At 48.4% G+C, this 216,264-nt stretch carries 207 protein-coding genes (1 of these 207 running past the window's edge); 129 read left to right on the top strand and 78 right to left on the bottom strand.

The window, feature by feature from the left end; translation table 11 throughout:
• Nucleotides 1-504: 504 nt before the first annotated feature.
• Both FJ444_RS09595 and FJ444_RS09590 read left to right on the top strand, forming a co-directional pair.
• On the top strand, nt 505-1,191 hold the full coding sequence (locus FJ444_RS09595) for a sulfotransferase family 2 domain-containing protein (protein ID WP_140958022.1): 687 nt from the start codon (nt 505-507) through the stop codon (nt 1,189-1,191).
• Between the two features lie 3 nt (nt 1,192-1,194).
• The gene (locus FJ444_RS09590) at nt 1,195-1,740 is read left to right on the top strand and encodes a gamma carbonic anhydrase family protein (protein ID WP_140958021.1); all 546 of its coding nucleotides are present in this window, start codon (nt 1,195-1,197) and stop codon (nt 1,738-1,740) included.
• A 19-nt stretch (nt 1,741-1,759) separates the two neighbouring features.
• On the opposite strand, the gene aroE is transcribed toward FJ444_RS09590, so the two are convergent.
• On the bottom strand, nt 1,760-2,578 hold the full coding sequence (gene aroE / locus FJ444_RS09585) for a shikimate dehydrogenase (RefSeq protein WP_140958020.1): 819 nt from the start codon (nt 2,576-2,578) through the stop codon (nt 1,760-1,762).
• On the opposite strand from aroE, the gene FJ444_RS09580 reads away from it, so the two are divergent.
• Nucleotides 2,577-3,014 (top strand): group II truncated hemoglobin, encoded by a 438-nt coding sequence (locus tag FJ444_RS09580; protein ID WP_140958018.1) that lies wholly within the window; start codon nt 2,577-2,579, stop codon nt 3,012-3,014. The two genes, aroE and FJ444_RS09580, sit on opposite strands and share 2 nt — an antisense overlap.
• Before the next feature lie 67 nt (nt 3,015-3,081).
• Here the strand turns inward: FJ444_RS09580 and FJ444_RS09575 are convergent, their stop codons facing one another.
• The 7 genes from FJ444_RS09575 to FJ444_RS09545 all read right to left on the bottom strand — a co-directional run bounded on the left by FJ444_RS09575 (nt 3,082) and on the right by FJ444_RS09545 (nt 8,943).
• On the bottom strand, nt 3,082-3,756 hold the full coding sequence (locus FJ444_RS09575) for an OmpW family outer membrane protein (RefSeq protein WP_140958016.1): 675 nt from the start codon (nt 3,754-3,756) through the stop codon (nt 3,082-3,084).
• A 150-nt stretch (nt 3,757-3,906) separates the two neighbouring features.
• On the bottom strand, nt 3,907-4,827 hold the full coding sequence (gene hemF, locus FJ444_RS09570; protein ID WP_140958015.1) for an oxygen-dependent coproporphyrinogen oxidase: 921 nt from the start codon (nt 4,825-4,827) through the stop codon (nt 3,907-3,909).
• Nucleotides 4,827-5,393: a Sua5/YciO/YrdC/YwlC family protein gene (locus tag FJ444_RS09565; RefSeq protein ID WP_140958013.1), complete on the bottom strand. Its 567-nt coding sequence runs from the start codon at nt 5,391-5,393 to the stop codon at nt 4,827-4,829. Before FJ444_RS09565 ends, hemF begins: the two co-directional genes overlap by 1 nt.
• A gap of 10 nt (nt 5,394-5,403) precedes the next feature.
• Nucleotides 5,404-5,958: a type I DNA topoisomerase gene (locus tag FJ444_RS09560; RefSeq protein ID WP_140958012.1), complete on the bottom strand. Its 555-nt coding sequence runs from the start codon at nt 5,956-5,958 to the stop codon at nt 5,404-5,406.
• Between the two features lie 30 nt (nt 5,959-5,988).
• Nucleotides 5,989-6,465, bottom strand: a complete 477-nt coding sequence (locus FJ444_RS09555) for a DUF494 family protein (RefSeq protein WP_140958010.1) — start codon at nt 6,463-6,465, stop codon at nt 5,989-5,991.
• Nucleotides 6,466-6,730: 265 nt separating this feature from the next.
• Complete coding sequence (gene dprA / locus FJ444_RS09550; protein WP_140958009.1) at nt 6,731-7,834, bottom strand: DNA-processing protein DprA; 1,104 nt, start codon at nt 7,832-7,834, stop codon at nt 6,731-6,733.
• A 35-nt stretch (nt 7,835-7,869) separates the two neighbouring features.
• Nucleotides 7,870-8,943: a LysM peptidoglycan-binding domain-containing protein gene (locus FJ444_RS09545; RefSeq protein WP_140958008.1), complete on the bottom strand. Its 1,074-nt coding sequence runs from the start codon at nt 8,941-8,943 to the stop codon at nt 7,870-7,872.
• 200 nt (nt 8,944-9,143) lie between these two features.
• On the opposite strand from FJ444_RS09545, the gene def reads away from it, so the two are divergent.
• From def to trkA, 4 genes are read left to right on the top strand one after another with little or no spacing between them, the layout of a single operon-like run.
• Complete coding sequence (def, locus tag FJ444_RS09540) at nt 9,144-9,653, top strand: peptide deformylase (protein WP_140958006.1); 510 nt, start codon at nt 9,144-9,146, stop codon at nt 9,651-9,653.
• Between the two features lie 11 nt (nt 9,654-9,664).
• The gene (gene fmt / locus FJ444_RS09535; protein WP_140958070.1) at nt 9,665-10,621 is read left to right on the top strand and encodes a methionyl-tRNA formyltransferase; all 957 of its coding nucleotides are present in this window, start codon (nt 9,665-9,667) and stop codon (nt 10,619-10,621) included.
• A 5-nt stretch (nt 10,622-10,626) separates the two neighbouring features.
• Nucleotides 10,627-11,934: a 16S rRNA (cytosine(967)-C(5))-methyltransferase RsmB gene (gene rsmB, locus FJ444_RS09530; RefSeq protein ID WP_140958005.1), complete on the top strand. Its 1,308-nt coding sequence runs from the start codon at nt 10,627-10,629 to the stop codon at nt 11,932-11,934.
• A gap of 31 nt (nt 11,935-11,965) precedes the next feature.
• Complete coding sequence (gene trkA / locus FJ444_RS09525; RefSeq protein ID WP_140958003.1) at nt 11,966-13,345, top strand: Trk system potassium transporter TrkA; 1,380 nt, start codon at nt 11,966-11,968, stop codon at nt 13,343-13,345.
• Nucleotides 13,346-13,454: 109 nt separating this feature from the next.
• On the opposite strand, the gene FJ444_RS09520 is transcribed toward trkA, so the two are convergent.
• Complete coding sequence (locus FJ444_RS09520) at nt 13,455-14,906, bottom strand: TrkH family potassium uptake protein (RefSeq protein ID WP_140958001.1); 1,452 nt, start codon at nt 14,904-14,906, stop codon at nt 13,455-13,457.
• A gap of 75 nt (nt 14,907-14,981) precedes the next feature.
• Entirely contained in the window at nt 14,982-15,635 is a 654-nt protein-coding gene (gene elbB, locus FJ444_RS09515) for an isoprenoid biosynthesis glyoxalase ElbB (RefSeq protein WP_140958000.1), read from the bottom strand.
• 394 nt (nt 15,636-16,029) lie between these two features.
• On the opposite strand from elbB, the gene polA reads away from it, so the two are divergent.
• Complete coding sequence (gene polA, locus FJ444_RS09510; RefSeq protein ID WP_140957999.1) at nt 16,030-18,816, top strand: DNA polymerase I; 2,787 nt, start codon at nt 16,030-16,032, stop codon at nt 18,814-18,816.
• 600 nt (nt 18,817-19,416) lie between these two features.
• On the opposite strand, the gene yihA is transcribed toward polA, so the two are convergent.
• Entirely contained in the window at nt 19,417-20,037 is a 621-nt protein-coding gene (gene yihA / locus FJ444_RS09505) for a ribosome biogenesis GTP-binding protein YihA/YsxC (RefSeq protein WP_140958068.1), read from the bottom strand.
• A gap of 171 nt (nt 20,038-20,208) precedes the next feature.
• Here yihA and FJ444_RS09500 point away from each other — a divergent pair, with 171 nt between their 5' ends.
• The 4 genes from FJ444_RS09500 (at nt 20,209) to FJ444_RS09485 (ending at nt 22,813) form a co-directional block, all read left to right on the top strand.
• Nucleotides 20,209-20,832: a cytochrome c gene (locus tag FJ444_RS09500; protein ID WP_140957997.1), complete on the top strand. Its 624-nt coding sequence runs from the start codon at nt 20,209-20,211 to the stop codon at nt 20,830-20,832.
• A 316-nt stretch (nt 20,833-21,148) separates the two neighbouring features.
• Nucleotides 21,149-21,787, top strand: a complete 639-nt coding sequence (locus tag FJ444_RS09495) for a class I SAM-dependent methyltransferase (RefSeq protein WP_140957995.1) — start codon at nt 21,149-21,151, stop codon at nt 21,785-21,787.
• Between the two features lie 49 nt (nt 21,788-21,836).
• Nucleotides 21,837-22,322: a Der GTPase-activating protein YihI gene (gene yihI / locus FJ444_RS09490; protein ID WP_140957994.1), complete on the top strand. Its 486-nt coding sequence runs from the start codon at nt 21,837-21,839 to the stop codon at nt 22,320-22,322.
• A gap of 8 nt (nt 22,323-22,330) precedes the next feature.
• Nucleotides 22,331-22,813: a DUF2489 domain-containing protein gene (locus tag FJ444_RS09485; RefSeq protein WP_140957993.1), complete on the top strand. Its 483-nt coding sequence runs from the start codon at nt 22,331-22,333 to the stop codon at nt 22,811-22,813.
• On the opposite strand, the gene FJ444_RS09480 is transcribed toward FJ444_RS09485, so the two are convergent.
• Nucleotides 22,777-23,358 (bottom strand): DNA-3-methyladenine glycosylase I, encoded by a 582-nt coding sequence (locus tag FJ444_RS09480; protein ID WP_140957991.1) that lies wholly within the window; start codon nt 23,356-23,358, stop codon nt 22,777-22,779. The two genes, FJ444_RS09485 and FJ444_RS09480, sit on opposite strands and share 37 nt — an antisense overlap.
• A 187-nt stretch (nt 23,359-23,545) precedes the next feature.
• On the opposite strand from FJ444_RS09480, the gene glyQ reads away from it, so the two are divergent.
• The 3 genes from glyQ (at nt 23,546) to FJ444_RS09465 (ending at nt 27,044) form a co-directional block, all read left to right on the top strand.
• Nucleotides 23,546-24,451: a glycine--tRNA ligase subunit alpha gene (glyQ, locus tag FJ444_RS09475; protein ID WP_140957990.1), complete on the top strand. Its 906-nt coding sequence runs from the start codon at nt 23,546-23,548 to the stop codon at nt 24,449-24,451.
• A gap of 2 nt (nt 24,452-24,453) precedes the next feature.
• On the top strand, nt 24,454-26,523 hold the full coding sequence (gene glyS / locus FJ444_RS09470) for a glycine--tRNA ligase subunit beta (protein WP_140957988.1): 2,070 nt from the start codon (nt 24,454-24,456) through the stop codon (nt 26,521-26,523).
• Between the two features lie 77 nt (nt 26,524-26,600).
• A complete protein-coding gene (locus FJ444_RS09465) occupies nt 26,601-27,044 on the top strand; it encodes a hypothetical protein (RefSeq protein ID WP_140957987.1) in 444 nt (147 codons plus the stop codon).
• 76 nt (nt 27,045-27,120) lie between these two features.
• On the opposite strand, the gene FJ444_RS09460 is transcribed toward FJ444_RS09465, so the two are convergent.
• From FJ444_RS09460 to dnaA, 5 genes are all read right to left on the bottom strand, one after another.
• A complete protein-coding gene (locus FJ444_RS09460) occupies nt 27,121-29,841 on the bottom strand; it encodes a M14 family zinc carboxypeptidase (RefSeq protein WP_140957985.1) in 2,721 nt (906 codons plus the stop codon).
• Between the two features lie 162 nt (nt 29,842-30,003).
• Nucleotides 30,004-32,424: a DNA topoisomerase (ATP-hydrolyzing) subunit B gene (gene gyrB, locus FJ444_RS09455; RefSeq protein WP_140957983.1), complete on the bottom strand. Its 2,421-nt coding sequence runs from the start codon at nt 32,422-32,424 to the stop codon at nt 30,004-30,006.
• A 7-nt stretch (nt 32,425-32,431) separates the two neighbouring features.
• Complete coding sequence (recF, locus tag FJ444_RS09450) at nt 32,432-33,526, bottom strand: DNA replication/repair protein RecF (protein ID WP_140957982.1); 1,095 nt, start codon at nt 33,524-33,526, stop codon at nt 32,432-32,434.
• A gap of 118 nt (nt 33,527-33,644) precedes the next feature.
• Complete coding sequence (gene dnaN, locus FJ444_RS09445; RefSeq protein WP_140957980.1) at nt 33,645-34,748, bottom strand: DNA polymerase III subunit beta; 1,104 nt, start codon at nt 34,746-34,748, stop codon at nt 33,645-33,647.
• Between the two features lie 33 nt (nt 34,749-34,781).
• Entirely contained in the window at nt 34,782-36,263 is a 1,482-nt protein-coding gene (dnaA, locus tag FJ444_RS09440; RefSeq protein WP_140957979.1) for a chromosomal replication initiator protein DnaA, read from the bottom strand.
• Between the two features lie 558 nt (nt 36,264-36,821).
• Between dnaA and rpmH the strand changes: the two genes are divergently transcribed.
• The 26 genes from rpmH to FJ444_RS09310 all read left to right on the top strand — a co-directional run bounded on the left by rpmH (nt 36,822) and on the right by FJ444_RS09310 (nt 58,422).
• Nucleotides 36,822-36,956: a 50S ribosomal protein L34 gene (rpmH, locus tag FJ444_RS09435; protein ID WP_014290886.1), complete on the top strand. Its 135-nt coding sequence runs from the start codon at nt 36,822-36,824 to the stop codon at nt 36,954-36,956.
• 15 nt (nt 36,957-36,971) lie between these two features.
• Nucleotides 36,972-37,331, top strand: coding sequence for a ribonuclease P protein component (gene rnpA / locus FJ444_RS09430; protein ID WP_140957978.1), 360 nt, complete (start codon nt 36,972-36,974; stop codon nt 37,329-37,331).
• Nucleotides 37,316-37,564 (top strand): membrane protein insertion efficiency factor YidD, encoded by a 249-nt coding sequence (gene yidD / locus FJ444_RS09425; RefSeq protein WP_217653449.1) that lies wholly within the window; start codon nt 37,316-37,318, stop codon nt 37,562-37,564. The genes rnpA and yidD overlap by 16 nt, the downstream gene beginning before the upstream one ends.
• A 10-nt stretch (nt 37,565-37,574) precedes the next feature.
• Entirely contained in the window at nt 37,575-39,239 is a 1,665-nt protein-coding gene (gene yidC / locus FJ444_RS09420) for a membrane protein insertase YidC (RefSeq protein WP_140957975.1), read from the top strand.
• 95 nt (nt 39,240-39,334) lie between these two features.
• Nucleotides 39,335-39,817: a YajQ family cyclic di-GMP-binding protein gene (locus tag FJ444_RS09415; protein ID WP_140957973.1), complete on the top strand. Its 483-nt coding sequence runs from the start codon at nt 39,335-39,337 to the stop codon at nt 39,815-39,817.
• A 6-nt stretch (nt 39,818-39,823) separates the two neighbouring features.
• Nucleotides 39,824-41,206, top strand: a complete 1,383-nt coding sequence (gene mnmE / locus FJ444_RS09410) for a tRNA uridine-5-carboxymethylaminomethyl(34) synthesis GTPase MnmE (RefSeq protein ID WP_219993885.1) — start codon at nt 39,824-39,826, stop codon at nt 41,204-41,206.
• 93 nt (nt 41,207-41,299) lie between these two features.
• Entirely contained in the window at nt 41,300-41,740 is a 441-nt protein-coding gene (gene mioC, locus FJ444_RS09405) for an FMN-binding protein MioC (RefSeq protein ID WP_140957972.1), read from the top strand.
• The gene (locus FJ444_RS09400) at nt 41,740-42,399 is read left to right on the top strand and encodes a DnaT-like ssDNA-binding domain-containing protein (protein ID WP_140957971.1); all 660 of its coding nucleotides are present in this window, start codon (nt 41,740-41,742) and stop codon (nt 42,397-42,399) included. Before mioC ends, FJ444_RS09400 begins: the two co-directional genes overlap by 1 nt.
• Before the next feature lie 5 nt (nt 42,400-42,404).
• The gene (locus FJ444_RS09395) at nt 42,405-43,223 is read left to right on the top strand and encodes an ATP-binding protein (RefSeq protein ID WP_140957969.1); all 819 of its coding nucleotides are present in this window, start codon (nt 42,405-42,407) and stop codon (nt 43,221-43,223) included.
• Between the two features lie 1,062 nt (nt 43,224-44,285).
• Nucleotides 44,286-46,187, top strand: a complete 1,902-nt coding sequence (gene mnmG / locus FJ444_RS09390; RefSeq protein WP_140957968.1) for a tRNA uridine-5-carboxymethylaminomethyl(34) synthesis enzyme MnmG — start codon at nt 44,286-44,288, stop codon at nt 46,185-46,187.
• Nucleotides 46,188-46,826 (top strand): 16S rRNA (guanine(527)-N(7))-methyltransferase RsmG, encoded by a 639-nt coding sequence (gene rsmG / locus FJ444_RS09385; protein WP_140957966.1) that lies wholly within the window; start codon nt 46,188-46,190, stop codon nt 46,824-46,826. It abuts the gene before it with no gap.
• A gap of 12 nt (nt 46,827-46,838) precedes the next feature.
• A complete protein-coding gene (locus tag FJ444_RS09380) occupies nt 46,839-47,633 on the top strand; it encodes a ParA family protein (RefSeq protein WP_140957965.1) in 795 nt (264 codons plus the stop codon).
• 29 nt (nt 47,634-47,662) lie between these two features.
• A complete protein-coding gene (locus tag FJ444_RS09375) occupies nt 47,663-48,535 on the top strand; it encodes a ParB/RepB/Spo0J family partition protein (protein ID WP_140957959.1) in 873 nt (290 codons plus the stop codon).
• Between the two features lie 179 nt (nt 48,536-48,714).
• Nucleotides 48,715-49,104, top strand: coding sequence for an ATP synthase subunit I (locus FJ444_RS09370; RefSeq protein WP_140957958.1), 390 nt, complete (start codon nt 48,715-48,717; stop codon nt 49,102-49,104).
• Nucleotides 49,105-49,216: 112 nt separating this feature from the next.
• Nucleotides 49,217-50,017, top strand: a complete 801-nt coding sequence (gene atpB, locus FJ444_RS09365; RefSeq protein ID WP_140957957.1) for a F0F1 ATP synthase subunit A — start codon at nt 49,217-49,219, stop codon at nt 50,015-50,017.
• Nucleotides 50,018-50,073: 56 nt separating this feature from the next.
• The gene (gene atpE, locus FJ444_RS09360; RefSeq protein WP_073318383.1) at nt 50,074-50,322 is read left to right on the top strand and encodes a F0F1 ATP synthase subunit C; all 249 of its coding nucleotides are present in this window, start codon (nt 50,074-50,076) and stop codon (nt 50,320-50,322) included.
• 41 nt (nt 50,323-50,363) lie between these two features.
• A complete protein-coding gene (atpF, locus tag FJ444_RS09355; protein ID WP_140957956.1) occupies nt 50,364-50,834 on the top strand; it encodes a F0F1 ATP synthase subunit B in 471 nt (156 codons plus the stop codon).
• Nucleotides 50,835-50,849: 15 nt separating this feature from the next.
• A complete protein-coding gene (gene atpH / locus FJ444_RS09350; protein WP_140957955.1) occupies nt 50,850-51,383 on the top strand; it encodes a F0F1 ATP synthase subunit delta in 534 nt (177 codons plus the stop codon).
• 13 nt (nt 51,384-51,396) lie between these two features.
• On the top strand, nt 51,397-52,938 hold the full coding sequence (atpA, locus tag FJ444_RS09345) for a F0F1 ATP synthase subunit alpha (protein ID WP_140957954.1): 1,542 nt from the start codon (nt 51,397-51,399) through the stop codon (nt 52,936-52,938).
• A 56-nt stretch (nt 52,939-52,994) separates the two neighbouring features.
• Nucleotides 52,995-53,855, top strand: coding sequence for a F0F1 ATP synthase subunit gamma (gene atpG / locus FJ444_RS09340; RefSeq protein ID WP_140957953.1), 861 nt, complete (start codon nt 52,995-52,997; stop codon nt 53,853-53,855).
• Between the two features lie 33 nt (nt 53,856-53,888).
• Nucleotides 53,889-55,277: a F0F1 ATP synthase subunit beta gene (gene atpD / locus FJ444_RS09335; protein ID WP_140957952.1), complete on the top strand. Its 1,389-nt coding sequence runs from the start codon at nt 53,889-53,891 to the stop codon at nt 55,275-55,277.
• A 58-nt stretch (nt 55,278-55,335) separates the two neighbouring features.
• Nucleotides 55,336-55,752 (top strand): F0F1 ATP synthase subunit epsilon, encoded by a 417-nt coding sequence (locus FJ444_RS09330; protein WP_140957951.1) that lies wholly within the window; start codon nt 55,336-55,338, stop codon nt 55,750-55,752.
• A 204-nt stretch (nt 55,753-55,956) separates the two neighbouring features.
• Entirely contained in the window at nt 55,957-56,382 is a 426-nt protein-coding gene (locus FJ444_RS09325; protein WP_140957950.1) for a GFA family protein, read from the top strand.
• Nucleotides 56,379-56,732, top strand: coding sequence for a VOC family protein (locus tag FJ444_RS09320; protein WP_140957949.1), 354 nt, complete (start codon nt 56,379-56,381; stop codon nt 56,730-56,732). The genes FJ444_RS09325 and FJ444_RS09320 overlap by 4 nt, the downstream gene beginning before the upstream one ends.
• A gap of 201 nt (nt 56,733-56,933) precedes the next feature.
• Nucleotides 56,934-57,806 (top strand): hypothetical protein, encoded by an 873-nt coding sequence (locus FJ444_RS09315; RefSeq protein WP_140957948.1) that lies wholly within the window; start codon nt 56,934-56,936, stop codon nt 57,804-57,806.
• 10 nt (nt 57,807-57,816) lie between these two features.
• Nucleotides 57,817-58,422, top strand: coding sequence for a glutathione S-transferase family protein (locus FJ444_RS09310; RefSeq protein ID WP_140957947.1), 606 nt, complete (start codon nt 57,817-57,819; stop codon nt 58,420-58,422).
• 12 nt (nt 58,423-58,434) lie between these two features.
• On the opposite strand, the gene FJ444_RS09305 is transcribed toward FJ444_RS09310, so the two are convergent.
• Complete coding sequence (locus FJ444_RS09305; RefSeq protein ID WP_181405119.1) at nt 58,435-59,013, bottom strand: tRNA-uridine aminocarboxypropyltransferase; 579 nt, start codon at nt 59,011-59,013, stop codon at nt 58,435-58,437.
• A 22-nt stretch (nt 59,014-59,035) separates the two neighbouring features.
• Between FJ444_RS09305 and FJ444_RS09300 the strand changes: the two genes are divergently transcribed.
• The 3 genes from FJ444_RS09300 (at nt 59,036) to FJ444_RS09290 (ending at nt 61,620) form a co-directional block, all read left to right on the top strand.
• Complete coding sequence (locus FJ444_RS09300) at nt 59,036-59,380, top strand: MGMT family protein (protein WP_140957945.1); 345 nt, start codon at nt 59,036-59,038, stop codon at nt 59,378-59,380.
• 134 nt (nt 59,381-59,514) lie between these two features.
• Nucleotides 59,515-60,693 (top strand): HD-GYP domain-containing protein, encoded by a 1,179-nt coding sequence (locus FJ444_RS09295; protein ID WP_140957944.1) that lies wholly within the window; start codon nt 59,515-59,517, stop codon nt 60,691-60,693.
• A 297-nt stretch (nt 60,694-60,990) separates the two neighbouring features.
• On the top strand, nt 60,991-61,620 hold the full coding sequence (locus tag FJ444_RS09290; protein WP_140957943.1) for an OmpA family protein: 630 nt from the start codon (nt 60,991-60,993) through the stop codon (nt 61,618-61,620).
• On the opposite strand, the gene FJ444_RS09285 is transcribed toward FJ444_RS09290, so the two are convergent.
• Nucleotides 61,617-62,090, bottom strand: coding sequence for a nuclear transport factor 2 family protein (locus tag FJ444_RS09285; RefSeq protein WP_140957942.1), 474 nt, complete (start codon nt 62,088-62,090; stop codon nt 61,617-61,619). The genes FJ444_RS09290 and FJ444_RS09285 overlap by 4 nt on opposite strands.
• A gap of 243 nt (nt 62,091-62,333) precedes the next feature.
• Between FJ444_RS09285 and FJ444_RS09280 the strand changes: the two genes are divergently transcribed.
• The 3 genes from FJ444_RS09280 to FJ444_RS09270 all read left to right on the top strand — a co-directional run bounded on the left by FJ444_RS09280 (nt 62,334) and on the right by FJ444_RS09270 (nt 65,589).
• Nucleotides 62,334-63,953: a methyl-accepting chemotaxis protein gene (locus FJ444_RS09280; RefSeq protein WP_140957941.1), complete on the top strand. Its 1,620-nt coding sequence runs from the start codon at nt 62,334-62,336 to the stop codon at nt 63,951-63,953.
• Between the two features lie 97 nt (nt 63,954-64,050).
• Nucleotides 64,051-65,169, top strand: coding sequence for a hypothetical protein (locus tag FJ444_RS09275; protein ID WP_140957940.1), 1,119 nt, complete (start codon nt 64,051-64,053; stop codon nt 65,167-65,169).
• A 9-nt stretch (nt 65,170-65,178) separates the two neighbouring features.
• Nucleotides 65,179-65,589, top strand: a complete 411-nt coding sequence (locus FJ444_RS09270; protein WP_140957939.1) for a phosphate ABC transporter substrate-binding protein — start codon at nt 65,179-65,181, stop codon at nt 65,587-65,589.
• 61 nt (nt 65,590-65,650) lie between these two features.
• On the opposite strand, the gene FJ444_RS09265 is transcribed toward FJ444_RS09270, so the two are convergent.
• The 3 genes from FJ444_RS09265 to FJ444_RS09255 all read right to left on the bottom strand — a co-directional run bounded on the left by FJ444_RS09265 (nt 65,651) and on the right by FJ444_RS09255 (nt 69,664).
• A complete protein-coding gene (locus FJ444_RS09265; RefSeq protein WP_140957938.1) occupies nt 65,651-66,652 on the bottom strand; it encodes a LacI family DNA-binding transcriptional regulator in 1,002 nt (333 codons plus the stop codon).
• A 101-nt stretch (nt 66,653-66,753) separates the two neighbouring features.
• The gene (locus FJ444_RS09260) at nt 66,754-68,313 is read right to left on the bottom strand and encodes an MFS transporter (protein ID WP_140957937.1); all 1,560 of its coding nucleotides are present in this window, start codon (nt 68,311-68,313) and stop codon (nt 66,754-66,756) included.
• A gap of 13 nt (nt 68,314-68,326) precedes the next feature.
• Nucleotides 68,327-69,664: a GH1 family beta-glucosidase gene (locus tag FJ444_RS09255; protein ID WP_140957936.1), complete on the bottom strand. Its 1,338-nt coding sequence runs from the start codon at nt 69,662-69,664 to the stop codon at nt 68,327-68,329.
• 456 nt (nt 69,665-70,120) lie between these two features.
• Between FJ444_RS09255 and FJ444_RS09250 the strand changes: the two genes are divergently transcribed.
• From FJ444_RS09250 to FJ444_RS09235, 4 genes are all read left to right on the top strand, one after another.
• A complete protein-coding gene (locus tag FJ444_RS09250) occupies nt 70,121-73,120 on the top strand; it encodes a TonB-dependent receptor (RefSeq protein ID WP_255439094.1) in 3,000 nt (999 codons plus the stop codon).
• 113 nt (nt 73,121-73,233) lie between these two features.
• On the top strand, nt 73,234-74,811 hold the full coding sequence (locus FJ444_RS09245; RefSeq protein WP_140957935.1) for a tryptophan halogenase family protein: 1,578 nt from the start codon (nt 73,234-73,236) through the stop codon (nt 74,809-74,811).
• Nucleotides 74,808-76,304 (top strand): tryptophan halogenase family protein, encoded by a 1,497-nt coding sequence (locus FJ444_RS09240; protein WP_140957934.1) that lies wholly within the window; start codon nt 74,808-74,810, stop codon nt 76,302-76,304. The genes FJ444_RS09245 and FJ444_RS09240 overlap by 4 nt, the downstream gene beginning before the upstream one ends.
• Nucleotides 76,305-76,382: 78 nt before the next feature.
• Complete coding sequence (locus tag FJ444_RS09235; protein WP_140957933.1) at nt 76,383-76,859, top strand: GNAT family N-acetyltransferase; 477 nt, start codon at nt 76,383-76,385, stop codon at nt 76,857-76,859.
• Between the two features lie 35 nt (nt 76,860-76,894).
• Here FJ444_RS09235 and FJ444_RS09230 read toward each other — a convergent pair whose 3' ends face one another.
• From FJ444_RS09230 to FJ444_RS09215, 4 genes are all read right to left on the bottom strand, one after another.
• Nucleotides 76,895-79,525, bottom strand: a complete 2,631-nt coding sequence (locus FJ444_RS09230; protein WP_140957932.1) for a DUF2339 domain-containing protein — start codon at nt 79,523-79,525, stop codon at nt 76,895-76,897.
• Between the two features lie 267 nt (nt 79,526-79,792).
• The gene (locus FJ444_RS09225; RefSeq protein WP_140957931.1) at nt 79,793-79,996 is read right to left on the bottom strand and encodes a helix-turn-helix domain-containing protein; all 204 of its coding nucleotides are present in this window, start codon (nt 79,994-79,996) and stop codon (nt 79,793-79,795) included.
• A gap of 24 nt (nt 79,997-80,020) precedes the next feature.
• Nucleotides 80,021-81,334, bottom strand: coding sequence for an ATP-binding protein (locus FJ444_RS09220; RefSeq protein ID WP_140957930.1), 1,314 nt, complete (start codon nt 81,332-81,334; stop codon nt 80,021-80,023).
• A gap of 318 nt (nt 81,335-81,652) precedes the next feature.
• Entirely contained in the window at nt 81,653-82,516 is an 864-nt protein-coding gene (locus tag FJ444_RS09215) for a YicC/YloC family endoribonuclease (RefSeq protein WP_140957929.1), read from the bottom strand.
• Between the two features lie 200 nt (nt 82,517-82,716).
• Here FJ444_RS09215 and rph point away from each other — a divergent pair, with 200 nt between their 5' ends.
• From rph to tusA, 3 genes are read left to right on the top strand one after another with little or no spacing between them, the layout of a single operon-like run.
• On the top strand, nt 82,717-83,430 hold the full coding sequence (rph, locus tag FJ444_RS09210) for a ribonuclease PH (RefSeq protein WP_140957928.1): 714 nt from the start codon (nt 82,717-82,719) through the stop codon (nt 83,428-83,430).
• A gap of 14 nt (nt 83,431-83,444) precedes the next feature.
• Nucleotides 83,445-84,086 carry an orotate phosphoribosyltransferase gene (gene pyrE / locus FJ444_RS09205; protein WP_140957927.1) on the top strand — a complete coding sequence of 214 codons (642 nt, stop codon included), beginning with the start codon at nt 83,445-83,447 and terminating at the stop codon, nt 84,084-84,086.
• Nucleotides 84,076-84,327 carry a sulfurtransferase TusA gene (gene tusA / locus FJ444_RS09200; protein ID WP_140957926.1) on the top strand — a complete coding sequence of 84 codons (252 nt, stop codon included), beginning with the start codon at nt 84,076-84,078 and terminating at the stop codon, nt 84,325-84,327. Before pyrE ends, tusA begins: the two co-directional genes overlap by 11 nt.
• Before the next feature lie 3 nt (nt 84,328-84,330).
• On the opposite strand, the gene FJ444_RS21370 is transcribed toward tusA, so the two are convergent.
• The 5 genes from FJ444_RS21370 to FJ444_RS09180 all read right to left on the bottom strand — a co-directional run bounded on the left by FJ444_RS21370 (nt 84,331) and on the right by FJ444_RS09180 (nt 88,322).
• On the bottom strand, nt 84,331-84,498 hold the full coding sequence (locus tag FJ444_RS21370) for a hypothetical protein (protein WP_181405118.1): 168 nt from the start codon (nt 84,496-84,498) through the stop codon (nt 84,331-84,333).
• A gap of 23 nt (nt 84,499-84,521) precedes the next feature.
• A complete protein-coding gene (locus FJ444_RS09195; protein ID WP_140957925.1) occupies nt 84,522-84,983 on the bottom strand; it encodes a hypothetical protein in 462 nt (153 codons plus the stop codon).
• A gap of 154 nt (nt 84,984-85,137) precedes the next feature.
• Nucleotides 85,138-85,677 (bottom strand): YqaA family protein, encoded by a 540-nt coding sequence (locus FJ444_RS09190; protein ID WP_140958063.1) that lies wholly within the window; start codon nt 85,675-85,677, stop codon nt 85,138-85,140.
• Nucleotides 85,678-85,733: 56 nt separating this feature from the next.
• Entirely contained in the window at nt 85,734-87,023 is a 1,290-nt protein-coding gene (locus tag FJ444_RS09185) for an amidohydrolase family protein (protein ID WP_140957924.1), read from the bottom strand.
• A 453-nt stretch (nt 87,024-87,476) separates the two neighbouring features.
• Nucleotides 87,477-88,322: a DUF3014 domain-containing protein gene (locus FJ444_RS09180; protein ID WP_140957923.1), complete on the bottom strand. Its 846-nt coding sequence runs from the start codon at nt 88,320-88,322 to the stop codon at nt 87,477-87,479.
• A gap of 243 nt (nt 88,323-88,565) precedes the next feature.
• On the opposite strand from FJ444_RS09180, the gene FJ444_RS09175 reads away from it, so the two are divergent.
• The gene (locus FJ444_RS09175; protein WP_140957922.1) at nt 88,566-88,874 is read left to right on the top strand and encodes a DUF6482 family protein; all 309 of its coding nucleotides are present in this window, start codon (nt 88,566-88,568) and stop codon (nt 88,872-88,874) included.
• A gap of 1 nt (nt 88,875) precedes the next feature.
• On the opposite strand, the gene FJ444_RS09170 is transcribed toward FJ444_RS09175, so the two are convergent.
• The 4 genes from FJ444_RS09170 to FJ444_RS09155 all read right to left on the bottom strand — a co-directional run bounded on the left by FJ444_RS09170 (nt 88,876) and on the right by FJ444_RS09155 (nt 93,616).
• On the bottom strand, nt 88,876-90,189 hold the full coding sequence (locus tag FJ444_RS09170) for an AarF/ABC1/UbiB kinase family protein (RefSeq protein WP_140957921.1): 1,314 nt from the start codon (nt 90,187-90,189) through the stop codon (nt 88,876-88,878).
• A gap of 6 nt (nt 90,190-90,195) precedes the next feature.
• On the bottom strand, nt 90,196-90,474 hold the full coding sequence (locus FJ444_RS09165; protein WP_140957920.1) for a hypothetical protein: 279 nt from the start codon (nt 90,472-90,474) through the stop codon (nt 90,196-90,198).
• A gap of 156 nt (nt 90,475-90,630) precedes the next feature.
• Nucleotides 90,631-91,152 carry a DUF6702 family protein gene (locus FJ444_RS09160; RefSeq protein WP_181405117.1) on the bottom strand — a complete coding sequence of 174 codons (522 nt, stop codon included), beginning with the start codon at nt 91,150-91,152 and terminating at the stop codon, nt 90,631-90,633.
• Entirely contained in the window at nt 91,142-93,616 is a 2,475-nt protein-coding gene (locus tag FJ444_RS09155; protein WP_140958060.1) for a M1 family metallopeptidase, read from the bottom strand. The genes FJ444_RS09160 and FJ444_RS09155 overlap by 11 nt, the downstream gene beginning before the upstream one ends.
• 222 nt (nt 93,617-93,838) lie before the next feature.
• Here FJ444_RS09155 and proB point away from each other — a divergent pair, with 222 nt between their 5' ends.
• From proB to FJ444_RS09135, 4 genes are all read left to right on the top strand, one after another.
• Entirely contained in the window at nt 93,839-94,939 is a 1,101-nt protein-coding gene (gene proB / locus FJ444_RS09150; RefSeq protein WP_140957919.1) for a glutamate 5-kinase, read from the top strand.
• Nucleotides 94,940-94,949: 10 nt separating this feature from the next.
• Nucleotides 94,950-96,200 (top strand): glutamate-5-semialdehyde dehydrogenase, encoded by a 1,251-nt coding sequence (locus tag FJ444_RS09145; RefSeq protein WP_140957918.1) that lies wholly within the window; start codon nt 94,950-94,952, stop codon nt 96,198-96,200.
• 78 nt (nt 96,201-96,278) lie between these two features.
• Nucleotides 96,279-96,716, top strand: coding sequence for a thioesterase family protein (locus FJ444_RS09140; protein WP_140957917.1), 438 nt, complete (start codon nt 96,279-96,281; stop codon nt 96,714-96,716).
• A complete protein-coding gene (locus FJ444_RS09135) occupies nt 96,716-97,660 on the top strand; it encodes a D-2-hydroxyacid dehydrogenase (protein WP_140957916.1) in 945 nt (314 codons plus the stop codon). The genes FJ444_RS09140 and FJ444_RS09135 overlap by 1 nt, the downstream gene beginning before the upstream one ends.
• Nucleotides 97,661-97,689: 29 nt before the next feature.
• Here FJ444_RS09135 and FJ444_RS09130 read toward each other — a convergent pair whose 3' ends face one another.
• Nucleotides 97,690-97,968 carry a hypothetical protein gene (locus FJ444_RS09130; protein ID WP_140957915.1) on the bottom strand — a complete coding sequence of 93 codons (279 nt, stop codon included), beginning with the start codon at nt 97,966-97,968 and terminating at the stop codon, nt 97,690-97,692.
• Between the two features lie 134 nt (nt 97,969-98,102).
• Between FJ444_RS09130 and FJ444_RS09125 the strand changes: the two genes are divergently transcribed.
• From FJ444_RS09125 to can, 3 genes are read left to right on the top strand one after another with little or no spacing between them, the layout of a single operon-like run.
• Nucleotides 98,103-98,606: an RNA polymerase sigma factor gene (locus tag FJ444_RS09125; RefSeq protein WP_140957914.1), complete on the top strand. Its 504-nt coding sequence runs from the start codon at nt 98,103-98,105 to the stop codon at nt 98,604-98,606.
• Nucleotides 98,599-99,165: a hypothetical protein gene (locus tag FJ444_RS09120; protein WP_140957913.1), complete on the top strand. Its 567-nt coding sequence runs from the start codon at nt 98,599-98,601 to the stop codon at nt 99,163-99,165. Before FJ444_RS09125 ends, FJ444_RS09120 begins: the two co-directional genes overlap by 8 nt.
• A gap of 53 nt (nt 99,166-99,218) precedes the next feature.
• Nucleotides 99,219-99,806, top strand: coding sequence for a carbonate dehydratase (gene can / locus FJ444_RS09115; protein ID WP_140957912.1), 588 nt, complete (start codon nt 99,219-99,221; stop codon nt 99,804-99,806).
• 11 nt (nt 99,807-99,817) lie between these two features.
• Here the strand turns inward: can and FJ444_RS09110 are convergent, their stop codons facing one another.
• Both FJ444_RS09110 and FJ444_RS09105 read right to left on the bottom strand, forming a co-directional pair.
• Complete coding sequence (locus tag FJ444_RS09110) at nt 99,818-103,504, bottom strand: translocation/assembly module TamB domain-containing protein (RefSeq protein WP_140957911.1); 3,687 nt, start codon at nt 103,502-103,504, stop codon at nt 99,818-99,820.
• Nucleotides 103,501-105,207 (bottom strand): autotransporter assembly complex family protein, encoded by a 1,707-nt coding sequence (locus FJ444_RS09105; protein WP_181405115.1) that lies wholly within the window; start codon nt 105,205-105,207, stop codon nt 103,501-103,503. The genes FJ444_RS09110 and FJ444_RS09105 overlap by 4 nt, the downstream gene beginning before the upstream one ends.
• A 281-nt stretch (nt 105,208-105,488) precedes the next feature.
• On the opposite strand from FJ444_RS09105, the gene FJ444_RS09100 reads away from it, so the two are divergent.
• From FJ444_RS09100 to FJ444_RS09090, 4 genes are all read left to right on the top strand, one after another.
• Entirely contained in the window at nt 105,489-107,447 is a 1,959-nt protein-coding gene (locus FJ444_RS09100) for a S9 family peptidase (protein WP_140957909.1), read from the top strand.
• A 105-nt stretch (nt 107,448-107,552) separates the two neighbouring features.
• Nucleotides 107,553-108,509, top strand: coding sequence for a polyphosphate kinase 2 (gene ppk2 / locus FJ444_RS09095; RefSeq protein WP_140957908.1), 957 nt, complete (start codon nt 107,553-107,555; stop codon nt 108,507-108,509).
• Nucleotides 108,510-108,789: 280 nt separating this feature from the next.
• Nucleotides 108,790-108,951 (top strand): hypothetical protein, encoded by a 162-nt coding sequence (locus FJ444_RS21365; RefSeq protein WP_181405114.1) that lies wholly within the window; start codon nt 108,790-108,792, stop codon nt 108,949-108,951.
• A gap of 36 nt (nt 108,952-108,987) precedes the next feature.
• Nucleotides 108,988-109,323: a YtxH domain-containing protein gene (locus FJ444_RS09090; protein WP_140957907.1), complete on the top strand. Its 336-nt coding sequence runs from the start codon at nt 108,988-108,990 to the stop codon at nt 109,321-109,323.
• Between the two features lie 68 nt (nt 109,324-109,391).
• On the opposite strand, the gene FJ444_RS09085 is transcribed toward FJ444_RS09090, so the two are convergent.
• A complete protein-coding gene (locus FJ444_RS09085; RefSeq protein ID WP_140957906.1) occupies nt 109,392-110,960 on the bottom strand; it encodes a glycoside hydrolase family 43 protein in 1,569 nt (522 codons plus the stop codon).
• Between the two features lie 361 nt (nt 110,961-111,321).
• Between FJ444_RS09085 and FJ444_RS09080 the strand changes: the two genes are divergently transcribed.
• Nucleotides 111,322-112,548, top strand: a complete 1,227-nt coding sequence (locus FJ444_RS09080) for a multidrug effflux MFS transporter (RefSeq protein WP_140957905.1) — start codon at nt 111,322-111,324, stop codon at nt 112,546-112,548.
• A 51-nt stretch (nt 112,549-112,599) separates the two neighbouring features.
• Here the strand turns inward: FJ444_RS09080 and FJ444_RS09075 are convergent, their stop codons facing one another.
• Nucleotides 112,600-112,938, bottom strand: coding sequence for a hypothetical protein (locus FJ444_RS09075; RefSeq protein WP_140957904.1), 339 nt, complete (start codon nt 112,936-112,938; stop codon nt 112,600-112,602).
• An 830-nt stretch (nt 112,939-113,768) separates the two neighbouring features.
• Here FJ444_RS09075 and FJ444_RS09070 point away from each other — a divergent pair.
• Together FJ444_RS09070 and FJ444_RS09065 are read left to right on the top strand one after the other, a co-directional pair.
• Nucleotides 113,769-114,074, top strand: coding sequence for a hypothetical protein (locus FJ444_RS09070; RefSeq protein WP_140957903.1), 306 nt, complete (start codon nt 113,769-113,771; stop codon nt 114,072-114,074).
• A 110-nt stretch (nt 114,075-114,184) separates the two neighbouring features.
• Nucleotides 114,185-114,565: a hypothetical protein gene (locus tag FJ444_RS09065; protein ID WP_140957902.1), complete on the top strand. Its 381-nt coding sequence runs from the start codon at nt 114,185-114,187 to the stop codon at nt 114,563-114,565.
• Nucleotides 114,566-114,790: 225 nt separating this feature from the next.
• On the opposite strand, the gene ilvC is transcribed toward FJ444_RS09065, so the two are convergent.
• Complete coding sequence (gene ilvC, locus FJ444_RS09060) at nt 114,791-116,272, bottom strand: ketol-acid reductoisomerase (RefSeq protein WP_140957901.1); 1,482 nt, start codon at nt 116,270-116,272, stop codon at nt 114,791-114,793.
• Between the two features lie 156 nt (nt 116,273-116,428).
• Here ilvC and ilvY point away from each other — a divergent pair, with 156 nt between their 5' ends.
• Complete coding sequence (ilvY, locus tag FJ444_RS09055; RefSeq protein WP_140957900.1) at nt 116,429-117,292, top strand: HTH-type transcriptional activator IlvY; 864 nt, start codon at nt 116,429-116,431, stop codon at nt 117,290-117,292.
• Here the strand turns inward: ilvY and FJ444_RS09050 are convergent.
• A complete protein-coding gene (locus FJ444_RS09050; RefSeq protein WP_140957899.1) occupies nt 117,274-118,785 on the bottom strand; it encodes a YifB family Mg chelatase-like AAA ATPase in 1,512 nt (503 codons plus the stop codon). The two genes, ilvY and FJ444_RS09050, sit on opposite strands and share 19 nt — an antisense overlap.
• 550 nt (nt 118,786-119,335) lie before the next feature.
• Here FJ444_RS09050 and FJ444_RS09045 point away from each other — a divergent pair.
• From FJ444_RS09045 to FJ444_RS08995, 11 genes are all read left to right on the top strand, one after another.
• Nucleotides 119,336-120,268, top strand: coding sequence for a branched-chain amino acid transaminase (locus FJ444_RS09045; protein ID WP_140957898.1), 933 nt, complete (start codon nt 119,336-119,338; stop codon nt 120,266-120,268).
• 23 nt (nt 120,269-120,291) lie between these two features.
• The gene (ilvD, locus tag FJ444_RS09040; protein ID WP_140957897.1) at nt 120,292-122,142 is read left to right on the top strand and encodes a dihydroxy-acid dehydratase; all 1,851 of its coding nucleotides are present in this window, start codon (nt 120,292-120,294) and stop codon (nt 122,140-122,142) included.
• Nucleotides 122,139-123,683 (top strand): threonine ammonia-lyase, biosynthetic, encoded by a 1,545-nt coding sequence (gene ilvA / locus FJ444_RS09035; protein WP_140957896.1) that lies wholly within the window; start codon nt 122,139-122,141, stop codon nt 123,681-123,683. The genes ilvD and ilvA overlap by 4 nt, the downstream gene beginning before the upstream one ends.
• Nucleotides 123,684-123,926: 243 nt before the next feature.
• Complete coding sequence (locus FJ444_RS09030) at nt 123,927-124,904, top strand: glycoside hydrolase family 43 protein (protein ID WP_140957895.1); 978 nt, start codon at nt 123,927-123,929, stop codon at nt 124,902-124,904.
• Between the two features lie 132 nt (nt 124,905-125,036).
• Complete coding sequence (locus FJ444_RS09025; RefSeq protein WP_140957894.1) at nt 125,037-126,137, top strand: GDSL-type esterase/lipase family protein; 1,101 nt, start codon at nt 125,037-125,039, stop codon at nt 126,135-126,137.
• 28 nt (nt 126,138-126,165) lie between these two features.
• A complete protein-coding gene (locus tag FJ444_RS09020; RefSeq protein WP_140957893.1) occupies nt 126,166-127,737 on the top strand; it encodes a rhamnogalacturonan acetylesterase in 1,572 nt (523 codons plus the stop codon).
• Entirely contained in the window at nt 127,734-128,588 is an 855-nt protein-coding gene (locus FJ444_RS09015; RefSeq protein WP_140957892.1) for a sugar phosphate isomerase/epimerase, read from the top strand. Before FJ444_RS09020 ends, FJ444_RS09015 begins: the two co-directional genes overlap by 4 nt.
• Before the next feature lie 381 nt (nt 128,589-128,969).
• Complete coding sequence (locus tag FJ444_RS09010; RefSeq protein ID WP_140957891.1) at nt 128,970-131,972, top strand: TonB-dependent receptor; 3,003 nt, start codon at nt 128,970-128,972, stop codon at nt 131,970-131,972.
• Between the two features lie 91 nt (nt 131,973-132,063).
• Nucleotides 132,064-134,199 carry a beta-galactosidase gene (locus FJ444_RS09005; RefSeq protein ID WP_140957890.1) on the top strand — a complete coding sequence of 712 codons (2,136 nt, stop codon included), beginning with the start codon at nt 132,064-132,066 and terminating at the stop codon, nt 134,197-134,199.
• Nucleotides 134,200-134,201: 2 nt separating this feature from the next.
• Nucleotides 134,202-134,516, top strand: a complete 315-nt coding sequence (gene rhaM / locus FJ444_RS09000; RefSeq protein ID WP_140957889.1) for an L-rhamnose mutarotase — start codon at nt 134,202-134,204, stop codon at nt 134,514-134,516.
• Between the two features lie 162 nt (nt 134,517-134,678).
• On the top strand, nt 134,679-134,993 hold the full coding sequence (locus FJ444_RS08995) for a hypothetical protein (protein WP_140957888.1): 315 nt from the start codon (nt 134,679-134,681) through the stop codon (nt 134,991-134,993).
• Here the strand turns inward: FJ444_RS08995 and FJ444_RS08990 are convergent.
• Entirely contained in the window at nt 134,980-135,747 is a 768-nt protein-coding gene (locus FJ444_RS08990; protein ID WP_140957887.1) for a DUF1961 family protein, read from the bottom strand. The genes FJ444_RS08995 and FJ444_RS08990 overlap by 14 nt on opposite strands.
• 223 nt (nt 135,748-135,970) lie before the next feature.
• On the opposite strand from FJ444_RS08990, the gene FJ444_RS08985 reads away from it, so the two are divergent.
• The 8 genes from FJ444_RS08985 (at nt 135,971) to FJ444_RS08950 (ending at nt 146,591) form a co-directional block, all read left to right on the top strand.
• A complete protein-coding gene (locus FJ444_RS08985; RefSeq protein ID WP_181405113.1) occupies nt 135,971-138,691 on the top strand; it encodes a Tat pathway signal sequence domain protein in 2,721 nt (906 codons plus the stop codon).
• A 315-nt stretch (nt 138,692-139,006) separates the two neighbouring features.
• Nucleotides 139,007-140,113 carry a glycoside hydrolase family 105 protein gene (locus FJ444_RS08980; RefSeq protein ID WP_140957886.1) on the top strand — a complete coding sequence of 369 codons (1,107 nt, stop codon included), beginning with the start codon at nt 139,007-139,009 and terminating at the stop codon, nt 140,111-140,113.
• Nucleotides 140,114-140,136: 23 nt separating this feature from the next.
• A complete protein-coding gene (locus FJ444_RS08975; RefSeq protein ID WP_140957885.1) occupies nt 140,137-141,633 on the top strand; it encodes an MFS transporter in 1,497 nt (498 codons plus the stop codon).
• 1 nt (nt 141,634) lies between these two features.
• Nucleotides 141,635-143,035 (top strand): oligogalacturonate lyase family protein, encoded by a 1,401-nt coding sequence (locus FJ444_RS08970; protein WP_219993884.1) that lies wholly within the window; start codon nt 141,635-141,637, stop codon nt 143,033-143,035.
• Between the two features lie 122 nt (nt 143,036-143,157).
• Entirely contained in the window at nt 143,158-143,922 is a 765-nt protein-coding gene (gene kduD / locus FJ444_RS08965) for a 2-dehydro-3-deoxy-D-gluconate 5-dehydrogenase KduD (RefSeq protein ID WP_140957884.1), read from the top strand.
• 21 nt (nt 143,923-143,943) lie between these two features.
• The gene (gene kduI / locus FJ444_RS08960; RefSeq protein ID WP_140957883.1) at nt 143,944-144,792 is read left to right on the top strand and encodes a 5-dehydro-4-deoxy-D-glucuronate isomerase; all 849 of its coding nucleotides are present in this window, start codon (nt 143,944-143,946) and stop codon (nt 144,790-144,792) included.
• A 56-nt stretch (nt 144,793-144,848) separates the two neighbouring features.
• Nucleotides 144,849-145,625: an IclR family transcriptional regulator gene (locus FJ444_RS08955; protein ID WP_140957882.1), complete on the top strand. Its 777-nt coding sequence runs from the start codon at nt 144,849-144,851 to the stop codon at nt 145,623-145,625.
• A gap of 12 nt (nt 145,626-145,637) precedes the next feature.
• Nucleotides 145,638-146,591 (top strand): sugar kinase, encoded by a 954-nt coding sequence (locus FJ444_RS08950; RefSeq protein WP_140957881.1) that lies wholly within the window; start codon nt 145,638-145,640, stop codon nt 146,589-146,591.
• 8 nt (nt 146,592-146,599) lie between these two features.
• Here the strand turns inward: FJ444_RS08950 and FJ444_RS08945 are convergent, their stop codons facing one another.
• The 3 genes from FJ444_RS08945 to FJ444_RS08935 all read right to left on the bottom strand — a co-directional run bounded on the left by FJ444_RS08945 (nt 146,600) and on the right by FJ444_RS08935 (nt 150,068).
• Nucleotides 146,600-147,097, bottom strand: coding sequence for a WbuC family cupin fold metalloprotein (locus FJ444_RS08945; protein ID WP_140957880.1), 498 nt, complete (start codon nt 147,095-147,097; stop codon nt 146,600-146,602).
• Nucleotides 147,078-149,561 (bottom strand): glycerol-3-phosphate 1-O-acyltransferase PlsB, encoded by a 2,484-nt coding sequence (gene plsB, locus FJ444_RS08940; RefSeq protein ID WP_140957879.1) that lies wholly within the window; start codon nt 149,559-149,561, stop codon nt 147,078-147,080. The genes FJ444_RS08945 and plsB overlap by 20 nt, the downstream gene beginning before the upstream one ends.
• A 96-nt stretch (nt 149,562-149,657) precedes the next feature.
• The gene (locus tag FJ444_RS08935) at nt 149,658-150,068 is read right to left on the bottom strand and encodes a DUF2177 family protein (protein ID WP_140957878.1); all 411 of its coding nucleotides are present in this window, start codon (nt 150,066-150,068) and stop codon (nt 149,658-149,660) included.
• 294 nt (nt 150,069-150,362) lie between these two features.
• Between FJ444_RS08935 and FJ444_RS08930 the strand changes: the two genes are divergently transcribed.
• The 11 genes from FJ444_RS08930 to FJ444_RS08880 all read left to right on the top strand — a co-directional run bounded on the left by FJ444_RS08930 (nt 150,363) and on the right by FJ444_RS08880 (nt 161,679).
• Nucleotides 150,363-150,911, top strand: coding sequence for a hypothetical protein (locus FJ444_RS08930; RefSeq protein ID WP_140957877.1), 549 nt, complete (start codon nt 150,363-150,365; stop codon nt 150,909-150,911).
• On the top strand, nt 150,904-152,322 hold the full coding sequence (locus FJ444_RS08925; protein WP_140957876.1) for a PepSY domain-containing protein: 1,419 nt from the start codon (nt 150,904-150,906) through the stop codon (nt 152,320-152,322). The genes FJ444_RS08930 and FJ444_RS08925 overlap by 8 nt, the downstream gene beginning before the upstream one ends.
• Before the next feature lie 177 nt (nt 152,323-152,499).
• Nucleotides 152,500-153,801, top strand: coding sequence for a GGDEF domain-containing protein (locus FJ444_RS08920; protein ID WP_140957875.1), 1,302 nt, complete (start codon nt 152,500-152,502; stop codon nt 153,799-153,801).
• A 154-nt stretch (nt 153,802-153,955) separates the two neighbouring features.
• Complete coding sequence (locus FJ444_RS08915) at nt 153,956-154,939, top strand: alpha/beta hydrolase (protein ID WP_140957874.1); 984 nt, start codon at nt 153,956-153,958, stop codon at nt 154,937-154,939.
• A gap of 102 nt (nt 154,940-155,041) precedes the next feature.
• Nucleotides 155,042-155,674 (top strand): thiopurine S-methyltransferase, encoded by a 633-nt coding sequence (tmpT, locus tag FJ444_RS08910; RefSeq protein WP_140957873.1) that lies wholly within the window; start codon nt 155,042-155,044, stop codon nt 155,672-155,674.
• 50 nt (nt 155,675-155,724) lie between these two features.
• Nucleotides 155,725-156,243 carry a YcxB family protein gene (locus FJ444_RS08905; protein ID WP_140957872.1) on the top strand — a complete coding sequence of 173 codons (519 nt, stop codon included), beginning with the start codon at nt 155,725-155,727 and terminating at the stop codon, nt 156,241-156,243.
• Between the two features lie 155 nt (nt 156,244-156,398).
• Nucleotides 156,399-157,022 (top strand): transcriptional repressor LexA, encoded by a 624-nt coding sequence (gene lexA, locus FJ444_RS08900; protein WP_140957871.1) that lies wholly within the window; start codon nt 156,399-156,401, stop codon nt 157,020-157,022.
• Between the two features lie 427 nt (nt 157,023-157,449).
• Complete coding sequence (gene coxB, locus FJ444_RS08895; RefSeq protein WP_255439105.1) at nt 157,450-158,571, top strand: cytochrome c oxidase subunit II; 1,122 nt, start codon at nt 157,450-157,452, stop codon at nt 158,569-158,571.
• A 9-nt stretch (nt 158,572-158,580) separates the two neighbouring features.
• The gene (gene ctaD / locus FJ444_RS08890) at nt 158,581-160,194 is read left to right on the top strand and encodes a cytochrome c oxidase subunit I (RefSeq protein WP_140957870.1); all 1,614 of its coding nucleotides are present in this window, start codon (nt 158,581-158,583) and stop codon (nt 160,192-160,194) included.
• A 10-nt stretch (nt 160,195-160,204) separates the two neighbouring features.
• The gene (locus FJ444_RS08885; protein WP_140957869.1) at nt 160,205-160,780 is read left to right on the top strand and encodes a cytochrome c oxidase assembly protein; all 576 of its coding nucleotides are present in this window, start codon (nt 160,205-160,207) and stop codon (nt 160,778-160,780) included.
• Between the two features lie 17 nt (nt 160,781-160,797).
• Nucleotides 160,798-161,679: a cytochrome c oxidase subunit 3 gene (locus FJ444_RS08880; RefSeq protein WP_140957868.1), complete on the top strand. Its 882-nt coding sequence runs from the start codon at nt 160,798-160,800 to the stop codon at nt 161,677-161,679.
• 3 nt (nt 161,680-161,682) lie between these two features.
• Here FJ444_RS08880 and FJ444_RS08875 read toward each other — a convergent pair whose 3' ends face one another.
• Nucleotides 161,683-161,892 carry a DUF2909 domain-containing protein gene (locus FJ444_RS08875; RefSeq protein WP_140957867.1) on the bottom strand — a complete coding sequence of 70 codons (210 nt, stop codon included), beginning with the start codon at nt 161,890-161,892 and terminating at the stop codon, nt 161,683-161,685.
• Here FJ444_RS08875 and FJ444_RS08870 point away from each other — a divergent pair.
• Genes FJ444_RS08870 through FJ444_RS08845 form a run of 6 tightly spaced genes read left to right on the top strand, consistent with a single transcriptional unit; the run spans nt 161,819 to nt 166,397 of the window.
• A complete protein-coding gene (locus tag FJ444_RS08870) occupies nt 161,819-162,670 on the top strand; it encodes an SURF1 family protein (protein ID WP_370298027.1) in 852 nt (283 codons plus the stop codon). The genes FJ444_RS08875 and FJ444_RS08870 overlap by 74 nt on opposite strands.
• Complete coding sequence (locus FJ444_RS08865) at nt 162,636-163,208, top strand: hypothetical protein (RefSeq protein ID WP_255439093.1); 573 nt, start codon at nt 162,636-162,638, stop codon at nt 163,206-163,208. Before FJ444_RS08870 ends, FJ444_RS08865 begins: the two co-directional genes overlap by 35 nt.
• 9 nt (nt 163,209-163,217) lie before the next feature.
• The gene (locus FJ444_RS08860; protein ID WP_140957865.1) at nt 163,218-164,195 is read left to right on the top strand and encodes a heme A synthase; all 978 of its coding nucleotides are present in this window, start codon (nt 163,218-163,220) and stop codon (nt 164,193-164,195) included.
• 9 nt (nt 164,196-164,204) lie between these two features.
• Entirely contained in the window at nt 164,205-165,134 is a 930-nt protein-coding gene (gene cyoE / locus FJ444_RS08855; RefSeq protein WP_140957864.1) for a heme o synthase, read from the top strand.
• Complete coding sequence (locus tag FJ444_RS08850; protein WP_140957863.1) at nt 165,131-165,784, top strand: SCO family protein; 654 nt, start codon at nt 165,131-165,133, stop codon at nt 165,782-165,784. Before cyoE ends, FJ444_RS08850 begins: the two co-directional genes overlap by 4 nt.
• A 4-nt stretch (nt 165,785-165,788) precedes the next feature.
• Nucleotides 165,789-166,397 (top strand): GNAT family N-acetyltransferase, encoded by a 609-nt coding sequence (locus FJ444_RS08845; RefSeq protein WP_140957862.1) that lies wholly within the window; start codon nt 165,789-165,791, stop codon nt 166,395-166,397.
• Between the two features lie 9 nt (nt 166,398-166,406).
• Here the strand turns inward: FJ444_RS08845 and FJ444_RS08840 are convergent, their stop codons facing one another.
• Nucleotides 166,407-167,492 (bottom strand): polysaccharide deacetylase family protein, encoded by a 1,086-nt coding sequence (locus tag FJ444_RS08840; RefSeq protein WP_140957861.1) that lies wholly within the window; start codon nt 167,490-167,492, stop codon nt 166,407-166,409.
• 96 nt (nt 167,493-167,588) lie between these two features.
• On the opposite strand from FJ444_RS08840, the gene FJ444_RS08835 reads away from it, so the two are divergent.
• Nucleotides 167,589-168,854 (top strand): MATE family efflux transporter, encoded by a 1,266-nt coding sequence (locus tag FJ444_RS08835; RefSeq protein ID WP_140958052.1) that lies wholly within the window; start codon nt 167,589-167,591, stop codon nt 168,852-168,854.
• On the opposite strand, the gene FJ444_RS08830 is transcribed toward FJ444_RS08835, so the two are convergent.
• Together FJ444_RS08830 and nfuA are read right to left on the bottom strand one after the other, a co-directional pair.
• Nucleotides 168,829-169,056, bottom strand: coding sequence for a hypothetical protein (locus tag FJ444_RS08830; RefSeq protein WP_140957860.1), 228 nt, complete (start codon nt 169,054-169,056; stop codon nt 168,829-168,831). The two genes, FJ444_RS08835 and FJ444_RS08830, sit on opposite strands and share 26 nt — an antisense overlap.
• Before the next feature lie 21 nt (nt 169,057-169,077).
• Nucleotides 169,078-169,656, bottom strand: a complete 579-nt coding sequence (nfuA, locus tag FJ444_RS08825) for a Fe-S biogenesis protein NfuA (RefSeq protein ID WP_140957859.1) — start codon at nt 169,654-169,656, stop codon at nt 169,078-169,080.
• Nucleotides 169,657-169,778: 122 nt separating this feature from the next.
• Here nfuA and FJ444_RS08820 point away from each other — a divergent pair, with 122 nt between their 5' ends.
• On the top strand, nt 169,779-172,445 hold the full coding sequence (locus FJ444_RS08820) for a M14 metallopeptidase family protein (protein ID WP_255439092.1): 2,667 nt from the start codon (nt 169,779-169,781) through the stop codon (nt 172,443-172,445).
• A gap of 55 nt (nt 172,446-172,500) precedes the next feature.
• On the opposite strand, the gene FJ444_RS08815 is transcribed toward FJ444_RS08820, so the two are convergent.
• The gene (locus FJ444_RS08815; RefSeq protein WP_140957858.1) at nt 172,501-173,115 is read right to left on the bottom strand and encodes a ComF family protein; all 615 of its coding nucleotides are present in this window, start codon (nt 173,113-173,115) and stop codon (nt 172,501-172,503) included.
• A gap of 195 nt (nt 173,116-173,310) precedes the next feature.
• Between FJ444_RS08815 and bioH the strand changes: the two genes are divergently transcribed.
• The 3 genes from bioH (at nt 173,311) to FJ444_RS08800 (ending at nt 175,527) form a co-directional block, all read left to right on the top strand.
• Complete coding sequence (gene bioH, locus FJ444_RS08810) at nt 173,311-174,126, top strand: pimeloyl-ACP methyl ester esterase BioH (protein ID WP_140957857.1); 816 nt, start codon at nt 173,311-173,313, stop codon at nt 174,124-174,126.
• Nucleotides 174,127-174,274: 148 nt separating this feature from the next.
• Nucleotides 174,275-174,607, top strand: a complete 333-nt coding sequence (locus FJ444_RS08805) for a hypothetical protein (protein WP_140957856.1) — start codon at nt 174,275-174,277, stop codon at nt 174,605-174,607.
• Nucleotides 174,608-174,612: 5 nt separating this feature from the next.
• Nucleotides 174,613-175,527, top strand: coding sequence for a putative metalloprotease CJM1_0395 family protein (locus FJ444_RS08800; RefSeq protein WP_140957855.1), 915 nt, complete (start codon nt 174,613-174,615; stop codon nt 175,525-175,527).
• A gap of 78 nt (nt 175,528-175,605) precedes the next feature.
• Here the strand turns inward: FJ444_RS08800 and FJ444_RS08795 are convergent, their stop codons facing one another.
• The 4 genes from FJ444_RS08795 to greB form a co-directional block, all read right to left on the bottom strand.
• Nucleotides 175,606-177,930: a Tex family protein gene (locus tag FJ444_RS08795; protein WP_140958049.1), complete on the bottom strand. Its 2,325-nt coding sequence runs from the start codon at nt 177,928-177,930 to the stop codon at nt 175,606-175,608.
• Nucleotides 177,931-178,183: 253 nt separating this feature from the next.
• Entirely contained in the window at nt 178,184-179,044 is an 861-nt protein-coding gene (locus FJ444_RS08790; RefSeq protein ID WP_140957854.1) for a hypothetical protein, read from the bottom strand.
• Nucleotides 179,045-179,163: 119 nt separating this feature from the next.
• On the bottom strand, nt 179,164-179,865 hold the full coding sequence (locus FJ444_RS08785) for a hypothetical protein (protein WP_140957853.1): 702 nt from the start codon (nt 179,863-179,865) through the stop codon (nt 179,164-179,166).
• 109 nt (nt 179,866-179,974) lie between these two features.
• Nucleotides 179,975-180,463 (bottom strand): transcription elongation factor GreB, encoded by a 489-nt coding sequence (greB, locus tag FJ444_RS08780; RefSeq protein ID WP_140957852.1) that lies wholly within the window; start codon nt 180,461-180,463, stop codon nt 179,975-179,977.
• A 239-nt stretch (nt 180,464-180,702) separates the two neighbouring features.
• Between greB and FJ444_RS08775 the strand changes: the two genes are divergently transcribed.
• Nucleotides 180,703-180,987 carry a hypothetical protein gene (locus FJ444_RS08775; RefSeq protein WP_140957851.1) on the top strand — a complete coding sequence of 95 codons (285 nt, stop codon included), beginning with the start codon at nt 180,703-180,705 and terminating at the stop codon, nt 180,985-180,987.
• Between the two features lie 300 nt (nt 180,988-181,287).
• On the opposite strand, the gene fkpA is transcribed toward FJ444_RS08775, so the two are convergent.
• Nucleotides 181,288-182,049, bottom strand: a complete 762-nt coding sequence (fkpA, locus tag FJ444_RS08770) for an FKBP-type peptidyl-prolyl cis-trans isomerase (protein ID WP_140957850.1) — start codon at nt 182,047-182,049, stop codon at nt 181,288-181,290.
• Between the two features lie 340 nt (nt 182,050-182,389).
• Here fkpA and FJ444_RS08765 point away from each other — a divergent pair, with 340 nt between their 5' ends.
• From FJ444_RS08765 to FJ444_RS08750, 4 genes are all read left to right on the top strand, one after another.
• Nucleotides 182,390-183,340, top strand: coding sequence for a WD40 repeat domain-containing protein (locus FJ444_RS08765; protein WP_255439104.1), 951 nt, complete (start codon nt 182,390-182,392; stop codon nt 183,338-183,340).
• Entirely contained in the window at nt 183,337-183,582 is a 246-nt protein-coding gene (locus tag FJ444_RS08760) for a SlyX family protein (protein WP_140957848.1), read from the top strand. Before FJ444_RS08765 ends, FJ444_RS08760 begins: the two co-directional genes overlap by 4 nt.
• Nucleotides 183,583-183,844: 262 nt before the next feature.
• Nucleotides 183,845-185,029 carry a serine protease gene (locus FJ444_RS08755; protein WP_140957847.1) on the top strand — a complete coding sequence of 395 codons (1,185 nt, stop codon included), beginning with the start codon at nt 183,845-183,847 and terminating at the stop codon, nt 185,027-185,029.
• A gap of 14 nt (nt 185,030-185,043) precedes the next feature.
• Nucleotides 185,044-185,616: a hypothetical protein gene (locus tag FJ444_RS08750; RefSeq protein ID WP_140957846.1), complete on the top strand. Its 573-nt coding sequence runs from the start codon at nt 185,044-185,046 to the stop codon at nt 185,614-185,616.
• Between the two features lie 83 nt (nt 185,617-185,699).
• On the opposite strand, the gene FJ444_RS21635 is transcribed toward FJ444_RS08750, so the two are convergent.
• On the bottom strand, nt 185,700-186,587 hold the full coding sequence (locus FJ444_RS21635) for a hypothetical protein (RefSeq protein WP_255439090.1): 888 nt from the start codon (nt 186,585-186,587) through the stop codon (nt 185,700-185,702).
• Between the two features lie 579 nt (nt 186,588-187,166).
• Between FJ444_RS21635 and FJ444_RS08740 the strand changes: the two genes are divergently transcribed.
• Both FJ444_RS08740 and FJ444_RS08735 read left to right on the top strand, forming a co-directional pair.
• Entirely contained in the window at nt 187,167-187,532 is a 366-nt protein-coding gene (locus FJ444_RS08740; protein WP_140957845.1) for a type II toxin-antitoxin system RelE/ParE family toxin, read from the top strand.
• Between the two features lies 1 nt (nt 187,533).
• Nucleotides 187,534-187,839 carry a DNA-binding transcriptional regulator gene (locus FJ444_RS08735; RefSeq protein WP_140957844.1) on the top strand — a complete coding sequence of 102 codons (306 nt, stop codon included), beginning with the start codon at nt 187,534-187,536 and terminating at the stop codon, nt 187,837-187,839.
• A 16-nt stretch (nt 187,840-187,855) separates the two neighbouring features.
• On the opposite strand, the gene FJ444_RS08730 is transcribed toward FJ444_RS08735, so the two are convergent.
• The 5 genes from FJ444_RS08730 to FJ444_RS08710 form a co-directional block, all read right to left on the bottom strand.
• Nucleotides 187,856-188,485, bottom strand: a complete 630-nt coding sequence (locus FJ444_RS08730; RefSeq protein ID WP_140957843.1) for a cold shock and DUF1294 domain-containing protein — start codon at nt 188,483-188,485, stop codon at nt 187,856-187,858.
• 18 nt (nt 188,486-188,503) lie between these two features.
• Complete coding sequence (locus tag FJ444_RS08725) at nt 188,504-190,264, bottom strand: flotillin family protein (protein WP_140957842.1); 1,761 nt, start codon at nt 190,262-190,264, stop codon at nt 188,504-188,506.
• 21 nt (nt 190,265-190,285) lie between these two features.
• Nucleotides 190,286-190,906, bottom strand: coding sequence for an OB-fold-containig protein (locus FJ444_RS08720; RefSeq protein WP_140957841.1), 621 nt, complete (start codon nt 190,904-190,906; stop codon nt 190,286-190,288).
• Nucleotides 190,907-190,977: 71 nt separating this feature from the next.
• Nucleotides 190,978-191,463 carry a YgjV family protein gene (locus FJ444_RS08715; protein WP_370298034.1) on the bottom strand — a complete coding sequence of 162 codons (486 nt, stop codon included), beginning with the start codon at nt 191,461-191,463 and terminating at the stop codon, nt 190,978-190,980.
• Between the two features lie 68 nt (nt 191,464-191,531).
• Nucleotides 191,532-191,738, bottom strand: a complete 207-nt coding sequence (locus tag FJ444_RS08710; RefSeq protein WP_140957839.1) for a YheV family putative zinc ribbon protein — start codon at nt 191,736-191,738, stop codon at nt 191,532-191,534.
• 116 nt (nt 191,739-191,854) lie between these two features.
• Between FJ444_RS08710 and FJ444_RS08705 the strand changes: the two genes are divergently transcribed.
• Genes FJ444_RS08705 through FJ444_RS08690 form a run of 4 tightly spaced genes read left to right on the top strand, consistent with a single transcriptional unit; the run spans nt 191,855 to nt 195,456 of the window.
• Entirely contained in the window at nt 191,855-193,753 is a 1,899-nt protein-coding gene (locus FJ444_RS08705; RefSeq protein ID WP_140957838.1) for an ATP-binding cassette domain-containing protein, read from the top strand.
• On the top strand, nt 193,737-194,219 hold the full coding sequence (locus FJ444_RS08700; protein WP_140957837.1) for a TIGR02444 family protein: 483 nt from the start codon (nt 193,737-193,739) through the stop codon (nt 194,217-194,219). The genes FJ444_RS08705 and FJ444_RS08700 overlap by 17 nt, the downstream gene beginning before the upstream one ends.
• Nucleotides 194,216-195,235: a hydrolase gene (locus FJ444_RS08695; RefSeq protein ID WP_140957836.1), complete on the top strand. Its 1,020-nt coding sequence runs from the start codon at nt 194,216-194,218 to the stop codon at nt 195,233-195,235. Before FJ444_RS08700 ends, FJ444_RS08695 begins: the two co-directional genes overlap by 4 nt.
• Nucleotides 195,232-195,456 carry a YheU family protein gene (locus tag FJ444_RS08690; RefSeq protein WP_140957835.1) on the top strand — a complete coding sequence of 75 codons (225 nt, stop codon included), beginning with the start codon at nt 195,232-195,234 and terminating at the stop codon, nt 195,454-195,456. The genes FJ444_RS08695 and FJ444_RS08690 overlap by 4 nt, the downstream gene beginning before the upstream one ends.
• A gap of 48 nt (nt 195,457-195,504) precedes the next feature.
• Here the strand turns inward: FJ444_RS08690 and FJ444_RS08685 are convergent, their stop codons facing one another.
• Nucleotides 195,505-196,056 carry an outer membrane beta-barrel protein gene (locus FJ444_RS08685; protein ID WP_255439089.1) on the bottom strand — a complete coding sequence of 184 codons (552 nt, stop codon included), beginning with the start codon at nt 196,054-196,056 and terminating at the stop codon, nt 195,505-195,507.
• A gap of 391 nt (nt 196,057-196,447) precedes the next feature.
• Here FJ444_RS08685 and FJ444_RS08680 point away from each other — a divergent pair, with 391 nt between their 5' ends.
• Together FJ444_RS08680 and mdoH are read left to right on the top strand one after the other, a co-directional pair.
• The gene (locus FJ444_RS08680) at nt 196,448-198,076 is read left to right on the top strand and encodes a glucan biosynthesis protein (protein WP_255439088.1); all 1,629 of its coding nucleotides are present in this window, start codon (nt 196,448-196,450) and stop codon (nt 198,074-198,076) included.
• Nucleotides 198,057-200,018, top strand: a complete 1,962-nt coding sequence (mdoH, locus tag FJ444_RS08675; protein ID WP_140957833.1) for a glucans biosynthesis glucosyltransferase MdoH — start codon at nt 198,057-198,059, stop codon at nt 200,016-200,018. Before FJ444_RS08680 ends, mdoH begins: the two co-directional genes overlap by 20 nt.
• A 101-nt stretch (nt 200,019-200,119) precedes the next feature.
• On the opposite strand, the gene FJ444_RS08670 is transcribed toward mdoH, so the two are convergent.
• The 3 genes from FJ444_RS08670 to nudE are packed head-to-tail and all read right to left on the bottom strand — an operon-like array spanning nt 200,120 to nt 202,084.
• Complete coding sequence (locus tag FJ444_RS08670; protein WP_140957832.1) at nt 200,120-200,689, bottom strand: YceI family protein; 570 nt, start codon at nt 200,687-200,689, stop codon at nt 200,120-200,122.
• Between the two features lie 11 nt (nt 200,690-200,700).
• Nucleotides 200,701-201,519 carry a 3'(2'),5'-bisphosphate nucleotidase CysQ gene (gene cysQ, locus FJ444_RS08665; protein WP_140957831.1) on the bottom strand — a complete coding sequence of 273 codons (819 nt, stop codon included), beginning with the start codon at nt 201,517-201,519 and terminating at the stop codon, nt 200,701-200,703.
• Complete coding sequence (gene nudE / locus FJ444_RS08660) at nt 201,512-202,084, bottom strand: ADP compounds hydrolase NudE (RefSeq protein ID WP_140957830.1); 573 nt, start codon at nt 202,082-202,084, stop codon at nt 201,512-201,514. The genes cysQ and nudE overlap by 8 nt, the downstream gene beginning before the upstream one ends.
• Nucleotides 202,085-202,152: 68 nt before the next feature.
• On the opposite strand from nudE, the gene yrfG reads away from it, so the two are divergent.
• The 4 genes from yrfG (at nt 202,153) to FJ444_RS08640 (ending at nt 204,528) form a co-directional block, all read left to right on the top strand.
• Nucleotides 202,153-202,836 (top strand): GMP/IMP nucleotidase, encoded by a 684-nt coding sequence (gene yrfG / locus FJ444_RS08655; protein WP_140957829.1) that lies wholly within the window; start codon nt 202,153-202,155, stop codon nt 202,834-202,836.
• A 13-nt stretch (nt 202,837-202,849) separates the two neighbouring features.
• Nucleotides 202,850-203,380, top strand: a complete 531-nt coding sequence (gene yjjX, locus FJ444_RS08650; protein ID WP_181405111.1) for an inosine/xanthosine triphosphatase — start codon at nt 202,850-202,852, stop codon at nt 203,378-203,380.
• Nucleotides 203,381-203,561: 181 nt separating this feature from the next.
• Nucleotides 203,562-204,122: a MalM family protein gene (locus FJ444_RS08645; protein WP_181405110.1), complete on the top strand. Its 561-nt coding sequence runs from the start codon at nt 203,562-203,564 to the stop codon at nt 204,120-204,122.
• Between the two features lie 10 nt (nt 204,123-204,132).
• A complete protein-coding gene (locus FJ444_RS08640; RefSeq protein ID WP_140957826.1) occupies nt 204,133-204,528 on the top strand; it encodes a hypothetical protein in 396 nt (131 codons plus the stop codon).
• A gap of 57 nt (nt 204,529-204,585) precedes the next feature.
• On the opposite strand, the gene FJ444_RS08635 is transcribed toward FJ444_RS08640, so the two are convergent.
• From FJ444_RS08635 to gspC, 12 genes are all read right to left on the bottom strand, one after another.
• Entirely contained in the window at nt 204,586-205,281 is a 696-nt protein-coding gene (locus tag FJ444_RS08635) for a type II secretion system protein N (RefSeq protein ID WP_181405109.1), read from the bottom strand.
• Between the two features lie 65 nt (nt 205,282-205,346).
• Nucleotides 205,347-205,823, bottom strand: coding sequence for a type II secretion system protein GspM (gene gspM / locus FJ444_RS08630; protein WP_140957824.1), 477 nt, complete (start codon nt 205,821-205,823; stop codon nt 205,347-205,349).
• Nucleotides 205,823-207,025: a type II secretion system protein GspL gene (gene gspL, locus FJ444_RS08625; RefSeq protein WP_140957823.1), complete on the bottom strand. Its 1,203-nt coding sequence runs from the start codon at nt 207,023-207,025 to the stop codon at nt 205,823-205,825. Before gspL ends, gspM begins: the two co-directional genes overlap by 1 nt.
• On the bottom strand, nt 207,025-208,011 hold the full coding sequence (gspK, locus tag FJ444_RS08620; RefSeq protein WP_140957822.1) for a type II secretion system minor pseudopilin GspK: 987 nt from the start codon (nt 208,009-208,011) through the stop codon (nt 207,025-207,027). Before gspK ends, gspL begins: the two co-directional genes overlap by 1 nt.
• Nucleotides 208,004-208,621 carry a type II secretion system minor pseudopilin GspJ gene (gspJ, locus tag FJ444_RS08615; RefSeq protein ID WP_140957821.1) on the bottom strand — a complete coding sequence of 206 codons (618 nt, stop codon included), beginning with the start codon at nt 208,619-208,621 and terminating at the stop codon, nt 208,004-208,006. Before gspJ ends, gspK begins: the two co-directional genes overlap by 8 nt.
• Complete coding sequence (gene gspI / locus FJ444_RS08610; RefSeq protein ID WP_255439086.1) at nt 208,618-209,007, bottom strand: type II secretion system minor pseudopilin GspI; 390 nt, start codon at nt 209,005-209,007, stop codon at nt 208,618-208,620. Before gspI ends, gspJ begins: the two co-directional genes overlap by 4 nt.
• Entirely contained in the window at nt 209,004-209,648 is a 645-nt protein-coding gene (gene gspH / locus FJ444_RS08605; protein WP_140957820.1) for a type II secretion system minor pseudopilin GspH, read from the bottom strand. The genes gspI and gspH overlap by 4 nt, the downstream gene beginning before the upstream one ends.
• A gap of 13 nt (nt 209,649-209,661) precedes the next feature.
• The gene (gspG, locus tag FJ444_RS08600; RefSeq protein ID WP_140957819.1) at nt 209,662-210,099 is read right to left on the bottom strand and encodes a type II secretion system major pseudopilin GspG; all 438 of its coding nucleotides are present in this window, start codon (nt 210,097-210,099) and stop codon (nt 209,662-209,664) included.
• A complete protein-coding gene (gene gspF, locus FJ444_RS08595; protein WP_140957818.1) occupies nt 210,099-211,322 on the bottom strand; it encodes a type II secretion system inner membrane protein GspF in 1,224 nt (407 codons plus the stop codon). The genes gspG and gspF overlap by 1 nt, the downstream gene beginning before the upstream one ends.
• Entirely contained in the window at nt 211,322-212,857 is a 1,536-nt protein-coding gene (gene gspE, locus FJ444_RS08590) for a type II secretion system ATPase GspE (protein ID WP_140957817.1), read from the bottom strand. The genes gspF and gspE overlap by 1 nt, the downstream gene beginning before the upstream one ends.
• Nucleotides 212,857-214,854, bottom strand: a complete 1,998-nt coding sequence (gene gspD / locus FJ444_RS08585) for a type II secretion system secretin GspD (RefSeq protein WP_370298033.1) — start codon at nt 214,852-214,854, stop codon at nt 212,857-212,859. Before gspD ends, gspE begins: the two co-directional genes overlap by 1 nt.
• A gap of 89 nt (nt 214,855-214,943) precedes the next feature.
• Nucleotides 214,944-215,876 (bottom strand): type II secretion system protein GspC, encoded by a 933-nt coding sequence (gspC, locus tag FJ444_RS08580; protein ID WP_140957815.1) that lies wholly within the window; start codon nt 215,874-215,876, stop codon nt 214,944-214,946.
• Nucleotides 215,877-216,005: 129 nt separating this feature from the next.
• Here gspC and hslR point away from each other — a divergent pair, with 129 nt between their 5' ends.
• Nucleotides 216,006-216,264: the 5' portion of a ribosome-associated heat shock protein Hsp15 gene (gene hslR / locus FJ444_RS08575; protein ID WP_140957814.1), read on the top strand. Its footprint extends 140 nt past the window's final position; 259 of the gene's 399 nt are visible here — the first part of the coding sequence; it begins with the start codon at nt 216,006-216,008; its stop codon lies off the right edge, out of view.

Below are 216,264 nucleotides of genomic sequence, written 5' to 3'. Positions count from 1 at the left end.
TGAATTGTCGTTGTTGACACTCTTAATGAGTGCCCACACAGATTGTCTTGTTATAAATTGTTAAAGAACAGTGCAAAGCATTGATTTAACTAAACTTTGCTGCTTCCGAACTTTCTGTTTCGTCCGAAGCGGGATGCGTATATTACGCTCTTCGTTTTTAGTGTCAACAACTTTTTGAAATTTTATTTCGAAGCGTTTTCACTTAAAACCACTTCAACTTTGTCTTTCAGACCTCGTTGAAGTGAGGCGCGCATTCTACGCTGTTTGTTTTCTTCGTCAACCTTTTTTTGAATTTATTTTCAAAGTCCGAATTGCTTGAAAACCGCTCCACACTTGGGCTTGAGGAGTTTTTAACCACTCTTCATTTTGCCTTTCATGCCGAAGTGGAGGCGCATTATAGAGAGATAAATTGCAACGTCAACAGCTTTTTTAAAATTATCTGTTTTTTGTTAGTTGTAGTACAGTGAGCGCTCAATGATGTATTAAGAAGTAGTTAGATACCCTATGATTTGTGCAGCTCAACAATGCGTTTTCATTCATGTTCCCAAAACCGGGGGACAAAGTGTTGAACAATTCTTTCTTGAATTAAATGGTCTGAATCTAAAGCAGAAGGATCAACTTTTAATTTCCCGTAATGATGATCCCAGTAAAGGGCCTTCTCGCCTGGCACACATGCGTGCTCATGAATATGTTGATTGTGGACACATGACTCAAGAAGACTACGACCGTTTCTTTACATTCGCATTTGTAAGAAATCCCTGGAGTAGGCTTGTCTCTGAATACTTACATAAGAAGCTTGATAACAAATACAGTTTTAAAGAGTGGGTAGCCAGCGCTATGCCAGAAGCGGATGACTTTAGTGATGCGTACCGGCATGTAATACCGCAATCAGATTACCTGGTTAATAAAGAAGGTAATTTGATTGTTGATTTCGTCGGGCGTTTCGAGAATTTGCAAAGCGACTTTAACAGTGTCTGCGAAAAACTGGGTATTGCTAACAGCGCACTGCCCCATGCTAACTCCACGTCGAGCTTCCGGCGCACACTGGAACGCAAGATTCGTCATTTGTTTATTAAGGAGAAGCGTATAAAGCAGCACTACACTGCCTATTATGACGCTGAAACCGCAGATAAGGTTGCCGCAATGTATGCCACCGACATTGCTATGTTTAACTATACGTTTGATGAGTAAGCTATGACTACACTATCTTCTTATAAGGGTATCCTGCCTAAACTTGGCAATAATGTATATGTGGCAGACTCTAGCCGCATGGTGGGAGACATTCGCATTGGTGATGACAGCAGTATCTGGCATATGGTTGCTGCGCGCGGCGACGTGAATCATATTGTTATCGGCGAGAGAACCAATGTTCAGGATGGTACTGTTTTGCATGTTACCCGAAAATCACCCGGCAACCCGCAAGGATATCCACTGCTAATAGGTGATGACGTAACAATCGGCCACAAGTGTATGTTACATGGATGTCAGCTGGGTAATCGTATTTTGGTAGGCATGGGCGCCATCATTATGGATGGTGCGGTAGTTCAGGATGATGTATTTATTGGTGCAGGCACACTTGTCCCGCCAAATAAAACATTAGAAAGCGGTTATCTTTATGTGGGCAACCCTATGGAAAAGAAACGTCCGCTGTCTGATAAAGAACGCGCTTTTCTGAAGCAGTCTGCCATTAACTATGTTGAACTGAAAGACGAATATTTACAGGAAGCCGGGGAAGTATAAATTCACCGGCTGTCATCCGTCAGGACGTCTGTTTTAATTCTCGTAAGTACTGTTCGACGTCATGAGTGAGTGGTTTCTCTCCGGTCCAAATGGTAAAAGCAGCAGCTGCTTGCTGAACCAGCATACCCAAACCATCTACCTCATGAACCGCTCCGTGATCTTTAGCATATTCCATAAACACGGTAGGTTTACTGCCATACACCATGTCGTAGGCCACTGTGCAATTTTGAAATACCTGGGCAGGTACGTCTGGCAATGTCCCCTGCAGGCTTGCAGACGTAGAGTTAATTACAACATCGTATGTTGCTGCCAGAGACTCCAAGGTTACCGCAACAACGCGCGCGCTTTCACTGTTGCTTGCTATTTCCTGGGCTTTGCTTAACGTTCGGTTAAAAATATGCAGAGTATTCACACCAGCTTCTAACAGCGGTTGAACCACGCCTTTTGCTGCGCCACCAGCCCCAAGTAGAAGGATGTTAGCACCTTGAAGACTTGCGCCTTTTGCATTCAGATCCGTCACCAGGCCAATGCCATCGGTATTGAACGCCAGTAGCCTGCCGTTTTCATCGCGCATCAGTGTATTGGCTGCCTTTGCTAATCTGGCAGCAGGATTACACTCATCAGCAAGTGCATAAGCCTGCTCTTTAAAAGGCAGAGTAACATTGCACCCTAGCCCCCCTGCGTTCCAAAAATCAGTTAACGCCCTTTCAAACCCATCGATTGGTGCAAGTACCTTGGTATACTCCAGTTCAACACCACAGGATTTTGCAAACATACTATGTATAGTTGGTGATAAACTCTGTGCTATTGGATTTCCAAAAACGGCGTACTTTTTCATGGGACTGTTATCTAAATTAGGCATGGGTAAAAAATCGACTCCCAACTCTACTGATGTTACCACCCCCTATCAAGCGATTGGTGGTGAAAAAGTTGCGCATGCAATTGCTAACCGGTTCTACGATATTATGGAAACCGATCCCATTGCTGCAGATTTACTGGCGATTCATCCACAACCATTAGACCGGATCAGAGAGGTATTTTACCTTTACCTTACCATGTGGCTTGGCGGTCCTAACGATTATGAACAACAACGCGGGCATCCGCGTTTGCGCGCTCGCCACCTGCCGTTTACGGTTACACCCACGTTGAAAGTGCAGTGGATGTACTGCATGAAGAAAGCCATATACGAAAATGTGCCCAACATAGCGCTGGCAGACCAATTACTGGCAGCATTGGATCAGTTGGCTAATCACATGATTAATTCAGACGCATAAAAAAGCCCTTCCGAAGAAGGGCAACAGGCAGTGCAAAAACACAAGGTGAATCTGATATTTTGTTTAATTAAAATTTGTAGCCCAAAGAAACAGTGTAGACATAAGGGTCAATTTGGATATCTTTAATTTCCCCTTTGGCTTCACCCACTTTAAACGTTGCAGAGGTATCGATGTCTATCCAGCGTGCAGACGCATTAACATGCCACTTCTCATCAATTGCATAGTCAAAGCCTAACTGTGCAGACAAACCAAAAGAATTGTCTAAAGACAGATCGCTCAGGCCGGCTTCTTTATTGGCAGATGTGAACTGTTCATCGAAGAAAATAGTGTAATTTACGCCAACTCCAGCGTATGGCTGAAATGCAGATGACGCATCGGCAAAATAGTAGTTAACGCTAACTGTTGGTGGCAAATGTGTTACTTCACCAACCTGATTACCTGTGCCCAGCGGATCAGCAACACCAAAATTTACATCGTGTGTGAACGGTGTAGCCGCTAATAGCTCAATATTGATATTGGGTGTAACAAAGTAAGCTACGTTCAAACCTAACTGCGTGTTGCTATCTACTGTTACGTTAACGCCCAGATCAGCACCACCAGCCAGAATATTTGAAGAAGAGTCATCAGGTGAAACTGATGTTAAACCGGCGCGAACCAGAATGTCGCCAGTTTCATAGGCAAACGCAGCAGGTGCTGTAACTAATGCAGCCAGGATGATTGTGGCTAAGGTTGATTTTTTCATTGTACTTTCTCACTTGTTTTAACTTGATGAGGCGTACTTTACGCTTCCTCAAATTCAAAATGTTGATCTAAAACAAGTTTGAAAATACGTTTTACTATCAGTGATTTCGAGTTGATCTGTATCAACCCGAATCACGGATCAGGGTTGATTTTACCACTCGATTGGTTTCAACCAGTCCTGTAGTTTTGCTTCAGGCGAGCCGGCCGGCGCCTCGTAGCAATATTCCCATCTGGCTAAAGGTGGCATCGACATGAGGATGGATTCTGTGCGCCCACCCGTTTGTAAGCCAAACAACGTGCCGCGATCGAATACCAGGTTAAATTCTACATAACGACCACGGCGATAAAGCTGGAACTGTCGCTCGCGCTCGCCAAATGCTATCGCTTTGCGCTTTTCAACAATCGGCACATAGGCATCGAGATAACCATTGCCAACAGCCTGCATAAAGGCAAAGCATTTGTCGAATTCCCAGTGATTAACATCATCAAAAAACAAACCGCCAACGCCGCGTGTCTCATTGCGATGCTTCAGGAAAAAGTAATCGTCACACCACTTTTTATATTCCTGGTACACGTTGTCGCCGAAGGGCTTACAAATGTTTTTCGCTACCTGATGCCAGTGTTGAACATCTTCTTTAAATGGATAAAAAGGTGTGAGATCGAAGCCGCCACCAAACCACCAGATTGGTTCTTCGCCTGGTTTATCTGCAATAAAGAACCGCACATTGGCGTGTGATGTGGGTACATAAGGGTTATGCGGATGAATAACCAGTGATACCCCCATCGCCTGAAAACTTCGGCCCGCCAGCTCAGGACGCGATGCCGTTGCAGAAGCAGGCATTTGCGTACCAAACACATGCGAGAAATTTACTCCACCCTGCTCAATCACCGCACCATTGCGCATCACGCGTGAGCGGCCACCACCACCTTCAGTACGTTCCCAGGCATCCTCAATGAAATGCCCTTTGCCATCGGCCAGTTCAAGGGTATGACAAATATTATCTTGCAGCGCGAGGAGAAATTGCTTTACCGACGCAATGGCAGATTCGGTATTAATGGCTTCATTTTGCATTAGGCATTCCGGATAATGGCGCCGGTAAGGGCGTCTTTGATCATTGAGGGTTGTGCAGCACCGCCCACTTCAGACGGAACATAATGAACGCTATCGCCAAAATAGTCCTTGGCTTGTGCAATGGTTCGCGCAGGCTCTTCACCGCTTGGGTTTGCACTGGTCGAGACTATAGGGCTGTTTATTTTGTTACAGAGGGTTCTGACACCTTCATGAGCAGAAACGCGTACCGCGATTTTATCGTGTTCACCGGTGATCCAGGCTGGTGCCGTTGCCGATTTTGGCAGCAACCAGGTTACTGGCCCAGGCCAGCAGGAAAAAATAGCAAAACGCCGGTCCTGTGGAATCGCGTTATCGTTCACAAAAGGCAATAATTGCGAGTAATTGCTGGCTACCAGGATCATGCCCTTTTCTACCGGCCGCTGTTTAATTGCCAGCAATTTGCGCACGGCAGCTTCATTATTTGGGTCGCAACCGATACCCATAACGGCTTCCGTTGCATAAATCAGTAACTCACCCTGTTCAAACGCTGCGATATCAGGATCCACTGGGGCCGACACCTGACTCATACCACCACCTCTATTGTTCGCGTTGTAACTTAAACCCGCACAGGGGCTGCGGACACACCAACTGTCCCTTTTTATCTACCATTATCGCCCAGCCACATTCCGGGCACGGCTCTGGTACGGGGGCGAAATTTACCACATATCGGCATTGAGGATAACGGTTGCAAGCAAAAAACCGCTTTCCGTATTTGTTGGTGCGGTCAATTAAATGGCCTTCTTTGCACTTTGGACAATTGACCAGCGTATCCTGCTGGCTTTTGGTGCCTTCGATGTGATGACACTCAGGGAAATTGGTACAGCCAATAAACATGCCATAACGGCCTTTTTTAATGGCCATATTCGAACCACACTCAGGGCAGTGACTGTCTTCGATAACTTTGAGGACCGTAGTTTGAGTGTCGTGCAGAGGCTTGGCGTAGTGGCATTCAGGATAGCCACTACAGCCTATAAACGGGCCGGTTTTGCTGTTTCGGATATGCAGATCTTTCCCGCAGTCCGGACACTGACCGTATTGATGCTCCAATGCATGCTCGTGTGCACTGAATAGCGAATGATCAATTTTCGACACTGTGTATCAACACTTAACCCTTACTCGGAATCAGTGCAGTATACCGTCATACTCTTCGAATAACAGATCTTCCATCTGCGCATAGGCATTTTCTTTGCCCGGCACATTAAACAGCACCATGAGGATTACCCATTTCAAATCTTCCAAACAGAATTCGGCGGAGTCGATTTCCATTACGCGGTCGATTACCATTTCACGGGTAGATGCATCAAGTACCCCCACCTGCTCAAGGAATAACAAAAATCCCTGACACTCGGTGTCTAAACGCATTTGCTCCTGATGGGTATAGATACGGCTTAAGCCACTGCTAATACCTTTACAGAAATAAGGGTTAATATCGGTTTCCTGTAGCGCAGCCAGTTTTTCAAGCCACGCCAGTGCTTTGTATATTTCATCATGATGGAATCCCGCCCGAATAAGCTCGTCGGTGAGTTCATCCTGATCGACGCGAATTTCGGTCTCACTATGAACGAAGTTCTCGAACAGATACATGAGGATATCGAACATTATATTTTCCCCCTCAAGTTGATGTAACAACCAGACAGTTGCTACGGTAACCTCGCAACTTATGATCACAGCATGGTCTGCTTAGCAAATAGACCAAAGTGTTGCGTTCGGCATTAACACTATTAAGCATAGTGCTTAATCTCAACTTATCGAAAAATCCTGTCGCTGCCAAGCATTCGGTGCGAAATATTTCATTTATTTGCTAACTGTTCTTACGCCCCAAGGGATTTGCTGATTTAACCAACAGATACCGCCTGAAATGCGCTCAATAGCTGCGGCGGTAACCTCCGGGCACAGCAACTACCTTGCCCGCTATTTCGAATTCCAGCATATCAGCCATCACCTGTGCCACCGGCATCCCGGATCGGGTTGAAATATCGTCTACACTGGTAAATTCGGTATCAACATGGGCCAGCAATCCTTGAAGTTGTTCCCAAAGTAAGTTGCTTTGAGCAGGGTCAGCGTCTCTGGATTGCGCAACATCCATTCCAAGCTCAAATAGGATGTCAGGCACGCACGTGGTAAGTGTTGCGCCTTGTTGTATTAAGTAGTGCGGCCCCGCGGTTAACGGGTGCTTTATATTGCCTGGTATTGCAAATACGTCCTTGCCCGCATCGGCAGCAAGGTTAGCCGTGATCATTGAGCCACTCTTAATTTTTGCCTCTATCACCAGCACAGCTTCCGACATAGCAGCAATAATGCGGTTTCTGCGTGGGAAGTGATACGGTTTTGGTATAACCCAAGGGGCAAACTCACTCACCATGCATCCCCCACCCGCTAGCATCTGCTGCGCCAGCTTTACGTGGCTTTTGGGGTGCATTTGTTCCAGCCCGCCCCCCATAACCGCAATCGTATTTCCACTGGTGCCGCATGCTCCCTTATGGGCCGCACCATCAATGCCCAGCGCCAGCCCGCTGGTTATAGTTAATCCCATCGCCCCCAATTCTGCCGCAAACTCCGTAGCAATAGATAAACCTTGCAAGGTAGCCCGCCGACTACCCACAATGGCAACTTGTCGTTGTGACAGCAATTGGGGATTACCCTCGCAGAACAATACCAGCGGTGGCGAGGTCAGCTCTTTTAATAACGCAGGATACAGGGGGTGATCGAAGTCGATAATGTAGCGATGTTGTGCATGAGCTTGCCAGGCTAAAGCCCTTTTAATGCTATCCCTTTGCAGATCAAAGGCGCTTGAATCTTCTTCTGTTAGTCCCGTCTCCAGTAACGCTGTATCAGATAAAGAGAATGCTTCAGTCAAACTCAATGAATGGTGGGCTAACCAGTTTTTCCAGAACGCAGGAGAACGCTTCTCGTACAGACTGAGTGACAGCCAACAATGTGCGGTGCTGGAGATATCTGCATTTGGCATAAAAGCTCCCAATGAATATTGGGAGCCTCGTACTCTTATGGTTGAGCGACGATATTCCCGGTTTTAACAACGTCGGCAGCACGAGTAATGATACCGTAACTGGCATGGGTAAACGTGCTGAAAATAACTAACTCTCCTACTTTTAAAGCAGGTTGTTCAACGGTTGAGCCGTCGTCAAATACGCTGACGACCACTTTACTTTCGCTCAGGTATTTAGGCTCATCACCATCAATGATGGTTGGCCCCTGCTGGTAAATCCCCATCACAGTGCCAGGTTGAATGTCACTTTCGCCCAGATCAACAATCACCACGTCGTACTTGCCGAGTAACTGATGCTGGTGAAGATTGCCAACAATAAAGCCCCGCTGCTCTTCCGTGGCGGCTTGAAGCGTCATATCACCTGCTATTTTCGGCTCACCGTATAACAGTTTGTCACCGCGTTTGGCTTCTGAATTGGTGCCTTCGATTTTTACCAACCACTCGCCGGCGGCGCGATCCTCCACCATTGTGGCATTGGCAATGTGGTGTACCTGTACCCCAAGCGTATTGCCGTCGAGGTCTTCGATCTTAGATTGTTTGCGAATAACGCGATACTGATCTCTGGCACGGCCGCTGCGTCGGCTCATCACCAAGTCATCATCAACAAAACGCATAGAAGCGTTCTTATCACCCAACAAATGGGGCAGAATTTTGTACTTTCCGGGATCCAGAATTTCATGATGCTGAATGTAGGGTTCGATTACCGACCACGGTAATAAACTGATTGGTGACGGTTTTGTTGTGCGCTCAACATCAGGCGACAGCGTAATACGAGGTTTATCTCTTACTACGTCCATGACAGGCTCGCCATCTACGTAACGCAATACCAGCACATCACCCGGGTAAATGAGATGTGGATTCATAATTTGCGTATTGTTGCGCCACAAATCCGGCCATAGCCAGGGTTTGTCTAAAAACAACCGGGCGATATCCCACAACGTATCGTTTTTCTTCACGGTGTACGTTGTTGGTGCGTCGTCTTTAATATCCAACGCAAGCGCTGCACAGTTAACACACCACAGCAAACCTGCGGTAATTATTGCGACCAGCGTTTTCGATTTATTTACCATTGTTCATCCTCGCCCTGCTTCGGGTGGCTGCACTACCTTGTATTATTAGATCATAATCCCCAATTATTCAGTAGTGTAATGATTATATACTGCATGAAAACCTGCTTTAGGCTAGAATAAAGGCAGTTAGCACCCTGTAAATAGTCCTATCGGACGGTGCGTATATTTCTTAATACAGAATAGAGTGTAAATAGCAACAGATGGCAATTTTAGACGTTTTACAATTCCCCGACGAGAGACTTCGCACCGTGGCTAAGCCGATTGCTGAGGTCAATTCTGAAGTTAAACAGTTAATCGCAGACATGTTCGACACCATGCGCGACGAAAAGGGCATTGGCTTGGCAGCAACACAGGTTGACCGTCACGTACGTTTGGTTGTTATGGATGTGTCGGAAGAACAGAATGAACCACGGGTATTTATCAACCCGGAGATCATTGCCAAAGAAGGCTCTACTATCAGTGAAGAAGGCTGTTTGTCGGTACCGGGAAACTACGCTAAGGTAGATCGCGCAGAAAAAGTGACGGTAAAAGCTCTCGATGGCGAAGGTAATGAATTTAAGTTAGAAGCTGATGGCTTGCTGGCGATTTGTATTCAACACGAATTAGACCACTTACAAGGAAAGTTGTTTGTCGATTATCTGTCGCCGCTCAAGCGCCAGCGTATTCGTAAAAAGCTGGAAAAAGACGCGCGTATGGCCACTAAGGCCTGAGCGCAACAATGATGACTACACCACTTCGAATTATTTTTGCAGGTACACCTGAATTCGCTGCCGATCATTTGGCTGCTTTGATAGCCAGCCACCACAACGTGATTGCCGTTTACACGCAACCCGATCGGCCTGCCGGGCGTGGGAAAAAGCTCATGCCCAGCGCCACCAAGCAACTGGCGCTGCAGCACGATGTTCCCGTATATCAACCTGAAAGCCTGAAAAGTGCGGATGCACAGCAGCAACTCGCCGATCTGGATGCCGATATTATGGTAGTGGTGGCATACGGGTTACTGCTACCCAAAGCCGTACTGGATACACCGAAACTGGGTTGTATTAACGTTCACGGCTCTATTCTGCCCCGTTGGCGCGGAGCAGCGCCTATTCAGCGCAGTATATGGGCTGGCGATAAAGAAACGGGTGTAACCATCATGCAGATGGATATTGGCCTGGATACGGGCAACATGCTGCACATTGAAACCCTGCCAATAGAAGCCGATGATACCAGTGCCAGTCTTTACACTAAGCTTGCCGGCGTTGGCCCTAAGGCATTGGTTTACACCTTGAACAACATTACTGAGTTGTCTGCCACCGTGCAGGATGACGCACTGGCGACCTATGCCAAAAAGTTATCCAAAGAAGAAGCCTTTATGGACTGGCAACAAAGTGCTGCGCAGTTAGCACGCAACATTCGAGCGTTCAATCCCTGGCCTGTATGCTGGACCATGCTTGGCGACAAGCAAATCAAGATTTGGCAGGGCCATGTTTCTCAGGACAGCACCAACAAGGCTGTACCTGGTACTCTGTTGCGTGCAGACAAACAAGGAATAGTGATTGCCACCAGCGAGGGGGCGCTTTGCCTCACGCAAATTCAAATCCCCGGCAAAAAGCCTATGGCCGTTCAGGACGTATTAAATGGACGTCAGGACTGGTTTGAAGTTGGCTCTGTTTTGCCAAGCCAGCCCGAGTAATAAAGATGAAATTACCTCCATACACCAACCTCAGAGCCGATACCGCCTGGGTGATTTACAGTGTGCTCGAGCTGGGAAAGTCATCCCGTGAATGTCTGGCAAAAGCTCAGGCCAGACACAACAAACAAGACAGCGCCTGGTTGCAAGAGATGGCTATGGGCGTATTTCGTCATGTACCACAGTTGCAGATATGGCTTCGCCAACTCCTCGACCAGCCACTCAAAGGCAATAAAAAGATCCTGGAGCATTTGTTATTGCTGGGTTTTTATCAACAGGCATATAGTCGCGTATCCGATCACGCAGCAGTATCGGCTACGGTAGATGCAGCAGATGTACTGGGCGGGATGCGACTTAAAGGCTTAATAAACGCCGTACTGCGGAATTTTCAGCGTCAGCAATTAGCTTCACAAACCAGTAGCGACCCTATTGTGGCATCGGGGTTACCCAAGTGGATGTACAAGCGCATCGCGGCAGCTTATCCGGAACAACTGGTTAATATTATTGATGCTATGAATCAACCCGCGCCCGTTTGGCTGCGGGTTAACACCCGTCAGTGTAGCCACCAGAAGTACTGTAAAGCACTGACTGAAGCGGGTATCAATTTTGAATTAAGTGACCTGCATCCGGATGCGGTCATTCTGCTTGATCGCCTGCCAATTACCACGCTACCCGGTTTCCCGCAGGGCTGGTTTAGCGTACAGGACGGCGCAGCCCAATTAGCCGCGCCCTTATTGTCACCTCAGCCTGGTGAACGGGTACTCGACTGCTGTGCCGCCCCGGGTGGAAAAACCGCGCATGTATTAGAAAAGCAGCCTGAACTGGCTGCCTGTGTCGCGCTTGACTCCGAGGCGTCGCGCCTGGAACGTTTGACTGAGAATTTGAACCGATTGCAGTTAGAAGCTGAAGTGATTTGTGCCGACGCAAGCACCCCTGACAGCTGGTGGGATGGCAATCAGTTTGACCGCATTTTGCTGGATGCCCCCTGCTCAGCAACCGGCGTGATCAGACGCCATCCCGATATTCGCTGGTTGCGAAAGCCCGCCGATATTGAAGCGCTGCAATCGTTACAACAACGCATACTTGATGCACTTTGGCCTACATTGAAACCGGGCGGCACATTGCTTTATGCAACCTGTTCTATTCTTCCCGAAGAAAATACCCTGCAAATACAGCAATTTTTGGCTCGTCAGCAGGACGCCACGTTACAACCGATGACGGATAGTGAATCAAATGACAAACCCGGCAGACAAATTTTGCCTGGCGAACAACAAATGGATGGTTTCTATTATGCGAGGCTGCTAAAGTCCGTATAACCAAGCATATAACAGCCTTTTAATAACGACGATGAAGATAATCATCCTTGGCGCCGGACAGGTAGGTGGTACCCTAGCCGAAAACCTGGTTGGCGAAAAAAATGAGATCACGGTAATCGACTCCGACCCCGTCATTTTGCGTGCATTGCAGGACAGGTTGGATTTACAAGTGGTTGCCGGGGTAGGCTCTCATCCCGATATTTTGAAAAAGGCAGGCGCCGAAGACGCTGACATGCTGATAGCCGTTACCAACAGTGACGAGAGCAACATGTTAGCGTGCCAGGTAGCGTACAGTTTGTTTAAAACGCCCACTAAAATAGCCCGCGTTCGCTCTGAACAATACATCATTTACCAAGAACAACTCTATAAACAACAGGATATTCCTGTTGACCATATAATTGCTCCCGAACAGTTGGTTACCCAGTCAATTAAGCGGCTGATCGATTACCCTGGTGCGCTTCAGGTAGTGGAGTTTGCCGATGGCAAAGCCAGCCTTGTTGCTGTAAAAGCGTATTATGGTGGTTTGCTAGTGGGCCATGCGCTTTCTGCTCTGAAAGAACACATGCCTAACGTTGAAACGCGGGTTGCTGCCATTTACCGTCGTGGCCGCCCTATCCGACCATTGGGCACCACAGTAATAGAAGCTGATGACGAGGTATTCTTTATAGCCGCAACCAAGCACATTCGCGCGGTAATGAGCGAGCTACAAAAACTCGAGTCCAGTTACAAGCGCATAATGATTGCGGGTGGTGGTTTAATTGGCGCAGGGCTGGCAAAACGGCTGGAGCACAATCACAACGTTAAGCTCATAGAGTACAGCCACGAGCGCGCTCAATACCTGTCTGCTCACCTGGATAAGACCATCGTATTTTGCGGTGACGCGTCAGATTCAGAGTTACTCAGCGAAGAAGGGGTTGATCAGGTTGACGCGTTTATTGCGGTAACCAACGACGATGAAGCGAATATCATGTCTGCTATGCTGGCCAAGCGTATGGGTGCACAAAAGGCCATGGTGCTGATTCAACGCAGTGCATATGTTGATTTGGTCCAGGGCGGCGAAATAGACATTGCGTTCTCACCTCAGCAAGCCACTATCTCGGCACTGCTTACCCATATCCGCCGGGGCGATATAGTTAATGTGTACTCACTTCGCCGTGGGGCCGCAGAAGCCATAGAGGCGATTGCTCACGGAGATCAAAACACCTCGAAAGTGGTGGGCAGGCAAATTGGCGATATTAAGCTTCCACCCGGCACAACCATTGGCGCTGTAGTGCGAGAAGATCAGGTGATCATTGCGCACAGCGACACAGTAATTGAAGCGAACGATCACGTGATCCTGTTTCTGGTAGATAAGAAATACATCAGTGACGTAGAGAAGCTATTCCAACCCAGCGCGTTTTTCTTCGGCTAACGTTGTCGGTTAACATTGTAATTTGGTTAACCGTTATTACCCGATATCATCGCAGGTTACTCTGCCACTTACCTGAATGATATGTGCAGATGTGTGCTATCTGACAGCGCTAGCCCCGCCAGAATGTGGGAGAAAACAACACCAGCAGAGAGAAGATTTCCAGCCGCCCAAACAGCATCGCGATAACCAGTAACCACTTTCCGCCATCACTCACATCGGCAAAAGTACCCGCAACCGAACCCAAGCCAGGACCCAGGTTGTTCAGCGTTGCTGCTGTGGCAGTAAACGCGCTGATGTTATCGAGTCCGGTGGCAATCAGGCCAATCATGATCACCACAAACACAATGGCATAGGCAGAAAAGAAGCCCCATACCGCTTCTACTACACGGTCAGGCATAGCACGCTCACCCAGTTTTACTGAGTAAACCGCTTTAGGGTGAATAAGCCTGTCTATTTCCCGCTTTCCCTGTAAAAACAGTAAATAAATGCGAATCACTTTTAACCCGCCGCCGGTAGATCCGGCACAGCCACCAATAAAGCTGGAAAAAATTAGCAAAATAGGCAGGAACGACGGCCAGTTAGCAAAGTCGGTTGTGGCAAAACCTGCAGTCGTACTTATAGAAACGGCTTGTATAACTGCCTGATCCAGTGCCTCTTCCGCAGTACTAAACTGATTGTGCATTACCAATACTATAAAGCACACGGTAATTAAGGCTGCCTGAATAAACAAAAATGCTTTTAATTCAGGATCCTGCCAATAGCCTTTCAGGTTTCGACCACTGGCGGCCGCATAGTGAAGCGAAAAGTTGAGCGCTGCTATCAGTAAGAAAACCGCACAAATTGCATTTACCATGGGACTGTCGAAGTATCCCAGGCTGGCATCATGGGTAGAAAATCCGCCAATCGCGATAGTTGAAAACGAATGACAAATAGCATCGAACCAGTTCATACCAGCCAGCCAGTACGCTACGGTACAGGCAATGGTAAGAGACAAGTAGATGTACCATAAGTGTTTTGCGGTATCGGCAATGCGCGGTGTCATTTTGGAATCTTTTACCGGTCCGGGTGTTTCTGCCCGGTATAGCTGCATGCCCCCTACGCCTAAGATTGGAAGAATGGCGACGGCCAGTACGATGATCCCCATACCACCCAGCCATTGTAGCTGCTGACGGTAAAACTGCACCGAGTGCGGCAAAAAGTCGATGCCCTCAATCACCGTGGCCCCAGTAGTAGTGAGGCCAGAAAAGGACTCGAAAAACGCGTCGGTTACACTCATCGACGGCTGTTCTAACAGGATAAACGGGATCGCACCAAAACTGGCCAGTACCGACCAGAACAACACAACGATCAAAAAGCCTTCTTTGGCTCTGAGGTCTTTTCTGTGTGCTCTGTTTGGATACCAGAAGGCACATCCGGTAAGAATACACAGGATAAACGCCAGGAAAAAAGGCAAACCACTACCGTCCTGATAGACCAGTGACACGATGGCAGGTGGGATCATGGTCACAGAAAACAGGGCAACTAACAGCCCCAGGATCCGAATGATAGCGCGGTAGTGCATTATTATCGCTTTTACAGAGTGGTTTATGATTGCTGCCTACACTATATAGCGAAAGCAACAATCAACCAAATTTTGCTACTTCAACGCCAATACAGACTGCACCATTTTGTCGAGTCCTATACTGACTTCCAGCATATTCTGACCCAGCATATAGGCAGGTGTTGTAACTAATTTCGCTTCCTGATCGATAATGACACTGTCTACCGCACAGTTCTGATGTTTAGCGCCAAAGGTTTCCAGGGCAGTAGCAGTACCGGCGTCATTTCCAATGGTCAGGTTGGTGTCATTGCCATATACTTTTGCCGCTAACGCCGGTGCGATACAGGCATAGGCGGCGGGTTTACCGGCTTTCGCAAAGCCCTTACACACCGTCAACACTTCGCTGTTAAACGCACAGTCTGGCCCGTCTATGGCAAACGTGCAGAGATTTTTCGCGGCGCCAAAACCACCGGGTAACACTAGTAAATCGAAGTCATCAACGTTGCACTCCGAAACGGGTTTAATATTGCCTCGTGCAATGCGCGCTGCTTCTGTTAACACGTTGCGTGATTCACCTTCCACTACTTCACCGGTTAAATGGTTTACAACGTGAAGCTGCTCCATATCGGGTGCAAAGCACTGATAGCTGGCGCCATGTTTCTCCAGACTCAGGAGTGTTAACACTGCTTCGTGGATCTCTGCACCATCGAATACGCCACATCCACTAAAAATCACCGCTGCCTTTTTCATCTACTCGTCTCCAGACCAGGCATTCACTGCCTTATGCTATTTACTTTTATAGATCTCTATTAACTAATAAAAATTTTATCAACCAATACTAGGAATTCTGCTTGAGTATGCTAGATTAGTCGGTGCCCTGCACATTGAGCATTTCTCGTACAGGCATGTTATCCACAATGATATATGGAAATAACAAAGCAGGGTAGCTTCCTATCTCCTTTTTATTTTTCCTTATTTTTCAATTAACTCTGCCATTTTCGCGCGTGGAGTTGCGATCGTGTTTTGCGATCTGAGATCACATTAGATCACAAAGTTATCCACAACTGGATCCAGACACACCCTAGCGCATTAGCCTGCTCTGTGGCATGCTTCCGTTCATTGCATAAATGAGAAGAAAATTGCCATGTCATCGTCTGAAAAACCACCATTTATTCTGGTAGATGGTTCATCCTATTTGTTTCGCGCCTTCCACGGTCTGCCTCCCCTAACCAATTCAAAAGGTCAGGATACCGGTGCCATTTATGGCGTGATCAATATGCTTAAGAGCCTGATCAAGCAATACCAGCCAACGCATATTGGTGTAGTGTTTGACGCCAAAGGTAAAACTTTCCGCGATGACATTTACCCGGAATACAAAGCAAATCGCCCGCCTATGCCGGAAGAACTGCGATCGCAAATCGAACCGCTGCACGCGATCATTCGCGCCATGGGATTACCCATTATTATTGAGGAAGGCGTAGAGGCCGATGATGTTATTGGTACCCTCGCCCGTCAGGCATCAGAGCAAGGTATTGATACCCTGATCAGCACTGGTGACAAAGACATGGCTCAGTTGGTTAACCAGCACGTTACCCTGATCAATACCATGACTAACCAGCTTATGGATGTTGAAGGCGTAAAGGAAAAGTTCGGTATTCCACCTGAACTGATTATTGATTTTCTGGCGTTGAAGGGCGACAAGGTAGATAACATTCCAGGTGTACCCGGTGTAGGCGATAAAAGTGCACAGGGCCTGTTAAATGGCATTGGCGGTATTGACGCTATTTACCAAAACCTCGACAGCATCGCCGGGTTGTCTTTTCGCGGCGCGAAAACGCTCGGTCAGAAAATGGCAGAATACGAAGAGCAGGCCCGACTATCTTATAAGCTGGCCACAATCGACGTAAACCTTAACCTCGATTACTCTCCAACTTCTCTTGCGCCTGTGCCGAGTGACAATGAGGCACTGGCTACACTGTTTAGCGAATATGAATTCAAGCGCTGGTACACGGAAGTGACGTCCGGGCAGGTAGCCAGCACGCTTGCATCAGCGGCTAACAAAGCTGAAGAACCTGAAGTAAAGCAGGAAGAAATCGCGCCACCAAGCAGTGACACCATCGACACAAACTATACCACCGTGCTGGATGAAGCCACTTTTGAGCAATGGCTAACCACGCTTCATAACGCATCGTTAGTGGCGTTTGATACCGAAACAACCAGTCTGGATTATATGGAAGCAGAGCTGGTGGGCGTGTCATTTTCGGTTGAGCCTGGTGTAGCAGCGTATGTTCCGGTTGCACACGATTATCCTGGAGCACCCGATCAACTGGATCGCAACTGGGTACTGGATAAACTGAAGCCCTGGCTGGAAAGCGCCGATCACAAAAAGGTGGGGCAGCATTTAAAGTACGACAAAAACGTGCTGGCAAATTATGGGATCACGCTTCGCGGCATCGCATTTGACACTATGCTGGAATCCTATGTATTAAACAGCACAGCAACACGCCATGACATGGATTCCCTTGCCCAAAATTATCTGGGTGTTCGCACGGTCCACTTCGAGGACATCGCAGGCAAAGGGGCTAAACAACTTACGTTTAATCAGATTGATCTGGACAAAGCCGCTTATTATGCGGCCGAGGACGCCGATATTACATTGCGCTTACATCAGGTGTTGTGGCCTAAACTACAAGCGGAACAGTCCCTCACTAGTATTCTCAGTGACATTGAAGTGCCGCTAGCGTCTGTATTGGCCCGAATGGAGCAATACGGAGTACTTATCGATTCTCAGCAGTTGTTACAGCAAAGCCAACAATTGGCGATCCGTATTGTTGAATTAGAAAAGTCGGTACACGACATGGCTGGTGAGGTGTTCAATTTAAGTTCAACCAAGCAACTTCAACAGATTTTGTTTGAAAAGCTGGAGTTACCAGCCATCAAGAAAACGCCCAAAGGCGCCCCTTCTACGTCTGAGGAAGTATTACAGGAACTTGCGCTGGATTATCCGTTACCGAAACTAATCATGGAGTATCGTGGATTAACCAAATTAAAGAGTACCTATACCGATAAACTACCCAAAATGACCAATCACCGTACGGGTCGGGTACATACGTCATATCATCAGGCCGTTGCAGCGACTGGCAGATTGTCATCTACTGATCCGAATCTGCAAAACATCCCTATCCGCACAGAGGAAGGTCGCCGGGTTCGCAAAGCGTTTATTGCACGTAAAGGCTATCAGATTGTGGCGGCGGATTACTCTCAAATTGAATTGCGCATTATGGCCCATTTGTCTGGCGACAAAGGCTTGCTGGATGCCTTTGCGCACGGCAAGGATATTCACCGGGCCACCGCGGCTGAAGTGTTCAACGTGCCAGAGTCAGAAGTGACTGACAATCAGCGCCGCAGTGCCAAAGCCATTAACTTTGGTTTGATTTACGGTATGTCGGCGTTTGGACTTGCCAGGCAGTTAAATGTGAGTCGTCAGGAAGCACAGGAATATATGAACCTGTACTTTACCCGTTACCCTGGTGTGCTGTCGTATATGGATACTACCCGGGAATTTGCCAAGGAACACGGATACGTAGAAACCGTATTTGGTCGCAGGCTTTACCTGCCAGACATTAAGGCTAGTAATGGCGCTCGTCGCAAAGGTGCTGAGCGTGCAGCGATTAATGCGCCTATGCAGGGAACAGCAGCCGACATTATAAAAATGGCAATGCTGCAGGTAGACGATTGGATTCAACAGAGCAACAGCGATGATGTCATCATGATCATGCAGGTTCACGATGAATTAGTGTTTGAAATTAAACACGAAAACATTGATGAGAATATTGCCAAGATCACAGCCTTAATGGAGCAGGCGGCTGCTCTCGCCGTGCCGCTGAAAGTAGAAGCAGGCAAAGGTGAAAACTGGGAAGAAGCCCACTAAAATTGGTAAATATATTACGGAAAAGCGCTTTCCATTTGTTAAAATTTGTTTAAATTCTGCCTTATTCGGTAATTTTATTACACTTTTGACTTGCATTTTCTTCAGTCTTCGGTACTCTTAGCTATGTAGGGTACAGAGGTGAGAAATCGTTTTTCAAACCTTTGATTTAAGCTCCAGCCATTGCTGGGGCTTTTTTTTGCCTGAAATTAGTCTGAATACTGAGATCGGCAGGTAATGGTAGTGAAGAGTGGGTACGCTCAGTTACGAGAAATTGCTGGAAAGATAGAGGCGTCAACAACCGAATTTAACGTGAAGTTTCGTGGTTAAAAAGACTTTAGTTCCTCGAACCGACATGAATTTTCAAAATAATTTAGAACACAACCATTTGTTTTAATTGAAGTTTTAAAAAAGTTTAAAAAAAGATACAAATAATCTGAACTTTCAGGTGAATTACGTACTCTTATTATCGGTTTTTTTATGTGTTTTCTCTCAGTCCTTAAACCCCATTCAGTGAATGGGGTTTTTTTTTGGAATCCTGTGATAGGAAGCATGCCAGCCACAACAAAGAGGCGGACTTTGCCTCTCTAATGCATGATGTAATTACACAGGTTCGGATTCGTCGCCCTTGTGTCTTTCCAGCCAGGTATCCAAAATCGATTCCAGCTCAGGCACCCCTTGTCTGCTCAGTGCAGAGAAAGTGTGTACGGTTACATCCCCCATAAATGCTAATACGGCTTCACGGGCCATTAACAGTTGTTCCTTGCGTTTACCGGATTTCAATTTATCCGCTTTCGTAAGCAAGGCCAGTACGGGTAATCCGGCATCAACCGCCCATTGAATCAAATCCTGATCGAGATCTTTGAACGGATGTCGTATGTCCATTAATACCACTAACCCTTTCAGGCTTTTGCGCTTTTGCAAATACTCACCCAAAGACCGTTGCCATTTTACCTTCATGGCCAAAGGCACTTTGGCATACCCGTAACCGGGTAAGTCCACTAACCGGCGATCAGGTTCCAGTTCAAATACGTTGATTAGCTGGGTACGACCCGGTGTTTTACTGGTCCGTGCCAGATTTTTCTGACGGGTAAGGGTATTCAAGGCGCTGGACTTACCCGCATTAGACCGCCCTGCAAAGGCGACTTCAATGCCGGTATCGTCTTTCAGATGCGAAATATCCGGTGCGCTGGTAAAAAATGTTGCTTTGCTGTAATAACTCATCGTGTTACTCAAAAGTCAGTTCATCTGCTACATTGGTCTTAGTTCAATAATAAACCGATGTAATTCCATAGTTTTAGCATGGAATAGGTTTTTCTGACGCGTTAAATGTGTAAAATACGCATGATATCACGTATATCAAGATGACCGTCGGATCCTTGTAAGAGAATTATTATGAAAAAACTGTGTTTGTTGGTTTGTTTAACCCTTGGGCTTACCGCTGCTGTACAGGCAGAAGGCACGCCTGAGGCTGGTAAAGCGAAATCAGCTGTCTGTGCTGCCTGTCACGGACCTGATGGAAACAGCATGATCGAACTCAATCCTAAGATTGCCGGACAACACGAAAATTATCTTGTTAAGCAGTTAACTGAATTCCGCCTGGCATCTGCTACTGGTGGTGCAGAAGGCCGTAACAACGCGGTAATGAACGGCATGGCTGCAGCACTGAGTGATCAGGATATTGCTGATTTAGCTGCATACTTTTCCAGCCAGGAAGCTCAACCAGGTGCCACACCGGAAAACTTTGTTGAACCAGGTCAGGCTTTATACCGTGGTGGCGATGCCTCTCGTGGTGTAACTGCATGTATCGCTTGTCACGGCCCACAAGGCAATGGCATGCAGTTAGCTGGTTTCCCTGATATCAGTGGTCAACATGCTTCATACACCGCAGCGCAGCTGAAAGCCTTCCGCGCTGGAGAGCGTCACAACGACATGAACGGTATGATGCGTGACATCGCGTCTAAGCTTACTGACGAAGACATCGAAATTCTGTCTAACTACGTTGCAGGTTTACACTAAGTTATTGATTAACGGCGAATGTTAATTTTTTGTAACACTCGCTGTTGTAATCTTATACAGATGGTGTATCCTAGTTGGCGTCGTGAAACCTGTTGTGAAACAGTCCGACTCTAATAACAACAATATTTATACAGGATGATCTATAAAGCGTCAGGAAGACCCAGAACAACAATTTGCTCTGTTAAAAAGAACAATAAGGGGAGCACTGCAGGACGCCAGCCGCACAGAGAAGTGCACTAACGGGAGAGGTGTCATCTGACACTCATTTATGAAGGTGATGGTGTGATACCATCGCCTTTTTTATTGGCTGTTGAATATGAAACTATCCTGCCCGCTGTGTAAAAGTCATCATATCTTTGCATTCCATGCCGACAAACAACGGAGTTACCACCGCTGCAAATCTTGTGCGTTAGTCTTTGTTGATCCACAACAGTTACCGGATAGCACTCAGGAACGCCGCGAGTACGAACTACACGAAAACTCACTTCAGGATAACGGCTATCTGGCTTACCTTGCCAGATTGTACGATTGCCTGGCCCCCCACTTGCGCAACAATATGACCATGCTGGATTATGGCTCGGGTCCCTGCCCGGCACTTGCGCACATTTTTGCAGAGGCAGGCTATGCTATGGATTGTTATGACCCCTTCTTTGGCCCCATGGAAATTGCAAAAAACCAGTATGATGTGATCACCGCAACGGAATCTATAGAGCACTTTCACGCGCCCATTAAGGAGTGGAAACACTGGATGACATTGTTAAAACCTGGCGGATGGCTGGGGATCATGACTAAACGCGTGTTAGATCAGCCGCGGTTTGCCAATTGGCATTACAAAAATGACCCTACGCATGTGAGCTTTTTCTCAGAGGACACTTTCAATTGGCTGGCAGCGCAATATCAGTTAAATGTCATTTTTCCGGCCAACGATATTGTATTGATGCAGAAGCCTGGCTGATTACAGGGTATAATGAAATAATTCACGCTTAATAACGAGTGTTCGGTAAATGACAAAGAAAAGAAAATCGCGCAAAGTAGGCTTAATCGGCGTTCGAAAGGATCCTGATTACGTACATGAAAAATCCTCTGGCCGCGTAAAGAAGCACAAAGGCAAGCCTCCTGGTAGTCGTCACAACGTTGAAACGAAAAAGCAGCAGGCATCGTCTGGCTCGGTATCGAAAGATCCTCGCCATGGTAGCAAGAAGCCTGTTCAGTTAGTTAAAAGCACGGTAAAACCAGCCCAGCGCAAGTTTGCTACGCCTGCACAGGAGCTGGCGGCGCTTGAAGCGGATGACCGCTTGTCGTCGCTACTCGATATGCTCGACGAAGGCGAGGCGCTTACCCAGGAACAACAAAAGTACGTTGACGAAAAGATGGCGCGCCACCGTATTTTATGTGATTTGATGGGTATCAGTTCAGACGATGATGAAGACGACGATTTAGATGATTTCGACAAGCTCGATGCCATCAAAATCGACGATTACACCAGGTAGTGTTAGCGATGTGGTGGTATTTGCTTGCCTCTGTTGGCTTAGTGATCATAGCGGTATTAGGAGTCTATGCTGGTAAGCTGATATTTCAGTTACAGGCTCAAACTCAAAAGCAACAGGCTGCACGTGCTCAACGGGTCGAAACCATACTTGAAAGTATTCATACGATTTCCAGAGCCATGCAGCAGCAACAATGCAATGTGTCGGAGGGCGCGATCCGTATTTGTCGGTTATTTGCCGCCCTGCCTGACACCACACCGGTGGATTACAAGGCGCAATTTCCGGCCATTCATGCATTGTTTGTGGATGTGAGTGGATTTTCGATTTTGACTGATCGCAAAGCGTTAACCAAGCAACAACGCTTTGCCGAAGACAAGGCGCGGGAAATTATTGAAGAACAACACGAATCCATTGTGCTTCGCGAATTACCCGCAATCATTGCGTATTGTGAGACCCGTCAGCCTTCTCTGGCTAATTCACAGGTAATTTTATAATAATGGCAATCGTTGGCGTGGTCGTTCACCATGCCAACTGCCTGCATAAATGCATAGCAAATTGTCTCCCCCACAAATTTGAAACCCGCCTTTTTTAACGCCTTCGCCATAGCCTTAGACTCTGGAGTCGAAGTAGGAGCAATACGGTAATCGCGCCAGGTATTCACGATGGTTTTGTGGTTGGTGAACTGCCAAATGAAATCGCTGAACGATTGTGTTTCCGTTAATTTAAGGTAAGCCCTGGCATTCTGAATAATCGCATTAATTTTTGCCCGGCTACGAATAATGCCTTTGTTCGTCATTAACCGTTCAACATCTTCGTCGGTCATGGCGGCTACTTTTACCGGATCAAACTGATAAAATGCTTCTTCAAATGCAGGCTGTTTTTTCAATATGGTTATCCAGCTCAGACCGGCCTGTTGACCGTCCAGACACAGTTTTGCAAACAGCTGCTGAGAATCATACTCAGGCCGGCCCCACACTTCGTCGTGGTACTGTTGATAAATAGGATCATCTGATACCCAACCGCAGCGCTTTATCGTCATCACATTCCCCTCAGGTTAAATCCGCAAGCAATTCGTCTTTTGCGGCCCAGAATAGCAAGCCAGTGCTAAAAAGCCCCGAAAATCCGCATTTGGGCCGATTAAATCACCCCTTAGGCCTACATTCACAGGCTTTCAGAATGTATACTAACCCACCTTTAAGTCATCAGTCAGTTACAGTCGTTAATGTATGCACAAGTACGATATTAAAACATTTCAGGGTTTGATCCTTGCCTTACAGGATTATTGGGCCAGACAAGGCTGCGTTATCATTCAACCACTGGATATGGAAGTGGGCGCAGGTACATTCCATCCCATGACATTTTTGCGCTCTTTAGGCCCGGAGCCGATTAGCAGTGCTTATGTACAACCTTGCAGACGTCCGACTGATGGCCGCTACGGCGAAAACCCAAACCGTTTACAACATTACTATCAGTTCCAGGTAATGTTAAAGCCGTCTCCAGATAATATTCAGGAGCTGTATCTTGGCTCATTGAAAGAGCTGGGATTTGACCCGCTGGTCCACGACATCCGGTTTGTTGAAGACAACTGGGAATCTCCTACCCTTGGCGCGTGGGGCCTGGGCTGGGAAGTCTGGCTAAACGGCATGGAAGTGACACAGTTTACTTATTTCCAACAAGTAGGTGGTCTTGAGTGTAAGCCGGTTACCGGCGAAATTACTTACGGTCTTGAGCGTCTGGCCATGTATATTCAGGGCGTAAACAGCATTTACGACCTGGTGTGGACCAACGGCCCAATGGGCACCGTTACTTACGGCGATGTATTCCACCAGAACGAAGTTGAGCAGTCAGCTTACAACTTTGAGCATGCTAATGTAGCAGCGCTGTTTAACACCTTTGACGAGTGTGAAGCTGCCAGCCAGTATCTGATTGAACAGAACCTGCCATTACCAGCCTACGAACAGGTAATGAAGGCGTCTCATGCATTTAACCTGTTAGACGCACGTCACGCTATCTCTGTAACAGAAAGACAGCGCTATATTTTAAGAGTAAGAACCCTGGCAAAAGCCTGCGCTGAGGCCTATTACCAGGCCCGCGAAGCGCTGGGATTCCCGCTTTGCCAGAAGGAGCAGTAACAGTGCGTACCGAGAATTTATTAGTTGAATTAGGCACAGAAGAACTGCCGCCAAAAGCACTGATGCAGTTGGGCAGCAGTTTTGCCAATAACGTTGAAGAAGCACTTAATCAGGCAGAGCTATCATTCAACAGTGTTACCTGGTATGCCGCGCCCCGTCGTTTAGCCGTTCGTGTGGAAGCACTGGTAGACAGCCAGCAGGATAAAGTGGTTGAGAAGCGTGGCCCTGCCGTAGCGGCAGCTTTTGACGCCAACGGCCAAGCTACAAAAGCCGCGTTGGGCTGGGCTAGCGGCAACGGCATTACCATCGATCAGGCCGAACGCCTGGTAACCGATAAAGGTGAATGGCTGATGTACAAGGCTTCCGTAAAGGGCCTGGGTATCAGCGAATTGCTCGAAGGTATTGTGAGTCAGGCAATATCAAAACTGCCTATTCCAAAGCCGATGCGTTGGGGTAACTACAACACGCAGTTCATTCGTCCGGTTCACACGTTGTGTGCCTTATATGGCGGCGACCTGATTGATATTTCCGTACTGGGACTTACCAGTGGCCGTACACTGCAAGGGCACCGTTTCCATGGTGAAGCGCGCTTTGAATTGGATCACGCAGACAACTACCTGTCTGCCATGCAAGCCCATTTTGTTGTGGCTGACTTTGCCACTCGTGCGACGACTATTGCACAGTCGTTGAATGAGCGCGCTCAGGCTTTGTCGTTAATTGCAGATTACAATGAAGATTTGCTCAACGAGATTGCCGCGCTGGTGGAATGGCCGGTGGTAATGCAAGCCAGTTTTGACGAAGCCTTCCTGCAAGTACCCAAAGAAGCGCTGATTTACACAATGAAGGACGATCAGAAATACGTTCCGCTTCTGCATAGTGATGGCAGTCTGTCGAATAAATTCCTGTTTGTTAGCAACATTGATAGTCAGGATCCAAGCCAGGTGATTGGTGGGAACGAGCGCGTTATCCGCCCTCGCCTTGCTGATGCAGAATTCTTTTTTAATACCGATAAGAAGCACAGTCTTGCGTCGCGTTTGGATTCCCTCGACACCGTGTTATTCCAGAAGCAACTCGGCACACTTAAAGACAAGTCTGACCGCATCGCTTCCTTGTCTGGTTATATTGCGTCAGTTATTGGTGCAGATGAGCAGCAAGCCAATCGCGCGGGTTTATTGTCTAAAACGGATCTGATGACCAATATGGTCAGCGAGTTTCCGGATGTACAAGGTGTAATGGGCAAGTACTATGCCCTTCACGACGGCGAATCTGAACTGGTCGCTAATGCACTGTATGAGCAATATTTGCCACGCTTTGCAGGAGACGTATTGCCCTCTTCATTGGAAAGCGCGGCGGTAGCACTTGCTGATAAATTTGACACACTGGTTGGCATTTTTGGTATTGGTCAGTTGCCGAAAGGCGATAAAGATCCTTTTGCACTGCGCCGTGCCGCAATTGGTGTGCTGAGAATAATCACTGAAAAATCCCTGGTTGTGGATTTAGAAGATGTTGTTGCCCGTGCAGTTGCTATCTATGGTGACAAGCTAACCAACCCAGACACCCAGCTCCAGGTGGTTGATTTTATTCTTGGTCGATTCAACGCATTGTTGCAAGACCAGAACATCGAGATCGACGTTATTCAGGCTGTTTCGGCCCGTCGCCCTACTCAGCCAACAGACTATCTTGCGCGCGTAAAAGCGGTAGCTGAATTCAAAACGAATGATGCGGCAGAAGCCCTCGCTGCTGCTAACAAGCGCGTTGCCAACATACTTGCCAAGAACAATGTTGAAGGCGATTCTATCGTTAACGAAGCGCTATTACACGAAGCCGCCGAACAGCAATTAGCCCGTGATATAAACGCTATTAGCGATAGCATTTACAAAGCGGCTGCCGAGCGTGACTACGGCCATGTATTGAGCACGCTTGCAACGTTGCGCCCCAGTATTGATGCATTCTTCGACAACGTAATGGTAATGGCTGACGACGACGCGGTAAGAACTAATCGCCTGGCGTTGTTGCTTGCCTTACGTGAGCAGTTCTTAACAACCGCAGATGTATCATTACTTGCAAAGTAAGGCGTTATTTAGATAACAGTGTGGCTTGCCTGGTTATGTTTTTGGCCAGGCTTAGCCCGCTGAGTGTTGGAGTTGTAATGCACAAATACAGGTTATTACTTGCCCCCATTGTCATGCTACTTACGGCATGTTCGCAAACGGCGCAGTACCCTATTTTTACCCCTCAAAAGCCTGAAATCGTGTTTAGTGATTGGTATTTAAGAGGCATTTTTAACTGGTGGGAAGCCCAACCTCGCTATCAGCTCATGTCGACTAAAGATGGTTGGTATGTTGATGTAGAGCTTATTGCTGACCAACAGCCCTACGACTTCAAGTTCTCTAACGCAACCTGGTCAACCGAGCAAACCTGTGGCAGTAGTTATAAAGGTTATGCTGTTTCTGTGAACTCAGACACCGTACTTACCTGCGGCGAGTATGCGGAGAATCTACAGTTCACGCCCATAAAAACAGGAGTTTATCGGTTTACGGTAAAAGGTAAGCGAGCGAGCGGCATAGTTCTAACTGTTACAAAAAAGCCCTAAACTATTGTATTTAAATAAAAAAGCAGGCTAACGCCTGCTTTTTTATTTTCCGAAATATCTATGTTATTTTAACAGCTTATCTTACCGGCTCCGCATGCGCTGCAGATCTAAAAATAGCGTTTAAGAACATAACGTTAAGTCCATCCAGATACGCCCGTGTTGTGGGCTCCTGAGTAAATGCGATTACCATTCCGCGACCTAGTGGCTGATGAATAAGAAACGGCTTGTAGGCCAGCTGCGCTTTGTTTTCTTCCCACAGGTATCCACTAGCCAATACATCCTCTTTCGACTTAAACCAGGCTACGTTTTCGCCACTTTCTAATTTTACCGGGGAATAGATGTCATTGCCGTATACCATTGCAATGACTTCTGGATTTACACCAGCTGTCAGCCAGTGTTCCTGATCGACTTCGACCTTAGCGAGAACACCTGCAACGCTATCTGGCATATCCGTATCATTTTCTATGGCAAGAATAAGGTCGGCTTTTGATTCGATGAGTTGGCCGTCAATCAAATCACTGTCTTTTGGTGATGACGAGCCGTCTTCACTGTAAGCAAGCTCACGCTTGGCATCCAACAAGCCAGCAGCTTCACTGGCAGCCCATTGCGTAGCATCAGACATGGTAATCAACACACCACCACGGCTTACCCAACCAGCCAGATTCTCAGCGCCCGATTTACCCAGGTCCCGACTGTAATTACCTGAAGGTAGGATCAACACTTGGTACTGACTCAAATCTGCACGTTGCAAACGATCAGCGCGAATAGCGGTTACCGGATAGTTAAACTGTTGCTCTATCACAAATCGCGTATTGCCTGCACTCAACGAACTGGTAGGTTCGTCCCACGCCATAGCAATTTTGGGTGCCGTCATATGGACAGTTTTTTCACTTCCAAAGCTTGGGCCTTTGGTAACCCAACTGGTATCCACACCCACTATCTTTGCGCCCGTTTGCTCTGAAAGTGTTTGCATTGTTTGTGGTAACGACGATGCGTTTGCATGGCGTTCAATCACCAGTGTGCCCGCGGGATAGTTTACGCCTTCCAACGTAAATGCTTCATCTGCGCTCTTCAGTGATATGCCAGCTTGCAGCGCCGCTGTGAGTAATCTTCCTGCCGCCATATCACCCCAAGGCACAAGATACGCTACCTTTGCATCTGCGTTTATAAATGGCTGAACAAGCTTGTCTGTTTCATCTACCAACCGACTTTTTACTTCTACGGCCTTACCACAACGCGCAGTATCGATATTGAACATCAAGGGTAATGACCATCCGGTTACGTCGTATATCTCGTCTCTGAGCTTTCTGGCTCGTCTGCGCTCCTGCTCATCAACGAATGCTTGAGGCATATCTACTTGTTCGGTAAATGTAGTTTTTACAAATCGCCCTCTTGGCTGTGCGGTGTCAATAATATAGGCACCAGCCTGGTATCGTTCACCACAGGCTTTAAAGTCTTCTGTTGCCTGCTTTACTATCACTCCATGTTTAGCCATTAATGTAGCCAGGCGATGTGTTCCTGCAACGTCCCGGGTATTTGGCAGAATAAAGCTGCGTTCTTTTTTATCGTTCTCACCCGCTTCGATGGCCTCTACCTGGTAGTCATAGAAGTCTGTGAGTATCTTCTTGCGGTTTTCTGCGGTTGCCTGTGCAGTGCTTAATGCGGCCACAAAATGGCGTTGTACCGTGTCGCGGTAATGTTTTATTTCACCTGTGCGTGTTTTGTATATTTCACCGCGGGTTGATGCTACTTCATAAGTGGCAGCAGAGGCGCCGTAAAACGTTGGCCAGCTGTCACCATACCCAGGATAAAAGCCATCAAATACCTCACGGGTAAAATAGCTAAAGCCAAAGTCATCGAAATGTCTGGCGTTATTCTTTCCAATAATGTCGTTGTTGGCTAATTGATCTGGCTGCATGTATGGATTAATGGGTTGTGCTGCGGGAACAAAGAAGTAGGTGTCATCTCCCCCCATTTCGTGTAGGTCAATCACTACCGTTGGCTTAAAGTGATTGATAGCTTTGATACGTCCAGCCGTTTCAGGTTGTGTTATTGCCAGCCAATCGCGATTCATATCGAACAGGTAGTGATTGCTTCGTCCTCTTGGCCATGGTTCATTGTGCTCAGCACTTAACCTGTCATCACTGTGCACCATCCCAACTGTTGCGTAGTAATGACTTATAAAACGGCTTCGCCCATCCGGGTTTTGCAGTGGATCAATAAATACCAGTGTATTACTCAATATTGTTTTATTTACCGGGTCTTCTGGTGCAGCCAGCAAATGATAGGCTGTTTGTATAGCTGCGTCAGTGCTGCTTATTTCGTTTCCATGTACCCCATGTTGCAACCAAACTGAACTGGGTAAAGACGCTATAATTTGATTGGCTTCGCCTTTGCCCAGACTTTTTGGGTCAGACAGCTTTTGCATATTGTTCGCAAACGCATCCAGATTAGCCAGATGTTCTGCGCTACCCACCACTGCATAAATGAGCGCTCTGCCTTCCCAGGTTTCGCCATATTTAACTAGCTTTATGTTATCAGGTGCGGCTGAAGCAAGGGCTTCAAAGTATTTTATCAGGTCGGCATGGCTGGTGATTCGCTCGCCCACCTTGTAGCCCAGGATACTTTCTGTAGTGGGAATATTGGCATTGTAATTCACACCTGGCCAATAGCTGAACTCGGTAGTTGGCATATCATTAAATGATTGTGCGAGTGCATTTCCCGTAAATGCGCTCGAAGTTAAGGCAACAATGCACGAAGCAATCATTGTTTTACTGATTGTATTGAGTTTTCCCATAGTTTTTCCAGTCGTATCTTTTTAGCTATTTTTTATTATTTAAGCATGCTTCAAGCGCTAACACTATGTAAGTTGCAGTAGGTTTTCGTGCTGTGGTCGAAAATAATAAGCCCGACTAAAAGTCGGGCTCGGTATTAACTATTTTATGTGGACTCTTTATTACTACACATCCAGGTTTTCTACGTTTAGCGCGTTTGCTTCGATGAATGCACGACGCGGTTCTACCTGATCACCCATTAATGTAGTAAACAGTTGGTCGCAACCGATAGCATCCTCAATGGTAACCTGAAGCATACGACGGCTGGCTGGGTCCATTGTGGTTTCCCAGAGCTGGTCAGGGTTCATTTCACCCAGACCTTTATAGCGCTGAATATACTGACCGCGCTTAGCTTCGCCCATCAACCAATCCAATGCTTGTTTAAATTGGCTCACAGGCTCTGTGCGCTCATTACGCTTAATATAGGCACCTTCTTCCATCATGTTATTGATGGCATCGTTCAGGTCGCGTATACGCTTATATTCAGCTGATTCTATAAAGTCTCGACCCAGATTGTACTCGTAGTCGATACCATGCATTCGCATAATAATTGAAATGTAGAATTCACTACGCTCTTGATCGCGTTTGATTTCAAACTTATACAAAGCGCCATCAGTTTCTTGTGTTTCAAGCGCTTCAGTAAATTCCTTAGCAAATGAAGTCAGCGCATCTTCATTATTCAAATCGCTAGTTGAGAGCGTTTTAGTGTAAATCAGTTTATACCAAAGACTTGGAGGCATTACACGATGCATTCTGGCAATCATTTTTTCAATTGCCTGATATTGATTCACCAGATTTTCTAATGCTACACCTTTAATCGCTGGCGCATTTTCTGAAGTGAAAAGTTCTGCACCATCTACCGCAATAGATGTAAGGTAGTTGGTTAATGCGTCATCATCCTTCAGATACTGCTCTTGCTTACCCTTTTTCACTTTATACAATGGTGGCTGTGCAATATACACATAACCGCGTTCAATAATTTCGGGCATTTGACGATAGAAGAATGTCAGCAACAAGGTACGAATGTGTGAACCATCCACGTCGGCGTCCGTCATGATAATTATGCTGTGATAGCGCAATTTGCCAGGATCATACTCATCTCTACCGATCCCACAACCCAGTGCAGTGATCAGCGTAGCCACTTCCTGAGAAGAAAGCATTTTGTCGAAACGCGCTTTTTCTACGTTAAGAATTTTACCTTTCAGAGGTAATATTGCCTGATTCTTACGATTACGACCCTGTTTGGCAGAACCACCTGCCGAGTCACCTTCCACTATATAGAGTTCGCTAAGTGCCGGGTCTTTTTCCTGACAATCTGCCAGCTTTCCTGGCAATCCAGCTAAGTCCAGTGCGCCTTTGCGGCGAGTCATTTCACGCGCTTTTCTCGCAGCTTCACGAGCTCGTGCAGCATCTATGATCTTACCCGCGATGATTCTACTTTCAGCAGGGTTTTCCAACAGGAATTCTGCCAGCTTTTCGTTCATGGCTGATTCTACTGCTGGACGTACTTCAGACGAAACCAACTTATCCTTTGTTTGAGACGAGAATTTAGGATCGGGTACTTTTACCGATACAACCGCAGTTAAGCCTTCACGGGCATCATCACCACTGGTGGTTGTCTTGGCCTTTTTGTTCATACCCTCGGTTTCCATATAGTTATTAAGCGTACGGGTAAGTGCGCCACGGAAACCTGCTAAGTGTGTTCCACCATCACGTTGTGGGATGTTATTGGTAAAGCAGTAGATGTTTTCCTGGAAGCCATCGTTCCACTGCATAGACACTTCTACTGAAATGCCATCTTCACGTTCACTAGAGAAGTGAAATACCTTCTGATGAATGGGTGTTTTATTTCTATTCAGATATTCAACAAACGCCTGGATACCGCCTTCATAATGGAAGTGATCCTCTTTACCATCACGCTCATCTCTTAGCTTAATGGATACACCTGAGTTAAGAAAAGACAGCTCACGTAGTCTTTTAGCCAGGATGTCATAGTGAAAAAGCGTGTCAGAGAAGGTATCACTGCTTGGCCAGAATCGAACGGCTGTACCGGTTTTATCGGTATCACCAATCACAGCAAGTGGCGCTTGAGGTACACCATGTTGATATTCCTGCTCATGCGTTTTTCCACCGCGACGAATAGTCAGTTTCAATTTTTTAGACAATGCGTTTACAACGGAAACACCTACGCCGTGTAGGCCACCAGACACTTTATAAGAATTGTCGTCAAACTTGCCGCCGGCGTGAAGTACCGTCATGATTACTTCAGCAGCAGACACCCCTTCTTCTGGGTGTAATGCAGTTGGAATACCACGACCATTATCTGATACAGATACAGAGCCATCAGTGTGAATTTGTACGTTGATTTCGGAACAATAGCCGGCTAACGCTTCATCTATGGAGTTATCTACAACCTCGAATACCATGTGGTGCAAACCAGTACCATCATCGGTATCACCAATATACATACCCGGGCGCTTTCTTACGGCATCCAGTCCTTTCAGAACTTTAATACTGGAAGAATCATAAGTGTTCTGTTCTGACATTTAGTTCTTACTCCTCGCTCACGCTACCATGTTCCACGTGAAACATTTTTTTGTCTTTATATTTATGTACAAATTCAAGTTGCTCTTGCTCAATGGCGGTAACAAATACTTGCGTCCCGGTGTCGATTAAGCCATCAATGAATCTTTCTCTTTTGTCTGCATCGAGCTCTGCGCCTATATCATCCAGTAAGAAAATACCGTGGCGTTGAGTCTCTAGCGTAAACAGTTTTGTTTGCGATAACTGCAGCGCGGCTACAGCCATTCTCAATTGCCCTCGAGACAATAATTCCTGCGCCTGCACACTATTTACTTTAAACCTCAAATCAGCCTTATGCGGTCCAACTGAGGTATGTCCAATTTTCAGGTCGTAAGCCATTTTGTTTTCAAGACTATCACTTAAAGACCTGTCTTTTTCCCACCCCTTATAATACGAAATTTCTACGGAAAACTCAGGTAGAAATTGCTCACAAGTTGCGTTAAATAGCGGAATTAATCGTTCTACATAAGAATTTCTGAGTGAATCTATACGTTCCCCCAGTATATTGAGTTGTTGATCCCAATAAGCCATCTGTTCACGTTCTAGCCGTTGCACAATTCCAGCCTTAAGCAACGCGTTTCTGTTTTTAAGCACTTTTGCATATTGCTTCATTAGCCCTGCATAAGATTGTTCCACGTGAAACAATCCCCAATCACAAAAGCGACGACGCTCTGAAGGCGAGCCAATAACGAGATCGGTACTTTGAGGCGTGAATAACTGAACAGGTACAAGACTTACCAAATCGCTAAGGCGATTTGAATGCTCTCCATTAATACTGCATTGAAACTGGTCGGATAAACTTCGGGATAATCCAATTTTCGATACTTCGTCAACCTCGTTGCGGCACTGCGCAAAAATAGTGAAGGCATCGGATTCACGCTGAATTACAGACTGATGTTTGTTCGTTCTAAAAGAGCGACCAAAACCCAGATAGTGAATGGATTCCAGTAAAGAGGACTTCCCACTCCCATTCTTTCCAATGATAATACTCAACGAAGGTGAAGGATTAAGCAACGCAGAATTGAAATTACGAAATGTAGTTAATGATAGTGAGGTTAAAATCACATTCCTCTCCAACTACTACACGTTCGCGCAGAACGAAAAATGCCCAGGGATACTGAATAAATCATTTCAAATCACATGGGCATTTTAATACAAATAAAATCGACTTAAACGCAGCAAACTACAGACGCATCGGCATGATAACGTAAAGAGCGGCTTCATTCTCGGCGTCTTCTATAAGCGCACTGGAATTAGCATCGGTCAGATTAATCTTCACGTTGTTCGACACAAGCGAATTCAATACATCAATCAAATAAGCAACGTTAAAACCAATCTCCAGAGAATCGCCCTGATAATCAATATCTACAATCTCTTCGGCTTCTTCCTGCTCTGGGTTATTTGCCGTGATTTTTAATTCACCCGGAGAAATATTTAATCGAACGCCGCGGAACTTCTCGTTCGATAAAATAGCAGCCCTGGAGAAAGCGTCTTTGAGCACATCTTTTCTGGCCAGAATGATCTTATCACCGTCTTTGGGTAATACGCGGCGATAATCAGGAAAGCGACCATCTACTAACTTACTGGTGAAAATAAAATCAGAAGAGAATAAACGAATGTGATTTGCACCAATCTGAATCTTTAACAACTTATCGTCGTCTTCAATCAAACGGGAAATCTCTAATACACCCTTACGGGGAATAATAACCTGACGAGCAGACAAGGTTGCAGCCGTGTATTCCATACGACATAAAGCCAATCGATGACCATCGGTAGCCACAGTGCGAACCAAATGCTCTTCGGTTTCCAATGACATACCATTCAGGTAATAACGTACATCCTGTTGTGCCATCGAAAACTGAACACTGTCGATGAGGCGCTTCAAATTAGCGCCAGACACTTCAAATTCCAACTCACCTTCCCAATCTTCAAGATTAGGATAATCACTGGCAGACAATGTAGACAGTGTATATCTGCCGCGGCCAGCGCGAAGCAACGCCTTGTTGCCATCCAATGAGAAGTTGATTTCGCTACCTTCCGACAATCCACGGCAAATATCGAATAACTTTTTAGCCGGAACAGTAATTTCGCCTTCAGCAAAATCACCTTCTAATTTAACACTAGAGATAAGTTCAACCTCTAGATCCGTGCCGGTTAACCATAGTGCGCCTTCACTTACCTTAATGAGCACGTTAGACAAAATTGGCAAAGTGTGGCGTCTTTCAACAGCACCAGAAACAAGTTGTAATGGTTGTAAGAAATTTTCCCGGCTGATGGTAAAGTTCATCGAATTCTTATCTCGCCTTTGTTTGTGATAGATTTAAGAAGACAGTGTTCTGATTAAGTTTTTATAGTCTTCTTTTATATCATGACTTTCTTCTTTTAGCTGCTCTATTTTGCGGCAAGCGTGGAGCACCGTTGTATGGTCTCTGCCACCAAACAAGTTACCCAATTCGGGTAAACTGTGATTGGTTAACTCTTTCGCTAATGCCATGGCAACCTGCCTAGGCCGAGCAACACTGCGACTGCGTCGTTTAGACAGGATATCAGATACTTTGATTTTATAATAATCAGCAACCGTTTTCTGAATATTATCCACCGTAACCAGCTTTTCCTGCAGCGCTAACAAATCGCGCAATGCTTCACGAACAAAATCGATAGTGATTGGTCGCCCGGTGAAATTCGCGTTTGCGATAACCCTGTTTAGTGCCCCTTCCAGTTCGCGAACGTTGGAACGTAATCGTTTGGCTATAAAAAACGCCACTTCATTAGGTAGCTGGATATTATTTTCTGCCGCTTTGCGCATCAAAATGGCAACACGCGTTTCTAGTTCCGGTGGTTCTATGGCAATGGTTAATCCCCAGCCAAAACGCGATTTTAGTCTGTCCTCTACCCCGTCAATTTCCTTTGGATAGCGGTCTGACGTCAGTATGATTTGCTGGTTACCTTCTAATAGTGCATTAAAGGTATGGAAAAACTCTTCCTGAGAACGCTCTTTATTAGCAAAGAACTGAATATCATCGATGAGTAGCGCATCCACAGAACGATAAAAACGTTTAAAATCTTCAATGGCATTGTTTTGTAGCGCTTTAACCATGTCCTGTACGAAACGCTCGGAATGCATGTATACAATCTTTGCATCTGTTCGATTAGCCATAATCCCATTGCCAACAGCATGCAATAAGTGAGTCTTACCTAAACCGGTACCGCCGTAAATAAACAATGGATTATAGGAACCACCCGGATTATTCGCTACCTGACTCGCTGCCGCTCGGGCTAGCTGGTTACTTTTACCCTCAACAAAGTTATCAAACTGATAATTAGGGTTGATATTACTCTTGTGACTCAAGCCTTCCGGAATAGGCACAACAGTCGCTGTCGATGCTGGCTTTACCGGTGCAGGCTTTGGTTGAATAGTCTGAGCAGACACAACAGGTGCTACTACTACGTCTCTACGAACAGAATGAGTAGCGGAATTTACCGCAGAAAAATTGTGCGCGGCTGGCGCGGACGGCGGAGAAACGGGTACCGCAGGCGCACTGGCAATGCTATGCGAAGCCGACCGACGCTGAACAACTTCAAAACGAAGTTGTGGCGCATCTGTGCCTGCAAATTCTATAAATAACTGATTGATTTTATCGCGATACTTTTCGCGAACCCAATCAAGAATAAACCGATTCGGAGCATACAAGGTTACAGCAGCGTGATCCTGTTCAGATGTAAGTGGTCTTATCCACATCACAAATTGCTGAGTCGGCAGTTCCTGGCGCAATCGCTCCAGACACTGGTTCCATAAAGACATATTATTATTATGCTCCGTTATAGCTGAGGGCTTTTATTTATTGGTTTTCAGAGTTTCTTTATATATTTGGCAACGCAAGCAAAGTAATGCAATGTGCGATCTACTTTGTTGGCAAAATTGCGCTGTGTGCGCACAGCCTGTGGATTATCTTACTTATTCGATCCAAAGTAAATCAGGATCGCAAATTTTATTCCAGTCACACAACATATCTATTTGTAAATTATAGTAAAACTTAAAATAAAATTCCGGATCACAATAATCCGATCCACGATCCTGTATAGGCGATCAGTATTGGATCATTTTAAGATCCATGCCAATTACAATAAAAAAACTTGTAATTCTGTGGATAATTTAACTTGACTATATAGTTATTCACAGGTAGCGATCCAAACTAAACAACCACTGCGCAAAATAAACCGTTTATTTAACTAATTAAGCAGTGGTTACCATTGACACAAGCCCTTTAGATCTCTAGAATTCAGCGTCCTTTTGCAGTGCGATGTGTTTTTATCGTGATGCAAATAAGTTTGTTTAACCACGATTAGTGAGACTTTGGTCATGAAAAGAACATTTCAACCGAGCAACCTAAAGCGTAAACGCTCTCACGGTTTCCGTGCACGTATGGCGACTAAAAATGGTCGTAAAGTACTTGCAGCCCGCCGTGCTAAGGGTCGTGCTCGCCTTTCTGCTTAATGGTATTTACCAAAAGTGGGCGAAAACCAGTTTTCCAGGGAGTTAAGGCTACTTGCTCCCTCCCACTTTAAATTCGTCTTCGACAACGCTACTCCCGCAGTTTCTCCTACTTTTACCGTTCTAGGTAGAGTTAATCAGCTTAATCATCCTCGTATTGGCATTACATTAGCCAAAAAGCGTATTCGCAAAGCAAATCAGCGAAACAGAATAAAACGCCTTATTCGAGAAAGTTTTCGTCATCGTGCACAACAGCTCCCCAATATTGATATAGTGGTGGTTGGCAAAACCGGTGCAGACAACTTAACCAATGATGAAATCTATGCGGTACTGGACAAGTTATGGAACAAGCTCGCAAAACGCTGCAGTTCGCATTAATTGCGATTCCACTACTTATCATTTATTTCTACCGGTGGTTTATTTCTCCACTGTTAGGACAGCGATGTCGATTTCATCCCAGTTGCTCGGTGTATGCCTTAGGCGCATTAAAAACACACGGATTGTTAATTGGCGGTTGGTTATCTATCAAACGCATATTAAAATGCCACCCTTTGCACCCTGGTGGGTACGACCCAGTACCCCACAACGAACATAACAAACACTCAAAATAAAGAGCCCAGTATGGAATCGCAACGAAGTATTCTCATTATTGCACTCGCGTTTGTCAGTTTTTTACTCTGGCAACAATGGAACGACGACTACGGTCCTAAGCCCATTGAACCGATTGCACAAGACACCACGCCCGTAGCAGCAGGCGTTCCTTCAGCAGCCTCATCAATACCTGCAGCAGGTAATGAAGATGTGCCGCTGGCGCTCAGCGAGGATGTACCTTCGGTGCAAGCTGAAGCAAGTGCTTCTCAAAGCACCATTACCGTGTCTACCGACACACTCGATGTCACTATTAATTTGGTAGGCGGCGATGTTGTAGAAGCAGATTTGCTGAAGTTCCCGGTTACTCAGGGTTCAAGTGAACCATACAGCCTGCTTCGTCCGTCAAAAGATTTGTACGTAGCGCAAAGTGGATTGGTTGGACGCGATGGACCAGATGGCAATGCATCAGGCCGACCGTTATATCAGGCTCAGGCGTCACATTACAGTCTGGAAGGCGATACACTTGCCGTCCCTTTAACCTGGTCAAGCAGCAGTGGCATCAGCATCACAAAAACCTTTACGTTTTATCGTGATCGCAATGACGTAACGGTTGAATACACCATTACAAACAATTCGGGTCAAACTGCGCAATTCGAACAATATGCCCAGCTTAAACAAACTACCGCAGAGCAAAAAGGCGGCAATATGTTTATGCCAACCTACCGCGGTGCGGCATATTCAACCCAGGATGACCGCTATAATAAATATGCCTTCGACGATATTGAAGATGAAGCGTTGCGCCAAACCACAGTAGGTGGTTGGGTAGGTATGCTGGAGCACTACTTTGTTTCTGCATGGGTTCCGCCTCAGGACGAAACCAATACCTTGTACAGTCGTATGGTGAATGGTCAGTACGCCATTATTGGATACAAAGGTGAATCTGCCAGTGTGGAATCAGGTCAGGTACTAACGTTAAGCAGTATTTTGTATATGGGTCCAAAAGATCAGGATTCCCTTGCAGAATTGGCGCGTGGGCTGGACCTAACCGTAGATTACGGCCCACTTTGGATGATTTCAAAGTACCTGTTTAAATTGCTTCAGGTATTACATGAACTGGTTGGTAACTGGGGTGTTGCGATTATCCTGATCACCATTATTGTGAAAGGTGCTATGTACTGGCTCACCAAGAAACAATATGAGTCTATGGCAAAGATGCGTAACCTCGCGCCGAAAATGCAGCAGTTGAAAGACCGCTTTGGCGATGATCGTCAAAAAATGTCTCAGGCCATGATGGAGCTATACCGCAAAGAAAAAGTCAACCCGATGGGTGGCTGCTTCCCACTGCTATTACAAATGCCTATTTTCCTGGCATTGTATTGGGTACTACTGGAAAGCGTGGAATTACGCCATGCAGGCTTTATTCTGTGGATCACCGACTTGTCGGTAATGGACCCCTATTTCGTGTTGCCAGTATTAACCGGCGCAAGTATGTGGATGCTGCAAAAACTGCAACCCACCACCATGACCGACCCAATGCAGCAGAAAATCATGCAATGGATGCCAGTAATGATGAGTATTTTCTTCATTTGGTTCCCGGCCGGTTTGGTACTGTACTGGTTTATCAGTAACGTGATTACCCTGGTACAAGCGAAAATGATCTATGCTTCAATGGAAAAGCGCGGTATCAGCAAATAATTACCAGCGCGCCATAATTTACGGTATCTGATTGAATATCAGTTACAATTAACAAGCCCGCCATTGCGGGCTTTGTTTACTATAAGGAATCTCCTATGCCATCGTTTGATATTGTGTCCGAAATCAATATGGAAGAAATAAGAAACGCCACTGAAAACGCCAATCGCGAATTATCAACGCGCTTTGATTTTCGGGGCATTGAGGCAGAATTCGAGTATAAAGACAAACAGGTTACCATGCATGCGCAGGCAGAATTTCAGCTACAGCAAATGGAATCCATGTTCCGAAATGCTTGTTCAAAACGCGGTGTGGATACCAGCGTAATAGACTGTAAACCATTTACCCAAACAGGTAAAAACTGCCGCCAAATCATTACCTTTAAAGAAGGCATTGAGCAACAGGTAGCCAAGCAAATTGTTAAACTAATCAAAGACGCTAAAGTAAAAGTACAAACAGCAATTCAAGGCGACCAACTACGGGTAACCGGTAAAAAACGCGACGATCTACAGGAAGCCATTGCCCTGGTAAAAGGTGCGAATCTGGGACAACCATTTCAGTTTAATAACTTCCGCGACTAATCAATTATGCAAATATCCCACACCGACACAATTGTTGCCCAGGCTACGCCGCCAGGCCGTGGCGGCGTGGGTATAATTCGCGTTTCCGGTCCCAAGGCCCTCGATGTAGCCAGGACATTGTTACATGTGGAATTAACCCCTCGGGTTGCCACTTATACGGGTTTCTACGATGCCAGTAACGACGTAATAGATCAGGGTATAGCTCTGTATTTTAAAGCGCCAAACTCTTTTACTGGCGAAGATGTAGTAGAGTTTCAGGGGCACGGTGGTCCAGTGATCATGGACATGCTGCTGGAAGCCATTTTACAGGTAAAAAACATTAGACTGGCCAGGCCGGGTGAGTTCAGTGAACAGGCCTTCCTGAATGACAAGCTTGACTTAGCTCAGGCCGAAGCGATTGCTGATTTAATTGACGCCAGTTCCAAACAAGCTGCTCGGAGTGCCGTTCGTTCGTTACAAGGTGACTTTTCAAAACACATTCACGCACTGTCTGAAGCCATTATTCACCTGAGAATGTACGTTGAAGCGGCGATAGATTTCCCCGACGAAGAAATCGATTTTCTGTCTGACGGCAAAGTAAGCCAGGATCTCACTCACATTATTAACGATGTGAATACTATCCGCGAGCAGGCCAAGCAAGGCACGCTGCTGCGAGAAGGCATGCAAGTTGTGATTGCAGGTCGTCCAAACGCAGGTAAATCCAGTCTGCTAAATGCGCTGGCTGGCAAAGAAAGCGCCATTGTTACCGACATTGCAGGTACTACCCGTGACGTTTTAAAAGAGCACATCAATGTGAATGGCATGCCATTGCATGTTATCGATACCGCAGGTTTGCGCGACAGCCCGGACAAGGTTGAGCAAATCGGTATCGCACGCGCGTGGGAGGCCATCAACAATGCCGATCGTGTACTGTTTGTTGTAGACAGTACTACGTCATCGGAGATTGACCCTTACCAAATTTGGCCTGAATTTATGCAGCGCCTGCCACAGGGTATGCCTGTTACCGTGGTCCGCAATAAAGCTGATATTTCCGGCGATAGTGTCACCTTACAACAGGCAGATACCCCACACGGTTCATTTAGTGTTATTTCGCTGTCGGCCAATACCGGGCAAGGCGTAGAATTACTGCGCGATCATTTGTCGCAAAGTATGGGCCTGAATACCACTACCGAAGGACAGTTTATTGCCCGCCGCCGACATATTGATGCAATCGACAAAACCCTCGAGCATTTGCAAACCGGTGAACAACAGCTGCTCGATAACCTGGCCGGCGAGTTGCTAGCAGAAGAATTGCGCCTGGCTCACCAGCACTTAAGTGAAATTACCGGAGAATTTAGCTCCGACGACCTGCTCGGCCGCATATTCTCGTCGTTTTGTATCGGTAAATAATCGCTCATTCGCAATGCCCGCTAAACAAAATAGCGGGCTATTGGTATACTCCCGCCTTAATTTAAGACGACAAACTTGTTCATCAGGAGCGTTATGGATCGTCATTTTACCCTGCTGGTTGGTTCCGTACTGGGTGCCAGTGAATATGTTGCTGATGCAATTGCCAATGCAATTCGTGAGCGCGGTAACAAAGTCAATGTGTTACTTGAACCCGATATCAATGATATCGACGAAGATTCTACCTGGATTATCTGCACATCAACTCACGGCGCAGGTGATTTACCAGAAAATATTCAACCCTTTGCCAAACAACTTGAAGGTGAAGATCTGTCAGACGTGGAAGCCTTTATCATTGGCCTGGGCGACAGCAGTTACGATACGTTTTGTTACGGCGCCATGACGATGGAAAAACTGCTAAAGAAAGCCAGCGCAAAGGTAATGGCTGAACCGTTACTGATCGATGTACTACACCACCCTATTCCCGAAGATAAAGCCGTTGAATGGTTTGAACCCATTTTGGATACCCTCGACTGATGTACACCCAGGCTGAGATCAATGCACTTACTTCGCCGCTGTCGAATGACGCGCGTGTTCTGTATTGTCTTGGCTTGCGTCCAAGTGTAAACACGCACACCCTGGTGTGCGCCCCACTCCAGTATAAGTCTCTACTGTCACTGGTTAATGGCAATGCCGAGAGCGGCCCCTACACGCGAGGCCGCGACATCAATCAACTGATCGAGCAACTGCTTCACGCCGGTCTGGTAACTTTGCCAGAATCAGTATCGTTGGATTCATCACTCAATGGTGAACGCATTTTACTTCCTTTGGTTCAGGAACAACCTGAATACGCTGCGCTGCATCAGCACAGACAGGCTATGCATCCGAACTGGCAACCCCACGTTACCGTATTTAATGAACTTGCTGGCTTAATTGGATTAATTGATACCCATTTCGAACAGGAAGATACGGGCGAATTCGTAGCTTACTGGCTGGGCAGACCCGAAACTGTACTCAGCACTTATCAGTGGACTCAAAAGTTCGTACATGCGCTCAAAACCCGTCGCACTGCCAAAGGCTACCAGGCAGTGAAAAAAGTGGGTAATCAGATTGTGAAAGTTGAGGCAGGCATTGAAGCCGACGATAATGCGCGTAAACTGGTAGCCAAATATGCCAATAAATCTAACAACCGTTGATCACTATGGATTCATTTAAAGACCGATTAAATTCACTCGCCAAAGCACTGGGTAAGCCCGTGCCCAATGAATCTGAATACATTGATTACAAAACCCTGCGCAAAGATTACGAAGCCAAAGCCAATCAGGAAATTGCGCAACTACAGCAACAGAGTAAGCGTCAGCGCATAGAAGCACTGCATGGCAGGTCGGATTTAAATCCGCGCTGGACCTTTAACAATCTGATTGAAGACAGTGATGATGTAATTGAAGCGGTGAGTATTGCACAATCGTTTATTGCCGCCCACGAAGACCGGGCCTGGCGCGAAGCCGGATCTCACATGATGATATTTTACGGTGATTACGGTCGCGGAAAATCTCATATAGCCGGCGCTATTGCCCATCAGTTGATCGAACAGTTTGAAATCACCGTGCTGTATCGCCAGCTATCCAGTTTACTGGAAATGCGTTATGCGGCCTATGATTTTGGAGCACAGGACAATATCGGTCAGAAATTCCGTGAAGCTAATCAGGAACTACTCGACGTAGATATGCTCATTCTTGACGAGGTCTGTGTTAACGAAACGGTATTAAAGAAAAACGCACAAAGCTGGCTGGGCAATCTGCTAAGACAACGTCTGGTAAACAAGAAGAACTGCATCCTGATCACCAACCATTCGTTGGGCGATTTAGAGCACGCATTGGGCCGCTATTGCTTCGAATCGATCAAAGAGTACGATACCTATAAGGTAAAGTTTTCAGGCCCAAGCCGTCGACAGGGTTTAACGCTGGAAGAAGACGAATTAAGTACAAAACAGCAATACCAGCCAAACCAGGTACGCTAATTCCAAATAGCCCATAGAAGCAATTTTTGTGGGCTGCATTACCCATCATCTCTGTTATATGGCCCAGTTAAAAATCACCTCATTTGACGAAATCTGCCCTAAATCTTTGTAGAAGCAAACATTAGTAACCACTTCACCTTCTGCTCACCCGCAAAACAGCTCGACGTTAAATACCAGAGAATTGTGGTTATTCATTACATAATTAAACAACCGCAGATTTTTACTCAATTTATCTTTTCTCATTGGCTCGATACCGAGAAACTTGCCGTAGCAGGCTTCTATTTACCTGATATTGTTTGACTGAGTCACCAGGTTCTTTTCACCTTCCAGTGGAGAACTTTTCACTAAAGCAGCAATACAGTACGCAAAAATTCGACTGTCAATCAAAACGCAGACATTGTATACCGGTTCGACATGATCGGATTAAGACGTTTTCCGTGAAATGTTCACATCATTTTAAGTGAGAAAAGTCGTTGGTATAAAAATAAAGGGCAAATGTTTTGCGATTTTGGTGTGGTAAAGATTATTTCACTCTCCTTTTTACAACGGATCCATTACGCAGATCTGAATAACTCTTTTCCACACTCAGATCGCGCTGTATACCGCGTAAATCCGTTATTGTTACGATCCGATCACGGATCTACTCAACAACTTATCCCCAGCTAGATCAGAGGTAGATCACTGCTGTGTATAACCTCTGCAGACTAGCTGTGTAAAAGCTTTGATCTCATTTTTGATAAGATCTGAGAGGATTCTCAATGTGGATAAAACAGCCCCTTATACACAGGATCACACTATACTTGTGATCGGGGTAATTCAGATCTTATTGATCGCGTAAGATCATGTAATAACATAGGAAAACACGGTTATACACAGATCTGGGCTTGCTATATAAATATAAATATAAAAGATCTATACAGATCCTTTTTAATATATTGCCGATCGCCGTATTGCATATCGCTGATAAAATGAAGAAAATTTAACCGTTTTCTTTATGCATTATCTCAGCTAAAATACGCGCCCTTTTTTCCCACGCTATGTTACGTAATTAGTGAGGTTACAATGTTTTATCAGCAAGATTATGATGTCATTGTTGTTGGTGGTGGTCATGCAGGCACTGAAGCCGCACTGGCAGCTGCACGCATGGGCGTTAATACCTTATTGCTTACACATAACGTAGAAACCATCGGTCAGATGTCGTGTAACCCTGCGATTGGCGGGATCGGTAAAGGCCATTTGGTTAAAGAGATCGACGCATTAGGTGGGGCAATGGCCCTGGCGATCGATCAAGGTGGGATCCAATTTCGCACACTAAACTCCAGTAAAGGCCCTGCAGTACGCGCTACCCGCGCTCAGGCTGACCGCACCTTGTATCGTCAGGCGATCCGCAAAATGGTGGAGAACCAGCCAAATCTGACGCTGTTTCAACAAAGTTGCGATGATCTGATCGTAGAAAACGATCGCGTATGCGGCGTGGTTACGCAAATGGGTTTGAAATTCCGGGCTAAAACCGTTGTGTTAACGGTTGGTACGTTCCTGGGCGGAACAATTCATATCGGCTTGCAAAATTACAAAGGCGGTCGCGCCGGTGATCCGCCGTCCATTGCGCTTGCTGAACGTTTACGTGCATTGCCATTTCGTGTCGATCGCTTAAAAACCGGTACACCAGCGAGACTCGATATCCGTTCACTGGACTTCAGTGTAATGCAACCACAGCCGGGTGATGATCCTGCGCCGGTGTTTTCGTTCATGGGCAACCGCGACATGCATCCTCGCCAGATCCCGTGTTACATCACCCATACCAATGAACAAACGCATGAGATCATTCGCGGCGGTCTAGATCGCTCGCCTATGTATACCGGGGTGATTGAAGGCATTGGACCACGCTATTGTCCAAGTATCGAAGATAAAATTAATCGTTTCGCTGATAAATCTTCGCACCAGATATTTGTTGAACCAGAAGGTCTCAACAGTGTTGAGGTATATCCCAATGGTATTTCAACCAGCTTACCTTTCGATGTGCAAATGGCATTGGTTCGTTCGATTAAAGGATTTGAAAACGCGCATATCATTCGTCCTGGCTACGCCATTGAATATGATTTCTTTGATCCGCGTGACCTCAAGCAAACTCTGGAAACCAAATACATCCAGGGGTTGTTTTTCGCTGGTCAAATCAATGGTACTACCGGCTACGAAGAAGCAGGTGCGCAAGGCTTAATTGCTGGTGCCAACGCCGCGCTGCAGGTACAGAACAAAGATCCAATGATCTTGCGTCGCGATCAGGCTTACATGGGCGTACTGATTGACGATCTGGCCACTATGGGAACCAAAGAACCCTACCGCATGTTTACCAGTCGTGCTGAATACCGCTTGTTACTGCGCGAAGATAACGCTGATATGCGTTTAACCGCAATAGGCCGCGAAGCCGGCTTGGTGGATGATGCGCGATGGGCTGCGTTTAATGCCAAGGTGGAAGCAGTTGAGCAGGAACAGCAACGTTTACGAGGCCAGTGGATTCATCCTGAACATGCTGCAGTGCCAGCGTTAAACGCGTTATTGAAAACACCGGTTAGCCGAGAATATTCGCTGGAAGAATTAATTCGCCGTCCAGAAATGACATATAGCGAACTGATGAATATCGAAGGTATTGGTCCTGGACTGGATGATCCCATTGCCGCTGAGCAGGTGGAGATCCAAATTAAGTATGCCGGGTATATTGCCCGTCAGCACGATGAAATTGCGAAAACACAACGCCACGAAAATACCTTACTGCCTGCGGATTTTGACTACAGCAAGATCTCCGGCTTGTCTAACGAGGTTGTGGCCAAGCTGAGTGATGCCCGTCCTGAAACCATTGGTAAAGCGGCACGTATTTCAGGGATCACACCTGCGGCCATCTCGTTGTTGCTGGTATACCTGAAAAAGCACGGTTTGTTACGTAAACACGAAAAGCAGTCGGCATAAATGAGTATTGATCAACACGCACTACAGCAGATCCTGTCTGATGGTTTATCAGCAATGGATCTCACGTTAAACAACGAACAACAGCAACAACTGGTTGATTATGTTTCGCGAATCCACAAGTGGAACAAAGCGTTTAATTTAACGTCAGTGCGCGATCCTGAACAAATGATGGTTAAACACATTCTGGACTCGCTGGCAGTAGCACCGCATATCGACGGCAACAATTTGATTGATGTTGGTACCGGCCCGGGTTTACCGGGGATCCCGCTGGCAATCGTGTATCCCGATAAGCATTTTACCTTACTGGATAGTTTGGGTAAGCGGGTGCGCTTTATGAAGCAATGTGCGTTTGAGATGAAGTTAACTAATATCACGCCAATTCAAAGCCGGGTAGAAGACCACATTCCACAGCAATACTACGATGCAGTGCTGAGCCGAGCATTTGCCTCGCTAAAAGATATGTTGCACTGGTGTCAGCATCTGGTAGATTCAGAAGGTAAGTTTCTGGCGTTAAAAGGCCAGTATCCGGCAGACGAAATTGCAGAGCTGGGCGAACATTTTGCAGTAACACGCTCTGTAAAGCTTACCGTTCCTGGTCTGGAGGGTGAGCGTCACCTGCTAACCGTGCAAAAATCATAACTGGAATTAACCGTGGCTAAAGTCATTGCGATTGCAAATCAAAAAGGTGGTGTGGGTAAAACCACCACAGCGGTGAACGTATCGGCGTCAATGGCAGCAACCAAGCGCAAGGTACTTTTAGTCGATCTGGATCCCCAGGGCAATGCCACAATGGGGAGCGGAGTTGATAAATACGAAGTGGACGCCACCAGTTACGAGTTGTTAATCGAAGATAAACCCATAGAAGAAGTGATTGTTAAGGGAACCACCGGTAAGTACGACCTGATCGCTGCCAATGGTGATGTTACCGCAGCCGAAATCAAGCTGATGGAACAGTTCGCGCGTGAAGTGCGTCTTCGCAATGCGCTGGCGTCGGTGCGGGATTACTACGACTTTATCTTTATTGACTGCCCACCATCGTTGAACCTGCTAACGGTAAATGCGCTTGCCGCAGCCGATTCTATTTTGGTTCCCATGCAGTGCGAGTATTATGCCCTGGAAGGGTTAACCGCCCTGATGGACACCATTCAAAAGCTGGCTTCTGTAGTAAATCCAGCCCTGAAGATAGAAGGCGTGCTCAGAACCATGTATGATCCGCGCAACCGCCTGGCCAATGATGTATCAGAGCAGTTAAAACGTCATTTTGGTGAGCAGGTATATCGAACAGTTATTCCGCGAAACGTTCGATTGGCAGAAGCACCGTCATTTGGTGCACCAGCAATGTACTACGACAAATCGTCTACCGGTGCAAAAGCCTACCTGGCTCTTGCCGGTGAAATACTGAGGCGTCGGGATAAAAACAGCGAAATGCCTGCCAAGGCCAGTTAGTAAACACACACTCAGGCATTGAGGAAATTATGTCAGCAAAAAGAAGAGGACTCGGACGAGGCCTGGACGCATTACTTGCAACCAGTCAGTCAGCATCCCGCCAGGACGAAGAAGCCGGCAACGCGCAAAAAAGCGAACTGCGTAAAATCCCTATCGAATTTTTACAGCGTGGTAAATACCAGCCGCGTAAAGACATGTCGCCTGAAGCCCTCGAAGAGCTTGCTTCGTCTATACGTTCACAAGGGGTTATCCAGCCCATTGTGGTTCGTACTATCAGTGATAACCGCTACGAAATTATTGCCGGTGAACGTCGTTGGCGTGCAGCGCAAATCGCCCAGCTGGACGTAGTGCCCTGTTTAATTAAAGACGTCCCTGATGAAGCTGCTGTTGCCATTGCGTTGATTGAAAACATACAGCGCGAAGATTTAAATGCGATGGAAGAAGCCCAGGCGCTTGAGCGTTTAATGAATGAATTTGAATTAACTCACGCTGAAGTTGCCGACGCAGTAGGTAAATCCCGTACCACTATTACCAACTTGTTACGGTTAAACAATCTTAACGAAGATGTAAAACTGTTAGTTGAGCACGGCGATATTGAGATGGGTCATGCCCGTGCGTTACTTGCACTGGATGGCGAGGCACAATCTGAAGCTGCACAGGTCGTTTCAGGAAAAGGATTAACTGTACGCGATACCGAAAAACTGGTACGCAAATTACTCGAACCCGCCCCAATCAAGCCGGAAAAGAAAGTGGATCCGGACGTACAAAGTTTAATAGTGGAACTTTCTGAAAAAATGGGCGCTCAGGTGTCAATTGATCACAATGCCAAAGGAAAAGGGAAGTTAACCATTAATTTTAACGACCTTGACCAGCTCGACGGCATACTTTCGCGCATTAAGTAATCAAACACCGGTATCGTTAGCCTTGCATCTAAGACAATAGTCTTAGATGCCCTCGACTATATTTCTGATATTGGGCTGGTAAATTTTCAGAATAACCTTCAGAATGCCTTTTACAGTTGAATTTAATCGCCAAAACAGTATACTTCTGACGCTTTTTATTCAGTGATGGCGAGCGGGTTTTGCAAGCAGCTAAAGGTATCGGTACTAAAGGTCAACATTTGGCACTCAAAGTACTACTCTTGCAGAGTTGCGCGGGTATGGTTGCCTCTGGCATTGTTGCCATCCTGATGAGCCTGGACAGCGGCGTCGATGCGCTGGTAGGCGTGGTAGCGAACATAGTACCGGCTGGCATATTTGCCTTTTTTGCATTCAGATTCGCCGGTGCATCCAAGAACGACTTAGTCGTGCGGAGTTTTCGCAAAGGAATAGCACTTAAGTTGTTGTTCACTTTTTTAATATTTACATGGGTATTTAAGCACACAAATGTGCAGGTGTTACCTTTGTTTATCGGCTACATTGTGACGTTAGTCGCGCAATGGCCCGGAATGATTTATTTACATCGCCCGTAAGCAAACAATAAATAATTAATTACAACGCGATGATTGCCTGACCAACTCAACAGACGTTTATTCGTCGGGCAGAGCACAGCATTTTTTAACTTTAGATAATTTGGGAAAAAAAATGGCAGCATCTGGTGGCGAACAAACCATAAGCGGTTACATTCAACACCACTTGACCAATGCTACTGTTGGCGAGGGCTTTATGGCCGTTCACGTCGACACGCTTGCCTGGTCTGTGGGGTTAGGGATTCTCTTCCTTTATCTTTTCCGTAAAGCAGCAAAGTCTATGACAGCTGGTGTACCTGGTAAGTTCCAGGCTGCGGTTGAGATCATCGTTGAGTTTGTGGATAACACAGTAAAAGGCACTTACCACGGTAAGAGCCCACTCATCGCACCATTAGCACTTACCATCTTTGTATGGGTATTGCTGATGAACCTGATGGACTTGGTTCCGGTTGACTTCCTGCCTTGGGCAGCACAGCAGATTGGCGCAGCAATGGGCTATGATCCGCATCACGTATACATGAAAGTGGTACCTACCACCGACGTTAACATGACCTTCGCACTGTCGCTGGGCGTGTTCATTCTGATGATTTTCTACAGTATCAAAATCAAAGGTGTAGGTGGCTTCTTAAAAGAATTGTATGCCCACCCGTTCAATACGCCGTGGTTATACTGGTTTAACTTTGTGTTGGAATTGGTATCACTGTTGGCTAAGCCACTGTCGTTATCACTTCGTCTATTCGGTAACTTGTACGCAGGTGAGCTAATCTTCATCCTGATTGCAGGCACGATGGGTCTGTGGCAGCTACCGCTGCACTTTATCTGGGCGGCATTCCACTTACTGGTTATTCCTTTGCAGGCGTTCATTTTCATGATGTTGACCATCGTGTATCTGAGCTTGGCCAGCGAAGAACATTAATTTTTGATTGACTAACTTTTTAATATTTAACTTCCAAACTTAAAGGTGAAAAAACTATGGAAATTTTAGGTAATCTGTACATTGCAGTTGGTATCCTGATCGGCCTGTGTGCACTTGGTCCTGCGATCGGTTTCGGTCTGTTAGGTGGTAAATTCCTGGAGTCGGCTGCCCGTCAACCAGAATTAGCACCAACACTGCAGGTAAAAATGTTCATCGTAGCAGGTCTGATCGATGCGATCGCGATGATCGGTGTTGCTATTGCCCTGTTCCTACTGTTCGTTGAAAGCGCAAAGTTTGCTGTATAAGCACCGACTAACTTTTATCAACGAATAGAGGGGGAGCGGTTGTGAACATCAACCTTACTCTAATTGGCGAATTAATTGCTTTCATCGTTTTCGTGTGGTTCTGTATGGCGAAAGTCTGGCCACCGATCATGGCAGCAATTGAAGAGCGTCAGAAGAAAATAGCCGATGGGCTGGAAGCTTCTGAGCGCGCCGAAAAAGATTTACAGCTAGCTCAGGCGAAAGCCACCGAGCAGCTGAAAGAAGCGAAAGTACAAGCAGCGGAAATTATCGAGCAGGCCAAAAAGCGCGCCAATCAACTTGTTGATGAGGAAACGCAACGTGGTCATGCTGAGCGCGAGAAAATTATCACGCAAGGTTATGCCGAAATCGAAGCTGAGCGCAATCGTGCCAAAGAGGAACTGCGTAAGCAGGTAGCAGCTCTGGCTGTTGCTGGTGCACAGCAGATCCTTCAACGTGAAATCGACGCCAGCGCGCAAAGCGACATTGTTGAAAAACTTGTCGCCGAGCTTTGAGATAGGAGATGAGCCATGTCTGAATTGACAACCGTAGCTCGTCCTTATGCTAAAGCGGCGTTTGATTTTGCAGTTGAGCATAACGCCATTGCACAATGGCAGGACATGCTGGGCTTTGCCGCAGCGGTAGCGAGCAACGAGACAGTAAGCCAACTGTCTGGTGGTTCAATGGCCGCTGACAAGTTGGCAGAACTGTACATTAATGTTTGTGGCGATTCGCTCGACACACATGGTCAGAACCTGATTAAGGTTCTGGCAGAGAATAAGCGTTTAACCGCCCTGCCAGAGATTTCTGTGCTGTTTAATTTGCTTAAAGCAGAATACGACAAAGAAATCGAAGTGGTTGTAACCGCTGCGTCTGAACTGACCAGTACACAAACCACTAATCTGAGCGCAGCGTTGGAAAAACGTTTGGCACGTAAAGTGAAGCTTATTTGTAACGTGGACCCTGCCCTTGTTGCCGGTATGGTAATTAAAGCCGGTGACACAGTCATCGATGGTTCCGTCAAGTCTAAATTGAACCGTCTCGCAGACGCGTTGCAAGCATAACGGGGATAAGAGCATGCAACTTAATTCCACTGAAATTGCAGAACTGATCAAGAAAAGAATTGAACAGTTTGATGTAACCAGTGAAGCACGCAATGAAGGTACTATCGTCGCAGTAACCGACGGTATCATTCGCATTCACGGCCTGGCCGATGTCATGCAGGGTGAGATGATTGAGCTTCCTGGTGGTCGTTACGCGATTGCACTAAACCTTGAGCGAGACTCAGTTGGTGCAGTTGTTATGGGTCCTTACTCGGACCTGCAAGAAGGACAAAAAGTCCAGTCTACCGGCCGTATTCTTGAAGTACCGGTAGGGCGTTCACTGTTGGGTCGTGTTGTAAACACCCTGGGTGCGCCAATTGATGGTAAAGGTGCAATCGATGCCGAAGGTTTTGAACCGGTTGAGAAAATTGCACCTGGTGTTATCGAGCGTCAATCAGTAGACCAGCCGGTACAAACTGGTTACAAGTCTGTTGACTCGATGATTCCAATCGGCCGTGGCCAGCGTGAGCTGATCATCGGTGACCGTCAGACTGGTAAAACAGCGATGGCTGTTGATGCCATCATCAACCAGAAAGGCACAGGCGTTAAGTGCGTTTACGTAGCGGTTGGTCAAAAGGCCTCTACTATTGCAAACGTAGTGCGCAAGCTGGAAGAGCACGGCGCGATGGCTCACACCATTGTTGTTGCTGCTTCTGCTTCTGAGTCTGCTGCCCTGCAATACCTGGCACCTTACTCTGGTTGTACTATGGGTGAATACTTCCGTGACCGCGGTGAAGACGCTCTGATCGTATATGATGATTTGTCTAAGCAAGCTGTTGCTTACCGTCAGATCTCATTGCTACTGAAGCGCCCACCAGGCCGTGAAGCTTACCCAGGTGACGTATTCTATTTGCACTCACGTCTGCTAGAGCGTGCTGCACGTGTAAACGAGCAGTATGTTGAGCGTTTCACCAAAGGTGAAGTGAAAGGCAAAACCGGTTCATTAACCGCGCTGCCAATCATTGAAACTCAGGCTGGTGACGTTTCTGCATTCGTACCTACCAACGTAATCTCGATTACAGACGGTCAGATCTTCTTAGAAACTGACTTGTTCAACGCAGGTATCCGTCCGGCGGTTAACGCTGGTATCTCGGTATCTCGTGTAGGTGGTGCGGCACAAACTAAAATCGTTAAGAAGCTGGGTGGCGGTATCCGTCTTGCCCTGGCTCAGTACCGTGAATTGGCGGCTTTCTCGCAGTTCGCATCTGACCTTGACGAAGCGACTCGTTCACAGCTTGAGCACGGTGAGCGCGTTACCGAACTAATGAAACAGAAACAGTACACGCCACTCTCAGTGGGTGAGACTGGTGTTTCCCTGTTCGCGGTAGAGAAAGGCTTCCTGAAAGACGTGGAACTGAACAAGATCCTGGATTTCGAAGCGGCCTTACATTCATACATGAACAGCGAATACGCTGATCTGATGAAGACTATCAACGAAACAGGTAACTACAACGCTGACATTGAGTCACAGTTGAATGACGCTTTAACTAAATTTAAAGCGACACAAACTTGGTAATCAATGGTGCTGACCGAAAGGTCAGCACATCACGTTGAGTAATCGGAGAGATAGTCATGGCCAGCGGTAAAGAGATAAAAGGTAAGATTGGGAGTATCAAGAATACTCAAAAGATTACCAGTGCGATGGAAATGGTTGCTGCGTCTAAAATGAAAAAGGCGCAGGAGCGCATGGCCTCCGGTCGTCCATATGCACAAAATATGCTTAAAGTGATTGGTCACATTGCTAACGGTAACCTTGAATACCGCCATCCTTATTTGGAAGAGCGTGAAGTCAAGCGTGTCGGTTACATTGTGATATCCACCGACCGTGGTTTGTGTGGTGGTTTGAACACCAACGAGTTTAAACTGGTTACCAAGGAAGTAAAAGCTTGGAAAAGCCAGGGTGTCGAAGTGGACTTTGCAGCGCTAGGTTCAAAAGCTTGTGCATTCTTCAACCGATTTGGTGGCACTTTGCTTGCCGCAGAATCAGGTTTAGGTGATGCACCTAAAATCAGCGACGTAGTTGGCGTAGTTCGCGTCATGCTGAAAGCCTTTGATGAAGGAAAACTGGATAAAGTATTTCTGGTTTTCAACGACTTCGTTAACACGATGTCACAGCAGCCTGTAAGCAATCAATTATTGCCTTTGCCAAAGTCTGAAGACGAAACGTTAAAGCATCGCTGGGATTATATCTACGAGCCGGATCCAAAACCTATTTTGGAAGCATTGATGGTTCGTTACATTGAGTCCCAGGTGTACCAGGGTGTTGTAGAAAATGCCGCGTCAGAGCAAGCTGCTCGAATGGTTGCAATGAAAGCCGCAACCGATAACGCAGGCAACCTGATTGATGAACTTCAATTGGTATACAACAAAGCCCGTCAGGCCGCAATCACACAAGAAATCAGTGAGATTGTTGGTGGTGCAGCAGCGGTGTAGGCAAAGGTTTAGAAAAGATAATGAGGACAAATTATGAGTCAAGGTAAGGTCGTCCAAGTCATTGGCGCCGTTGTGGACATCGAGTTTCCACAAGATGCGGTTCCAAAGGTATATGACGCACTTAGAGTTACCGAAGGTGACTTGTCCGGGCTAACCCTGGAAGTGCAACAGCAATTAGGTGGCGGTGTCGTTCGTGGTATCGCTCTGGGTTCTACCGACGGTCTGCGTCGTGGTCTGAAAGTTGAAAACTCTGGTAACCCAATTATGGTGCCAGTAGGTACAGCTACTCTGGGTCGCATCATGGACGTACTGGGTAACCCAATTGATGAAGCGGGCCCAATCGGTGAAGAAGAGCGTATGTCTATTCACCGCGAAGCACCCAGCTATGAAGAACAATCTAGCTCGGTTGAACTGCTTGAAACTGGTATCAAGGTAATCGACCTGGTTTGCCCATTCGCCAAGGGTGGTAAAGTTGGTCTGTTCGGTGGTGCTGGTGTAGGTAAAACCGTAAACATGATGGAGCTTATCCGTAACATCGCTATCGAACACAGCGGCTACTCAGTATTCGCGGGTGTTGGTGAGCGTACTCGTGAGGGTAACGACTTCTATCATGAAATGAACGAATCAAACGTACTGGATAAAGTATCGCTGGTTTACGGTCAGATGAATGAGCCACCAGGTAACCGTTTACGTGTTGCTCTGACTGGTCTGACGATGGCAGAGAAGTTCCGTGACGAAGGTCGTGACGTTCTGTTCTTCGTAGATAACATCTACCGTTATACTCTGGCAGGTACTGAAGTATCAGCACTGTTAGGCCGTATGCCTTCAGCGGTAGGTTATCAGCCTACTCTGGCTGAGGAAATGGGTGTTCTGCAAGAACGTATTACGTCTACCAAAACTGGTTCAATCACGTCAATCCAAGCGGTATACGTACCAGCGGATGACTTGACCGACCCGTCACCAGCTACCACCTTTGCTCACTTGGATGCAACGGTAGTACTGTCTCGTGATATCGCATCACTGGGTATCTACCCAGCGGTAGATCCACTGGACTCGACTTCACGTCAGCTGGACCCACTGGTAATCGGTCAGGAACACTACGACACAGCGCGTGGCGTTCAAACTGTACTTCAGCGCTATAAAGAGCTGAAAGACATCATTGCCATTCTGGGTATGGACGAACTGTCTGAAGAAGACAAGCAGGTAGTATCACGTGCTCGTAAGATTCAGCGTTTCCTGTCTCAGCCATTCTTCGTAGCAGAAGTTTTCACAGGCTCTCCTGGTAAGTATGTTTCTCTGAAAGATACCATCAGCGGCTTTAAAGGCATTCTGGAAGGCGAATACGATCACCTGCCTGAGCAGGCGTTCTACATGGTTGGCTCTATCGACGAAGCGCTGGAAAAGGCCAAGAAGAAAGCGTAATGGTACGGAGCTGTTAATCAGCTCCGCATAACGCTTGCGTATCCTTTAGGAGGTTTACATGGCAGCAATGACAGTTCACTTAGATGTAGTAAGCGCGGAAAAGCAGATTTTCTCTGGCCTCGTTGAAACTATCCAGGTGACCGGTAGCGAAGGTGAGCTGGGTATTTACCCTGGTCACGCGCCGCTCATCACTCCAATTAAGCCTGGTATGGTGCGTTTGGTTAAACAGCACGGTGAAGAAGAAGTTATTTACGTAGCGGGTGGTGTACTTGAAGTACAACCAGGCAACGTAACTGTTCTGGCCGACACTGCGGTAAGAGCAGAAGACTTGGATGCACAGGCTGCTGAAGAAGCTAAACGACGTGCAGAAGAGCACATCGCTAATCCAGGTGCTGACTTTAATTATGCTGAAGCCGCTCACGAGCTGGCGGAAGCCATTGCCCAGTTGCGATTAATTCAAAAACTGCGCAAGTAATTAGATTCATCAAAATAAAGAACCCAGGTTATCCTGGGTTTTTTTATGTCTGAAATAATGTAATAAAAAACTGGTGTTTTTAATTTGGCTGTATAAATATACATGTGTCGGTTTTGGTTTGATGTCAGAAACTGAGCATAGGGAAGCAATACAGCATTATTCGCTGTAAATTGCTTTAGAAAAAATGACAACAAAGGAGCGTGTATGGAAACCAGTACCTTACTTACCTCTACCTGCCTGTGCAAGGGCGTTAAGATTGAAGCTATCGCAACTTCGCTGGATATTGGCGTATGCCACTGTGATATGTGCAGACAATGGGCTGGCAGCCCCTTTTTCGCGATAGAGGGTCACACTGTTAAGCTTACCGGTGACACCGTTAAAGTTTATGATTCTTCAGATTGGGCAGAGCGCGGATTTTGCAGTCATTGCGGCACGCACCTCTTTTACCGGTTAAAGACAACTAACACCCACTATTTGCCTGTTGGACTGTTTCCACAACAACCAGCTATGCAGTTATCTCATCAAATATTTATTGAAAGCAAGCCCAACTATTACAGCTTTGAACAAACCACTATATGCATGACAGGCGCAGAGGTAATGGCGCAATTTGAGGGAGATGAACCAGTATGAGCAGCGACACACTGATTAATTACGTAGAATTGCCCTGTAAGGATATACCTGCTACCAAGGCGTTCTTTGCGTCTGTTTTTAACTGGACATTCACCGATTATGGCGACGCTTATTGTGAGTTCAGGGATAAGGGCATTACAGGCGGCTTTTACAAAGCAGATATGGCGTCATTAACTGCGTCAGGTGCAACTTTACTGGTGTTTTACTCACCTACCCTCGAGGCCACACAACAAGCCGTTGAAGCCGCAGGTGGTAGCGTGATTAAGCCAATATTTACCTTTCCTGGCGGCAGACGGTTTCATTTTACCGAGCCAAGTGGTAATGAATTTGCCGTTTGGTCAGATAAATAAAGCGTCGCAGGGGTAAGGAAAAAAAGCAATACACATTCGTTAACAAAGTGTATTGCCGACGCGCTGTGCCAATTAATTTTTGGGGTGTATAATAGCTGTCGCTTAATTGACACAACCAATCTAATGAATAAAAACAACGTAGTAATACATGTTTGGTTGCCGCCTTTACTATTTGTAATAGTTTGCCTGAGTCTTAACTATGTGGCTGGATCTTTGGATCTGGCGTATGTAGTGGACGAGCGTTCACAAAGGGATTTTAATGCAGCGCTGGGGATGCCGCTCATCATCGGCTATTTATGGCTGGCAATTCGCATTATGCACCGACGTGCCGGTAAACGTATCGCCGATTTCCTGGTGCGTGTTAAACGCATCGATGAGTATCCTCAACATATTCAACGCCTTGAAAAGAAGCTGGTAACCCAAGTGGTTATTGCCAGCACACTGGCAGTTTCAGTAACGATGATTTACCTTGTTACAGAGGGACTGCTGGCACTGGATTTAAAGCCCGCTATCATATTACTCAACGCCATAGCTGTGCCCTTTTGGTTCTTTCTGTTTCTATTTATTATGCAGTCGGCGTCGTTCACTCGCTATCTGCATCGCCATTTGGTGCTACCCAGTATTACCAAGGATACAAACTTTAGTCATTGCAAGGCACTATGTGATTTAGGATTAAGCAATGTGAGTCTGGCATTAATGATGTTAATGCTGGTACCGATATTTTGGATGGGTAAACCTGTCCCCGTTATTGACTTACTAATATTATTAGTGATGATTACATTTATGCTCACATGGTTGTTTTTGCCAGTAATAAAAACGCTAAGGTTGATGCGTAAATACCGGGCAAAAAACATCAGTTGTATAGAAGCTGCGATTGAGCAGATACTGATTGACAGGCGAAATGGTAAAAACAACGAACCAAGCGCAAATCAGCTGTATAAGCTCAATCAACAACTGGAAGACATGCGCCAGTTTAGTTGTTGGCCCAAAGAAATTGTACAAAATGTAAAGATATTCATCGTGTCAGCTGGCGTGCCGGCCACCTGGCTGTTTATGGCATGGTTTGTTAAGTAAAGGATGACTCATGAAGGTTTATGGCGATGCCCGTTCCGGTAACTGTTATAAAATCCAGCTTGTACTGGCATTACTGGGTAAAAGTTGCGAATGGATTGATGTAAATATTCTCCAGGGAGAAACACAAACAGAAGCGTTCAAGCATAAGAATCCGTTAGGTAAAATACCAGTACTGGAATTAAGCGACGGACGGTGTTTGAGTGAATCTAATGCCATTATTAATTATCTGGCAACTGGATCGGCTTTGATTCCGTCTAAAGCGTTTGATTACGCAAAAATGTTGCAGTGGCAGTTCTTTGAACAGTACAGTCATGAGCCAGCCATCGCTGTTGCCCGATTTATCAATGTATTTTTAGGATTGCCAGAAAACCGTAAAGCAGAGTATCAGGCTAAACAGGTTGCCGGTCACAAAGCGCTGGCGGTGATGGAGAAGCAACTTAACGAAACCCCCTACCTGGTGGGCGAACAACTGTCTTTGGCAGATATTTCATTGTATGCCTATACCCATGTAGCACATGAAGGTGGTTTTGACCTATCGGTATATCCTGGTATTCGGCGATGGTTAGCATTGGTTGAGGACCATCGAGGGTATATGCCCATGCAATACAGCTGTTAGGGTAATCAGCCACTAGCCTTCAGTATGCAGGGACCACTGCTGCTTAAAAGCATCAAAGAGCCGGTACAGAGGTAAAGTATCGGCCCCTTCCAGACTTTGCAAACCCAATGCTACAGCCTCAAGGCTAGACAGCCCATTAGACACACTGGTTTTGCGAATATCATACTGTCCTTCTATATCGTCGGGCAAACAACAAAACATGAATTGATTTAACCATGGATTGCGTTTGTAAATACCGTACGCCTGCTTCCAACTGCCATCAATAATAATCAGTGTATCAATTTTTAATGGATTTTGTAGATAGTGAGCGCTAGTTAACTCTATAGCCTCCTGAACCGGGTAAAGAACTACCGTTGTTGCAGAGTCTGTAGTCAGTTGCTTGGCCAGTGGCGCAAAATCCTCAGCGGTTTTACCTGTGTAGCAATCCACATTCTGGAGAGCAAGCTGCAGTAACCTGACAGTATTTTTGGCATGTTTCGTTTCTGCGGGATGCTGCAATACTATTACCCGGGTTCGATTGAAAACGGGTGTAACATGTTTACAAATACAGGTTTTCAAAGGATAGTGGCATCGATGACACTTTAAACGCATAACACTCTCAGCGAAATGTACGATGTCTGATTTTACCCCAGCCGAACGAATATGGCATACCATCAGAATGATCCCTGCAGGTAATGTGGCGGCTTATGGTCAAATAGCCGATTTGTCTGGCTTGCCTGGACGGGCAAGGCTGGTGGGGAGATGTTTAAAAGACGTTCCTCAAAACGAACCTGTACCCTGGTATCGAGTGGTGAGAAGTAATGGGCAAATTGCGTTTCCTGTAAATAGCGAGCTCGCCAACGAACAAATTGCCCGGCTTCTGGAAGAAGGGGTGTTAGTAATAAATCACAAAATTAAAATGAAGTGCTACCAGTGGCAACCAGATTTACCAACGCTACTTTACCAGCTAGACTTTTAAATGAGTATTGATGAATATGAAATGACGGATGCAGACCAAACTGTTGCCGTATCTAACTATAGCTTGCTATCAGATGTCGTAAATGCCGTCATCAGCAATCGAAAAGACCGTTAAGATAACAAGAAGCAAAACGCATGTCAGTGATTACGATCGGGATAGAACAACTAGAAGTGGGTATGTACGTGCTCGAGATTGCTGAACAACGGGCTGGCACAGTACAAATTAAAAGTCGTGGGCGGGTAACTAGTCAGGCCGCGATTGATGAACTTAAGCGCAAGGGTATTTTGCGCGTGGTTATTGAGACTGACGTGGAGTCGGGTAATAGCACGAGCAGTCAGGCACTCCCCATACACCAACATCTGGAAACTACTGTCCCATTAACCGATGAACTGGCACGGGCTGAAAAGCTGTATCAGCAAGGCTTGAAGATTCAGGGCAGTCTGTATAAGGCCATTCAGAATGGTACCCAATTTGACGATTATGTACCGAGGGAATTTTCTACAGCATTGGTAGGTTCGCTGGATCGCAATCCGGATGCGTTGCTGCTCATGACAAAAATTCGCGAAAAAGACTCTTATTTGCTTGAGCATTCACTTAACGTAGGCATATTACTGGCCAATTTCGCCCGTTATCTTGGGCTGGAAGAGGAGGAAATTGAAAGACTGGCTTACAGTGGATTACTTCACGATCTCGGTAAAATAAAAGTAGACGATGCCATTTTACATAAGCCCGGCCGACTGACCGATGGAGAAATGGAAGAAATGAAGAAACACGTTACTTACGGCGTTGAGTTTCTTCATCAAATGAGAATTGATGAAACCCTTATCAAGTGGGTAAGTGAACATCACGAGCGATTAGATGGTTTGGGGTATCCCTCGCAGTTAAGTGCAGATCAAATTACTAGGCAAGGCCGCATGTTAGCCATAGTAGACATGTACGATGCACTTACTGCCGATCGTTGCTACAAACCGGGTATGTCGAGTCAAAAGGCACTACAAATACTGTTAAAAGACAGTAAGGATAAACTCGATCAAGGACTGCTTCAGCAGTTTATCCGCTGCATGGGCATTTACCCTGTTGGCAGTCTGGTTGAATTGTCTAACAACAAGGTAGCGCTGGTAATAAAGCAAAATGACAAACAGCCATTACGGCCTTGTGTTCGCGTATTTTATTCCACCGCTGGCAATCACTATCTGCCGCCTAAAGAAGTGAACCTTGCAACCGACGACCGAATTAAAATAGACAAAGCGGTGGTGGCGTCTGACTATAATATTGATATCAACCGATTCTTTCATGAATCTGTTTTGCCCTGATTGCTGAGCCGGTGTTTGCAGGCAGTGACCGTTGGCAATCGGATATGCCGCTAAGCTTCCCGTGCAGCATCAGTAGGCTTAATAGTGTCGCAAATAAATTACAATCTTAGTGTAAAATTTGCGGCACTAACGCACTGCTACCTTCTCTTGTTTTACCGCATTCACAATAGTAAATATCGCTACAGGCCACTGATAGTCAGGCTTTATTCAGGTTTGCCTAGTTAAATTATCCGTAAAGTTAGCAATTGGAACGCTGATTGCTGTATTCAGGTACGAACGACAAATATTGAGGTTGCAATGAAAAAACTAGTGATTGCGAGTGTGGTGGCTACTGCTTTGTTGGCGGGTGGTTGTGCAAACAGTAACAATACTCAAAAAGGCGCTGCAATTGGTGCCGTGGCCGGCGCATTATTAGGTAAAGCTACAGGCGATAATGCTAAAAGTCGTTATGCCTGGGGTGCCGTAGTGGGTGCCATTGCGGGTGGTGCGATTGGTAATTACATGGATAAACAGGAAGAGGCCCTGCGCGAAGAATTGGCCGATACGGGAGTGGATATAGTACGTGAAGGCGATACGCTGCATCTGATCATGCCTGGCGATATTACCTTTGCTACCAACAGTGCGGCAATTAGCCCAAATTTCAATCCGGTACTGAACGATGTTGCAGTGGTACTCAACAAATACGAAAAAACCGTGTTGTTGATTAAAGGGCACACCGACGACACAGGTTCTGAATCTTACAATCAGGAATTGTCTGAGCGCCGGGCAAATGCGGTTAAAAATCTGCTAACCGCATACAACGTGAATGTACAACGGGTGACAACAGTAGGCATGGGCGAGTTTCAGCCCAAGGTGCCTAATACCAGCGACGCTAACCGACAGATAAACCGTAGGGTTGAGCTGTCAATTCAGCCGATCACTAATTAACTATCTGGTGTAGTGGCAGCCAGTTTTTCGATTTGTGCTGCCACTGATTTTGCCAGGGCATTGGGAATAGGAATGGTGAGGTGATATTGAGCCACCTTCCATTCTCCGTCTATTCGCTCTAACACCCCTGTTCCCCGAGTTATTCCATAAGAAGCGTTGTCCAGAATTTCCATAAACCAGGCTACCTGCTTGTCCTTAGCGTAAAACACGTCTCGTGAAACCGGGGTATAGGTCCAGCCTTTGCCTTGTGAAAAATACGGCATGGCATATTGCTTAAACTCACTAATCGACCAGTTTTCTGACGCATCGGTACCAATAAACGTAGCGTTACTGGTATATAAATCAAAGTAAGTGACTGCATCCGCACCAGACGCAGCGGCATGTAATGCGTCGAGAGTTTGTTCAACGGTTCGTTCAGCCCATGCAGAACAGGCAAAACATAACGCACATAAATATATGATAATTCGCATAAGTAATTGTTGAATTGACTGATAATCCTGAATAATACCGTAACACAGTATCTAAGTAGCCGTAAGCGTTGTCCTGGTGTCAGAAATTTACCTCAGCAAAATTCTATTCCCTTGCGACATATCAATCGAATTTGAAGTCTCAAAGCAAAATACTTGCAAAAACACGTATATAAACTAACTTTTGAGATCAGGCCCTGTCATTCGTATTTTAATCTGCATGATTTACACGGAGTTCTGTAATCAATGAACTTTCTATTGAAGTTGTCTGTTGCGCAAAAAATCTTTTTAATTCCCATCATTGGTGCCGTAAGTTTTATTACTTTTGTTGTGATCAACAGCACCGTGTCTGCGCAAAATGCCAGTCAGTTGCAGGTTGCCAAAAGTGTGGATTTTCCTGCGCTTCAATTGAGTACATCGGTGCTCACCAATATGGAAAAAGTGCGCGATACGCTCGCTTCTTCTGTGACTACTGGTGATACAGAAGCGATTGGGATTGCAAAGGAAAAAGTAGAAGCGGTACTGGACGATTTACAGGCTATTCGGCGCATTGATCCTGGATTGTCTGCAGATGTAACAAAACTTCAGTCTACCTTTAGTGCGTATAGTGATCAGGCCGTTAGCGTTACGGCATCAATTCTCAACGAAACTGCGGATTTCTCCACTCTGAGTGATAAGTTGGAAGAAATGAACGCGAATTACGACAACGCAATCAGTCTGGTTAATCAGTTTATTGCCTCCCGGCAAAGTGCATTTGAACAAGCCTTTTCTGAATATAACAGTGCCCAGGAATTCTTATTCTGGCTGGGTATTATTATGGGCATCGTTACTACACTTATTCTGTTTGGTACTGCCTACCCTATTACCGGCGAAATACGTGGCAACCTGACTCGGGTTGTGAAATCACTGCGCGACATTGCACAGGAAGACGGCGACCTGACCATTCGCATTCAAACCAATGCACAAGATGAAGTGGGCGATCTGGTTAGGTATTTCAATTTGTTTATGGAGAAATTGCAGAAAGTAGTAAAAGACATAGTACAAACTACACTGCCGCTGTCGGATCTAGCGCAAAACCTGAGTCAGCTAACCGACACCACCAATAAAAACATTGCTGATCAACAAGGGGCCGCAACCAAGGCCAAAAATGCGGTTGATGATATGAATCATTCGGTTGTAGCAGTGGCCGAGAGTGCAGCTGAAGCGGCAAGAGCTGCCGATGAAGCAACCAACGCTTCCAACCAGGGCCAATCGGTTGTTAATAGTACCGTACGCAGTATTCAGTCGCTGGCAAAAAATGTAGACGACAGTGCCCAGGTAATTCGAAAACTGGAGAACGACTCTAATCAGGTAGGTGTGGTTCTGGATGTGATAAAAGGCATAGCCGAGCAAACCAACTTGTTGGCCTTAAACGCCGCCATTGAAGCAGCCCGAGCCGGTGAACAAGGCCGGGGCTTTGCTGTAGTAGCAGACGAAGTAAGAACGCTTGCTTCCAAAACACAAAAGTCCACCGAAGAAATTCAAAACACCATAGAACAATTGCAAAGTGCAGCCAGATCGGCTGTTCAGGTAATGAGCTCCGGTACCCAGCAGGCAGAAAGCAGTGTAAGCGAGGCCAACAAAGCCGGCGCAAGCCTGAACGTGATTGCCGACACTATCGGGCGGATCAGTGCGATGAACGGCCAAATTGCCAGCACTACCGACAATCAACAAGCCGTGGCGGAGCAAATTGTGGGTTATGTGGACGAAATTTACGCACGAACCGATGAAACCGCTAGAAACTCAGTAAGACTAGCGTCTGCCAGCAGTGAACTGGCTAATCTGGCGAAGAGTCTGGAAGGGATCGCCCGCCAGTTTAAGGTGTAGCAGAAAAATCAAATTTGAAGCCCGGGGATAACGGGTAAGCCATAACACAGCGTTCAATTAAACATCAAAACTACGTATATTTACGCGGGATTTAACTATGAAAAAACTGTTACTTGCCTCATTGTTCGCGGGTGCGTTGCCGATCCACGCATATGCAGAAGTGAACTTAAGTGGCTTCGCCAGCATTGTTGGTGGCACAGCTACCGACAGCGATGCAATTGTTAGAGACTACGAAGACAGCATCGACTTCAAAGAACATTCATTCTTTGCGCTGCAGGCATATTCAGATCTGGGTGAAGGGTTAAGTGCGACAGCACAAATTCGTTCGCGCGGCCGTGATGACTGGGAGCCGGAATTTACCTGGGCATTCCTGTCATATGAAATCTCACCAACCTGGCGCATACAGGCCGGTCGTCAGCGAATTCCTATGTACCTGTATTCCGACTATCTGGATGTGTCCTATGCCTATCACTGGATAGCGCCACCAGCAGAAGTTTACAAGGCCCCGTTTGACTCAATCGATGGTATCTCAACCATTCACGATTTTACGGTTGGCGATGCAATGGTGAACTTCCGTTTGTATTACGGTAAAGAGGATTTCTCTACCGATACCGGCTCGTTTGAAATTGAAGACATCTTTAGTGCCGTTGCTAGTGTGAACTATGGCTGGTGGACATTCAGAACCAGCTATTTACAGTTTGATATTTCCGGGGATATTGGGGTTGGTGAGCTGGTCTCTGCGTGGCAGGCAACGCCTTTTGCAGCAGTGGGTAACGAACTGGATATAAACAACGATAGTTCAACCGCTTTTGAAGTGGGGGTTATTTTCGACAACCAGGACTGGCTGTTCCTGGCGGAATATATCCCTTCAACAGTAGATGAAACCATTGTGGGTGATTATAAGCCCTGGATGGTGTCTTTAGGTAAGCGTTTTGGTAGCTATATGGTACATGCGACCGTGGGTGAAGATGTGAATGAACCATATCGCAAGGCTATTAACTCTGTACCGTTAGGTGTCGATCCCGGTTTGGATTTCCTGTACCAAACGACGAAAGCTGTATTGGACGAGCGCGATTTTGAATTGCCTTTTTATTCGGTTGGCGTGCGATGGGACTTCCATGATTCTGCGGCATTTAAGTTTGAATATACTGTGTCTGAACAGCTGGACGGTAGCAACGCTGGCGCTGTTGAAATGGCATTAGTCACTGTTTTTTAGGAGTTGATAATGCATAATTTTTCTATTAAAAAAACAGTAGCCAGCCTGACATTCACTGCAGCAATTATGCTTAGTGCTTCGGCGCAAGCGGCTATTGCGGTAGTGGTAAATCCGGGATTTGCTGATGCGTTGGATCAGGAAAAAGTCGCACAGATTTACTTAGGTAAAGACAAAACGATGACGCCGTACATGCAAAGTGGCGGCACGGCTGATGAGTTTATTGATAAAGTACTGTCGCGAAATGCCAGTCAGTTCAAAGCTTATTGGGCAAAACTGGCGTTTACGGGTGGCGGGCGGCCGCCTAAAGAACTGGGAAACGATGCTGAAGTACTTAAAACGGTAGCATCTTCGGCAGATGCCATTGGGTTTGTAGATGCAGGCTCAGTGGACGGCTCAGTTAAAGTGCTTTTTAGTCTTTAGCGATTACTGATAACAGGGGGCAACCCCTGTTATCGTGTTAGTTACAAGGCGAAAGCATTTGTCAGGATTTTAGGAAGATCGTTGATTCACGCACAATCAGCTTAGGTTCAAACAGGGTTTTTACCGACAGTGATTGGCCATAGACTGCATTGAGAATGTGTCTTGCCGACATTTCGCCCATTTCATAAATCGGGTTTTTCACCGTTGTTAAACGCGGATAAACATGGTGGGCGAATACCGCATCGTCAAAACCAATGATCGACAGATCGTAAGGTAAGTTCATACCCAAATCACGCGCACAGCTCATTGCGCCTGAGGCCATCCAGTCGTTAGCGCACACCAGTGCCGTAAATGGCTTATTTCTGGACAACAGCGTTTGCAGGCCCTGCTTGCCGTCTTCTTCCTGATAGCGCCCCTCATAATAAAGTTGCTCCGACCAAGGGATGCCAGCTTCGGCCAGCGCCCGTCGGTGTCCCATCAAACGCAACTGAGCGTCGCGGGCTTTGGAAGGACCGGAAATACAGGCAATGCGGGTGTGACCCAGTTCAATGAGGTGTTGAGTAGCCAGGTATCCGCCGCGTTCGTTGTCTAAACATACGCAGGCGTTTTCGAGTCCTTCCACTTGCCGGTTAACAACAGAAATAGGTACGCGGTTGGCGTTAACTTCGCGCAGATAATCGTCGCTCATGGCTTCTACGTGCATGATGAGAGCATCGCAGTTGCGGCTAATTAAAAACTCTACGGCGTCTTTTTCGGTTTCCAGATTATTGTGACCAACGGTAATGATCACATGTTTATCCGCTTCGCGTAGCGTGGACTCTACGGCTTGCATTAAGTCGCCGAAGAAAGGAGAGTTTAATTCTGAAACCAATATACCAATACTATCGGTTCGACTGGTAGCCAGAGAACGGGCAACTGAGCTGGGGCGGTAATTGAGTTCCCGCATAGCGTGCTCAACTTTTGCCCGCAGTGTTTCGTTTACGGTTTTCCGCCCGTTCAAGACGCGCGAAACCGTGGAAAGCGAAACGCCGGCCCGCTCCGCTACTTGGTAAATAGTCGCCACACTGATTCTCTGTTTATTATTCTAAAGGGCAGTTTACGACGTCCAATGTGTTTGTAAAGCGCCCGTATTCAGGTTTAATCTTTAGACTAATCTGCGTTTACTTAAATCGCCGCCGCTTTTTCTTGCGCTGCTCTGCGTTCACTCAGCGTTTCTGTCATTTCCTTTTGATTACTGTCTGTGAGTGGGTATAGCAGGATCAGTGCGGCGCCTGCGAAACCAAAGAGTGCCGGGATCCAACTCATCAGCGATTGCATGCCGGGCAGCGCATTGCTAATGGTTGTCGCGTCCATCCCATCATAACCATAAGCGCCCAGTACCAGTAACACCAATGCGCCTGCAAAGCCGCCACCAGTTTTCTGAACAAACGAGCCAGCAGAATATGTCAGGCCTGTTGCTCTGCGTCCGGTACGCCACTCGTTGTAGTCGGCAGAATCGCCCAACATCGAGAAAAACAGCGTAGGCATAATGGCAGCAAAGAACTCGGCGGCACCGCCTAGAATAAATAAGGGTAATATGCCTTGCTCACCCATTGGAACCCAGTAAATACCAATGGTGATCACGCTGCTTATCAGCAAGGAAGCAACAAATAGCTGTTTGCGTCCAAAGCGTTTGGCTAGCCAGGGTGTAGCAAACGCACCAGCAATCGATACCACCAGCAACACAATAAAATATTGCCCGGTAAGCGCGGCGTCATTCAGGAAATACTTGAAGTAGTAAGCAATAACACCATAACGAATGCCGTTAAACATCATGGTTAAAAAGCCCATGCCCAGTAAAATGAGCCACGGCTTATTGGTTAACAGGTCAATAATATCCTGTTGTGAGCGCGAATTCTGCGATTCAGGGCGTGCCACCAGCTTTTTCACAAACCACCAGCTTAACGCCATTACTAACGCAAAGATGATACCGGTTGCCCAGTTGCGGTAGTAAAAGAAGGCAGTAATGGCAGACAGCGGAATTAAAATAAAGGGCAGTTGCTTGGACAGGTCACTTAGTTCTTTCCCCAGGCTGCTACCTGACTGCTGGTGGGGCGCAATGCGTTCTTTAGTGGTGAATACCGTGATCAGCATGAGCGCTACCAACAGGGCTGCAAAAACATACATGGTGTATTGATATCCCAATGCATCGTTTTCACCATTTCCACCAAAATAGGCAACCAACATGGGTAGAAATCCCATTACCAGCAAACCACCCAGGAATGCGCCGGCAAAACGAAACCCGGAGAGTTTGGTACGTTCGTGGTCGTCAGCCGTCATTACGCCCATTAAGGCTGAATAAGGCACGTTGTTCGCGGTATAGGCAAGGGTTAGCCCAATATACGTGATATAGGCATAAATGAGTTTACCTGTGTCTGAAAGCGACGGAGTGGTAAAACACAGGATCATGAATAATCCCAGAAACGGTGTAGACGCTAATATCCACGGGCGGAACTTACCCATTCTGGTATTTGTGCGGTCGGCAATCATGCCCATTATGATGTCGGTTACGCCGTCGGATAATCGCACCACCAAAAACAACATAGCGGCGGCCGCAGCACTAATACCAAAGGTGTCTGTATAAAACACGGCTAAATAGGCTAATGCACCACGCCACACCAGATTGGCGGCCGCATCTCCCAGCCCATATCCGATTTTTTCTTTTACACTAAGCAACTGAGACATGACGTCTGCTCCTTTAGGTACGCTGAGCTAACAGCAGTTTATACGCGTGAGCACTGTGTTTGAACAACCGGGCCTGGGTGTCAAAATCAACATAAACTATGCCAAATCGCTTGGCGTAACCTTCTGCCCATTCAAAGTTGTCCATTAAGCTCCACGCAAAATACCCTGCTACATTTACGCCCGCATCAATCGCATCCGAAAGCGCGCACAAATGCGCCTCATAGTAATCGATTCTGTCGTGGTCGGCGACTTCACCATTTTCTACTTTATCCGCCATGGCTGCGCCGTTTTCGGTGATATAAATGGGCGGCAAGTCGTAACGGGAATTCAGCGATGTAAGCAGATCATAAAACGCCTGAGGATAAATTTCCCAACCAATATCCGTTTTAGGCTCCAAATGCGCATGTTCAATGTAAAGCTCACCGTCTTGCTTTGGCGCTGAATAGGTTAACCGGGTATAAAAATTAACCCCCAGGAAATCCAGCGGCTGGCAAATAGTTTCCATATCACCTGGTTGAATTGGTGGTTTGTCTTCTGGTGCCAGTTTATCCATTACCGGTGGATAACTTCCTTCCATAACAGGTTGCATGTACCACTGGTTAATATATTCATCGGCATAAATGGTGGCCAGACGATCAGCCGGAGAACCTGATACCGGATAACATGGCGTAAAGTTAAGTACGATCCCGCTTAATGCCTGTGGGGCGTGTTCACGCAGTGCCTGCATACCCAGTCCGTGCGCCAGTAAAATATGGTGTGCCGCGGAGCGCCCGTGCTTTCTGCCGGTTTTTCCCGGCGCGTGCACTCCAATCTCATAGCCGAGATACGCAGAACAAAACGGTTCGTTAAACGTGGCATAGGCATGAACACGACTACCCAACGCCTGAGTGATTTTTGTTACGTACTGCTGATAAGCATACGCGGTGTCTCGGTTTAACCAGCCTCCTTGGTCTTCAAGGTACTGAGGCAAATCCCAGTGATAAAGGGTGGCAAACGCTTTAATGCCCCGCCCTGCCAGTTCGTCCAACAGATCAATGTAAAATTGCACGCCCTGAGGGTTTAATTCGCCGTCTTCCTGAATGACGCGTGGCCATGAAATTGAAAACCGGTAAGCATCAACGCCGAGTTCTTGTAACAAGTCGACATCTTCTTTGTAACGGGCTACATGTTCGCAGGCTACCAAACCATCACTTTTATCTGCAATTTTACCTTCTTGTTCGCAAAATGTGTCCCAGATCGATTTCAATCGGCTGTCTGCGGCCCCTTCGATCTGAAAAGACGAAGTGGCGGTACCAAATAAAAAAGAACGGCTGCGAAGTGCACTGTTCAGCGGAAGACTAATTGTTTTCATGATGTTGGTTGTTCCTAAGAGCCTGATACAGCGTTGGGGGTGTACCTAAGCGGTTAGTAGTGATGCCACCGGTAAAACTGATAATGGTTTGGGCAGCGTAAAATGTGTTTGGTTTATAGCACAAACAAAATAGTTTGAGAAAGCGCTTTCTTGTAATTCTTGTAAAAATATTCATTGCTGAAATATTTATTTACTAAAATCATTTTCAATCAAGGTAAACGCTGAATCCCGCCATTTATCTGTATTTGAACTATAAAAATCTACTTTTGTCATGTGTTTTGTTAATCAATTGCGTTACGAAATTTTGGTAATGTAAAAAATATGTTGATCTTTGGTTGGTGATCTTATAGCTTGAGAAAGCGCTTTCTTGATGGGTGAGGGCTTCTCTTGATGTGTTGGGGAAAGCCCTTTCTTGAAAGCGTAAATTTCAAGCACAACAAAGAAGAGAGAAAGACGGTGACACACACAATTGTTAAGAAAACCAAAATTGCGACCAGTCTGTCGTTAATACTGGGATCAGGTTTACTGTTTCCGGTACACGCTCAGGAAGCAAAGGATGACGTAGAAGTTATTCAGGTAACCGGTATTCGCGGTAGTGTTCAGGAGTCAATGGGCATCAAGCGCGACTCATCCGGGGTAGTCGATGCTATCTCTGCGGTTGATATCGGTAAGTTCCCAGACACCAACCTGGCAGAATCACTGCAACGTATTACAGGTATTTCAATTAGCCGTAACAACGGTGAAGGTAACCAGGTGACCGCGCGTGGTTTCGGTCCTGACTTTAACATGGTAACGCTTAACGGCAGAACCATGCCTGGCTCTGCGTTGCCAGGTGGCGGTGGTGCACCTAACTCTCGTGCATTTGATTTCTCTGACCTGGCGTCAGAAAGTGTTCGCGCGGTGGAAGTGTATAAAACCGGCCGTGCAAGCATTGCAACCGGTGGTATTGGTGCGTCAATTAACATTCGCACTGCACGTCCGTTCGACGCGCCGGAAACGGGTTTTACAGCCAGTGTGGGCGCGAAAGCCCTGGCCGACACTACCAACCGCGTTGGCGATGATGTAACACCTGAAGTATCAGGTATGATCAACTTCGTCAGCGACGACGAAAAATTTGGTTTCACTTTCTCTGGATCATTCCAACAACGTGACAGCGCGTCTCAGGGTGCGTTTGTAAACCAGTGGCGTGTTAATCCGTTTGATGGCTCAATTCCTCAATCACCTGATCCATCTAACCCGGCCAGTGGTGATGCAGTTGTATTAAACAACGCGCCAGCAATGGGTCAATTGTTTGCGATCCCATCTGACTTGCGTTATTTCATGGCTGATCGCGAGCGTGAAAGAACCAACGCTCAGTTGACTTTCCAATACGCGCCAAACGACAACATGGTTGCTACACTGGATTATACCTATTCAAAACAAGACCTGTTTGAAGCTCGCGCTGAACAGTCAATTTGGATGGATGACCGTTACTTCACCGAACTAACGTTCGATGACGAAACGGTAAAAACACCTATTCACATTACACAGGAACGTCGCGACTTACTGCCTCGTGACTTAGGTCTTGCTATGCAGGAACTGAATCAGGTAAACGAGAACAAGTCTATCGGTCTGAACATCGAATACTTTGTTAACGACGACTTAACACTGGAATTTGACTTCCACAACTCATCTGCAGAAGGCCGTCCTGACGCACCTTACGGCACATGGACCAACCTTGGCCTGGGTGCAAACGTTGTGCGCGGACAAGGCGCTGACTTCAGCGGTGACTTCCCCATCATGCTGGTGGATTACGACGATGTATCACGTGGCAACCTGAATCCAAACGGTGTGTTGGACCAGGCTGATGTGGGTACGTCAATTCTGGATATGAACTATTCACTGCAAGACACCGAAATCACGCAAGCGCGTATCGACGGTGCTTACGCATTAGATTCTGGCAGCGTACATTTTGGTATCGAATCACGTTCAATGGAAAGTACGTCGCTGCAATCACTGACCCGTCACACTATGGGTAACTGGGGTATCGAAAACCCAGGTGAATTGCCAGCCGGTATCCTTACCCCATTGGATTTGGCAAAAGAGTTCAGCGATTTTAATACCTCTGGTATTTTCTCTCAGGGCTTTACCGGCAGTGTAGCCGAACTGGGTGCCTTTGCTGCTTCTGAATACGGCTTTAACTTAGTTGCAGACAACCCGTTTGCGACTAACCGTACCATCAAAGAAGACATCACTGCGGTGTACTTCGAAATTGATTTGGACGGCGAGTTAAAAGGCATGCCGTATAACCTGTTAACCGGTGTACGTTACGAAAATACCGATGTGACCTCTATTGCGAACATCAGTCTGCCAAGTGGTATTGCCTGGGAAGGCAACAACGACTTTAACGTGCGCTTTGGTAGCGACATGGAAGACGTAAGCGTAGATTCCAGCTACGATCACATTTTACCTGCGTTAGACTTCGACATCGAAGTGGCAGAAAACATGATTGCGCGTTTCTCTTACAGCAAAACCATTGCTCGCCCAACGTATAACAACCTGAGTGCTGCATCGACGGTATCTCCACCGAGCGGCCCTACGCTGTTAACTGGCGGTGCAACGGCTACAGCAAGCTCTGGTAACCCGGCGCTGGTACCACTGGAATCTGACAACCTGGATCTGTCCTTCGAGTACTACTTCGACGAAACCAGCTATGTGTCAGTAGGTTTCTACGACAAGCGCGTGAAGAACTTTATTGGTAACGAACAGGTTGAAGAGAACATCTTTGGTCTGCGCGACGCGACTGCCGGCCCACGTGCCCAGGCTGCTGCCGCTGAACTGGAGCGCTTAGGCATTCCATTAAGCGATACCACGTTGTTCAACATGGTTGCCGCCATGGAAAACGGTGTGGACTACACGTCGATGACCGACGAGCAGTTTGAAGCCGCTTACGATGTGCTGCCAAATGCAGATGATCCGTTAATGACCTTCATTAACTCTAAGCCAGTGAACAACCGCGCGGCCAACATCTATGGTTTCGAGTTGGCGGCACAGCACTTCTTTGGCGAGAGTGGCTTTGGTGTGATGGGTAACTACACCACCGTTACAGGTGATATCGGCTTCGACAACAACGCTGATCCGTCGGTAACTCAGTTTGCACTGGTTGGTTTGAGTGATACCGCTAACCTGATCCTGATGTACGAAAAAGAAGGCATTCAGGCACGTATCGCTTACAACTGGCGTGATAAGTTCCTGGATACCACATCGCAGTATGTGAACGAGCCGGGTTACACCGAAGCGTATTCACAAATCGACTTCAGCGTGTCTTATGACTTCAGCGAAGATCTGACCGTGTCACTGGAAGGGATCAACATTACTGAAGAAAATGCCCGCCGTCATGGCAGAACGAGTGCCATGCTATGGAGACTGGATGAACTGGGTGCGCGTTATGCCGTTGGCGTACGCTACAAGTTCTAAACACCTTTACTCATAGCAATAAGTGGAATGACGCAGGGAAGTGACCCCCCTGCGTCATTTTTGCGTTAAAGTAGGTCACGTTTATACAGAATTTACGTGAAGGGGATGCAGCAGTGAATGCACCTATTCAACAGGTTGTGATTGTGGGTGGTGGCACCGCGGGCTGGCTGTGCGCCGGTATGCTGGCAGCCAAACTCGGTAAACAGGGCGAGCGTCAACGGGGCATTGAGATCACCCTGATCGAGTCGCCGGACGTGAGTACCATTGGCGTAGGAGAAGGCTCCTGGCCTTCACTTCGCGACACACTCCGTGAAATTGGCTTGTCGGAATCGGCATTCATCACCCATTGCCAGGCGTCGTTCAAACAAGGCTCTACTTTTGTTGGCTGGCGCGATGGCAGTGAGCACGACCGTTATCATCATCCCTTCACCAATCCGGCAGGTTACACCGAAATTGATGTGCACGCTTGCTGGCAAGCGCTTCACAGTAATAAGCCATACGATCGCGCTTTCAGTGTACAACCTGAGCTGTGCGAACAGCACAAAGCGCCCAAGCAGTTAGCCACGCCCGACTATGCCTATGTACTAAACTATGGATATCACTTCGACGCCACCAGGCTGGCCGAAATGGTGTCAGATCATTGCGTTAACCAGTTAGGTGTACGCCATGTAAAAGCGCACATCGAACAGGTAGTCAGCCACCAAAATGGCGATATAAAGGCGGTAACTACCCAGTGCGGGCAAACTCTTGAGGGGGAGTTGTTTATTGACTGTAGCGGGCAGTCGGCATTACTGGCAGGCAAGCATTACAATGTGCCGTGGCACTCGGTAAAAGACATTTTACTGAACGATTCGGCTATGGCTGTACAGGTGCCCTACCATGAGCAGGATAATACCATTGCCTCCACTACTCTTGCCACTGCGCACCCACAGGGTTGGAGCTGGGATATTGGCTTGCAACACCGTCGTGGTGTGGGCATGGTATACAGCAGTGACTTTGCGTCTGCAGACGATATTGAGCAGTCTTTAAAGCGGTATCTCACCAAGCGATTACCGCATGATGTGGTGGAGCAGGCAACGTGCAGACAGCTGCATTTTTCACCCGGCTATCGCACTGAGTTCTGGACTCACAATTGCCTCTCGCTGGGAATGGCCAGCGGCTTTATTGAACCGCTCGAAGCGTCGGCCGTTGCCATGGTGGAACTGGGAGTGCGTATGTTGTGCGAGCAATTCCCACAAAATCGCGATCACATGCGTATTCTCGCGGCCCGCTATAACGAACGCTTTGCTTACCGTTGGGCGCGAGTCATCGACTTTGTAAAACTTCACTATGCCATTAATCAGCGCATCAACGATGCCTACTGGAATGCCCATCGCGATCCGGCAACCTGGCCTGACTCACTGAAAACCTTATTATCGCTGTGGCAATATCAGCCGCCGTCACGCTACGACGTAGTGCAAAACGAAGAAATATTTCCCTCTGCCAGCTACCAGTTTGTGTTATACGGCATGGGTTTTAAAACCCAATCACCCACGCTAGCCGATGCCAGCGATATGCTAAAACGCGCCGATGCGATTTCTCAAAAATTACAAGCTACGCTGCTGCAATTTAGCCAGGGATTACCCGATAACCGGGCGTTACTCAACGCCATCCGCGAACGCTATCAACACTTATCCGGAGCACCGTTATGAACAAGCCTGATATATCCGCCAATAAAGTGAACAAGGTGATCATAGCCGGTGGTGGAACGGCAGGCTGGATGGCCGCCGCTGCCCTGTCTCGATTAATTGGCAAGTCTGTGAATGTTACCCTGGTGGAGTCGAAAGACATCGGTATTGTTGGTGTGGGGGAAGCAACGATTCCGCCTATTCGCACTTTCCACAAACTGCTGGGCATAGACGAAAAAGCCTTTATGCGCGCTACCAATGCCACCTTCAAACTGGGTATTGAGTTTGCCAACTGGCGCGAACCTGATCATGCCTATATCCACTCCTTTGGTGTAACTGGCCGCGAATGCTGGGCAGGTGAATTTCACCATTTCTGGATGCGGGCACAGCAGGAAGGCCTGGGCTCAGCGTTCGGTGATTACTGCTTTGAACTAAAAGCCGCGCAGCAATACAAGTTTGGCATGAGCGACAGAATGCCGATTAACTTTGCGTATCATTTCGATGCGGTGGCCTACGGCAAATTCCTGCGGCAATTTGCTGAAAAGCTCGGTGTTACCCACGTAGAGGGCGACATCGATACTGTGAATATGCATGTCACGTCAGGAGACATTGAATCGTTAACCCTAAAAGACGGCCGCACTCTGGCCGGCGACCTGTTTATCGACTGCACCGGTTTTAAGGGCTTGTTAATTGAACAGGCACTGCATACCGGCTATGAAAACTGGTCGCACTGGTTACCTTGCGATCGCGCGGTTGCCATGCAAACTGAAAGCGTTGAAGCACCCGCCCCCTTTACCCGTTCCGTTGCCCATGAAGCTGGTTGGCGCTGGCAAATTCCACTACAAAACCGCGTAGGCAATGGGCTGGTGTATTGTAGTCGCTACATGAGTGATGATCAGGCTAAGCAAACCCTGACGGATCAGGTAACCGGCAACCCAATTAACGAACCCCGAGTGATCCAATTTACCCCGGGCAAACGTCGCCTTGGCTGGAATAAAAACTGCGTGGCACTGGGTTTAGCCAGTGGCTTTATTGAACCACTGGAGTCCACCAGCATTCACCTGATCATGACCGGTATTATTCGTCTGCTGCGTTTGTTTCCGTTCGATGGGGTAACCCAAAGTGCTATCGACGAATACAACAACAAGTACAACAGTGAAATGGCTGCGATCCTCGATTTCATTGTTATGCACTACAAAGTCACTCATCGGGATGACTCGCTATTCTGGCAACACTGCCAGCGCATGGCGATCCCCGACTCTCTGACCCACAAAATCAATTTGTTTAAAGAAACCGGCCGGGTGTTCTTGGACGATGGGGATATTTTCCGGGTCGATTCCTGGACGCAGGTGATGTTGGGGCAAGGATTAGTGCCTGCGCAGTATCACCGGGTGGCCGACGAAATGAGTATTGAAGAGCTAACCCGCTTTATGAACGGCCTGCATCAGCATGTATCTCAGCAGGTGCAAGCGCTACCTGCTCACGGCGATTTCTTAAAACAGTATTTGGGCGTGTGATTGTTTACGCAGTGATTGCCTGAAGGCCGGTAAGTTTGTTTTAATCGGCGTTTCTGTTTTACCTTTATCGGATACACCATGATCACCTGGACGTTACTGCCGTTTTCATCGCTTACTACCCATCAGCTGTATGCTTTGTTAAAGCTGCGCACCAATGTGTTTGTGGTTGAGCAAAACTGCCCGTATCCGGAACTGGACGACAAAGATACCAAGCAGCATGTGTATCATTTGCTGGGTTATCAGCGATTGGGTGATGCTCATTCTGAGCCAGAGCTGGTGGCCTATGCACGCTTGCTGCCGCCAGGGGTGAGTTATCCGCAGGTTAGCATTGGTCGGGTAGCCGTTGCTGAGTCTGCCAGAGGTAAGAAGCTGGGCCATGCCCTGGTTGCCGAAGCGCTGAAGGGTTGCGAGCAAGCCTGGCCGGGTGAAGATATTCAGATTGGTGCGCAGGTGTATCTTGAAGCCTTTTATAACAGCTTTGGTTTCACGCGCCAGTCAGAGGACTACCTGGAAGACGGTATTCCTCACGTGGATATGTTGCTGTCAAAAGCCTGAAGCCTGCATCCCAAAAAACGGATTTTCAAAAGAGGCTAAACAGGCTCAGGTTCGTTTTTCTGCATCTTCTGGAACAGCCAGCCAATCCCGACTAAGCACAACCCCAGGCCAATAAACGACAACGCACGAAACAGCCCTTCAAGATGGGCCATATCTACTACAAACGCTTTTAGCAACACTACCGCCAGCCCAATAAACCCTGCTTTGACAAGCGTACTGTTTTCACGAAGCTGGGCCAGGTAAATGGTAAGGGTAGAGATCGCCAGCCACACTACTGAATAGGTATATAGCTCGGCTTGCTGCATAGGTGGTCCAAGGCGCAGGTAGCCAAGGTTAAACAGTGCTCGTATTTCACCATTGATAAACAGGAAGCCAAGCACGGCAATCACGCTCAGTATGGCGTTGCTGTAATGTTTTGGGAGCAACTGAAACTTCATCACAATAGCCAGCGCGACAGCGGGCATTAGCCACTGTAACCACAGCCAGTTTACCCAGCCTTCACCTATAAATTGCTGTGTGATAAAAGGCGAATGCAGCAGGGAGATATCCATCTGAAGCAAGGTGGCCAGGGCCATCAGGGCAAGCCCCGCTTTTTGATACAACCCGCTTAGCGAGCCAGACAAGTGGCTTCGCCAGAAATATACGGCAGAGAGCACCAGCCAGTTCAGCGAAAGCAATATCGATTCTGTGTAGCTCAGATTTACAAAATCCGGGTAATCGCCGGTTAACAGATAGCTGGTTTCGGTGGTCACCAGCAACGCCACAATATGTAGCATAACGCCTTGTAGCCATGCGCGCATCGGCGTGGATGGGTTGTATTTGATCGCAAAACCAACAAGGGCCAGAGCCATTGGATACACAACCAGCGTCCAGTGAATACCCAGAATGGTTTCGTGTTTGTAGTGTGCTATCCAGGGAGACAGGGTTAACCGGCAAATCACCACCAACAAGGCGGCTTTGTACAACCAGTCCGGGATCCTCACTTTGAATTTCCAGCTCAGATAACTCATTGACGCTACCTGCACGGTAATAGCCAATGTTAACGTGCTGGCTGACAGCAACATGGTAAAGCACAGTGCCAGCATAGAGTTGGCCAGAATCAGATAGGTAACCTGGCGGATAGGTACGCGGGATTTCGCCGCTGCAATCGATGCGCCTGCTCCAATGAGTGCCATATACAACGCCCAAAGCGGGTATAAATAGGTTTCAGCTTCAACGGGGGCGGTAACATAGCTTACTCCCAACATGCTTACCGGCGTGAGTACTAACAGGAGCAAATAAGCTGGGCGATCGGCAAAGCGCACCAACATGAACACACTAAAGGCAATGCCAGATAAGGTAACCAACTGCGCGAATAAATAACGCCCGTTAAAGGGGAATAAACCATCCTCGAAAGAAGTCAGATCGTGCATATTTTCATAGGAAAGCAGCGCGAATAAGAGCATAAAGAACGGCCAGGTATCCATAGCACTGTGTCGGAAAGCCGCTACCAGCATAACACCTGCCAACAGCAAGTTTATCCACCCCAGCACATCATTGGGGTTACTCAGCATAATAAATACGTAAAGCAACCAGAGTGACAACACGACACCCGTTTGTTCCTTTCTGGGCATCAACAGGGTTTTTACTGATAGCGCCGCTGTCATGGTGCCTGTTAATGCCCAGCCTAATACACCAGACAATACAAACAAATAAAGCGAAACCAAGGTGAATACAAACAGGATCCACACGTCGCTGGTGGAGGCCATCACCGTTGCAATAGCAAACCAGATAAAGTGCCCCGCAAAACCCTGCCACCACACCCAGCGCTGTTTAACATATTCAGCTACCCAAACCGCAGAAAGCGACACAAATGCCACATACAACAACAAGGCAAATACATTATTGGAGCCGGTTGAAACCAGTGCGGGAACCGCATAAGAACCAATGATCCCAATGCCTGCCAGCACCGGCCCAAATCGCAGTGCTAAATAGGTTGATGCCAACGAAATAATGGCTAACACACCAAACGCCACATTGGCCGAAATAAACTGATAAAAATCAAACGCCACCAGTGCCATCGCAAAACAGGTGATCACGCCGCCGCTGGCCAGCGCTGCGGAAATATAAGGCGTGTTAATACGAAGGCGTGCTTTGAAGTGATTGGCCAGCTCTGCAGCGGCCACGAGAGCGCAGCCAAACAATGCCCCCAGAATTACCCTGACCGATGGCGGCAACAAGCCGGCTTCAATAGAGTACTTAGCCAAAAAGATTCCGCCAATAGCCAGCACGGCTGCGCCCAACCAAAAAATGCCATTTCCTCTTAGCCAGGCTTCAAAGTCGAACGTGCTTACCTTCTTGGGCACTTGCTTAGCAGGCTTTGCCGGCGTAGTTGGTGATTTCACTGGCGCAGCAGGTTTAGCTGATACCGGTGGTGGAGTATTCACCGAAGCGGCTGCTTGCGGCACTGCTGGCGTAGGTTTTGCCACATCGCGTACGGGATCAAAGGGTGCTGACTTGATTTGTTGCTTTAATTCTTCGATTTGCCGGGATTGTGATTCTACGGTTTTCTGCAGCAAACCAATTTGTTGCAGCAACGTACTGATTTGCTGACGGCTTTTAAACGCAACTAACACACCAACAAGTAAAAATACATTAAACAGAATTGAAAAGAGTTCAGTTTCCATACCTGGCCTAGATTCCTGTTTTTCTTCTTTTTATGAGGTATCACTGTGCGTGAAATTTAAGCAATATGCAATGGCGGTGGAGCTGATAGTTTTTTCAGCTGATGTACGAATACCTGCGACGGTTTCCATAAGTTTGCACTTATTTAGCGTGAAGCTTGGGCAGATTGGTGCTTTTATCCAGGGTTAATTTGCCAATACAGCGAGCTGCCAAATGGATAAGCAACGTATATTCTGATGGAGGAGTAATGTTATCTGCTGGCACCGTTTTTATACCCACTTGTTATTACTGTTACTTGAGTCAACCTGCTTTTTAAGAGATTCAGGCGAAAGCAACGGTGAGGTAAGTTTGATGCCCAGGCCATGAAGCACGGCAATTAGAGCTGCCAGGGTGCAATTATCATTGCCATTTTCAATGCGAGATAAGGTATTAATACCTACATTACATAGCGCGGCGCAATCGGCGAGCTTCATGCCCCCCCCACTTGCCTATGGCTTTTACCATCTCTGAGGTAAATACTGCGCGAAATACAAAGGCATCACGATATTGGTTTGTTCTAACGCTGAAGAGCCTTGTGTACCCGTTAACTTAAAGGTTTTATTTGGAGTACATTTTTCAACGTAGGATGCCAACGATTTTGCTCTTGTACGTTTACTACTTTTGACTTCTACAGGGACGATATCGCCTTCATCGGTTGCCAAAATAAATTCGATTTCGGCGCGGGCGTCATTCCATGAATAGCTTGGGTCAACACCAATAGCAGTGAGCTCCTGCTGCACAAAGTTTTCAGCCACATAGCCTTTGTATTCATAGTGTTGTTGCTTAATCTCTTTATAACTGCTGCCTAGCATATGATTGAGCAGGCCCACATCAAACAGAAACAGTTTAATCATATTTTCTTTTTTGTAGGCCGCCAGCGGAGATTTCGGCAATCCTTCGACAGGGTAGTTTGGCAAAGCTAAGCGGCAGCAGTTAAGCCAATGGATCGCGCTTTCAAAGTCGCTATAGCGAGATTTACGCTCATGCACATGCTTAAATTTAAAGCGTTTAACCGACTCATCGCTCACAAGTGATAGCTGCGCTGGAATGCTATTAAACACAGATTCAATCAGTGTGGCATCGACCTTACCCGCGTACTTACCAAAATCGCGGCGATAACCTTCAACTAAATCGGCATGAATTTTTGTGACTTTTTCAACACGCTCCAGAATGCTTGAATCCTTATACTGATACCAGGCTGAAACGGCTTCCGGCATACCACCGGTAAAAAAGTAGTCTGTTAGTTTATCCATCAATTTAGTATGTACTGCTGGTGTGCTTGCTTGACTATCAAATGCTTTGATCAGTGCTTGCTCGTTGGATGCGTAAATAAATTCCTGGAAGGTCAATGGTCGCAAATTGTATTGTTCTACCTTGCCTACAGGAAAGGTATTGAGCAAACCAATGTTAGAACCGCTTGCTGCGACAAAATAGGACGGTGCTTTTTCGGCAAAATACTTAAGTGAAGTAACGGCTCGTTCACATTCGCCAATTTCATCTAATATCAGCAAGTCGGTTTCTGGGTTGAACGCTTGGTTGGTTAACAACTCAATGTTCATTATTAGCTCGTCAGGTGACAATGAGCCATCGAACGCCTCTTTGTAAGCAGGGTTTTCAAGGAAGTCGATACGAAGGATGTTGGCAAAGGTGTTCCCAAACAACTCTTGCAGCAGATAGGTTTTACCTGTTTGTCTTGCACCATCGATCAATAGTGGCTTGCGCACAGGTTGATTTTTCCATGTTATTAGGGCGTTTAGTAAGTTGCGCTGCATTATCATTTCCCGCCAATTAAGACTGTTAACTGCCTGTAGTAGAATCCAGTTTACACTTTTATGCGCAGAAAAGTGCGAAATTTTACACTTTTATGCGCATAAAAATGTTGCTTTATTCTAGTTGCGCAAGACTTTGCTTTTTTGAGAAGGCTTTTGGGTCAGTTTGGACAAAGTCTTAATGCACGCCATTTAGCCCATTACTAAACAGGTAGTTGGCAACGGATGTCTGCAAAGCGATTTGCACGGGGAAAATAAAAAAGCCCAGTATTTACGAGTAAATAACAGGGCTTCTAAGACATTCTTGGACAGATGAAAAAACTATTCGATGTTTTGGATCTGCTCACGCATCTGTTCAATCAGCACTTTAAGCTCAACGGCTGACTGTGTGATATCTGTACTAATAGATTTAGAACCCAGCGTGTTAGATTCGCGGTTGAATTCCTGCATCATGAAGTCGAGTCTGCGACCACATGCGCCGCCTTTTTTCAGGATTTTTCGGGTTTCGCTTACATGTGAATTTAAACGGTCCAGCTCTTCTGCTACATCGACTTTTTGTGCCAACAGGATCATTTCCTGTTCTACACGTGCGGCGTCGAGTTCCAGTTTGGCTTCTTCAAAGCGGGTAAGAATCTTTTCCCGTTGCCAGATCAGGATTTCCGGCATGCGTTGGGCAACTTTGCCAGCTTCTGCCTCAATGGCATCAAGGCGCTGTTCAATGAGTGATTTAAGCGTGTCACCCTCAGCCCCGCGCGCCGTAATAAAGTCGTTCATGGCTTTATCCAAACCTTCCAGCATGTCGGCCTGAATGGCGTCCATATCGGCTTCTTCAGAGGCAATTACGCCGGGCCATTTTAACACATCCAGTGGATTAACCCCGGTAGACTGGCCGTGTGATTGCACCCAGTCGGCAGCGTGCAGAACTTGCTTAGCTAACTGCTCATTCAGACTTAACTTGGTTACAGCAGAGTCATTGGCGGCAAACCGCAATGCGCACTCAACTTTGCCGCGTTGCAGGCGCTGGCGAAAACGCTCGCGCAATACGGGCTCTAACCCGCGAAACTGCTCGGGTAAACGAAAGTACGTTTCTAAATAGCGCTGGTTCACCGAGCGTATTTCCCATACTGCCGTGCCCCACTCTTTTTTAACTTCGCTGCGCGCGAATGCCGTCATGCTGTAAATCATGTTGTATCCAATTGGCATAATGTAGATTTTACTGTGGTTAATCATACTACATAGCGTACGTTAACCCTAACCTTTGGTGGAAATGCTGTGTTTCACATGAAACATCGGCGCTTGGTCGTTCATTTTCCGCTACTATTTACGCTATACTATGCGCGTTTACACTTTCAATGCACTCATATTGGGAACTTCAGGAGATCACCATGCGCCCAAGCGGCAGAACCGCCAGTCAAATTCGCCCAGTCACCATTACCCGAAACTATACCTGTCACGCAGAAGGTTCGGTGCTGGTTGAATTCGGAAATACCAAAGTGTTGTGTAATGCAACGGTGGAAGAAGGCGTTCCGCGCTTTATGAAAGGTCAGGGTAAAGGATGGATCACGGCTGAATACAGCATGTTGCCTCGTGCCACGCATACACGTTCTCAGCGCGAAGCGTCTCGCGGCAAACAAGGCGGCCGTACACTTGAAATCCAGCGTCTGATTGCACGTTCTCTGCGTGCAGCAGTCGATCTAAAACAACTGGGTGAAAACACCATTACCATCGATTGCGATGTTATCCAGGCCGATGGTGGGACGCGTACGGCGTCTATCACCGGTGCCTGTGTGGCATTGGTCGACGCACTTACTTTCATGCGTAACAAGGGCATTATTAAAGCAAATCCGCTTAAATTTATGGTTGCTGCGCTGTCGGTGGGCATTTATGAAGGTGCCCCGGTTGCTGATCTGGAATATGTAGAAGATTCTGCGGCTGAAACAGACATGAACGTAGTAATGACCGAAACCGGTAAACTAATCGAAGTGCAAGGTACCGCTGAAGGTGAACCCTTTTCCTTCGACGAGTTACAGGAGCTTCTCGACATTGCCAAGCACGGACTGCGCGAACTATTCGACATTCAAAAAGCAGCATTAAATTAAGGCAGGCTGGTTTAATGAAAGCATTCCAACAAGAATTTATTGAGTTTGCCATTGCCCGTGGCGTGCTTAAATTTGGTGAATTTACCTTAAAGTCTGGTCGCAAAAGCCCGTATTTCTTCAATGCGGGTTTATTTAATCGCGGTGGCGACCTGGCTAAACTGGGGCGTTATTACGCTGCGGCACTAACCGACGCAGGCATTGAATTCGACGTGCTGTTTGGCCCGGCGTACAAAGGTATTCCTATTGCAACCACCACGGCCGTTGCACTGGCTGATCACCACAATAACGATGTACCTTACTGCTTTAACCGCAAAGAAGCCAAAGCACATGGCGAAGGCGGTACGTTAGTAGGCAGTCCGCTGGAAGGCAAAATTATGCTGGTGGATGATGTGATCACAGCGGGTACTGCAATTCGCGAATCTATGACGCTGATTGAAGCCAATGGTGCTACGCTGGCGGGTGTATTGATTGCACTGGATCGTCAGGAAAAAGGCAAAGGCGAGTTGTCTGCCATTCAGGAAGTTGAGCGTGACTACGGTACTAAAGTGGTATCGATTGTGACGCTGGCAGATGTGCTTGCTTACCTGCAGCAATCAGGTGGCCATGACGACAGCATTGCAGCTATTAAGGCCTACCGCGAAAGCTATGGCATCTAACAGTAACTTCGATAACGCCAATCAGGCACTGGATGCACTCGGATTACGGTGCCCAGAGCCTGTGATGATGCTACGTATGACTATGCGTAAACTGGAAGACGGTCAAACATTGTGTGTTACTGCTGATGATCCTGCTACTGTGCGGGATATTCCCAGTTTCTGCCGGTTTATGCAGCATACTTTGCTGGCCTCAGAAACCGAATCTCTACCCTACCGCTATCTCATTAAGAAAGGCGTGTAGTCGCTATTTCGCTTCTGATACTGCCTGCAGCAGCAACTGTTGCAGGCATTGTTTCTGCTTTGCCGACGTACCGTGCACGTCACACAAATGGATGTTGTGACCTTGCAATAAGCGCTTTAACACACTCACGCGCATTTTCACACTTACAAACTCCGGTTCTGGTGGGTTCATACACGTCCTCTCTGTGGTGTTAACTAATGCAATAGTGTGGGCGTTAAATGGGGTGATCCTGATCGTAGCCAACCCATTAATTTCTCGATTATGTGTAGCAACCTGGGTTCGCTGGCATACAAAGGCATCAGGGCTGCCAATTGTTGCTGAGTATCCTGTATTACCGAATGTTCAGCAGAATGGCCTGGCGTTGTGTTTACCAGGCTGTTAGCTCTGGCGCAGCGGTCGACTGCTATGGCAGATGCAGCAAAAAATAAAAGATCTTTCTGGCTTTCACTATCATGCTGGTCAATTGGTCGCAATGCCAATAGCACCGACTGCGCGACTTCCCAAACCAGCTGATTGAACGTAAACGCTTTTTGAAGATCGCCGTTGCGTTGATAATCGCGTGCTTGCTTGCGCAATATCTGCCGAGCCTGTCTGGCATGATCAGGATGAAGTCGCAGCCATTTCCGATATACAGGGCACAATAATTGTGTACGCATGCAGGCCTCCTTTGTGATGAATCGCAGCGTAATACAATTAATTTAATCTAAATGATAATTATTATCAATTGAGATTTTGGGTATGAATTAAAATGAGTTTTGTGTGTTGTAAACTTGCTCAAGCGAACAGGGCCGTGTAGAAGTATAAAGTAGCTTAGTTCAATGCCAGCCACAGGCCCGCGCACACCAGCGTGATACCAATCATGGCTTTGGTGCGATAACGTCGGATAAATTGCTCGGCCTGATTACCAAGTAGTTTAACTACCAACGCTAGCCCAAAATACCGAATTGACCGCGCTATAACGGTAGCCAGTAAGAACAGTGCCAGGGAATACTTGGTGGCGCCTGCAGCCAGCATAGCAATTTGAAAGGGAATGGGCACAATGCCCAACGTTAGTACAAACCAAAAACCCTGTGTAGCCATTTGTGCTTCAACACGCTCAAACTGTGCTTCACTGCCAAACAGCGCAATCAGGGAATCGCCTATAGCGTCAAACAGAAAATACCCCAGTGCATAACCAAACAGGGCTCCAATAATACAGCCGACGGTGGCCATCAACGCAATATGCCAGAGCTTATCGCGTTTGGCCTGCATTAAAGGAATCAACACCGCTTCCAGAGGAATAGGCACAATGGTTGATTCTAAAAACGAGGCAATGGTAATACCACGCAACATATTGCGTGACTCAATCATTGCCTTGGTCTTTTGCTTTAATACCCGTTTGGCGTTTTTCACTGGTACTTACTGCCCTATTGTTTGTAAATTTTACCGTCTTTCATTACAAACTGTACTTGCTCAAGCACGGATATATCGGCCAATGGATCACCTTTAACTGCAATTAAATCAGCCAGTTTACCGGCTTCCAGCGTACCGAGTGTATCGTCAATGCCTAACAGTTTGGCGGTGTTAACGGTTGCACTTAATATGGCTTTTGCAGGTGGCATGCCAGCGTCTACCATCAGGGCAAATTCCTGTGCGTTGTCGCCGTGCGCTGATACGCCACTGTCGGTACCAAACGCAATGTTCACCCCCGCTTTGTAAGCCTTGCCAAAGGTTGACTGAATTAAGGGACCAATTGCCGCGGCTTTGGGACGAACAATCTCAGGAAAATAACCGTCTATTTTGGCTTTTTCGGCCACGAAGTTGCCTGCGAGGATGGTAGGTACGTAGTAAGTACCGTGCTTTTTCATCAGCTTCATTACTTCGTCGTCCATGTAAGTACCGTGCTCAATAGAGGTCACGCCCGCTTTAATTGCCCGCACCATGCCTTCTTTGCCATGGGCATGAACGGCAACTTTCATTCCGTAATCGTTTGCAGTTTCAACAATGGCAGTAAGCTCATCATCCATAAATTGGGGGTTCTGACCGCTTTTAGCGACGCTCAGTACACCACCGGTTGCAGTGATTTTAATGGTGTCTGCACCATCCTTGTACCGTTGTCTTACGGCCTGACGAGCCTCATCAGCGCCATTGATTACGCCCTCTTCCGGGCCGACATGCGGGGCAATTAGCTTGGCCATACCGTTACTTGGATCGGCATGCCCTCCGGTCGTGGCGATGGACTTGGCGGCTGTATAAATACGCGGGCCGGTAGCAATACCATTATTAATGGCATTTCGCAGTGCCACCGTTTCGTTGTAGCTATCGCCCAGATTGCGCACGGTAGTAAACCCGGCCATCAGGGTTTTTTCAGCATAGTGCGAAGCCATCAGTGCGTAATCGGCCTCGTTTTGAGTAAAGCGTTTAAGGTATGACGCTGTACCACCTTGCTGAAAACTCAGGTGGACGTGCATATCCATCAGGCCAGGCAATACAACTGAGTCAGATAAATCGACCAGCGTATCGCCCTCGCCTGCTGCGATATGGCCTTTTTCGATGCGGGTAATGGTGTTGCCATCCACAATTATGGATACCGGGCCGGTTAGTTTTTCACTGGTGCCGGTGAATGCGTTTCCGGCATGAATTACTGTGGCGGCATGCAGCATTCCCATGGGCAACAGCGTCGTTGTCAGGGTGAGTGTTTTTAACCAGGATTTCATTGTTGTTCTCTTTTGTTGTTGTAATTAATAGGTTGTACTTACCCTGTAATACCGCTGATAGCATCAACGCCAGGGAATAGAAATAACTCTATGTGAAGTTGTTCAGATAGGCAAAAAACACAGGCTTTTTTTCGTTAGACATGGCGCTTTCTAAGGCGAATATCGGCTATCGCACGCAACGTTGTGTACAGTGTTTTGCGGGAAATTCAGCAATACTGGCCTTTCTAATCAAAAAGGAAGTCGTATTTATGGAAGCCTCGGTACAGCGCCTGTCGGCGCACTAATTTTCGACCTGATCGCGAAAAAAGCGGCGGCATAATATGCCAGTTATGCACGGTTGGTGGTAACACAAACGAGCCGGTGAAATAACCAGGAAAGTAAAACACGCTTTAATAAGCATAAAAAAAGCAGGTTTTGAAGTAACCTGCTTTTTTTGTAATTGAATTTAGCGGATTAGAGCGATGACAGCGCGTCGCGCAATTCTCGCAGTTTCGCCTTTATACGGCGCATATTATCGGGGCCGGTGCGAAGCAATTGTTTCTGCGGCCCAGACAAACTCTCCAGGCGCTCGTCAGCATACTTGTACATTACCGAATCAGTATACACTTCCACTGGCATTTTCACTTCTGGCGTATCCAGCAGTGTATCAATAGCGCTAATCATGACTTCAGTAAATGACTGGTCTGGATCGCCAATTTCGGCATATTTAGCCTGAATCTCATCCAGATAAGTAGTGTACAGTTTTACCAGATCACTGTTGCTCATGGACTCAAGTGCATCAACGTAAGGCGTATACCGCTTGTAACTGGCTGCATCAATCCACTTGCGATCGGCTTGTGTATACACACGAAATTCCTGATCAGGCGGGGTTAATAAGCGATGGTTCGGCGCCATATCGCCATCAGCCAGATTGGTAGTCGATACAACAAAACGCTGAAGCAGGCCGTCATTAACCAGTAAACGACTGATCAAGGGTGATGAAGCAATGGTTTCCAACGCACTTTTCACAGCAACATCACTGATATCCAGTGGTTGTGGCTCCGGCGCAGACTGTGGCATGGGGTCGATTTCCTGATTAGGATCGATCACTACCGGCTCAGGTGCTGGTGCCGCTTCAAAGACATCAGGGGTTGCAGGCTCTATGGTTTCTGGCTGCGCAATCGCAGGAGGCTCAATCGGTTTGGCTGGCTCAGGTGTTGGTTCACTGGAAGGCCATAATAAAACGGCCAGCAATACAATCACAACCACGCCGATAATGACGTAGGGTAACCAAGACTTTTGCTCGGAATTCTCGCTCATAGATATCTACCTTGATTTGATGGCTGCTCAATTCATACTACCAGAGTTATTGGCAATCCGCTGAAATTCAATGTTGTTTTTTTATTCTTTTTTTTAAATTACCGGCTTACTGTTTTATTGAATATCAGGCCAGGCCTCAAGAGTAAACCGTTAACAGGTACGATTTTTCCGTTTGATTTGCGTTTCATCCATTTTTTCCGTGCAGCCGTATACACAATCACCAACCTACCGGAAATGTGAGTTATGTATAAATTCTGGCGAAAAGACCTGGAAGCAGATGTCTTGGCAATTGATGTGCTGGAAGTGCAATCGTTTGAAATGAATGTATACCTGGTGCAACTTACCTGTGGCAATCAAACTGGCTTGGTTTACGATGATTCAGACAAACCAATGCGCTTTTACAGCGCAGGCCATATTCGGGAATTCTTTGCACATTGTTCAGTGGCTACATCGTATATGAAACACGACACTCCCTATGACGAGATGATAGGTAATCCACCCAAAGCGGCACATGCAATGGCCTTGCCATTTAGTATGGAAATGCCTTACTAAATCACAGCCATTTACTGGCGGCTTCGCGCAGGTCAATTTGCGTATTGAGTTGTTTGGCCAACAAATACAAGCCGCCTAATTTTCGGTGGATAAAAATAGCATCCACAGGCGGAATGTGCCAAAAGTCCTCATCGAAGCTAAGTTGCATGCCCAGTGCCTGAACCCGGGTGAGCAGGTCCGAATTAGCAAAATCGTACGGGCCGTCGCAATACAATGCTTCGCATGCTAGTTTACCGAGCGCCACTACGGTTGCCTGTTGCGATTCACTGTGGGTCGTTTGCATTAGCCCTATATCCAGCGCGGCCTGGGCTACGCCCGCCATATCATCCTTGGCCATGGCTCTTAGCAGTGCCAGGTAACCTTTAGACACCGCCTCTGGTACGTCGCGACACGCACCAAAATCTAACAGTGCAACGGTTTCCGACTCGGCAATATAGCGGTAGTTGGCCATGTTGGGATCGCTTTGAATAAGGCGAAACGAAAACACTTCATCAAAAAACAAACTGAATAGGCCAGTCATGAGCCGGTTGCGCACGGCTTGCGGGGCCTGCGCCAGAGTGATGATCGGATCGCTCTTAATGTGGGTCATAGCGAGGGTGGTGGCGGTGGTAAATTCGTCGAAAACGTCGGGCACCACAAAATCCGGATGGTTACCCAATGCCTTACTGTACTGGCGAAGCATCGCCGCTTCGCGCAGATAGTCTGCTTCGTCGTGCAATTGCGCTTTTGCCTGGGATAGCAGTGGCTTGATGTCGAGTGTGCCAGGCAATAATCCGGATAGCTTAATAATACTCGCTACATTGTCTACATCGCTGTTTATGCTGTCGCCGATACCGGGATATTGCACTTTAATGGCAAGGGTTTCGCCGTTAAACGTAATGGCCTTATGTACCTGGCCAATCGAAGCTGCGGCGATTGGGGCAAAGGAAAAATACAGCAATGTGTCTTGCCATCCTGGCTGCCACGCGTCGTCAAGTACTGCTTGTAACTGTGCTTTTGGCATAGGATCGGCATCTTCGCGCAAACGCGCAAGAATGGCGCTTAATTCTGGAGGAAGTAACTCTCCGCCATCCATTGAAATTAATTGCCCTAATTTCATCGCCGCGCCGCGCAACGTGGCAAGTTGGTCGGTAATACGCTGGATATTCCTGGGCGTGAGTACTAAAGCCGAAAGCGAAGGGCGCTGGCCCGAAAGTAGCTTAGCTGCACCCTGAGACACCACGCTGCCCGCTATCTTTCCCGCCAGCGCGCCTATACGCGTCATGCGCGATAAACGCGAACTGGGTATCGGGCGGGATTTCGGCGTGTCGGACATGTCCCGCTACACTATCTGAGAGATCACTTGTAGCAGCATACCAATGCCACTGCCTATCGCAAATCCTATCCAGCCATTTCGTTCGTTGTAGCGTGCCAGCGCCGCAGCAAAAATGCCGCACCACAGCATGGGGCCGTAAATAGCGATAATGGAGCCTCCCATGCCGGAATTAGGCATGAACATCATTACTACAATAGTGATTGCCATTGCGCCAGAGAGGTACACCCACAATACATTTTTCTTGTTGTTTGCGGTGTCGTTGGCAGGTTGTTGGGTATCAGTCATACATTATGCCCTTTTTTACCTAGCATAATGACGTACTCAGGGGCACGGGGTCAATTGCGACAATGGTCTGAATAGGTGATGGTGAGGCGAAATAAGCAGGTTTGTGTAGCGGAAGACCGCTACACAACAACTCTCTAAGTGTTGACGTGCGTGGCTTTAAAAGTGCACTTCCAGTAACGCCACATTGTCGGTAAAGGTTAAGGTTTTCAGATCGCCATTGCCTTCCACATTCAGCGTATTTACCTGGCTTGGCCAGATATCACGCAGTGCGTCATGACGCACTCTCAGCCCCTTCAGAACAGGTGGCTGATCGGTTTCCTGATAAACCCAAAAGTATTTACCTTCTGTTTCAAACCCAATCAAAGACAGCTTAAGCGGTTCGCCTGCGGCATTTAACAGCATAAAGCGTTCTGCAGCATAGTTGGCAAACTCGGCCTGCGTGGCCGGGTCATCCAGTATGTCGGCGGTTTTTTTAAACAGCATTTTTACGGCGTGTTCGGCATCGTGCAAATTAAAGCGATGCATCACCTCAATATTTTCTGTGCGCGGGTTGAACAACACAGTGGTGATCGCGGCCTTTTGCTGATGCGCTATGGCTTGTGAACTTGAAACACATAACAGCAGGGCATAAAGCCCTGCCTTAACCACGTCAGAAATGCGCGACAGCTTAGTTGTCATCGCCTTCCTTCTTCTCGTCTTCACCGTCTTTCTTGTCGGTCTTCAGTTCGGTTTTGATGTCATGCATGATGTCACGGCGAACCTTCGCTGAACTTGGTTTAGACTTATACGCTTCAATACGTGAAGGAATAATGCGGCGTGGATAGTGGTTGTTTTCCACATCTACGTCGGCAGTTTCCCAGCGTGGATCAACGGTTACGCTTACCAGTTCTTTGTCTTTGTCGGTTACCACCAGTTTGCTCACCGCTTTAGGGGTACGACGCCAGATTTCAGCCGGAATACGCAACTGTTCGGTAGTGCCGTCAGCATAAGTCATTTCCAGGATGATAGGCATAACCAGACCACCCAGATTAGAAAACTCCATTACATAGTAATTTTTGTCTTCTTTAACCGCGCGTTCAAAGGCCTTACGCTCCCAGGGTTCCAGTTTGTCTAACCAGCTCTTGTAGCTGTTACGCTCTTTGTTGGTTACCGTGAACTGGTCATTTTCATCGTAGAAGTCGGTAATGTCGGAATAACGGTCTACCCACAATTTCTTGCCTTCAGCAGCGTTGCGCTCGTCAGTCAGTGACTTAGGCTTGTCTTGCTCAACCTGGCGCTCACGCGCAAAATCAATATCTGGATCCTGAGTGTCCAGACGCAGTTTGTAAACCTTGTCTAAGGAGATATCCACGTGATCGGTAGTGTAGAACCAACCGCGCCAGAACCAGTCTAAATCAACGCCTGAGGCTTCTTCCATAGTGCGGAAAAAGTCAGCTGGTGTGGGGCGTTTGAACTTCCAGCGCTGCGCGTATTCTTTAAACGCGAAGTCGAATAATTCGCGGCCAAGAATGGTTTCGCGCAGAATGTTAAGTGCTACCGCTGGCTTGGTGTACGCATTTGGACCTAAGCGCAAAACAGAGTCAGACTGGGTCATAATAGGCACTTGTGTGTCGGACTTCATGTAATCCACTACGTCACGGGGTTCAACACCCCATGGAATATCCGGATCCCATTCGCGGCCTGCAACGCCATCGAGGAAGCTGTTCAGACCTTCGTCCATCCAGGTCCACTGACGTTCATCAGAGTTCACTGTCATTGGGAAGTAAATATGCCCCACTTCGTGAATAACAACGCCAATCAGGAAGCGTTTTTCAGCCAGTGAATAAGTGCGTGAACCGTCATCGCGCAGTTCGGTACGCGGGCCGTTAAAGGTGATCATGGGATATTCCATGCCGCCTACCGGACCGTTAACCGATTGTGCAACCGGATAAGGGTAATCAAACGAGAAACGCGAATACACTTCCATGGTGTGAATGATCGACTCGGTTGAGTACTTCTTCCACAGATCGCCACCTTCTTTCGGGTAGAAAGACATCGCCATCACTAAAGGTTGGTCTTTACCACCCTGGTGATAACCGCGTGCATCCCACATAAACTTACGTGAAGAGGCCCATGCGAAGTCACGCACGTTTTCTGCTTCAAAATGCCAGGTTTTGGTTTTGTCTGTGCCTTCTTTTTCGTTTTCCAGCGCTTCTTCTTCGGTTACGATGAAAACGGTACGCTCGGCATTTTTAGCTTGCTCAAGTCGGTCGCGTTGCTCACTGGTTAACACCGCTTTCGGGTTTTTCAGTACACCGGTTGACGACACAATGTGGTCGGCTGGTACGGTAATTTCTACGTCGTAATTACCAAATTCAAGGGTAAACTCACCTCGACCCAGGAACTCTTTATTGGTCCAGGCTTCGTAGTCTGTGTAAGCGGCCAAACGCGGGAACCATTGAGCCAACAGGAAAATGTCGTTGCCGCCTTCGCGCTTGTCATCCGGGAAATGCTCGTAACCTGCACGGGCAGATACGGCATCTTCTTCAACAATGTTAAAACCAAAATCAATTTTTACGTCGGTTTTCTTGCCCGGCTTCAATGGTGCTGCAAGATCAACACGCATCAAGGTGCCAACAATCACATAGTGCAGTGCTTTGCCGCTACCGTCGGTGACTTTCTTAATTTGATAGCCCAGCTCGTTATCGTCTACAAACTGCTGACGGCGAATGGCTTCCATGGAAAGTTTAGCCGGTGAGCTGTCGCTGGGGGCGGATGTTGCCGGGCCGCGGTTACCGATTCCGCCAAAGTTTTCGCTTAGCGCTGACATTGAGTCGGGACGGAATTTGTTTTGATCCAGCTGTACCCATAAATATTTCAGGGTATCCGGTGAGTTGTTCTGGTAAGTAATAGATTCAGACGCGTCGATACGACGTTTGGCTTCGTCCAGGGTTACGTCGATGTCATAATCCACTTTTTGCTGCCAGTACTGATGGCCTGGCTCACCTGCCGCGTTGCGGTACACGTTTGGGGTGGGAAGCACTTCATCAAGTTGACGGAATTTATCTTCGAAATCCCCTTTCGTCTGTTTAATGGCAGCGTTCGCAGTTACTGAGCAAGTCAGCATAGACAGCACCGGCATTAACCAGATCAACTTGGGCATACGATTGCTCATGTATGATCCTTAGTCGTTATGACGCTTATTTATTATGATAAACAAGTAGTGTAATTCTAATGTATTCACAAATGCCAGCCGTTTGCCGTAAATTGCAACAGCCTTAACGCAAAGCCAGCCATACATGGTGTTGTAATGCGGTTTTTTGTTTGTTTTGTGGGCGCTTTGTAATATTCTTGAAACCCCGTTACTTTCTTTGTCTTCATGCTAATGAGTGGGTTTACCTGGCAGCGTGCCGTAATCAAAATTGGCAGTGCGCTGATCGCGCCAGATGGCCAGCAATGCAGTGGCCGCTATATTCTTCCAATTGCGCGTTTTATTACGTCTGCCCGAGAGGCAGGCAAAGAGGTTATTTTAGTGTCATCCGGCAGTGTGGCTGCGGGGCGGGCTAAAGTGCCTATTCAGCATCCGGCTTCTATTTCTGAGAAGCAGGCCATGGCAGCCATCGGTCAGATGTACATGATGGCCAACTGGCAGCGGTTTTTCGATTTTCCCTGTGCTCAGGTATTATTAACCTACGACGACCTGCACGACCGTACACGCTATGTAAATATTAAAAATACCATGCGTGAGCTGTTAAACCATCAGGCATTACCCGTGGTGAATGAAAACGATACGGTAGCAGTGAACGAACTGAAAGTAGGTGATAACGACAACCTGGCGGCCTATACGGCGTTAGTGTCGGGTGCCGACACGCTAATTATTTGCTCGGATATCGACGGCCTGTATACGGCCGATCCGCGCAAAGACGCCACGGCCAAATTGATCCCGGTTGTGGATGAAATAACGCCGCATATTTACAGTATTGCTGGCGGGGCCGGCTCATCGGTGGGTACCGGCGGCATGCGTACCAAAATTGAAGCCGCCGATAAATGCACGCGCAGCGGCATTCAAACCCTGATTGTAAATGGGCGCAACGGCAACGTGTTTGATGAACTGCAGGATGGCAATATTCCCGGAACGTTGTTTAAGGCCCAGCAGTCGCAAAAAACGGCCCGCCGACTGTGGCTGGAACACACGTTGAAAACCCGTGGTAAAATTCACGTCGACCCTGGTGCTGAGAAAGCCTTGGTTTCAAAAGGTGCGTCTTTGCTGCCGTCGGGTATAACCGAAGTGAGTGGTAACTTCGAAACTGGTGATGCCATTGAAATTGTGAGTCAGGACAAATCCCTGGCCAAAGGCCTGGCGCTTTACAGCGCACAGGAACTCAAGAAGATCAAAGGTGAGAAAAGTCAGCGTATCCGCGACATTCTGGGGTACGATAACGGCGAAGTTGTCGTTCACCGTGACGATTTGGTGTTATTGAAATAAGGAGCACGCGATGAGCTTTTCGATTCGACAAGCAGCCAAAGAGGCAAAAAAGGCCGCCCGTCAGGTAGCCCGTCTTAGCCCGGAGCAAAAGCGCGAAGTGCTGCACGACATCAGTCATTACCTGATACAACAAACCCGCAATATTTTGTCGGCTAACCAGTTGGATCTTGAGCACGCAAAGTCTGTGCATCTGGATGCCGCTATGGTAGACAGGTTAACGCTTACCGAAGAGCGGGTTATGGCCATTGCCAATGCGGTGGCGTCAATCGCCGATCAGGATGATCCGGTAGGTGAAATCAGCCAGATGAAAACTATGCCAAGCGGCATACAGGTTGGCAAAATGCGCATTCCGCTGGGTGTCATTGCAATGATTTATGAATCGCGCCCGAATGTAACAGTGGATGCGGCTGCGCTGTGTTTTAAGGCCGGCAATGCGGTTATTCTGCGCGGCGGCAAAGAAGCGTTGCACTCTAATCTGGCCCTGGCAGCCTGCTTACACCATGTGCTGCGCAAGCATCATATCGATGCTGCCGCCGTAACTGTTGTCCCCGATCCTGACCGGGCTATCATGAATACCCTGATGACCTTGAAAGACGACGTGGACCTGATTATTCCCCGTGGCGGCGAAGGGCTGATTCAGTATGTGAGTGAACGCAGCCAGATCCCGGTTATTCAGCATTACAAAGGTGTCTGTCACTTATATGTCGACCAGCACGCCGACATCGAGCAGGCCCTGGCGCTGTTGGAAAACGGTAAAACCCAGCGCACCGGTGTATGTAACGCGCTGGAAACCTGTTTGGTACACAAATCGATTGCTGATGTGTTTTTACCCCGTGCGGCCGCCATGTTGAAAACTCACAATACCGTGATCCACGCCTGTGAGACGTCGATCAGGCATTTTCATGGCGCGGTGGGCGCCACCAATGCTGATTGGCATGCTGAATACCTGGCAATGGAAATTGCGGTAAGGGTAGTAGATAGCTATGAAGATGCGGTTGAGCACATTGTTCAGTATGGTTCGGGTCATACCGAAGTGATTGCCACGCAGCACTACGCAACGGCCAACGCATTTATTCGCGACATCAACTCGGCGGTAGTCATGGTGAATGCCTCTTCGCGATTCTCTGATGGCGGTGAATTGGGGTTAGGTGCAGAAATCGGTATTTCCACCAGCAAACTGCACGCTTACGGACCCATGGGCGCACAATCCCTTACAACGGAAAAATTTGTGGTAATGGGTAACGGACACACCCGAAAATAATAATCAATGTACTTTGCCCGTAGCGACGCCGCGAGCAACGCGGTAAGCTGAAACCATCATTGAAGGATGAGAATAAACATGACGGATATAACCCCTTCGCTGAGTGATTATCCCTATGCAGTAACCCTGCCTACGCGCTGGCAGGACAATGATGTCTATGGCAACGTAAACAACGTGGTGTTTTACAGCTTTTTCGACACCGCAGTAAATCGGTTTTTGGCCGATGAAGCAGGTATGGATTTCAGGCACAGCCCGGTAATTGCCCATGTGGTGAGTTCACAGTGCCAGTTCATTTCTACTATTTCCTATCCGGAAGATGTGGAAGTGGGGGTGCGGGTAGCCAAAATTGGCCGTAGCTCGGTCACATACGGTGTGTCTATTTACGCTGGCACCAACCATCGGCGTGTGGCGCACGGTCAGTTTGTGCAGGTATTTGTTGATCGCGCAACCAACCGCGTTGTGCAAATTCCGCCACGCACCAAAAGTGCATTAGAACGAATCATTGAAGCGCTTTGATGCACGCAGTCATTCTGGACGGTGATTCACTGGGGCAGGACGCTGATTTGTCTGCCTTACGTGCATTGCCTATTTCGTTAACCTGCCATCCGGTAACGACTGCTGATACCGTTGTACAGCGCATTGCTAATGCCGACGTGATCCTGGTAAACAAAGTTGTGCTCAGTGCAGATATACTGCGGCAAGCACCGCGTTGCCGGTATATCGGTGTGCTGGCTACCGGTATGAATAACGTGGATTTGGAATACTGCAAAACGCGCGGTATTACAGTGAATAACGTGGCAGGTTACGGCACGGATTCTGTAGCTCAGCACACGCTTATGCTGATGTTGAATCTGGCAACATCGGCGATCCCTACCATGCATCAGGTGCAACAGGGCGAATGGTCAGCATCGCCGTTTTTTTGCCTGCTCGACAATCCGGTTATCGAACTGGCAAACAAGCATTTGGTTATTGTGGGATATGGCACCTTGGGGCAGCGCGTAGCTGAGCTGGCCAAAGCCTTTGGCATGCGGGTATCTGTGGCGGCGAGACCCGGCACGCAATACACAGACAGTGGCTTATCAGGTCGACAGCCGTTAGAAACGCTATTACCCAGTGCCGATGTGGTAAGTTTGCATTGTCAGTTGAGTCCGGATACGGCTGAATTAATGAATGCACAGCGCTTTGCGCTAATGAAACCAGGCGCATTGCTGATCAATACAGCACGAGGTGGCCTGATTGATGAACACGCTTTGCTCGATGCGCTCCTGAATAAACACATTGGCGGCGCAGCGTTAGACACACTGAGCAGTGAACCTCCACCAGCAGATCATCCACTGCTAACCGCTCGGCTACCTAATTTACTCATTACGCCCCACAATGCCTGGGCCGCCAAAGAAGCCCGCCAGCGTTTAATTTCACTGGCGGCAGGCAGTCTGGCGGCCTTTTTACAGGGCGTTTAGCCAGGTACACCGGATTGACCGCATGGTAATTATTGGCGACTGAGTTTTTTAAGCTCTTCGTTTAGTGCGTAAGCCGGTTCAGTCACAATGGCCTCCAGTGTTGCTATGCGCGCTTTAAGGGCTGCAATTTCTTCATCTTTGGGGTCAGATTTTTCTGCGACGGTATGCGTACCCTGGGCAAACGGATTTACGCTCTCACCGCAAAACCAGGCACTTAATTGCCAGCGGTATTTGGCATCTAAATAATGACAAACCAGGCTCAGTACCAGTACAGCCGAAATTAATGTAACAATGTTCAAAGTAGTCATAGCGGGCTCCTGTATAGTGGATATTACTCTAGTCAGCGAGCGCGGAAAAAAATTACAGCCGATGTGTAATTTTTTTTATAAATACCTGACTACCTGTAATAACTTCATTAAACAACGATAAATCAGGACAGTGAGTGCAAGCGGATTTTAAGGATATCCTCAACCAGCATCAGGCATTGCTTAGTCGCGTGGCGTCGAGCTATGAAGCGAACGATGCCCTGCAACAGGAGTTGCTGCAGGAGATTGCACTGGCAGTGTGGCAGGGGCTGGCCCGGTTTAACGGCGAGGCGTCTTTAAAAACCTATATTTTGAAGATTGCGCATAACCGGGCGGTAACGCACGTGTGTAAGGAAGTAAAGAAACAGGAAGTGTCCGGACACGACAATGACGACTGGGAATTTGCGCCCGGACAGGCCAATATGCAGCCACACGAAGTGGCAGAGCAACAAGCCGATATTCAGCAATTATTGGTAGCGGTGCGAGCCTTACCGGTTGCGATGCGACAAGTACTCACACTCACACTGGAAGGTCTGAGCTACATAGAGATTGCCGAGATATGTGGTATTACCAAAAATCACGTAGGCGTGTTATTGCAGCGTGCAAAAACACAGTTACAACAGGAGCTACAACATGCCTGACACACCACCGGATTTAACGGCGCTATGGCAAAAGCAGCCTACCAGTCATATTGACATGCTGGATTTAGCGAAACGACTGAAACGCCAGCAGCGCGCTCAGCGCATATATCTGCTTGTTGATTTGCTGGGGTTTGTACCTGCGCTATGGGCAATGATGGTTACCTGGGACGCCTTATCGACATTGCTGGCCGGGTGTCTGGTGGCTTTACTGGTGATCACCTTTTTGTTTTACACCTATATTGCCTGGCTGCGCCGTCATGCGGCGTTAGCCCGTTTTGAAGATACTTCTCACTATTTAGGCACGCTTAAGAAACAACTGCTGAATAATCATAAAATTGCGCGCCTGACGTTTCATTCCTGTTGGCTCTCTGGTGTCGCATTAGTCGCAATATTTGGCCTGGTAGCGGCTTATGAAGACTATTCACTCGATAACCTGCAGAACAGTGCCGGAATTCTTGTGATTGCAGGGATAGGATTAAGCGCTATGGCTGTGTGGGCGCACAAGCGAGCCGCCCGGTTTAAACTTGAGTATCAGCAGTTGGCGGTATTAGATACCTAACGCTGATTTTTAGGCGTATAATCATCGCCAATTCAAAATGTTGGTAGTGTTTCATGACCTCTGTTAAACATTTGCTCGACAATAACAAGCACTGGGCGGCGCGAACACATAATGCTGATCCCACGTTTTTTGAAACATTATCCAAACAGCAGGCGCCGCAATACCTGTGGATTGGCTGTTCTGATAGCCGGGTGCCGGCCAATCAGATAGTTGACCTGTTGCCAGGTGACATCTTTGTGCACCGCAACGTAGCAAACATGGTGATCCACACCGATTTTAATTGCCTGTCGGTGTTGCAGTATGCGGTAGACGTACTCAAAGTGAAACACATTATCGTGTGTGGGCACTACGGCTGTGGTGGCGTTGAAGCAGCTATGAGCGACCAGCAATTTGGTTTGATTGATAACTGGCTGGGCCATATTCGCGATATTTATCAATTGCATTACAACGATATCCAGGCGCTGCCGGAGAAAGAGCGCTCTGCCAAATTATGTGAGCTTAACGTGCTTACACAAACCAGTAACGTGCGAAAAACCACTATCGTTAAGGATGCGCTGGCCCGCAATCAGGATTTGTCGATCCATAGCTGGATTTACAGCCTGAAAAATGGCCGTATTACCGATTTGTCTGATAAATACTAAGCCCGGAACAGTTACTGTGCTGGTGCTGGTGCGGTAGGGTTGTTCTGATCTTCTTTGCCGCGCTTGCCAAGCGTGAATTGATAATACAGATCCACGGCTGTGTGCAGGCTGCGCACTACTTCAATATACAGGTTGTTCATGATCTGATAGCGCAGCGCCACTTCCTGACCGCCGCTGTCTTCATTTGAAAACATACCCACGCCATATCGCACGGTTAAGTTGCGTGCTATTTTGCCCGAAATAGCCAGTTTGGTGTTGTCTCCCTGCCCGGTGGTGGATACCGTGAAATCTTCAATCCCAAGGGCGTCCCCTACGCTGCTGGTTAAGCCTTCCGAGCTGGATAAGCCAAAACCTATCAACAGGCTGGCGTAAGCATTTTGGTCCATTTCGCTATTGCTGCCACCAAGACTACCGCTACCGCTCAGTAAGTAGGCCAGGTTTTGCGCCTGATCCATAGCGGGTTCAGAGAACAGATTCACACTAGGCTGCGTGGCTGGACCCTCTATTCGCACCCCTGCTACCACGTCGTCGGCGGTAAGATCAGGATCGCGAATGGCTTCCACCAGTAACATGGGTTCGTCAATCGGGCCGTTAAACTGAACTTCTCCGGTGCGAATGATCAGATTTTGGCCGTACGCTTCATACCGGCCATTGAGTATCTGCAGGTCGCCAAAGCCGGTTAACGCAGGTTGTGTTTGCACCCGAATACCGCCGCTTAAAGACGCGGTAAGGCCAAACGCGTCCAGTTTGACTTCCTGGGTTTTTGCATCGTCAATAGTCACCATAACATTGGCGTGAATTTGATCAATAAGGGCGTCGCTGGGGGGTTCACCGCGCAGATGTACATCTTTTGACGGCGCAATAGCACTGGCTGGTAAATCGTTTACTTTAATTCTGGCATAGGGCACATCAACCGATCCCTTTATCTCAATTTTCTGCGGCGTGATGTACGCGGTTAAATCGGGTGATACTTTTACTTTGCTGTCGTCGTACTGCACGGTAAACGCGTCACCTGCAACCGTAAAGTTAACTTCAGGTACATCGCGCCAGCTCACGTCACCTGTTAATGTGCCAGCCCCGTCGCCAAGCATGTACTGGCCATTAAACGTAGCATTATCACCGTTTAAGGTAATGGTTTGCTGCCACTGACTCACTTTTACCGGCAGATCGTCACTGTCGATATGACCATCGCTAATACTTAACTCGCCGTTTATTTCCGGCAACGCAAGTGCGCCATTTAATACCAAAGCACCATTGATCTCACCGTCCAGTGCATTCATGTTGGGCAGCAGAGACTTAAATGGCGCCAGTTTCCAGTGATTGATATTAACGGTACCGGCAATGCCGGGGGTTTGTGCCAGCGGCAACAGTGTCAGGTTTGCGGCGATTTCGCCGACCTGTGGGCTGTTAACGTCGGCATCGAAAATGAGCTGGTCGTTGGCCCAGTTGCCGTTTAAAGCAAACGTATCCACGGCGATCAGCACTTCGCCTTTGGGCCCTAATCGCCAGTCTTCTGAAGAAATGTCAGCGGTAATTTTGGCCTGAGCCTTTTGCGATTTCACATCAAGCTTGCCCTGACTGGAAAACGAAAGCGTGGCATCGTTTCGTTCAAATAGGATGTCAGGTGCTAATTCATAGGCCCATAATCCCAAAGGCAGGTTGGTGGCACTGACATCCCACAACACTTGCTTCGGGTTGTAATTTGCTGCGTTTATACAGAGTTCACCGTGTTCACGCGATTCCCAGCAATGTGCGGAAATCTCAAATTGCAGCGGTGATTGTGCGAACATCAGTTCTACGTCTGAGTTTAGTTCCCAGCGGGTGTTTACTACAGCCAATTTCGTGTCGCTCAAACGGCCGCGCCAGATACCCTTCTGCCAGGCGCCAGTGAGGTTTAACTCGCTGTTGTAATCGGGGAGCTGCAAAGAAGACGACAAGGTGTGTTCTGCCAGACTGCCAGCAATGTCTATCGAGCCATTCAACGGCCCTTGTTTTGCGATGGCGTCACTCAGGGTTGGGCTTAATGCAACATCCTGCAGTGTCAGCGAAGACTGAATGGTGGGATTGTCCCAGATACCCTCAATATTCACTGAGCCCTGTAGACCGCCTTTTACTTCCGGGTAGAGGTAGCTCAGATGAGGTAAATTCAGTGTTACCAGTGCATCGATATACTGCTGTTTGAACACCTGGCCGATGGCCGATACTTCGTTGTCTGCCAGTTGCGCGGTGAGATTGCCAACCACAATATCACTGTTTGCAGAATATACTGCATCGCCCTCAAGCTGAAACTCGCGTTCGTATTGCACACCCGACAGCTGAATATCCGATACCAGCACATTGGGTCCGCGATTCGTCATGCTAATCTGGGTTTTCAGAATACCGTCCAGCATACTGGGCGCTTGCGGGTGCAAACTGTTTAGCTCAAGTGACTGAATTCGGGTGAGACCTTCCCAACTGAGTACATCACCAAAGTAAAGCACCCCACTGTTAGTAATGGTGCCCTTTAATAAATCTGCGTTCAGTGCACTGATTACCAGCGAGCGGTCGCCTAATACGGCCTGGATATCGACTTTAGTTGCGGGAATATCTTTACCAGATACCGCCGTATTGCCTGCCAGTGCGTATTGGCCCACTCTGCCGCTAACCGATAATGCGCCTGCCGCCAGTTGCATATCCTGAATAGGCTGCAAAGACTGCTCTGGCCAGGTGAGTTGTAAGGCCAGCGGTAACTCGCTATCCAGCAAGTTTGTCTGTAATTGTGCATTGGCCGAGACCGTACCGGTGGCCGCGACGGCCAGTTGCAGGTTACTCATATCACCGTTAACCGCAACGCTGGCGCTTTGTGGGAAATCAGCCAGTGCTGAGCTACCCTCTGCGGTAAGAGTAAGTGGGTAACTTCCGGTAAAGGCAATTTGCCCGGAGGAGCGCGCTTGCCCCTGGGGAGCGTTAACGCTGAATTGCTTCCATTCGAACTGGCGTTTTTTTAACGCGGCTTTATCCAGTGTAAGCGTTAATTGAGTAAGCAAAGATTCGCCTTGATATACCGCAAGATTATTGATGGCAATATCAGACAGGTTAACCTGCAGCGGCATAGTTATCGCCGGCAGTACAGGCGGTTCGTAGTTGAAAGTTCCAGATGGGGTTGCCGGTGCTGCGTTTACCTCGGATGCAGGCAGCCTAACCGTGATGTTATCGGTGTGAAAATGCGCCACTTTGAGGTTGCTAACCCATTGTGCTTTGGTGCTAATACGTTCAACCGATACTGAACCCGCAAACGCAGACACGTTGATATCCGTCATCGTTAGCTGATCAAGCAGTATGGATACAGGCAGCTCAATTTCGCCTAAGGGTTCATCGGCAGACGTTGTTGCCGGCGCTTCAGCCAGTTGCTCAATGGCCGGCTGATTAATCGTTAACGCGCGAATGCAGGTGGTGGAATTCAGTAAACACGTCCAGTCGTGTTCTACTTCAATACGCGCAACTTGCACTTGCCACTGTTCATTATGCCAGGCGAGGTTTTCAATGGTGATCTTTGACCACACGCTGCCCGATAAGGAGGACACCGACAAGCCGGGTACGCTGTGATTAACCGCGTATTGCACCAGCGGCATCCCCAGCGGCGATACACCCACGCCTACCAGGGTGACAATACTCACCACTACATACAAAAACACTTTTGCCAGACGATTAATGCTCATAATTCCGGCCCTAGCGTGAAGTGAAAACGCCAGCTGTTTTCGAACTCGTTGTGTCCGCGGGCAATATAAAAACGCACCGGGCCGATGAGCGTTAACCAGTGCGCACCTATGCCATAGCCGGTAGCCAGTGGATCAGAGAAATCGTTGGTGGCAGTACCTATGTCGGCAAACACGGCTGCCCGCCAGTTGTCGGTAACGGGATAGGCGTATTCTGCGCTGCCAGTAGCCAGATATTTACCACCGGTTAATACCCGTTCACCATCGTCGTCCAGTACGGAAGGTGCGATCTCCTGATAACTAAATCCCCGGATACTTTGGTCGCCACCGGTGAAAAAACGCAAACTGGATGGCACGCGATCAAACTCTTCGGTTTCGATTGCGCCCGCTTCCGCCCGCAGGAAAATGCGATGTGTGTTGTTAAACGTCGCTATGTATTTGGCTTTAGCCGTTACTTTCAACAGCGAGATATCGCTACCGGCGTTTTCATGCGCGCCCTGCATGGCAATCACAAAATACTTGCCCTGATTAATAGACAACACGTTGTCGGACTCGCTGTAGCCAATGGAGTAGCCGGGCATCAACAGATTGACGGTTTGCGGTTCACTGATCCCCTGGGTAAACATTTCTCTGTCGTAGGTAAGTGACACACTGCGCTGCCAGGGGGAATCCTGCTCTTTCCAAAAACGGTGGGCAGAAATACTGAGCTTTTCACTTTTCGTATCGCTGGTGGTGTTGTCTTCGAATTCGTAACTGGTTTTGATACTGGCGTAATCGTTATTCACGTCTTCCAGCGGAATACGGTAATCCAGGCTCGCGGCTTGTTCCGGTTTCGATAAATACACTTCACCGGTAATCGAGTGTCCCCGCGAGTTAACCCAGGGGCGCTCCCAGCGGCCTCTGATCCGGGGGCCGGTATCTGAACTGCCGCCGCCACCTACGTTAAAGATATCCCGTGGAAGGTGGGTCAGAGTAATTTCAATCGGCACATTCGCACCTTCTGCCTGGCTCACTAACGGGCGGGCAATCGCACGCTGAAAATACCCGGTTTCATTTAATCGCCGGTTAAACGTGGTGAGTTTGGTGGCACTGTATGCATCGCCCTGTTTGAACGGTTGCAAGCGGCCAATGATGGCCTTGGCCCGGTTGTCGCCAACCAGTCTTACTTCGCCAAATTTGTACTGACGACCACTCTGGGCAATCAAAAGTACGTTCGCTTCATTTTCTTCCCTAACCAGGTCGAGACGGGTGGCTTGCCAGTAAAAATCAAAATAACCATGCGACAGCGCATAATTGAACATGGCTGATTTAAATTGTTCGTAGGTGGGCTGGTGCAGTACATCGCCCTTTTTAATCGCCAGCGCGTTGAATTTCTCGCGGAAAGCCGGGTCATCCCGACCTTCACCAATGATTTCCCGGGTAATATTGGCCACAATCAGTGGTTCTCCCAGAGCCACCTGAATGATCACGTCTTCTTTTTCAATTTGCAGCGTTACTTCGGCATTGTAGTAACCAAAGGGCTGCACGGCGGTATTTACCGTTTTAATAATTCGCTCTTGTGTGGCTTCGTCGGGAATTGCGCCGTTAAAAGAGATATTTGCCAGATATAAACCAATGTTTTTCTTTAACGCACTTTGCTCTACCCCACGTAATTCGTAACTCAGGGTGGTGGCTGCCAGGGCAACTGGCACTGAGGCAGCAAACAAGATAAAACCTAGGACAAAGACTAACGTGCGAAGCGACATGTGAAAACGTGTGGTTCCTTACACAGGGATAGGGGAAAAAAGGCTTGTGTAAAAGTCGACAAACCCGTTGGGCAGTTTACCCCTTACCGTGACATTGCTACAGTTTTTTCGTTGAAACGTGGCGGATTTACGACACTGTGTGTAATAACTACCCGGCTGGTTCAGACTGATTTGTTTGCCTCGGTTGTCGGGATTATTTATATTACTCACTATAAAATCCTATAAATACAAGGAATGTTGCCATGAAGCGCTTTACACAAGGCGTGGTTATGCTTTGCTTTTGCATACTCACTGCCATCCCGGTCTCGGTTGCCAATGCAAATGAAGAAGCAAAAATAACGCCAATTGAGGCATTTAGCCGATTGCCCCAGTTTTACTCTGTTGCGCTATCGCCAGGCGGCAACCGCTTAGCCATGGAACGCAATTCTCAGAGTGAGGATTTAGCTGCTCTCATGACGCTGGATATGGAAACGGGCAAGGTGTATTACCTGCTTCGGGCCGACAACAAGAAGGTCAAAATTAACTGGTATCGCTGGGCCAACGATGAAGATCTGTTGGTTAGTGCCAAGTACGAAATCTCTGATGCTGGTACCAAGTATTTCAAAACCCGTCTGTACGTTATGAAATACAATGAGCAGGGCGGCGAGCCCGAGCAAGTCATTGATTGGCGTCACATCAAACGCTATCAGGAAAATCCCAGACACTCTCCACAGTTCCAGGACGAAATCATTGATATGTTGCCTGACGATCCCGATCACATCCTGATGGCAATCGACATCGCGCGCCCGCAAGAACCCTCCGTGTTCAAGGTAAACATTAAAGATCAAAAAATCAGCCGTCTGGAAAAAGGCAAAAAGCGGATCCGCGATTGGGTTACCGACCGGCAGGGCAATTTGCGTGTGGGGGTAACACTGAATTATGAAACCGGTGATCGCGAAATTCTTTTGCTCAATGAAGACGACAAATACGAAACACTGTTTGCCTATAATGTGTCTACCGATAAACCGATTCACATTGCAGGATTTGCCGCCGATCCAAACATTTTGTACTTCAAAAAATATCTGGGTGATTATCGTGCCCTGTATAAGATGGATCTCACTACCCGTGAAGAAACCCTGGTGTATTCGGATGACGAATATGACGTGGACGGCAGCCTGATTTATTCGCCGGTAACCAAGGATGCCATTGGTATTCGCCATGCCAATGCCAAAGGTGGCCGTTATTACTGGGAGCCGCGTTACCAAGCGTTGCAAGAGGGTCTCGATGATCTGATTAAAGAGCGCAATAACTATCTGGTAACATTCAGCCAAAACGAAGATGTGTATTTGCTGTATTCAGAAAGCGATACGCAACCGGGCCGCTATTACGTTGGCAATCAGCGCGAGGGCACGCTGAATTTTCTGTTTGATCAATACCCCGACATAGTGCCGGAGTCGCTGAATAACCACACGCGTGTCGATATCACAACCCGTGATAAATCCACTATCGAAGGCTATTTAACCTTACCCAAACACGGCAAAGCGCCTTACCCAACGGTAATTTTCCCGCACGGTGGTCCTGGCGGTCGGGATTATTCAGGCTTCGATTACTGGACGGCGTATTTCAGCAGCCGTGGTTACGCCGTGATGCGCCCGAACTTCCGAGGGTCAACCGGCTATGGTTACTCATTCAGTGAAGCACAAATGCAAAGCTGGGGGATGGCAATGCAGGACGACATTGCTGACGCCACCCAGTGGATGATTGACCAGGGCTATACCGACAAATCCAAAGTCTGTATTGTCGGCGCCAGTTATGGTGGCTTTGCTGCCCTTGCCGCCACGGTGAAAAGCCCTGAAATGTATACCTGCGCCATTAGTTTTGCCGGGGTGAGCGATTTAGACAGATTGGTATTTCGCGCCCGAGCGTTTGTAAACAAAGAGTTGGTTAAAAAACAAATTGGTGAGGACAGCGACGATCGTGAACGCCGCTCGCCAATCAACTTTGTAGAAAACATCAAAACGCCTATTCTGCTGATCCACGGCGAAGAAGACCGCGTGGTGCATGTGGAGCAAAGCCGCAATATGGCTGAAGAACTGGAAGATCATGACAAGGTGTTTGAATACGTGGAGCTTCCTTTGGGAAATCACCACTTGTCTATTCAGTCAAACCGAATGAAAACCTTCGAAGCGATGGATACATTCCTCGGTAAATATTTGCAATAAATGGCGATGCCGCCTGACGTTGATCTGGATCAGCGCAGGCGGCATTAACACCACAGTAACCGCGGGATTGGGCGTACACTAAGATCATCAACAGGAGATCTTACCGTGACAGTCAGCCAAACCACATCCACCGCAAACTCCCAGTCTCAGACCGCAAGCTTGGACACGGCCAGTGTGTCGGTTGTTCACCAGAATATTGGTGACTTGCGCCACGATGAACATTACATTGCCGAATCATTCCGCTCCGGTGAATACCCCTATAAACGCAAAGTAACCCGTCAGTTCTATGAACAACATAAGCATCAGTTGCAGGTTGAACTGCTAAAAGTGCAAAAATGGGTAAAAGACACCGGTGAGCGTGTGGTAATGATTTTTGAAGGGCGCGACGCGGCCGGTAAAGGTGGCACAATTAAGCGGTTTATGGAGCATTTGAATCCTCGTGGTGCGCGGGTAGTGGCATTGGAAAAGCCGTCTGAAGAAGAGAAAGGCCAGTGGTATTTTCAGCGCTACATCAAGCATCTGCCAACCGCGGGAGAAATAGTATTATTCGACCGTTCCTGGTACAACCGCGCGGGAGTAGAACGCGTAATGGGCTTTTGCGAACCAAATGAATATCTGGAATTTATGCGTCAAACGCCGGAGTTGGAACGCATGCTGGTGAATAGCGGGATTCGGGTATTCAAGTTTTGGTTTTCGGTTACTCAGGAAGAACAGACACGCCGCTTTAAACGCCGCGAAACTGATCCGCTTAAGCAGTGGAAGCTCAGTCCAATTGACAAACTTGCCCAACAAAAATGGGACGACTATACCGAAGCAAAAGAAGCGATGTTCTTTTATACCGACACAGCAGACGCACCCTGGGTAGTGATAAAGTCGGACGACAAAAAGCGGGCAAGACTCAATTGTATGCAGTATTTCCTGCACAAATTGCCCTACCCCAATAAAGACAAACACATTGCCAAAGCGCCTGATCCACTGATTGTTGGCCGAGCGGCCACGGTTATCGAACGTGACAACCATATACTGGGTAAATCACTTCATCCTGAGCAGCAAAAAAGTTAGCTATCAGATTCCCATATTTACCCGCTGTGTAAAGGTGTCTGCAAGGGCAGACACCTTTACATTGGCTTTCCCTCTGTTTTGCATGTGACTTGTATAACTTATTGTTAATTAATGCCAATTAACATTGGCAAGCTTTTCGCATTGGTATTGCTACCCGTCATCCGAGAGGTGACATGTCGCTCTGTTACCCGTCAATCCCCTGGCAAACCATTGGTGAACCCTTGGTGAACCCTTAGGTTGATTAACGTGTAGAGGCTGCATAAGCACAAGGAGAATGCCAATGTTGTTTATTTTACTCATTATGACCGTCGTAACAGGTGTGACTATAAAGCGTCTGGGCGTGTCGAACAGCATGCAGGGGTTGGGTAAGCTGGTCCTGCTTACCGGTATATATCTGGTCTTTATTTATAAAGTGGTTATTGGGCGTTCAACGCGCAAATAATCCAAATTACAACGTCGCACTTTGGGAGAAACACACATGAAACACGTAAAACAAGTCGTTACATTACTTTTAGTTGGTCTGTTTACCGTTACGCTGGCTGCTTGTAGCGATGACCGTGCAGAACAAACAGAAGAAAAAGTGGATAGCGTAGCGGAAAGCGCAGCTAAAGCACTTAGTGATGTAAAAGACGCGGCTGCTGAAGCCGCAGAACAAGCCCAGGATATGGCAGAAGACGTGGTAGATCAGGCTGAAGAAATGACTGATGATTTAGCAGACCAAGCTGAAGAACTGGCTGAAGATACCGCAGAAGCGATTGAAGAGACGTGCGAAAAAGCAAAAGACAAACTGGATATGGAAGAAAAAGACTGTTAATCCATTCCCAGTAGCAAGATGGGCGCTGAGTTGTTATAAACAGTGCCCATTTTTTTCTTGACCGAATGCTATTCTACAGGCTTGTAATCAAACCAGCTGTAGTGCGCTTCGCTCGTTGCGGGGCGCCCATTACCGGTAGCATAGGGGCCAACATATACCCCGGTGAATCCACCAATCGTTTCAGAACTTAAATACCGCGCACTTACGCTGTCGATAATCGTAGTGTTACCCTGTTGCTCAATACCGAAGTGAAATTCACTTCCCGTTCCTTTTATCGTTAGCACAACTGCCCCTGGCGCCAGTGCAACAGGCTCCGATGCGTAGCTAATGTCGCCAAATTGGAACATGACCTGTGCGTAACGCACACCCTCGTCTACGCCCACCATGATGTCGAAGTGAGTGCCGTTATTCAGCAAGGTTAACCCGGCTTTTTCGTTGCTCGATGCCGGCGAAAACTGCAGCTCAGTGCGTGCTGTAAAGTGCGTGTGTTGCAAGCGTCGCCCAACAAAGCTAATGCCCTTTTGATGCGGACTACCCAAGGTAAATTCTGAACCCGTTAGTACCAGCTTTTTACTGCGCGTATCAATATGCACTGTGTTTGGCGGTGGTGATTGCACATAGTTCCATTCCAGTCCCAAAGGTTTATCAAAGAAGGTCCGCACAGGTTTCGGAGGAAGCGGCTTGAGTGGCAGGGTGGGCACGCGCATTTGTGGTGTAATGGTGCCGTTGCCATTTACCTGGGGCCAACCAAACGCGGGCCAGCTAACGGGTGCAAGGCACGTTTCCCTGCCCAGTGTATGATGGGTACCACCCTCAATGACACTGCGGTATCCATGAAATACCATCCAGTGATCGCCGTCGTCGGTTTGAATCATGTCACCATGGCCCAGCCCCTGAATAGGATTTTGCTGACCAGCCCGGTTCACGTGAGTCACAATGGGGTTAGCCGGATTACTGTAATAGGGTCCGGTAATGTTATGGCTGCGAGCGATGGTGATCGAGTGAGCTTCCTCAGTGCCGCCTTCTGCCGCCATCAGGTAGTACCAGCCGTCTTTTTTATAAATGTGCGGCCCTTCTGCATAACGGCCGCCTTCTGTAGCCCAAATTGGACCTGTCTCGTTGAACACCTTACCGGTGTTAATATCAATTTCGTACAGGGTAAAGGCGGAATTGATCACATATACCCTGCCATCGTCATCGAAGAATAAATCCGGGTCGATATGCGGCACATCTATCCAGATGGGATCAGACCAGGGGCCGGCTGGGTCTTCTGCCTTCATGATAAAATTCCAACCATAGCCCACGTTGGTGGTAACGATATAAAACGTACCGTCGTGGTAGCGCAGCGTTACCGCGAAGATGTTCACTCCGTCGGGCAATTGCTCCGGGCGGTCTATAACGTGACCAATTTGTTCCCAGTTAACCAGGTCTTTACTTCGAAATACCGGAATGCCGGGAAAATACTCAAATGTACTCGACACCAAATAGTAATATTCTCCGGCTTTAGTAATACTCGGATCAGAATAAAACCCAGGCAACACCGGGTTGGTATACGTTACGGGCAACGACATATCAATTGCAGCGTTAAACGGCGTTGTAGCAGTTTGAGCAGCGGTAACGGTGTGCGTAGCACACATCAGCGCTACAAACCCTATCGGGCGTAAGCACTGTATGAGTAACTTTGTGAGCATGGTTTTGGCAATCAGTGGTTAACAACATGAGTCAGACCGTACACGCAGTTAACTTACCTAACTATTATCAAAATGGGTTTTATTGTTACTAAATTGCTCACGTATTAACATGATTTATACCCTGATAAACAATACTGATAACTGAGCCGTAATTTTGCCTTTTTTTGACGGATTTTATGGGTGAATCCTCGGATAACTGACATGTTGTAATAAACTTTCAGGTATACTGCGCGGCCTGGCAATGTGTGCCAGGAACTGTCAGTGAGCAGCCGCTTCTCAGAGATTCAGGAACAAGATTAAAGACACTATGACCAATTCAACAGTAAATGCGAAGCCCGTACTGGGTATGGCTGAATTTGTAATGCTAATGGCGTTTATGACGTCATTGGTTGCGCTTAGTATTGATGCCATGTTGCCAGCGCTGGATGTGATTGGTCATGAGCTGGGCGCCAAAGATATTCACGATAGCCACCTGATAGTGTCGCTGTTTTTTGGCGGGATGGCATTGGGGCAGTTGTTCTTTGGCCCCTACTGCGATGCCCGTGGTCGGCGTGAGGCTATAATGCTTGGGCTGGGGATATTTATTATCGGCACGCTGGTTTGTATGATAGCGACTGATATGACAACCATGCTAATCGGGCGATTAATTCAGGCCTTTGGTGTATCAGGCCCTCGTATTGCCTCGATGGCAGTGATTCGTGATCAGTTCGCTGGTGAAGCCATGGCACGCGTTATGTCGTTTATTATGATGGTGTTTATTCTGGTGCCCATGATTGCGCCTATGGTTGGTCAGTGGGTAATCAGCATTGCATCCTGGACCCACATTTTTACCCTGTTTCTGGTAGTCTCAACTGGGGTGGGTTTATGGTACTTCCTTCGCCAGCCTGAAACCTTGTCGCTGGAAGATCGCGTTCCATTTTCATGGCCGCAATTTTTCCGCTCGTCCAAATTTATTCTTACTCACCGCGATGTGATTGGGCCAACCGTAGCGATGGGGTGTGTATTTGGCGCGTTCCTGGCGTACATAAGCGCGTCGCAAACCATTTTTGTAGGCTTTTATCAGGTTGGCGATACCTTTGCCTATATCTTTGCGTTACTGGCCTTCTCAATTGGCCTGGCGTCGTATATGAACAGCCACATTGTAATGCGCTGGGGGATGAGAAAGGTCACGTCGCTGGCACTTTATGGCGCGTTGATTTTCTCCGCTGTATTGATGTTAGAGATGATGGTGTTTGCCGGACTGCCACCATTGCCGCTGGCCTTAGTTACCCTGTTTATCGGCTTTTTCTTTGTAGGGCTATTGTTTGGAAACCTTAACGCCATTGCCATGCAGCCATTGGGCAAATTGGCGGGCATTGGGGCCGCCATCATCGGTTCGCTATCAAGTATCATATCGGTACCGGTTGCTATGGGCATAGATGCCTTTTTAACTGAAAACCTGTATCCCATCGCCATTGGTTTTGTTGTGTTCTTTACACTGGCAAAACTGGTGATCAACCCTACGCTAAAGGCGGAACCCAGCGCCGATTACTAATATACCGGGCCCGGCCTTACACCTGTATTCACGTGTAAGGCTGGAATGTCGTCATTTTACCCGCGCCAGGGTGACCTGCGCCCGTGGACGCTGGTTTTCCACTATTTCTACTACCCTGCTTTGCCGCTGGCCATTGCGCAGTTTGTCGTAATGGATTTGCTTCATCTCGAGCTGGCGGGCAAATTCGTAAAACGCCATACAATCGTATCGCGAGAGTTCGTTATGCTGGCGGGTTAATTGGGTATCGATATACAGGTTATCGCCATTTGAGGTAAGTGTAGCTACCGCATCATAGGGCTGGCCGTACTCTTCTACTCGTAGCGCCCTGACCATTTTTACCTCGAAAATCCAGTCCCCGATTCGGGTGAACCTGGTAATGCCTGATTGCATGTGTAGCTCCTAGCGCGTTATGAGCTGCTTATGGAAACAGCTTTCTTTATGTGATGAGTGATGTTGTGCAAACAGAACGCTATTACAAGATACGTACCAGTTAAAATGACTATTAAAAACAGATGGTTGAATGGTTAAGGCGTTAAAGAGTATCCGAAATGCGTAGCCAAACAGTAACACTTTTAGCTGTAAACAACCTGCGTTGGACTGCGTTACAACGTCATCCCTGAATCGAATAGCGATTTCAGGGACCTATTCAAAAAGGCGGGCTAATCAGAAATCTACCCCTATCCGTCTTCCCTGAATCGCGAAGCGATGTCAGGGATCTATTCAAAAAGGTTGGTGAATCAGAAATCTACTCCTTTGCGTCATCCCTGAATCGCGAAGCGATGTCAGGGATCTATTCAAAAAGGTTGGTGAATCAGAAATAACCTTGTTCGAATCAACAATCATTAAATTTTGCGATGAAAGTGAAGATATGTAAGACCGCGTGTTACAGTGAATTCCTCGTAACAAATGAGACATGTATGAGTAGGATTTTCAGGCGAACTTTAGTCGCGATATATTTTGTTCTTGGATGCGGTGGTATCCATTTTCTCGGCGAAGCATACGCGTCAGGAATGATGGAAGTATTAACCGTGAACCCGTCACCTGATTTATATGCTAACAATAGAGGGTTTCAATACGCTGCATTTTGGTTTACGTGGGGTATTGCCTTGTCATTTGTTTTATTATTTTCGGCAACCTTGCTATACAGGGTTTTGAGCAGTAAAAGTACCAAAAACTGATTGCAAGCTAACTCAGTTGAAACGCCAATATAGTGTTCGCCGGTGTTAGAAGAATTAGCTATCGTTGGAGCATATGTGTTTTTAATTAAGGAAGATGAGACAGCGTTTACTATTTGGTGGAAATTTATATTTGCAATTGTTGTGTCAATTCTATGTGTAATAGCCATTGTTACCGGAACTCTTTACATTCCAGGCAAAGGTGAGTTTTTCACTGAAAGAGCAGATGGTGAAATGTTCTGGCTTCTTGTTATTTTTTGTTTAGGACTGTCAGCGCTATCCTTTTGGCAAGGGGGCTACGGTATTTATCAAAAGTACTTCACCAAACACAAACCATTAAACAACGAATAAAAAATTATGCCGCTCACTGGGGTATGCAGGGTCGCAAACACGTAAATGAAAAGATATGTCGCTGTTATTCGGTTAGGAATGTTAGTTTTACTGGATTGCTATCCATAAAGATGATGTATAACACGCCAATTAGCAGCGAAACACAGCCTGTTATTGCTCAGAGTATTGAAACATTAGCGTGCCCAACAGGTAAGTACGCAAAGCCCTATTTTACTATTTCAGGCAGCCCAACTGAGTTTTATGTAATGAAGGAATTCGTTAACCGAACAGGCTGTAATAATGAACCCAATAGACTGATCGGCAAGAAGACCTCTTTTACCTACTTCGACAATGCGGAAGGGGAGTCAAAAGTAGTCCAGATATCTATAGGTGCCAGGGTAATCTATAGCAAGAGCGAATTTGTTGGTAAAAACCAATCTACAGGGGCCATTCTGTTTTTTGCTGTTATTGGTTATTCAATATTTCTCTTCGTCGCTGGCAAAAAGGTATAGCTAGAACAGCATATGTGCTGTTTATGTCATTTTTGGGGCGGGCTTTTGTTGGCCTGCCCTATGATGAGATCCCTGACATCGCTTCGCGATTCAGGGATGACGAAATAAGGGATTCAGGGATGACAGGCGCTAGCGCAATTAAACCGGTAAATCGCGGACATAAAAAAGCCCGACCAAATTGGTCGGGCAAAAGGGCTTGGTTAAGCACCTAACGACAGAAACTGTCTACGCTTCAATGATGGCTTTCATATCCGTCATGTAACCGCGTAATTTCTTACCTACAGACTCAACGCCGTGGCTGCGAATAGCCTCGTTAATATCTACCAGGCGCTTGTTTTCTACCTGGTTAGATTTGGCGTTAAGACCTCTACCAATCACATCGGTACCGATGTGTGGCATGAATTTCTCACGTAACAATGGCACTGCTGCGTTAGCGAACAGGTAGTTACCGTATTCAGCTGTGTCAGAAATAACCACGTTCATTTCGTACAAACGCTTACGCGCAATCGTGTTAGAAATCAGTGGTGTTTCGTGCAGTGACTCATAGTATGCAGACTCAGGTAAAATACCCGCTTCAACCATCACGTCGAACGCAACTTCTACACCGCACTTGATCATGGCAACAATCAGAATGCCATTATCAAAGAATTCCTGTTCACTGATTTTACCTTCGTACTTAGGCGCATTCTCAAAACCAGACTGGCCGGTTTCTTCACGCCATTTCAGCAGGTTTGCATCGCCATTTGCCCAGTCTTCCATCATAGTGCGAGAGAATTCGCCACTGATGATGTCGTCCTGATGCTTCTCGAACAAGGGGCGAAGCAATGCAGTTAACTGTTCTGACAGCTCGAAAGCTCTAACCTTTGCCGGGTTAGACAAACGGTCCATCATGTTGGTTACGCCGCCGATTTTCAGTGCTTCAGTAATGGTTTCCAAACCGTACTGAATCAATGCAGCCGCATAAGCAGGGTCAATGCCATCAGCAGTCATTTTCTCGTAAGCAAGAATCGCTGCGGCTTGTTGCATACCACACAGAATGGTTTGCTCACCCATCAAATCAGATTTTACTTCAGCAACAAATGAAGACTCCAGAACACCTGCACGGTCGCCACCAGTGGCGCTTGCCAGTGCTTTTGCGATATCCCAGCCTTCACCTTTCGGATCGTTCTCAGGGTGAACCGCAATCAGTGTCGGTACACCAAAACCACGCTTATATTCTTCGCGTACTTCAGTTCCAGGACACTTAGGTGCACACATTACAACAGTTATGTCGCTACGAATTTGCTGGCCTTCTTCAACAATGTTGAAACCATGCGAGTAGCCTAATGCAGCGCCTTCTTTCATCAGAGGCATAACCGCTTCCACTACGCTGGCGTGTTGTTTGTCTGGTGTTAAGTTGTAAACCAGATCAGCAGTAGGGATCAGATCCTGATACGTACCTACTTTAAAACCGTTACCATTTGCACGCTGATAAGAATCACGCTTCTCATCAATTGCTGCCTGACGCAGTGCATACGCTACGTCTAACCCGGAGTCACGCATGTTAAGACCCTGGTTGAGACCTTGTGCACCGCAGCCAACGATGACAATTTTCTTACCTTTCAGGAACTCACAGCCATCAGCAAATTCTTCGCGCTTCATAAAGCGGCAACGACCCAGCTGGTCTAACTGCTGACGTAAAGACAGGGTGTTAAAATAATTAGCCATAAATATAATAATTCCGAACTTCTTTCTGTCGTGATCCCTTGCCTCACTCGGCAGGGATGACCTCGTCAATGACGACTTGCAGCGAACAATACGCTACCCCATTCGTTTTGAAAAATGATATATTTGCAAAACAGTATTGCAAAAAGTGAAATACTCATGGATTTTCGCAGTTTACAACTCTTCAATCATCTCGCAAAAAGCTTACATTTTGGTGACACTGCCGAGGCCATGTATGTGTCGCCTTCCACGCTAAGCCGCGTAATACAAAGGCTGGAAGAAGAGTGTGGGTGTGTATTGTTCAAGCGTGACAACCGAACCGTTGCCCTCACCCACGGCGGTCACAAGTTGCTTAATTTCAGCGAAACCGTGCTGAAGGAATGGCAACAGGTCAGACAAGAACTCAGTACTGACGAGCAATCCCTGAAGGGTGAGCTTAGTCTTTATTGCTCCGTTACTGCCAGTCAAAGTCATTTACCGGCGCTGCTGTCGCGATATCGTCAGCATTATCCCGGGGTGGATATTCGCCTGGTTACCGGCGATCCGGGTATTGCCATTGATAACGTTAAGCAGAAGAAGTGCGATGTAGCCATCGCCATTTATACACCCGGCTTTCCTACCGATTTATGTTTTACCGGGATGGATCATGTGCCGCTGGTACTTATTGCCCCCCGGGAATGGCGTTTAACCCAGCTAAGTCAGGTGGATTGGCGAAAATATCAGGTTGTGTTGCCGGAGCAAGGTCCGAGCCGGCGTATTGTATACCACTGGTTTGCAGAACATGGCATACGGCCAAATGTGTACGCCTCAGTGGGAGGAAATGAAGCGATTGTGTCAATGGTTGCACTGGGTTGTGGTGTGGGTTTTGTGCCGCAGGTTGTATTGGATCACAGTGGCATGACAAACAATGTAACCCGCATACTGGTTGACGATATCGGGTCCTACGAACTCGGGCTGGCATGCCTGGAAAAGCGCAGAACTGAGCCGTTGATTGATGCGTTGTTTCAACTGGTGTTGAACTGACGAATAAGGGTATCCAGTGCCCTGTATCCCAGGGCTTCCGCAATGTGGCGGTGAGTAATGTTTTCTGTACCGTCTAAATCGGCAATGGTGCGCGACACTTTTATTGTGCGATGAAACACGCGCATCGACAAATTGAGTTTGGTAGCAGCGCGACTTAAAAAAGTAAAGCTCTCGTCATCCAGTTTGCAATGTTCGGTGAGTTCCGCCACGCTGAGTTCAGCATTGGCTTTTTGCTGTCGTGTTAGTTGTCGCTGCATGGCACGTTCTACCTGGGCTTTTGCGGCAATCGCGCTGTCTTCACCAGATGGCGGCGTGGCCAGTGAATACTGTTCAGGCTTGCGCACTTCTATTTGTAAATCGATGCGATCTAACAAGGGGCCGGAAAGACGGCTCAAATAGCGTTGTACTTGTTGAGGAGTACTGCGGCCGTCGTTGATATCGCCTGTAGGGCTTGGATTCATTGCCGCCAGGAACTGAAAATTGGCAGGATACCGGGCCTGCCCGGATACGCGAGACAAACAAATATCGCCAGTCTCTAAAGGTTCTCTGAGCACATCCAGCGCCTGACGACCAAACTCGGGCAATTCATCCAGAAACAACACACCGTTGTGAGCCAGCGATACTTCACCCGGTGACGGATGCGTGCCGCCACCGGTTAAAGCAATTGCTGACGACGTATGGTGTGGCGATCGAAAAGGCGGGGTGTACCAGTTGGCGCTGTCGCGGGATTCGCCTTTAATGGAATACAATGCCGCCGCTTCCAGTGCCTGTTCATGCGTAAGCGGCGGCAGTAACTGCACTAACCGGCTGGCCAGCAGGCTTTTGCCCGTCCCAGCCGGTCCCACCATCAGGAGATTATGTTTTCCAGCTGCAGCAATGGTAAGCGCGCGTTTTGCCTGCTGCTGACCAATAATGTCGTCCCATTTTGGTGAAAGCTGCGCATATGCAACATCACACTGAGCCGTACTGATTTGCAGTGGCTTTTGTTTACTCAAATGCAGAAATACCTGCATCAGCGAATCTACGGGCAGGTATCGCAGGCCGTCAACAAGCTGAATATCCTGGGTATTGTCGCATGGCAACATCATTAGGTGTTCGTCATCAGCACAGCGCATTGCTGCGGGCAGTAAGCCGGATACCGGTCGTAACTGACCATTCAGGCCCAGCTCGCCAATTACCTCATAATGATCAAGGGCCTGCTGAGGCAACAAACCCTGGGCAATTAATAACCCCAGGGCAATGGCTAAATCATAGCGACCACCACTTTTGGGAATGTCGGCTGGGGCAAGATTTACCGTAATGCGCCGTCCGGGGAATTCAAATCCGCAGTTAATTAATGCGCTGCGAACGCGCTCTCGCGCTTCCTGCACTGCTGTTTCAGCCAATCCCACCAGCTTAAACGATGGCAAGCCATTCGACAGGTGCACTTCTACTTTAATGCGCGGCGAATCAATACCCGTTGCCGCGCGGGTGTAAACAATGCCTAGCCCCATGCTATGCCTTCCTTTTGTGTTTGCCAGCCCATGAGTGCAGTGTAAAGTGCCCCGGTTAACTTACCTACTGCGCAAAAGGCCAGTTATGCCCGCTGAATATCAGGCGCTGAATTTCGTGCAAGGGAGAGCAATGACTAACGCTATGAATGTGCAGCGAAAGGTGTTGTGACCTGGTATAAAAATGCACCAGCCAGCTTGATTTGGCTTGATCAAAGCCGTTGATCCGTGATATTTCTTATGCCTCGCACTAACGGTGTTCCTTAGCCAGACACTGTTGTTGCCATCAGCCAACACAATTTCCGAACTTGCGTTAACCTCGCCAATGCCTGCGCTTTGATACAGTGCCAGCTGCATTTTTGCGTGCATTAAATATCAATTTCCCCGTGGTCCGCTGGAGCTTTACACAGATGTTGTGTGAAAAATGGCTCATTGGATTGGGTCAATTGCTGTGCTCATGTATCATTTGACGCGAAATTAATACAGGCGGTTTGCCGCGTGCAGACTGCGCTTACAGAGTGAAGACAACACTCGCACTTTTTAAGGAAACGTCATGGCTAAGCAACTTGCTGAACTAATTTGGTTTAACGGTAAACTCATTCCGTGGAAAGAAGCCACTGTGCATGTAATGTCGCATGCAATCCACTATGGCTCATCGGTATTTGAAGGTATTCGCGCCTACAATACGCCGGATCAGGGCACCTGTGTATTCCGTCTGAACGAGCACAACCAGCGTTTGTTTGATTCAGCAAAAATCTATCGCATGACGATCCCATTTACGCTTGAAGAAATTAATCAGGCGACTATCGACACCATTGCGAAAAACAATCTGAAATCTGCGTATATCCGTCCTATCGCGTTTTATGGCGATATTGGTATGGGTTTACAGGTGCCATTTGGTCAGGAAACTGAAGTCACAATCGCCGCATTTGAGTGGGGCGCGTACCTGGGTGAAGAAGCTCTGAAAAACGGTGTGAACGCGGGTATCTCCTCGTGGAACCGTTTGGCGGCGAACACTATGCCTACGGGTGCAAAAGCTGGTGGTAACTACCTGTCCTCACAGCTGATTTCAATGGAAGCGCGTCGTCATGGCTACGGCGAAGGTATCGCATTGGATCGCAATGGCTATATCAGTGAAGGTGCCGGCGAAAATATTTTTGTGATCCGCAATGGCGTGATCAGCACCACACCAAAAACAGCGGCTATTTTGCCTGGTATCACACGCGACACTGTGATCACCCTGGCGAAAGAACTGGGTTATGAAATCCGCGAGGAGAATATCCCGCGTGAAGCCATGTATCTGGCCGACGAAATTTTAATGTGCGGTACGGCCGCAGAAGTGACCCCTGTGAACAGCGTAGACGGTATCACTGTGGGTAAAGGCGGTCGTGGGCCTATCACGAAAGAAATCCAGGACATGTTCTTCGGTTTGTTTAACGGCACCACCGAAGACAAGTGGAACTGGTTAACACCGGTTTATAAATAATTACCCCAACGGGACGAAACGCTATGCCTAAATTACGATCTGCAACCACAACTCAAGGCCGCAACATGGCAGGTGCGCGCGCGCTTTGGCGTGCCACCGGTATGAAAGACGGAGACTTTGGTAAACCCATTATTGCCATAGCCAACTCTTTCACACAGTTTGTGCCTGGTCACGTTCACCTTAAAGACATGGGTCAGCTGGTCGCTCGCAGTGTCGAAGCTGCGGGTGGTGTTGCAAAAGAATTTAACACTATTGCGGTCGATGACGGTATCGCAATGGGGCATAGCGGCATGCTGTACAGCCTGCCTTCCCGTGAAATTATTGCCGACTCGGTTGAGTACATGGTTAATGCTCACTGCGCCGATGCGATTGTGTGCATTTCCAACTGCGACAAAATCACACCAGGAATGCTGATGGCGTCAATGCGCCTGAACATTCCGGTAGTGTTTGTGTCGGGTGGTCCAATGGAAGCCGGTAAAACCAAGCTGTCTGATCAGATCATCAAGCTTGACCTGGTAGACGCCATGGTTGCGGCCGCTGACGATAAAGTGTCCGACGCCGACACCAACGAAATTGAACGTTCGGCCTGCCCTACCTGTGGTTCGTGCTCGGGTATGTTTACAGCAAACTCAATGAACTGTTTAACCGAAGCGCTGGGTTTGTCTCTGCCGGGTAACGGTTCACTGCTGGCTACGCATGCTGACCGAGAAGGGTTGTTTAAACAGGCTGGTAAGCTCATTGTGGAGCTGTGTGATCGCTGGTACAAAAACGACGATGCCAGCGCATTGCCTCGCAATATTGCCAACTTCCGCGCGTTTGAAAACGCCATGAGCCTGGATATTGCCATGGGCGGCTCAACCAACACTATTTTGCACCTGTTAGCAGCGGCAATGGAAGGTGAAGTGCCATTCACTATGGATGACATTGATCGTTTGTCCCGTAAAGTGCCGCACTTGTGTAAAGTGGCACCGTCTACTCAGAAATACCATATGGAAGACGTACACCGTGCCGGTGGCGTACTGGGTATTTTAAATGAACTCAACAAAGCCGGATTGTTACACGGCGACTGTTCACACGTACTGGGCAAAACCCTGAGTGATGTGATCACTGATTGGGATATTACCAATCCAGAAAACACCGATGCGATTACATTCTATCGTGCGGGCCCGGCCGGTATTCGTACCACCAAAGCCTTTAGTCAGGATTGCCGTTGGGATGACGCAGACGCCGACCGCAGCCAGGGTTGTATCCGTGATATGGAACATGCCTACAGCAAAGACGGTGGCCTGGCGGTATTGTATGGCAACCTGGCGGAAAACGGCTGCATCGTGAAAACCGCCGGTGTAGACGAATCTATTCTTAAATTTACCGGTCGTGCGCGTATTTTTGAAAGCCAGGACGACGCAGTAGCCGGCATTCTGGCCGACAAAATTCAGGCGGGTGATGCGGTTATTATTCGCTACGAAGGCCCAAGAGGCGGCCCGGGTATGCAGGAAATGCTCTACCCTACTTCCTATTTGAAATCTAAAGGGTTAGGTAAAGCTTGTGCCTTGATTACCGATGGTCGCTTCTCGGGCGGTACGTCGGGTCTGTCGATTGGTCACTGTTCGCCTGAAGCGGCCAGTGGCGGTGGCATTGGTTTGGTACAGGAAGGCGATACCATTGAAATTGATATCCCGAACCGCACCATTAATATTGCGATTACCGATATTGAACTGGATGCCCGCAGAGCGGCGATGGAAGCCTCTGAGCGCCCATGGCGTCCGGTGAATCGCCAGCGTGAGGTGTCATTGTCGCTGAAGACTTTTGCCATGCTTGCCACCAGTGCCGATAAAGGCGCGGTGCGCGACCCGTCGAAACTGGAAGATCTATGACCGTCAGTGATATCGACTATCTGAAGAAAATCCTGCTGGCACCGGTTTACGACGTTGCGGTGAACAGCGATCTGGTATTGCTGTCGCGACTGACTGCCGAACTTGGCAATGAGATCTACCTGAAACGGGAAGATCAGCAGCCCGTTAAATCGTTTAAATTGCGCGGTGCGTATAATCGTATCGCCAGTTTAACCGAAGCACAGCTCAATGCGGGGGTGGTTGCCGCCTCAGCAGGTAATCACGCCCAGGGTGTTGCGTATTCTGCCAATATGAAAGGCGTACAGGCCACTATTGTGATGCCAGAAACCACACCAGACATTAAAATTGAAGCGGTGCGCCGCTTTGGCGGACAGCACGTCAATATTGTGCTGCATGGTACTAACTTCGACTCAGCCAGTCAGCACGCCAGAGCGTTAAGCGCGGAGCATGGCTACACGCTTATCCCGCCGTTTGACGATCCGGATGTCATTGCGGGTCAGGGTACTATTGCTCGCGAGTTACTCGAGCAAAATCCCAATATCGATACCTTGTTTATTGCGGTAGGCGGCGGTGGTCTGGCGGCCGGTATTGCGGTTTACCTCAAACAGCTCAAGCCCGGGATTAAGCTGATTGCCGTAGAGTCGGAAGAATCAGCCTGTTTTGTTGCCGCAAAAGCGGCGGGTAAACCGGTAAGTTTGCCCACTGTAGGCATTTTTGCCGATGGCGTGGCAGTAAAGCTGATGGGTAGCGAAACCTTCCGTCTTTGCAATCAGTACATCGACGAAGTGATGACGGTAAGCAACGACGAAATTTGTGCGGCTATTAAAGACATTTTCGACGACACCCGGGTAATTGCAGAGCCAGCTGGAGCAATGTCTATTGCGGCCATTCGCAAATACGTGAACGAACACAATATTACCGGCAAGAAACTGGGCGGCATATTGTGTGGCGCCAATACCAATTTCCATACGCTTCGCTATGTGTCGGAACGCTGTGAGCTGGGTGAGCAAAAGGAAGCGGTATTCGCAGTAAAAATTCCCGAGCATCAAGGCGCATTCAAGCAGTTTTGTGAATGTTTGGGTGGACGCACCATTACAGAGTTTAATTACCGTTACGCCAGCGAAAACGAAGCGCATATCTTTGTAGGTATTAAATTGCGTGGTGGCCGTAAAGAGTTCCAGTTGCTGTTAGCCGAGCTTACCGGTAAAGGCTATGCCTGTTTTGACCTGTCGGATAACGAACTGGCAAAACTGCACGTACGTCATATGGTGGGCGGCAGACCACCCACTATTCTCAACGAAGTCGTGTTTAGCTTCGAGTTTCCGGAATACCCGGGGGCATTGCTTAACTTCCTGAATACTCTGGGTGAGCGTTGGAACATTACGCTGTTCCATTATCGCAACCATGGTGCAGCTGAAGGGTTAGTGATGGCTGGCTTTGATATTCCACCAGACAGCCGTGCAGCGTTCGATGAACACGTTGCGGCACTCAATTACGAATATCAGGATGTTACCGCTAACGCCGCGTACCGATTCTTCCTGTCGGAGCCTGCCAGGGCCTGAGTGGGTCTGAGCTTCAAAAAATCAGGTTTTGCCATTCTGCCGGTCAATGCGATCTATTCACTTGTCCGGCAGTTCTCACTCACTTACTCACTCACACTCTTACTTAGTATCACTGTACTCACTGCTCAAATTTAATCATATCTGTTCACTTCTGAAACAAACTGCTACTTAGTTTTGACAACTTTGTTAATTTCGTAAAAATATTGCTATATTAATTTGTATTACAATTTGTCAGGGATCCGGATGAGTAGCCGTTGCTTTAGGGAAATCAGTGAGTTATCGCGATGTGTAGGGGTCATACTGTGTTGCCTGGTGCTAGCGGCATGTACAACGGATGATTCGCATATACTGGCGACAGATAACGATACCGTGCTGTTGTTCGCGTCTTTTCGTGGAAATGGTCAGGATGGACTGCATCTGGCGGTGAGTGAGGACGGCCTCAATTGGCAGGCGCTCCGGCAGGACCAATCGTTTCTTACGCCCAAAGTGGGTACCCAATTGATGCGCGACCCGGTGATTATTCAGGGGCCGGGTCAGCAATTTCATATGGTTTGGACGTCCGGTTGGGAAGATGCTGGCATTGGCATTGCGCATTCCTCAAACCTGAAAGACTGGAGCGAACAACAGTTCCTGCCGGTGATGGCTGATTTCCCTGAGGCCAGAAATGCTTGGGCGCCCGAGATTTTTTATGACGAAACCACCCAACGCTACTGGATCTATTGGGCATCAACGCTACCAGGCAAATACCCCGATTCCGAGAAGCAAGCCGACAAAGGCTGGGATCACCGCATTTATGCTACCAGTACTAAAGACTTCAAAACCTATTCCCCCACCCGTTTGTTTTACGAGCCCGGCTTTAACGTAATCGACTCCACCCTGATTCAACAGGGTAATGAATACGTTATGATTGCCAAGGATGAAACCCGTTATCCACCTGCAAAAAATCTGTTTATTACCCGCGCTTCCAGTCTTGAAGGCCCCTGGCAAAAACGCTTAGCGCCCTTTACGCCCGGTGGCGTGTGGGCAGAAGGCCCTGCCGCAGTGTTCTGGCGCGGCTGGTACTACGTGTATTACGACCAGTATATCGATCACAGCTTTGGTGTTATGCGCACCCGCAACTTTACTGATTGGGAAAATCTTACCCCCCAGCTCACTATGCCCCCCGGTACACGCCATGGATCTGTGCTGGTGGTTCCACGCAGTTTGGTTGGTAGCCTGTAACCACACGGTGTCACTTTCATTTGTTTCAAATGCGGCATAATTTTTTGATATATGGAGCCTAAAGTGATGACGGTATTTGAGTGTTTTCGCTTGGGTGTTAAGGTTTTTACATCTTGTTAATTAGGGTTTTACATGATGTTGCAGATACCGCTGCGTTTTGCCTTTTCTCTGGTTACTCTCGCCGCCAGTCTTACCGCCTGTAGTGCAGGCAGCAAAGCGCCTTCTGATCACTCCATTACCTACAATGCAGCCGAATTACAGTCGCTTTGTTTAGCGGCATCAGCGGATACGCCGGTTGCCTGCCACTTCCCGGACCTGGGGGCGCAAACCTCACACTATGCAATAGAAGTACAGGCTTCTTCGTTTGATAACATGGCGCTCTACGCTGAATCGCGAAGACTTATGTACGACGCAGGCATTGCCAGCGTGAAATCAGATAGTACACACGCAAACACGTTGCGGTTTATTGTGAATACGCGTCAACCCGACGGCCAGCCCATTCAACAGGACACCTATGCAGGATTACCCGGCGCTACACTGTGGCTGCCACAAGGGTTGCAGGGCATTAACAGTATCAGTGTAACTCCCGTTGAACCGGTGCAGCGCGTGTTTGTGATTGGCGATTCAACCGTATGCGATCAAAACCCACAGTGGGACAAACCGGCCACCGACCGTTTTAGCGGATGGGGGCAAGTGTTACCCGCGTATTTCAACGACACAGTTTCAATAGTGAACTACGCTGATTCTGGTGAAGGCACCGAAGCGTTCAACACCTTCGACGGTGAACTGTTAGTGCCTATTGCGGAACAGTTAACACCTAACGATGTAGTGCTGATCCAATTGGGCCACAACGACAAAACCACACCTCAGGATGTGTATACCCAGCGTCTAACCGATTTGATTCATTTTATCCGGTCGCGCGATGCACAGCCGGTACTGATTTCTCCAATGCTGCGTAATCATGGCATCCCGCTGGCAAAACAACACCAGTGGCCACAGCTGAATATCCCGGCGGCACTTCAGGGTATTGCGACCCGCGAAAATGTGCCCTACATCGACCTGCTCAGCTTGTCTAATCAGTGGGCACAGCCATTAGGACAAACTACAGCACAAACGTTTTTTGTAACGAATGACCGCACCCATACCAACGAAGCGGGGGCAAGGGTGTTTGCCGGTTTAGTGATTGACGCAATCAAACAACAGGATTTATCGCTGGCGCAAGCACTGCGCTAAGTGTTTACGTAAAAGGACGACTACCGTTATGAAGTCAACGTTAATCAAGGCCCTGATGCTGCCTTTACTCTTTATCAGTGGTGCGTGTTTGAGCAAAGACGAAGCGCCGCTTACGCCGTCTGCCATCTTTATTGCGGGAGACTCTACCGCAGCCAGTTATACCAATGCCGACCATCAGGGCTGGGGCGAACCTTTCAAAGCGTATTTCGACGCCGACAAGGTAACCGTAGACAACCGTGCGCGGGGTGGACGCAGTTCCAGAACGTTTATTACAGAAGGTCTGTGGCAGGCGTTAATAGATGATGTGCGCCCAGGGGATGTAGTTATTATTCAGTTTGGACATAACGACGGTAGCCCGGTAAACGATGATCGCAGAGCACGTGGCACACTGCCGGGTATTGGTAGCGACCACATTGATATCGTTAATCAACTAACCGGTAAGCAAGAACGCGTATTCTCGTTTGGCCATTACATTCGTCAAATGGTTGCGGAAGTTAAGGCAAAGCAAGCTGTGCCAGTACTGGCATCACTCTCGGTGCGCAATTTATGGCAGGAGCACCGAATTGAGCGTGGTTCGGGTCAGTATGGCTACTGGATGTATCAGCTGGCGTGGGAGCTGGGAACGCCTTACATCGACTTAACCAATGCCGCCGCAGATGCACTGGAATTGCTGGGCAAAGAAGGCGTTGCAGCGTTATACCCGAAAGATCATACCCATTACCATAACGAAGGCGCTGATCTGCATGCTCAACTGATGGTTAGCGCACTTAAAGGCTTGCGCCCTTCGCTGGATAACACTGTGTATTCAGACAAAGGGAGAGCGGTTACGCCTTACGACTGGACGTTTGTGCGCTTGCCGGTTGTACCTGATGTGCATCGTCGCAGTGTATTTATGGTGGGCGATTCTACGGTTCGCAATGGCTGGGGAGACGGCCGCGATGGTCAGTGGGGCTGGGGCGACTTTGTTGACGACTGGTTGGGTAATCCCCCTGTTAACTTTGTGAATCGTGCGGTAGGCGGCTTGTCCAGCCGTACCTTCATTACCCAGGGACACTGGCTACGGGCGCTGAATATGATGAAGCCCGGGGATATTGTACTAATTCAGTTCGGCCACAACGATGCCGGAGCGCTCAACGATGACAGCCGGGCAAGAGGCACCATTAAGGGCATTGGTTACGAACAGGTCGACATCGACAACATGCTTACCGGAGAGCGCGAAACGGTATACACCTATGGCAGCTACCTGCGCCAGATGATCGGTGAAGCGCGCGCCCGTGGTGTTATCCCGGTGATTTGCTCACCCGTGCCGCGCAAAGTGTGGCTGGATGACGCCCCCCGTATCGCCAGAGCTGAAAACAGTTATCCGCAGTGGGCTGCACAGGTAGCCAGACAAAGTCAGACGTCATTCATTGATTTACATACGCTGGTGGCAGCACGTTACGACGAGCTTGGACCGCAGCGTGTAGACGCTATGTTTGGCGATGAACGCACCCACACCAGCAAAGCTGGCGCCATCGATACAGCAGGCATTGTGGCACAACAACTGGCACCTATGCTGGGACTGGCGGTAGTGGATTCTGTAGCGGTGGAGGACAAATGAGTCTGATCAATATTGGCGTTCGGGCACATGACTACGGACAGGGAAGCGTAACCGAAATCGCACAACGTATTGGCCAGTACCCGATTAATTGTGTGCAATTGGCATTGCCCAAATCATTTCCGTTCATTTCTGAGCAACCAGGGCAAATTAGCCCGGGCTTTGGTAATTATGTGCGCGATGTATTTGCCCGCCACGACATTAATATTGCAGTGCTCGGTTGTTACATCAATCCCATTCATCCGGATCCCGAAGAGCGTGAGCGGGCTTTGCAACGATTTGAAGAACATTTGCAGTTTGCCAGGGACTTTGGCTGCGCCATTGTGGGTACCGAAACCGGATCGCGCAATGCCGATTGTACCTACCACCCCGACAACCACGGCCAGGCCGCATTTGACGAGCTGGTGGTAAGTGTGAAACGTCTGGCCGGTGTGGCAGAGCGACACGGCGTGTTTGTTGGCATAGAGGGTGTGGCACATCATCACACCATAAATACCTACGAGCGCATGAACGCGTTGCTGGCTGAAGTGAATTCGCCAAACGTAAAGGTGATATACGACCCGGTAAACTTTTTCCCGCTGGACGCTTGTGACGATCAGCAAAAGCTAATGGATGAGGCATTTGATGCCTTCGGCGAGCACATAGTTGCTATTCATTGTAAGGACTTTGTTAAACAAAATGGTCAAAAGACCGGCGATTTACCGTCGGGAACCGGCGACATGGATCACGTGCATTTGTTCAATCTGCTGAAGCAGAAAAAGCCCCATGTGCATGTAATTCTGGAGAGTACAAATCAACAAAATGTCGCCCAGATTTTACGCTTTGTTGATGCTGCACAGACCCAAACTGATTAAATGTGCTTGTAACTTTGTGGAGAAGGGGTTGCAAGCGCAAAAGCCTGCAAAATGCGTAATTTTGTGAGGCATATCCCCCGAATATTAAGGCATTTAGCTACATTGCCTTACTAAAGAAGGGGTTTTATCTGGAAGTAAATAAAATAAAAACAAGGATGAAATCAACAATTTTTCCGTTGAATTTACTGTTTAGTCGAAGCGATAAATTCAAATATGAAATTTTTTGATTATAGGTGCCGAATCGTGACTGAATTTGATGGTTTTCGTGTTGACGCAATACGGCCCCAGTCACTAGCATGCAATACAGATGTAAACAAAAGATTAAAAATATGTTTACTCGGGTTGGTGAAAACCAGTCTTTGAACAGAGAACGAGGTCACAATGAAAAACGTCATGGAACGCAACAACACACACACGCAAGGTACATTGCCTGCGACGCGTAAACTGATCGCCAGCAGCATTTCTACCATCCTGCTTACCGGCGCCTGTTTCGCCACTGCGCCTGTTTGGGCACAAGAAGCAGCATCGGCAACTCAGCCAGCTGCCCAGTCTGCTGAACAGACAGAAAATGCCGACGAAACAACCGAGGTAATTGAAGTAAAAGGTATTCGGTTTAGTCAGCGCAGTGCGCTGGATCGCAAAAAAATGGCAGGCACTATTACCGATTCACTGGTAGCAGAAGACATTGGTATGTTCCCCGATAAAAACGTAGGTGAAGCGCTGCAGCGTATTCCTGGCGTGCAGCTGGACCGCGATTTTGGCGAAGGTCAGCAAATCAGTATTCGTGGTGTAGAGCCAGGACTGTTGCGAGTTGAAGTAAACAACGTAACGGCACAAGGTTTTGGCGGTAGCCGTGCAGTTGACTTCCGCGACATGGCGGCCGAGCTGATCAAGTCGCTCGATGTTATCAAAGGTTCTGAAGCCCGCTTAACTGAAGGTGGTATCGGTGGTACGGTGCAGGTAAACACCCGTAAGCCGAATGAATTTAAAGAGAACTTCCTGTCTGCCACCGCAGAAGGCCAGTTTAACGACCTGATCGATGACCCTAGTAACAAATTTAACGTTACAGGCGTGTATAAATTTGACGACGATTTGGGTGTGTTGCTGAACGTAACCAAATCCACTAAAAACACCATGATCCACGCCATTCGCAACACTGAATGGGTGCGTTTCGCCGATTACGACAATTCGCCGGAAAAAACCTTCACCGACGCTGCGTATGCCGACGTAACCGACAAAGCCGCGTGTGCTGATACAGCAAACAAGGCCGCCTGTGAACAACAATGGTGGGACTTCTCGCCTCGTCTGCCGCGTTATGGTATTTGGGGACGTGAAGAAGATCGCCTGAGTGCTAATGCAGTTATTCAGTATCGCATTAACGACAATCTGCAGGTGCATGGTGGTTATACCTATAACACGCGTGACAAAGAAGCACAGGATTTAAACCTGCATCTGGAAACCCATTCAGCGGCGCGCGTAAAGGCAGATTCGGTAATCGTAGACGACCAGCATAACGTAACCTATTTTGAGTCTGCGGCGGCAACGGTTACCAACCGTACGTTGCAATTCGCGTGGGATCAAACCACCGAAATGTTCGAAACCGGATTCGAGTTTGATATGGCAGGTTGGCGCGTGGAAGGCTTACTGGCACACTCCCGCTCCGATCAGGACATCGATTCTAAAGATACCCATGTTACTGCGGATGGTATTGCCGGCGTGCAGGTAGACCTGAATGCGCAGGGTATGCCTGAGTGGGATTTCAACACGGGTTATTTTGTGAATGCCAGTGATCCTACTGACACCTCAGATAAGTTTGATGTAAACGATCCGGCCAGCTACCGTTCACGCGCCCGTTATAAATATGCGCCTGTTACGGATGAGTCTGATGAAACCATGGCGAAACTGGACTTCACCTATATTCCGGATTCCGATTTGATTACACTGATCCGCTTTGGCGGCCAGTTGCGTGAACAAAGCTATGCCAATGCTAACTTCGAATACAACATTATTCGCGATGTAGGCCGTTCGTACACTAATCCTGAAACAGGCGAAAGCATGCAGTGGACCTTGGACGACCAGATTGCGCTGATCACCGGCAATACCTTCCAGTCGCCACAGTTGTTCGATGGCTATAGTCTGGGCGTAAATACCATTGGTACTTATCAGGCGATTAACACCTATCCGTTTATTGAGGCAATCCAGGCCGTCGCAAACGACTTTACCAGCCGTGAAGATCTGAATGTGCGTTCTGGTAATTACGACGTATCAGTAGATACACAGGCCGTTTACCTGCAAGCCAACTTTGAAACCGAGCTGGCGGGTATGCGCTTATGGGGTAACGTTGGTGCTCGTTATGTTGAAACGCAAACCGCGGCGAATGGCGACGTTATTGAACGCATTATTGTCGATCAGGTTGATGAAGACGGTAACGTATTACTCGACCCGGTAACCGGTGAGCCGCTCTCTGGTATTGAAGATCCGGATCATCCTGATGCGTTTAACGGTCGTAAAACCGTTGAAGAGGAATACAGTGACTTCCTGCCCAGCCTGAACATGAACCTGGCGATTATTGAAGATGAGCTGGTGTTGTATGTGGGTACTGCAAAGGTAATGTCGCGTCCTAAAATTACCGACCTGAACGTGAATGCAAACTGTACTCTTTATCGCAATTCTCGCAAAGACTTGGATGATTTACGTGATTACTGTACAGCGGGTAACCCGGCACTTAAGCCATACCGTGCCAAGCAGTTTGACGTAGCGCTGAACTGGTACCCGGATGAAAACTCCATTATTTCTGGTGCCTACTTTATTAAAGACATCACCAGTTGGGTAATTGATGCAGAAACCCGCTTCGACGTTGATTTCTTTAATGACGGCCGTAACTTCGATGTGCGCCAGAAAGTAAATGGTTCGGGCGTTACCACTAAGGGTATCGAGCTACAGGCGTCTACCGTGTTCAGTTTCCTACCAGAACCCTTTAACGGTTTGGGTGGTGCCATTAACTACACTCGCATGAGTGCAGATGATGTTGGTCTGTTCAACTCATTAACAGGTAAAGAGCTGCCGTTCCCGTCTCAGTCTGAAAACAGTTACAACCTGACTGCTTTCTACGAAACCGATACCTGGAGCTTCCGTATGGCTTACAACTACCGCGATGAGTATCTGGTAGCGGCGGCTGACCGTTCTGGTAACCCGGTATTTGTTGAAGACTCAGGCTACCTGGATGCCAAGTTTATCTACAACATCACCGAAAACTTCCGTGCTTACGTAGATGGCCGCAACCTGACAGGTGAAGTCAAAGCTTACACCGCTGGTCCACGTCGTCTGTCTGACCTGCAATGGTCTGGCCGTGAGTACTCAGTGGGCGTGATTTATCAGTTCTAACAGCGTACCTGAGCTGGCGGTTAAGCCGCCAGCTCAGTTCAATATGCAGGGGTGGTGTTAATAGCACCCTTTTTTTTGATAGGAACCTTGCATGACATCTATTTCCCGACGAGGACTCTTTTCTCTTGCTGGTAAAAGTGCAGCACTCAGTGTTGCTTGCCTTCCCATAGCCAGCCTTGCAGGCACGGTTCGCAGCACGCAATCCGCGCCTTATTATCGTCACAATAAACTCATCCACGGTGTCGCTTATTATCCAGAGCTTTGGCCTGATGCCGACGTAGACGCCGATATCGCCGAAATGCAGTCGTTGGGTATCAATGTGGTACGCATGGCTGAGTTTGCCTGGTCGACTATGGAGCCTGAGCCAGGCCAACTGGATTTTTCGCTGTTTAAAAACGTGATGGACAAAATGCATGCGGCGGGTATTCAGGTGGTACTGTGTACACCTACCGCAACGCCACCGGTATGGCTGACGCACGGGCACCCGGAACGCTGCCATAAAAACGAGAAAGGCGAAATCATGAGCCATGGCGCGCGTCAGCATGCCAGCTATGAACATCCCGATGTGCGCGCAGCCTGTTTTAACATCATTGAGCATATGTCTCGTGAGTTAGGCCGCCATCCGGCGTTAATTGTCTGGCAGCTCGACAACGAAATGAAAGCGCATGTGAGCGAGGACTACAGCGACGCTGCCATTTCCAACTGGCACGCATGGCTGGCAAAGCGATTTACGACTATTGATGCACTGAATAAGGCCTGGGGCACACACATCTGGAGCCAGTATTATACGTCGTTTGAGCAAGTGCCCGCCTCGGTAACTACGCCTTTTTTACACAATGCGTCACTCATTACCGCATATAAACTGTTTTGCCGGGAAAGTGTCGCCGACTTTATGGTGGCTCAGCGCGAGTCTATCCGCAAATACTCTGATATGCCGATTACCCACAACGACAATCCGGCATTTAATATTCACCACGAACGCGCCATGCGCGCACAGGACTTTGCCTCTTACGACGCGTATCCCAGTGCCGATCAGTGGGCTACCCTGGCGTTCCGCTCAGATTTGTATCGCGCCGCCATTCCGGGCAAGCCCTTCTGGCTAATGGAAACCAGCGTGGCACACAACGGCTGGCTGGGCAATCATCAGCCCATGCACCCGGAAGGCTTTTTAGCGGCTGAGGCCAGTTTGATTTATGCGTTGGGTGGCGAAGGGTTCTGTTACTGGTTGTGGCGTCAGCAGCGCACCGGCGCGGAGTTGCCACACAGCGCTGTTAAAAGTGCATGGAATACGCCTTCCATTGGTTATGAGGAAGTGAAGAAAGTGGCGGCGCTAAAAGCCCGTTTGGAGCCGGTAATACTCGACACAACGCTGGAAACACCGCCAATCGCTATTACCTATTCAGATCACGCCAGAGCCATGCTTGAAACGGAAGGGCTCGACAAGCGCAATGGCTTCCCAACGCGATACCGTGGCGTCATTGAAATGTGGCACAAACACGTATTGGATTTGGGCTACCATCGCGAAGTGCGTTTTGAAAATGCAGCATTGGATGGATTGAAACTGCTTATTACACCCGCCATGCCCTATGTTAGCGATGCATTTCTGCTGCGGGCTAAAGACTTCATGGAGCAAGGCGGGGTATGGATAGCCGGACCGGTTACCGGAACGCGTGGTAAAGAGCATACTGTCCCCACCGATGCCGGCTTAGGCCTGCTGGAAAAACTGGCGGGCGTAACCACCCAATACGTAATGCCCCTAACCGGTACAGGGGCCACCGGGGAGTTACTGGGTGTCAGCAGCGAATTAAGTGGCTGGTGTGCCGCCATGATTGCGCGTGAAGGCACCCAGGTTATTGGCACACTTACCCAAGGCCGAGGCAAAGGGCTGGCGTTCGCTACCGAGCGCAATATTGGCAAAGGCAAACTGGTGCTGCTGGGGGCCATGCCATACGGCGAGCACAAAGACACTATGCTCAACGCGCTTATCAGTCATTATGCCAGCGAAGTAGGCGTTAACCCGCTAGCCGACGTGCCCGCAGGCGTGGTAATTGTGCCACGCACCAATAAGCGCGGCCAACGCATTTGGATTGTGCTGAATATGCTGGCAGATACTCGCAGCGTTACATTACCAGCAAGCGCCACCGATTTGCTCACAGGTAAACCGCTGGGCAACACGCTAACACTCGACGGTTATACACAACACGTTATTCAGGTAAAAGGGATCTGAACATGGAAAAAATCGCATTTGTGATGCAATTAAACCCGGGCTGTGAAGCCGAATACGAAAAACGACACGACGAAATTTGGCCTGAGCTGGTGGATGAATTAAAAAAGGCGGGTATAGAAGACTACTCAATTTTCTTGCACCCCAACACCTTACAGCTTTTTGCTGTGCTGTGGCGTAAAGACAATCACACCATGGATGACTTGCCTGCGACGGCGATAATGCAAAAATGGTGGGCCTACATGGGTGATATTATGGCGCACAACCCAGACAACAGCCCGGTAGTACAGCCGCTAACCAAGGTGTTTCATTTGGCATAATAGCTGTACAAATAACAATCAATCTGCGCTGCACTCATAAGCTAAATCATAAGGAGTGTGGCGCATGAAAAGTTTAACTAATCCTTTTTAGTTTAATCCGTTTAATCCGATTATCTGGCACTGGCCGCTTAGCGGTGACGTATTACCAATCCTCTATGCAGATTGGCATTTGACTTCTCTCCAACCACAACCTGGTTCTCCCCGCAGTACGAAATTAATCTGGCTGGTGACTCTGCCATTGAGAAAGCCGTGGTGACCCAGGTTGCCAGTTATGGCAAGCAGCTGGGCAAAATCACTCAGGCTGTGCTGGAACTGGCAGAAGGTGAGCCGGGTGATGCTTTTGCATCGCTAAGAAAGATGGCCGATGACATCAATGCCATAAAACAACACACCCTGGCCGATAAAATTGAAGCCGACCTGAAGCGATTAAAGCAGCAGGACAACGCTGCCTACCAGGCGTTGATCAAGCGCCTTTGATTGCCCATATCTGTAGTGCCCGGTATTGAAAGTCAGTCCATTGCATTTGTCTGAATCCCAGCGCGCCATTGGTTAACGCCGGGCCTGTATTCACACCGTCTACCACGGGCTGATTGTCTGTGTAGTCGATCACCAGGCGGTTATCCACGTACAACCTGATGTGCGCCTGTTGCTTAATCAGGCGGATCTGATGTACCTGATTTGAATGCGTTGGAATGCCTACCTCTCCCTGTTGAAGCAAGCTAAAGGTATTGTTCTTTCTGAGGTTTGCATGGCCGCGATCCGGATTGTGGGCGGCATTGGCGTAATAAGAGATATGATAACTGCGAATGGCCCCTTCGGTGTACTGAGTAAAGGTGCCATCTCTTTCGGGCAGTGACGGATCAAAGATGCTTTCGCCGTTAACGCCTTTTGCAGCAAAGAAGACAATAACCAGCCCGGCTTCGCTATTCAGCGACTGCGCCTGCCATTCTGCAACAAAACTGTCTGGCAACTGCACCGGTGCCCAAAATACGTGATGCATAGCCTGATTGGGTGAATACATGCGCATCCAGCCATCACTAAACGTAACTTCACCCGGCCCTTCCATTACCCAGTCTGCTACATCGCTGGCCTGACTAAGTGGATTGCTGTACAGCAACGGGCCTTTTTCGGCCAAGGTGCTACTGGGTGATGTTGACGGCAGCAACTGACAGCCGGTTAATAAAAGTGTTAGCACAACAAGCGGTTGCAGGTAGCGAATACATGACTTCATAAAATCGGTTCCCGTTATTTTTTCTGCACTGTGAGTCAGTTTCAAATCTGAATCAATCAAACCAATTTATTTCGCCAGAAATACCGCTGTTTGATTCTTTTATGGTACAAATTAATCATAAATTAACAAATATTTAAAAAGTCGCTCAGCTTCGTTCATCAAAGCAATCATCAAGTCGTGTTGAGGCGATTAGAATTGAACAATCAGCAGTGGGAGAATCATTATGGATAGACGTGCCTTTTTGAAGCAAAGTGGTATGGCGGCGTCTTTGCCGCTGGCACTATCGGCCACAGGCTGCGCAGTAACATCAGGAACAGGTAAACCTCTTTCTCCCATTAAACGCGAGCCCGGTACCCTGAGTTGGGTAGATGGCAATGCGCCGGATTATCAGGGCGGTGCCACCTGGGGGCATCCCTGGGCGCAAGGCGCATTAAGAAAAGGTCAGTCGCTAACGCTGATCAGCGAGCAGGGCACTCCTGTACCTCTGCAAAGCTGGCCCACCGCGTACTGGCCGGATGGCAGCATAAAATGGACCGCTCATGCTATTCCTGCAGGCAGTCAGCCGGGTGAACGATTTGCCATTATTGCAGGCAAACCTGTGAGCCCCAAAGCTGCCGTAAGCATAACGAAGCAGTCAGGAAAAGTGGTAGTGAATACCGGTGTGATCAGTTTGCACATTGCAACTTCCGGCCAGGACATCATCAGTGAAATGCATCGCGAGGGTAAAATTATTGGTCGTGCAGCGCGATTGGTGGGATTAGTGCAGGATGCACCCGACAATACGCCAGAATCCCCTGCTAACGTTACCGCATTTACCTCTTCCATTGATTCGGTAACGGTAGAACAACAAGGACCGGTACGCTCTGTGATCAAAATTGAAGGCAAGCATACAACCGGGGCGGGCCGCAACTGGCTGCCTTTTGCGCTTCGAATCTACGCGTATGCGGGGGCGGAAACGGTAAAAATCAGTCATACGTTTATTTACGATGGCGATGATCAGAAAGACTTTATCCGCGGATTGGGATTGCGCTTTAACGTGGTTCAGCGCGATGAACTGTACAATCGCCACATCCGGTTTGTAGGTCAGAACGATGGCTTGTGGGGCGAAGGTGTAAAAGGCATTACCGGTCTGCGCCGCGATCCGGGGCAGACCGTGCGCGACGCACAGATTGCGGGTGTAGCTACCCCTGCACTCAGTGAATGGGATGAGCGGGTTAGCAGCCGGCTGCACTATATCCCTGTGTGGAACGATTTTACCTTGTCGCAGTTATCGGCAAACGGGTTTGCTATTCGCAAACGCACACAGCCTGGACACGGCTGGATCGATTCCGATCAGGGGCAACGCGCCAATGGGGCAACTTATGTGGGTGGCACGTCGGGCGGTATACTATTTGGTATGCGCGATTTCTGGCAGCTTCATCCGGTACAGGTAGATGTGCGCAACGCGGGCTCAGATCTGGCAGAAGCCACCCTGTGGTTCTGGTCTCCCGAAGCACCAGCGATGGACGTGCGTTTTTATCACGACGGCATGGGGCAGGACACCTACGACAAACAGCTGGATGCACTCAATATCATTTATGAAGATTACGAGCCGGGATTTGGTTCTGCATATGGGGTGGCACGTACCACCGACTTTACGCTGGGTATTATGAATACCACGCCATCCCGCGAGCAAACCGTTGCAATGGCGCACTATATCAGTCAGGCACCCCAGGTGGTGGCGGCACCACAGGACTACTTGGCCGCCGGTGTGTTTGGTGGTTTGTGGACCCTGCCCGATCGCTCCTCGCCCGCTAAATCAGCCATTGAGGATCGCCTGGACTTTCAGGTGAAGTATTACTGTTCCCAGGTTGACCAGCGTCACTGGTATGGGTTCTGGAATTTCGGCGACGTCATGCACACGTATGATACCGACCGGCATGTGTGGCGCTACGACATAGGCGGCTACGCCTGGGACAATTCCGAATTATCGCCTGATCTCTGGTTGTGGTATTCCTTCTTGCGCACCGGCGACCCAACAACGTTCCATTTGGCAGAAAACATGACCCGCCACAACCGCGATGTGGATATTTATCACGCCGGTAAATTTAAAGGTCTGGGAACCCGCCATAACGTGCAGCACTGGGGGTGCAGCGCCAAGCAAATGCGGATCAGCACCGCTGCTTACCGCCGCTTCCACTATTACATTACGGGCGACGACCGAACCGGCGATGTACTGAATGAAGTGATCAATGCCGACCAGGCATTGGGCGTATTAAACCCAACCCGCAAAGTAGCGCGCGAAAATCCGTTGCCGGGAATGGCAAAAATTGGCGTGGGTACCGATTGGGGCTCTACGGCCGCTAACTGGTTAACCGCCTGGGAGCGCACCGGTGATAAGCAATACCGCGACCGCCTGGTAAACGCCATGACCGTGATTGGCGAGCATCCGCTGGGGTTCTTTGCCGGCGCGTTTGGCTACGACACGGCTACACAAACCTTGCTGCCCTATGAACTGGACGAACCGTCAATCTCTCATCTGAGTTCAGTATTTGGCTTGGTAGAAATGAATGCCGAGCTAAATCAACTCATTGATATTCCAGCCTATAAACAAGCCTGGATGGAGTACGGCAGATTGTACAATGCCGATGAGGAAACGCAGAAAGCTGCACTGGGTATTGCCAAGCGCCCCAACCTCAAAGCTGCCCATTCCCGGTTAACCGCCTATACCGCCTATCACAACGGTGACGTGCAACTGGCAAAACGGGCCTGGAAAGAGTTTGACGCGAAGCAGGAATTCGCGGGGTTAAACGGGTTGTCCAGTCAATTGCAGACTACTCACGTTGAAGGGCCAAACGTGCTCAACCCCATCGATGAAGCGCCGTGGATTTCCACCAACGACGCGTCGCAATGGGGCTTAGCAGCCATTCAGAATTTAGCCCTGGTTGGCAATGCGCTGGAGTAACTCGCTTACCCGCTAACGAAGTGCCCGCTGCAGGCGCTGCCCTTACCGGCAGTTTGCCTGTGGCAAACCTGCTTCTCACCGGGAGCACACTGGGATACAGCGTCAAATGTCAGCCTGAAAAGTTCAGTGCTGAAAAAGAATTTCGCATATGAAACAAAAACGTTAAACGACGTTAACAATATGTGAATTCGTGTACAGTGAAACGATGAAACAGATTCACCCTATTTGAAACATTTGGCGTACCTGTCGCTTATTCTCTCTTTTCCGACAGTACGCCAAGTATGCATTAACTTTTTGTAAGGTAAAGGATCCACTATGCCCGCAATTGCTCATGATATTGCCTATGCAACTGTTCGCCAAAGTATCGATAAACTCATCGACAACCTGGTAAACATTACCGATGAAACCGGCGAATTCCTGCTAAAACTGGACGACGGACGGGTAATCGACACCAAGGGCTGGAACGACTGGGAGTGGACCCACGGTGTGGGGTTGTACGGCTTGCTGAAGTACTGGGATATTACCGGTGACGACAAAGCCCGTGACATCATTGAAGACTGGTTTAAAAACCGTTTCGCGGCGGGTACACCTACCAAAAACGTGAACACCATGTCACCGTTTTTAACCCTGGCTTATATGCAGGAACGCAGCGGTAACCGCAGCTATCTGCCGTACCTGGACGTATGGGCCGAGTGGATCATGGACGGTATTCCACGTACCGAAGAAAACGGCATTCAGCACATCGTATTTAACTCTGAGAACTATCAGCAAATGTGGGATGACACGCTCATGATGAGTGTGCTGCCTCTGGCAAAAATTGGCTTGTTGCTGGACCGCCCGCACTATGTGGAAGAGGCGAAGCGTCAGTTTATGCTGCACATCAAATACCTGGCCGATCGCAAAACTGGCCTGTGGTTCCACGGTTGGACATTTGATGGCCGTCACAACTTCGCCGATGCCTTGTGGGCGCGCGGAAATTGCTGGGTCACTATTGCCATTCCTGAATTCATCGAATTGCTGGATCTGCCAGAAACCGATGGCTTGCGCATGTTCCTGATTGAAACCCTGGAAGCCCAGGTAAAGGCGCTGGTGAAAACTCAGGATCAAGGTGGCTTGTGGCATACCCTGCTGGACGATCCGGATTCGTATCTTGAGGCATCGGCTGCAGCGGGCTTTGCGTATGGCATTTTAAAAGCGGTTCGCAAAGGCTATATCAGCGACGAATACGCACCATGTGCGATTAAAGCCATCAAAGCAGTATTGGAAAACATCGATGAAACCGGCGAATTACAGCAGGTATCGTTTGGTACGCCAGTGTTTGATGATCTGCAAGGCTATCGCGACATACCGCTGACTTCCATGCCGTATGGTCAGTCCATGGCGATCCTCGCCCTGGTTGAATTCATGAACGCCTACATTTAAAGACCGATCAGGGAGGAGCAGTCATGACCCGACGCCAGCTTAAACCGGTAAACTACGTAGCCTATGGCCTGAATGACATTCTTGGCGCAGGCTCTATGGCTGTGATCAGTGGGTGGATTTTATTTTTCTACACCACGTTTTGCGGCTTGTCGGCAGTACAGGCTGCGTCGATTTTCGCGATTGCTCGTATTCTGGATGCGGTTGCCAGTCCATTGATTGGACACATCTCCGATGGCCTGGGCAGCACCAGAATTGGCCGCAAGTTCGGTCGTCGCCGGGTGTTTTTGATTGGCTCTATCCCATTGCTGCCCAGCTTTGCCCTGATGTGGGTAAGTGGGCAGGAATACTGGTATTACCTGGTCACTTACGTGTTCTTCGAACTGGTGTATGCGTCGGTGATTATTCCTTACGAAACGCTGGCAGCAGAAATGACCGATGACTACAAGCAGAAAGCCAAACTGGCCGGTGCGCGTATTCTGACTGGTCAAATCTCGGCAATTTTTGCCGGTATTCTACCCAGTTGGATCGTGAGTGCAGTGGGCGGCAAAGAGTCTGCTGAAACCTTCCTGATCATGGGCTCTATTTTCTCTGCGGTATTTATGCTGGTGGTGTTCGCCGTTTGGTACTTTACCTGGGAACGCGATATCAGCGAACTCAGCGAAGAAGAAGTAAAACGAGACGACAACTGGACAGTGGCTGGCACCCTGAAAACCCTGTTTAAAAACTTGTCGTCTACGCTGCGTATTCGCGCGTTCCGCCTGCATCTGGGGATGTACTTAGGCGGCTATATCAGCCAGGACGTGTTCAACGCGGTATTCACTTACTTTGTGGTGTTCGCTATTGGTGGCTCAGTGGTAATAGCGTCTGAAATGATGGCGATCACCTATGTTGCACAATTGGTTGCGGTTGCTTGTGCTATTCCGCTGGTTATGCGCTTTGGCCCCGCGCCAACATATCGCATTGCGATTTTACTTTACATTGCGGGCATCATCGCCCTGCTTACCCTGTACCTGACCACCGAAACCTTCAGTGCGCTATGGCTTGCCGTCGGCGTGATTATAGCCGGGCTTGGCCGCGGTGCGCTCAATTATATTCCCTGGAATACTTATAACTACATGGCGGATGTCGACCAGATCGTTACCGCACGACGCCGTGAAGGCAGCTTTGCGGGTGTGATGACCTTTATTCGCAAGGCCACACAAGCAGTTGCGGTGATGTCGGTGGGTATCATTCTTGAGGCCGGCGGATTTGTTTCCGGTGCCGATGTACAGGATCCACAGGCAATTACTACCATAATGGTGATGCTGGTGGCAGGGCCGTTAGCGGTATTGTTATTCGGCTTTTATGTGTCTACTAAATTCAGGTTAAGCAAAGAAACCCATGAAGTGCTGATGGCGGAAATTGAGCGCTTCAAAGACGGTCAGCAAACGCCAGCTTCAGCTGAACACAAAGCCATTGTTGAAGATCTGTCCGGTTGGTCTTACGACCAGCTATGGGGCAAAAACCCGGTGGGCCGTTAACATGAACTCTCCACGCATGAAGTACTCATTGTTAGCCATACTTGTTGCAGGCATGGCACTGGCGGGTTGTCAGCCAGCCACCGAGAGCGCGGTTACTTCCCCGGTGGCCGCCGAGAAGGCCGCACAGGACAGTCAACCAGCGGCCGTTCCTAAAGACTGGGTGGATCCCGATACCGGGCATCGCATCGTGCGATTGTCGGAGGAGCCAGGCTCGCGTTCACTGTACTTCCATCAGAACGCCTATACCGCCGAAGGCGATAAAATGGTGATCTCGGTGGATAACCCACGCGGTGTGGCAGTGGTAGATTTAACCGACCTGTCGGTAAAACGCATTTACGAACACCCGGATGCCGGCATTTTGTTCGTGGGCAAACAATCCCGCAGCGTATACCTTACTCAAATTGCCCGTCAGAACGGCGAAATGGTGCACCCTGGCAATGAGTTACAACAGCCAACACAATTGCTGCGCGTGAGTTTGGATACCGGTGAGGTAACGGAACTGGGCGCCATTCCCAGAGGTAAAATTCACTCGATTAACAGCGATGAAACCCTGTTAATTGGCGCGTTTGCCGAACACGCCTACAACATGGAAGCGGGCCCGCGCGACAGCCGGTTTGAGGCGCGTTACGAAGCGCTTGGACCCGATGGCAAACCCCTTACGTTTGCCGACGCCAAAGAAGTGCGGATCAATGAGCGCCTGGAAGCCCGTATTCCCATGGAAATGTTCACCTTTAATATTGCAACCGGTGAGCAGAAAACCTTACTGAAAGCCACTGACTGGCTTAACCACATTCAGTTTTCACCCAATGATCCCGAGCAAATCATGTACTGCCATGAAGGCCCATGGCACAAGGTTGATCGCGTGTGGACGATACGCGCAGATGGAACAGGTCAGCAAAAGGTCCATCATCGCAGTATGAATATGGAAATTGCCGGGCATGAGTTTTTTGATGCCAGTGGTGAGAGGATTTTCTACGACCTGCAAACCCCGCGTGGTGAAGTGTTCTGGCTGGCAAGCTACAACCTGAACACCGGCGAGCGCGTATGGCGGCATATGCCACGGGATTATTGGTCGGTACATTTTAATATTTCGCCAGACGGCAGCGTGTTTGCCGGTGACGGTGGCGACCATGAAATGGTGGCGCGCGCAGAAGATGGCAAATGGATTTATCTGTTTCGCGATGAGCCGATCAACGATGTGGCAGGCATTAGTGCACCCAATGCAGTAGAGCTGATTAAGCCCGCGGTACTCAAAGCCGAGCGGCTGGTTAACATGCAGCAACACGACTATCGGCTGGAGCCCAACGTAACATTTACACCCGATGGTAAATGGGTGGTATTCCGCTCGAACATGCACGGTCCGGTGCATGTCTACGCGGTAGAGGTTGCCGCGTCAGAATAAGTTTCACATTTGAACATAATTGCTGGTTTTGGCGTGTTCAATAACGGTTTTCTTGCTTCACATTTGGAGCAGCGACCACACTATCACCACTCACAATACGGTATAGAAAGGAGTGTGCATCAATGAGTAAGCCAGACTTTGGTTTAGTCAACAAGGTAGCCCTGGTAACAGGAGCCAGCCGGGGTATTGGACAGGCATTGGCGATGGGGTTGGCGGCTGCCGGCGCCAAAGTAATATGCGCAGCCAGCCGTATTGGAGGATGCCAGGAAACGGTAAGTAAGATTGAGCAGGCAGGTGGCACTGCAACCGAGTTGGCGGCAGATTTGTCAGATGCCAACGCAGTGATTGCTCTGGCTGAACAGGCTCAAGCGGTCTATGGTGAGATTGATATTTTGGTGAACAATGGCGGCACGATATACCGCAGTCCGGCCGTTGATTACCCACTGGAAGCCTGGCAAAACGTATTGCAGGTAAATCTGGATGCAACCTTTATTTTATGCCAGCAAATTGGCAAATCCATGGTTGCGCGCCAGCAAGGAAAGATCATCAATATTGCATCTATGCTGAGCTACAGTGGCGGCATTACGGTGCCAGCCTACACAGCGAGCAAACACGCGGTAGCAGGACTCACCAAGGCATTGGCGAATGAGTGGGGGCAGCACAATGTGCAGGTTAACGCGATTGCGCCGGGCTATATCCGAACCGACAACACCCAGGCTCTGCAGGACGACCCTGAACGCAGCACGGAGATTCTGAAGCGAATTCCGGCGGCTCGTTGGGGCGAGACTGCCGATCTGCAAGGGGCTGCTGTATTCCTGGCTAGCAGTGCAAGTAATTACATCAATGGCCATATTCTCGCCGTAGACGGCGGCTTTTTGGCCCGATAAACCATTTGAGGAACCGACATTATGTCAAACAAAACTGAGTACGAAGTCAGGTATGCAGTGGGACAGCGCGAAGTAAAAGGCTACGACACCACTGAACTTCGCGATACCTTTCTGGCCGATAAACTCATGCAGCCGGGCAAAGTGTACTGGATTTACAGTCACTACGAGCGTTTCATGGTAGGCAGCGCCGTACCTACCGACAGCCCACTGGCACTGGAAACACTGGATGCACTGAAATCAGAGCATTTTCTGGACCGCCGCGAGTTAGGCATTATTAACGTGGGTGGCGACGGCACCGTGGTAGCCGATGGCGAAGAATACGCGCTGGCTGCAGAAGAAGCGCTGTATCTGGCAAAAGGCAACAAGTCAGTCACGTTTTACTCCAATGACCCGGCTAAGCCCGCCAAGTTCTACCTGAACTCAGCACCGGCTCACCATGCGTTTACCAACAAGAAAATTGGCAAGCAAGATGCGAAGGTACTTCACCTTGGCAGTCAGGCAACGTCGAACGAACGTGATATTCACCAGCTAATGATTAACACGGTAGTTGAAACCTGTCAGTTGCAAATGGGGTTAACCCGTCTGAAGCCAGGCAGTGTGTGGAACACCATGCCTGCTCACCAGCACGATCGCCGTAATGAAGTATACTTTTACTTTGATGTAGCCGACGGTCAGGCAGTGTGTCACTTTATGGGTGAGCCTCAGGAAACCCGTCATATCTTTGTTCAAAACGAGCAAGCAGTACTGTCACCACCCTGGTCAATACACTGTGGTGCTGGCACATCTAACTACGCATTTATTTGGGGAATGGCCGGGGAAAACCTGGATTACGGCGATATGGATAGCTTCCCGCCGAATGAACTGCGATAGTAATAGCACATTAAAAATAATACAATATTAACAATTGTGTAACCCTGGAAGTGATTATGGAACGTTATCTGATACCGAGTGTTAACCATGCTTGTCAGATTTTCCGCTTGCTGGCCAACAGCGAAAACGGAATGACAATGCATGACCTGGAAGTGGCACTGGATTTACCGCGTACAACGCTTTTCAGGTTGCTGCGAACCCTGTGTAACGAACAAATGCTGGAAAAGCGTGGTAAGCGTTACTACTGCGGTACTGATCTCATGAAACTGGGGTTACACATTATTAATTCTGATCGCATGCACCAGCTTGCGATCCCCCACATTCAACGTTTGGCGCTGAAAAGTGGTCATACTGCTCACCTTGCTGTACCCAACAATGGCAGTATCTTAATTGTAGAAGTAGTAGACAGTCCTAATCCTCTCATGGTGTCCAAACGTCCTGGCGTGCAGGCTCAATTGCATTGCTCGGCGGGTGGCAAAGTGTTCCTGGCGTTCCTGTATTACGACAATCTTGAGCTCATCCTGAAAGAACACCCCATGGAGAAGCACACCGAATACACCATTACGGATATCGATCAGCTACGCGAAGAGTTGAAGCGCGTGGAAGCATTAGGTTATGCGGTAGACGAGCGCGAATACAATAAAGACGTGCGTTGTCTGGCGGTACCGGTGCGCGATAACCGCGGCGTGGTAGTAGCGTCGGTTGGTGTAACTGCGCCGGCGGTGACCTTCCCTAAATCGCAAATACCGGTGGTGGCTGAGTTTGCCAAAGAAGCCGCTCGCGGCATCTATCGCGATACTTATCAGCTCAAAGAAAGTCGCTTAAAAGCTTAACCGGAACCCGTTATGCCAAGTTGTTTAATCATAGGCGAGTGCATGGTAGAGCTCTCGCCGAAGGATCCGCATACCTTGAATAAACGGTTTGCTGGCGATACCTTCAATACTGCCGTGTATTTAAAGCGTAATTTGCCCGATTGTGTGGTGAGTTATGTTACTGCCGTGGGCAATGATGCGTTAAGTCAGCAAATGATTGATACCATGCAGTTGGAAGGGCTCGATACCCGCTACGTTGCCCGCAGTCGCACGCATACGGTTGGCATGTATCTGGTGAGTACAGATGACAGCGGAGAGCGCAGTTTTTCTTACTGGCGCAGTCACTCCGCGGCACGTAACCTGCTTAACCTGGTTACACTGCCCGATACCTGCTTTGATATGGTGTACGTCTCGGGGATCACCGTTGCGATACTAGATGTGCCGCAGCGCGAACAATTATTGCGTGATTTGGCTAGCTACCGGGAGCGCGGTGCTTGCATAGTGTTCGACCCCAATTACCGGCCACTGTTGTGGGTGTCTGAACAGGAAGCGCGTGACTGGATCACCCGTTTTTATGCTGCGTGCGACCTGGCCTTTCCCGGCGGCGATGATCACGCTGCACTGTTCTCACATTCTGATGAACACGCCATAGTACGCTACCTGCACAACCTGAATATAGACGAAATCGTGTTAAAGCGCGGTGCCGACAACATTGAAATTTATCAGCAGGGTAAACACACTTCCGTTGCGGTAAATCCCGTGGATAAGGTGGTTGATACTACGTCGGCAGGCGATGCCTTTATTGGTGGATTTATTGCCGCCAGGCTGGCTGGGTACACAAGCGAAGTCGCAGCAACCATGGGAGCCGACGTCGCGGGTGTAGTGATTGGGGCCAAAGGTGCAATTGTGCCTGCTGATTATTATCAGTCCAGCTTATCAAATCGCACAAACCGCAATGCATCAGGCGAAGTTATCGCGGCTGAGTAGTCGACTGCTCAGCCCGCTTTACATTGCGCGCTTTGCGCTGGTCGCAACTGCTTCATGCGAGCCAAAAATTCAGCAACACCCGCCGTATTTTCCGCCGGTGCCCACTGCGCAAAATCCTTGTCATCACTCACTTCGTAGGGGCCTTGCTTTACCTCTACAAAGGTAACCGGTGCATGGCAAACCGTGGCATGCCAGGTATTAGGCGGGATCTCTACACCAAAACAATCACTGGTTGGGCTCAGTGCAATCCGTTCGGTTAATTCGCCCTGCTCATCAAAGAACAGCAGTTCAAGCATGCCTTCGATTACCAGGAAGAACTCCCACTTGGTGGGCTGACTGTGCCGGTGTGGACGAACATAAGAATCGGGCAGCATGGAAACAAACAATCGCTGCACGGGTTGTTGGTAATCAGAATGAATGTTCTTATGTGCCCTTCTTCGCGGGCTGGCTTCTGCCTGAGCCCGCAATTCGGCAATCATTTCCTGATCAAATTGCTGGATCGTCATTCCTTAGCTCCCTGCCATCAGCATGTAAAATGTCCTTTTCCAGGTGTTGGGCTATTTCAGGCCACACCAACGCAATAATGTCTCGACGCAACGCAGACGCTTCCTCTGAATACTTCAGACTACCGCCTTCACCGCTATCGAGCCAGTGGTTGTCGCGCAAGGCAATGATAAAGCTCGACAGCACATTTTTGTCGTAAAACTCAGGGGAATGCATGCCATACAATTTCGACAGGCGTTCGGCTACCGTTTTGCTCTCGCGCTCTAGTTCTGCCCGGCTAATCACCTTTTCACGTTTCAACAGGGTTAACACCACGGCATAGCGTTGCAGGGTTTCCTGCATGCACCGGCTCAGCAGCCAGCTGGAATGAAACTGGGGGCTGTCTGCATCAGGTGGCATCAGGAACCGACCGCGTTGCACCAGCATACCGGATTGCTTGAAGGCATCAATCAGATCAGAGGTATAAGCCAGCGCTTCATCCTGAGAGAAATGCATGAACAACTCGCGTTGTAGCAGCGGATAAAGCGCGGCGATTAATTGAAGAATGCTGGTTCTTTCAATTTTCTGGTGTGCAAATACCGCTTTCATGATCACACCAGGTAAGGCAAACAAGTGGATGATGTTGTTGCGGTAGTAGGTAAGGTAAACAGCGTTGCCCGGCTGAGGGCTGATGAGCGTTCCGTAGCTGTCTTCAGTTACCTGTAAGCGCTCGAGCTTGAGCGTATTGGCCAATAGTTGCGCTGCGTCTTCTTCAGGCAGGGTTGCATCACTGCTGTAGGGTGCGATTGCAAATAGCGTTAGGTAATCCTGCATTGCCTGCTGCAGTTCCTGTTTACTCATGGTCTGGGTTTTGGAAGCCAGTAAGCACAGGGCAGTTAATGTCATTCCGTTGATAGCTGCTGCGCTGTTAACCCGGGTCATAAGTTCTGAAGCCAAGCCGTTCACGGTTGGTGTTAACCAGGCAGGCTTTTTATCGGGGTTGTCCAACTGGCACTTACGCCAGTCTGGCGCTTGGGTATCCAAAAACTGGGTAAGGCTCAGTGGCTCGCCAAAATTCACAAACCCGTGGCCGTAGTTTTTCAGCTTACTGATGGCTGAGAATACCTGTAGGTTGGATTCCTTTTTCTTCGAACTGCCTTTTAGCTCGTTAAGGTAACTCTTCACTTCCATCACGTTTTCGTAGCCAATGTAAACCGGTACCAGACTGATCGGACGGTTGATGCCCTTTACCGCAGCCTGAATGGTCATTGCCAGCATGCCGGTTTTCGGCGGTATCAGGCGCCCTGTTCTGCTTCGTCCGCCTTCCGGGTAGTACTTCACCGCATAGCCTTTTCTGAACAGCAGTTCCAGGTATTCGCGGAATACCGCGGTGTATAGCTTGTTACCGGCAAAACTCCTGCGCAGGAAGAAGGCGCCGCCACGGCGGAAAATGCCGCCAACCGGCCAGAAGTTCAGGTTAATACCGGCGGCAATATGCGGCGTTACTAATCCTTCGTGATAAATCACGTAAGTGAGTAGTAAATAATCCATATGACTGCGGTGGCAAGGCACGTAGATGATTTCATGGCCGTTATTGGCCAGTTCGCGAATGCGATTGGCGTGACCGACGTGTATACCATTGTAAATTTTGTTCCAAATCCGCGTGAGCAGGCGATCACCAAAGCGGATCAGACCTTCGCGATAGTCAGCCGCTATTTCCTGAATGTACTCGGTGGCCAGGGCTTTTGCTCTATCTGCCGGAATGCGTTTGGAACGGCTCTCTTCAGCTATAGCATGCTTAACACTCTCAGAGCCCAGTACGGCATTGTTTAGTTGCTGACGGTCTAACAGAGTTGGCCCTGTCATAGCCTGGCGTTTGCGCTGGAAGTGGGTGCTGGCAACCCGCACTAGTTTGTGTGCAATGGTTTCATCCGTGCCGCGCTGATTGGCCATGCTGCGCGAAGATACAGCTTTGCTGTAACTTATAAAGTTATCGCGGCCCAAAAATAGCACAATAAAAAATTTGCGAAGCCAGCTGGGTGCAGCAACATCGGTTATTAAATCGGCAATACCTGGCTTGCCTTTGTCTGGCGCCCTGCCCCAGGAAACAAAAACTGGCACAACTTGCACGTCAATATTGCTGTGATCGCGATGAAGGTGGAACAGCTCGGCAAATACGTGCTCTATATCGGTTTCTTTGGCGTGCTTGCGAAACAGCGGTGCGGTTCGACGCAAGAACAAACTGGCCGGATAGTGCCGGTCAGCCAACGTTACCTGTCCCATTGGGTTGGGTAGGCCGAGTTTTTCAGCAGACATTTGCAGTGCCAGCTGATCCGTAAGTGAATTGGTTGGCAGCAAATAAATAATTGGCCGTGATTTGTCTATGCCCAACTCCGCTTCAACATTCGCGGGGGTGCTTTTGGTGCTAACCAGCCATTTTACCGGTAAGCGAAACACGTTAAGCAAAGCCTGACGCATCCAAGACATGAACAATAAATCCTGTGCAATAAAAATCCCGCGTAGTGTAGCACGAAATCCTTATACAATGCTTAACACGAATGGCATTAGGCTATCAGATTGAAGTTATTTATCAGTATATCGAAAGGTCATGGCACCAGAAATACTGACCAGGGCAGTGGCGGTAGTACCCCACATCCAGTCGATTAACGTAATGGGAATTGGCCAGTCGGCAATAATGGAGTAACACGTAAGGTTATAAGCGCCATAAGCTGCTGCACCTAATACAGCGCCGCGCACAAATGCGGTAAGGCGATAGCGCCGGCTTGGGATCACCGCCAAATACAATATAGCGCCACAATAGCCCAGATAAAAAATTATCCAGGGCCAAACAATTAAGTCACTTCTTAGCAGACCTGACAAACTGTATGCATACAGGTTTTTGGCAACCACGCCCAGCCAAACACCGTCCAGTATGGCAAAGGTTAGCAACATAACGCCATACGCCAATAAATAGCGCTGCTGAGGCTTGATCATCCCACATTCCTTTTACAAGCAAGGGCAAGGTTGATTAGAAAATAGTCACTGAGTGAATAGAATGGCTTTTTATCATTCGTGAGTAGCCAAAATACAGGATTATTGAACAATTTTAAACGGTTACTACCATTGAATATTTTGTAAACGTTAATTATTATCGTTTGCGTTATTTATTCATAAGCTGGGAGTGTAACGTATCCTGTTAGCGTTGGACGCCGGAATGAACGTATGCCGCAGGGCTGTCTGCTTTGGTGGCAACATTTTCTATCGAAATAGCATGATCGAAAGGTACCTATGACCACGACACTATTTGTCTCTGTGGCCTTAAGTGCGCTGGCCTGTTACGCCATCTATATTGGCTGGGCTACGCAAAAAAAGCGTTGGGCATATGCCGGCTGGGCTGGCATCGCAGTCAGTATTGTTGCCTGGTGTAATGTTTTGGGAACAGAGTTTGGCATAACCGTTGGGTTGTGTTTACCGGCAATTATGGTGTGGCTGGGTATTGCCCGTCATGCGAAGGCAGAAAAGACAAAACCTGATGCCGACAAGCCGCCACACCAATGGCAATGTCAGGGTAAAGCTGTTGCGCTAACTGGCTGGCATATTTTGTATGTGCTGATTGTACAGATGGTGACATTCAGTTTAATTGTGGTGGCATTGGTTTATCAGTTACCCATTTCCGAACCAAAGCAAATGGCTACCGGCGTGATCATTCTGCCGCTGGTATGGGGCGTACTGGCTTACTGGTATGTTATGTCTGAGCACAAATTACGTCACATATTGTTTTCAGTCGTGTTGGCTGCCGTGGCCGCGCTGTATTTATTTGGAGTGGCACATGGCTAAACAACCCCTCACACAGAGTTTAAGTAAGCGTTCATTGGCTTCTCACACCTGGCTCGGCTTGCTGGTAAGTGCGTTTATGTATCTTATTTGCTTGTCTGGTACAGTAGCGGTGCTGCATCTGGAGTTTGAGCGCTGGGAGCAGCCTTATATCGAGGAATCCGACAGCTTCTCTATTGCGCAGGTAGAAAAGGCCTATGCCCAATTCGCGCAGCGTTATACCGCAGACACGCATCACTATTACTTTGTGTTTCCGGGCTCAGGGATCCCCAGATTAGTCATGGAAGACGACAACACTGCGCATTTCGTGGATGCCAACGGCGATCTCATTGAGCAGGAAACCGTTACCTGGACACGCATGCTGGGCGATTTACACATGTATCTTCACTTGCCAGCCACCTTTGGCATGATTTTCGTGAGTACCTGTGGCGCGCTGCTTTGCGCGTTAATTGTGTCGGGTTTGTTGGCGCATCCTCGAATAGTAAAGGATGCATTTCGATTCCGCGCAGGTGGCGATGGCCTGAAAAGTAACATTGATTTGCACAATCGCCTGAGTGTGTGGGGCACGCCATTTCACTTAATGATAGCGGTAACCGGCGCGTATTTTGGTTTGGCTGGTATTCTGGTTACCATTATTTCGCAGGCCTTTTATGGTGGTGACAATCAGGCTGTTTACGATCAGGTATTTACACCTGAGCCGGTACTGGAACAAGAAGTCGCGCCACCAGAAATTGGTCAGGCTATGCGTGACTTGTTCGAGCGAATAGATCGGAATAATCTGATTTTCTTCGCTATTCACGATCCAGGTACGCCACAGCAGTTTATTGAGTTTTTTGTAAAAGAGCCGGGTAGGTTCACTTATTCAGAAAACTACCAGTACAACTCAGCCGGGCAATTCCTCAGTGTCTCTGGATACGGTGAGGGCGATGGTGGCAAGCAGATCCTATGGTCGGTTTATCGCCTTCACTTTGGTGATTTTTGGGGGATGCCAGGCAAAGTGCTGTTCATTATTCTGGGTATGATGCTTACTATTATCTCAGCAACCGGCATGAATATTTGGTTGAAAAAGCGCAAAACACAGGACGCCTTAAACCTGTTATGGCCGGCATTGATATGGGGAACGCCCAGCGCGCTGGTGGCCAGTGCTGCTGCGTATTTTGCTGTTAGCCTGTCACCTACGCTGAGTTTTTGGGTGGTGCTATGTGGGCTTTGCGTGCTGGCATTAACGACTAAATCTCAACAGCATGTTACCAGACAGCTAAAACAGGCGTTTAGTTTGCTGACACTGTGCTTTTTGCTGGTCTATTTTGCAGTGTTTGGCGAAGCGGGTTTTAGCATTGCTGCTCTGCAAATCAATATTCCGTTACTGCTCATTGCACTCTGGACCGGCTATTCCGCGCACAAGCAAAACTAGCACTACACCACTTGCCTGGCTTTATGCCGGGCACACCCTCAACGCCGCCCCATCTCGGCCTGTATTTGGTGGCCTGCTATTTGACAAATATTCCGCACTAGTTAAAAGTTAAGCAATCTTAAGTCAAATGTTAGGCGGGTTGACACGCGTTGAGCATGCCGATGGCTGTATTGCATTATGAATGATAGCAAGCTGCATTCCCCGGTGCGGGCTGATGTGTCTCAACTGTATCAGTTGCTAACACTGTCTACTGTTGTGGCCGTTTTGGCGTTGTGGGGACATCAGTTGCTACCGGAAAAAACCTTGCCATTAGTGCCCTACTATGTGCATGAAAGCTATGTTTTTCACGACGGGCAAAACGGGGGTAACACACAAGCAAACTGGCAATCACAGCAGGATTTGAGTTTTGTGTGTGAGGTGGTTAATCCCGACAAAAGCAGTTACTGCGGCGCCAGTATTAAAGTGAAACCACCGGAAGCTGCGGTGGATTTTTCCGCGTATCGCACTGCCACGTTTTACCTGAGTTACACCGGACCTAATGAGCACCTTCGGGTAAAACTGCACGCCTACGTCCCACCCGGCGAACAGCACTATGCCAATGAGGTACTAACAGGTCTCGATTACGTATTCAGTAAACAGGGGGAATTAGCGGGTGTAACGATCCCTGCCAGCGCCTGGCACTTATCAGACATGAACCTTTTTGACCTGCAAAATACCACCCCTCAGTTGGATGTAGTGTTTGATGTGGCTCCGCCGCTACTGGCCGGGCAACATACATTGCGGGTAGACCAGATTGTCCTGCAAGGAGAATGGCTGCCGGTGAGTTTCTGGTACGCCATTGTGGGAGTTGGTTGGCTGGTGTTTAACGTGATTTTTCTTGGCAGGTTGTTGAAAGTGCAGCAGGCGCGTTTGGCCAATGATGCCAACAGACTGTCTCAACTTACCCATTTTTCCAGTCATTTGAAGGAAGAGTCTGAACACTACAAAACACTTTCCAGTCACGATCCGCTTACTGGCGCACTAAACCGCAGTGGTTTTGCCCATGAATTCAGGTATTTGTTTCCAGATAGCAGACTAAAGTTAAATACGGCGTTATTGGTGATCGATCTGGACCACTTTAAACGGGTGAATGATACCTATGGGCATGATGCTGGCGATAAGGTGCTTCAGCAATGTGCCGAAACCCTGTTTAAGAATGTCCGCCTGAACGACCGTTTGGTGCGTTGGGGCGGCGAAGAGTTTGCCCTGCTTTGTGTGGATACCAGCCTGCAACAAGCTCAACTTATTGCCGAAAAGATCCGTACTATGCTGGAGGAACTGGATATTCAGACCGGCAAAGCAACGCTGTCGGTCACTGCCAGTATTGGTGTGGCGGTTTCGCATCACCTGGAAGAGTTTGATGCATTGTTTCAGCGCGCAGACAAGGCGCTGTACCGCGCCAAAGAGATTGGCCGCAACTGCGTCGTGTTGGCGGATTAACGCTACCGCAATTTGCTAAGCAAACGCAGCTACAACGACTATACTCACTACTTACCTTTGCTAAGGTAAATTCATCCACAATACAGACAGGCAAGGAAGTCATACTGTGAATTCAACGGTGTAGCGCCTGCTGACACAAGCTCAAGGAGGCACTATGCTTTTTGCGACAAACCGCACACCTAAAGGGTCATCACGTACACGTGTGAACCGTAAAATCGCTTTTGACCGGCAGGTAACCCGACCGGGCACCGACATGTATTTCTGCGAACGCCTGGGTAAAGACGATTACCGGGAAATAGGCAGCAAAGCGTTTTTCGAGTACCTGAAAGGGCTACAACGCAACACTCAGGTTCTGCTTTACATACATGGCTTTAACAACAACATGGAGCCTGATGTATTTGACCGGGCAGAAGAATTACAGCGGCTCGTGAACAAGGGACGAAGTGAACATCTTGCACTGGTTGTACCGCTGATATGGCCATGTGATGACGATCCCATTGTGAGTGTGCTGGATGACTACTGGGACGATCAAAAGGCGGCAGATTTCAGCGCCAATGCCTTTTCCAGGATGTTGTCTAAATTTGATACCTGGCGTAAAGAGGAGGCTGCGAAACCCGATCCCTGTATGCGCCGAATTAACGTGCTGGCACACTCAATGGGCAACCGGGTGTTGCGCAATGCTATAGAATACTGGGGGCGCAATGATCACGCCGGTATGGTGCCTTTATTGTTCCGCAATGTGTTTATGGTGGCAGCTGACGTGGTAAACCACTGTCTTGAACCTGGCAGAAGCGGCGCTATGCTGCCAAGAGCCACGCGTAATCTGGTGGTGTACTATGCCAGCGATGATCTTGCAATGCCTGCCAGCAAAGTCGCAAACCTGAAAAACCGGCAACTCTCCAAACGTTTGGGTATGACTGGGGTGGAAGAACTCAGTAAGGTGCCCAGGAATGTTTACGAAGTGGATTGCGATAACTTCAACAACACCTTTGATATGCCCAAAGGACACAGTTATTTTGGTGAGATCAAACAGGTTACCAGCCCGGCGTTACTGCATATGATAGATGCAATGGACGGCGGCAGAGTACAGCCAGCCGTGCGCTCGCATGTGCTGGACAATCCGTTTAAAAAACCATAACAATAAGTAATACCAATTCGCATAGAAGTTTGCTCACTCTGAGAGGGCAAACTTCTATGCGAATTGGTATAAATTGTCTGTATTAGCGTAGTAGGAGGCAGTATGCAGCATGCGTTTTGGCACGACAAATGGGAACGGGGCGAAATTGGCTTTCATCAGCGTGACATCAATTCCTTTTTAACACGCTTCGCTGACACCGCCGGGTTAACTGACGGCAAAAGAGTGCTGGTGCCTTTGTGCGGCAAATCCAAAGACATGACCTGGCTGTTACAGCGCGGCTGCGAAGTGGTGGGTATTGAGCTGAATGAATCGGCAGTGCAGCAGTATTTTAAGGAGCTGGGTAGTGTTCCTGAGGTAACACAAATCGGCGACTTTACCTGTTATGCTGCCACCGACATCACCATTTTCTGTGGCGATGTGTTATCGATCACCCAGGCAATGATAGGTAAAATAGATGCCGTATACGACCGTGCCGCACTGGTGGCGTTACCGGCAGATATGCGCAGGCCTTACGTGAAAACGCTGCTTACAACTGCACCAGAAGCGCGTCACTTATTAATTACGTTTGAGTACGATCAGGCGCTTCACAGTGGCCCGCCATTTTCGGTCACCGAAGCTGAACTGCTTGAACTCTATGGCTGCGCGAAAATGCAGCCGGTTTTGGCCAGTGAACCCTTACAAGGTGGACTGAAAGGCAGGGTGCCGGCAATGGAATCCGCCTGGCTGATTAGTTAATTTAGTGAATTAGCAAGCCGAAGCGATTGTTGTGATTATCAGGGACAGAGATGGAAAATATCACTATTCACACGCACATCACGAAAGCAGATTTGCTGCGGTTTAATATCCGCTACATTGCAACGGCTTCGTTTACCTATAAATACATGGTCGCAGTTGTATTGGCCGTTATTGCTTATATCTGCTTTAGCAGGGGAATGCCTTCCACAGCAATCACCTGGCTAATACTGATTGCGGGTGCCTTGTTAACCGGCTTACTCGCCACGTTGGTGTACAGCGCATGGTGTATCGGTTGCGTACTTATTATGTCAAAGGAATCAAATGGTGTGTTGGGCACACACGAGTACACGCTAAAAGAGGAAGGCCTGTTCGAGAAAACCATCGCCAATGAAACCCTGCATAAATGGGGAGCGCTTGGTAAAGTGAGCGTGGCGGGGCCTGACCTGTTGTTGCAAGTAACCGGATACCTCTACCACGTTTTTCCGCGCAAGAGTTTTGCCACGGCGGAACAGCGAAGCGAGTTCGAACGCATACTTCGATATCACATTGATAAAGAGAAGGCACAGTAATCGGTGTGCACGTGGATTGCACACGCAGACAATCTTCGTGGCTCATTTTTAACCAGAACTTAGCCAGAATATTTAACCACACACAAAAAACCCGGTTGCCATTTGTGTAAACCTGTATATACTCACAGTTAACTGTATGGAAAAACAGGCTGTTTATGCGTCCACTAACATCCCGGCAACAAGAAGTACTCGACCTTATTAAGTCAACCATGACCGATACCGGCATGCCGCCAACGCGTGCTGAGATAGCCCGCGAATTGGGTTTTCGCTCAGCCAATGCGGCTGAAGAGCATTTAAAGGCGCTGGCCAAAAAAGGTGTGATTGATATTCTGCCTGGCACTTCACGCGGAATTAAACTGAATATTCCGCTGGACGATGTACCAGAGGAAGAGGGCTTGCCGTTGATTGGCCGGGTTGCTGCTGGTGAGCCCATTCTGGCTCAGGAACACATTGAAACACATTACAAGGTTGATCCTGCCCTGTTTCATCCAAAAGCGGATTTCCTGCTGCGTGTAAACGGTATGAGCATGAAAGATATTGGTATTTTGGATGGTGATCTGCTGGCAGTACACAGAACCACTGACGTGCACAATGGGCAGGTAGTGGTAGCCCGGGTAGACGAAGATGTAACAGTAAAGCGTTTGGAAAAGCGCGGAAGAGAAGTGCTGTTACACGCAGAAAATGAAGAGTTTGCACCGATCAGAGTCGATTTGGCGAACCAGCCATTTAACATTGAAGGTATTGCGGTGGGCGTGATCCGCAACGCAGACTGGATGTAATACGCTGCACCACAATAATGCATTTTAAAACCGGCCTAGTGCCGGTTTTTTTGTGTTTGGCGGGCAGAATTCAATTAACCCCTTCTTTTTACCTCTTTAACAACCGCTGATTTGCCAAAAATTAGTTAATAAACACTTACTCACCTCAATTCGAAAAATTAGCATGTTTTGGACGAAAAATAGCCAGTAATCCAGATTTTAGCGAAAAAGGACTGGACGCAATTCTCACAATGAGTAATTCTTATACAGTGCTTAACAAATAAATAACATAAGTAGCACAAAATATTAAAAGGCTAGTTCAAAAAACAACCATAAAGGGCCTGGAAGCTTTATCTCGCAATGGGGCGGTCTGTGAGACGCTGGCGGGCCTTAACGGAGGTGTTGAGTGAAGCAACTCGAGAGATGCGTACTGAAAGCCTGTACTGCATTGGTTCTGTTAGTAGTCGGAACGACAGCGATTGCTGCGGGAAGTAACGACGTGTCGGCATTAAATTTGCGGCGCGGCGCAACGGAAATCAGTGGACAGGTATACGATCTCCACATGCTGATGTTCTCTATTTGTGTAGGGATTGCAGTAGTGGTGTTCGGTGTCATGTTTGTTTCTATGTACCTGCACAGAAAGTCCCGCGGTGCCAAACCCGCGAATTTTCATGAAAGTGTGAAGGTGGAAATTGCCTGGACGGTAATTCCGTTTTTAATTCTGATATTCATGGCAGTGCCTGCCGCGAAAACCCTGATTGCCATGGAAGATACCACTGAAGCGGATCTTACCGTACTGGTAACTGGTTCGCAGTGGAAATGGCATTACAAGTACATGGATCGCGAAGTCGAGTTCTACTCCCTGCTCGCCACGCAACGCGAACAAATCAATAATCGCTTCGAGAAAGGTGAGAACTACCTGCTTGAGGTTGATCGTCCTTTGGTGATTCCAACCGGTAAAAAAGTGCGTTTCCTGATCACATCTGATGACGTAATCCACTCCTGGTGGGTACCAGATTTTGCGGTGAAAAAAGACGCGAATCCTGGATTTATCAACGAGGCCTGGGCCAACGTGGATGAGCCTGGTGTGTATCGGGGTCAGTGCGCGGAGTTGTGCGGTAAGGATCACGGCTTTATGCCAGTGGTAGTCATTGCCAAAGAGCCCAATGCGTATGAAGCCTGGATCAGCGAACAGGAAACTGTACAGCGTGAGGCGCGTGAAGAAGAGCAACGCCTACTGGCAATGAGCATGAGCAAAGAAGAGCTGATGGCCGAAGGTGAGCGTGTTTACAACGCAACCTGTGCGGCTTGCCATATGCCAAATGGTGAAGGCTTGCCTGGCGTGTTCCCTGCACTAAAAGGCAGCGTGCTGGCTACTCAGAATGATCCTACTGCGCATATCGACATTGTGTTGAACGGTAAAACCGGCACTGCCATGCAGGCTTTTGGCAAAATGCTGAGCCTGAAGGAAATTGCCGCGGTAGTAACCTACGAGCGTAATGCCTGGGGCAACAATACCGGTCAGTTAATTCAACCGAAAGACGTTAATGCCGTCGCAACAGGCCAATAGGAGCGGATCATGAGTAAAGCAACAGACATTGTTAGCCCTGATCACGCAGCGGCTGACCACGACGATCATCACGATCATCATATACCCAAAGGTATAATGCGCTGGGTATTAACCACCAACCACAAAGACATAGGCACACTTTACCTGTGGTTTGCCTTCATCATGTTTTTAACCGGTGGTGCGATGGCTATGGTTATTCGGGCTGAACTGTTCCAGCCTGGATTGCAAATAGTCGAGCCTAACTTCTTTAACCAAATGACTACCGTACACGGTTTGATCATGGTGTTTGGTGCTGTAATGCCAGCCTTTACCGGTTTGGCAAACTGGCTGGTGCCCATGATGATAGGCGCGCCTGACATGGCATTGCCACGTATGAATAACTGGAGCTTCTGGATCCTGCCATTTGCCTTCACTATTCTGCTTGCATCATTGTTTATGGAAGGCGGTGGCCCGGCGTTTGGCTGGACATTCTATGCACCGCTTTCTACCACTTACAGCGGCGACAGTACGGCACTCTTTGTGTTTTCCGTTCACATAATGGGTATTTCATCCATTATGGGCGCGATTAACGTAATTGTGACCATTTTCAACATGCGCGCACCAGGCATGACCTGGATGAAAATGCCACTGTTCGTGTGGACCTGGCTGATCACTGCGTTCCTGCTGATTGCGGTTATGCCGGTGCTGGCAGGCGCAGTTACCATGATCCTTACCGATAAATTCTTCGGCACCAGTTTCTTTAACGCCGCTGGTGGTGGTGATCCTGTTATGTTCCAGCACATTTTCTGGTTCTTTGGGCACCCTGAGGTATACATCATGATCCTGCCAGCGTTTGGCATTATCTCGCAAATCGTGCCTACGTTTGCGCGCAAACGCTTGTTTGGTTACGCATCAATGGTTTACGCCACTGCATCAATTGCGTTGCTCAGCTTTATTGTATGGGCTCACCACATGTTTACCACCGGCATGCCCGTGGCGGCAGAGATGTTCTTCATGTTCGCCACCATGCTGATTTCGGTGCCCACCGGGGTAAAAGTGTTCAACTGGGTGGCCACTATGTGGCGTGGCTCCATGACATTTGAAATTCCCATGATGTTTGCCCTGGCGTTCATTGTGCTGTTCACCATCGGGGGTTTGTCTGGTTTGATGCTGGCCATTACGCCAGTGGATTTCCAGTACCACGATACCTACTTTGTTGTGGCGCACTTCCACTATGTACTGGTAACAGGGGCCATCTTTTCCATTATGGCGGCAGTGTATTACTGGCTACCCAAATGGACCGGACGGATGTTTGATATCACGCTGGCGAAGTGGCACTTCTGGTGTTCACTGATTTCGGTAAATCTACTGTTCTTCCCTATGCACTTCGTGGGATTGGCCGGTATGCCGCGCCGTATTCCGGATTACGCACTGCAATTTGCCGACTTTAACAAGTGGATCAGTATTGGTGGTTTCGCATTCGGTTTGTCTCAGCTGATATTCCTGTGGGTAATGATTAAAGCATGCCGCAAGCAGGGTGAACCAGTGACTAGTCAGGTGTGGGAAGGGGCAGAGGGTCTGGAATGGGAAATTCCGTCACCGGCACCGTACCACTCGTTTGAAACGCCCCCTGTAGTGAAATAGGCAGACTGTTATGGCAACAACTTCCCACACCGCATTGGTAGGAAAGTTAGTCCTGGTTGTAGTGGCCATGTTTGGATTTGGTTTTGCATTGGTGCCGTTATATGACGTGTTCTGCGACATTACCGGCATTAACGGCAAAACCAACGAAACAGCTGCTACGGCCTATGTTGGTGAGGTTGATGAATCCCGCACTATAACGGTGGAATTCATTACCCGCACGCATACGGGCATGCCATGGGAATTTCGGGCGCAAACACATCGCGTAAAGGTGCATCCTGGCGAATTGAATACGGTTGAGTTTTATGTAAGAAACCCCGCTTCAAAGCAAATGGTGGCACAGGCTATCCCGTCGGTTACACCCGGTCAGGCAGCATTGTTTCTGAACAAAACCGAGTGCTTTTGCTTTAACAGTCAGCCACTGAGTGCAGGTGGCGAAGCACTAATGCCAATGCGTTTCTACGTCGATCCACAAATTCCTGAAGACATACATTTTTTCACTGTGCAATACACGTTATTTGACGTCACCGGCGGCAACGGTGGTGACAAAAAAACTAACCCTTTCCTGACTTCAATCACTGAGAATTGAGGTCGAAGGAGAACATTATGCAACAACAAGAGTATCAGAAGTATTATGTTCCGGCACAAAGCATATGGCCTATCATAGGGGCCGTTGCGTTGTTTTTAATTGCAGTAGGGGCCGGTACCTTTGTAATTGAGAGTACGCGTGGCGAGAGTGGCTTTGGGCACAATATCCTGGCAGTAGGCATTGCTGTGCTGTTGGTGATGTTGTTTGGCTGGTTCCGCGATCAGATCAACGAATCAATGAGTGGCCTGTACAGCGATCAGCTTGGCCGTTCTTACCGTCAGGGAATGAGCTGGTTTATCTTCTCTGAAGTGATGTTCTTTTGCGCATTCTTTGGAGCGCTGTTTTATGCACGCGTAATTGCCCTGCCCTGGTTGTCTGGCGAGTCAAACAACGCCATGACCAACGAAGTGTTATGGCCCGGATTTGAAGCGTTCTGGCCTCTCATTCAAACACCCGGAGGCACAACTACTACGGCGATGAGCTGGGCAGGTTTACCCACCATCAACACCATCATTCTGTTAGTGTCATCCGTTACTTTGCACTTTGCTCATGTTGGCCTGGAACAGGGTAAGCGGAAGCAGTTAACGGCAATGTTGGGTGTAACGATATTACTTGGGTGTACATTTTTGTCCTTACAGGTTGAAGAATATATTCATGCCTATCAGGAGCTGGGGTTAACCCTGCAATCAGGTATTTACGGCAATACGTTCTTCTTGCTTACCGGTTTCCACGGTATGCACGTTACGCTGGGAACCATCATACTCATTGTATTGTTCCTGCGTGTGCTGAAGGGCCACTTCACCCACGACAACCACTTTGCGTTCCAGGCTGGTAGCTGGTACTGGCATTTTGTAGATGTTGTATGGGTAATGCTTTACGTATTTGTGTACGTGCTGTAAACGCTAATACGGGCGCGGGTTAGGTGTGATGAGACCGGTAGAAATTGCCAGCAAAATGATCACCACTATAAGGGCTGATGTCATTACCCTGCGCCCAATATATTTGCTCATGGGCTGGTGTTTGGGATTGTTACCTAACATGGCTTTCATGGCCAGAAACAGGTTAAACACCATAAACAGCAACAATCCAACGATTACTATTTTAACTAACATGCCAGTTACTCCTGCCAACGGCCAATCCAAGCGCTCATCAGGTAGGTCCTGGCCGGTTTTGGCAACCCTGATAACCATAATTGCTGTAGCAATAATGGTATCCTTGGGTTGTTGGCAGCTTGCGCGCATGGAACAAAAACAACAACGTTTGCACAGCATAGCGCAAAAAGCAGCTCAGGCGCCAATGCAGGTTTCGCAAGCCTTACAATCTTTTAGCGATGTAAGAGATATACCCGTGTCTTTTAGTGCTGAGGTTGATTCCAGCCGGGCTATTCTGCTGGATAATCAGGTTTATCAGGGGAAGCCTGGCTACGCTGTGATCGTGCCGGTTCGTTCTCAAGAGCAGCAATTCCTAGTTAATTTGGGTTGGGTACCCGCACCAGCTCAACGTGACCAATTGCCGGATATCGTGATGCCTGCCAACGTGTTCAATATGGAGGGCGTAATTTCTGTACCGGGTAACAACCGGTTAATTTCCGAAACCGCCACGCAGTTCAATACTTTTCCGTTGCGACTGCAGCAAATTGACATAGCAAATCTCAATTTTCAATGGGGCACGTCCATGCCCAATATTCTTGTACAGCGAATTGCGTCTGCGCCTGATCTGACTGGCTTTACACCGGTTTGGCAGGCAGTAGTTATGCCCCCTGAAAAGCATCTTGGTTATGCTATTCAGTGGTTTGGCCTGGCGCTCGCCGCTGTCGTTATCTTTTTTTCAGTGTTAATGCGGAGAGCAAACAATAATGACAACTATGGTTCAGACTCAAGAAAGGCCTAAACGCTCCCTCCTGATTATTTTTGCGGTATTTGTACTGCCTGTCGTGCTGGCTAAACTGGCACTTGATGGAGACTGGTTTGAACGCGGCGCCACCAATCGCGGTGAATTATTACAACCCGTTGTATCGCTAACGTCGGTATTGGAAAACCAACCGCCTAGCTGGCGGGTGATGTATATAGTGCCTGCTGCCTGTAATGCAGAGTGCGAAAATGCCCTTTATGCCATTCAGCAAGTGTGGGTAGCCTTGGGTAAAGAAACTGACAGAGCCAAGCCGGCTGTATTTATCACACCATCCAGTGACCCAATGGCTTCTGCGAAGCTTGCTGACTACACCCATATTCAGGCAATGACGGTTACTGCTGAGCAGGCCGCTTCGCTTAATAACACGGCGTTAGTTGATCACCTGTTTATTGTGGATACCCAGGCTAACGCTATGCTGCGTTTCCCGGTTTATGCATTGCGTCAGGACGCAATCATGGGCAGTCGCGATGTGCTGGCAGACTTGCGTAAGTTGCTAAAACTATCGCGTATTGGATAAGGAGTCGTTATGCGTAAACTGGTTGGTTTCAGCATCATACTGGCTGTTGTGGTGATTGTACTGGGCGCATACACACGCTTAACCGACGCTGGTCTGGGCTGCCCTGATTGGCCCGGCTGCTACGGACACCTAACCGTGCCCGAAGCAGAGCATCACGTTGAGGCTGCAAATGAAGCGTACCCTGAACGTCCGGTAGAGGCGCACAAGGCATGGAACGAAATGATTCACCGCTATTTTGCCGGCACATTAGGGCTGTGCATTCTGGCTATTGCCATCATCACACTGATAAAGCGCGAGCCAAACAGGCCGCTAAAACTGCCAATGCTATTGCTTGGTCTGGTGATCTTTCAGGCACTGCTCGGCATGTGGACTGTTACCCTGAATTTGTTACCGGTAGTGGTGATGGGCCATTTGCTGGGTGGGTTTAGTGTACTTACCTGCTTGTTTTTATTGTATTTGCGCCTGTCGGCGTTTCGTCTTGGGTATGTCAATGCCCGCGTTAAACGCTATGCCGGCTTTGCTGCACTTGGGGTGGTGGTGCTGGTTGCGCAAATCGCATTAGGTGGCTGGACATCAGCAAATTATGCCGCGTTGGCCTGTACTCAGTTTCCGGTGTGCGAAGGTAACTGGATGGGCAGCATTGACTTCAATGGTGCCTACAGTGTGCCCGACGCGGATAATTATGAGTTTGGCGCGCACAGCTATCCTGAGCGCATGACAATGCACATAGTGCATCGCTTCGGCGCGGTGGTAACCCTGCTGTATTTAAGCTGGCTCGCACTCACCCTGTTCCGTCGTTCAGGTTCAAGGGTAATAAGGCAAGCTGCAGTGATCCTGGCTTCAGTACTGTTGCTGCAAGTGGGTCTGGGGGTGAGTAACGTGGTATTCAGCCTGCCTCTGAGTGTGGCAGTGTTGCACAATGCCATTGCTGCCTGTTTATTATTGGTGTTGGTGATGATCACTTACACCCTGTATCGAAAAGTGTAGGAGGCTGTTATGGCTAAAACCACAATATTGTCTGACAGTGCATCATCTGCAAAGCCCCTCACCGGATGGCGTGCATCCTGGCGCAATTACTATGAAATGACCAAACCCCGCGTAGTGATGTTATTGCTGCTCACAGCGCTGGTAGGCATGTGTCTGGCTACACCGGGCTGGGTGCCGGTATCCACACTGGTTGCAGGGCTGGCGGGAATTGGCTTGCTGGCGAGTGCTGCTGCGGTCATTAATCACGTGGTTGATCACAAGATCGACAGTCAGATGGCGCGTACGTTTAATCGTCCCGTTGCCAAAGGCAAAGTGAGTGTAAATAACGCGCTGATATTTTCATTTGTGCTGGCCGTAGTGGGTTACGTTGCATTGGAATTATGGGTTAACAGATTAACCGCATTGCTCACGCTGGCCAGTTTATTTGGCTATGCTGTGGTGTACACCATGTTCCTGAAACGCGCCACACCGCAAAACATTGTCATTGGCGGATTAGCGGGGGCAGCGCCGCCGTTACTGGGCTGGACGGCGGTAACTGGTCAGGTTGATCCCTACGCATTGTTGCTGGTGCTGATTGTGTTCACTTGGACGCCACCGCATTTCTGGGCACTGGCGATTCACCGCGAAAAAGACTATGCCAAAGCCAAAGTACCTATGCTACCGGTTACGCATGGTGTGGAATTCACCAAAACCTGTGTAGTGTTATATACCGTGTTGCTGTGTCTGGTTTGTTTATTGCCTTATCTGATTGGTGAAGCCCACTTGCTTTATCTGATGGGCTCATCGTTGTTGAACGCGGGTTTCATGTACTATGCATTGAAATTGAAATATGCAGCTGATCAGCATACCGCCATGACAACATTTAAGTTTTCAATTATTCATCTCATGGTATTGTTTGTCGTATTACTTGCAGATCACTACATACCATTAACACTATGAGTCAAAAAATCTGGATCGCACTTGCAGGCATACTGGCGTTGTCTGCAGGTGCATTTGTTGCCGTTGTAAAGCCTTTCCAGCCTTCCGTCTCAGCGCCCGAATACTTCCAGTATTTTCCCGAGCCCAGAATACTCGCTGACATCAGTTTGGTTGATCAATCAAATACACCTGTTGATAACGGCGTGTTTAGCGGGCATTGGAGTTTGTTATTTCTGGGGTATACCTACTGCCCGGACATTTGCCCCACCACGATGGCCTCCCTTGGAAGAATTTATCCAGAGCTAAAAAGTAATGGTACAGATGCGCCAATTCAGGTAGTGTTTGTGTCGGTCGATCCTAACAGGGATTCACCAGAAAGGCTGGCTTCTTACGTTGAGTACTTTAATACAGAGTTTGTGGCACTAACCGGTGAACACGCTCAATTGTTTCCGTTTGTACGTTCTCTTGGGCTGATGTACGCCATTGCTGAAAGCACAGACAACCCCAACTACCTGGTTGACCACAGCGCCTCTGTGGTGGTCATTGATCCTCAGGGGCGGGCTTTGGGACGATTTAAACCAAAGTATACTCCCGGTGAGCTTGCCGTCAGTGATAGCATACAAATTGCTAATGATTTGCCTTTAATCATAGGTAATTACAAGAAAAACTAATGCCATGTTGAGTGAAATACGTAGCGCCAGATTGGATGATGGCGGCGTTACCGTACCACTTCTGTTTGATGCAGGTAAGCGCTTACTAACAGAAGTCTTTGGTCTGGGCGATCCACAGGTTGCGCAGGATTACCTTGCGTTTGCTTGGCAACAGGGCGGCGGACAATATGGCAGTGACAACCACTGGGTAGCAGAGACAAACGGTGAAGTAACCGGTTTGATCAGTTGCTGGCACAGTCACCTTCCAGAAAATTTTGACCGCGTAACGTTGCAATCCATCGTCGATTTTTACGGCATTGATACGGCACTGGATGTGGTGCTGAAGTCACAGTTGTATATGGCCGTTATTGAACCTCCCATGTTTTTAGAGATGGGCGTTGGCCATATTGCAGTGATTGATTCGGCGCGCCGCTCGGGTGTTGGCGCCGCACTGCTTAAATACATGGAAGAAAAAGCCCGCTCGTTAAAGAAAAATGCCGTCGTACTCAACTGTGAAGTAGATAACCACGGTGCCCTGCGCTTTTATCAGAAAATGGGTTATGCAGAACACCGGGTAAACGACAAGTTCATCCAAATGATCCGCGCCATTCCACTGAACCGTTCTTCGTTTTAAATCCCCGCGTTAATCCGGGAAGTTTCCATTTTTGTCGGCCCTGAAAAACGGTGTTGAATACCAAAAGTAACGACCCGGCATACTGTTTGATGGCGCTGTGCAGTTTACTCGGGAGCGGCCTACAGGCAGCGCTTTGCTGAGTTCGAAACTAAAGCGGTTCGCGTCTGTCTCAACCGGCAACGCATCGCCCTGGTAGTAGCAGGTTACCTGATTTAAACGCAATTGTTTGGCGACGTTTTCATCCAGCGTAACCGTAAAAGGTCCGGGTAATTCAGCACCGGTGAGCTCCGGATTGGACAGTGATACTGAAACTACCGGCATGGCAAAACTGGCCATTTTGGTTTTCAGCGTTGAGAGCTTTGCGTAGGGCCCGGCAGCGGGGAACCGTGGAATAGCGGCTAAATCAGAAAAGGGCCCCACCGCTCCTGAATGTTGCCCAAAGCCGATGTAACCCTGTTCTTTTACCTTGTTTGCCAGCATTTCGTTGTACTCGCCAAACGGATAGGCCAGATATTTGAGCGATTCACCAATGTGCCCGGTGATTTGTTTTTCAGCCTCTTCTACATTTTGCCAAATTCGGGTCAGCCACTGGTTGTTATTCTCACCAGCGTGTTTCTCCAGCATATGCAAATGATCCAGGGTGTGATTGGCAAAGGTTACGCCATCTTTGTGCATAATCTTAACTGTGTCCCAGGTTAACTGGTTCGACTGAACACCAATTACCGAGGGGTTAATGAAAACAGTATAAGGAAAACCATATTCTTTTAGTAATGGATGGGCGTTCTCGTAGATATTGTCGTATCCATCGTCAAACGTGATTGCCAATGCGTTATCGGGCAACGGCCTATTGTGTCTGGCTGCTTCTACAATGTCTTTCAGTGGAAACACTATGTAATTGGCCTTTATGAACGCCAAATGCTCGGCAAATTCCTGTGGGGTTACAGAAGTGCTTCGCGGTGTATTGGTGGCAACATGGTGATACAGGAGGATAACTGCCCCTACATTTTTAAGCTCTTTTGCCTGTACTGCGCTGAATGCGGCGGTAACACCCCAAATCAACATCGAGAAACCGAAGGCTCTCATGATAGACTGCATGCATTCTCCTTATTTGCCCGGACTGCTGTGACCCGCGCTGCGTATTTACAACGGGGTTTGCCCGCTCACATAACCCTGATCACACTGGCAGTGCCCATGATCCTGGCTAACATTACCACGCCCTTACTGGGTTTGGTAGACACGGCCGTTATGGGGCACATGGATGCTTCGGCCCCCCTGGCTGGCGCGTCTATTGGCGGATTAATCCTTACGCAACTTTATTGGGTGTGCGGCTTTCTGCGTATGTCGGCAACCGGATTAAGTGCCCAGGCCAGAGGCAGGCAAAGCGAAGAGGACATTGCCAAAACCTGCTATCAAACGGCATTTGTAGGCGTGGTAATTGGTCTGCTATTGCTAACGTTACAACAACCCGTGTTATGGATGGGTATGGCACTTACCGAACCCTCTGCAACGGTGGCAGGATTTGCCGGGCAATACTTTCATGTGCGGGTATGGGGTGCGCCAGCGGCGTTAACCAATATTGCACTGATTGGCTGGCTGGTGGGCCAACAGAAAACCCGGGCAGTCCTGGTTATACAGGTAGTTGGTAACCTGCTTAATGCCGGATTGGATGTTGTGTTTGTGTGGTCGTTGGGCATGGGCGTTGAAGGCGTGGCGCTGGCAAGTGTAATAGCTGAATACACGATGGCGTTGTTGGGGATTGTTGTTGCCATGCGCCGAATCAGTCATGTAAAGCCAGTTTGGCAGTGGTTTGGACGCAGCGCACAAAAAGTGTTGATGAAACTAAATGGCGATATGCTGCTTCGCAATCTCGCCCTTCAGGCCTGCCTGGCATTTTTAACCATTCAGGGCGCGCGTTATGGCGAAACGGCGACAGCGGTAAATGCCATTCTGATGCAATTCTTTGTGCTAATTGCGCTTGGGCTGGATGGTATTGCTTTCGCCGTAGAAGCTACGGTAGGGGAAGCTGCCGGGGCACAGAATAAACAAGGTGTGATCAGGCAAACGCATCGCGGGCTGATATGGTCCAGTGTAGTGGCAGTTGGCTATGCCCTCACGTTTTACTGGTTTGGCAGTTCAATTGTGTTGCTGCTTACCGACATAGAGGCTTTGTACCTGGCCGCCATGCCTTACCTGCCTCTTATGGTATGGCTGCCGTTACTGGCACACTGGTGCTTTTTATTTGATGGCGTATTTGTGGGACTCACTCGCGCTAAATCCATGCGTAACACCATGATCATCAGTGCGCTGGGGGTGTACTTTCCGGTGTGGTTTGTATTGCGTGACGCTGGTAATGAAGCCTTGTGGTGGGCTCTACTGGCCTTTCTACTCGCCCGGGGGGTAACACTGTCAGGAAGCTTTTACCGGTATTACGTTAATCGTTGCGACGAGCAGGGTTAATGTTTTTGGTAAGCCTGAACCACAGTAGTGCCAGGTAACCTGTCATAGCCCAACCGAACCCGCACAACAGAATAACAATACCGGCATAATACAACGGGAACCACCACCAGGCACCGGCCAGCATGGTAATAAAACCCAGAGCAAATACAATCAGGCCCTGGGTGAATCGATGCCAGCCTTTGGGTGGGGTTACCGTGTCCATGCGCGTTGCAGTGTTGCCCGCTTAGTAATAAGAATGATCGCCTGCTGTGTGCTCGGTGGCATCGCGTACACCTTTTATTTCGCCGGCAAATTGCTCGAGCATTTGCTTCTCGATACCCTCTTTAAGTGTTACGTCAACCATGGAGCAACCGTTACAGCCGCCGCCGAATTGCAGTATAACGTAGCCTTCTTCGGTGACTTCCAGCAACACCACTTTACCGCCATGATTGGCCAACTGAGGGTTTATCTCAGATTCAATCATGTAATTAATGCGTTCTACCAGCGGGGCATCATCGGCCACTTTACGCGCTTTTGCGTTAGGCGCCTTGAGCGTCAGTTGCGAGCCCATCTGATCCGTGACATAGTCAATTTCGGCTGCTTCCAGGTAAGGTACGCTTTCTTCGTCTACAATGGCTTCAAAACCATTAAACGGCAATCGCATATCGGTAGCTTCAACCGCGTCTGGTGGGCAGTAAGACACGCCACACTCGGCGGTAGACGTACCTGGATTGACCACAAACACCCGAATATTTGTGCCAGACTCCTGGTTAGCCAGAAGCTTAACAAAGTGAGCCTGCGCCTCAGTAGATATTGAGATCATGATAGAGTCCTGCATAATCATAGAATTGTAGGCATGATAACAAATTTACTTGAGTAAAACACTCGGGTATTAAAGATAATCAGACTAAATGCACGACAGATAGTACAAGGCTCAATAATACAATGATGAAAGTCTTTCAAACCGGTTTCTGGATGCATATCCGGAAGGTAGTCCGGTGTGTAGTCAGCAGTGATCGCGCACAGGATGCCAACGCATTCGTACACTCTCAGTCACAAAAGCCGCGCTATGCAGCCTCCGTCGGATTGGCGCTGGTATTTTTATTGAGCAGTCAGTTCTCACTGGCAGCAGGAAAACCAGCGAATGCTTACCTACCGGCAAACAGCGCACTTAATCCGGCTATTCCGACGCCAGAATCCGTATTGGGTTACCCGGTTGGCACCTGGCATGTGCGCCACGACCAACTGGTGCGATACATGGAAATACTGGCCGAAAAATCGGATCGGATTAGCCTGGAAGTGACCGGCTATACCCATGAACAGCGCCCGTTACTGTTGTTAACCATTACCGCACCTGAAAATCGTAAAAACCTGACCAAATGGCGTGAGGAGCACGTTGAGAATGTTGCTCAGGGGACCCGGGCTGCAGACAATGCGCCACTGGTTGTGTACATGGGGTACAGCGTACACGGTAACGAGCCGTCTGGGGCGAATGCGTCAATGCTGGTGGCGTATTACCTAGCCGCATCCAGTGATGCCCGGGTAACAGCCCTGCTTAAAAATAACGTGGTATTGCTGGATCCATCGTTTAATCCGGATGGGCTATCGCGCTTTGCTCAATGGGCAAATATGCACAAAGGTCAGGTGTTGTCGTCGGATCCGGAACACCGGGAGCATACCGAAGGCTGGCCTAACGGGCGCACCAACCATTATTGGTTCGACCTGAACCGCGACTGGCTCATGTTGGTTCATCCTGAATCCCAGGCGCGCATTAAACAATTTCAAAAGTGGCGTCCTCATGTACTGACTGATTTTCATGAAATGGGCACCGACAGCACCTATTTCTTCCAGCCGGGTGTACCCAGTCGAAAAAACCCATTTACCCCGGAAGGCAATGTTCGGTTAACCGAGGCATTGGCTGAGAGCTTTGTGCAGGCGTTTGACGATCAAAAAACACTGTACTTCAGCCAGGAAGGGTTTGACGATTTTTACTACGGCAAAGGATCTACTTACCCCGATGCCCAGGGCAGTATTGGTATTTTGTTTGAACAAGCCAGTAGCCGCGGGCATATACAGGATTCGGTAAATGGCCCGGTTGAATTCGCGCAGACCATACAGAATCAGTTCACAATGTCGTTGGCGGTATTCGATGGCGCATTAAAAAACAAAGCGGCGTTAACGGAATATCCCCGACGCTTCTTCAACGAAACTCAATCGTTAATCAAGGATGACAGCGTCGCTGCGTATGTACTGAATGAGCCCAATGACAGCTGGCGTTTAGCGCAGGCTAAATGGGTGCTGGAACAACACAATATTGATTTTATTGTGCCCGCAGAAGATGTATCGGCAAATGACAAAACATATTCTGCACCCCATTCGTTGGTAGTGCCGTTGGATCAGCAAAAATACCGTTTAATCAAGTCGTTGTTTTCTACTCAACAGCAGTTTCCGGACAACACCTTTTATGATGTATCGAACTGGAACCTTCCGCTGGCATTTGACCTGAACTATGCGTCGATGTCGGCGCGGGAATTAAAGCGCGTAAAAGGCGGCGCAAAACATGAGAGCGCGTTGCCAGTGGTTGCCAATAATGCCTATGGTTATGCCTTTGAATGGCATCACTTTAAGTCTCCTGCATTATTACAGACGCTGTTATCGTCGGGGGTGAATGCACGTATTGCCACAGGGTCAATTACCGCTGCTACCACAGGCGGCGAAAAGGTATTTGAGCCGGGCAGCATAGTGATTCCTGCCGGATTGGCTCAACCAGATAATCTGGCAGGGTTAATTGCCAGCGCGAGTCAAACACAGCAAGTACCCGTGTATTCCATTACCAGTGGTTCAACATCAGCAGGCAATGACCTGGGGAGCCGCAGTATGGTGCCGGTACAGGCACCTAAAGTGCTGATTGTAGGTGGCGAAGGTGCCGACCCCTATCAGGTTGGCGAAATCTGGCATTACCTGGATACCCAGGTTGGGATGCCAATTACCTTGGTTGAGCAAGCGCGTCTAGGCAGGATTAATTTGTCTGAGTATTCACATATTGTGTTTGCCGCAGGCCGTTACGAGCTAAGTGATAAAGACACCAAAGCGATAGGCGAGTGGGTAAAAGCCGGTGGAACACTGATTGGGCAAATGTCTGCCCTGTCGTTATTCGCCAAGGAAAAGTGGTTGTCATTGCAGGTAACCGACCGCAATGACGTTGATCGCTTGTTTGATGAATCGGGGCTTACCTATGCTGATCGCGATGCGTTGGCAGCGAAAAAGCTGATTGCTGGTGCTGTGTATAAAGCTGATATCGATATTTCACATCCGCTGTTTTACGGTTTTGATGAGCCCTATTTACACTTGTTTAAAACCACCAACATGATTGTAAGCAGTAGTCAGTCACCATTTAACGTGCCTGCACGCTACACGAAATCGCCGTTGGTGGCAGGATATAGTGCCGATGTGCTGGCCGATGAAATTGCCGGTAGTGTAGCCGTGATAGCGCAAACTATGGGTAGAGGACGGGTAATTGGCTTTACCGACAACCCGCAGTTTCGCGGATACTGGTATGGTACCAGTAAGCTCATGAGCAACGCGTTAATGCTCTCGGAAGCCATTCGCTAGTCCGTCTGCAACAGTTCAGGCTACCAGCGCAACACTGGTAGCCTTGTTGTTCTAACTAGTTTGGCAGTTTCATTCTTAACTTCCGAATACTACCTGGCACCAAGGCAGCCGAATCTGGTTTTGAAGGCGTAATGGCAATGGCCCAAAGGTCAATCTGAATATCCGGATTAGCCGCTTTCAGCATTTTACTGAGTGTAGCGGCAGTAGCGCCTGTGGTAACTACATCATCTAAAATAGCCACTCGCGAGGGCAATGAGGTTTCGCTCAGTGTGTAAGCTTGAGTCAGATTGTTAAGTCTGGCCTGCCTGCCCAGCAATTGTTGTTTTCGTTGCAAGCTGCCTCTGCTTGCCCAGTCGGTATAAACCGGCACAGATAGCTTCTGGCCTATTGCATTGGCGAGCAGCAGGGTTTGATGGTAACGGCGTCTGGCGAATCGCCACGCAGAGGTAGGGACGGGTAAAATACAGCCAGGCAAAGGTGCTTCTGATGACCATGCATACCTTACAAACCATTCAGCCAGCGTTTGAGCTAACTGAGGGTGACCGGTTTTAAATTGCTTCACCAGTTGGTTTAGCGGCCACTGATAATACCCACAGGCATATACCGATGAGTAGTATCCGCGTGTCAGGCCCTTTTTAATCGGGGGCCACTGCAAAAGATTGGCAGGCACGACGGGATAGTTAAAGTATAAACAGTCGTGCTCGCACGTACGGCATACTTGCGCAGCCGCGGGCTGCTGGCACAAATAACACAGGCTATCGGGCAAGCAACTGTGCAACGTTGCCCGCAGCCACTTAAAAACTTTTATTCCGCTTTTTACCGTGCTCAGGTACACTTTTCCAAACCTTCAAGAGGAAGCCATTGCGTGGTTGAGCGTAACACTAATGTGAGGCTTGAAAGCCTGTCCCAGGGAACGGGAAAAGAACTGGTTTTTATTCACGGATGGGGTATGAACAGTGCCGTTTTTACGGGGTTTCTGCCTTATTTGCGCGATCAATTTCGCATTACCCGTGTGTGTTTGCCCGGCTTTGGTGCTAATGCATCTACGCTGCCGGATGAATATACCCTGGAATCACTGGCGGAGGCGGTAGCCTCTATCCTGCCCGATAATGCCATTGTGGTGGGCTGGTCTCTCGGTGGACTCGTGGCTCAGCATCTGGCGCTGTATCACAGTAAGCGCGTAGCGGGACTCATCACCATCGCATCCACACCCTATTTTGTAGCCGATAAGTGCTGGCCCGGCATTGCTCCTGCTGTGCTTACAATGTTCCGTGAGCAGTTGGCCCGGGATTACGATAAAACCGTAGACCGATTCCTTGCCATTCAGGCCATGGGAAGTGCAACGGCCAAACAAGACGTTAAATCTATTCGCCAGCAGGTTAAAACCCTGCCAAATCCATCGTTGCATGCACTCGAAGCCGGATTACAGTTATTGCAAAGTGTGGATTTGCGCAGTGACATAGGGCGTATTAGCCAGCCAACCCTGCGTTTGTATGGCCGGCTAGACAGTTTGGTACCCACCAGTGGGATCGACAGGATCCACGAGTTACACCCGTCTGCTGATACTGTGGTGATGCCACATGCCGCGCATGCGCCGTTCATTAGTCACCCTACGCAAACAGCCGATATTATTAGTAATTTTGTGCACAATCTGACGCGAATCGACAAACACTGTAGCTAGTTTCTGAGTATATATACCTGTTTTGGGTATAGCCGCTGTAAAGAAATCGCTGCGTTCGCGATCAAAAAGGGGCTCTACACCACGACATATTCCTTTTCAAATTGCCAATATTGGTTAATAATTAGCCATGAGAGAGTAGAGGTAGTGTATGTCTGGGGTAATTGCGAATAACATCAACTCGGCCATCATTTCGGGCCAGTTTGGATTGCAGAGGTCGTTTAACGGCATGACGCAGTCTGCGCTGAATATTGCCCAACGATCGGCACAGCAGGATGTTGCAGCGAATGGGCCAACCGAGCTGCTTGCTAATGCAGCACTTCAGAGTTTGTCTAATACTTCTAAGTTATTGCCTTCGGGTGGTGACAGCCTCACGTCGAGCTTGTTGTCGATGCAGCTGTACAGTAATAATGCTCTGGCGTCAGCCAAGGTAATTGATGTTGCAAACGACACGGTAGGTAAAATAATCGATACGCTGGCCTGATAGCTATGAATATCGTTACGCCAATCCCCTCCTCATTTGCCATTCCAACGGCAAACCTGAACACCGAGGCTGCCCGGCGTGATAACCTTGTTCGCGAAACCATTCCTCAGGCGTCTGACGCAAAACAAGGCAGTGCTGAACAAGGCCTTGGCTCAGAATCCGATAAATTAAAGTCGTCAGTAAAACTCGCGCAGCCGCTAACGTATGAGCGTCCTCAGCCCAATCAGACCAGTCAGGGGCAAAGCTCAGCGGATCAACAGTTCAACAATACTGAAGACGAAAGCACCGGTAAAGAAGACGCGCGTGAGCGTCAGCAGCAGCAAAGTGAACAACGCGAAGTTGAAACGCTGAAGCAGCGTGACCAGGAAGTCAGGGCGCATGAGCAGGCTCATGCCAGTGCGGGTGGTCAGTTTGCCGGTTCGCCCCAGTTTGATTTTCAGCGCGGGCCCGACGGCCAGCGTTATGCTGTAGATGGTCAGGTGTCTATTGATATTTCATCTGAATCCACACCCGAAGCAACCATTCGCAAAATGCAGCAAGTGCGAACCGCTGCTCTGGCGCCGGCTGAACCTTCGCCGCAAGATTTACAGGTAGCTGCTGAGGCATCCCGTATTGCCTTTGATGCGCGTAATGAGATTGCTAAAGAGCGCAAGCAGAATGTGTCAGGTGATCCGGAAGCTGCATTACAACCCCCTAGCCTTGACGACATTGTGGATGTCTCACCGGCTGATATTCCCACGCGAAAACTGGAAGAACTGGCGGTAGAAAACGACATCGATTCGCGCAGTGCAGGCGGTCAGCGCTCGTTGGATATTGAAGATATGGATGTTGCTCAAATGCAGCAGCGCAATCAGATCATTGCCGGATATTATCAGGCGGTTTATCAACCCGCCTCTCAGGGTTTCACCGCCACAGCGTAACGCGAGCGTAATGCGTTTTTCCTGATTTATTTAACACACAGGCAGCTCACTGAGCTGCCTGTGTGTTTTGGTGTAACGTTACTTCTGTTTTGCTTTGGCAAAGGCATCGGCAAAGGCATTGCCCATTGCGCTGTTGCCGCCAGCGGCCGGTTTTGCCTGCCCCTGATGTTGGCTGGCTTTGGGTTTTGCACCCTGCTTAGCTGGCTTATTCCCTTTAGCTTGCTGCGGTACCGGCGTGTCGTCCATGCGCATGGTAAAGGAAATGCGCTTGCGCTGAATGTCTACTTCCAGCACTTTCACTTTAACAATATCACCGGCCTTCACTACTTCACGTGGATCAGAAATGAATTTATTGGTAAGTGCTGATATATGCACCAGACCGTCCTGATGCACGCCTACATCTACAAACGCACCAAAGTTGGCCACGTTGCTAACCACACCTTCCAGGATCATGCCGGGTTTTAAATCGGCGATGGTTTCTACACCTTCTTTAAACGCGGCTGTTTTGAATTCCGGGCGAGGGTCACGGCCGGGTTTGTCGAGTTCTTTGAAAATATCCTTGATGGTAGGTACACCAAAGGCGTCGCTGACAAACTGTTCGGGATTTAGCTTACGCAAGAGGTCGGTATTGCCAATCAAATCGTTCACCGCTACAGCTGTGGTATCCACAATCGCATCTACAACCGGGTAGGCTTCGGGGTGAACTGCTGAAGCATCGAGCGGGTTGCTGCCGTTAACAATTCGCAGGAATCCTGCGGCTTGTTCAAAGGCTTTGGGCCCTAAGCGCTCAACAGACTTAAGATCTTTACGGCTGGCAAATGCACCATTGGCATCGCGGTAATTCACTATGTTTTGCGCCAGGGTTTTGTTTAGCCCTGAAACATAACTTAGTAGCGCAGGTGACGCAGTATTCACGTCTACACCCACAGCGTTTACGCAGTCTTCAATAACCTGATCGAGTGATTTACCCAGCATACTTTGACTTACGTCGTGCTGGTACTGGCCCACACCAATGGCCTTGGGTTCAATTTTTACCAGCTCTGCCAGTGGATCCTGCAGGCGTCGTGCAATTGATACTGCGCCACGCAGCGACACATCAAGCTCAGGTAATTCTTTAGAGGCAAGCTCTGAGGCCGAATACACCGAAGCGCCGGCTTCGCTTACCATGATTTTTTGTGCGCCCAAATCAGGGTTGGCTTTTAGCAGTTCTGCTACCAGCTTGTCGGTTTCCCGCGAGCCCGTACCGTTGCCAATACTGATTAATTCCACTTTGTGTTGCTTGCACAGGTTAATCAGTGTGCGCTGAGATTTTTCCCATTGATTTTGCGGTGCGTGAGGGAAGATGGTGGTGGTACCCACTACTTTTCCGGTTGCATCAACAATGGCCACTTTTACCCCGGTTCGCAAACCCGGATCCAGACCCATAGTCACCTTGGCACCTGCTGGGGCTGCCATAAGCAGATCGTTCAGATTCTTCGCGAATACGTTAATGGCCTCTTCTTCGGCCTTTTCGCGCAGCTGACCAAACAGCTCGGTTTCCATGTGCAGGGCTATTTTAATTTTCCAGGTCCACTGCACTACCTGCGCCAGCCAGGCATCTGCCGCCCGACCCTGGTTGCGTATATTGAGGTGCTCGGCAATCAGGTGTTCGCAATGTGATACTTGTGCAGGTGAGTCTTCCTGACCGGGATCTGCGATTAGCTGGATATGCAGCATGTTTTCGTTACGCCCGCGGAACATGGCCAGTGCGCGATGTGACGGTACGTTCACCAGTTTTTCACTGTGGTCAAAATAGTCACTGTACTTTACGGCAGCCGTTTGCTGACCATCAACAACGCGGCTGCGAATGTGCGCGTTGTCGTTGAGATAACGACGGATTTTAGCCAGTAAGCTTGCATCTTCTGCGAACCGCTCCATAAGAATGTAGCGTGCGCCTTCCAGAGCGGCCTTGGTATCGGCTACGCCATTGTCAGCGTTAACGTACGCTTCTGCCGTGTTGTCTGGGTTTAGCGTGGGGTCGCTAAACAGCGCATCTGCCAGCGGCTCCAGTCCGGCTTCAATAGCTATCTGGCCTTTGGTGCGACGACGCGGTTTATACGGTAAATACAAATCTTCCAGCGTGGTTTTATTGTCGGCTTGCTGAATTTGCGCAGCCAGCACATCGGTAAGTTTACCCTGCTCTGAAATGGATTTTATGATCACCTGACGGCGGTCTTCCAATTCGCGCAAATAGGTAAGGCGCTGATCAAGTGTACGCAACTGGGTGTCGTCCAGTCCTTGGGTAACTTCTTTACGGTAACGGGCTATGAACGGTACGGTAGCCCCTTCATCCAATAGTTTTACTGCGGCTTCAACCTGTTTAGGGTTAACGGCAAGTTCGTTGGCAATAGTATTTATAATCATCATGGAATTCAGGCGGTAGTCGTAAGTTATGGAAAGCGTCCCTTTCCTACCTTTATGCGATTGTTGTGTAACAGAGCAACCAGCTACTTATTCTATTTGCTACACATAGGAATAAGCGGGTTTTGCCCGGCGTGTCAGGGCTGTGAGTATAGCACCGAATGTGCGGGTGTCACACCGCTTTGCAAGATATCAATAGCACGCTTGCAGGCGGCAAAATACAGGTAATTGCGAATAAATGAAAAGCAACGGGTGTTTACACACCCGCTGTACATTGGCCTTCCGCAGACGCGGCCGCCGTGTTATCTGCATTGGCCTGATTGGCGTCGGCAGACTGACTGGCTAGCTGGTCTTCTTCAGCTGATGCTTTGGGAATGGCAATGAGCCATTGCCGCAGGTTTCGCACAATAGTGTGCTCACAGGTGTCGGCTATATGCGTGGCCCTGAACACTTTGTTCTTGTCTGAATTGGGCAACTTATAAGTTTTCATGGTGTTCTGCACATTGGCAAATTTGCCAGTGGTAGCACCATGCGCAATTTCCAGTGCAGTACTCAGCAGATCAGACAACATTGATTGCAACATTGCCTGATCGCCGCTGATTAACTGGGTGCGCTGCTCGGCAGACAAAGGGGCGTTGAGTACCTGGATCAAATTTTTATACTTATCGGGCTGTTTCTTGGAACCTTTGGGATCAGGGATCCAGGCAACAACCTTCACACTAAGCTGAGTCATTTCCGTATTACTGAAAAAAATAGGCTTAATGTATAACGTATCGGTTTCCGGATTAAGCGAGGTGGTTAACCACGGCTGATGTTCGGGAACCAATAATGCCGACAACTGCATGCCGCCGGTTAAATTCAATAAAGGCTGAATTTGTGAATTGGCTGAGTCTTGCAGGGAGGCAAGTCTTTCCTCACGTTGTGACGACACGATGGAGCTGTGTACGCCAATTTGCGCAACCAACGCAATCAGACCAGCGGCACCTGGTGCGCCCTGATACATCATGTTGGTGCTGCCCATGGTGGTGTCGTTGTCGTAAAGGGCTCGCAAATCCACCTGGTCACCGTCTGAAAAAATCATTTGGAAACTCGATGCTTCCAGCGGGGATTTCTTCATAGTGTTCACGTGTCTGGCGTAATCATCACGGTATGGGGTGCTGTTACACCCCACAAGTGTGGCCAGCAGAAATATGCCGGCCCATTTTGTTTTGAAAGAAAACATAATGCGATAGGGCTTTATATTGCGTCAGCCAGTTTCTGCTTAACGTTTTCTATTGCCTGGTAATAGGCATTGGTTACACCTGGGAATGTAGGTGGTTCATCCCACACGCCTTCAGGCTGAACTTTTTGGTCGATCACCAGATACTGAATGTAAGCGTTAGTGCTTAGGTCGATAGTGTACAGCTTGCCGCTTACATAGCCCTGTGGGTCACCATTGGGAATGTAGTTGCTGAAGCTGCGATAGGCACCGTGCTCGTACAGTTCAAATACAACCAGTACATCTGCATTCAGTGTATCTTTCAACGGGCGGAAGTCTTTTTCTGCAAAGCCAAGCTCGCCTTTGAATTTTTTCAGTTTATCGATAGGGGTGTTCAGTGTAACCACCTGCATATCGCTGTTGTACTGACGGTATTCCTGAATCACCAAATCTTTCAGTGCATTCAATTCGGTTGCGTCAATTGTACCTTCCAGGTGTTTATCCAGCGTGCTTGTGAGTGCCGACGCAACGCCGTAACACAGCAAACAGCCTGCGCCGTAAATGTGTGTAGTGGCCGCTGTGTCTTCTGGTCCGACGTACACAAAGGCTACTTTTTTATCTGTGCCTATCTGGTTGGATTGAAGCTGAACGGTGGGTTGAGGTGTGCTGCCACATGCAGTTAGCACGAGAGCAAGTGTTACGATTAGTGCGCTTTTTATTGTTTTACCATTTAAGTTCATTGTTATTATTTCCATTAACTACCAAAAAACAGCGACAGTACTATATCGTATTGAAATTATGGTTGTCATAGAAATTGTTAATTGATCGTTATATCGGTTTCATCTAATCCTACAAACGGTCGCTGGTGTCATACCAAATTTTATTGATCCACCATTCAAACCGTCCGGCTTCCGTGGTAACCGTTACGTCGTCGTCTTCTTCCTTACCAATTAGCGCCCTGGCCATCGGCGAGTCTACTGAGATCACATCTTTGCGATCAAAGATTTCGTCGTAGCCTACAATGCGTAGCGTTAATACCTTGCCATCGTCATTTTCAAGCTCTACATAGGCACCAAAAAATACTTTGCCTTCTTGTTGGGGGTGATAATCCACGACTTTAAGATTTTCCAGGCACTTGCGTAAGTACCTTACACGCCGGTCTATCTCGCGCAGTTTTTTCTTGTTGTACTGGTAATCCGCGTTTTCACTGCGATCTCCTAAGCTTGCCGCCCAGGTTACCTTACGGGTGATTTCCGGACGCTCAACTCGCCAGAGATGATCCAGCTCGTCTCTGAGTTTTTGGTAGCCCTTTCGGGTAATTAACGGTGTTTTTGCCATAAGTTGTTAAAAAAATTTAAAAAAATTCCGAAAACAGACGATAACTTGTGTAGCATAATTGCGACAAATACTGTAACTTGGGTAAATAAATCGCATTAATGACTATAATCTATACTAAAGGTGCGTAGTGCCCTATAGCGAAGTCGATTAGTGTAATCAAATTGTAAATTAACTGAACGATGTCACATTTGTAGTGACTAAGTAGTATTGGCATCGACTTTACCTGAACTGAAGGGATTATGCGTCAACCAACACAAAATGAGCAACCAGACACAACAGAGTCTCCACTGAGAAATGCACCAGCAGGTGTGCTCGGTTTGGCACTGATGGGATTCGTGCTGTTAATTACTGGCGTGTTGATGTTTGTAATCACCACCATTGAAGCCCTTACTCAGCACGAAGACACCCGAACCATTATTTCTGTTTTGGTTGGTCTGGGGATGTATCGCGCAGGAAAAATGGTGTTGCAAAAAGTGGGTAAGTTTAAGCTGCCACCGGATCGCCGTCGTAGCGTATTATCCTAACTCTCTCCCTACTGTTTTAAACACACCGTTTTTAGAACAATTCATTCCTAAACATTAGCCGGTTTTCGCTGGATTAGCTGGCTTTTTGTACTACCTTTAAAGAGACAAACAAACACTGTCTGACAAGCGTAGCCCGAATAACTATTTGGGCGCATCCATTGGCCTTATTTGTAAGGCTGTAATGGTGCAGGAAAGTAGGGACTCACAGACAAGCAGGGACTGGTGCTGTAAAAAAGCCGACATATTTTCTGTCGGCTTTTCCTTTTTTACTGTGTTGCAATTGTGCAACCAGACTGGCTATTACTCGCCCGCAGCGTCTTGCTCTGGCTTCACTACTTCCAGTAACTCTACTTCAAATATCAGTGTTGAATTAGGTGTAATGTTGCCGGTAGCGCGTTCGCCATAGGCCAGCTCTGCTGGAATAAAGAAGCGGGTTTTGCCGCCTTCTTTCATGGTTTGAACGCCTTCAGTCCAGCCAATAATAACGCGGTTAAGCGGGAACACAGCTGGTTCGCCACGTGAATATGAAGAATCGAATTCAGTACCGTCCAGCAGGGTGCCTTTGTAATGCACTTTAACCGTGTCGGTAGCAACCGGGCTTGCGCCTTCGCCTTCTACCATTACTTCGTACTGTAAACCGGTTTCTGTGGTTACAACGCCATCTTTCTTGCCATTTTCAGCCAGGAATTCTGCGCCTTTTACTAGGTTTTCTTCAGCAACTTTGCTTGCCAGTTCCTGTTGTTTGGTACGCATTACCTGCTCGCCGGCTTGCGCCAGTTGCTGAATTTCATCTGTTTCAAACAACATGGTGTCGTTCATGCCGTCTTTCATGCCTTGCATTATGGCAGCGGTATCCAGGCTCTCACCAAACTGCTCCATTTGTTTGTTACGTGTGTACACAAACATACCCATGCTGGCACCCATCGCATAGGCTTGTTTTTGGGCGTCAGTCATTTCTTCTTTTTTCATAGCAGGTGCTTGCTCAGTTGCACTTTGCTGTGGCTGACATGCTGCCAGACCTAAGGTTGCGATTAGCGAAAGGGCAACAATCGACTTTTGCATAAACTTCTCCGTTGTAGATGTAATCCGGCAATGCGTAAAGCCAAGGTAGCCCGCATAATATGCCGTATGTAAAGGTAATTTTTTCGCGTCCGATAATAAACTCAGGTACTGTAACACGCTTGGTGTAAAAAACGAGTCCCCACCGATGAAATACCAGGTACAACCGCTTAGTGAATCACATTGCGCCGTTTTCAGGGTGTTTTACAATGTAGGTAAATCGTTGGGTTTAATACACAAGGCTGACTTTACCTCCCCATAAACAGGTTTGGCCGGACAACAGTAAACGCTTATGACCACAACAACCGTAAAATTGTTCCTTCATTATGCATCGCTATGCCTCATGGTGCTGGTGGTATGGGGTTGCAGTGTGCCCGAAACCACGCCAGATAACAGCTGGCGCTTGGTGGAAGAAGGCGCTTACGCAGCGGATATATCGTCAGATGGCAAGCTGAGTTTGGTTTCGGGCATCAACAATGGTATTCACGTATGGCGTTATGGTGAGGCACAACCGCTGTTTCAATGGAGTCATCAGGGCGAAGGCGATAATTTAGTTGCCAGTGTGCATATCGGAGCCGATAGTCAGTTTGCTGTTACTGCAGATCGCGAAGCATTTGCACTGTGGAGTTTAACCAGTGGCGAGCCTGTAGGGTTTTGGCGCATCGATGAATCCACGATTCGCGATATTGCTGTTACAAACCAAGGCCAGGGCATTTTGGTTGGGCGATCAAACGGCAAGGTAATGTATTTCGAACCAGAAACCGGGCGACGCATCGAATTTCTGGGGCATCAGGAACGCATTAACAGTGTGGATATTACCCCTAATGGCAGCTATGCCTTAACGGGGGGGAATGATTATGTGGCTTACTTGTGGAGCACCCAAACCGGCCAGGTTATTCATACCTTTACGCATCCAAGCCGCGTCACCCTGGTGGCGCTGGATGACGCTGGACGTTATGCCTTTACCGCAGACAGTCAGCAAAAATCGCAAATTTGGAATGTGCAAACAGGTGAACCCATTAGCCAATTGCAGTATATTGCGCGCCAGAAAATCTTTACCGACGCGGTGTTTTCTGAAGATGGTAAGTACTTGCTAACAGGGGCGCCTTCACGGCGTGTTTACCTGTGGGACGTGCAAACCGGTGAGCAAGTGGCTGAATGGAAAGTAGCACCGCGCGAAAATATGACCCCGCCGTCTGCGGTGGTATACGCTGTAGGCTTTATCGACTCACAACATGTGTTGTCGGTTAGCAGCAGTGGTTTGGCTGAACTTTGGAGCACTTCATCACCATGACATCTGATCCACAACAACTCGCGCATGATCTGGCTGCCGCTAATCAGGCTATTGAAGAACTGCAAACCAAGCTGGCGTTTCAGGAGCATACCATTGAAGCGCTCAATGATGCGTTGTCGTCTCAGCAGCGTCAATTGGAGAAGATGGAATTCCAGTTAAAGCATGTTATCGATAAGGTAAAAGGCATGGAGCCGTCGAACATTGCGAAAATGTCGGAAGAGACCCCGCCACCGCATTATTGATGAAACAGATTCATCAGGTTGATGGGCCGCAATAACGTTATTGTCGGCTCATCATTCTCTCGCGGCTAAATAGCTGCACTAATTACTTTCATAAAGTAACCCCATAGCCTATTTCCCCGTGGGGGAGCTGTCCTTTACATTCATGGCGTGGCTGACGCATAATCAATCAAAAGGCTGAAAGGACTCTAGTCTGCACCATTATAAAACTGTCCTCTATGCTTTTTTGGTGAAAATTCCTATCTACCAACGGATTGCTAATTACATGAAAAAACTCGTTGTTATGCTCATATCCCTGATATTGCTGGGGTGTGAAGCCACGCCTGTACAAAATGCCGCACAGGTAAAAACCAAAAGCAAACTCAATGCGAACATTCAGCTTCCATTGGATGTAACGGCTGCGTTTTATGTTGATAAAAGCACGCCCGAAAGAAAAATCAATTTTTACGGCAAGTTGGAAGAAGCCACCGAACTCGTGATGAAAGATTTTTTCACGAGTAGCGAACAACTGACTTCATCCAGTAACTTTGATTACCTAATTCAACTTGGGGCGGTAAGTGACTGGGACTATGTTTGGGGTGGTTATGAGTCTGATTTGGAACTGGTGATTAAAAACCGTAGTGGCGACACCGTGTTTAAACGTCAGGTGCAAAGCAGCGCCAGCGGAACAGGGGGGGTATACGATTTTAATGCCGTATATAACGCCTTTGTAAAAAGTGTGAAGGAGCTCCTGATCGAGTTTGTTAATTCGCAGGAACGCAATCTGGTAGCGACAGCGGCGGAATCCGCCACGCCAATAACCATTAAAGCGTTTTTTGATGACATGAGTCCTGCGGGTTCAGGAACTGGATTCTATATAGATAAAAACGGCACTCTGGTTACTGCCGCCCATGTTGTGAGTGAATGTATTTTGGTTGAGGTTAAGCACAAGGGACAAACTTATGCTGCTAACATAGCCAAATCGAGTGAGTTGCTTGACCTTGCAGTACTCACCACGGATTACCAGAATCCGCAAAGTATCTCTATTCGTGACGAACTCGAGGTGACGCTAGGAAAGCCACTTTTTGCAACAGGATTCCCGCTGTCTAACCTACTCTCTGACTACCCTTCGCTTACCGTTGGAAACGTTACTTCTCAGGGTGGGTTAAAAGGCGCAAGAGGCAGCTTTCAGTTTTCCGCGCCAGTACAGCCGGGCAATAGCGGTGGTGCAGTAGTCGATTATAGTGGGCAACTGTTGGGCGTAGTGTCTGGATCGTTAAATCAACGCATGATGTTGAACAGCGCAGGAACTACTTCTCAAAACGTTAACTTTGCTATTGGCACTTCGCTGCTAGCGAAGTTTTTAACCAAAGGCGGGTTTTCGTTCAGTGCAAGTGAACCGGCTCCCAACTTTGAAGAAGCTTCAAAGCTGGCCGTCGAATATACCAATCAAGTTTTATGCTACAAGTAAGGGAGTCTCGAATAATGAAAAAGTATCGGTTTGCCCTGGCTTCATGTTTATTGAGTTTCGCAGCTTTATCTAATGCTATCGCGCAGGAAAGTAACGCGGTTATATTTAATTATGCGCATCAGGGTAAGGCTTACCCTCCTGTATTTTTTGTTACCAACGTTGAAGACAAGTCGTTTAAAGAAAAATTAGTGCAATACAACGCGTTTGCAGCCCTGGACGACAAAGCGGTTGGATTGCCCATTGGGGTGCGAGTCCTCAAAGGCCATCGAACTAAACAGGATGGTACCCAGTTTTCGTCACTGATGTTGTCGGCCAGTACTCTCGGGATCATCCCGGTCGTGTCGAACAAAGAGTTTAAGGTGCGTTACGATGTATTTGTTCAGGGTAAGTCTATTGAGAGCTTTGAGTACATGATGGACTCAACAGACGTGAATAATTTTTGGACCTCTGCCTACAAAGAACATCAGACAACGCCAACAGAGGAGCAGTTTTTGTTAGATACGCTGCCGCAATTCCTCAATGAATTGAGTAAATCTGATATTTCCCAGGCAACCTTTGCTGAGTACTGGGAGTACTTTAGCGAATAATAAGCTAATACCAATACACTCTATTCGGCAGGGGCTTTGGTTAACAATGCCCCGCTACTTTCTTTTTGCAAATGAGGGTTGTGTTATTTTCCCGCCAGCAAAACCTCTAACCAGCGAATATCCTCTGGCCCCAGTTTGGCCTTGGTATGCATAGATGGGTCTGCCAGTATTTCTTTGTACACGTGGCTAATGGCCAATTCTGTCAGATGTCGCCAATCACAATGCTCAAGCGCGGGTAAACTGGCGTTTGCCAGATTGGGGTCGTGTAGCGGATCGTGCTGCTGCTCATTGGTGCGAAGAGCAAATTCCAGTTCGTTGAGGATAGGATTAGTTACTTTGAGCGTGGTGGCAGCCGCAAATTGGGCAAGTACATGCTCTTCCGCCTGCTTAGCTTTTTGCTCAATCTGCGCCCGTGTGGCTTTTTCGCCCAGTGGTTTGAGACCATGGCGAGACAACATGCCTGAAATACTCGGCAGTACCGCTTTGAGTGCAATGCCAGCACCAATGAGAGGATTAAAAATTGCCGCTAACGCGCCCACCGCCAACATGCCGTAAGTGAGTTTGCTGTCCATAGCGTCAATATCATCGGCCAGCTTTTCCAGCGTACTCTGCGTATGGCTATTGGTTTCAATAGCCATGCTGCGGGCGGTTTCCAGCATATGCAAACGCAGTGCGCCTTCGTAATGTTCATTAGGAAAATGAAACACCCGGCGTTTCGGCAAGTTGTTGATTTCCGGTGCATCGGCTGGCAATGCGCGCATGGTGTGTAACGAAAAGCCGATTTCGCTGGTGTGGTTGGGGATCACAAAGTAATGCTTTTCATCGAACTGCACATCCTTAGCTTCGCTGCGTTCAAGCGACACAATTACCGGCAAAGCACCGATATGCTCTTTTACCATCCTAAGCTTAGTATCCAGCTCCGCTTTCGCCGCTTCCCAGCCTTTACTAACGCGGTTTAGCCAATCCTTCATGTAGCGCAAATTCCATTTATGTTGTGAGCACGGTTTATTTATTGTTAGTAAACCACAATGCGCTTTTTGATGAATAGTTTTCTTTGCTCAAACAGTTAATTGGTAGCGTTGCCTGTGCATTGTTGCTAATACATTTATAGGTTTTATCTTTCTCTCGAATTAGCACCAATCATCTCGATGAGATTTTCATATTGAGCTGCCTCAATCGCATGCTCTTTATAGCGTATGCACTGTTACTAGCTACGGAAACGCAGAGATCTCCTCATTCCCCTTTCTGCTAAAAAGCATTAAAGCCTATAAGTCGTAAGTCATTAAAACCTATAAATGGTATATCACAAAAATTAGTAGACTCGCTTACACACACTTTCTGTTCAAGAGTACAGCTTTCTGCAAGCGCTGACTTAGGCACACTATCGATGAATTAACATTGTTGAGAGATTGAAACGTGTACTTATTTTGTCGCCGAATTGTAATTTTGTCTGAAACATCTTCTACCAGTAAATTTCTTCCCCTAATTGCTCCAAAATTCGAGTACCCAAAATATGCCACTAAGTGCTATAGTTTGAGTGCTTGAGAAAAATGCGCATATTAAAAAATAGGTGGTTCTCGAAGTGGGCAAAGAAAGAAGGGCTGACGGATAGTGCCCTTAAGAATGCTTTGATTGAGATGGAGCAAGGCTTAATCGATGCCGATTTAGGCGGTCATGTTTATAAAAAGCGTGCGCCCGTTGAAGGGCAAGGAAAAAGTGGAGGACTAAGAACTATTCTAGCTTTTAAAGTAGATGATAAAGCCTTTTTTCTATATGGCTTTTCCAAAAACGCGCGGGAAAACATCGACAGTAAAGAGTTGAAAGCACTTAAGCGTTTAGCAAAAGAGTTATTCGCTTACAGCGATGAACAATTAAAAAAAGCTATTAAAGCCGGCAGTCTGGTAGAGGTGAAATGAGATGAAAGACAGTATATTAGATGCCATACATGACACAGCAAAAGACCTGAATGAAGCTGGTGTTATGGATAAGCAAACATTGCGTGAGTTTGATGTGCTGTGCCTGCCAAAAGTCGAAACCTTTGAAGCACATCACATTCAGGCTATTCGTAAAAAAGCACATGTGAGCCAAGCTGTGTTCGCTGCTTATCTTAACACTACAACATCAACGGTCAGACAATGGGAACAAGGCAGTAAAAAGCCTCGTGGTACATCTTTGAAATTGCTCAATCTGGTGGCTGCGAAAGGGCTGGAAATCCTGGCCTGATTCACAGGCGACCCCATCATGAAAAAACAGTGTTAACCAGCGACTGCCCAGACGCCGTAAATAAGTAACCAAGCGCGGTAATATTCAGTGCTACCGAACACCAAAATGCTACTTTGAATGACGTTTTGCTGGATTTGTGGCGCAGGGTTCGCTGCGCTAAGTAAGCGCCAGGCCAGCCTCCAATCAGTGCCACTAGTTGCAGGTGAGCTTCGGGTGTTCTCCAGCGATTGTTTTGCGCGGCGGATTTATCCCAGGCATACATCAGAAAAGCCAGCAAGCTGGCGCCGGTGTAGAGAAATAACAATGGCCTCGGCAAAATGTTGAGCAGGGTAACGGCAATAAACACCACACAAAATAACCCGGTAAATACAATGGCAGCTTTGCTGCTCTCAGATGATCGAGATGGGCTGTGATTAGCGGTGTTTCGGGATTTATAGTCGGCGACGAACATTACGTTTACTGCCTTGGCTTTGCCGTCGGCCTGTTGTGTTAGTTCGTAAACAATAATGTCGTTGTCTGCCGGTCGTTTGGAACGGCGCGTGAAAGCGCTGATGTGCACGAATGCCCGCTGACCACCGCCATTGGGCTGCACAAAGCCAAATCCTTTGGCATCGTTCCAGTTACTTATCTTTCCCTGATATTTCAATGTTTACCTGCTTTTGATTTAGTTGGCTTTGGGAGGCTTTACGACTTCGTCAACGGCACTCTTTTCGGGGGCCGGTGTGTCGGTAACCTTGGCCGCCGTTAAGTTTCCATCGATTACGGCGTTGCCGTGCAACAGATCTTCCAGTGTGCCGTTTTCCTTATCTACCAGGCCCACTTCGCGCAGCAAAGAATCCACTAATGGCGCGTTCGCGCGGTAATTCAGCGCTGCGCGGGTAACCTGATCAGATAAACCTCCGCCTGTGCTGTGATCGCCGCCTACACCGCCTGAGCCAGTGTTATAGCCTTGCAATATTTTAATGCCCTCAATGTTTTCCAGCGGCTTAACAGCACTGGCAATAATCTCCGGCAATACTTTGAGCAGCGCCAACGAACGCTGCAAATCAATTTGCTCGATTTTCAGGGTATTTTCAGCATCGTACAGTGCTTTCTTACCTGCCGCTTCTACGGCAAATACTTTTTCATCTGCTTCGGCTTGCAGTTTCTTCGCGTCTGCAGAGGCTCTTGCTTCGGTAAGTATGGCTTCTGACGTATTGATTGCCGCTTCGCGTTTGGCCTCCGCTTCAACGGTAATGTTTACCGCTTCACGCGCAGCTTCTTTACGCGCATCAATGACTTCAATTTCCATTCTACGGTTCGCTTCAGCTACCTGGCGTGCCGTAATAACCGCTTCTTCTTTTTCTACTTTCAGCTTTTCCGCTTCTGCGGCTTTCGCGCGAGCGGCCGATTCTTCTTCCGACTTATTGGCAATGGCGATTTGCTTATTCTGCTCAGCCACTTCCAGCTGTTGAAGCTGCTGAATACGCGCTTCTTCAATAGCGCGGCGCTTTTCAATTTCGCGGGCTTCAATGTCGCGATCTTTTTCAATTTGTGATGCTGCAATAGCTTTGTCTTTGGCAATCTCAGCCTGACGCTCTTCCTGTTCTTTTTGCTCACGCTGCTTGGAGATTTCGGCCTTTTGCTCCTGACGTTTGAAGGCTAACGCCTGCTCCTGGAGAATTCTGGCTTCTTCTTCATCTCGCTTAATGTCCAGCGACAGCTTTTCTGCTTCCAGGTTGCGCTGTTCAATTTTGATGCGGTTTTCTTGTTGAATATCGTTGGTTTCTTTGCGCTTTTCTTCAATAATTTTAGCTAAACGGGCGCGACCTTCGGCGTCGAATGCGTTGTTTTCATTAAAGAACTGTAAATCGGTTTGGTCGAAACCGGTTAAGCTTACCGATTCCAGTTCTAAACCGTTCTTCTCTAAATCATTCGCTACACTTTGCTGTACTTTTTGTACAAAATCAGCACGTTGTTCATGCATTTCGGTCATGGTCATTTCTGCTGCTACAGCACGCAGTACGTCCACGAACTTCGATTCCATAAGCTTTTTCACTTCTTCGGCACGCGTGGTGCGCGTACCCAGCGTTTGGGCTGCCATGGAGATACCACTGGCACTGGGTGCTACACGCAAATAGAAGTCGGCTTTCACGTCTACGCGCATGCGATCTTTGGTGATCAACGCGTCTTTTTGCGTTTTTTCCACTTCAATACGCAAGGTGTTCATATTGACCGGAATGATTTCGTGTACCACAGGCAGTACAAGCGCACCGCCATCTTTAATGACTTTTTCGCCGCCTAAACCGGTACGAACAAACGCGGTTTCTTTAGTGGCGCGTTTATACAAACGGGCAAAAATAAAGCCAATTACAATTAGCCCAATGATGGCTGAGCCAATTAAAAACAGCATAGCGGGGAGGTTACTCAGATCTGTCGAATCCATGCTTACTTCTTCCTTTAGGGTTTAAAGTTCTAAATAGCGGGTGGCCAGCCAGCTGTGGTGTTGTTTTTTAATCAGCACCACCTTGTCGCCTTGTTGAAATATGTCTTCTGGTTCAATGGGTTCAACCAGCAGATAATGGGGCTGGTCAAATGCATCGAGGAATTTGGCTTCGGCCGGATTATTGGTTCTGGCGGTGCCAAGGGTAATATGACCTACTGTACCAACCAATTGTTCCGAATGGGTGGCTGACGATTCCTGCTTGGGCAGCATACGGGCAATCATGCCACCAAAACGGCCGGTGATGATAAGCGCTGCTATCAATGCAACGATAACCACTACAAATACGGGAAAGTGTCCGCCGATGGCAGACTGAGAAACCAGATTAGTGAGGATGCCAATGATGCCGAAGCTGGTTAGTAGAATAACCAGCCAAACCATGAGTGGCAGGCGATCTAATGATAACCAACTGGCAAGTGCCGTTAAATTGCCGGTTGCGGCGTCGAAATCAGCCTGGTCATCGGCCAGGCCCAACAGGCTAACACCCATCAGGGTACCAACGACTTCCATTACAAATAGCGCGACAACAATACCCAGTGCACAACTAAACCAAAAATTGGCATCACTAAGAAAAAATGACAGCATTTCCACCGTCCCTGATGGCTTACACGAGTTGCCAGTGTAATCACTTTTTTGTGGCGGGGCAAAATTTTGATTCAGGGTAAAGAATTAGCGGGCTCGGCCTTTTTAGCAACGTAGAGTCGCCAAATGGTGGTGCAATTTACTACCAGTAATGTTACTTCCAGCAGGGTACCGCCAATTGAACCCACAATGATGTTGTTGGTTAGCCAGCACAGTGCGCCGCACAAAAATGCAAGGCGCATTTTTATGCCAGACAAACAATACAGCGCGTACGTGCCGATACACGTGCCAAGGATGGGAAATAAGTCGTACCATTCGTTGGCAAAATACAGACCGAGCGCCAGCGTTATGGCAATAAAAAGGTAAGCCACCGCCCGGGAGCGGGTTTTAATGGATAGACCCGTGCGCACCAGCGACAATAACGCGCTCAGGCACGACGTAAAAGCGCCCAGCAATGCGAAGTGCAAGGCGTGGTTGAGGTTCATCACTACCATCATCATGCGCAAACGCTGATCGTCTTTTTGGTAAAAGCACAAAATACCCAGTACAAAGCTGAGCAGGCCAAATCCCTGGGCCACATTGAATTCAGGCATGTTGTTGGTAACTACTTACAGTTGATTAAATCCAATTAATCGGGCTTGAACACGCCAATTACGTTTGCATTGCTGCGGCTGGCAGACTGCACGTTTGCCTGCGGCTGAGACTCGGTGTAATCACATTCCACACAAGCCATTTTCTCAATGTTGTTTTCAAAGTACAGCATAATGGTGTCTGTGGCCTTGCATTTTGGGCAGGTTGCACCGGCAACAAACCGTTTTCGTTGACGTTTACTCATAATACACACCACATAATCTAATTAGTGAAATACGCCTGCACGACATAGAAGATCGGCGCGACGGGTTCTGCTATTATACCGCGCTTAATAGCGATATCACAGGCAATCAACGTTATATGATCCAGTTATCACAGATCACCTTAATGCGCGGTAGCAAAGTACTGCTGGACGCAGCGTCTGCGCAGGTGTTCCCCGGACACAAAGTCGCCCTTATTGGCAGTAATGGCTGCGGTAAGTCGAGCTTATTTGCATTACTGCGTGGCGAACTCACGCTGGATGCCGGCGATAGCAGTGTACCGGGTGACTGGCGGATCGTGAGTGTTGCTCAGGAAACCCCGGCGGTATCGCGCAGTGCAATAGAATACGTAATTGATGGTGATAAGGTTTTGCGCAAGTTACAACAACAATTAGCGCAGGCCGAACAGGATGGTGAAGGCGAGGCCATAGCCAAATATCACGACTTGCTGGCGCAGGCTGGTGCGTACGATGTAGAAGCCCGGGCGGCAACAATTTTAGATGGCTTAGGGTTTTCTACTGCGCAACTGAGTGCGCCGGTTACCGATTTTTCCGGTGGCTGGCGAATGCGATTGAACCTGGCACAGGCACTGCTGTGTCCATCTGATCTGCTATTGCTTGACGAACCCACCAACCACCTGGATTTAGATGCGGTGATTTGGTTAGAGCGCTGGTTACAGCGTTACCAGGGCACATTGCTGCTTATTTCCCACGATAAAGCGTTTATCGATAACTGCGTAACTCAGATTATCAGTGTTGAACACCAGAAACTGGTGACCTACACGGGTAACTACTCCAGTTATGAAACCCAGCGTGCAGAACGCATTCGCTTGCAGGACATTGAATTTCGCAAGCAACAAGACAAAATTGCCCATTTGGAATCCTTTATTAACCGCTTTAAAGCCAAAGCGAGTAAAGCGAAACAGGCCCAGAGCCGGATTAAACAACTCGAACGCATGGAAACCCTGTTGCCCGCCCACCATGCCAGCCAGTTTAGTTTTGAATTTAAAATGCCTTCCGCGCTGCCTAACCCTTTGGTGCAAATGGAGCAGATCACACTGGGGTACGATAACCATATTGTGCTGCAACAGGTAAAATTAAATTTGGTACCCGGCAGTCGCATTGGCTTGCTGGGGCGCAATGGTCAGGGTAAATCTACGCTAATTAAACTGCTTGCCCAGGTTCACGAACCCAAAACCGGTATTTTCACCACCGCCAAAGGCCTGAATGTGGGCTATTTTGCCCAGCATCAGTTAGAAACACTCGATCCGGCCGCGTCAGCATTACTGCATTTGCAACGACTGGATAAACTGGCTACCGAACAGCAATTACGCGATTACCTTGGCGGCTTTGGCTTCCATGGCGACGAAGCAACCGCGCCGGTTGCGCCTATGTCTGGCGGTGAGAAAGCACGCCTGGTTTTAGCGCTCATTGTGTATCAAAAGCCTAACCTGCTGTTGCTCGACGAACCCACCAACCATTTGGATTTGGAAATGCGCCATGCGCTTAATCTGGCATTGCAGGGCTTTGAAGGCGCAATGGTGCTGGTATCGCACGATCGCTTTTTATTGTCTGCGGTTTGTGAAGATTTTTACCTGGTAGACCGGGGGGAAGTGGCTGCTTTCGATGGCGATCTGGATGATTATCGCAATTGGATTTTAGCGCAACAACCCGACGACAAGCCGGTGGCCGAGAAGCCCAAGGTTGATCGCAAGGCCGAAAAGCGCCGCGAAGCGGAGTTTCGTCAGGCTACTGCGCCACTGCGCAAACAGATTCAGCAAGCCGAACAGCAAATGGAAAAGCTGAATAAAACCCTGGCTGATGTTGAGGTGTCTTTGTCTGATATGACGTTATACGACGCAGATAAAAAGCCGCAACTAATGAAACTGTTGGATGAGCAAACCCGTATAAAAGGGCAACTGGACGACGCGGAAGCGCTCTGGTTGGAGGCGCAGGAAGCATTAGAAGAGGCTAAAGCCGAGTATGACGTTAACGCCTGAGGCCTTCTGGCAATACAGTGTTAATCATTACGGTAAACCCGGTGTGGCCGAGGCTTGTCTTACCTTGCAGGACAACTTCGGCATGAATGTAAACCTACTGTTGTTGTATAGCTGGTGTATTGCTCACAATATTGCGCTCACTGCAGCAACCCGCAACGCATTAGCGGTGTCGATTGCCACTACCAATCCGGCTATCGAGCAACATCGGGTGAAGCGCAGGCAAGCCAAAGGGACACCCCAATACAATGCGCTAAAGCAGCAGGAGCTTAATTTGGAGGCCTTGCAGCAACAGGCACTGGTGGCGGTATTGAATACATCGCAAAACCCGGTAACAGTTGAAAACGACACAAAGGACACAAACGACACAATGGCAGCGGATCCGATTGATCCACTTGAGCGGTTGTCTTGCTATTTAAACATTAACGTAAATCCAGACATTAAAACACACTTACAAGCAGTATTATGATTCGCGCAAATTCTTCTCACGGACGGATAGTTCAAAGCAGTTTTCAGGCCCCCAAGTGGGCACGAAACCGCCATTTGCAAACCATTTGGCCGCGCTTTATTCAACAGCGCATGCCGCTTCGCTATACCATGGAGCGGGTAAAGTTACCCGACAACGACTTTGTTGATCTGGCCTGGGGCCCGGCACCTGCAACACCCAGTGGCATGGTGGTGATGTTTCACGGTTTAGAGGGCTCGATGCGTTCGCATTACGCCAATGACATGATGGCGGTGTTATCTCAGAGGGGCTGGCAGGTAGTACTTATGCACTTCAGAGGCTGTAGCGGCGAAATCAATCAGGCTGCGCGAGCGTATCACTCCGGCGAAACCAGTGATCCGGCGTTTGTTTTGTCGATGCTAAACGCACGCTATCCAACATTACCCAAAGTGGCGATGGGTTTTTCACTGGGGGCGAATATGTTACTTAAGCTTGTGGGTGAAAACCCTCAGGCATTCGGACTTAAAGCCGCGATTGCTATTTCTGCGCCGTTAAAATTAGACGAGTGTGCCGCCAGTGTGAATCAAGGGTTCTCCAAGGTATACCAGAAGTATTTGCTGAACAGCATGAAGCGCAATCTGTTGCAAAAAATGCAAAAGATCGACTTTCGAGGGATCCTGAAAATCAGTCAGCACGACATACGGGAAATTCATACATTTCGCGATTTCGACAATAAGGTTACCGCACCATTGCACGGTTATCAGGATGCCGATGATTACTACGAAAAGTGCAGCGCGTATTATTTCCTGAAGGGTATTCACTGCCCTACGCTCATTCTGCATGCCCTTGACGACCCATTTATGAACCAAAACGTTGTACCAGGCGAACAGGAACTGGCTTATGCGGTTACTCTTGAACTCAGCGAACATGGCGGACATGTGGGCTTTATGCAGGGTTCGCCAACCAGACCGGTGATTTGGATGCACGAGCGCGTGAAGCGCTTCTTTGCCGACTACTTACCAATGCAGGCTGCACTATGATTATTCCTGTGAGTGAATTGTCAGCCGGCACATTGGAGAATATAGCCAAAGAATTTGTGCTGCGTGAAGGTACCGATTACGGCGAAATGGAGATCGATTTGGTTACCAAGGTGGAGCAGGTATTAACGCAATTGCGAAACGGAACGGCCGTACTGGTGTATTCCGAACTGCATGAAACCGTTGATATTCAGCCTGCAGATCGCTATACCGAAGAAGACTAACGCAGCGCGCGAATGGGTTCAAACCGCGCTGCGTTAGGGTTAAAACACTTAGAACGCGTAGCGGGCTGTTACCTGCAATACGTCTGCGTCATCAATAAACTTGTAACTTGCGCCCACGGCAAATTGTGGGTTGAAGTAATAGTAAGCACCAACTTTAAGTGTGATGTCACCTTCGTCAACGTCGAAATAGCCCAGTTCGCCAGTTAATTCCAAATCAGGTGAAATCATGGAACGCACACCCGTTACCAGGCTATAACCGTTGTCGTCGTAGTTGTCGGCATCCAAACGTTCAAAGTTGGCGCCAACATAAGCATCGGTAGTGTTGTTTAATGCCATGCGGTAACCACCACCTAATGTCAGCGTGGTAAAGTCAAAACCAGACTGATCAAGCCAGCTAAACTCGCCATTGGCGTAAAAATTACCATCGAGTAAATATTTCCCACCAATGTGTAAACCATCGGGTTCAAAATTGCTGTTGTCAAAACCATAACGGGTATACCCGCCTTCTGCATAGCGCCAGTCAGGCGTATCCGCCAGCGCAGGAAGAGAAACAGACAGCAGCGTGGTTCCCGCTAAAAGCAGTTTTGTGATCATTTTCATAAACGAATTCCTTATTAATGAATGTATCGTGCTGACTATCGCAAGCTACGGGCCAAGTTATACAAAATTCCCTAAATTAAAAAATAAAATTCATATTAAACAGTGTCTTATGTGAATTTGTTTTAGGGCGACTTTCGCGCTGGCATTGTTGCTATGTAGCAGGGATGTTGAGAAGAACTTTCATAGTGTTGCAAATTTCCTACACTTTCATGGTTCTCTGTGGGGATTACACGCTGTTTGTGTGAATGATAATTTTTTCTTACGCCAGCATCATGCTGTAACTGTTTAATATTATTGAATTTTATTTGATTTTGAATTGATCGTGCAACGTTGGATCGGGAATTGCTGTGAGAGTTTAAGGTACCAGGCTTTCACATCAATGGAGATCAATATGGCGCTTTTTTCTACAAAAGATTCCCGACCGACGCGCTATTTGGCACGAACGACATCATCGTATTTAACCGTAATCGTTAGCCTTTGTCTTACTTTGGCGACGTTTAGCGTTGCGGCAAATCCAGAGCCAGTTTTTCAGGGAGTACCTCCCCACGCCCAGATTTTACAAAGCGTCATTGAGTCAGCTGAACTGTCAGCGCAACAAGACTTTGAGGTCAGCGATCATGACCTGGATGATGCTTTGAAAAACATGGACTATCAAACATATCGCGCGATCCGATTTAACGCTGATCAAAGCTTGTGGCGCAACCAGAAAGACTTCGAGGTGCAGTTTTTTCACCCCGGATTCTTGTATCAGCAGCCCGTCACTATTTATACCGTAGGTAGCGACAACAAACCGGTGCGCTTCGCGTTTAATCGCAATGCATTTAACTACGATACTTCAGCTGCGCCGCTCGCTGCAGTGACTAAAGAAAACAATGGTTATGCGGGCTTCCGTCTGCATTACCCCATTAAAAACACCTCGTACAAAGACGAGTTCACTGTGTTTTTGGGCGCATCGTATTTCCGTTTAGTGGGTCAGTCTCACGTGTACGGAATTTCAGCGCGGGGATTGGCGATTGATACTGGTATGCCGGAAGGTGAGGAATTTCCGCACTTTACCGAGTTTTGGTTAATTGAGCCAAAAGACGGTGATCCAATTACGGTATATGCACGCTTAGAAAGCCCTTCAGTGAGCGGTGCCTATAAATTTGTGATCACACCCGGAAGCGAGTCGGCCATGCAGGTTGAAAGCTGGTTATTTGCGCGTGAAAACGTGAAGAAGCTGGGTGTAGCGCCCTTTACCAGTATGTTCCTGTACGGCGAAAACTCAGGCAAGCGTCCTGACGATTACCGCCCGGAAGTACACGATAGCGATGGCATGTTATTGCATACCCAATCGGGAGAGCAAATTTGGCGTCCACTAACCAACCCATCGCAATTGCAAATCACCTCGATGCGCGATTCAGCGCCTAAAGGCTTTGGTTTAATGCAGCGTGATATCGCATTCGACAACTACCTGGATGGCGAAGCGAACTATCACATTCGCCCTGGATTATGGGTAACGCCACAATCAGGTTTTGAAGCCGGACGCCTGGAGTTGGTAGAAATCCCAACTAACTCAGAAACCCACGACAACATTGTGGCTTACTGGGTACCAGACGCACCTTTTAAAGCCGGTGAACATCGTTATTTTTCTTATACCTTGTCAACTGTGACCGGGTTAGGAGAAGGTACGGTAGACAGCAAATCTGAAGCGCACATTGCCCGTGTGGTAAGAACGCGCCAGGGGGCAGCCGTGCTGCCGGGTGAGCAGGACAATGCCGTTGCCACCCGCCGTTTTATTGTGGACTTTGCTGTGCCACAAGGTATGACATTTGACCCAGCTGCTCTGGAAGCAAAAGCCAGTGTGAGCCAGGGCACCATTCGTCAGGTTAGAGTTTTTCCGGTGGACGGCGGTAAAGCGCTGCGAGCCACCTTCCTGGTTACACCACAAGGTAATAAAGCAACCGATATGCGGATCTCTATTCATCAAAATAATCAACGTGTTAGTGAGGTATGGAACTATGTTTACCACGCAAAATAATGCGCACTCGCACGCTACTCACCATGCGCCTAATACTGCTTCTCTGCGTACCTGGGGCGAGGGTGTGCGATTATCCATCATGGCACTACTGGTATTGCCAACTGCGTCGTTGGCCACCTGGAGTCTGTATGAGATTTTTAAACCGAATCAGTTAACCGGCCTGGAAATCGCGCAGCTGGTGCTGAGTACCGTGCTGTTCTTATGGCTGTCCATGTCGTTTTGGACGGCAGTGATTGGCTTTGTTTTAAAGCTGTTTAACATTGATCCGTTAAGCATGAAAAAAGCCCTGCCCAGTCCTGATGCCAGTATGCCGCTATCTCAGCGTCATGCGGTTGTAATGCCGGTTTACAATGAAGATACCCGCCGTATTATGGTAGGGTTCGAAGCCTGTGTGCGCGAATTGCTGAGCAGCAGTCAGGGTGCACAATTTGATTTCTACATGTTGTCTGACACCACCAAGGCCGACATTGCGCAAGCAGAATTGGCTGCCTGGGAAGCGCTGCAGCAACGCTTAGGCAGCGCCGGCAGTCAGGTATTTTATCGCCGCCGCGAGAAGAACATTGGCCGTAAGGTTGGGAATATCGCCGACTTTTGTCAGCGCTGGGGCAGTCAGTACGAATCTATGATTGTTCTGGATGCCGACAGCATTATGTCTGCCGAGCGCATGCTGGACCTGGCACAACGCATTGAACAAAACCCGGATACCGCGCTGGTTCAAACGATACCTATGCCAGTGCGTCAGCACACCTTTTTTGCGCGCTTCGTGCAGTTTGCCGCGCATTTGTATAGCCCGATGCTGGCTACCGGTTTGTCGTTCTGGCAAACCGACAGTGCGAACTATTGGGGCCATAACGCTATTATTCGTATTGTGCCTTTTATGCAGCATTGTGGCCTGCCTACGCTGCCGGGCAAAGAGCCATTTGGTGGCGACATTTTAAGTCATGACTTCGTTGAAGCTGCGTTGCTGCGCCGCGCTGGCTGGCAGGTTTACCTGTTAACCGATACTACGGGCAGTTATGAAGAAGTGCCTTCAAACATGATTGAATATGCTACCCGAGATCGCCGGTGGGTACAGGGCAATATTCAGCATCTTGGCTTGCTGGGTGTTAAGGGTTTAAAAACCACGAGTCGTTTGCATTTTTTATTTGGCGCGTTTGCGTACATTTCGTCGCTGTTGTTATTGCTGGTGCTGGCTTTTGGTACTGCTGATGCACTGAATAAAGCACTAACACCCGTGCAGTTCTTTAGCTCGCCTTATCAGCTGTTCCCAGACTGGCAGATCGCCCGTCAGGGTCTGATGTTTGCCACTATGTGGGGCACTATGGCGGCCCTGTTTATGCCAAAAATCCTGGGATTGGTACTGGCACTGATTCAGCGCCGTGACGAGTTCGGTGGAGCATGGCGCCTGATCAAAGGCGGTGTAATGGAACTGATTATGGCTATTATTATTGCGCCCCTGATGATGTTCTATCACAGCTACTTTGTATTGAGCGTGTTTATGGGTATTTCTGTGAAATGGGAAGCGCAGGCACGCGAAGGCAGCATGGTGCCCTGGAGTGTTGCTATTAAGCGTGCGCATATTGCCACTCTAACCGCACTGGTGTGGGGTGCAATCACTGCCTATTACACGCCTGCCCTGTTTGCCTGGTTGTTACCTGTGCTGGTGGGACTCTTACTGGCATCGCCCATTATTCGCTTAACCTCGAGCCTCACACTGGGTAAACAAAGCTTTCGCTGGGGAATTTTTGTGATCCACGACGAGCTAAGTGAATGTAAAGCGCTGAAGCGTGTGAGATTAGGAATGGCTAACTATCAGGAACCCGTTGTGGAAAGTGTTGCTGCGTTAACAGTACCTGCTTTACCAGAGAGCCACTGGGTGCCTATGACCATTCAGGATTTCAGTTCACATCCGGAGCCGCGTGCATTGCCACAGGCGGTGTAGTGATAACGGGATAACGAATTAGGTTGAACCAAAGGCGGGTGCAGTGTCTTCTCCTCAGACTGCCCCGCCTTTTCTCATTAGGCTTCCATTCGGCGAAGGGATTACTTCTCGAATGTAACGCTGAATGTCACCGGCGCATTAAACGTAATGCTCTGTAAGCCGGCAATATTTTGTAATGCTTCCACGCCCCCTTTCAGGCCAAACGTATCGGCTCCAATCAGGGTTGGTGCTATGGTTGACGCTTGCAGGGTGTCATCAGACAGCTTGCTTACCATCACATTAAAACTCACCGGTGCGGTCATTCCGTGCAGGCTAAGCTCACCTTCAACAACAGCTGCCTGACTGGTGCCAGCGTCCATGTCGAGTAAGTCTGCAGGCAGTGTAGTGGTGAAGGTTGCTGTTGGGTATTTACTCACTTCAAACAGCATTTCCTGCATGCGGGTATTGCGGATGGCAATATTGGTATTTACCGACGACAAGGGGACACTAATGCTGAGTACGCCTGCATCAGAGAGCGATCCAGACAACGCATCGAACCGGTGAACTTCGGTTACCTGAGCGTTCTTGGTTGACATAAAGTGCAGGGATGACTGGGTTTCATCCAGAGTCCACTGAGCAAATGCCGACGAGGATAACAAAGCAGAAAGTAACACTACAGATTGCTTAAACATAAATTTGCTCCTTAATATTGGATAATGTCCTGCCAGGGCACGTTCTGGTCGCCCAACACCACGAAATCCGGGTTTTCCAAAGAATCGCGCTGGTTATAGCTCAGTGGCTCAAAGTTGGCCGCAAAAATCGCTCCGCCAGCTTCAGAAACAATACATTGCGACGCACCGGTATCCCATTCGCCGGTAACGCCAATGCGCATAAATGCATCGGCCTTACCTTCGGCAATAAAACAGGCCTTTAACGAACAACTGCCTAATGGCAGCGTTTGATACACACGCTTGGCGCTCATTCTGCCAGTCACACGCTCGCGAGGTTGGCGACGGCTAATAGCCAGAATCACCACACTGTTGTGCGGATCGTCTAGTTTACGCACGCTGATGGGCCCAGACGCTTCCGGAGATTCTTTGAAAGCACCATGCCCCTTAATTGCATAATAGAGACTTTGCCCTGGCGGCCAGAAAATCACGCCTATCTTAGGATCATTATCTTCTATCAGGGCTATGTTCACGGCAAAATCACCACTGCGTGCGATAAATTCCTGAGTACCGTCGATGGGGTCAATTAACCAGTAGCGCTTCCACTTCGCGCGTTCTTCCAGACTCGCGTGCTTATTCTCTTCCGACAAAATGGGAATATCGGGTGTATTGAGCTTGAGATGCTGGCAGATAATTTCGTTGGCTTTGTAATCGGCGCTGGTTACCGGTGAATCATCGGCTTTTTGATAACTTTCGAAGTCTCCCTCGTCGTAAAGGGTCATAATTGCCTCGCCGGCAGCAACAGCGGCTTCTTTGGCAATATTTAATAAGGCTTCATCGGTGTGTTCAGGCATAGTCGGGGTGCTCCTTTAACCACTTTTGAGCAAGGAAAAGCGCGGCGACGCAGCGGGCTTCTATAAAGTCGTCGCGGGCGAGTAATTCATCGGTTTGGTTGATTGGCCAGCGCACAACTTCCAGTGGCTCTGGTTCGTCACCGGGCAGGCTCTGGGGATACAAATCGCGGGCGATCACAATAGTCATGCGCGCATTGAAGAAGGTTGGCGCCATATTAACGCTGTGTATTTCCTCTAAACACTTCGCGCCAAAGCCCGCTTCTTCCTGTAATTCCCGGTTGGCTGCCTCAAGCGCACTTTCACCCTGATCAATCAATCCTTTGGGGAACCCGAGTTCGTAGGAATGGGTGCCCGCAGCATATTCTCTGACTAACAAAAAGTGTCCATCCTGAACGGCAACAATCATTACCGCACCGCGGCTGTAGCCAGCCATGCGTTCAAACTGGCGGGTAGCGCCATTGGAAAATTCCAGATCTACGCGTTCCACGCGAAAAAAACGGCTTTCTGCCACAATTTCCCGCTGATGGATAATAGGCAATGTTTTGTCCTTTTCCATATTGCTCATGTTGTTCAGGTCAGTCTTTCGTTATCATAGTGTCAATCTTAAGATTAACGTATTTGAAGGAAAAGCGCTTGCCATTTCTGCCCTGGAAAGAAATCAAAACGGTGTTGCTGGATATGGACGGCACCTTGTTGGACTTGCATTTTGACAATCAATTTTGGCTGGAGCATTTACCCCGGAAAATAGCTGAGCGTTCAGGCAAGCCATTAGAGGCGTGTCGGGCCGAGATGACAGCGCATTACGAGCGGGTAAGCGGCAAAATAGAGTGGTACTGTCTGGATTACTGGGCGGACTATCTGAACATGGATATTGTTGCTGCAAAGCGGGAAATTGAACACCTGATTGCAATGCGCGACGATACCATTCCGTTTTTAGATGCATTGCACGACAGCGGCCGCGACGTTGTGCTGGTAACCAATGCTCACCCAGGCAGTTTGTCATTGAAAGTGGAACATACTCAGCTCGATTCGCATATTGATACGCTTATCTCAACCCATGAGTTTGGCGTGACTAAAGAGTCGCAAGAGCTGTGGCGGGCGCTTCAGCAGCGTTTGGGTTTTGATCCTGCTACCACACTGTTTGTAGACGACAGTTTAACTATTCTTGAAGCGGCAAAAACCTTTGGTATTAAGCATTTGTTGGCGGTAAGTAACCCCGACAGCAAGCAGCCGGTGAGGGATATCAGGGCTTTTCCAGCGGTAACCGACTATCGCACCCTGTTGAACGATATTCGCAACAACCCGCCAGTTAAATAGCAGGAGTCAGATAATGAAGCTTGTAGTAGGGTCGCAGAACCCGGTAAAAGTTAATGCTGCACGCATTGCTATGGATAAGGTGCTGGGTAATATTGGCGAGCAGGACGTGCTAGGTGTGGATGCGCCCAGTTTGGTGGCCGATCAGCCGATGACCGAAGCTGAAACCCGTTTAGGCGCGGTAAACCGCGTAAAAGCCTGTATGCAAACGCAACAAGCCGATTGGTATATCGCCATAGAGGGCGGCGTGGATTGTTTTGAAGATGGCCCCGCAACATTTGCGTATGTAGCCATTTGTAATGGAAAACAGTGGTCGGTAGGCCGCAGTGCCAATTTACCTCTTCCCAACAGTGTGTATCAGGCGTTGGTGAACGGTGAAGAGCTAGGACCAGTGATGGACCGTACATTCAATACCGTAAATGTAAAACAAAAAGGCGGTGCCATTGGTTTACTCACCAATAACCTGGCTACCCGTCAAAGCGTCTACGAGCTGGCGGTGATCCTGGCCATGTCGCCATTTAATCACGCCAGTTTGTTTTCTGCTTGATCTACACCAGCCGGGTAAGTCCCGGCATCAACTGCATAAATTATTTGCCGGCCCGAAGATCTGCTGGCATACCCACCGGGCTTAACGTTAAGCTGTTGATTACCATAACGGATCAATAATTATTACAGTTGGGGCTGGTGACCGTTTTGGATATTGCCCGCAATTGTTAGGGAGACAGATTGTGAAGTACTTACTATTAAGCCTGAGCTTGTTGCTTAGCGCGTGTGTTACAACTATTGCCGATCAAAATAACGCGTTGAAGCAAAAAAAACTGTGCTGTTCAGATATCAGTAACATTAGTTATCAGCCATTAAACAGTACCAAGGTGGCAACATTTGAACTGAACGAAAAAGGCGCCCCGGTGTTCGACTTTGGCCACGGTAAAACGTATTTTGGCGCTCTGGCAATTCCCGCTGAACTTCAGCAATCCAATATACAAATTAAAAGCTACTTTAACGGCATGTTTATTGGCCAGTATATGCAGCCGTATCTGCTGTTTTTAGATAGTCAGTTTAATGCCATCGAACAGGGCACCATGGATATGACATTTTATGATGGCAGTTTCAACGGCGACAGTAATGCCCACATGCTGGGCGGCAAACGCACCCCGCAGCACACCGCCTACATTATTGTATACACCCAGGCCCCGTACAAAAAAGGTGGGTTTGTTACCGTTAGCGGCGGCACGTCCATTCAGCTGGAAAATGCGCCTACCGGTAAAATTGAATTAACCTTTTACTGAGGGAGTGCTCATGCAGGAAGCGTCCGCGATCAATAAAGAACACGATAAGCCACCGCAAATAACACGTGGATTTTGGCTAACGGCATTGCTTATTTTAATGTTTATAGCTAACCCTCTTACCGCATTCGCCTATTTTACCTCACCGGATGTCATTGTATCGGTACACCCGAAAGCAACAATCGGCATTGTCTATTTCTTCGGGGTGATGAGCACCATCAATTTCGCCATAGCCGTGGGTATATGGTGCTGGAAAAAGTGGGCGGTTTACGGCATGTACCTCTCTGTTGCCATTGCGTTTGTGATTAACATTTATCTGGGAGTAGGTATTCTGGGGGCGCTGTTTGGCTTGGTGGGAGGATTAGTGATATTTCTGACTACCCGCAACCGCTGGCAGTGGTTTAACTAAGTAAAGCATTTTCACTCTGGCCGCCGATACGGCCTGAGTGAAAACAATTAATTATTTTTAACGAATATCGTAATGAATATAGCCTTCGCTATCGGGCTGACCAAAGAATTGTGCTGCCTCATGCACTTCCTGGTGAAGTGACGGATCAGGCTTAAATTTCGACGTTAGCGTTAATCCCGAAAGGTCGGTAGCCGCTTGTACATCCAGGGTTAACCCCAATAAATTTGGCTCAGTTACCGATATCAGATATTGCTGATTGTCGCAGCGCAGCGAGGCCGTATAGTTGCCAAGCTCAATAGGACCTTGGGTGCCAGCAACCGTGGCATTCAGCCAGTCACCATAGGCCATCATCTGTGCGCATTTGCCCGCCTCAAGACTCAGTGACTCTACGTTTACGCGAAAGCGCCCACCTGCGTCTACTGGCAACGGTAATTGCACTTCTGACAATACGCGGTCAACGGGTAAAAACAGCAAAAAATCGCTGGCGGTAAGGTTGCCTTCGGCGAATAAATCCAGTTTTACCGGGCCTTTGAACGCAATCGCATCGGAAGAACGCATATTACCTGCATCCAGACTTACCGACAGTTTACCCATTAGCAACGGCAAAGCAGACAGTTCCCAGCTAAGCCGTTGTATCGGCATATTGTTCACCACCAGGCGATCAACTTCGCCTTTCCACAGTGTGCCCGAAACATTGCCCAGTTTCACCGTATCGGGTAAGGGTACCCGGTAGGCAATCTGCGCTGCTGGCATGTAAGCGATCAATAAAATGAGATAGAGAAAAAGGGCGGCGAGGATCCATCGCCAATACTGTTTTATCATTTACTCAGTACCAATCGTCTTACTTTAATCATGCCTGAAGCGTCTGCTTCAGTCACATCCAGTTGGTCTATATTCACGCCACGGGATTCCAGATGATCGAGCCAGGCAACCAGATTGTTAAAGGCGGCTTCATCAATCCACACCTGCAGATCTTCTCCTTGCGGCTGCATACGAGAGATAACCAGCGAGAACTGACTGCTGGACGATGTAACGGCCTGTTGCAGCGAGCCATTTAAGCTGCGTTTACCTGTTTGGCTGCTGCGCAGGAAAGTGGCGCGAGCGGCCTGCTCCTCTACCCAGCTTAACAGTGCCTTGTTATTGCCAAGTTGCTTGGTTTGCTGGGCAATACTCTGGTTAAGTGGTGCCCATACGCCCCAGTAGAATAAACCTACCACTACAACAATAGCGGAGAGCATAACCAAACGCTGTTCGCGCTCGGTGAGGGCGGCAAATTTTTGCTTTAACTTGTCCATTACGCGCCCCTTATTGCCATTGTGCCAATCACCTTGTCGTCGCGCTTATTAATTGCGCCCTGCTCCACACTGAATCCAGCTGCTTCGGCACGACGTTTAAAGGCGTCGAGAGCATCAAAATCCTTACCCTCAGCCTGCATGCGGATCTCACTGCGATTGGCGTTAAAGGTGATGGTTTGTGGTGTTACCTTAGAGCTGGCAAATGCACTGTTTAACTGTGCCAGCATAACCAGTACTGACCCGCCGTTGCCGCCCTGCTCCAGATCTGCCATTTCGCGCTCGATACGTGTGCGGGCATCTCGGTATGCGCCCAAATCAGGGAATCCCTGTTTAATCACCGTATCAATCTGTGCGGTCAATTCATCGTTTTGTTGTTTGAGTTGTTGTAATTGCAGCGCTTTCTCGCCCAGCGTAAGGACCACCACCAGGCCGAGTAATATCACTGGCGTGCGCCACAGCTGCCACACCTGATTGTGTTGCTTTTTAACCTTATACTGACCTTGGAGCAGGTTAAATGAGGCAGACAACGCTGCTTTTGCCAGTTTGCCTGCGGGCGGTAGCCCTGACTCGTCGGCGGTAACGGTAATGTTGGGCACTGCGTGTAAATCCAGGTCCGACAAGGCATTCACGGTAATACCCTCGGGGATTTGTTTGGCCTGAAATGCCAGTACACCGGTAATAAAGTTGGCTTCACCCTGCACACCTTGCCAGTTACCCTGGCGCACAATCAGCTGATCGCCCAGCGCTATGGCGCTCCAGTGCTGAGGCTCCGGCTGCGGCAGCGCTAAGGTGTCGGGCATCAGGATGTCGCAAATAAATCCGGCATCTTCAATCCATTGTTGCCATTGCGTTAACGCATCGTGGCTTACTATCGCTACACTTTGCTGATTGCCTGATTTGGGCCCAAAGGCAAAAAACAGTTCGCTGATGTCGTTCGCCAACTCGTCTTCCAGCATGTAAGGGATTGCGTTCAGGATTTTGCGGTTAGCCTTAGGCGGCAGTTCTACCTGACACAGCCTGACGTCTGCTCCGGGCACCAGCACCAGCGCTTTGCGCAGGCGGGTGCGTTCGGTAAGGCTGGCCAGTGCGCTGGCGTCGGGCAGTTCGCCGCTGGCGATCACATCCTGATCCTGAGTAGACCAAACAACCCAGTGGACCGGATCGGAAATAGCGGTGCCAAGTCTGACAACTAACTGTTCCATTATTTTAAGACTCCAAATTCGCGCCGTAACACAGTTACATCCCCCGCTGAGGTGGCATTAAACACTGTCGCCATAGCAAAACTTGCCTCATTGTAACGGCTCTTGGTATGTAAAATAAAATACTCTGTGGTGACGGCGAACCATTCTGTTTGGGTAGTGGTTAATTGCAGGGCCGCAATGTCTGGCTCTGCAAGAAAATCGTTTACGTCGTCCCAGCCATCCTGTGGGCGTGCAGCGATCACACTGTTGGCCTGGTCGGTGCTTAATCCGGTAAGTGCAGCAAGCAACGGCGCGTGATCTTCCGACAGGGTATTTACATTCACCGACATCAGATTGCTGGCAGGAATGACACACACCATAGGCAACAAACTATCCAGCCACTGTGGTTCCACACCATTAATCAGGCGCAGTTCCGACTGGCTCGCCATCATGCTGTTGGCTGCCAGATAGGGGAATTCCCGCGACGCGTACTCGCTTTCTTCGGCACCATAAACGCGCATTTGATCGTCGCTGTCGATCCAATCGCCCAGTGAATCGCGGATGGTATCTACGGTGTAACTGTCGATGTCTTCGTTTACCAACTGCAACAGGCGCGCAAAAGCAATCAGGGCCTCCGAAGGCTCCGTGGCAGACGCATTTTGTTGGTTGGCGTCGGGCAAGGCATTTAAATTAAAACAGCTTTGCATATCTTCCAGTCGGGCACTGATGCCGCCGCTGTCCATCGGGTATTCAAACGCTTCTGCCCAGGGCTGGTTTAAATGGATCTTGTCACCGGTTTCCTGCATTAACGTAGCAATTGACTTGCGGGCATATTCTTCGGCACTAACGGCATACCAGTATGCCTGATTGTTGTCTTTGATATTAATGGCGCGCTGAACCTGGAGTTGAAGCCGGGCGCCCATCTCGGTAGCAATAATGGCAACAAGCGCCACTATCATCAATACAATGAGCAGCGCGGCGCCCTGTTGATACTTAGCGTTACCCATTGCTGACGACTCCGCCAATCGCAAATACGCGAATGTATTCGTTGCCGTTTTCCGTAACAATGGTTACTCGTATGCCGTCGGGTAATCGCTCGCCGGTAAAGCTGTCGTGCCAGCTGTTATTGCGCCCCTCTTCTTCACCGGTGTTGAATTCCAGTTGAAAATCTTTCACGTCGCTGAGCACTACCCTTACTTTGGGCTCGTAGCCCAATACATTATCAACGTAAACCGTGCTGAGTCTTTCAATGTTGTTGTCTTTTAGGCGGTAAGCCACGCCCTGTAAGGTGCTGCGCGGTAACATGAGTTTAGGATTGTGCCAGCCGCCTCGCACAAATGCCATGCCGTCGGCATCGCTGTCGTCCAGCTCTCCGCCGCGAAACACGGTTTTATTTTCTTCGCCTTCAACCCTTACCGGGCGGTCAACGGCTTGCAGCACATCGCGCTCAAGCGTCAGCATAAAGCGCTGTAGTTGCTGTAATTCGGCAAATTTCTCACTGGACGCCTCATCGCTGTCTATTACCGTGGTAAGCAGGGCGGTTGAGGCCAGGCCTATCATGGTAAAAATGGCCATGGCGATGAGAATTTCGATTAACGTAAAACCGCGCTGTGTCATGGGGTCACCTCGGCGGGTTTGGCCAGGTATACCACTACGGTGGTGATGTTGTCGGTGCGTTGCTCTTTGAGGCTAACGCTCACCTCTACGGCTTTAAAGTCGCTGTCGTTGGTGGCTTTAACTACCTGGGTCCAGTACCAGGTGCGGCCAGCCATATCCTGCTGACCTTTTTGATTGTTCTTTAGCGGCCAGCTGCGTTCCAGCAGAAGTTCATTTATGTGATTGTTGGCAACCCAGGTGGCAATAGCTACTTCTTCAATTTGCCCTACGCCGTTTAAATGTTCTGAAGCGGCTTTCATGATAGCGGTGCCGGTAACGGCAAAAATAAACAGCGCTACCATTACCTCAAGCAGAGTAAGGCCGGACTGACGTGTTATTACCCTCACGGCAGTTGCTCCAGCGGACCAACCATTTCAAGCGGTGGCATGTCCTGGTTATTCAGCAAGAAATAGGCAGGCAGTTCGTTACCAAACTCAGGTTCAAAATAAAATGTCAGGCTAAACGGCGTGATTTCGCCACTCGACAGGATGAGAATTTGTGGCGGAGGCGGTGGTGGTGCTTCCTCGCCAATATTCATTTCTTTATCGTTCACGCTCAGCGTGGCATCGAACAGTTCACGATCAAACAGGCTGTCTTCGGTTTGCCAGGGCAAATCGTCCAGGGCCAGGGTAAAGTAAAATGGCTCACTAAGAGTAACCGGGGCATACACTTTATTGCCTTCAATGGGCAGCCAGTTGTCGTCTTCGTCGAGCTGCATAAAGGTGTAGCTACGTGCTTCGGTGTCGAAATAAATGCCCAGTTGTTGCTGATTCAGAACGGCAAAGTCGCTGGCCATGTCTACCACTACCTGTAACCGTCGAACCTCCCGTTCCAGTTGCTCTGTGGGATTGGTGCCAAACGCGTTAAACACCACATAGCCCGCCGTGAGCCCCATCAGCAACAGTACCAGCATTACCTCAAGCAGCGTAAAGCCGCCCTGAGCGCGTGGCAAGCCGAATTGAGCAGAAGCGGAGCTGTGCACGCGCATGGCAGCGAGTCGGTTAGTTCAGGTATTCGTTGATATTCCAGTTACCAATATCGTCATCAGTACCTGGTTCGCCATCCGGGCCGTTAGAGAAAATATCAATGGTGCCCATTTCTCCAGGACTGATCAGCACGTAAGGATTGCCCCATGGATCATCAGGCAAACGTTTAATAAATCCGGCTTCCGGGTAGTTACGCGGGATAGGGTCAATCGTCGGTGCGGTTACCAGCGCGTCCAGGCCCTGCTCGGTAGTGGGGAAGCGGTTGTTTTTCAGCTTGTACATTTCCAGCGCACTTTCCAGTTGCTGAATATCTACTGCGGCCTTTTTCAGCTGTGCTTCTTCCTGATTACCCAGAATTTGCGGTGCTACCATTGAGGCCAGAATGCCGATGATCAGCAGTACCACCATGATTTCAATTAAGCTGAAACCTGATTGTCTGTTTAAGTTTTTCATTACACGTTCACCATATTATTAAGCGCAAGAATTGGTTGAATAATTGCCATAACTATAAATAACACCACTGCTGCCATTGAAACGATCAGCACGGGTTCGAAGACTTTTAATGAGACACCAATCAGCGCTTCAAATTCCCTGTCCTGGTTGTCGGCTGAGCGGCTCAGCATTTGTTGCAGCTCTCCTGAGCGTTCACCCGATGCAATCATGTGCATCATCATGGGCGGAAAAATTTTGGTATTGTCGAGAGCTGCACGCAGGCTGCTGCCCTCTTTTACGTTGATTGCCGCTTCGCTGATACGCGCCTTTATGTATTTATTCTGCAATACGTCGGTGGCAATCCGCATGGATTCTAATAACGGCACGGCACTGGCGGTTAAAATACTGAGTGTACGTGCAAATCGGGCGGTGTTCAGGCCCCGGGCCACTTTGCCAATCAATGGCAATTTCAGCATAAACTGGTGGTAACGCAGTTTTAACGCTGGCTGTTGCACCAATCGCTGAAACAGCACAATTAACAACATAATGCCAAGCAACAGATACAGGCCGTAGTTTTGCATCCATTCGCTGATGCCAATCAGCACGGTAGTAATGGTGGGCAAATCCTGACCCATATGATCAAATTGCCCTACAATTTTGGGGACCACCACGGTTAGCAGCACCACCACAATCATCATGGCAAAAAACATCATAATGGCGGGGTAAATTAACGCCTGAATGATCTGGCTGCGGGTTTGCTGGCGGCGTTCGGTATAGTCGGCCAGTCGGTTGAGTACCGTGTCTAAATGACCGGATTTTTCACCTGCGGCCACCATGGCGCGAAATAAGTCGTCGAATACGCTGGGAAATTCACCTAACGCATCGGCCAGCGTGTGGCCTTCCACTACTTTACTGCGCACCGCCATCATCATGTTTTTCTGACGGGTCTTTTCGCTTTGTTCGGCAACGGCTAGCAGGGCTTCTTCAATGGGTAATGCCGATTCAATCAGGGTGGCTAATTGACGCGTCAGCAGGGCCAGATCACTGGCAGAAATACGGGGTTTAAACAACTGCCAACCGCCACGGCTACTGCCGTTGCTTTTCTCAGCAACCTGCTCAACGTCCAGCGGTACCAGCCCTTTTTCCCGCAATTGCTGACGAATCTGGCGGGCGTTATCGCCTTCCAGTACGCCGCTTGTGTTTTTGCCTTTGGCGTTAATGGCTTTGTATGCAAACGCTGCCATTAGTCCTCCCGGGTCACACGCAAGACTTCTTCCAGCGATGTGCGTCCAGACAGTACTTTGCGACAGCCATCCTCGCGAATACTGGGTGTATATTTGCGAATGTATTTTTCGATTGCCTGCTCGCCTTTACCTTCGTGCATCATGGTACGAATGGTTTCGTCTACGATCAGCAATTCGTGAATACCGGTTCGGCCACGGTAGCCGGTTTGATTACAGGCGGCGCAGCCTCTGGGCGAGTAAATAACACAGGAATGATTGTTCTCTATTCCCAGAATAGTGGCTTCCTGCTCACTGGGCGCATGGGCTGTTTTGCACTCCGAGCAGAGCGTTCTTACCAGGCGCTGAGACAATACTGCCAGTAAACTCGACGACAGCAAAAACGGTTCAATGCCCATGTCTTCTAACCGGGTAATAGCGCCGGCTGCAGTATTGGTGTGCAGCGTTGAAAGCACGAGGTGACCCGTTAAACTGGCCTGCACGGCAATTTGCCCTGTTTCGATATCGCGGATCTCACCCACCATGACCACGTCAGGGTCCTGACGTAAAATAGCTCGCAAACCTCGCGCAAACGTCATATCTACGCGCGGATTAACCTGTGTTTGGCCAATGCCCTGTAAGTCGAATTCGATGGGATCTTCAACCGTAAGAATATTGCGGTCTTTGGAGTTAATTTCGCTTAATCCGGCATACAGCGTGGTACTTTTACCAGACCCCGTTGGACCGGTTACCAGAATGATGCCGTGGGGTTTGCGAATAAGCGATGAAAAGTGAGCCCGGTTCTGCTCGGTCATGCCTAAATCTGCCAGATTCAGGCGCGCGTTATTTTTGTCGAGCAAACGCAATACTACCCGCTCACCATGGCTGGATGGCATGGTGGATACCCGCACGTCAACCGCTCGCCCGGCAATACGCAGGGTGATACGGCCGTCTTGCGGTACGCGTTTTTCGGCAATATCCAGTTTAGCCATTACTTTAATACGCGATACCAGCATGGAAGAGAGTTTGCGGTTGGGGCGCAGAATTTCCCGTAATACGCCGTCTACCCGAAAGCGCACAACCAGTTGGTTCTCAAAGGTTTCGATGTGAATATCGGAAGCACCTTCTTTAATGGCTTCTCCCAACATGGCGTTGATAAGCTTGATAATAGGCGCGTCATCTTCGCTATCGAGCAAGTCTTCGGTGTCGGGTAGTTCTTCTGCCAGTGCAAACAAATCGCTTTCGTTACCCAAATCTTCCATTAACTGCTTGGCGGCAGAGGAATCGCGCTGATAAGCCTGGGTGAGCAACGGTTCAAATTGTTCCAGAGCGAGTTCTTTCAGCGCCAATGGAGCAGCAAAAAAGCGTCGTACTTCAGCAAATACCTCAAATGGGGTTTCGCTGGTGTGATAAAGCAGCGCTGGTTCCTGATTGATTTCCAGCAGAACCTTATGGCGTTTGGCAAAACTAAAAGGGAGCTGGCGATCAGGCTGAACAGCCTGATCGTCATCGGGTTGTTCTGGCTGCCCGGCAGTTTGCGTGTCGAGTAGCTCGCTCATTAGTTGCCGTCCTGTTGTGCCTGTGCTTTTTTCTCTTCTTCGCGACGCTTCAGATACTCTTCGTATGACGGAGGCAGTGCCAGGCTTTCATCCCATTCCCGCAGCACAGGGGTTTCTGTTTGCGGCATCAGGGTAACGCCCTGAGACTGACGCTGAAGTTGTTCGGCGCGAATAAAATTGTACTTCTGCTTGCTGATTTCGTTCATGGTGACACCATCACGAATAATCTTGGGTCGCAGAAACACCATCAGGTTGCGTTTACGCTTACTGGAGGTGGTAGACTTAAACAGGTGGCCCAGAATCGGAATGTCGCCCAGTAACGGCACTTTGGACACACTTTCCTGCACGTCTTCATCAATCAGACCGCCCAGTACAATGGTACCGCCGTCGTCCACAATAACGGTTGTTTTGATTTGACGCTTGTTAATGGAGATGTCTACTGCTGTTGCGCCTGATACGCTGGATACTTCCTGTTCAATGGTAAGTTGTACAGCATTGCCTTCGTTAATTTGCGGCGTTACCTGTAGCTTAATCCCCACTTCCTGACGGTCTACGGTTTGGAACGGATTAGAGTTGTTCGCACCTGTGGTAGTACCGGTAATAATGGGTACTTCCTGACCCACAATAAAGAACGCTTCTTCGTTATCCATAGTGGTTAAATGCGGGGTAGCCAGTACGTTGGAGTTAGTATCGTTACTTACTGCTTGCACAACCGCGCCCCAGCCGTTTTTAATCACGCCGGCAATCATACCGTTCGCGCTACCTAGCAAAGACGCCAGTGAGGTGTAATCACCTTCGGTAACATCAGTGGTGGTGACTACTTCGCCGTTGGCCGTTATGTAGGTAGAGTTAGTGGTTTGATCTTCAGCCTGCTTTAATGCTACGGCCAAAGAGCCAACCGGTATTACGCCGTTGTTAAACTGCGTGCCACCGCCTTGTTCCGAGACAAACTGCACACCCAACGACGTGCCGTCACCTTCGTACATCTCTACAATAATGGCTTCAACCTGAACCTGGGCACGGCGCACATCAAGCTGGCGAATAACCGCTTCCAGTGAGCGCATCATATCGGGCTCGGCGGTGATCACTAATGCGTTGGAGTCTTCGTGGGCATCGATGCTGACATCGCGGTTACTGCCGCTGCGGCGGCCAGTATTCGCGGTGCCCTTTTCTTCCGCCTGAATGCTGTCGCTCACGCCTTGTAATACTTTTACCAGATCGTCTGCCTTGGCGTAGTTCAGGAATATAACCCGGGTGTTACCGTTAGATTCCAGTTCCTGATCCATGCGCTGAATGAGGTTGATTAAACGCTGACGGGCTTTAGCATCACCACTTACAATTACGCTGTTAGTGCGGTCATCGGCTACCACGCGTGGTTCAGACTTCGTGCCGGTATTCTGTTTGCCCTGAGACTTATTGATGCTCTCGATAATGCGTACCATTTCTGAGGCTGACGCAAATTGCAGTTTTACAATATCAACCTCTTCGTCACCGGCGCGGTCAACGCGTTCAATGATTTCTACCAGCCGGTTCACTACCGCCGCGCGGCCGGTTAGCATCATTACGTTTGACGGATCGTGACTAACTACGTTACCGCCGCCAGCCTGATCGTTTAACTGGCGCAAAATAGGTGCAAGCTCGCGCACCGGCACGTTGTATACCGGAATAACGCGGGTGATCATTTCATCACCATCCAGTGCGGCATCTTCCACTACCGGAATATTCGAGGTTTTAGCATCTTTAGAACGCACGACTTTTAAAATGCCATTGGGCATTTCCACAACCGCAAAGTCGTACACCTGTAATACGTTTAAAAAGAACTGGTAATACTGCTCTTCGTTGAGCATGTCATAACTAATTACGCTGATTTTGCCGCGAACATTCGGATCAACAATAATGGTTCGTTGCAGGTTTTTACCCACAATAGTAATAAACTCATTGATGTCGGTGTCCTGAAATTTGGGCATACGCTCGATGGCCGCGGCTTGCATACACATTGCAGTGGCACACACTGCAATTCCAATCCGGGTCAACCAGGTTCGACCAACTTGCCTCATAGTTTGTATCCTGTTCACTGTTGCGTTCATTACTGCTCAGGCATCTCTAAAAACAGTGTAATGTACTCGCCTTCGCGGGTCACTGTAAGTTCTATAGACTGCGCATCTCGTAGCTCACCCATTGCATCGCGGGCCTGAGCCGGGTCTGTTAAATCCAGACCATTAATTTGAATAACGACATCGTCGTTTATTAATCCTACCGACTCAAATAAGCTGGCGTCTTTGCCCGGTTTCACGCGGTAACCAATCATCTGGCCGTTTTCCAGCGCAGGTGTTACTGAGATGTAGTCGGTGAAGCTGGCGGGTTTGTCCCGTAATGCTTCGGTGGCGGCCACGGCATCGTCGCTAAGTTCGCGCGCTCTGCGCGAAGGCTGCGCCGGTGGCTGCACTCTGGCTGGCTGGCGGTTACTCACTGTGCTGCCACCACCCATTTGTTTTTTGAAATCCAGGCCGGCCAGCATTAAGGTTTCGTGCAGCCCACCATTTTTAATGATTACTCTGTCTGTAAGGACCTGACTAAGCATCGCGTTCGTTCCGTCAATTTTGTCACCGATGGCATAAGTGGCCTGTTTTCCACGGTTTTCAATAATGGCAGTACCCGCATCTTCACTGGAACTTGCCACCAGGCCCGACAATACTAAATTTAATCGGGTTTCCGGTGCATCGGTAATGGTTTCCTGTACAGGAGCTGGCGCGGTTTTATTTACCTCGCCGAATAAATTCAACTGTTGTATTTGCCCTATATCGACCCCATTTTGAGAGCTGGCAACCGAACCGGTATAACGGGCAGGTGTGGCAACCGGGGCGTTTGAGGACGGAGTGGGAATAAGTTTCCAGGTTATGTCCGCTGCGTACGCAATCAGATATATACTTAATAGCACGAGCACAACCACGCGAATACGTGTTTGATGTGCTGTCAGCAACGCTGGGATATTTTGCAAGCTGGTTTGATTAATTATCATCTGAAAACAACAAATTGGTGGAACATAAGCCGCTATTAAACAGTCACATCATAGCCTAGTCTGAGCGGGGGCAACAACCTTAATACAGGTAGGTTAAATAAATATGACATTTTTGTATGTAAAACGCTCATGGTAAACAACGACAACACAGCCCTTAAGGTAAGACTGGACAAATGGATCTGGGCGGCACGCCTTGCAAAAACGCGTGCTATAGCAAGAGACCTGATTCAGGCCGGAAAAGTTCACTATAATGGACAAAAGAGTAAGCCAGGCAAGATCGTAGAGATGGGTGCACTGATCAGAGTGCCGGCCGGATGGGATGTAAAGGAAGTGCAGGTTACCGGGATAGAAGAAAAACGGCAACCCGCAAAAGACGCGGAGCTGATGT

The sequence above is a fragment of the Aestuariibacter sp. GS-14 genome (genome assembly GCF_006494365.1).
Classification (GTDB): Bacteria; Pseudomonadota; Gammaproteobacteria; order Enterobacterales; family Alteromonadaceae; genus Alteromonas; species Alteromonas mangrovi.
The sequence above is the reverse complement of the archived record's forward strand: the minus strand, read 5'-3'. Positions and strand labels throughout refer to the sequence as shown.

Excerpts from the sequence above, each read along its gene's own strand:
- FJ444_RS09595 (WP_140958022.1), top strand. The coding sequence starts at position 505 with ATGATTTGTGCAGCTCAACAATGCGTTTTCATTCATGTTCCCAAAACC.
- FJ444_RS09590 (WP_140958021.1), top strand. The coding sequence starts at position 1,195 with ATGACTACACTATCTTCTTATAAGGGTATCCTGCCTAAACTTGGCAAT.
- FJ444_RS09580 (WP_140958018.1), top strand. The coding sequence starts at position 2,577 with ATGGGACTGTTATCTAAATTAGGCATGGGTAAAAAATCGACTCCCAAC.
- aroE (WP_140958020.1), bottom strand. The coding sequence starts at position 2,578 with ATGAAAAAGTACGCCGTTTTTGGAAATCCAATAGCACAGAGTTTATCA.
- FJ444_RS09575 (WP_140958016.1), bottom strand. The coding sequence starts at position 3,756 with ATGAAAAAATCAACCTTAGCCACAATCATCCTGGCTGCATTAGTTACA.
- hemF (WP_140958015.1), bottom strand. The coding sequence starts at position 4,827 with ATGCAAAATGAAGCCATTAATACCGAATCTGCCATTGCGTCGGTAAAG.
- FJ444_RS09565 (WP_140958013.1), bottom strand. The coding sequence starts at position 5,393 with ATGAGTCAGGTGTCGGCCCCAGTGGATCCTGATATCGCAGCGTTTGAA.
- FJ444_RS09555 (WP_140958010.1), bottom strand. The coding sequence starts at position 6,465 with ATGTTCGATATCCTCATGTATCTGTTCGAGAACTTCGTTCATAGTGAG.
- dprA (WP_140958009.1), bottom strand. The coding sequence starts at position 7,834 with ATGCCAAATGCAGATATCTCCAGCACCGCACATTGTTGGCTGTCACTC.
- FJ444_RS09545 (WP_140958008.1), bottom strand. The coding sequence starts at position 8,943 with ATGGTAAATAAATCGAAAACGCTGGTCGCAATAATTACCGCAGGTTTG.
- def (WP_140958006.1), top strand. The coding sequence starts at position 9,144 with ATGGCAATTTTAGACGTTTTACAATTCCCCGACGAGAGACTTCGCACC.
- fmt (WP_140958070.1), top strand. The coding sequence starts at position 9,665 with ATGACTACACCACTTCGAATTATTTTTGCAGGTACACCTGAATTCGCT.
- rsmB (WP_140958005.1), top strand. The coding sequence starts at position 10,627 with ATGAAATTACCTCCATACACCAACCTCAGAGCCGATACCGCCTGGGTG.
- trkA (WP_140958003.1), top strand. The coding sequence starts at position 11,966 with ATGAAGATAATCATCCTTGGCGCCGGACAGGTAGGTGGTACCCTAGCC.
- FJ444_RS09520 (WP_140958001.1), bottom strand. The coding sequence starts at position 14,906 with ATGCACTACCGCGCTATCATTCGGATCCTGGGGCTGTTAGTTGCCCTG.
- elbB (WP_140958000.1), bottom strand. The coding sequence starts at position 15,635 with ATGAAAAAGGCAGCGGTGATTTTTAGTGGATGTGGCGTATTCGATGGT.
- polA (WP_140957999.1), top strand. The coding sequence starts at position 16,030 with ATGTCATCGTCTGAAAAACCACCATTTATTCTGGTAGATGGTTCATCC.
- yihA (WP_140958068.1), bottom strand. The coding sequence starts at position 20,037 with ATGAGTTATTACAGCAAAGCAACATTTTTTACCAGCGCACCGGATATT.
- FJ444_RS09500 (WP_140957997.1), top strand. The coding sequence starts at position 20,209 with ATGAAAAAACTGTGTTTGTTGGTTTGTTTAACCCTTGGGCTTACCGCT.
- FJ444_RS09495 (WP_140957995.1), top strand. The coding sequence starts at position 21,149 with ATGAAACTATCCTGCCCGCTGTGTAAAAGTCATCATATCTTTGCATTC.
- yihI (WP_140957994.1), top strand. The coding sequence starts at position 21,837 with ATGACAAAGAAAAGAAAATCGCGCAAAGTAGGCTTAATCGGCGTTCGA.
- FJ444_RS09485 (WP_140957993.1), top strand. The coding sequence starts at position 22,331 with ATGTGGTGGTATTTGCTTGCCTCTGTTGGCTTAGTGATCATAGCGGTA.
- FJ444_RS09480 (WP_140957991.1), bottom strand. The coding sequence starts at position 23,358 with ATGACGATAAAGCGCTGCGGTTGGGTATCAGATGATCCTATTTATCAA.
- glyQ (WP_140957990.1), top strand. The coding sequence starts at position 23,546 with ATGCACAAGTACGATATTAAAACATTTCAGGGTTTGATCCTTGCCTTA.
- FJ444_RS09465 (WP_140957987.1), top strand. The coding sequence starts at position 26,601 with ATGCACAAATACAGGTTATTACTTGCCCCCATTGTCATGCTACTTACG.
- FJ444_RS09460 (WP_140957985.1), bottom strand. The coding sequence starts at position 29,841 with ATGGGAAAACTCAATACAATCAGTAAAACAATGATTGCTTCGTGCATT.
- gyrB (WP_140957983.1), bottom strand. The coding sequence starts at position 32,424 with ATGTCAGAACAGAACACTTATGATTCTTCCAGTATTAAAGTTCTGAAA.
- dnaN (WP_140957980.1), bottom strand. The coding sequence starts at position 34,748 with ATGAACTTTACCATCAGCCGGGAAAATTTCTTACAACCATTACAACTT.
- dnaA (WP_140957979.1), bottom strand. The coding sequence starts at position 36,263 with ATGTCTTTATGGAACCAGTGTCTGGAGCGATTGCGCCAGGAACTGCCG.
- rpmH (WP_014290886.1), top strand. The coding sequence starts at position 36,822 with ATGAAAAGAACATTTCAACCGAGCAACCTAAAGCGTAAACGCTCTCAC.
- yidC (WP_140957975.1), top strand. The coding sequence starts at position 37,575 with ATGGAATCGCAACGAAGTATTCTCATTATTGCACTCGCGTTTGTCAGT.
- FJ444_RS09415 (WP_140957973.1), top strand. The coding sequence starts at position 39,335 with ATGCCATCGTTTGATATTGTGTCCGAAATCAATATGGAAGAAATAAGA.
- mnmE (WP_219993885.1), top strand. The coding sequence starts at position 39,824 with ATGCAAATATCCCACACCGACACAATTGTTGCCCAGGCTACGCCGCCA.
- mioC (WP_140957972.1), top strand. The coding sequence starts at position 41,300 with ATGGATCGTCATTTTACCCTGCTGGTTGGTTCCGTACTGGGTGCCAGT.
- FJ444_RS09400 (WP_140957971.1), top strand. The coding sequence starts at position 41,740 with ATGTACACCCAGGCTGAGATCAATGCACTTACTTCGCCGCTGTCGAAT.
- FJ444_RS09395 (WP_140957969.1), top strand. The coding sequence starts at position 42,405 with ATGGATTCATTTAAAGACCGATTAAATTCACTCGCCAAAGCACTGGGT.
- mnmG (WP_140957968.1), top strand. The coding sequence starts at position 44,286 with ATGTTTTATCAGCAAGATTATGATGTCATTGTTGTTGGTGGTGGTCAT.
- rsmG (WP_140957966.1), top strand. The coding sequence starts at position 46,188 with ATGAGTATTGATCAACACGCACTACAGCAGATCCTGTCTGATGGTTTA.
- FJ444_RS09375 (WP_140957959.1), top strand. The coding sequence starts at position 47,663 with ATGTCAGCAAAAAGAAGAGGACTCGGACGAGGCCTGGACGCATTACTT.
- atpB (WP_140957957.1), top strand. The coding sequence starts at position 49,217 with ATGGCAGCATCTGGTGGCGAACAAACCATAAGCGGTTACATTCAACAC.
- atpE (WP_073318383.1), top strand. The coding sequence starts at position 50,074 with ATGGAAATTTTAGGTAATCTGTACATTGCAGTTGGTATCCTGATCGGC.
- atpH (WP_140957955.1), top strand. The coding sequence starts at position 50,850 with ATGTCTGAATTGACAACCGTAGCTCGTCCTTATGCTAAAGCGGCGTTT.
- atpA (WP_140957954.1), top strand. The coding sequence starts at position 51,397 with ATGCAACTTAATTCCACTGAAATTGCAGAACTGATCAAGAAAAGAATT.
- atpG (WP_140957953.1), top strand. The coding sequence starts at position 52,995 with ATGGCCAGCGGTAAAGAGATAAAAGGTAAGATTGGGAGTATCAAGAAT.
- atpD (WP_140957952.1), top strand. The coding sequence starts at position 53,889 with ATGAGTCAAGGTAAGGTCGTCCAAGTCATTGGCGCCGTTGTGGACATC.
- FJ444_RS09330 (WP_140957951.1), top strand. The coding sequence starts at position 55,336 with ATGGCAGCAATGACAGTTCACTTAGATGTAGTAAGCGCGGAAAAGCAG.
- FJ444_RS09325 (WP_140957950.1), top strand. The coding sequence starts at position 55,957 with ATGGAAACCAGTACCTTACTTACCTCTACCTGCCTGTGCAAGGGCGTT.
- FJ444_RS09320 (WP_140957949.1), top strand. The coding sequence starts at position 56,379 with ATGAGCAGCGACACACTGATTAATTACGTAGAATTGCCCTGTAAGGAT.
- FJ444_RS09310 (WP_140957947.1), top strand. The coding sequence starts at position 57,817 with ATGAAGGTTTATGGCGATGCCCGTTCCGGTAACTGTTATAAAATCCAG.
- FJ444_RS09305 (WP_181405119.1), bottom strand. The coding sequence starts at position 59,013 with ATGCGTTTAAAGTGTCATCGATGCCACTATCCTTTGAAAACCTGTATT.
- FJ444_RS09300 (WP_140957945.1), top strand. The coding sequence starts at position 59,036 with ATGTCTGATTTTACCCCAGCCGAACGAATATGGCATACCATCAGAATG.
- FJ444_RS09295 (WP_140957944.1), top strand. The coding sequence starts at position 59,515 with ATGTCAGTGATTACGATCGGGATAGAACAACTAGAAGTGGGTATGTAC.
- FJ444_RS09290 (WP_140957943.1), top strand. The coding sequence starts at position 60,991 with ATGAAAAAACTAGTGATTGCGAGTGTGGTGGCTACTGCTTTGTTGGCG.
- FJ444_RS09285 (WP_140957942.1), bottom strand. The coding sequence starts at position 62,090 with ATGCGAATTATCATATATTTATGTGCGTTATGTTTTGCCTGTTCTGCA.
- FJ444_RS09280 (WP_140957941.1), top strand. The coding sequence starts at position 62,334 with ATGAACTTTCTATTGAAGTTGTCTGTTGCGCAAAAAATCTTTTTAATT.
- FJ444_RS09275 (WP_140957940.1), top strand. The coding sequence starts at position 64,051 with ATGAAAAAACTGTTACTTGCCTCATTGTTCGCGGGTGCGTTGCCGATC.
- FJ444_RS09270 (WP_140957939.1), top strand. The coding sequence starts at position 65,179 with ATGCATAATTTTTCTATTAAAAAAACAGTAGCCAGCCTGACATTCACT.
- FJ444_RS09260 (WP_140957937.1), bottom strand. The coding sequence starts at position 68,313 with ATGTCTCAGTTGCTTAGTGTAAAAGAAAAAATCGGATATGGGCTGGGA.
- FJ444_RS09255 (WP_140957936.1), bottom strand. The coding sequence starts at position 69,664 with ATGAAAACAATTAGTCTTCCGCTGAACAGTGCACTTCGCAGCCGTTCT.
- FJ444_RS09240 (WP_140957934.1), top strand. The coding sequence starts at position 74,808 with ATGAACAAGCCTGATATATCCGCCAATAAAGTGAACAAGGTGATCATA.
- FJ444_RS09235 (WP_140957933.1), top strand. The coding sequence starts at position 76,383 with ATGATCACCTGGACGTTACTGCCGTTTTCATCGCTTACTACCCATCAG.
- FJ444_RS09230 (WP_140957932.1), bottom strand. The coding sequence starts at position 79,525 with ATGGAAACTGAACTCTTTTCAATTCTGTTTAATGTATTTTTACTTGTT.
- FJ444_RS09225 (WP_140957931.1), bottom strand. The coding sequence starts at position 79,996 with ATGAAGCTCGCCGATTGCGCCGCGCTATGTAATGTAGGTATTAATACC.
- FJ444_RS09220 (WP_140957930.1), bottom strand. The coding sequence starts at position 81,334 with ATGCAGCGCAACTTACTAAACGCCCTAATAACATGGAAAAATCAACCT.
- FJ444_RS09215 (WP_140957929.1), bottom strand. The coding sequence starts at position 82,516 with ATGATTTACAGCATGACGGCATTCGCGCGCAGCGAAGTTAAAAAAGAG.
- rph (WP_140957928.1), top strand. The coding sequence starts at position 82,717 with ATGCGCCCAAGCGGCAGAACCGCCAGTCAAATTCGCCCAGTCACCATT.
- pyrE (WP_140957927.1), top strand. The coding sequence starts at position 83,445 with ATGAAAGCATTCCAACAAGAATTTATTGAGTTTGCCATTGCCCGTGGC.
- tusA (WP_140957926.1), top strand. The coding sequence starts at position 84,076 with ATGGCATCTAACAGTAACTTCGATAACGCCAATCAGGCACTGGATGCA.
- FJ444_RS21370 (WP_181405118.1), bottom strand. The coding sequence starts at position 84,498 with ATGAACCCACCAGAACCGGAGTTTGTAAGTGTGAAAATGCGCGTGAGT.
- FJ444_RS09195 (WP_140957925.1), bottom strand. The coding sequence starts at position 84,983 with ATGCGTACACAATTATTGTGCCCTGTATATCGGAAATGGCTGCGACTT.
- FJ444_RS09190 (WP_140958063.1), bottom strand. The coding sequence starts at position 85,677 with ATGATTGAGTCACGCAATATGTTGCGTGGTATTACCATTGCCTCGTTT.
- FJ444_RS09185 (WP_140957924.1), bottom strand. The coding sequence starts at position 87,023 with ATGAAATCCTGGTTAAAAACACTCACCCTGACAACGACGCTGTTGCCC.
- FJ444_RS09180 (WP_140957923.1), bottom strand. The coding sequence starts at position 88,322 with ATGAGCGAGAATTCCGAGCAAAAGTCTTGGTTACCCTACGTCATTATC.
- FJ444_RS09175 (WP_140957922.1), top strand. The coding sequence starts at position 88,566 with ATGTATAAATTCTGGCGAAAAGACCTGGAAGCAGATGTCTTGGCAATT.
- FJ444_RS09170 (WP_140957921.1), bottom strand. The coding sequence starts at position 90,189 with ATGTCCGACACGCCGAAATCCCGCCCGATACCCAGTTCGCGTTTATCG.
- FJ444_RS09165 (WP_140957920.1), bottom strand. The coding sequence starts at position 90,474 with ATGACTGATACCCAACAACCTGCCAACGACACCGCAAACAACAAGAAA.
- FJ444_RS09160 (WP_181405117.1), bottom strand. The coding sequence starts at position 91,152 with ATGACAACTAAGCTGTCGCGCATTTCTGACGTGGTTAAGGCAGGGCTT.
- FJ444_RS09155 (WP_140958060.1), bottom strand. The coding sequence starts at position 93,616 with ATGCCCAAGTTGATCTGGTTAATGCCGGTGCTGTCTATGCTGACTTGC.
- proB (WP_140957919.1), top strand. The coding sequence starts at position 93,839 with ATGAGTGGGTTTACCTGGCAGCGTGCCGTAATCAAAATTGGCAGTGCG.
- FJ444_RS09145 (WP_140957918.1), top strand. The coding sequence starts at position 94,950 with ATGAGCTTTTCGATTCGACAAGCAGCCAAAGAGGCAAAAAAGGCCGCC.
- FJ444_RS09140 (WP_140957917.1), top strand. The coding sequence starts at position 96,279 with ATGACGGATATAACCCCTTCGCTGAGTGATTATCCCTATGCAGTAACC.
- FJ444_RS09135 (WP_140957916.1), top strand. The coding sequence starts at position 96,716 with ATGCACGCAGTCATTCTGGACGGTGATTCACTGGGGCAGGACGCTGAT.
- FJ444_RS09130 (WP_140957915.1), bottom strand. The coding sequence starts at position 97,968 with ATGACTACTTTGAACATTGTTACATTAATTTCGGCTGTACTGGTACTG.
- FJ444_RS09120 (WP_140957913.1), top strand. The coding sequence starts at position 98,599 with ATGCCTGACACACCACCGGATTTAACGGCGCTATGGCAAAAGCAGCCT.
- can (WP_140957912.1), top strand. The coding sequence starts at position 99,219 with ATGACCTCTGTTAAACATTTGCTCGACAATAACAAGCACTGGGCGGCG.
- FJ444_RS09110 (WP_140957911.1), bottom strand. The coding sequence starts at position 103,504 with ATGAGCATTAATCGTCTGGCAAAAGTGTTTTTGTATGTAGTGGTGAGT.
- FJ444_RS09100 (WP_140957909.1), top strand. The coding sequence starts at position 105,489 with ATGAAGCGCTTTACACAAGGCGTGGTTATGCTTTGCTTTTGCATACTC.
- FJ444_RS21365 (WP_181405114.1), top strand. The coding sequence starts at position 108,790 with ATGTTGTTTATTTTACTCATTATGACCGTCGTAACAGGTGTGACTATA.
- FJ444_RS09090 (WP_140957907.1), top strand. The coding sequence starts at position 108,988 with ATGAAACACGTAAAACAAGTCGTTACATTACTTTTAGTTGGTCTGTTT.
- FJ444_RS09085 (WP_140957906.1), bottom strand. The coding sequence starts at position 110,960 with ATGTGTGCTACGCACACCGTTACCGCTGCTCAAACTGCTACAACGCCG.
- FJ444_RS09080 (WP_140957905.1), top strand. The coding sequence starts at position 111,322 with ATGACCAATTCAACAGTAAATGCGAAGCCCGTACTGGGTATGGCTGAA.
- FJ444_RS09075 (WP_140957904.1), bottom strand. The coding sequence starts at position 112,938 with ATGCAATCAGGCATTACCAGGTTCACCCGAATCGGGGACTGGATTTTC.
- FJ444_RS09065 (WP_140957902.1), top strand. The coding sequence starts at position 114,185 with ATGATGTATAACACGCCAATTAGCAGCGAAACACAGCCTGTTATTGCT.
- ilvC (WP_140957901.1), bottom strand. The coding sequence starts at position 116,272 with ATGGCTAATTATTTTAACACCCTGTCTTTACGTCAGCAGTTAGACCAG.
- ilvY (WP_140957900.1), top strand. The coding sequence starts at position 116,429 with ATGGATTTTCGCAGTTTACAACTCTTCAATCATCTCGCAAAAAGCTTA.
- FJ444_RS09050 (WP_140957899.1), bottom strand. The coding sequence starts at position 118,785 with ATGGGGCTAGGCATTGTTTACACCCGCGCGGCAACGGGTATTGATTCG.
- FJ444_RS09045 (WP_140957898.1), top strand. The coding sequence starts at position 119,336 with ATGGCTAAGCAACTTGCTGAACTAATTTGGTTTAACGGTAAACTCATT.
- ilvD (WP_140957897.1), top strand. The coding sequence starts at position 120,292 with ATGCCTAAATTACGATCTGCAACCACAACTCAAGGCCGCAACATGGCA.
- ilvA (WP_140957896.1), top strand. The coding sequence starts at position 122,139 with ATGACCGTCAGTGATATCGACTATCTGAAGAAAATCCTGCTGGCACCG.
- FJ444_RS09030 (WP_140957895.1), top strand. The coding sequence starts at position 123,927 with ATGAGTAGCCGTTGCTTTAGGGAAATCAGTGAGTTATCGCGATGTGTA.
- FJ444_RS09025 (WP_140957894.1), top strand. The coding sequence starts at position 125,037 with ATGATGTTGCAGATACCGCTGCGTTTTGCCTTTTCTCTGGTTACTCTC.
- FJ444_RS09020 (WP_140957893.1), top strand. The coding sequence starts at position 126,166 with ATGAAGTCAACGTTAATCAAGGCCCTGATGCTGCCTTTACTCTTTATC.
- FJ444_RS09015 (WP_140957892.1), top strand. The coding sequence starts at position 127,734 with ATGAGTCTGATCAATATTGGCGTTCGGGCACATGACTACGGACAGGGA.
- FJ444_RS09010 (WP_140957891.1), top strand. The coding sequence starts at position 128,970 with ATGAAAAACGTCATGGAACGCAACAACACACACACGCAAGGTACATTG.
- FJ444_RS09005 (WP_140957890.1), top strand. The coding sequence starts at position 132,064 with ATGACATCTATTTCCCGACGAGGACTCTTTTCTCTTGCTGGTAAAAGT.
- rhaM (WP_140957889.1), top strand. The coding sequence starts at position 134,202 with ATGGAAAAAATCGCATTTGTGATGCAATTAAACCCGGGCTGTGAAGCC.
- FJ444_RS08990 (WP_140957887.1), bottom strand. The coding sequence starts at position 135,747 with ATGAAGTCATGTATTCGCTACCTGCAACCGCTTGTTGTGCTAACACTT.
- FJ444_RS08985 (WP_181405113.1), top strand. The coding sequence starts at position 135,971 with ATGGATAGACGTGCCTTTTTGAAGCAAAGTGGTATGGCGGCGTCTTTG.
- FJ444_RS08980 (WP_140957886.1), top strand. The coding sequence starts at position 139,007 with ATGCCCGCAATTGCTCATGATATTGCCTATGCAACTGTTCGCCAAAGT.
- FJ444_RS08975 (WP_140957885.1), top strand. The coding sequence starts at position 140,137 with ATGACCCGACGCCAGCTTAAACCGGTAAACTACGTAGCCTATGGCCTG.
- FJ444_RS08970 (WP_219993884.1), top strand. The coding sequence starts at position 141,635 with ATGAACTCTCCACGCATGAAGTACTCATTGTTAGCCATACTTGTTGCA.
- kduD (WP_140957884.1), top strand. The coding sequence starts at position 143,158 with ATGAGTAAGCCAGACTTTGGTTTAGTCAACAAGGTAGCCCTGGTAACA.
- kduI (WP_140957883.1), top strand. The coding sequence starts at position 143,944 with ATGTCAAACAAAACTGAGTACGAAGTCAGGTATGCAGTGGGACAGCGC.
- FJ444_RS08955 (WP_140957882.1), top strand. The coding sequence starts at position 144,849 with ATGGAACGTTATCTGATACCGAGTGTTAACCATGCTTGTCAGATTTTC.
- FJ444_RS08950 (WP_140957881.1), top strand. The coding sequence starts at position 145,638 with ATGCCAAGTTGTTTAATCATAGGCGAGTGCATGGTAGAGCTCTCGCCG.
- FJ444_RS08945 (WP_140957880.1), bottom strand. The coding sequence starts at position 147,097 with ATGACGATCCAGCAATTTGATCAGGAAATGATTGCCGAATTGCGGGCT.
- plsB (WP_140957879.1), bottom strand. The coding sequence starts at position 149,561 with ATGTCTTGGATGCGTCAGGCTTTGCTTAACGTGTTTCGCTTACCGGTA.
- FJ444_RS08935 (WP_140957878.1), bottom strand. The coding sequence starts at position 150,068 with ATGATCAAGCCTCAGCAGCGCTATTTATTGGCGTATGGCGTTATGTTG.
- FJ444_RS08930 (WP_140957877.1), top strand. The coding sequence starts at position 150,363 with ATGACCACGACACTATTTGTCTCTGTGGCCTTAAGTGCGCTGGCCTGT.
- FJ444_RS08925 (WP_140957876.1), top strand. The coding sequence starts at position 150,904 with ATGGCTAAACAACCCCTCACACAGAGTTTAAGTAAGCGTTCATTGGCT.
- FJ444_RS08920 (WP_140957875.1), top strand. The coding sequence starts at position 152,500 with ATGAATGATAGCAAGCTGCATTCCCCGGTGCGGGCTGATGTGTCTCAA.
- FJ444_RS08915 (WP_140957874.1), top strand. The coding sequence starts at position 153,956 with ATGCTTTTTGCGACAAACCGCACACCTAAAGGGTCATCACGTACACGT.
- tmpT (WP_140957873.1), top strand. The coding sequence starts at position 155,042 with ATGCAGCATGCGTTTTGGCACGACAAATGGGAACGGGGCGAAATTGGC.
- FJ444_RS08905 (WP_140957872.1), top strand. The coding sequence starts at position 155,725 with ATGGAAAATATCACTATTCACACGCACATCACGAAAGCAGATTTGCTG.
- lexA (WP_140957871.1), top strand. The coding sequence starts at position 156,399 with ATGCGTCCACTAACATCCCGGCAACAAGAAGTACTCGACCTTATTAAG.
- ctaD (WP_140957870.1), top strand. The coding sequence starts at position 158,581 with ATGAGTAAAGCAACAGACATTGTTAGCCCTGATCACGCAGCGGCTGAC.
- FJ444_RS08885 (WP_140957869.1), top strand. The coding sequence starts at position 160,205 with ATGGCAACAACTTCCCACACCGCATTGGTAGGAAAGTTAGTCCTGGTT.
- FJ444_RS08880 (WP_140957868.1), top strand. The coding sequence starts at position 160,798 with ATGCAACAACAAGAGTATCAGAAGTATTATGTTCCGGCACAAAGCATA.
- FJ444_RS08870 (WP_370298027.1), top strand. The coding sequence starts at position 161,819 with ATGGCTTTCATGGCCAGAAACAGGTTAAACACCATAAACAGCAACAAT.
- FJ444_RS08875 (WP_140957867.1), bottom strand. The coding sequence starts at position 161,892 with ATGTTAGTTAAAATAGTAATCGTTGGATTGTTGCTGTTTATGGTGTTT.
- FJ444_RS08865 (WP_255439093.1), top strand. The coding sequence starts at position 162,636 with ATGACAACTATGGTTCAGACTCAAGAAAGGCCTAAACGCTCCCTCCTG.
- FJ444_RS08860 (WP_140957865.1), top strand. The coding sequence starts at position 163,218 with ATGCGTAAACTGGTTGGTTTCAGCATCATACTGGCTGTTGTGGTGATT.
- cyoE (WP_140957864.1), top strand. The coding sequence starts at position 164,205 with ATGGCTAAAACCACAATATTGTCTGACAGTGCATCATCTGCAAAGCCC.
- FJ444_RS08850 (WP_140957863.1), top strand. The coding sequence starts at position 165,131 with ATGAGTCAAAAAATCTGGATCGCACTTGCAGGCATACTGGCGTTGTCT.
- FJ444_RS08845 (WP_140957862.1), top strand. The coding sequence starts at position 165,789 with ATGTTGAGTGAAATACGTAGCGCCAGATTGGATGATGGCGGCGTTACC.
- FJ444_RS08840 (WP_140957861.1), bottom strand. The coding sequence starts at position 167,492 with ATGCAGTCTATCATGAGAGCCTTCGGTTTCTCGATGTTGATTTGGGGT.
- FJ444_RS08835 (WP_140958052.1), top strand. The coding sequence starts at position 167,589 with ATGATCCTGGCTAACATTACCACGCCCTTACTGGGTTTGGTAGACACG.
- FJ444_RS08830 (WP_140957860.1), bottom strand. The coding sequence starts at position 169,056 with ATGGACACGGTAACCCCACCCAAAGGCTGGCATCGATTCACCCAGGGC.
- nfuA (WP_140957859.1), bottom strand. The coding sequence starts at position 169,656 with ATGATCTCAATATCTACTGAGGCGCAGGCTCACTTTGTTAAGCTTCTG.
- FJ444_RS08820 (WP_255439092.1), top strand. The coding sequence starts at position 169,779 with ATGATGAAAGTCTTTCAAACCGGTTTCTGGATGCATATCCGGAAGGTA.
- FJ444_RS08805 (WP_140957856.1), top strand. The coding sequence starts at position 174,275 with ATGTCTGGGGTAATTGCGAATAACATCAACTCGGCCATCATTTCGGGC.
- FJ444_RS08800 (WP_140957855.1), top strand. The coding sequence starts at position 174,613 with ATGAATATCGTTACGCCAATCCCCTCCTCATTTGCCATTCCAACGGCA.
- FJ444_RS08795 (WP_140958049.1), bottom strand. The coding sequence starts at position 177,930 with ATGATTATAAATACTATTGCCAACGAACTTGCCGTTAACCCTAAACAG.
- FJ444_RS08790 (WP_140957854.1), bottom strand. The coding sequence starts at position 179,044 with ATGAAGAAATCCCCGCTGGAAGCATCGAGTTTCCAAATGATTTTTTCA.
- FJ444_RS08785 (WP_140957853.1), bottom strand. The coding sequence starts at position 179,865 with ATGAACTTAAATGGTAAAACAATAAAAAGCGCACTAATCGTAACACTT.
- greB (WP_140957852.1), bottom strand. The coding sequence starts at position 180,463 with ATGGCAAAAACACCGTTAATTACCCGAAAGGGCTACCAAAAACTCAGA.
- FJ444_RS08775 (WP_140957851.1), top strand. The coding sequence starts at position 180,703 with ATGCGTCAACCAACACAAAATGAGCAACCAGACACAACAGAGTCTCCA.
- fkpA (WP_140957850.1), bottom strand. The coding sequence starts at position 182,049 with ATGCAAAAGTCGATTGTTGCCCTTTCGCTAATCGCAACCTTAGGTCTG.
- FJ444_RS08765 (WP_255439104.1), top strand. The coding sequence starts at position 182,390 with ATGGTGCTGGTGGTATGGGGTTGCAGTGTGCCCGAAACCACGCCAGAT.
- FJ444_RS08760 (WP_140957848.1), top strand. The coding sequence starts at position 183,337 with ATGACATCTGATCCACAACAACTCGCGCATGATCTGGCTGCCGCTAAT.
- FJ444_RS08755 (WP_140957847.1), top strand. The coding sequence starts at position 183,845 with ATGAAAAAACTCGTTGTTATGCTCATATCCCTGATATTGCTGGGGTGT.
- FJ444_RS08750 (WP_140957846.1), top strand. The coding sequence starts at position 185,044 with ATGAAAAAGTATCGGTTTGCCCTGGCTTCATGTTTATTGAGTTTCGCA.
- FJ444_RS21635 (WP_255439090.1), bottom strand. The coding sequence starts at position 186,587 with ATGAAGGATTGGCTAAACCGCGTTAGTAAAGGCTGGGAAGCGGCGAAA.
- FJ444_RS08740 (WP_140957845.1), top strand. The coding sequence starts at position 187,167 with ATGCGCATATTAAAAAATAGGTGGTTCTCGAAGTGGGCAAAGAAAGAA.
- FJ444_RS08735 (WP_140957844.1), top strand. The coding sequence starts at position 187,534 with ATGAAAGACAGTATATTAGATGCCATACATGACACAGCAAAAGACCTG.
- FJ444_RS08725 (WP_140957842.1), bottom strand. The coding sequence starts at position 190,264 with ATGGATTCGACAGATCTGAGTAACCTCCCCGCTATGCTGTTTTTAATT.
- FJ444_RS08720 (WP_140957841.1), bottom strand. The coding sequence starts at position 190,906 with ATGCTGTCATTTTTTCTTAGTGATGCCAATTTTTGGTTTAGTTGTGCA.
- FJ444_RS08710 (WP_140957839.1), bottom strand. The coding sequence starts at position 191,738 with ATGAGTAAACGTCAACGAAAACGGTTTGTTGCCGGTGCAACCTGCCCA.
- FJ444_RS08705 (WP_140957838.1), top strand. The coding sequence starts at position 191,855 with ATGATCCAGTTATCACAGATCACCTTAATGCGCGGTAGCAAAGTACTG.
- FJ444_RS08700 (WP_140957837.1), top strand. The coding sequence starts at position 193,737 with ATGACGTTAACGCCTGAGGCCTTCTGGCAATACAGTGTTAATCATTAC.
- FJ444_RS08695 (WP_140957836.1), top strand. The coding sequence starts at position 194,216 with ATGATTCGCGCAAATTCTTCTCACGGACGGATAGTTCAAAGCAGTTTT.
- FJ444_RS08690 (WP_140957835.1), top strand. The coding sequence starts at position 195,232 with ATGATTATTCCTGTGAGTGAATTGTCAGCCGGCACATTGGAGAATATA.
- FJ444_RS08685 (WP_255439089.1), bottom strand. The coding sequence starts at position 196,056 with ATGAAAATGATCACAAAACTGCTTTTAGCGGGAACCACGCTGCTGTCT.
- FJ444_RS08680 (WP_255439088.1), top strand. The coding sequence starts at position 196,448 with ATGGCGCTTTTTTCTACAAAAGATTCCCGACCGACGCGCTATTTGGCA.
- mdoH (WP_140957833.1), top strand. The coding sequence starts at position 198,057 with ATGTTTACCACGCAAAATAATGCGCACTCGCACGCTACTCACCATGCG.
- FJ444_RS08670 (WP_140957832.1), bottom strand. The coding sequence starts at position 200,689 with ATGTTTAAGCAATCTGTAGTGTTACTTTCTGCTTTGTTATCCTCGTCG.
- cysQ (WP_140957831.1), bottom strand. The coding sequence starts at position 201,519 with ATGCCTGAACACACCGATGAAGCCTTATTAAATATTGCCAAAGAAGCC.
- nudE (WP_140957830.1), bottom strand. The coding sequence starts at position 202,084 with ATGAGCAATATGGAAAAGGACAAAACATTGCCTATTATCCATCAGCGG.
- yjjX (WP_181405111.1), top strand. The coding sequence starts at position 202,850 with ATGAAGCTTGTAGTAGGGTCGCAGAACCCGGTAAAAGTTAATGCTGCA.
- FJ444_RS08640 (WP_140957826.1), top strand. The coding sequence starts at position 204,133 with ATGCAGGAAGCGTCCGCGATCAATAAAGAACACGATAAGCCACCGCAA.
- FJ444_RS08635 (WP_181405109.1), bottom strand. The coding sequence starts at position 205,281 with ATGCCAGCAGCGCAGATTGCCTACCGGGTACCCTTACCCGATACGGTG.
- gspM (WP_140957824.1), bottom strand. The coding sequence starts at position 205,823 with ATGGACAAGTTAAAGCAAAAATTTGCCGCCCTCACCGAGCGCGAACAG.
- gspL (WP_140957823.1), bottom strand. The coding sequence starts at position 207,025 with ATGGAACAGTTAGTTGTCAGACTTGGCACCGCTATTTCCGATCCGGTC.
- gspK (WP_140957822.1), bottom strand. The coding sequence starts at position 208,011 with ATGGGTAACGCTAAGTATCAACAGGGCGCCGCGCTGCTCATTGTATTG.
- gspJ (WP_140957821.1), bottom strand. The coding sequence starts at position 208,621 with ATGACACAGCGCGGTTTTACGTTAATCGAAATTCTCATCGCCATGGCC.
- gspH (WP_140957820.1), bottom strand. The coding sequence starts at position 209,648 with ATGCGCGTGCACAGCTCCGCTTCTGCTCAATTCGGCTTGCCACGCGCT.
- gspG (WP_140957819.1), bottom strand. The coding sequence starts at position 210,099 with ATGAAAAACTTAAACAGACAATCAGGTTTCAGCTTAATTGAAATCATG.
- gspF (WP_140957818.1), bottom strand. The coding sequence starts at position 211,322 with ATGGCAGCGTTTGCATACAAAGCCATTAACGCCAAAGGCAAAAACACA.
- gspE (WP_140957817.1), bottom strand. The coding sequence starts at position 212,857 with ATGAGCGAGCTACTCGACACGCAAACTGCCGGGCAGCCAGAACAACCC.
- gspD (WP_370298033.1), bottom strand. The coding sequence starts at position 214,854 with ATGTGTATGCAAGCCGCGGCCATCGAGCGTATGCCCAAATTTCAGGAC.
- gspC (WP_140957815.1), bottom strand. The coding sequence starts at position 215,876 with ATGATAATTAATCAAACCAGCTTGCAAAATATCCCAGCGTTGCTGACA.